This window comes from Ruegeria sp. AL12, from assembly GCF_056540885.1.
In genome coordinates this window covers 1-225,874 of record NZ_JBQFXN010000004.1, presented here as the reverse complement: position 1 = coordinate 225,874, position 225,874 = coordinate 1, and the positions used below count along the sequence as shown (strand labels likewise).

Below are 225,874 nucleotides of genomic sequence, written 5' to 3'. Positions count from 1 at the left end.
TGATGGCGGGGTTGGAACAGGCGACGCACGGTCAAATCATGGCGCTGGGTCAAGACCTTACCGACATGGATGAGGACGCTCTGGCCCGGTTTCGGCGCGACAGTATGGGGGTGGTGTTTCAGAACTTCCATCTGATCCCGACGATGACCGCGCTTGAAAACGTGGCAATCCCATTGGAACTGGCAGGGCACAAGGATGCGTTCGACCGGGCCGAGCAAGAGCTGGACGCCGTTGGCCTGTCGCACCGTCGCGATCATTACCCGGCGCAACTGTCGGGCGGAGAACAACAGCGTGTTGCCTTGGCACGAGCATCTGCGCCGCGCCCCAAAATCCTGTTGGCTGATGAACCGACCGGGAACCTGGACGAAACCAACGGGGCCGCAATTGTTGATTTGCTGTTTGGTCTGCGCCGGAAATACGATGCAACCCTGGTTCTGGTGACCCACAGCCATTCATTGGCCGAAAGATGTGATCGGGTCGTTCGGTTGCGTGACGGCAGGATCGCCGAAGAGACCCGGCAGGAGGCCGCGGAATGAGCCTGCGGATGGCCGGGCGGCTCGCCCGCCGCGAGCTACGCGGAGGCCTGAGCGGTTTTCGGATCTTTCTGGCCTGTTTGGCGTTGGGGGTCGCCGCCATCGCGGCCGTCGGGTCGGTGCGGCAGGCCATACAGGCTGGGCTTGCGCAAGAAGGGGCCTCGCTGCTGGGGGGCGATGCCGAACTTGAATTCACCTATCGTTTTGCCGATGAGGCAGAGCGCGCCTGGATGCAACAGACATCCGTCCAGATGTCCGAGGTTGTCGATTTCCGCTCGATGGCCGTTGTGCCCGGCGCGACAGGTCCGGAACGAGCGCTGACTCAGGTTAAGTCGGTCGACAACGCGTACCCACTTGTCGGCTCGGTACGGCTGGAACCCGAGATCCCGCTGGAAGACGCCCTGAACGGCAGTTTCGGCTTGCCTGGGGCCGTGATGGAACCTGTGCTGATGGACCGGCTTGGGTTGTCCGTCGGTGATCGGTTTTCACTTGGGACGCAAGAGCTCATCCTGACGGCTGCCTTGCTGGACGAGCCCGACAGCGCGGCGGATGGGTTTGGCCTTGGGCCGCGCACTCTGGTGCGAACCGAGGCATTGCAGGCGTCCGGTCTGCTGGAACCCGGAACACTGTTTTCAACAAAGTACAGGATGATCCTGCCCCGGAACGCAGATCTTTCGGATGTATCCGCAAGGGCTGACGCGGCATTCGAAGGCACTGGAATGCGCTGGACGGATGCACGCAACGGTGCCCCCGGGATATCCGAGTTCGTCAATCGCCTGAGTGCATTTCTTGTCCTTGTCGGGCTGTCCGGGCTTGCCGTCGGAGGCATCGGCGTTTCTGCCGCCGTGCGTGCTTATCTGGGGCAGAAGACGGAAACGGTTGCGACTCTGCGCACCTTGGGGGCCGATCGCGCCACCATTTTTCAAACCTACATGATTCAAATTGGCGTTCTGTCCGTCTTCGGGATCGCGATCGGCCTGACGCTGGGTGGATTGGCGCCGCTTGTTCTGGCCCCGCTGCTGGAAAGCCAATTGCCGGTTCCCGCAGTGTTTTCCCTTTATCCACAGCCGCTGATCGAGGCAGCAATATACGGTCTGCTCACAGCGTTCCTGTTCACCCTTTGGCCACTGGCCCGCACCGAAGATGTGCGCGCCGCGACGTTGTTTCGCGACGCGCTGAGCTCGGCCCGCCCCTTTCCACGTCTGATTTACGTCGTGGCAACGGGTGCCGGGCTGTTGTTGCTGATCGCCCTGGCATCATGGTTCAGCGGCTCGACGCGGCTTACTGTCTGGACCGGCGGCGGGCTTGTCGGTGCACTGGCGCTGTTGGCCCTCGCCGCTTATGCCATTCGCAAACTGGCCCGGGCTGGGACTTCGTTGGCCCGCGGGCGGCCCACAGTCAGATGGGCGTTGTCGGCCATCTCGGACCCACGCGAAGGTGCAGGATCTGTAGTTCTGTCACTGGGGCTGGGCCTGTCGGTGCTGGCTGCGGTCGGGCAGATCGACGGGACCCTGCGCAACGCCATTTCGGGCAACCTGCCGGATGTTGCGCCGTCGTACTTCTTTGTGGACATCCAGAAAGATCAAATGCCCGGCTTCACCGAACGCCTGCAAAGCGACCCCGCGGTCAGCCGCATTGAAAGCGCGCCAATGTTGCGCGGGATCATCACGCAGATCAACGGCCGGCCCGCTCGGGACGTGGCCGGAGATCACTGGGTGCTGGAAGGGGATCGCGGCGTGACCTATTCGGTTCAACCGCCGCCGAACACACGCTTGACCGCAGGGGAATGGTGGGACGAAAATTACGCAGGCGCGCCGCAGGTCAGCTTTGCCGCCGAAGAAGCCGAAGAGATGGGCCTGAACTTGGGCGACCAACTGACCGTCAATATCCTGGGGCGAGACATCACGGCAGAACTGACGTCCCTGCGCGAGGTGGATTTCTCTACCGCGGGAATGGGCTTTGTCATGTCGATGAACCCCTCTGCGCTGGCCGGTGCGCCGCACAGCTTTATCGCGACGGTCTATGCCGAAGAACAGGCCGAGGCGGCCATCCTGCGGGATCTTGCGGGCCAGTTCCCCAATATCACGGCCATCCGGGTGCGCGACGCCATTGATCGTGTCTCGGGCCTGCTGGCAGGCATCGCCGCAGCGACCTCGTACGGTGCAGGAGTATCGCTGCTGACCGGATTTCTGGTTCTGATCGGCGCAGCGGCGGCGGGCGAACCTGCCCGCAGATACGAAGCAGCGATCCTCAGGACATTGGGTGCAGATCGTGGCAGTATCCTGCGCAGCTTTGGCCTGCGATCTGTTCTGCTTGGGGCCGCTGCGGGATGCGTCGCGCTGTTCGTTGGCATTCTGGGCGGCTGGGCCGTTGCCACCTACATCTTCGACACAGAGTTCACGGTCATCTGGTCATCGGCCTTCGGCATCGTTCTGGCCGGGATAGGCGTCACGTTATGTGCTGGGCTGGCATTTGCCCTGCGTCCACTTTCGGTGCGTCCGGCGCGCATATTGCGCGCGAGCGATTGAAATCAGCGCACGCAGGCCACGGGCTGCAAGAGCCTCAGCAGCGGATCATTGTCACATACCAAAGCATCCAGGGTAACATCGTCCAGGGACGCATAGAACACCTCTGCCGCGTCCTGAAGCGCAAGCCTCAGCCGACAGGCATCCGTAAGAGGGCACGTGTTGTCAGCGTCGGCGAAACACTCGGCAATGGGCAAAGCCCCTTCAACATGCCGGAACACCGCACCGATGCGTATCTGATCCGCCGGGCGCGCCAGCGACATGCCACCGTTACGACCGCGCTGCGTGCTCAGATAGTTCAGCTGGCTCAGCTGATTGATCACCTGCGCCAGATGGTTTTCCGAAATGTTGCACACTTCGGCAATTTCGGATTTCGTGACCAGCCTGTCCGGGTGAGCTGCGCAATACATCAACAGGCGCACAGCGATATTCGTCCTTTTGGTAATCCGCATGAGGGCCTCCCTAAATTCAAGATGCAACCTTATTGCATGTCCGGGAAAAAAGCGGTTTGACATACATCAATCGACCCAAAGGACACTTCTCGGATGGCCGACCCCTATTTCTTTGGCTATGGCAGCCTTGTGAACCTTGCGACGCATGATTTCCCCGATCCACGCCCCGCGCGACTGAAAGGTTGGCGGCGGGCCTGGCGGCATACCGATCTGCGACCCGTGGCGTTTCTGACTGCCGTGCCCGACCCGGAGTCAGAGATCGAAGGCATGATTGCGCATGTTCCAAAAAATGACTGGGCCGCGCTGGATGAACGGGAATGGGCGTATGACCGAATTCCTGCAACACAGTCGGTTTCGCATCCCCTGACGCACGATGTCGAAATAGCTGTCTACGCCGTCCCTCAGGATCGGCACAGCGAGCCCAGCAATCACCACCCGTTGCTGCTCAGCTATATCGACGTTGTCGTGCAGGGTTACTTGCGGGCATTCGGCGAGGACGGCGCGGATCGATTCTTTGAGACGACAACCGGATGGGATGCCCCGATCCTGAATGATCGCGCCGAACCGCGTTATCCACGCCACCAGCAACTCAAACCTGTCGAACGTGATTTTGTCGATGACCGCCTGACCAGTTTGTCGGTTCGAATTGTGCAACCAGCGTAAAAAAAAGGGCCACGCCGATGACGTGGCCCAGAATTCTGGTGTGCCACCACGTTAGCCGCGCGCGCGGATCACCTGTAGCAACGGCATCAGCGCTGCCATTTCCGGGCCGCGCTCCTTGCCGGTCAGCGCTTTGCGCAGCGGCATGAACAGACCTTTGCCCTTGCGACCGGTTGCCTCTTTCACGGCTTTGGTCCAGGTGCTCCAGGTCTCGCCGTCGAACGGACCTTCGGGCAGCAAAGCCATTGCCTGGGCAATAAATTCCTGATCTTCATCGGCGATCAGGGGATCGGCCCCGTCACGGCACAGCTCCCACCAGCCCTTGAGATCGGCCAGGGTGGTGATGTTTTCACGGGCCATGGCCCAGAAAGGTTCTGCCAATTCATCTGGAACACCGGCATCCGCAACGGCACTGGCCACATCTGACAGCGGCAGCGATTGCAAATGCCTCGCGGTCAGCGGGAACAGGTCCTGCACATCGAACTTGGTCGGCGCGGCGCCAAACCGGTTTACATCGAACCCTTCGATCAGCTCGGCCATTTCCGAGCGCAGCTCAACCGGATCAGACGAGCCCAGACGCGCCATAAGGCTCAGCAACGCCATCGGTTGCACACCCTGTTCGCGAAGATCGCGCAAGGCCAGCGTGCCCAGCCGTTTCGACAATGCCTCGCCCTGCGGACCAGTCAGCAGAGAATGGTGGGCAAAACGCGGACAACGCCCGCCCAGCGCCTCGATGATCTGGATCTGCGTCGCCGTGTTGGTCACATGGTCCGAACCCCGTACGACATCCGTCACGCCCATTTCAGTATCATCCACAACCGACGCAATCGTATAGAGAACCTGACCATCGCCACGGATCAAAACCGGATCGGAAACCGAAGCCGCATCAATCGAGATGTCGCCAAGAATGCCGTCATTCCATTCGATACGTTCATGATCCAGCTTGAAGCGCCAGACGCCGTTGCCACGTTCGGCGCGCAGCTTCTCTTTCTCGGCCTCCGACAGGTTCAGCGCAGCGCGGTCATAGACCGGCGGCTTGCCCATGTTCAGTTGCTTCTTGCGTTTCAGATCCAGCTCGGTCGGCGTTTCGAACGCTTCGTACAAACGACCCATCGCGCGCAGCTTGTCGGCCGCTTCGGCATAGCAGTCCAGACGGTCCGACTGACGCTCGACCCGGTCCCAATGCAAGCCCAGCCATTCCAGGTCCTGCTTGATGGCATCGACATATTCTTCTTTCGACCGCTCAGGGTCGGTATCATCGATGCGCAGGATGAACGTACCGCCTGCCTTGCGGGCAATCAGATAGTTCATCAGGGCGGTGCGCAGGTTGCCCACATGGATGTAACCGGTGGGCGACGGGGCGAAACGGGTGGTTGTCATGGGTGTCTCCTGTTGGCGCGGCTCTTGTCACATGGGGGCGTTTTTGTCCAGCCGCCGCTTGATCCATCAGGTGATTCAGAAAGGTTTCACCGGCCACACCCTGTCGAGGTCGTCCAGTCCAGCGCGAATGAGTTCGCGCAAAACACCCGTGTCGATATCCGCCAGTTTGTTGACGTAAAGACAGGACTTGCCCAGCTTGTGCTTTCCCAATCTGGCCATGAGATCCGCAAAATCTGCGTAACCCGGCATGATGTAAATCACCAAAGCTGATTTGCGCGGCGAAAAACCGGTTGCCAGAAAGTCGCCTTCACGACCCGATTTGTAGCGATAATGGTAGCGGCCATACCCGACGATCGACGGGCCCCACATGACAGGGCTAAACCCGGTGGTGGCGCGAAACAATTTGTCAAGCTGGTGCGCGTCTTCAGCACGGCGCGCCGGTTGAACCGTTCTCAGGAAATTCTCGACGCTTTGATCTGTCGGAACTGTCTTGTTGTCTGATCGCGCCATGAACAAAAATTAACACGTATTATTCACCCATGCACCCCATCTGAATGGCGTATAAACTGGCAAGAGACTCTCGACGCCCTAACTGAACCAATGATGTCCTGACAGGGAGAACGAAGATGACAATAAAACTTACACGCCGCGCAGCCTTGGGAAGTGCCGCCGCCTTGCCGTTTGCAGCTGCCGCCGCACCGGTTCTGGCCGCCAGCCCGGAAACCAAAGCAAACTCGACCATCGCAAGGTCATTTCATATTGGCGATTTCACGGTCACGACCCTGCTGGATGGCAGCTTTCCACGCGACGGAGCCAAAGAGATTTTTGGGGGCGGAGCGACGGACGAAGAATTTGCCAAGGTTTCGGCTGAAAACTTCATTCCGGCAGACGTCGCACAGTTTTTCTTTACCCCCTCACTGGTCAACACGGGATCAGAGCTGGTTCTGTTTGATACCGGTCTGGGGCAAGGTGGCATACAGGCCGCGCTGGCAGATGCGGGCGTGACCCCGGATCAGATCGATGTGGTCGTGATAACGCATATGCACCCTGACCATATCGGTGGCATGACCACCGAAGGCGCGCCGACCTTTGCGAATGCGCGCTACGTGACGGCTTCTCCGGAATATGATTTCTGGGCTGCGCAGGACGCAGGCAATCGCGTGGGCGATCTGGTCGCTGAAAAAGTCACACCGCTGGCCGAGAAAATGACCTTTGTCGAAGACGGGGGCGAGGTTGCCTCGGGCATTACCGCAGTGGCCGCTTATGGCCACACACCGGGCCACACGGTCTACCATCTGGAAAGCAACGGGCAACGTCTGGTGCTGACGGCGGATCTGGCCAACCACTATGTCTGGTCTTTCGCCCATCCCGAATGGGAAGTCCGGTTTGACATGGACAAGGCCGCAGCCACTGCCGCACGCCGCGATGTTCTTGGCATGCTGGCTGCCGACAAAGTGCCGATGGTCGGCTATCACATGCCCTTCCCCGGCGCCGGGTATGTTGAGACCCGTGGAGAAGGCTTTCGCTTTGTCCCGGTCAGCTACCAGATGATGGGCTAAGCGTTCAGTACCCCGGATCCGGCCGCACTTTTGAACCGTCACTGAACCGCGACAAGCGAAAGGCGGCCGGGTCCACGCAAGGCGTTGTTTCGGCAACCAGATCAGCCATCAGCCGCCCCGCCCCGGGGCCGATTCCAAAGCCATGGCCTGAAAACCCCGTGGCAATGTACATTCCCGGCAGATCATCCACGCCCGAGATGACGGGAATGGCATCCGGCGTCACATCGATCATACCTGCCCAGCTTTGTACGATCTCGCCCGTTTGCACAGCGGGGTATCCCTTGCATGCACTGTCCCTGGCGCGTCGCAGTGCTTTTTGAGACGGCTCGGGGTCCAGGATCCGGCACTTTTCGAACGGCGTCACATCGGTTGGCAACCATCTCCGGTTTTGTTGTGCTTCGATCGTCCAGCGTTTGGATAGGCGAAAGCGCAGAGATTTCCACTCCTGCACAAAAGCCGGCAGGAACTGCATCGCCAATCGAAAACTGTCCGGCACGATGTCCACGGTATTCTCATGACCGGACGCAATTGTGTAACCGCCATCAGCCCGTTTTCGGATTGCGAAATCATCCGACCACAACGACACCTCGGGCCCCTCTGCGATGGGGGATGTGCGCAGAACCGTATTCAGAACCTTCAGCTGCGGCAGTTCGATCCCCGCATTGCCTGCAAACAGGCGCGACCACGCGCCCCCGGCCAGAACGACGCGGCCGCTGGCAACTTTGCCGCGCTCGGTGAAGACACCGGCGATACGTCCAGCCTGAACGTCCACACTGCGCACGGCGCAATTCGTCATGATCACTGCGCCCCGAGCCCGCGCAGCTTCGGCAATGGCGGGGGCTGTCCATTGCGGTTCGGCACGACCGTCCTGCGGCATGTACAAAGCGGATTCAAAGCCCGATTGGTTGCCGTGCAGAAGATCTGCCAACTCACCGCCCGAAACCATCCGCGCGCCGGTCTGCAATCCTTCGACATGGTGCAACCAACGTTCCATGTTGCCGGCATCCCGCCTGCCGGATGCGCCAAAAAGGATACCGGATCGGGTGTAACCTGTCTTGCGGTCCAGCCGGTCATCGAGCGTCTGCCAGATGCGCAACGATTCCTGCATCAGGGGTATCTCTCTTGGGTCCCGCATCCCAAGACGGACCCACCCCCAATTGCGTGAACTTTGTTCGGCTGCAATCTGCCCTTTTTCGCACACAAGAACCGAAGCGCCCCGCTCTGCCAGTTCCAATGCGGTTGAAACGCCGATGATTCCGCCGCCGATGACCACGACATCAACGGTTTTGGGCAGGGCAAGATCAGGTTCTACAGGAGTCGGTTTGGGCGCGGTCATCAATAGGCCTTACTCTGTCGCTTGGACCGCCATGGAGACCAAAAGACAAAGCATGGGCAATACAAACTGCCACCGCAACATACGATTTTCGGCATCTGTGACCCAGACGCCTGAGGTTATAAGCGCGGGGCCGAAGGTTACGCTGCGCCGGACAGTTCCGCCCATTTCTGGCGCAAGATCGCCGACAACCGCTTTTCCTTCAGCGCCGCTTGCGCGGATACGTCTTCCTGAGGAAGCAATTGCGGAAACTCTGGCCGCAGCATGGCCGCTTTCTGATCTTCCGACTGCCGCTGCTCATTCAACAGATCGGCAATTGCCGCATCCAGCTTTTCTTCATCCAATTCTTGCGGCGGAGATTCCATTGTGCGCCATTTCAAAGGCGCATGAAGCGATCTTTCATAATCCTCGTACATTTTAACACCAAACCATTCACTCAGACATCCAACCCCGGATACGCTGCGTTCGCCACATTCGGCTTTCGCCATCAACGACAATGCGTCGCATCCGCCCCACATTGGGCAACTTCCAAGCAAAAATGTGTCAGAAAAATGTCACCCAAGCAAGCCAGGGACGGCCTTTTTCGCCCGGCTGCACGGGCTTTGCCCTTCGATCAGGGAACAATACACAGATCGGAAACTTCACTGTTTCCGATCTGACGAGCTTGGCTTCGATTTCAGTGACGATCACGCCAGCGATTTACGATCGGGTACCGCCGGTCCAGCCAGAATGCCCGCTTGCTCAAGCGCGTGCCCGGAGCGGACTGGAACCGTTTGTACTCGCTGATATAGATCAGGTGCTCGACCTTTCGCGCGTCCGCCTCGTCATATCCGGCGGCGACGCAATCCGCGATGGAGCCATCCTGATCGACCAGAATGTCAAGTATCGCGTCCAGCACGGGATAGTCCGGCAGGCTGTCACTGTCCTTCTGATCTTCGCGCAGTTCGGCGCTGGGGGGTTTGTCGATGACGGAGGGGCGAATGACCTCTCCGTCAGGCCCCATCATCCAGTCTCGATGGTTGGCGTTGCGCCAGCGGCAGGTTTCGAACACGCGGGTCTTGTACAGATCCTTGATCGGGTTGTAGCCGCCATTCATGTCGCCATAGATCGTGGCATAGCCCACCGCGACCTCGGACTTGTTGCCGGTGGTCAACAGCATTTCACCAAACTTGTTCGAAATCGCCATCAGCAAAAGCCCGCGCAGGCGCGACTGAATGTTCTCCTCGGTCAAGCCTTCGTCCAACCCCGCAAATAGCGGAGCAAGCGTGTTGGTGACGGCAGCCCGGCTTTCCGAAATCGGCACATGGTCATAGTGCACACCCAGCGCCTTGGCGACGGCCTCGGCATCGTCCAATGACGCTTGGCTGGTATATTCCGACGGCAACATCACGCAGCGAACATTGTCGGCCCCGATGGCATCCACCGCGATGGTCGCCACCAAGGCGGAATCGATCCCTCCGGACAGTCCCAGAACTGCCTTTTTGAAACCGGTCTTGCCCATATAGTCCCGCAGGGACTGCACCATCGCGCGATAATCCTGCTCCCACACATCTGGCTGGGGCACGATTTCTGCCGGCACAATGCGCCAGCCATCATCGCCACGCTCAAGATCCACCTGCGCAACCACTTCGTCGAATACCGGCATCCGGAAGGCCAGCTCTCCGCCCGGGTTGAGACCGAAGCTGGCGCCGTCAAAGACCTGATCGTCCTGCCCGCCGACCATGTTCAGGTAGATCAGCGGCAGGCCCGTTTCGACCACGCGCGCGACCATATGGTTCAGACGTACATCGTATTTGTTCCGGAAATAGGGCGACCCATTGGGGATCAGCAGAAACTCGGCCCCGGTTTCCTCAAGGGTTTCCGCCACATCCGGGTGCCAGCCATCCTCGCAGATGGGGCTGCCGATCCGGAAGTTGCCAACCGAATACGGCCCGCCCAGAGGACCCGCATCATACAGGCGCACTTCGTCGAAAACAGTCTCATTCGGCAGGTGGTGCTTCAGAACCTTGCTGGTGATCCGCCCCCCCTTCAGGATCAGATAGGCATTGTACAACTTTCCATCATCGACCCACGGACCACCCAGGGCAATCGCGGGCCCATCGGCGCATGTCGCGGCCAGAGACTCGACCGCATCCATGGCCGCGCGATGAAACACAGGCTTCAGCACCAGATCCTGCGTGTTGTATCCGGTGATGAACATCTCGGGGAACGCCACCAGATCGGCCCCCGCCGCCTTGCCCTGTTCCCACGCAGCAACGACCTTGGCCGCGTTGCCGTCGATATCCCCTACGGTCGGGTTCAGTTGCGCCAGAATGATGCGGAAACGGTCGGCCATGCTGCCCTCTTGCCTCGTCAGTCCTATTGCCATTTAGCAGATCATCGCGCGAGTAAAAGGCCAATGCGGCAAAACCCGTTGCCCTGCCCTCGACGGTACCCTAGTTTTGCGCCCAGGGATGCAACCAACGATGATCCGGCAGGCAGGACCAAAATGAACGTGATCCGAAACTCAATTGGGGCTGTGGCCATGAGCCTGGCAACTGCGACCGCTTTTGCGCAGGACGGCACGATTATCGTCAAGGATGACGAAGTGGGCGGCGTCTACGAGGGCACTTATGAGAATGGCCTGCGCCACGGGACGGGTACGTATCGGCTGCCCAACGGGTTCGAATACACCGGCCAGTGGGTGGAAGGTGAAATTCAAGGCCAGGGCGTCACCAAGTACCCGGATGGATCGGTTTATGAAGGGGCGTTCGTCAAAGGTCAGCCTGACGGGCGCGGCAAGATCGTTTACGCCAATGGCAGCAGCTATGATGGAGAATGGTCCAACGGATCCATCAACGGCACGGGCGTCGCTGAATTTGCCAATGGCTCGCGCTATGAGGGTGAGTTCAGGAACGCACAACGGCACGGCAAGGGCAAACTGACCTTTCCCGATGGGTATGTCTACGATGGCGATTGGGTGGAGGGTCAGCGGCAAGGCAAGGCCACGATTACCTATGCCGATGGCAGCGTTTACGAAGGCGATGTCAACGCCGGCTTGCGCGATGGCACGGGCACCCAGACAATGCCTGACGGAATGGTATACGAAGGCGAATGGACGCAGGACCAGATCACCGGGACAGGTCGCCTGACCTATGCCAATGGTGATGTGTATGAAGGCGAGCTTGTGCAGGGGCGCCGTCAGGGCAAAGGCAAAGTAACTCACGCGTCAGGGGACGTCTACGAGGGCGATTTTGTCGATGATCGCCGCCATGGCAAAGGCACGTTCACCGGAACCGATGGATTTGTGTACACCGGCGACTGGAACCAGGGTCAGATAGAAGGCCTGGGTGAGCTGACCTATCCCGACGGTTCGGTTTACGTGGGCGATTTCGTGGCCGATCTGGCGGAAGGAAACGGCCGCATCACCTATCCCGACGGCTCCACTTACGAGGGTGAGTGGATCGCCGGCGTCATCGAAGGCCAGGGTACGGCGACCTATGCCACCGGCATGATCTATGAGGGTCAGTTCAAAAACGCACAAAGCCACGGCAAGGGTGTGATGACCCGCGCGGACGGTTCGATATATGACGGAGACTGGGTCAACGGGGTTCGTCAGGGAAAAGGCAAGGCGACCTACTCTGACGGCACGGTATACACCGGGGATTTCGTGAACGGTAAGCGCCACGGCAAAGGAGAAATCGTGACCCCTGCCGGGTTCAAATATGTCGGCGACTGGTCCGAAGGCAAAATCAACGGCGAAGGCATAGCGACCTATTCGAACGGTGACGTCTATGAGGGCAACTTTGTCGACAACAAAAGGCAGGGCAGCGGAACCATGCGCTATGCCAACGGGCAAGAAGAAACCGGTATCTGGGAAAACGGGGTTTTGCCAAATCAAACCCAGGACCAGCAGGGCGACGCAGACGCTCCGGCACAGCAGATAGACCCGGGTTCAGAGGCGGCACAGCCAGATCCGTCTGGCGAATGATCGTTCACCAGGGAACAGGTTTTCCGGCCCAGTCAAAGAACCCACCGGTATCCGCCGGGCGCAACCCGCCGATCACGGACATCAGGTTGCGCGCGGCTTCACCGGGTTCAACGGCGGGATGCCGGCCCAGATATTTCCGAGTAAACTCTGTTTTGACCGTGCCGGGATGCAGCGCAACACATATCGCCTGTTTATGGGTCCGGGCCAATTCAATTGCCGACGTATGGACGATTTGATTGACCGCGGCCTTGGCCGCGCGGTAGCTGATCCAGCCGCCCATCCGATTGTCGCCAATGGACCCGACCCGCGCGGACAATACAGCAAATACCGAACGCCGCTGTCGCGGCAACAACTGATGGGCCCGGCTTAGCACCAACGCCGGACCAACGGCATTCAGAGCAAACTGGTCCATCATTGCCCTTGCCGAAACAGATCGAATGGTCTTTTCGGGCGCATTGCCTGAAATCTCCAGCGCCCCGGAAGCGACAAGAACAAGATCGAACGGGCCCGATAGGCGTTCAAGCATCCGGCTTGCTCGATCTGGTTCCATCAGATCGAACCCCTCGACAGAGCGCGAGAGGCACGTCACCGCAACGCCCCGCGCCTCCAATTGCTCGCGTACGGCCGCACCGATCCCGCCGGACGCACCAATGATCAAAGCAGTATCCATCTGCGACCAGCTAGCGGCATGGACGGATCAATCAAGGGACAGGGAATTTCCAACCCCCTACGCCGCAACTTGTCGAAAATTGGTTCTTTTCATTCCCGGCGGCGTCTGTATAACCTCAAACCCATGATCAACTGCGCAGATATCCCTTTTGCCAAAGCCGCCCCTCGCGGCGCGGTTCTGCGTGGCCTACTGATCCTAATCCGCCTCTGAGCGTGCCATCCGGCGCGCCCGCTCAGAGGAGGACGCCAGCGCGCCAACAGGCTTTAGGACAGACAAGAAAGAGATTCCCATGACCAACGTGACCGACCAAGACCGTGTCTTGATCTTCGATACCACTTTGCGCGACGGCGAGCAGAGCCCAGGCGCGACCATGACCCATGACGAAAAGCTCGAGATTGCCGAGCTGCTGGATGACATGGGCGTCGACATCATCGAAGCCGGTTTTCCGATCGCATCCGAAGGTGACTTCAAAGCGGTATCCGAGATCGCCAAGAACGCCAAGAACGCCCGTATCTGCGGTCTGGCACGCGCCAATTTCGCCGATATCGACCGCTGCTGGGAGGCGGTCAAACACGCGGAACAGAACCGCATTCACACCTTCATCGGCACCTCTCCGCTGCACCGCGCCATTCCGAACCTGACACAGGACGAGATGGCTGACAAAATCCACGAAACGGTCAGCCACGCGCGCAACCTGTGCGAAAACGTGCAGTGGTCGCCGATGGACGCGACCCGGACCGAATGGGATTACCTGTGCCGCGTCATCGAAATCGCGATCAAGGCCGGGGCGACCACCATCAACATCCCCGACACCGTGGGATATACTGCGCCGCTGGAATCAGCGGACCTGATCAAACGCCTGATCGAAACGGTTCCGGGCGCAGATGAGGTGATCTTTGCCACCCATTGTCACAACGACCTCGGCATGGCGACAGCGAACTCACTGGCGGCCGTCATCGGTGGCGCGCGCCAGATCGAATGCACCATCAACGGCCTGGGCGAACGCGCCGGCAACACCGCCCTGGAAGAGGTCGTGATGGCAATACGCACGCGCAATGACATCATGCCCTTCCACACCGGGATCGACACGACCAAGATCATGCATATCTCGCGCCGGGTCGCGACCGTGTCGGGCTTCAACGTGCAGTTCAACAAGGCCATCGTCGGCAAGAACGCGTTTGCCCACGAAAGCGGCATCCATCAGGACGGCATGCTCAAGAACCGCGACAATTTCGAGATCATGCGCCCCGAGGATATCGGCCTGTCGGGCACATCCCTGCCTCTGGGCAAGCACTCGGGCCGCGCGGCTCTGCGCGACAAACTGGAAACGCTGGGCTTTGAAGTTGGCGACAATCAACTCAAAGACATCTTCGTGCGGTTCAAGGATCTGGCGGATCGCAAGAAAGAAGTGTTCGACGACGATCTCATTGCGCTGATGACGTTGGACGAGGCGGACGACTATCTGCAATTGGTGTCGATGAAAGTCACCTGCGGCACCGGCGGGCAAGCGGAAGCGACTGTCGAGCTGGAAGTCGACGGCAAGGACGTCATCGCAACTGAACACGGTGACGGACCGGTAGACGCGACCTTCAAGGCGATCCGCGCGATTCACCCCAACACGGCCCGTTTGCAGCTGTATCAGGTTCATGCGGTGACCGAAGGCACAGATGCGCAGGCCACGGTTTCGGTCAGGCTGGAAGAAGATGGCATGATCGCCACGGGTCAGTCGGCGAACACGGATACCGTCGTGGCTTCGGCCAAAGCCTATATCCACGCGCTGAACCGCCTGATCGTGCGCCGAGAAAAGACCGGCCCGGGCGCGGATGCCCGCGAAATCAGCTACAAAGACCTGACCTGATCCAAATTGGCACGGTGAGGGGTTCCCGCACCTGCGGTTGCCCGGCTGCGCCGAGCACCCTTGCAGCTTTGGGCCCGGCAGCGCGCCTGCGGCGCGCTGCCGGGCCCAACATGTTTGACGGCATCTCTGATGCGGGCAAACAGGGCGGGAGTATCGGTTGCATTTCTTGGCCTGCCTCAGAGACCTGCAAATAGCTGCGACAGGCGTGTCGTCTCTTCCTCGATGCCGAATGGTGCGTTCAGAATGAACATCCCTGATCCCACCATCCGATGCCCCTCGCGCACCGGTGGAAATGTCACCTCATGACAAATGGCTTTGGGGAAGTTTTGCGCCTCAAGCGTCGCGATCATCCGGGCGTGGCGTTTGTCCGTCAGAACCGGGTACCAAAGTGCGATCACCCCGACATTCCATTTCCGGTGCAGTTTGGCAATCACTCCGGGCAGTCGATCGTAATCGGTCTTCACCTCATAGCTTGGGTCAATCAGCAAAAGCCCCCGTCGCGGCGTCGGAGGCAGCAGGGATTGCACCAGTTCAAACCCGTCCTGCCGATACACCTTCGCCCCGAACGGTGACATTGCCAAAGACAGCGCGGCATGTTCCTGGGGGTGCAGCTCGGCAAAATGCAAACTGTCCTGATCCCGCAACAGATGTGCTGCAATCATCGGCGACCCCGGATAGGCCGCGTCGCCGTGCCGGGCCTGTATGTTTTTCAGAACCCGCGCCATCGGATGTCCGGGGCCGAACCACCCTTCTCGTTGCGCGCGCGCGATTCCTGCCGCCGCCTCGCCCGTCCGCATGGATTCGTCCGCGTCCAACTGGTACAGCCCCCGCCCGGAGTGCGTTTCGACATAGCTGAGCGGCTTGTCCTTCTGCGTCAGATAATTCAGCACCCAGGCCAGCAATGCGTGCTTTTGGACATCAGCCAGATTCCCGGCGTGGTAAATGTGTTGATAAGAGAGCATTTTGCCTTCTAAAGTCCCATTCAATAAGGCGGAAAGGTGCTGATTGTCGCGGAATCAGCCCTTTTACCGGGCGTGATGGCACCCTATAAGTCATCCGTCCCGGAACCGTCGAGTCGCGGGCAGTAGAAAAACCGACATACAGGATCAGGGGAAACATGGGGATCTTTGGCAATCTGGGCGGCCTGTTCACAGCGGACATGGCCATCGACCTTGGAACGGCAAACACGCTGGTTTACGTCAAGGGGCGCGGTGTCATCCTGTCTGAGCCTTCCGTGGTTGCCTATCACGTCAAGGACGGCGTGAAGAAAGTTCTGGCTGTCGGCGAAGATGCCAAGCTGATGCTGGGCCGGACGCCCGGTTCGATCGAAGCCATCCGCCCCATGCGCGAAGGTGTGATTGCCGACTTCGATACAGCCGAAGAAATGATCAAGCACTTCATCCGCAAGGTTCACAAGCGTTCGACTTTCTCGAAGCCCAAGATCATCGTCTGCGTCCCCCATGGCGCGACACCCGTTGAAAAGCGGGCGATCCGTCAGTCGGTTCTGTCCGCTGGTGCCCGCCGCGCCGGCCTGATCGCCGAACCGATCGCCGCCGCCATCGGCGCGGGCATGCCGATCACCGACCCGACCGGCAACATGGTCGTCGACATCGGTGGTGGTACAACCGAAGTGGCGGTTCTGTCGCTGGGCGACATCGTCTATGCCCGCTCGGTCCGCGTGGGTGGCGACCGCATGGATGAAGCCATCATCTCGTACCTGCGTCGCCAGCAGAACCTGCTGGTCGGTGAATCTACCGCCGAGCGGATCAAGACCACCATCGGCACGGCGCGGATGCCTGATGATGGCCGCGGCCAGTCAATGCATATCCGGGGTCGTGACCTGTTGAACGGCGTACCCAAGGAAATCGAGATCAGCCAGGCCCAGGTCGCCGAGGCACTGTCGGAACCCGTCCAGCAGATCTGCGAAGCGGTGATGACTGCGCTGGAAACCACTCCACCCGATCTGGCCGCCGATATCGTGGATCGCGGGGTTATGTTGACCGGCGGTGGCGCGCTTCTGGGTGATCTGGATCTGGCCCTGCGCGAACAGACTGGCCTGGCCGTGTCCATCGCGGACGAAAGCCTGAATTGTGTGGCTTTGGGCACCGGCAAGGCGCTAGAATACGAAAAACAGCTGCGCCACGCGATTGACTACGAAAGCTGAGGCGCGCACCTTTCGGGGGCAGTCTGAATTCGGCACGAGCAGCACGGGAAGGTAACCTGTGGCAAAAGACCGATCACAGCGCGATGACTACACGACCCCTCTGCGCCGCTTGTTGCTGGGGATCGTCATTCTGTGCTTGCTGGGCATCTTTCTAGTCTGGCGGATCGACAGCCCGCGCGTCGAGCGGTTCCGCGCGCAGGTGGTGGACGCAGTCGTACCGTCGATGGATTGGGCCATGGTGCCGGTGACTGCCGCTGTGAACCTTGTGCGTGATTTCCAAAGCTACCAGCGTCTGAGCGAGCAGAACCGCGAGCTGCGCAGCGAACTGCGCCTGATGCGTGCTTGGAAAGAGGCCGCACTGCAATTGGAGCAGGAAAATGCGCGGCTGTTGGATCTGAACAATGTCCGCCTCGACCCGCGCCTGACATACATCACGGGTGTTGTGATGGCCGACAGCGGGTCACCCTTCCGGCAGTCCGTCCTGTTGAATGTGGGGGAACGCGACGGGATCGTTGATGGCTGGGCCACGATGGATGGCATCGGGCTGGTTGGCCGAATTTCCGGCGTCGGGCCAGATACGGCTCGGGTGATCCTGGTGACGGATGCCACCAGTGCCATTCCGGCAACGATTCAGCCTTCTGGCCAGACCGCGTTGATCAAAGGAGACAATACTCCGGCCCCAGTGGTCGAATTCCTGGAAAACCGAGAGCTGGTCCGCCCCGGTGATCGGGTGATCACATCCGGCGACGGAGGCGTTTTTCCGGCAGGCCTTTTGATCGGCCAGATCGCCGCGGATCCGGGCGGCCGTCTGCGCGTTCGCCTTTCAGCGGATTTTGAACGGCTCGAGTTTCTTCGCGTTCTGCGCTTCAATTCGCCCCCGCCAATTCAGGATCCGGGTGGGATCGTCGGGCCAACTCGGCCCGAAACTGCGCTTGTACCGGATGAGGTAAGCGATGGATAGGCCCGCCTCATACAACTGGGCCATGCGCGGCCTTTACGTTGCGCTGGCCTTTGTCGTGCTGTTCATGCACCTGCTGCCGCTTGATGCACAACCGGATCGCTGGCCTTTTCCTGATGTATTGGTTGCGCTGACCTTTGCCTGGGTATTGCGGCGCCCCGATTATGTGCCCACCCTGTTGGTCGCGTTTGTCATGCTGATGGCGGATCTTTTGCTGCAACGCCCGCCCGGCCTTCTGGCTGCGCTGGTGGTGTTTGGCACAGCCTATCTGCGCTCTGCCGCTCCGGGTATGAAGGACACTGGATTTGTCGGAGAATGGATGTCCGTCGGTGTGGTGATTGCCATGGTGTTTTTGACGAACAGAGTCGTTTTGTCGATCTTGTCGGTGCAGCAGGCCGCTTTGTGGCCAGTCGTGATGCAACTTGTGCTGACAATCGCCTTCTACCCGTTCATCGTGCTGTTGAGCCAAAGCGTATTTGGCGTCCACCGCCTGTCTGCTGCGGATGCCGGAGCCGTAGGGGGCGGAACATGAAACAACGCAAACCCAAGTCGCAGGGCCTTGCCTATAAACGCCTGCCACGCCGGGCGCTGCTGCTGGGCGGTTTGCAGGCGGCTTTTATCGGCGGGCTGGCCGCACGGATGCGTTTCATGCAGGTGGATCAGGCCGACGAATACCGCCTGCTGGCCGAAGAAAACCGCATCAACATTCGACTGATCCCGCCAACCCGTGGACGTATCTATGATCGCAACGGGCAGATCATCGGTCAGAACTCACCATCCTATCGCATCGTCATCGTGCGTGAAGACGCAGGCGACGTCGACAAGGTGATTGCCAAATTGTCGGAACTCATCCCGCTGAACGACGATGAGATCGAACGCGCCCGGACCGAAATGCGCCGATCAGCGCCGTTCCTGCCGGTCACTCTGGCGGATCAGGTCACGTGGGAAGACATCTCGAAAGTCGCAGTCAATGCCCCGGCCCTTCCGGGTGTGACGCCCGAGGTCGGCCTGACACGGCAATACCCACGCTATGAGGATTTCGCCCATATCGTCGGCTATGTCGGCCCGGTCAGCGACTACGATCTCAGCAAACTCGAAGACCCCGAGCCGGTTTTGCGAATTCCCAGGTTTCAGATTGGCAAGGTCGGGTTGGAAGCCAAGCAGGAAATTGCCTTGCGTGGCAAAGCCGGCGCAAAGCGTGTCGAAGTCAACGCCACAGGGCGCGTCATGCGCGAGCTGGACCGGCAGGAAGGTCAGCCGGGTGCGGACTTGCAATTGGCGATCGATGCCGACCTGCAACAATATGCGCAAGCGCGGCTGGCAGGTGAAAGCGCGGCTGCAATTGTTCTGGATTGCGAAACCGGGGACCTGCGGGCTGTCAGCTCTACGCCCAGTTTCGATCCAAATCTGTTTGTGCGCGGTATCTCGGTCGCGGATTATCGGGCATTGACGGGGGACAAGTATCGCCCTCTGGCCAACAAGTCCGTACAAGGCACTTATCCTCCGGGGTCGACGTTCAAGATGGTCACTGCCTTGGCCGCGCTGGAGGCCGGCGTAATAGGCCCTGGAAACACAGTGTACTGCCCCGGGCATCTGAAGGTCGGCAGCCGCAGGTTCCACTGCTGGAAGCGCGGCGGGCATGGTACGGTCGATCTGAACCTGTCGCTTAAACGCAGCTGCGACGTCTATTACTACGACGTGGCTTTGCGGGTCGGGATCGACAAAATATCCGAAATGGCCCGTACATTGGGGCTGGGCGTCAAGCACGATATTCCGATGTCGGCGGTTGCCGCTGGACTTGCCCCCAACCAGGAATGGAAGCAGCGGACACACGGTCAGGATTGGCTGGTGGGCGACACGGCCAACGCGTCCATCGGGCAAGGGTTCATGCTGGCATCACCGCTTCAACTGGCCGTCATGACGGCTCGTATCGCCACCGGCCGATCTGTGACACCGCGCCTTGTACGATCGATCGACGGTGTCGAGCAGCCTTCGGGCGCAGGGGAACCGCTGGACATCAACGCCTACAATCTGGAACAGGTGCGCAAGGCCATGTACTCGGTCTCGAATGATCGGCGGGGGACGGCCTATCGCAGTCGCATCATCGCAGACGAGTTCCGCATGGCCGGCAAAACCGGCACCAGCCAGGTCCGCAACATCACCAAGGCCGAGCGTGCCGCCGGCGTTATACGCAACGAAGACCTGCCATGGGAACGTCGCGACCACGCCTTGTTCGTCTGCTTCGCGCCCTATGACAATCCGAAATACGCGGTTGCCGTGGTCGTTGAACATGGCGGCGGCGGGTCCAAGGCGGCGGCACCGGTGGCCCGCGACATCATGCTTCAGGCGCTCTACAACGGTACTCCGCCGCTTGAGGCATATCCGGTGGCCGACCGCGAGCGCATCAAGGAACAGCAAAAACGGCTCGAGGGCGACCGTCGCCCCAAAGCGCGTCCCGATGGAAAGGACCGCGCATGAGCTATCTAGAATATGCCGTGAAATCCACACCGTCGGGGTTTCGGAAATTCCTGTACATGAACTGGCCGCTGACCCTGTTGCTGATCAGCACGGCCAGCGCAGGGTTCCTGATGCTGTATTCGGTTGCCGGCGGGTCGTGGACACCCTGGGCAGAACCGCAGATGGAGCGGTTCGGGCTTGGCCTGATCGCGATGTTCATCATTGCTTTGGTTCCGATCTGGTTCTGGCGCAACATGTCCGTGCTGGCCTATCTCGGGTCGGTTGCGTTGCTGGTATTCGTGGAATTGTTCGGCACCATCGGCATGGGCGCGCAGCGTTGGATCGACCTTGGATTCATGCGCCTGCAACCCTCAGAAGTCATGAAGGTGGCCCTGGTCATGGTTCTGGCGGCGTACTACGACTGGCTGCCATCGCACAAGACGTCTCGCCCTCTTTGGGTCTTTATTCCCGTGGCTCTGATTGTCCTGCCCACGCTGCTGGTTCTGAAGCAGCCGGATCTCGGCACGTCGATCCTGCTGTTGGCTGCCGGTGGCGGGCTGATGTTTCTTGCGGGTGTCCACTGGGCTTACTTTGCGGCCGTCATTGCCGCCGTCGTGGGCCTGATCGCCGCCGTGTTCAACAGTCGCGGGACCGAATGGCAGTTGCTCAAGGATTATCAGTTCCGCCGGATCGACACGTTTCTTGACCCTTCTACCGATCCTTTGGGTGCCGGGTATCACATCACGCAATCCAAGATCGCCCTTGGTTCCGGGGGCTGGAACGGGCGGGGTTTCATGCAGGGTACGCAATCCCGGCTGAACTTCCTGCCCGAGAAACACACCGATTTCATCTTCACCACCCTCGCAGAGGAATTCGGGTTCGTCGGTGGCATCACGCTCTTGACTCTCTACGCCCTGATCCTTGTGTTCTGCATGGCGACCGCACTGGCCACCAAGGATCGGTTCTCGTCACTGGTTACTCTGGGCATCGCGCTGAACTTCTTCTTGTTCTTTGCCGTCAACATGTCGATGGTGATGGGCATGGCTCCGGTTGTGGGCGTCCCTCTTCCAATGGTCAGCTATGGCGGATCGGCCATGCTGGTGCTGATGGCCGCGTTCGGCATCGTCCAAAGCGCTCATATCCATCGTCCCCGCTGATCTGAAAGGCCCCCGATGCCCGTAAACGTTCTGTTTTCCGCGCGCCCTGCCCTGTGGCCCGTGTATGAACCGCTGCTCACTCGATACCTTGCGGAAGCCGGCGTTGAGGCGCGGCTCGGTACGGAATTTGACCCGGATCAGGTCGATTACGTTGTCTACGCTCCGAATGGCGGGTTACTGGATTTTTCGCCCTTTACGCGCCTGAAGGCGGTTCTGAGTCTCTGGGCCGGGGTTGAAAAGATCGCGGACAATGACACGCTGACCGTCCCCTTGGCGCGAATGGTGGATCACGGGCTGACGCAGGGTATGACCGAATGGGTGGTGGGCCATGTGCTGCGCTATCATCTGGGAATGGATCGCCACATCACCATCCAAGATGGCGTCTGGGCCCCGGATGCCCCGCCTTTGGCGCAAGAGCGCAAAGTGTGCATTCTGGGCCTCGGCGCATTGGGCGAGGCCGCGGCCCGCGCCCTGGCCTCGCTGAATTTCACGGTCACAGGCTGGAGCCGCACCGCCAAGGACATCCCCGGCGTAAATTGCCTGCATGGTCCTGACGGTCTACGTGACGCGCTTTCCCAGGCCGAGATACTGGCTCTGCTGCTGCCTGACACCGCTGCCACCGAAAACGCGTTGAATGCAGAAACGCTGGCCCTGCTGCCCAAGGGCGCGCGGATCATCAACCCGGGTCGCGGACCTCTGATCGATGACGATGCGCTGCTGGATGCCTTGAACGCGGGTCAGGTCGGTCACGCGACGCTGGATGTGTTCCGGGTCGAGCCCCTGCCCCCCGATCATCCGTATTGGGCACATCCGAACGTGACGGTGACCCCTCATATCGCGTCCGAGACCCGCCCGGCCACAGCCGCGCAGGTCATTTGCGAAAACATCCGGCGCGGCGAAGCCGGAGAGCCCTTCGTGCACCTGGTGGATCGCGCTTTGGGCTACTGATTTCAGGCCGCGATCAGACCGCGGCCTTTCAACAGGGCGTCAACCCCCGGCAATCTTCCCCGGAACGCCAGATACAGGTCTTCTGCCTCGCGCGAACCGCCAGTGGACAGGATGTTGTCCTCCAACGCTTTGGCGCGTTCGGGGTCAAAGGCACCTCCCGCCTCTTCAAAGGCGGCAAAGGCGTCGGCATCCATCACTTCGGACCACATATAGCTGTAGTACCCCGAGCTGTAGCCATCGCCTGCAAAGACATGCGCGAAATGCGGAGTAGCGTGGCGCATTCCAATGGCCTTCGGCATCCCCAACCCGGCCAAAACTTCTGACTGTTTCGCCATCGGATCTGACGGCGCCTCGCCATCGTGGAAGGCCAGATCAACAAGGGCCGAGGCGACATATTCCACCGTCTGGAATCCCTGATCGAAATTGGCCGCCTTCAGCACCTTTTGCAGCATGTCCTGCGGCATCGGCTCACCCGTTTCCGCATGGGTCGCAAACTCGGCAAGAACCTCGGGCACTTCCAGCCAGTGTTCGTAAAGCTGGCTGGGCAATTCCACGAAATCGCGCGCCACGGACGTGCCCGAGATGCTTTCATATGTCACGTTGGACAGCATCTGGTGCAGGGCATGGCCGAATTCATGAAACAGGGTCCGCGCGTCATCATAGGACAGCAGGGCGGGATCCCCCTTGGCAAAGTTGCAGACGTTGATGACCACCGGTGTCTGCTTCTTTGGGAATTTGGCCTGCGCCCTCATCGCGCTGCACCAGGCGCCTGACCGCTTGGACCCTCGTGCAAAGTAGTCTCCGATAAATACGGCAATATGCTGCCCGTCGCGGGTAACGCCCCAAGCCCGGCAATCCGGGTGATAGAGGGGTACGTCCAACGGTTTGAATTCCAGCCCGAAAAGCCGGTTGGCGCAGGCAAACGAAGCCTCGATCATGCGATCCAGTTGCAGATAGGGTTTCAACGCGGCCTCATCCAGATCGTGTTCCGCCTTGCGCCGCTTTTCAGCATAGTACCGCCAATCCCAAGCTTCCAGCGGGCCGTTGATGCCGTCTTCCTGCATCATCTGCGTCAGAACATCCGCGTCGGCGTCGGCGCGGGACTTGGCCGGTTCCCAGACCTGCATCAACAGTTCGCGCACCCGATCCGGCGTGCGCGCCATCTCGGTTTCCAGCTTGTAGTCGGCGAATGTGTCATAGCCCAGAAGCTTGGCACGCTCTTCGCGCAAGGCCAGGATTTCGGCCGCGATGTCTCGGTTGTCGGTCTCGCCCCCATTGGCACCGCGCGCGGCCCAGGCGCGATAGGCTTTTTCACGCAGGTCCCGGCGGGGCGAGAATTGCAGAAACGGCACGATCAGCGACCGTGACAAGGTGACCACCGGCCCCTTGGCTTTCTTCTCCTGCCCCGCGGCACGCGCCGCATCCACGACGAAATCCGGCAGGCCGTTCAGATCCTCTTCGGTCAGATCCATGTACCAGTCCCGCTCATCCGCCAGCAGGTTCTGGGTAAACGACGTGCCCAGCGACGCGAGGCGCGACTTGATCTCTTGCATACGGGCGTCTTCGTCCCCTTCCAATGCCGCGCCGGCACGCACAAAGCCCCGGTGGGTCAGCATCAGCACACGCGCCTGTTCTTCGGTCAGGTCAAGATCATCGCGCCGTGCCCATAGGTCGGCCACACGCTTGAACAGCAACTTGTTGGAAGAAATGCCCGAAAAATGCGCCGAAAGCTTGGGGGAAAACGCGCGTTGCAGTTCTTCCCGCTTGGGGTTGCTGTCCGCGCCCGCAATCGTGAAGAAGACCGACAGAACCTTGTCAAGTTGCCCGCCCGCAGCCTCGAGCGCCTCGATCGTGTTGGCGAATGTGGGGGTATCCGGATTTGCCGCTATCGTGTCAATCTCGGCGTTATGCTCTTTCATCGCCTGCTCCAGTGCCGGCGAGAAATCATCATCCGAGATATCGGAAAAAGGGGCGATTTCAAACGGTGTGGTCCAGTTGGACAGGATCGGGTTGGTCATGCGGATCTCCTTTGATCCCATAGCTATGTCGCCATGGCCGGGTGTTCCAGAACACCCATCCCATGTGATGAAAGGTTAATCGTTTCTCATGCCACAAACGGGGCAATCGTCCCGGCGGGTCAGAACAATCTTTCGGCTTTCGCCGTACAGCGCGTCATAGATCAGCATCTCGCCGCGCAGCGCCATGCCGGCGCCCGTTATCACCTTGATCGCCTCGACCGCCATCATTGATCCGACAACGCCCGGCAGCGGGCCGATCACGCCGGCCTCGGAACAGGACGGGGCCAAACCGGGGGCCGGGGCCTCTGGGAAGATGCACTGATAGCAGGGGCTGCCATTGGCCGGGTCAAACACACTCAGTTGACCTTCCCACTGCGACAAAGCCCCCGAGATCAGCGGTTTGCCCAGCGCGACGGCGGTTCGGTTTGCCAGATACCGGGTCTCAAAATTGTCGGTTCCGTCAAGAATCAGATCGAAGTCTGCAAACAGGTCGGTGGCGATTTCCTCGCTCAAGCGGCGGTGATAGGGCAGAACAACGACGTTCGGGTTTTGCGCCTCCATCGCCTGCTGCGCCGAAAAGACCTTGGGCATTCCAATATCCGCGTCCCGGTGAATGACCTGTCGTTGCAGGTTGGCATTCTCGACAACGTCATCGTCGATGATCCCGATCGTGCCGACACCCGCAGCCGCCAGATATTGCAGCGCAGGTGCACCCAGACCACCTGCGCCGATCACCAGTACGCGGGCTTTTTTAAGTTTTTTCTGACCGGGCCCACCCAGTTCGCGCAAAACGATATGGCGGGCATAGCGGTCCAGCTCGGCCTCGGTAAATCGGTCCGAGGGCATGTCGGGCTCCGGTTCCGAAGTTGAAACTGCGCGGTTACGCAAGGCTTTGAGTATTCTGCCATACAGCAAAGCCAGCGCCGCGAAACCCACGAGGATCAGCCAAAGCGCCGCAGACCCACCCGTTGCTTCGCGAAGAGGGTGCCCATCCGGCAAGATCAGATGGGACAGTATGACGCCGGCCAGCAACACACTCACGGAAACCACCCGCGCTTTTTTCGACGTGCCGGCGATATAACCGACACCCCAAAGCCCAGCAGCCAGGATGAAAACCAACAGCATCAGCCGCGCCCGGTCGAGCCGAAACCGCCAGCCCCGCGATCGGTTTCGCCCAGAGCCTGAGCCAGTTCAAACGTTGCCTGCACTACCGGCGCGACCACAAGCTGCGCGATACGATCTCCGTGGGCGATCTCGAACCGTTCCTGTCCCGCATTCATCACGATCACGCCCAAAGGCCCACGATAGTCGCTGTCGATAGTGCCCGGCGTGTTGGGCAGTGTAATCCCATGCTTCAACGCAAGGCCCGAGCGGGGCCGAACCTGCACCTCATACCCTTGTGGGATTTCAATGCGCAGGCCGGTCGGCACCAGCGCCCGCTGACCGGGGTCCAGCGTAATCGGCGCGCCGCCGGGCAGATTGGCACGCACGTCCGCGCCGGCCGCCCCCGAGGTTTCGTAAGAGGGAAGCGCCACGGCGGGGTCTGCCCCGTCTTCGCGGATCACCCGGATTGCAACCATGCCCTTGCCTTTCCTTCAGCCCGCCAACGCGTCCGCGATTTTCGCCGCCAGACGCCGGGCAACTTCGCCTTTGCCCATACGGGGCCATTCCTCGGCCCCGTTGTCCGAAATCAGGATGACCGCATTCTCTGACCCGCCCATAATGCCTGTTGCAGGGCTGACATCGTTTGCGACGATCCAGTCGCAGCCTTTGCGCAGACGCTTGGCCGTGGCGTGTTCGATCACATTGTCGGTCTCGGCCGCAAAGCCTACAACCAACGGCGGGCGGTTCACGCCCATCCCGGAAACACGTTTCAGAATGTCCGGGTTTTCGGCGAATTCCAGTACCGGCAGGCCATCGCGGCTTTTCTTCAGCTTCTTGTCCGATGCGCTGGCGACCCGCCAGTCCGCGACCGCAGCCGCGAATATTCCGGCATCGACGGGCAGAGCTGCATCAACTGCATCAGACATCTGTTGCGCGGTTTCGACAGGTACGACCCGCACACCCACCGGGGGCGGCACGTCTGCCGGGCCGGTCACAAAGGTCACCTCGGCCCCCAATTCCGCCAGCGCCCGGGCCACGGCGGCACCTTGGGCCCCGGACGAACGGTTGGCTATATACCGGACCGGATCTATCGGCTCATGCGTCGGGCCGGACGTCACCAGCACCCGCCTGCCCGCCAAGGGCCCCGCAGACAACCGAGCCTCAACCGCCGTGACAATTTCCAGCGGCTCTGACATGCGCCCCGGACCGTATTCGCCACAGGCCATGTCGCCTTCGTTCGGGCCCACAAAGCGCACGCCATCCGCTTGCAGCTGCTTCAGGTTTCGCTGTGTTGCCGGGTGGGTCCACATGCGCACATTCATCGCGGGCGCACACAGAATGGGTGTGTCCGTGGCCATCAGAAGCGTCGAGGCCAGATCGTTGGCCAGCCCTGCGGCCATCTTGCCCATCAGATCCGCCGTTGCGGGTGCCACGACGATCAGATCCGCAGAGCGGGACAGTTGAATATGCCCCATCTCGGCCTCATCAGTGAGGTCAAACAGATCGCGATAGCCTTTTTCACCTGCCAGAGCCGATACCGACAGCGGCGTCACAAACTCTTCCGCAGCGCGCGTCAATACAGGGGTTACGTCCGCGCCACGCTCGCGCAACCTGCGGATCAGGTCCAGCGATTTGTAGGCCGCGATTCCGCCACCGATAATCAGCAGAATGCGTTTGGATGACAGCATGTTCAGCCCTTCCCGTCCCGGTCGGCCCCGACATTAGGCAAGGCCCGCAGGTAGTTCCAGCGATTAATTCTGAACCTGAAATGCCGCACAGGGGTCTTCGCGCTCGGCCGTGGGGCTATCAATCACGATATCGAATTCTCCGTCGATTGCTCCATCCTCCGATTGTCCGACGGCCACGACTTTCCAACCAGGTCTGAGGCGCGCAAGATAGGTCGGTATGCCCCGATCCTTTCGCGCATGACCGTTTCCGGTGATCACGGCAACCGGACCCCCGGTTTCGTCCATCGCACGGACCACGGCCCGGGCCAGCACAGCATCGCGCAATCGTTGGATCGCAACCATCTGGGGCAACATTTCAGCCGGAAGCGCATCGCAATGCGCCGCCAACTGGTCGGCTTCGCGCGCGACCTGTTCTTCAGACGATAGAGGCACCGTCAGACCATAACGCGCCGCGTCTGCACCCAACGCCGTGGCGGCACCGCGTTCCATCGCGGCACGCGCAGCAGCACGCGGAACCATGGCCCCGTACACCGGCGCGCCTGACGCCTCGAACACCGGATAATACATGCTAAGCGGCGGCCAGCCACTTTCAGCCCATTCCAGAATACGGCTCAGTTCTTCCGGGTTGGACACAGCTTTCTGCGCAAGCCTCTGCGCGCCTTCTTCCGTGACCATTTCCCAGACGACGGCCGAGGGTGAAACAGCTTCAAGCGCTTCGGCCTGCACCAGATGATGCGTCGGGTTGTCGTGAACTTCCCCCAATATCACGACATCGGCGTCCCGCATCGCGGACATGGCATCAGCGGGAACAAGTCGATCTGCCAGCCCCGGTCGCGCTGCCGCAACCGTAAGACCCAGAACGCACACAAGAATCGCAAACTGTTTCATGCGATGAAGTGTTGCACCTCGCGCGACTGGGCTTCAAGGTTCTTGCGCATTTTCGCGAAGGCTGCGGCTTCAAGCTGACGTACACGTTCCTTGGACAGACCCAGCTCGGTTCCAAGGCTTTCCAGGGTTCGTGCGGGGTCTCGCAGCTTGCGCTCGCGCACAATGAAACGCTCGCGATCATTCAAGGCATTCATCGCCGTCAACAGCCACTTGCGCAGTTGTTCGGTGTCATGGCTGTGTTCAACTGCTTCGGCTGCCTGCTCGCGGTCATCTTCCAGGGCATCAATCCACTCGCGCCCATCCTCATCAGCGGATTGCACCGCATTCAGCGAAAAATCAGAGCCGGACAGACGACCTTCCATCATCTCGACGTCGCGCAGCGGCACACCGATTTCCGTGGCGATCATCTGATGCAATTGATGACGGTCCAGTTCCTGACCTTCGGTGGCGGCTTCCCGTTCCAGCCGGGCCTGAACTCGGCGCATGTTGAAAAACAGCGACTTCTGAGATGAAGTTGACCCGGTCCGAACCATGGACCAGTTCCGCATGACATAGTCCTGAATGCTTGCCTTGATCCACCATACGGCATAGGTCGAAAACCGCACGCCGCGATCCGGATCGAACTTGTCTGCGGCCTTCATCAGGCCAAGGCCTGCCTCCTGAATGAGATCATTCATCGGCGCGCCATAGCGCTTGAACTTGGCCGCCATCGAAATCGCCAGACGCATATAGGCGGTGATCAGACGGTGCAACGCCTGTTCATCACGCTCATCACGCCAGGCATAAGCCAGTTTCAGTTCGGTTTCCGCATCCAGCAGCTCGGCCTTCATTGCTTGCCGGGACATCGAAAAGTCCGTCGCATTATCTAGTGCCATAAACCTCTCCCCTGTTTGCAGGTACTGGTCAGACTTGCCTTGCCGACCTATGACCTTTACGCAAAACAGCACCAAACGGATCAACTATAGGTAAGTACTGTGTCGCCGGATTTAACCTTGGTTCTGGGTGGGGCCGCGTCGGGCAAGTCGGTTTTCGCCGAAGAACTGGTTGTTTCTCGGGGGAAAAGCCGAGTTTACCTTGCGACATCACAAGTGTTTGATGACGAGATGCGCCAGAAGATTGAGCGCCATCTTGAACAACGCGGCGACGGTTGGACCACGGTTGAAGAACCTTTTGATCCGGGGCCGGTTCTGGCCACGTTGTCGCCCGATCAGATTTGCCTGATTGACTGCGCCACCATGTGGCTGAGCAACCACATGTTGGCCGAATCCGATCTGGAAGCGGCACAAACCGCCCTGCTTGACGCCCTTCGTGCATGCCCGGCGCAAATCGTGATTGTCTCGAACGAAGTTGGCCACGGTATTGTCCCTGACAACGCCCTGGCCCGCCGGTTTCGCGAAGCCCAGGGGCGGTTGAACATCGCGCTTGCAGCGCAGGCCGATCTGGTGGTGCAGATCACCGCCGGGTTGCCCTTGGTTCTGAAAGGGCAATTGCCGTGACGCGCCTTCACCTTGTTCGACACGGGCCGACGCACGCGAAAACCATGGTCGGCTGGTCCGACCTGCCCGCCGACCTGAGTGATACAGCCGCACTGAAACGTCTGAACGACCATTTGCCGCCCGAGGCGCTTGTGATCTCGTCCGATCTGTCACGGGCAGTTGACACCGCCACGGCCATACAAGGTCAACGTCAACGCCTTCCTCATGATCCGGGCTTGCGGGAAATTCATTTTGGTCACTGGGAGTTGCGCGGATTTGCCGAAATCGAAGCCGAAGACCCGGAACTGGCCTTTGCATATTGGGACAACCCCGGCGATGTCCGCCCGCCGCAAGGTGAAAGCTGGAACGACGTCCGCAATCGGGTCGACGCGGCGATCGACACGCTTGTTTCAGCACATTCCGGCCGCGATCTGGTCATCGTTGCGCATTTCGGCGTTATCCTCACGCAAGTGCAGCGCGCCCTTGATCTGGACGGACAACAGACTTTTTCACACCGAATCGACAACCTGTCGGTGACGGATATCCTGATCGACGCAGACAGGTCGTCTGTCGGTACAATCAATCACCTTCCGTGAACAGACCCCGCACAAATCACTGTTTTACCGAACTGCGAACCTGCGGCATCGTCTGCGTATGACATATGATTTGTATATCGGCGACCGCCTCTTCTCCAGCTGGTCAATGCGTGGCTGGTTGATGCTTGAGAAATTCAACCTGCCCTACAGAAGCCACATGATTGGCCTGTATTCGGGCACCATGGCACAGGATATGGAGCCCTTGGCCCCAGCGCGACTTGTTCCTACCCTGCGCCTGCCGGAAGGAACTGTGGTGGGCGAAAGCCTGGCCATGGCTGAAACCCTGGCCGAGCGCCACCCTGATGCCGGGTTGTGGCCATCAGATCCCGCCGCCCGGGCAACCGCCCGCTGGCTGTGCGCCGAGATGGTGGCAGGGTTTGGAGCCTTGCGGGGTGAATGCCCGATGCAATTGCTGCACGTCTGGCAGGATTTCGACCCATCAGATGAAACACTGGCAGATCTGGCACGCATCGAAACACTCTGGGATCATGCGCGCATAATGTCAGGTGTGGAACAAGGCCCGTTGTTCGGCTCGTATTCGCTGGCGGACGTGTTTTACACACCTGTCGCAGCGCGGATCATCGGATATGGGCTGCCAGTTTCCAAGGCGAACCGGACCTACTGCCTGGACCTTTTGTCAGACCCCGCCGTCAGACAATGGCGCGCAATGGGCCTGACTGTCAGATACGACCCTTTTCCCTATCGTCTGGATTTGCCGTCCAAGCCCTGGCCGATCGGAGGGATTTCAACCGCCAAGCCGGTCTCCGGCCCGTCAATCAACCAAGTTTGCCCGTATTCCGGCAAACCCGTTGCGGAATTTCTGGAGTTGGATGGAAAATGCTGGGGCTTCTGCAATCCATTCTGCCGCGACAAAACAATTGCCGATCCCGACGCGTGGCCAAAATTTACAGCATTGCGCGCAACCGTTAACGACTCTTAAACCACAACCATGGCAGCAACACCCTGTTAACCAAGAATAGGACTGCCATGGTCGCCCGCGCCCACACTGTTGCCTTTCACGGCGTCGAAGCCCGCCCGGTCGAGGTGCAATGTGCCGTATCGCCCGGCTTGCCGGCCTTTTCCATCGTTGGCCTTCCCGACAAAGCCGTGTCCGAAGCCCGCGACCGTGTCCGCAGCGCGCTGAGTGCGATGGCCATCGCTCTGCCGTCGAAACGCATTACGATCAACCTGTCTCCTGCGGATCTGCCCAAGGAAGGCAGCCATTTCGACCTGCCCATCGCAGTCGCGCTGTTATCGGCACTCGAGGTCATCCCAGCCGATGCCGCCGAAGGAACGGTTGCACTGGGAGAGTTGTCGCTTGATGGATCTCTGGTGCCTGTCGTCGGCGCCCTGCCCGCCGCCATGACGGCCGCATCCGAGGAACGCATTTTGCTGTGTCCCAAAGCTTCCAGCGCCGAGGCTGCATGGGTCGACGCCACTCAGGTTATCGGCGCGGGTTCCCTGGGCGATGTCGTCCGCCATTTCTCGGGACAGTGCCCTTTGCCGGCGGCACAACCCGGCGAGGTGAATCTGACGCCCAGCGTGCGGGATCTGCGCGATGTAAAGGGGCAGGAACGCGCCAAACGCGCTTTGGAAATCGCGGCAGCCGGGCGTCACCATCTGATCATGATCGGCACGCCGGGGTCGGGCAAATCCATGTTGGCTGCACGGCTTCCGGGCATCTTGCCACCGCTGACCGCAGTCGAAGCGTTGGAAACTTCGATGATCCAATCCCTGTGCGGGTTGCTGGATGAAGGCGGCATCAACCGCACGCGTCCTTTTCGGGAACCGCATCATACGGCCTCAATGGCAGCCATTGTCGGCGGGGGCAAAGGTGCCAAGCCCGGTGAGATCTCTTTGGCGCATAACGGCGTGCTGTTCATGGATGAGTTCCCCGAATTTCCGCGTACGGTTCTGGAGACCCTGCGCCAGCCAATAGAGTCCGGAGAAGTCATGGTGGCGCGTGCCAATGCCCATGTGAAATACCCCTGCCGCTTCATGCTGGTGGCCGCCGCGAACCCGTGCAAATGCGGCTACCTGACGGATCCATCGCGCGCCTGCTCTCGCGCACCCGGCTGCGGCGAGGACTATCTGAACCGTATCTCGGGGCCCTTGATGGACAGGTTCGACCTGCGGATCGAAGTTCCGCCTGTGGGCTTCACCGATATTGATCTGCCCCCTTCCGGCGACAGCTCGGCGACAGTTGCCACGCGGGTTGAAAACGCCCGCGCCATACAGGCAGACCGGTTTCGGGGAATGCCAGAGATGCGTCAGAATTCCGACGCCGAAGGCAAAGTTCTGGAACAGATCGCAACACCCGATGCAGAAGGAAAAGCAGTTTTGCTGAAGGCGGCTGATCGGTTCGGCCTATCGGCCCGTGCCTTTCATCGCATTCTGAGGGTGGCGCGGACGATCGCCGACCTGGACGGCTCAGCCGACATCCGCAGGCCACATGTCGCAGAGGCGCTGAGCTTTCGCATCAGCGCCCGCGTGATGGCTTAGATCTTGGCTTCAATCGCCTGCCAGATCTTTTCGGCAATGTTCACGCCGTCGAACCGTTCCAGCTCTTGAATACCGGTCGGCGAGGTCACGTTGATCTCGGTGAGATAGTCGCCAATGATGTCGATCCCGACAAAAATCTGACCTTTTTCCTTCAGCAGCGGCCCGATGGCGGCGCAGATCTCCAGATCACGCTCTGACAACCCGATCTTTTCCGGGCGTCCGCCCACATGCATGTTTGACCGCGTTTCGCCCGCGGCCGGCACCCGGTTGATTGCGCCGACAGGTTCACCGTCCACCAGGATCACCCGCTTGTCGCCATTGCTGACATCCGGCAGGAATTTTTGCACGATCAGAGGCTCGCGCGAGAACCCCGTAAACAGCTCGTGCAGAGAGGTCAGGTTGCGGTCATTGGCATCCAGTCGGAACACGCCCGCACCGCCATTACCATAAAGCGGCTTTAGGATGATATCGCCGTGCTTTTCCTTGAACGCCTTGATCGTTTTTATGTCACGGGCAATCGTTGTCGGCGGCGTCAGGTCAGGGAAATCCAAAACCAGCAGTTTTTCAGGATAGTTCCGAACCCAGAACGGGTCGTTGACCACCAGCGTTTGCCCTTTCAGGCGGTCCAGCAGATGGGTGGACGTGATGTAATGCATGTCAAAGGGTGGATCCTGACGCAGCCAGACCACGTCGAAATCGGCCAGGTCAACTTCACGTTCGGGGCTCAGAACCGCTGGATCGCCAGCGACCCGCTGCACAGTCATGTCATGGCCGCGCGCCGTGATACGACCTTCCTGATAGGCCAGCTGATCCGGCCCATAGAAAAACAACGAATGACCGCGCGCCTGCGCCTCTTCCGCCAGACGGAATGAGCTGTCGGCGTTGATGTCCACGGCCCCGATCGGGTCCATTTGAAAGGCGATTTTCATGGCGTGTCCCTCAGTTTCACGCAAGATACATGGCCCAGCAGGCCTGAGGGTTCAATGGGCTTAGGCGTGACCGAAGGCGTTTTCGATGATTTGAACCGCGCCAGTGCCATCTACCAGTGCCGCGTCAAAGCGGACATTGGTCAATTGCCCACCCGGTTCGTTTTCCAGGTATTGCGCGGCTGAAGCACAGATTCGGTCAATTTGTCTTTGGCTGATCCGGGCTGCAGCATTTTCGAAACTGGAGCTTTTCTTGACCTCGATGAACACTAGCCCATCGCCGTCCCGCGCAATCAGATCGATTTCACCACCGGCACCCCGCCACCGATGATGCGCAATTGCAAACCCCCGGCGCTCGTAGTCCGAGGCGACCCGAAGCTCGGCTGACTGTCCCGCCTGATAGGAAACCGAGCCCTGAATTGCACGCCGCCCCATGTCATCCCTTTCCCAGTTTCAGAGCTTTCTGGTAAATAGGTCGGCGCGGCAGATCATACATTTCTGACACAAGATCCGCTGCGTCCCGAACCGAGTGGGTTTCCAAAGCTCGTTTCAAAGCCTCTTCTACGTCGGATTCGTTAACGCTTTGCAAATAGCCGCGATCCACCAGCAAAACGATCTCACCCTTGACCGGTTTTTCCTGAATTTCCGCCGCCAGATCGGCCAGTCTTCCACGGCGGATTTCTTCGAACTTTTTCGTCAGTTCACGGCACAAGGCCGCCTGGCGGTCTGCCCCCAGGCATTCCGCAAGATCTGCAAGGCTGGCCGAGACGCGTTTTGGGGATTCATAGAACACCAAGGTGCCTGGTATGTTTTTCAAAGCCTCAATCCGGGTCCGGCGTGCGCCCGATGCATTGGGCAAGAAACCTGCGAAAAAGAATGAATCCGTTGGCAGACCCGCCAGGGTCAGCGCTGTTATGGCAGCGGATGCCCCGGGCGCACAGGTCACCATATGCCCGGCTTCGGCCGCCTGCTTGCCCAGATCATATCCCGGATCAGCGATCAGCGGCATACCCGCCTCGGATGCATAGGCGACCGATTGTCCCTGTGCCAGGGCATCCATAAGTCTGCCACGCGCCCCGGCGCCGCTGTGATCATGGTAGGCTTGGATATGCCGACCCTCCAGGGGGATGCCATGGATTTCCATCAACCGCCGCAGGCTCCGGGTGTCCTCCGCCGCTATCACATCGGCCGAGGCCAGAACATCCAGCGCCCTGAGCGTAATATCGCGCGCGGTTCCGATCGGAGTGGCAACAAAATACAGGCCCGCAGCCAATCTGATCTTTTGGAAATTCAAAGCTGGACCCTCACAGCGTGACGTTTATTATCGCGGCTCAACAGAACAGAAGCATTCACAGCCGCCGGATCAGGGAGTTTTCATTTAGATGTTTACCGTTTGCAAGCCCGTAAGCAAGCTGGCGAAAGCCGCCATTGCCCTGACGACCGCAGCGTTTCTGGCCGCTTGTGAGCCGGGCGGCGTTGGGGGTGGCCCTTCGATTGACACGTCGAATCCTGTTCCGGTTGCTTTGCTGGTTCCCCGCTCGGGCGACGCCGCGCTGGCGCAGAGCCTTGAGAATGCGGCCCGTATGGCAATGTCCGATCTGCCTAACGTCAAAATCGACCTGCGTGTTTACGATACGGCAGGAAACCCGACCACGGCGACAGCGGTGGCCCAGCAGGCCGTTGCCGAAGGCGCCAAGATCATTGTCGGCCCTGTTTACGCCCAGGCGGCAAACGCTGCCGGACTGGCCGTACTGAACAATAACGTGAATGTTCTTTCGTTCTCGAACAACACCAGCATTGCGGGTGGCAATGTATTTGTACTTGGACCGACCTTTGAAAACACCGCCAACCGGCTGGTGAATTATGCGGGCAGGCAAGGCAAAACGAACACGGTTATCGTGCACAGCAATGATGCCGCGGGGCAAGTGGGGCAAGCTGCCATCGCCAATGCTCTGGCAAACAGCCGGGTCAACAATGCGGGAACGGTCGGATACGACCGGTCGCAGCAGGGTGTCATCAACTCGGTTCCCACCATCAAGGCCACCGTCGATTCGACAGGGGCGGACTCGATTTTCATGACGGCAACGACAGCGGGTGCCTTGCCACTTTTCTCGCAATTGCTGCCTGAGGCCGGCGTTTCTCCGGCGACGACACAATTCATCGGTCTGACCCGTTGGGATATCCCCCCGCAAACGCTGGAGCTGCCGGGCGTGCAAGGGGGATGGTTCGCCCTGCCCGACCCGTCAAAGGCCCAAGCCTATCGTCAACGGTACAACGCGACATATGGAGAAGCGCCACATCCGATCAGCGGTCTGGCCTATGACGGAATAGCGGCGATTGGTGCTTTGGTCAGCCAGGGCAAATCCAATGCTCTGACCGGTGCTGCCCTGACGCAAAATGCCGGTTTCCAGGGTGTTGGCGGCATCTTCCGCCTGCGCCCGAACGGCACCAATGAACGCGGCCTTGCCGTAGCGACGATTCAGAATAAACAGGTGGTTGTGATTGACCCTGCCCCGCAAAGCTTCTCTGGTGCCGGTTTCTGAGCGATCGGGCGAGACCATGGCGCCGGATGGCGCGCTAATTTGCCCTGCCGAAAACATCTTTGACAGCGTCAGCGTCAATGATGCGCTGGCCGAGGTGTTCGAGACCAGCTCTGACAACAGCAAAATGCGTTCTGAAACAGTGCGCATTCTGCGCGACGCTCAGAAAGCGGGTCGCAAAGCCATTGCCGATGCCTTCAGCGAGCGTCCGTTCGACGCGCGTGCGCTGACCCGGTCCTATACCTACCTGACGGACCAGCTGGTCGGAACCGCGATGCTGGTCTCCAGCACGCGCCTGCACCCGCTTGCGACGCCAACACAAGGTGAAAAGATCGCCGTACTGGCCGTTGGCGGATATGGGCGCGGTGAAATGGCACCGTCTTCTGATGTCGATCTGCTGTTTCTGACCCCGTACAAAATCACCGCCTGGGCCGAGAGCGTCATTGAATCGATGCTTTATATCCTTTGGGATCTCAGGCTTAAGGTCGGGCATTCCTCGCGCACGATCAAAGACTGCCTTCGGCTGGGCACCGAGGATTTCACGATCCGCACGGCAATGCTTGAACAACGCTATTTGGCGGGCGACAAGGCGTTGGCCGACGAGCTTGAGCGACGCCTGAAAACCGAGCTGTTCAAAGGAACCGAGCGGGAATTCATCGAAGCCAAACTGAACGAACGAGATGAGCGGCACCTGAAACAGGGAGAGCGCTACAAGGTCGAACCCAATGTGAAAGAGGGCAAAGGGGGGTTGCGCGACCTCCAATCCCTCTACTGGATCGCAAAGTACATCTATGGCGTTCAGGACGTGGCCGAACTTGTGCCTTTGGGTCTGTTCACTCCGGAAGAGTTCAAGACCTTCGTTCAGGCCGAAGAATTTCTTTGGGCTGTTCGTTCGCATTTGCATCTGGTGACGGGTCGCGCCACCGAGCAACTGACCTTTGACATGCAGGTCGAGGTTGCCGCGCGCATGGGCTATGAGGATCACGCCGGTCGCCGGGCGGTCGAGGTGTTCATGCAACGCTATTTCCGCGAAGCCACGCGTGTGGGCGAGTTGACGCGGATTTTTCTGACGAAGCTTGAGGCGCTGCACGTGAAAGGCGCACCTTTGCTGGAGCGTATTTTCCGCAGACGCCGGCGGGTCAAAGCGGGATACCGGGTTGTTCACGGTCGTCTGGACATAGCGGACCCTGACAAATTTCTGTCCGACAAGGTAAACCTTCTGCGCCTGTTCGAAGAAGGCTTGCGAACGGGAATGCTGATCCATCCGGATGCCATGCGTCTGGTGGCGGCAAATCTGCATCTGATCGACGACGAAATGCGAAATGACAAAGAAGCGCGGCGCATCTTTCTGGACCTGATGCTGAAACACGGCAACCCAGAGCGAGCCTTGCGGCGGATGAACGAACTGGGTGTACTGTCCGCCTTCCTGCCCGAGTTCGAGCCCATCGTGGCAATGATGCAGTTTAACATGTACCACAGCTATACGGTGGACGAGCATACCATCCAGTGCATCGTGAACCTGGCCCAGATCGAACGCGGAGAGCTGATCGAATCGCTGCCTCTTGCCTCTTCGATTCTGAAAGGTGGGGTCAATCGCAAGGTGCTGTATGTCGCCCTGTTGCTGCATGATATCGCAAAGGGACAACCCGAAGATCACTCGATTCTTGGAGCACAGATCGCGCGCAAGGTGGCACCACGACTGGGCCTGAACAAAGCAGATTCGGAAACGGTCGAATGGCTGGTGCGTTATCACCTGCTCATGTCCGATATGGCACAGAAACGTGACATTTCAGACCCCCGCACAGTGCGTGATTTCGCCAAGGCAGTTCAAACCGTCAAACGGCTGGACCTGTTGACCGTTCTGACCGTCTGCGACATTCGCGGCGTGGGGCCGAACACATGGAACAACTGGAAAGCCACGCTTTTGCGTGCCCTTCACGCCGAAACCAAGCGCGCGCTGGAAACCGGGATGGAGGACCTCAACCGCGCCAATCGCGGCGCCGAGGCAAAGAAAGCCCTGCGCACCGAACTGGCAGCCTGGTCCAAGGCCGACCTCAAATCCGAGACGGGGCGCCACTATGACCCATATTGGCAGGGTCTCAATCTGGCCACACATGTCGAGTTTGCGAACATGCTGCGTGCGCTGGAACAAAGCGGCGACCCCGGCGCGATGGAGATCCGCCTGCAACCGGACGAGGATCGCGACGCAACCCGAGCCTGTTTTGCGATGGGCGACCACCCCGGTATCTTTGCCCGCATTGCCGGCGCGCTGGCCCTGGTCGGCGCCAATGTCGTTGATGCGCGCAGCTATACGACCAAAGACGGCTACGTCACCGATGCATTCTGGATTCAGGACGCCGAAGGGCACCCGTTTGAAGCCTCGCGCCTGCCACGTCTTACGCAGATGATCCACAAGACATTGCGCGGCGAAGTGGTTGCGAAGGAGGCGTTGAAATCACGCGACAAGATCAAGAAACGCGAGCGTGCCTTCAACGTTCCAACGCATATCACCTTCGACAATGACGGTTCTGAAATATACACGATCATCGAAGTGGACACCCGCGACCGTCCGGGGCTGTTGTTTGACCTGACCCGGACCCTCGCCGCAGCGAATGTCTACATCGCCAATGCCGTGATCGCGACCTATGGCGAACAGGTGGTCGATACGTTTTACGTCAAAGATATGTTCGGCTTGAAATACCATTCGGAAAGCAAGCAACGTGGGCTTGAGGCCAAGCTGCGCAAGGCGATCACCGAAGGTGCTGAGCGTGCGGCCTCATGAAGCAGATCCGTTTGTTTTCAGGCCTGTTCACGGTCGGCTTCTGGACGCTGGCCAGTCGAATACTGGGGTTTCTGCGGGAAATTCTGCTGACCGCCTTCATCGGCCCCGGGCCGGTGATGGATGCTTTCGTCGCGGCCTTTCGCCTGCCGAACATGTTCCGCCGCTTTTTCGCCGAAGGTGCGTTTAACGCTGCTTTTGTGCCCATGTTCTCGAAACGGCTGGAGGCGGACGAGAACCCCCAGGGGTTCGCGCAGGATGCGTTCAACCTGTTGGCCGTGGCCGTTCTGGCGCTGGTCGGGCTGGCCATGGTTTTCATGCCGGGTCTGGTGTGGCTGACGGCCGAAGGGTTCTATGGGGATGAACGTTTCGATCTGGCCGTGGACTATGGCTATGTCGTGTTCCCGTATATCCTTTTCATGTCCTTGGCGGCGTTGTTTTCGGGGGTATTGAACGCCACCGGCAGGTTCGCAGCGGCCGCAGCGGCACCTGTTTTGCTGAACATCTTTGCCTGCACCGCGCTGATCGCCGGGGCCATCTCTGGCGGCGAGGTGATACGATGGCTGATCTCGGTCATTCCGGTCGCCGGCGTCGCACAACTGGTGCTGGTCTGGGTGGCGACCGAACGTGCAGGTATCCGTATCCGCCCCGGCCTGCCCCACCTGACGCCCGAGATGCGCCGGATGGTCCGCATCGCTGTTCCCGCCGCCTTGGCCATGGGGGTTACGCAGGTCAATCTGGTGGTCGGACAACTGGTGGCGTCAAAGACCGAAAAGGCCGTGAGTTGGCTGTTTGCCGCGGATCGCCTGTACCAACTGCCTTTGGGCGTCGTCGGAATCGCCATTGGCATTGTCCTGCTGCCTGACCTGTCCCGCCGCCTGCGCGCCGACGACAAAGAAGGGGCCCGCAACGCGTTTTGCCGCGCCGGGGAATTCATGCTGCTGTTGACGTTGCCCTCGACCGTGGCGTTCCTGATCATCCCGAACCCGCTGGTTTCGGTGCTGTTCGAACGGGGACAGTTCAGTCCCGAGGATACCGCTGCGACAGCGCTGGCGGTCGCGATTTATGGCATCGGTCTACCTGCATTCATGCTGCAAAAACTGCTGCAACCCCTTTTCTTTGCGCGCGAAGATACGCGTTCCCCGTTCCGCTATGCGGTGGTCGCAATGGTCGTGAACGCGGCCTTGGCGTTTGGCCTATTTCCGCTGGTGGGTTGGATCGCCCCTGCGATTGCCGCGTCAACTGCCGGCTGGGCCATGGTTGTTCTTCTGGCGATCGGCGCACGTCGTATGGGCGAAGAAGCGCGTTTCGATGACCGTTTCAGGGCACGTGCGGGCCGGATCGTTCTGGCCTCGGTCGGTATGGGCGCGGTCTTGTTTGCGTTGATCCACTTCTTGGGTTGGACGCTGGACATTCCCGGCTGGCGCTATCTTGCGCTTTTGGTCCTGATCGTGGTCGCCGCCGTCTCGTATTTCTGTCTTGGTCATGTCCTGGGAGCGTTCAAATTGTCAGAGTTCAAACGCGCCTTGCGCCGGGCCTGATCAATCGCGGCGGATGCGCCCGACGATCCGGGCCCAGGCCCCCGGCGCCACCAGAAATGACATGCCAAAGCCGGTGGCAAACCCGCCCAGATCGGCGACCCATTCCGCGTTTCCGCCGAAGATCAGACCAAACAGGAACTGAATGCCCATCAGAACGGCGATCAGTTGGAACGCCCTTGCCTGATTTGCCCCCACAAGCGACAGTTTGCGCCACAACAACCACGTGAATGCTCCGATCAGGCCATAAACAGGTGGAAACCCTCCGATCAGGGGATAGCGCGGGTCCAGCAAAACGGCGTAGGTCAACGCGCCGCCAATCCCCGAGACGACGAAGATCAGCAGCATGGGGACACCACCAAAAACCTCACCAACCATTTTTCCCATCGCCAGAACGAAGACACAGACAAAAATCGCCTGCGTAAAGTTGGCGGAAACAAAGGGATAGGTCACGAACCGGACCAGATGTTCGAACGGCCAACGCCCGTTCAGCACCATCCAATCGAAAATATCCGCCGAGAAGGCATAGTGCTGTATCGCGTCCAGACGCCAGCCCACGGCCGCCGGCCCTCCGATCAAACCGCGCGATCCCAGCGTGAAGGCCAGTTCGACGCCGATGATGAACAGAACCAGCGCCACCACAACGGGCGGCAACGGGTTTACGGCGGGTGTGTAATGCTCACTGCTCATTGGGATGGCCTTTCGCGGCTGTTGACGTCCCTTTGCCTCATGGGTAAGCGACGGGGGCTGATTTTTCCAGACAGGAGTTCCCTTTGATGACCGAGACCCAGTTCACGCCCCGCGTGTTTTCCGGCGCACAGCCTTCGGGTAACCTGCACCTCGGCAATTATCTCGGTGCGCTTCGGAACTGGGTGAGAATGCAAAGCGAGGAATTTGAAACCATCTATTGCATGGTCGATCTTCATGCAATCACGGTCTGGCAAGATCCAATCGAGTTGCAGCATGCAACGCGGGAGCTTTGTGCCGGTTACATCGCTTCTGGACTAAACCCCGAAAAATCGATTTTGTTCAATCAAAGCCAAGTGCCGGAACACGCGCAACTGGCTTGGATATTTAACTGTGTTGCTCGTATGGGTTGGATGCAGCGCATGACCCAGTGGAAGGACAAGGCCGGCAAAAACCAGCAGAACGCTTCGCTTGGCTTGTTTGCCTATCCTGCTCTGATGGCTGCGGACATCCTCATCTACCACGCGACCCACGTACCGGTCGGGGAAGACCAGAAACAGCATCTTGAGCTGACTCGCGACATCGCCATCAAGTTCAACAACGATTTCGGCGTCGATTTCTTTCCCGTCACCGAGCCGGTGATCGAAGGTGCGGCCACACGGGTCATGAGCCTGAGGGACGGATCAAAGAAGATGTCGAAATCCGATCCTTCTGACATGAGCCGGATCAACCTGACGGATGACGCCGAAGCGATTGCCAAGAAAATCCGCAAAGCCAAGACCGACCCTGATGCTCTCCCGTCAGAGGCCGAAGGGCTCGAGGACCGCCCCGAGGCGCGTAACCTGGTCAATATCTACGCGGCCCTGAACGATCAAACCATCGAACAGGTTCTGTCCGAAGTAGGCGGCAAGCAGTTCGGTGAGTTCAAACCGATGCTGGCCGATCTGGCAGTGGCGAAACTGGCTCCGATCTCGACCGAAATGTCACGCCTGATGGGGGATCAGGCCGAGATTGACCGGATTCTCGCCCGCGGCGCCGAGCGCGCACGTGAAATCGCTGCTCCGATCCTGCAAAAGACTTACGAGATCGTTGGCATGGTCGGCGCCGCATCACGCTGATTGCACTGGACCTTCGCCTGACGCCCTCCTAGGGTTTGCCTGAATCAAAGGAGGGCGTCATGGCAACCGGCACGAACATCCGGACCTATTTTCAAGGCCAATGGCATGAGGGGGACGCACCCATCATGCGCGCGGCGGATCATGGCGCCTGGCTGGGATCTTCGGTCTTTGACGGCGCGCGATATTTTGACGGCGTGGCCCCGGATTTGGAGGCCCATTGCGCACGGGTGAACCGGTCAGCCGAAGCCTTGATGCTGACGCCGACCATGACGACCGAACAGATGGTCGAGTTGGTACGCGAAGGGTTGCAGGCCTACAGCCCGGACACAGCCGTTTACATTCGCCCGATGTACTGGGGGATCGACGGTGACAGCACGGCAATAGTCCCGCAGGAAAACAGCACCGGTTTTGCCATCTGCCTGGAAGAAATCCCGATGGCCCCGGAAACCGCGTCGGCCACTCTGTCGACCACGCGCTTCCGCCGCCCGGTTCTGGAAAGCGCGGTCGTAAACGCCAAGGCGGGGTGCCTTTACCCCAACAACGCCCGCATGCTGCAAGAGGCGCGCTCGAAAGGCTTTTCCAACGCTTTGGTGGCCGATGCGATGGGGCATGTGGCGGAAACGGCGACGGCCAACATCTTCATGGTGAAGGATGGCGAAGTCTTTACACCGATCCCGAACGGAACCTTCCTGGCTGGAATTACCCGAGCACGGCATATCAAAAACCTGCGCGCAGATGGTGTAAAGGTCCACGAAACGGTTCTGAGCTTCGAGGATTTCCACGAGGCCGACGAGGTCTTTATGTCCGGCAACATGAGCAAGGTCACACCGGTAACTGCGCTGGAGGATACGCAATTTCAGGTGGGTCCTGTTGCTCGCCGTGCCCGCGCGCTCTATTGGGATTGGGCTGCAAGCGAACGCTAGCGCAAAGCCTCAGGCTTGCCCGAGTTGCCAGCGTGCGATCGGTCGGGCATGATCCCGGAAACCTAAAGAGGATACCCATGCGTAAGTTCCTAGTCGTTCTGGATGACAGCCGCGAATGCCTCAACGCGATGCGGTTCGCCGCGATGCGGGCTGCCCATACCGGAGGTGGTGTGACGGTCCTGTCTGTCATCCCGCCCGACGAATTCAATCACTGGATCGGTGTGGCCGAAACCATGCGTGAAGAAGCCCGCGAACGTATCCACGCGCATTTCGAAGTGTTTGCCAAATGGATGCGGGACAAGCAGAACGTGGAACCGGAACTGGCCATTCGCGAAGGCGATCCCGTGGCACAGATCATCGAACATGTTCAGTCCGATCCCGAGATTGGTGTTCTTGTACTTGGGGCGGGGACCGACAAGAAAGGTCCTGGTCCGTTGGTGACTCAACTGACGAAGAATTCGGGTAGCCTGCCGATTCCGATCACGATCGTTCCGGGCAATCTGAGCAAAGAGAAACTGGAAGAAATAACCTGAGGCGCGGCGATGGCGAAGACGATACAGTTCTGGTTCGAATTCGCCTCGACCTATTCCTACCTCAGCGCGATGCGGATCGAAGCGGCCGCGCAAGACAAAGGCGTTGCCATTGAATGGCACCCGTTCCTGTTGGGTCCGATTTTCGCGGAACAAGGATGGCGCACCTCACCTTTCAACCTGTATCCGGCCAAAGGGCGGTACATGTGGCGCGATATGGAACGTCTGTGCAAGGCTCGCGGGCTTCCTTTCGCAAAGCCTGATCCGTTTCCGCAGAATTCGCTCAGGGCAGCACGTCTGGTTCTGGGCATCGAGGATCATCGGGAACGGGCGGCGTTTGTTCGGGCCGTCTTGAGCGCCGAATTCGGCGCCGGGCAGAATATCTCAGAGGACAGCGTATTGGCCTCCTGTCTCGACGAAGCAGGGGTGCACAGCGGCGTGATGAACCGCGCAGGGGACCCGGACATAAAACAGGCCCTGTTCGAACAATCTGCCCGCGCCAAGGCGCTTGGTCTGTTTGGTGCACCAAGTTTTCTGGCCGGGGAAGAGTTGTTCTGGGGCGATGATCGTCTGGATGATGCACTAGAATACGCCTCCACAATTTAGAATCGTTCCAAATCTTGACTTCCCGTGCGCCTGCGCGCATATCAGAAGCACATCAGACGGAGCGCCCTCATGTTCATCCAGACCGAATCCACCCCCAATCCGGCCACGTTGAAATTCCTGCCCGGCCAAACGGTGCTGGAAGCTGGAACAGCGGATTTCCCAACTGCGGAAGCGGGCGAAAAATCCCCTCTGGCCAAACGCATATTTGCGGTCAATGGTGTGACTGGCGTGTTTTTTGGCAACGATTTTGTCACCGTCACCAAATCGGACGACGTTCAGTGGGACCACATCAAACCGGCCATTCTTGGCGCAGTGATGGAGCATTATCAATCCGGCCAGCCTGTTATGGGCGCAGATTCCGCCGGGGCCTCGGGCCATGCCGAGCACTCTGGTGAGGACGCTGATATCGTCAATCAGATCAAGGATTTGCTGGACAGCCGTGTGCGTCCTGCCGTGGCTCAGGATGGGGGTGATATCACGTTCCACGGGTTTGATCGCGGCGTGGTCTATCTGCACATGCAGGGGGCCTGCGCGGGTTGCCCGTCTTCGACATTGACCCTGAAGATGGGCATCGAAAACCTTCTGCGCCATTACATTCCAGAAGTGACCGAGGTTCGCCCTGTTGCCGTCTAACCCGACGATTCTGGCATTTGACACATCGGCCGCGCATTGCGCGGCCGCTTTGTTGCGCGATGGCGAAATCGTGACGTCTCGTGCCGAAGCAATGTCACGCGGACAAGCCGAACGATTGATTCCGCTGTTGGAAGACGTTCTGGCGGAAACCGGATGTGATTGGGCCGGTTTGGACGCGATCGGCGTTGGGATAGGGCCCGGGAACTTCACCGGCATCCGTATTTCGGTTTCGGCCGCGCGGGGTCTTGCACTTGGGCTGGAAATCCCTGCGGTCGGAGTTTCCGGCTTCGATGCCTTGCGTGAGCTGGCGGAAGGCGGGCAGACACCGGCGATCCCTGCCCCGCGCGACCAGGTTTATGTGAAAATGCCCGGTGCCGATCCGTGTCTCTTGCCTCGGGCCGAAGCGGAACTTGGCGGGCCGTTGTATTCCTGCTCTGACCCTGCCTTGCTGGCACAAGCCATCGCCCGGCTGGCCGCGCGGCGCTGGGATCGTACCAGCTTGCCGCCTGCACCTTTGTACGTAAGGCCCGCCGACGCGGCTCCGTCCCGCGATACCCCCCCTGTTCTGCTGAACGAATGACACCGCACGAGATGGCATCGACCCATGCCGCAGCGTTTTCGCACTCGCGCGGCTGGACAGAAGATGAATTCGCCGCCCTTCTTGAAAACCGCTTTACTCATGCCGTCGGAGATTCCCGGTGCTTTGCACTGTTTCAGGTGATTGCGCGCGAAGCCGAGTTGCTGACAATTGCGACCCACCCTTCGTTTCAAAGGCAAGGCCTGGCACTTCGACTCATGCAGGAATGGCATGATCAAGCGATCGATTTGCAGGCAACGCGTGCCTTTCTGGATGTCGCGGCCGACAACATTGCGGCCATTTCCCTGTACAATCGATGCGGATATCGGCAGTGCGGGCTGCGCAAGGCGTACTATGCACGCGAAACGGGCCAGAAAACTAATGCACTCGTAATGGAATGCCGCCTGCCCCTACGGCAATCGCCCGCTTTTTAGACCATTTGGTCAGAATTCAGTTGACCATGGTGGTTGCAAACCCCCTTAATACCCGCCATCACAACAGTTATGCTCGCTAAAAGTGGGTGAACGGGGCTAATCTGACCCTGTGCCAACAAAATAAAATTGGGAGACTGAAATGACCCTGATGAAATCCTTGATGGGTGCTGCTGCTGCCGTCGCAATGTCAGCCGGAGCGGTTCTGGCCGAACCGGCGGTGATCTTTGACCTGGGCGGCAAGTTCGACAAGTCCTTCAACGAGGCCGCCTATAACGGCGCGCAGCGCTGGGCGAATGAAACCGGCGGCAAGTATCTGGAAATCGAAATTCAGGCAGAACCGCAGCGCGAACAGGCCCTGCGCAGGTTTGCGGAATCCGGTGCAAATCCGATCATCACCATGGGGTTCGGAATCGCTGACGCCCTGGCGGCTGTTGCAAGTGATTACCCCGACACCAAATTCGTCGCTGTTGACGTGACTTGGCTGGACGCTCCAAACATCCGCCAGATTGGCTTTGCCGAGCACGAGGGATCCTACCTGGTCGGCATGATGGCCGCCATGGCGTCGAAATCCGGCACCGTTGGTTTCATCGGCGGTATGGACATCCCGTTGATTCGCCATTTCGGATGCGGCTATGCCCAGGGCGCGAAGGCCGTGAACCCAGACATCAATGTTGTTGCCAACATGACAGGAACAACGCCTGCTGCCTGGAACGATCCGGTAAAAGGTTCGGAGCTTACAAAAGCGCAGATCAGCCAGGGCGCTGATGTGATTTACGCTGCGGCCGGCGGAACCGGCGTTGGCGTTCTGCAAACTGCGGCTGACGAGGGCATCCTGTCGATTGGTGTGGACAGCAACCAGAATCACCTGCACCCAGGCAAAGTTCTGACTTCGATGCTGAAGCGTGTGGACGTCGCTGTTTATGAAGCGATGATAGCAGGCGAAAACGTTGAAACCGGCGTTTTCATCATGGGTCTGGCCGAAGATGGGGTCGGCGTTGCCATGGATGAAAACAACAAAGAGCTTGTTTCGGTTCGCATGAGCGACGCCGTAGACGAAGCCCGCAAGGCGATCATCAACGGCGACATCAATGTTGTAAGCTATTACGAGAACGACAGCTGCCCGGCGCTGCAGTTCTGATACCGTGCGGGGCGGGAGAGTGCCTTCCGCCTCGCCACCCACTTCGCCATCCTGGCGGACAGCCGGATGGGTTTCTCGGCAGTTGAGGGCAAGACATGACCGTCCCAGCCATTGAGCTCAAAGGGATATCCAAAGCCTTTGGGCCAGTTCAGGCCAACAAAGACATCTCGATCAGCGTTGCACCCGGTACGATCCATGGGATCATCGGTGAAAACGGCGCAGGCAAATCCACGTTGATGAGCATTCTCTTCGGCTTTTACAAAGCCGACAAAGGTGAGATCTGGATCAATGGGACCAAGACCGACATCCCGGACAGCCAGGCGGCCATCGCCTCGGGCATCGGGATGGTGTTCCAGCATTTCAAGCTGGTGGAAAATTTCACCGTACTGGAAAACATCGTACTGGGCGCCGAGGATGGCGGGTTGCTGGCGCCATCACTGGCAAAAGCCCGCAAAGAGCTAAAAGAGCTCGAGGAAGAATACGAACTGTTCGTCGATCCCGACAAGCGCATCGACGAGATCGGCGTGGGGATGCAGCAGCGGGTCGAGATCCTGAAGGCGCTTTACCGCAAGGCCGAAATTCTGATTCTGGACGAACCGACCGGCGTGTTGACCCCAGCCGAAGCCGATCAGCTGTTCCGCATTCTCGACCGACTGCGGTCCGAGGGCAAAACAGTCATCGTGATCACGCACAAACTGCGCGAGATCATGGAAAACACCGACACGGTATCGGTTATGCGGCGCGGGCAAATGACGGCCACGGTCAAAACATCCGAGACCAGCCCCGAGGAGCTGGCCGAACTGATGGTCGGCCGCAAGGTTCTGCTGCAAGTCGACAAAGTGCCCGCGACGCCCGGCAAACCCATTCTCGAGATCGAAAATCTCAGCGTTTTTGATTCGGCGGGCGTTGAACGGGTCAAAAACATCGATCTGACCGTGCGCGCAGGTGAGATCGTCGGCATCGCCGGCGTGGCCGGCAATGGTCAATCCGAACTGCTGGAAGTTCTTGGTGGAATGCGCCCCGGACAGGGCACGATCAAGCTGAACGGCGAACCGCTGGCACTGAGTGGGGCCGGATCAGATGGTCAGGCCCGCCGCGCGCATCACATCGCCCACGTGCCCGAAGACCGGCAGCGCGAAGGCCTGATCATGGACTTCCACGCCTGGGAAAACGTGGCCTTCGGATATCACCGCGACCCGGCCTATAAACGCGGTATCTTCATGGACAACGCGGCGTTGCGCGCCGATACCGAAGCCAAGATCGAAAAATTCGACGTCCGCCCGCCCAATCCCTGGCTGGCAGCCAAAAGTTTCTCGGGCGGCAATCAGCAGAAAATCGTTGTCGCCCGCGAGATTGAACGCAACCCTGACCTGCTGCTGGTCGGGCAACCCACTCGGGGCGTGGACATCGGCGCCATCGAGTTCATTCACAAACAGATTGTTGCGCTGCGTGATCAGGGCAAGGCAATCCTGCTGGTGTCGGTCGAACTGGAAGAAATCTTCTCGCTCTCGGACCGGATCGCGGTGATGTTTGACGGACATATCATGGGAGAACGCCTGCCCCATGAGACAGATGAAAAAGAACTGGGCCTTCTGATGGCCGGTGTTGCGGGAGAGGCCGCGTAACATGGAAAAAATGCCTAAATGGGCCGATGTCATTCTGATCCCCCTGATCAGTCTGATACTGGCCGCAATCCTTTCGGCGCTGGTCATCCTTGCCATCGGCGAAAACCCTGTCGAGGCCGTCAAATTGATGGTCACTGGTGCGCTGGGATCGACTTATGGCTGGGGCTATACGCTCTATTACGCGACCAACTTCATGTTTACCGGTCTTGCGGTGGCCGTCGCCTTCCATGCCCGTATGTTCAACATCGGGGGCGAAGGTCAGGCGATGCTGGGCGGGCTGGGCGTGGCCATGGTCTGTCTTTATGTCGACTGGCCGCATTGGAGCATTGCCTTGCTTGCCGCCTGCGCGGCATCGATGCTGTTCGGCGCGCTCTGGGCGGCCATTCCGGCCTATCTTCAGGCAAAGCGTGGCAGCCATATCGTGATCACCACGATCATGTTCAACTTCATCGCCGCTGCTTTCCTGAATTACATGCTGGTCAATGTCATGCGGCCCCAAGGGTCGCAGGATCCGGCCACCGCGCGGTTCTCTGAAAGCGTGCATCTGCCCTCTTTCCAGGAGATGTTCTCGACCGCAGAGAATGTTGTTTTCCGCGGCGCCCCGGCGAACATCACCTTTTTCATCGCATTGCTTGCCTGCGTCGTAGTCTGGGCACTGATCTGGCGCACGCGTCTGGGTTATGAAATCCGGGCTTACGGCCATTCCGAGACCGGCGCTGTCTATGCCGGTATTTCACCTGTGCGCATCACGATTGTCGCGATGCTGATTTCCGGCGGGCTGGCAGGGTTGATGGCCATCAACAATGTCATGGGCGAAGCCGAGCGACTTGTTATGAACTCGACCGAGGGCGCGGGTTTCATTGGCATCGCCGTGGCTCTGATGGGGCGTTCACATCCGTTCGGTGTGTTTCTGGCTGCGCTCTTGTTCGGATTTCTGTATCAGGGCGGCGCCGAGCTGGCGCTGTGGGCTTCGATTCCGCGGGAACTGATCGTGGTCATTCAAGCCCTGGTCATCCTGTTCACCGGCGCATTGGACAACATGGTGCGAATGCCGCTTGAAAAACTTTTCCTGGGTATGCGGAAGAGGGCTGAGTGATGGAATTTTTTGTAACCCTCGTTCAGGTTCTGGATTCGACCATTCGCCTGTCCACGCCACTGCTGCTTGCCTGTCTGGCCGGTCTGTTTTCGGAACGGGCCGGGATCTTCGACATCGGCCTCGAAGGCAAAATGTTGATGTCAGCGTTCTTTTCGGCTGCAATCGCAGCTGTCACAGGGTCGGTTTGGCTGGGCCTGCTGGCTGGTATCGCATCCTCTTTGTTGCTGTCGGGCCTGCACGGGCTGGCGTCGATCACCTTCCGGGGCAACCAATTGATATCGGGCGTGGCCATCAACTTTCTGGCCTCGGGCCTGACCGTCCTGGTCGCGCAAAGCTGGTTTCAGCAAGGTGGTCGTACACCGTCCCTGTTTGGCGGGGGCCGGTTCGAACCGATCAACTTCCCATTCGCCGAGTCCCTCGGCGGTGTGCCAATTGTTGGTCCCATCTATTCCGAATTGCTCTCGGGCCACTCGATCCTGGTTTATGTCGCGTTCCTGATGGTTCCGGCCACCTGGTGGATTCTGTATCGCACCCGGTTCGGTCTGCGCCTGCGGGCGGTGGGTGAGAACCCGGCCGCAGTGGACACCGCCGGTGTCTCGGTGGTTGGCCTGCGGTTCGCCGCCGTCGCCATCTGTGGTGTGCTGTGCGGCATCGCAGGCGCCTATCTGGCTACGGCCTTGCAGGCAGGGTTTGTCAAGGAAATGACCGCCGGTCGTGGATTTATCGCCTTGGCCGCCCTGATCTTTGCCAAGTGGCGCCCGTGGCATGCCATGTGGGCCTGCTTGCTGTTTGGTCTGCTGCAAGCGATCGCGCTGCGGTTCCAAAATATCGACCTGGGTGGCGTCGTGATTCCCGTGCAGGTGATGGACGCCCTGCCCTATATTCTGACGGTGGTGATCCTTGCCGGCTTCGTCGGCAAAGCCATCCCACCTCGGGCAGGCGGAGAACCCTACGTCAAAGAGCGCTGATAAGGCCAGTTCCGAACTGAGTTTCAGTCCTGTTCGCTGCGGAGCGGCATGCAGAGTTGATTTTGCATGCCGCAACCGTTCTAAGAGGGTATGAGTGTGTACCTTCCTGCAAACTGGCAGTTGCCCGCAGACCCGATCAGCGCAAACAGGCAGGTCTGGTCGTATGTGCCGATTAGTCACATTCAATTTTTTAAATATTTAGGCGAATGCGACGCTATGGCGTTGCGCCTCTCAACTCAGTGCGACTAGAAGAGCCCATGCAGATATACCTTCCCATCGCCGAAGTCTCAGTAAACGCCTTTCTCTTGTTGGGGTTGGGCGGCATGGTTGGCATCCTGTCCGGAATGTTCGGTGTCGGTGGCGGCTTTTTGATGACCCCGCTGCTGTTCTTCATCGGTATTCCGCCGGCGGTGGCTGTTGCTACCGAAGCCAATCAGATTGTCGCATCATCCTTTTCCGGAGTTCTGGCACATTTCCGACGAAAGACCGTGGACCTAAAAATGGGAACGGTATTGCTGGTTGGCGGGCTTGTTGGGGCCGCTTTGGGCGTGGTTGTCTTCAACTATCTCAAAAGCCTGGGTCAGGTCGATCTGCTGGTGACACTCTGTTACGTTGTTTTTCTTGGCGTCATTGGCAGCCTGATGTTTGTCGAAAGCCTGAGGGCACTGCGTAAAGCCAAGAAAGGCGGCGCGGCCCCTGCCAAGCGCCGGCAGCGGGGCTGGGTCCATGCCATGCCCTTCAAAATGCGTTTTCGCACCTCGGGCCTGTATATCTCGGTCATCCCGCCGGCCTTGGTCGGTCTGTGCGTTGGGGTTTTGTCGGCGATCATGGGCGTTGGCGGCGGCTTCATCATGGTCCCTGCCATGATCTACTTGCTGGGTATGCCGACCAAGGTCGTTGTCGGCACGTCGCTGTTTCAGATCATCTTTGTGACAGCCTTCACCACGATGCTGCACGCCACCACCAACTATACGGTTGATGTTGTTCTGGCAGTCTTGTTGCTGGTGGGCGGCGTCATTGGCGCCCAGATCGGAACCGTGATCGGAGCCCGGATGCCGGCGGAACAATTGCGCGTGCTGCTTGCCGCTCTGGTGCTGGCCGTATGTGGCAAGCTTGCACTTGATCTGCTTATCGAACCCGCCGAGCTCTACTCGCTTGGCAGCGGCGGAGGGCACTGAGGATGCTGCGTTCGCTTATTGCCGCCCTGTGCTTGTTCTGCACGCCCGCTTTGGCAGCGGAAGAACAGGTTGTCCTTGGTCTCAGCCAGGACCGGGTTGCCATCACCGCGACATTCGACGGATCTGAACTTCTGATTTTTGGGGCCATCAAGCGGGAAACCCCAATCCCTTCCGGCCCTCCGGTCGAAGTCATCGTCGCGGTTGCGGGTCCGTCCGAGCCTGTCACCGTGCGACGCAAGGAACGCAAGCTTGGGATCTGGGTGAACACCGACAGTGTTCTTGTCGACCTTGCACCCAGCTTTTACGCCGTTGCAACCAGCGGGCCCTTTGACGACATCCTGTCCGACACCGAAGACCTGCGTTACCGGATTTCGATCGAACGCGCGATCCGCTCGGTCGGTGCCGCGATGCATATCCGGGGCGCACAGGATTTTGCAGACGCCGTAATAAGAATTCGAGAACACGAACAACTATATTCGATCCGCGAAAACACCGTAGCAGTGGATGAACAAACCCTGTTCCGTACCTCAATCGATATGCCCGCCGACCTGACCGAAGGCGATTATTCCGCCCGGATTTTCCTCACCCGAGGCGGAGAGGTCGTCTCGCAATATGAAGCGATCATTGATGTCCGGAAAGTCGGTCTGGAGCGTTTTTTGTACAATATGTCCCGCCAGCAGCCCGTCTGGTACGGCCTGATGTCGCTGGTCATAGCGATTGCGGCAGGCTGGGGCGCCTCGACAGCCTTCCGGCTGTTGCGAGAAAAGTAACCGTCACCCCCGGCCGATATAGGGCATGGTCGTGGCCATGACGGTCATGAACTGCACGTTGGCCTCGGGCGGCAGGCTTGCCATATGCAGGACCGAGCGCGCGGCGTCTTCCACGGCCATCGTCGGATCTGGTGTTTCGCCCGCGGCTTGCGCCGCGTCCACAAGGCCCTGAACCATCTGCGTGCGCGCATTTCCGATATCGATCTGCCCGCAGGCAATTCCAAAGCGACGCCCATCCAGCGAAAGGCTGCGCGTCAGCCCTGTAATGGCGTGCTTTGTGGCCGAATAGTGTACCGAATTCGGGCGCGGAACATGTGCCGCTATCGAGCCGTTGTTTATGATCCGGCCGCCCTGCGGGTTTTGGTGACGCATGATTTTGAAAGCTTCACGCGCGCATAGGAACATGCCGTTCAGGTTCACGTTGACGCTTTGATACCAATCGCCCAGAGCGATCTCGTCGATCGTGCCGCCCGGCGCAAAGATCCCGGCGTTGTTGAACAGAACATCCAGCCGCCCGGTGCGGTCTGTAAAAGACCGAAAAGCCCGTTCAACCGCATTCGGGTCGGTCACATCCGCAGGCAGGACGATGGCTGCCTGATGCTCTTTTGCCAGAGCTTCCAGCTTGCCCTTGCTGCGCGCCAACAGCCCGACCGTCCACCCTTGGGATAAGAACAGCAGGGCCGTTGCCCGGCCGATACCTGAACTGGCACCCGTTACGATGATGGATTTCATGTCTCTTCCGCCTCCAATGTCAGCGAAGCCGCCGGAATCGCCCTCAAGTCATCCACACGCAGGGGGTGCGTGGGTTTCGACAGGCGATTGCGCACCACCCAGATCAGCCGCTCTTGCGCGCGCGTGATCGCGACATATGCCAAACGCTTCCACAATGGCTGTCCGGCCTCGGTCCGGCCCATGCGAGCGGCGGCATAGAGGTCCGGAGCGAACACCTGAACCGTATCCCATTGTGACCCCTGCGCCTTGTGGATCGTCACGGCCGCTCCGTGCAAAAAGGTCGCCCCCATGCGGGCGGCATAGGGAATAAACGGCTCTTCCTCGTCCGGTTTTTCGATCTGAACAATGGACGCGGCGCTGACCTGCGGGTCTTCGGCCCCCATCACGTGAAGACGCGAGAACCCCGGCTTTCGTCCCGGCCCCAGATATACTACCTGAGCTCCTTTGATCAGCCCGCGCGCCTCAAGGTCCAGCCGTTTCTTGCGATGTTTCAAGGGCAATTCGATCCCATCACAAATAAGCGGTTCACCTTCCAGCAATTCCGTATCCGGTGCGCCGTGAACTTGCCTGAAGGCCTGTATCAAACGAATGCGCGTGGCGTTGCGCCAGACGAGAACCGGGCTTCGGGCCATCAGATCGACCTCAACCCGCTGGCCCCAGACAACCCGATCATCCCGACGGGCTGTTTCTTCGATCAGTCGCTCGAAATCCTCGAAGCCCATTGCCGGGTCAGCCAGCGCATGCGCAAGATCCAGAATTGGGTTGTCTGCATCCTGGCGGTGCACGCGCTGAAGTGTCAGCTTCCGGGGCTCGGGCAATCCCTCAAACACCATGCTGCCGGACTGATTTACTGGTGCCAGCTGAGCCGGATCGCCGAACAACAGAAGGGTCGGGAAAATCTCCTTGAGATCATCGAACTGGCGGTCATCCAGCATCGACGCCTCATCGACGAACCCGATATCCAGCGGTTCGTCACGGCGCTTCCACCCGGTGATGAAATCCGACCCTCGCAAACCGGCGGCGGCCAGCGCCCCTGGGATAGATTTGTTGTTTTGGTAAAAAGCAGCCGCACGATCCAAGGCTTCATCCGTCAAACCTTCGATATCGGGGCGTTCGTCATTGCCGGCCAGCCATTCCGCAATACGCTCGTATTCCGGATCATAGACCGGCGTGTACAATATGCGGTGAATCGTGGTCGCAGGCACGCCGCGCAATCGCAGAACGCTTGCAGCCTTGTTCGTCGGGGCCAGGATGGCAAGGCTGCGCTTGTCTTTCGATTTGCGGCTTTCATAATCGCCGGACACGATCTGAACACCCGTCTCTGCCAGTGCCTTGTACAGTTCGGCCAACAGCAGCGTTTTGCCCGATCCGGCCTTTCCGATCACGGCCATCACACCGGATTTTCCTGCGCCTGGCAGTTTCAGAAGGGCATCATCTTCGAGATCAACACCTGCTGCCCGCAGCATCTCGGCGATGCTGTCATATGCGGCGGCCTGATCATCTGAGAACGTTACATTCGGCAAGGACATGGCGCGACCCTACAGGGCCGCGCCGACCACCACCAGATGTGGATTGGCGTTTTCCAACACTTAAGCGGACAGGGCGAACCGGTGCTGTTTCTTTGGCCCGAATGCGGCTTTGAACCACATCCGAGACAGGTCGCGCGGGATGCCCGCACGCTCGGCCACTCGGTTGCAGTCGTCCGCTGAATAGGGCCACAATCCGACTGAAATCTGATCGCGCCCGCTGCCCTGGGTTCCCAGAACCTCGGGCGAGGACCCGATCAGGCGATAGATTCTGATCATCCTTGCATCAAATACGCCGGCGATATGCGTCAGGCCGAAACCTTCCATCATTTCACCGCCGCTCAACATGATGGCGCCGGCAGTATGCGGGCTGGCTGTTCGGGACAGGCAGAACCGGGTGACCTCCCAGATCAGGGGGCTACAAATCGGCTTGCCGCCATTCAGATGACCAAAAACCTCATTGATCATCACCCGACCGGTCGTAGGCAATACACGCATCGACCCTCCGTGGCTGCCATCCGGCTCTTCCCAGATGACATAAAGCGGATTGAGATCATCGTATTCGTCCCGTTCTTCGCCCTTCTCGTTGACGTGGACATCCCACCCCAACCGGGTCTTGAACTGATCCGCACGATCTTTGAACATCCCCTCTGCCAGAGTCGGAAATCTGTGTAACTCATCGGCATATAGATAACGCAACATGACTTGTTCCCCTTGTCGTCCTGTGCAGGAACGAAGGGAGTACAGAGTCGTGGTTAATTTTGCGTGTGGAGGCCGTTCGCCTCTTAAACCACTATTAATCCCCGGCTGAGTGCCGTGGCGATTGCGTGGGTTGTGTTATGTGCGCCCAGCTTTGAGCGCGCGCTTTCGATGTAAACGCGCAACGTATGCTCGGAAATCGTCAGGGAATGGGCCACTTGGGCGCGGCTGTATCCCAACGCCAAAAGTGTGATCGCGTCGATTTCCCTTGGCGACAAGCTGCGCGGGCAGTCCGGCTGCCTGTCTTTTTCAAACTCCAGTGCCTTGCGATTTATGTAATGCGCAACAAGAATCAAATCACGCCCGTAAGTCGAGATAAAGTTCTTCCAGGTTTGATCATCACAACTGTGGTTGACCGTGAACAGGGCAAACTGACCATTTGGGCCCCGAATTGGGATGGAATACCCCTGATTGCCAACGCCATGGTTTTGCGCATCCAGAAGGAAGGCCTTTGCCACCTTGCCGGACCAATCCAACGACTTCCAGTCAACCGGATGAAACCGCTGGAAACACCCCAAGATCACAGGGTCGATACGGTGATAGTTTTTTTCCCTGTAGCGCTCATCCCAGGCGTCTGAATAGGTGGTGTAGCCGTATTGATCTCCGGCACCGTCAACCCAGTGATACGTCAGGTGCTCGACGTTCAACGCGTCCCGCAAACGCTCAGCTACGGCGCTGAGTTCTTCAAGCGTGTTGGTGTTTTCCAAATCCTGAAGGATTTGACCCAAATCGACCTTCGTTGCCATCCGCGGGCGCCCGTGCCTCGTTCTTCATGGACGCAATCTCGGCAGCCGCGATCAGTCTTGTGTCATCAAGCTGCTCTGCAAGCGCGCTCAAACCATTCGCAACGGCGAAAGCATTGAGGTCCGACAATACGTCCAATATCCACTCATTTTGCGCCATCAGGGTCTCTCTGAAACAGTTAACGAAGGGTTAACACAACCATAACATGTATGATCTTTTTCAGCCTATTCGCCGGTTTCTACTCCCCAAAAATAGCGATGGGCAAAAATGCAAGCATTTGAAAGATCGTCAGAGGCCCGAAAAACGCAAAACACCCGCGAACCAGCAAGGTGATTCGCGGGCGTTTTTTGTCTACAACCCTGGCGGGTTGTTAGCCTGCGTCCAGGACTTCCTCGAGGGTACGCAGACCCGTACGCGGCGCCTGAACAAGAACGGACATATTGCCCGGCTTGTGCTCGTTCCGCAGCATTTTCATATGGGCCTCGGGCAGGTCATTCCACGTGAACACTTCGGACATGCAGGGGTCGAGGCGGCGCTCGACCATCAGCTTGTTCGCGGCTGCCGCCTGCTTCAGATGAGCAAAGTGCGAGCCCTGCAAACGCTTCTGGTGCATCCACATGTAGCGCACATCGAATGTACAGTTGAAACCCGATGTTCCGGCGCAAATCACGACCATACCGCCTTTTTTCACAACGAAGGTCGACACTGGGAAAGTGCTTTCACCCGGGTGTTCGAACACCATGTCAACATTGTTGCCTTTGCCGGTTATGTCCCAGATCGCCTTGCCGAATTTGCGGGCCTCTTTGAACCATTCGGCATATTCCGGTGTGTTGACCGTGGGCAATTGACCCCAGCAGTTGAAGTCACGACGGTTCAGAACGCCTTTGGCGCCCAGACCCATAACGAAATCACGCTTGCTTTCGTCTGAAATCACACCGATCGCATTTGCGCCTGCGGTGTTGATCAATTGGATCGCGTAGGACCCCAGACCCCCGGATGCACCCCAGACCAGGACGTTCTGACCCGGTTTCAGATCGTGCGGTTCGTGGCCAAACAGCATCCGGTACGCGGTTGCCAGCGTCAGGGTGTAGCACGCCGCTTCTTCCCATGTCAGATGCTTGGGGCGCGGCATAAGCTGCTGTGCCTGCACGCGGGTGAACTGGCTGAACGAGCCATCCGGTGTTTCATAGCCCCAGATCCGCTGGCTGGGCGAATACATCGGATCTCCGCCGTTGCATTCCTCGTCATCGCCGTCGTCCTGGTTGCAGTGGATCACAACCTCATCGCCAACTTTCCAGCGCTTCACCTTGTCGCCAACGGCCCAAACGATGCCCGACGCATCCGAACCCGCGATGTGGTAGGGTGCTTTGTGGCCGTCAAACGGGCTGATCGGCTGCCCCAGAGCGGCCCAGACGCCGTTGTAGTTGACCCCTGCGGCCATAACCAGAACCAGCACTTCGTTGCTGTCCAGGGTCGGAACATCCACAACTTCCTGCTGCATGGCGGTGTTCGGTTCACCATGACGTTCTTTGCGGATGGCCCAAGCGTACATTTGCTTTGGGACATATCCCATGGGCGGGATTTCACCCATTTCATACAGATCTTTTTCAGGTGCCTCGTACGACGCGATACCACTTTCGGTGTCCAAAGCCATGCCGGCCTCCTCTGTTCAGTGCCTTTGCCGCGACGCAGAATCGCGCGCTTCACAGACTGGAATATTGGGCGCTGAGTAATATTGCAACCGTTTTTGGCGCCATATTGTAATTTTATGACCCAGCGGTTGCAGAAAGTTATTTTGCGGATGCAGAAACCTGGTTACATGAATCCGCCGGGACGGATGCGGCGTAATAGTCCAGAAGATCGCTGCGCTGACCTGATACGGACAGCATATTCCCCTGTCGGTTCAGAATCCGGCGTTCAACCAGTTGATCCAAAGCATTTGTTATGGCCTGCGAATTTTCCTTGGTCTGCGGATCATCGCGCTCCATCATCTGTCGGATTTGTGACAGCACATCTTCTTCGGACATCGGGCCGTTGTCGCGCACCAGCAAACAGGCCGCTGGTGCCGGCACAAGCGGAATAGCATGCTGGATACGTTGCATCAGCGCCCGGGCCAAATCCGTCATCATGTCGTCGCTGCCCTTGGCCCGGAATTCTCTCAGAGAGATCGGCCTGCCGTACCGGACGGACGCCAGACCGAACCTCTTGTATCGGCCGATCAAACGACGCCAGATCTGTTTCACTATCCAGCGCGTGATGACGCCGATCCGCGCGCGAAACCGCCGCTCTGTTCCAAGTGCCGCGCGGGTCAGGATGGTGTCTTCCAACGCACGGTCGTAATTCAGGGCAACCGGGACAAACACCACATCGCGCCCCTGTGGCGACGTTCCATCCATAATGTATTTGAGCAGTCCAAGCTTGGGGCGCGCAATGGCCCCGGTCAGGCTCAGCCCGCCTTCTGGAAACATGGCTTGAGTTACGCCGGCTTCGGTTGCGTGGCGCACATAGGTGGACAGAACCTGACGATAGAGTTCGCTACCGGACTTGCGCCGGATAAAATACGCCCCCATCGCCCGGATCAATCGGCTGAGCGGCCAGACCCGGGCCCACTCTCCTACAGCATAAGACAGCGCAGAATGTCGGGCCGCAAGATACGTGACCAAAACGTAATCCATGTTGCTCCGGTGGTTCATGACAAAGACAACCGTAGCTTCGGGGTCAATGTTCCTGACGGATTCTTCGTCCTGGTAGCTAAGCCGTACCTCGTAGAATGTGTTGCTCAGCAAGCGGGCCAACCGGATCGCAAAGCTGAAATAGGCGAAGGCCGAAAATGACGGAACGATCTCTCGGGCATAACGACGTGCCTGCTCCGAGGCGACGGCCTCGGGCATGCCGGTTTCACGCGCATGTTGCTGAACCGCCTGACCGACCTGCGGATCATAGATCAAGCGCTGGATCATGTCATGTCGACGCGCCAGCTTGAAGGGCTGGATCGGGCGTTGAAGGCGCTGGTTCAGGCGCGCCACCGCGCGTTCCAACCTGCGACGGAAAAACCAGCGGACGGACGGAAACAGGAAATGCGATGCGAAAGTGACCATGGCAAAGACCACGATCAGCACGAAAAGCCAAAGCGGAAGTTCCACGGTTTGCGTCATGGCGGCAGATTGCCACCAATCACAGCTGCCCACAATCTGAACAATTGCGGCATGCCGCAACGCAGCGAATTGACATGTCCCGAAAATTGCGCTTTAGAACCTCAAGACGAAATTTTATTGCCTACTGAAACGCGAGGCCCCGCTATGACGCAGACGCAGAAAGATCGCCCCTGGCTCATCCGAACCTATGCCGGTCATTCCACGGCCAAAGCCTCGAACGCGCTTTATCGGGGGAATCTTGCGAAAGGCCAAACCGGCCTGTCCGTGGCCTTCGATCTGCCCACGCAAACAGGCTATGACAGCGACCACACTTTGGCCCGCGGTGAAGTCGGCAAGGTCGGTGTGCCGGTCTGTCATCTGGGCGACATGCGGGTTCTGTTCGACCAAATCCCGCTTGAGCAGATGAACACCTCGATGACGATCAACGCCACTGCGCCATGGCTTTTGGCGCTTTATATCGCCGTCGCGGAAGAGCAAGGCGCGGATGTATCCAAACTACAGGGCACGGTTCAAAACGACCTGATCAAGGAATACCTGAGCCGCGGCACTTATGTTTGCCCGCCCAAACCGTCGCTCAAGATGATCGCGGACGTAGCCGAGTATTGCTATACCAATGTTCCGAAATGGAACCCGATGAACGTGTGCTCGTATCACCTGCAAGAGGCGGGTGCGACGCCAGAGCAGGAACTGGCCTATGCCCTAGCCACTGCCATCGCCGTGCTGGACGAATTGCGCCCACGTGTACCTGCCGAGGATTTCCCGGCGCTCTGCGGTCGGATTTCCTTCTTTGTGAATGCTGGCATCCGCTTTGTCACCGAAATGTGCAAAATGCGTGCCTTCGTGGATCTTTGGGATGAGATCCTGCAACAACGCTATGGCGTTGAAAATCCGAAATTCCGTCGATTCCGCTATGGCGTGCAGGTGAACTCTCTGGGTCTGACCGAGCAGCAGCCCGAAAACAACGTCTATCGCATCCTGATCGAGATGCTGGCCGTAACCCTGTCGAAGAATGCCCGCGCCCGAGCGGTGCAGTTGCCCGCCTGGAACGAGGCGCTGGGTCTGCCGCGCCCGTGGGACCAGCAGTGGTCGATGCGGATGCAGCAGATCCTGGCCTATGAGACCGATCTGCTGGAATACGACGACCTGTTCGACGGAAACCCCGCTGTCGATGCCAAAGTGAAAGAACTGAAAGAAGGCGCACGGGCCGAACTGGCCAACCTGGATTCGATGGGCGGCGCGGTCGCTTCGATCGAATACATGAAGTCCCGACTGGTAGATTCCAACGCTGAACGCCTGAACCGGATCGAGCGCAACGAAACCGTTGTTGTCGGTGTGAACAAATGGATCGAAGGCGAGGCATCACCGCTTCAAACCGACGACGGTGGCATCATGGTTGTTGATCCTGCCGTGGAACAAGAACAGATCGACCGCCTAAATACGTGGCGCGCAGAACGGGACGAAGCGGCCGTAGCAGCGGCCCTGGCCGCGCTGCGCGAAGCGGCACAGACCGGGGCAAACATCATGGAACCGTCCATTGCCGCCGCAAAGGCCGGCGCGACGACGGGCGAATGGGCCGAAGAGATGCGCAAAGTCTATGGAACCTATCGCGGCCCAACCGGTGTTTCCGGGTCTGTTTCGAACAAGACCGAAGGGCTGGACGACCTGCGTGCCGCTGTTGATGCCGTCAGCGACAAGCTGGGCCGGCGTCTGAAGTTCCTTGTAGGCAAACCCGGACTGGACGGCCATTCCAACGGTGCCGAACAGATCGCCTTCCGTGCCCGCGATTGCGGTATGGACATCAGCTATGAGGGCATTCGCCTGACACCCGAAGAAATCGTTGCGGCCGCCCGCGAAGATGATGCGCATGTCATTGGATTGTCGATCCTGTCTGGCAGCCACCTGCCACTGGTCAAAGACGTCATGGAACGTCTGCGGCAGGCGGGGTTGTCTCATATCCCAGTCGTGGTGGGTGGCATTATTCCGGACGAAGATGCCGAAAAACTGAAATCCATGGGTGTAGCCAAGGTCTACACCCCGAAAAACTTCGAACTCAATTCGATAATGGGCGATATTGTTACTCTGGCGGATCCTCGGAACCTCGCCGCAGAGTAAGTTATCTGTAAGGCATTTTTTCTCCTGTTTCCGTCTCTGAAAAATTCGGGATGGAATAAGCTGATATTTGGAATTACGGTGCGCGCTCATGTGCACCGTAATTATTATCTGATGGAGAAGAATGATGGGGATCAATCTTGAGAATATGTCACGCAAAGACCTTTTGGCTTTGCGCAATGACATTGAGAAAGCTTTGATCAGGGCAGAAAAACGCGAACGTCAGGAAGCTTTGAAAGCCGCAGAAAAGGCTGCGGCAGAATTCGGCTTCTCTTTGTCTGAACTGTCCGGAGAAACGTCGCGCAGCGTTAAGCCAACAAAAACAAAGGCTAAATACCGCAACCCGGAAAATCCCGATCAAACCTGGACCGGTCGCGGCCGCAAACCTCAATGGGTGCATGACGCGCTGACCGCAGGCGTGGATATTTCTGATCTGGAAATCTAATCTGAGCGATTTGGAAAATGACAATTCATATTGGCGCCGAAAAAGGCGAAATAGCTGAAACCGTTCTTTTGCCCGGTGATCCATACCGGGCGAAATGGGCGGCCGAGACGTTTTTGGACGATGTCAAACAGGTCAATAACGTTCGGGGAATGCTCGGCTTTACCGGAAACTGGAAGGGAAATCCCGTAACAATTCAGGGAAGCGGCATGGGAATGCCGTCTCTTTCCATTTATGTAAACGAGTTGATCCGCGATTACGATGCGAAAACCCTGATCCGCATCGGATCCTGCGGGGGGATGCAGGACAGCGTCAAAATTCGTGACGTCATTCTGGCCATGACATCAACCACGCTGAGCACGCCGTCGCGCGGCATCATGAAAGAGCTCAACTTTGCGCCCTGCGCCGATTGGGGGCTGCTGCAAGCTGCCGCCACAGCGGCTGCCGCCAAGGGAACGCCGACCCATGTTGGTGGAATTTACTCGTCAGATGTCTTTTATGACGAGCGTCCAGATCTCAACGAACAGATGGTGCGTCACGGCATTCTGGGGGTCGAGATGGAAGCGGCCGAGCTCTATATCCTGGCGGCGCGCCACAAGTGCCGTGCTCTGGCCGTTCTGACTGTTTCCGACCACCTGTTGACCGGAGAGGCTCTGCCATCATCAGAACGTGAAAGCAGCTTTGGTGAAATGGTGGAAATCGCGCTTCAGGCTGCGTTCCCCAACAGCTGATGGTGGGCAGGCACGAGGAAACGGGTGCCTGCCGTCGCTAACGCCCGTGCGAGCGATCATAACCATTGCTCGCAGGGCTGTCCCACCCCTTCAAATCACCACTGGCAGGCGCGAACACCTCGACCAGCAAGGGGTGGCAGGCAGCCGTGTCCGAGGAATGTTCCGAGGAACAATCTCCGCCCGGGCAGGCGCTGAGGTTGCCCAGCAAATCAATCTCGGCAAAAAATTCCAGAAAATCTCCGGGACGTACGGGTGAGGCTTTCATGAAGTATTGACCCGTGTCGCGGGTGAAACCGGTACACATGAAAACGTTCAATACGTCGTGCACCGCTGGTTCGGCTTCGGCCAGCGGAATATTGAGGTGATCCGCAAGCGCGCGGGTCAGGTTGGAATGGCAACAATGGTGGTATTGCGTACCGGACAAAAGGTTGCACGTATACGGATCGCATCGCGTACCGATGACGTCATGAACCGACCCCCCATAGGAATCGATCCCGTACCACTCCAGCGTATCCGCAATAATCGTGGCCATCGGGCGCAGATGAGGAAAACTGGACCACATCCGCTCTCCGGTGGTCAGATGCGTGCCATGCAGCGCCCGGGTTTTTCCGGAATAGAAGCGTTCCGACAGGTCGTTTCGGTTCCAGAGGTTCAGATCGCCAACCTGCGGCCCCTCGACGGAAGTGATGCGAAAGAAATGGCCGGCAGGCACTTCAAAACAACGCGCATCGCGTGGCGGCACCAGCACTTCGCCCGTTTTGCTTGCGCGTGCGCGAAGGGACTTCATCCAAGGTACATCCGGTCGCGGCAATGCCTCGTTCGGGTAACAGATGACAGGGGCGACCGCGCGACGGGCTTCGGCATCTTCGGGCGGTTGTAGAGTGTTTTCTGAAACGGTCATGCCGGGCAGAGTGGCGTATTATTCAGCCCTCGGAAAGCCCTATCTTTCAGGGGTCACGCGCCTTCAAGCACCGCAATGGTTGGTCCAGTGCAGTTATTTCGGCACCGCAGAAGCTGCACCGCCAGATGCCGTGGCTCTTGTCCTGCCGCCACCTGCAATCACGTGTCAGCCCGGAATGGCGCGAGCGCCAGAGGAAATAGGCAAACACGCCGGCCGCCAGAAGAAGCAGAAGAACAGGCATCCCTCTGCTTTGCCGATAAACCGTCAGTTTGCAAGCCTTGCCGCCTGTATCAGGCTGCGTTTGCGTATTCGAAAAGCTCTGGTTCCTTGTCAGCCTTCGCAGGTTCGGGCGTGTAATAGGCCCATGCCTGTTCAAGCAGTTCCAGCGCGTTTTGGGCGTCGGTTTTCCGTTCGGATGTGTCTTTGCTCATTGGAGTGATCCTGACTAAAGCTCATCACTCCTCCCTGCCCAAAAAATAAGGCAATGCAGCCGGGGCTGCATCGCCCAATTTTGCAAGATGGACATGCGAAAATCGCAAGTCGGGCCTGTGTTTAGACCGCGCGCTCGACCATCATCTTCTTGATCTCGGCAATCGCCTTGGCCGGGTTCAGACCTTTCGGGCAGGTCTTGGCACAGTTCATGATGGTGTGACAGCGGTAGAGCTTGAACGGATCTTCCAGCTCATCCAGACGTTCACCGGTGGCTTCATCCCGGCTGTCGATGATCCAGCGATAGGCATGCAGCAAGGCCGCGGGGCCAAGATAACGGTCGCCATTCCACCAGTAGCTGGGGCATGAGGTCGAGCAGCTGGCGCACATCACGCATTCATAAAGACCGTCCAGCTTCTTGCGGTCTTCGATGGACTGTTTCCATTCTTTCGCAGGGCGATTGGTTTTGGTTTCCAGCCACGGCATGATGGACGCATGCTGGGCATAGAAATGAGTCAGATCAGGGATCAGGTCCTTGACCACCGGCATATGCGGCAGCGGATAGATTTTCACATCGCCCTTGATCTCATCCATGCCATAGATACAGGCCAGCGTGTTGATCCCGTCGATGTTCATCGCGCAAGACCCACAGATGCCTTCGCGGCAAGACCGGCGGAACGTCAGGGTCGGATCGATCTCGTTTTTGATCTTGATCAGCGCGTCCAGCACCATCGGACCGCACGTATCCATATCAACGAAATAGGTGTCGACACGCGGGTTCTGCCCGTCATCGGGGTTCCAACGATAGATCTGGAACTTGCGCACGTTCGTGGCGCCGTCCGGCTTTGGCCAGGTCTTGCCGGTGGTAATCCGGGAATTCTTGGGCAGGGTCAGTTGAACCATGTCAATTCTCCATTCAGCACAAGGCCGCCTTTCAGCCTGTCCGGGCGCATTCAGACGCCCCTCGGTTGTAATGCCCCCAATGGGCGATGTTCACGTCGAAATCCGGCGAAAGCCAATCCGCAAGGTTTTGCGGATCGTCCCGGTCGATATCAAAGCGCAGAAAGCGCGGGTTGTCGTCAAAGAAAGCTTCGACCTCGGAATGGTGCACGTCATACATATGCGCCCAGCCCCGTTTTACCTCGTCGGCCGTCTGTCCATTGGCCTTGCAGCATCGCTCTAGGTACCTACCGCCGGAATGATTTGCTCGTGATGCGATCCAGTCATCGCGATTGCGCGTGTTCAGCAAGAAATAGGCGTCGGGGTAAGCCGCGTGCAGCTCTCGAAAGAACCGCGCGCCGTCCAGCATGAAGCGCGAATTGACAAAGGCGATATCAGTGAAGGCCCGGACGGCACCGAACCCATCCAGCGGTCTGCGCCCCATGGCAATATTGGTGACCATGCGATGTGCAAGGTTTAGACCCTGTTCATCTTCCCAATGCACCGAAGGAATCCCGCTGTTCTGAAACAGCTTGTGAACCGAGGTCGTCGCACAGCGGTTCAGGCCGATCAGGATGATCTTGGGATCGCTTTGCCCGGATTGGAGTTTCTCGACCGTCATTGCAAGCACCAGCAAAGCATATGCCGCGATGCGCCTGGGATTTCACCATGACTTGCGCGTTTTTGAACGCCCTTCCGGCATGTGACAGGATCAAAAGCGGCTTGTTTGGCTTCCCGGGTCGATATGGTGATTGCGCCAGTCACACGTTCAACTCCGCTCGAACACTTTGAACGCGGCAAAGCTGTTCTTTGAGGCATGCGCATGCCCTTTGACGGCAAACGGGTTCTCTTCTTCACAATAGAGCTGCCAGCCGGGCATGAATTCTTCAACCCACAGGGAATACGGGCGATGGCGCACATGCTGGTTGGAAGGGTTCTGGTCAAAATCAGACGAATAGATAACGACAAAACGCTTTGCCAGCCCGAACAACCGCCGCATGTAGTTCTCGAATACGCTGTCTTCGGTCAGATGATAAATGACATCCAGCGAAAGAGAAACGTCATGCGGCTCAACCTCGGAATCGGCGTTTTTGAACACCCAATTGGGGCGGGATCGAAAAACTTCGTTGCAGCGACGAACGCAGAGGTCCGAGACATCAAGACCGGTATATTTCGGGATATCAAACAATTGCGCCTGATTTCCGTCGCCCGATCCCAATTCTACAACCGAGTCCACGCCTTCCATCTCGACCATCGTGTTGATGAAATTCGCTTTGTAGACGGCAAGACGCCCGTAAGACCCCGCTCCCGAGGTCTTGCCGCGCTCATATCGGCGTTGCCAATAATCGGTCGAAGAAAACTCTGCCATCTCGCCCCTGTTCCTGACCAGCCCTTAGAACGTCCGCGCTTTGGGCGCGATTTTCTGCAAGCTGATACCGCCTTGGTCCTCGGTCGTCAGCGGATCAACGATGACCGGACGATAGCTGAGCTCAACCTTGTTGCCCTCGACCCGGCTGACCGTGTGAACACGCCAGTTTTCGTCATCTCGCTCGCTGAAGTCCTCATGCGCGTGGGCCCCTCGGGATTCCTTGCGGGCCTCGGCGCCGACGATGGTGGCAAGCGCGTTTGGCATCAGGTTGGTCAGTTCGAGGGTTTCCATCAGATCGCTGTTCCAGACCAACGAACGGTCCGTGACCTTCAGGTCGTCCATCTTTGCGGCAATCGCCGTCATCTTCTCGACGCCTTCGGCCATGGTCTTGGCGGTCCGGAACACGGCCGCATCCGCCTGCATGGTCTTTTGCATCTCAAGCCGAAGATCGGCGGTTGGGATTGAACCGCTGGCGTTGCGCACCGCATCAAAACGGTCAAACGCCTTGTCGACCGACGCCTGGTTCAGAACCGGGTTGGGGGATTCGGCGTCGACAACCTTGCCAGCCCGGATCGCTGCCGCCCGGCCAAAGACCACAAGGTCAATCAGCGAGTTCGACCCCAGTCGGTTCGCACCGTGGACCGAGGCACAACCGGCTTCGCCAACGGCCATCAAACCGGGAACGACAGCCGTCGGATCCTCGGCAGTCGGGTTCAGAACCTCACCCCAATAGTTCGTGGGGATACCGCCCATGTTGTAATGCACGGTGGGCAGAACCGGGATCGGTTCCTTGGTGACATCCACACCCGCAAAAATCTTGGCGCTTTCCGAGATACCGGGCAGGCGCTCCGCCAGAGCCTCGGCAGGCAAGTGGCTGAGGTTCAGGTGAATGTGATCCCCTTCGGCCCCAACGCCACGTCCCTCGCGGATTTCCATGGTCATCGAGCGCGAAACGTAATCGCGTGGTGCGAGGTCCTTGTACTGGGGCGCATAGCGCTCCATGAACCGTTCACCTTCCGAGTTTGTCAGGTACCCGCCCTCGCCACGCGCGCCTTCGGTGATCAGGCAGCCCGAACCGTAGATGCCCGTGGGGTGGAACTGAACGAATTCCATATCCTGCAAAGCCAGCCCAGCACGGGCCACCATGCCGCCGCCATCACCGGTGCAGGTATGGGCCGAGGTGGCGCTGAAATAGGCACGGCCGTAGCCACCCGTAGCCAGCACCACCATCTTGGCGTTGAAGACATGCATGGTGCCATCGTCCAGCTTCCAGCAGACGACACCCTGACACTGGCCGTCTTCGGACATGATCAAGTCGATGGCGAAATACTCGATATAGAACTCGGCGTTGTTCTTGAGCGACTGTCCGTACAGAGTATGTAGGATCGCGTGGCCGGTCCGGTCGGCGGCTGCACAGGTGCGCTGTACCGCAGGACCTTCTCCGAATTCAGTAGTGTGTCCACCGAAGGGGCGCTGATAAATCTTGCCCTCTTCCGTCCGGCTGAACGGAACGCCATAGTGCTCCAGCTCGTAGACCGCCTTTGGCGCCTCGCGGGCGAGGTACTCCATCGCGTCGGTATCGCCCAACCAGTCCGAGCCCTTGACGGTATCGTACATGTGCCATTGCCAATGATCGGGGCCCATATTCGACAGCGACGCGGCAATGCCACCCTGTGCAGCGACGGTATGAGAACGGGTTGGGAAAACCTTGGTCACGCAGGCCGTACGCAGGCCTTGTTCCGCCATACCCAATGTCGCCCGCAGACCGGCCCCACCGGCGCCAACAACGACCACGTCATATTCATGCGTTTCGTATTCGTATGCAGCCATTTCTTTCAGCTCCGGGAATTAAAGGGCAATGCGCGCGATGGCGAAGATGCCGGCCGCGGCCGCACCGTAGGACAGGCAGGTCACCAGAATGATCAGGACCTTTTCAAGCGTGCCGTGAACATAGTCTTCAAGCATCACCTGCGCACCGTCCGCGAAGTGTTTGAAGCCAACCGCCAGCGTCAGTGCTGCCACGATGGCCGGGAAGGGCCGCGAGTAGTATTCAAGTACCACGTCAAACGGCTGACCCAGAACCGGGCCGAAGGTGAAAACAAACAAAGGCACAAGGATCAGCAGAGCCACCGAGCTGACTTTCATCGCCCAGAAATGAGCGGTGCCGGATTTCGCCGAGCCGAGGCCAGCGGCGCGTTTGCGGTCGGTCAGATAACGCATGTCAAGCCTCCAATCACGCGACGATGACAAGGGTCAGAAGGGTCAGCACGACCGATCCGATGACAACGGCCCAGCCCAGCTTTGTCGCTGTGGGAAGGTCCAGCCCAATCGCATTGTCCCAGATCAGGTGCCGTACACCGGCCAGCGTGTGATACCAAAGACCCCATACGGACAGAGCCATCACCAGATCGCCAAGCACCGAAGTAATCACTCCGTTCGCAACGGCGAAGGCCTCGGGCGACGTTGCTGCGGCCAGAAACCACCAGACGATCAGCAGCGCCGCCAGCAGAAGCGCGTTTCCAGTGATGCGTGTCAGGATGGATGTGACCGACGTCAGCTGTGGACGATAGATCGACAGGTGCGGCGAAAGTGGGCGGTTGCCCCGATTTACATCGGCCATGGCGGCTCCTTTTCGGTTGGCTACCGAACGTTTTACTGTTTTTTGCGACACTGTCACGTGCTGCGGGTGCAAAAACCACTAAATTCAGCGCAATTTGACGGATTATTCCGGTATGTGATCACACAAAATATTGTCGTGATCACATTTAACATTCCCCTTCATCAATGTTAGCGATTTCAAGACCAAAGGCATGTGATCACGAATCTCCTGACTGTCATTTCAGGCCCGCCGTTTGCTGCGTCACTTCGCGCAGCAGTTTCTTGCGAATTCGCTCTGGGTAGTCCGCGAAGCCCGAGGCCGAAACGACAAAAGCGCCTTCACCCACGATGACATTCTCAAAGAAATAGGCCGTCAGGTCCGGTTCACTTTCTTCGATGGCCAACGCATTGACGACAATGCCGCGGTTGCGCAAAGCCGCGTGAACTTGCGTCGGTTCGACGCCTTCATTGGATACGCCGTCCCCGGACAGATCGATCAGTCGCCGTTTGCAATCGGAAACGGACTCAAATGCGTCCAGCGTCGTGTGCAGCGCCTCGCCAATCGCTGTCGAGAAGTTCCGCCAGATGCGTGGATCTTCGGCAACCTGATCGGCAAAACGATCCAGCGCCGCGAAACTGTCAACTCGGGTCCAGGGGATCGTGACCTGCTGGCGCGACGACCCGGTCCATTGCACCAGCATCAACTGCGCCTGACCACGAACCAATGCCTCGGACACGATCGGGTCACGCAGACCAGCGGCCAGCCCGTCCATCTGGATACGAAACTCGCTGGCGTCGACAGAGCCGGAAACGTCAACCGCCAGGGCCAGCGCCAGATCGCAGGCCTGAGCCGCCGGCGCCAGACAAACGCTGGTCAATATCGCGCGCAGAATATGCATGTTGCAAGCCTAGCACGGCTTGCACGCGAATGGCTCACATTACCGTCAGCACGCCTATTGCGGCATGAGCGCCCAATAGTCGAGGTCCAGAAGCACATCCGGCAAATACCGGCCCTCGTCATTCTTCAAAACGAACGGATCGCCACCCTTTGTCGCCACCAGACGCAGGCGGATCGCACCCACGCCGGGAACACCGGTTTCTGCCTTATCCAGAACTTCGGACCAGGCCTTGATCGTGTCGCCCGCGAAACACGGGTTGGCATGCGCGCCGCCATTCAGGCCGACAATCATCTGCGCGTTCGCAAGCCCATTGAACGACAATGTCCGCGCCATCGAGATCACGTGCCCGCCATAGATCAACCTGCCTTCCGGGCGGAACGTCAGGTCGAAATGCACCTTGGCGGTGTTCTGCCACAATCGCGTGGCCAGCATGTGTTCGGCCTCTTCCACGGTGACGCCGTCCACGTGGTCGATTTTCTCTCCGATTTCATAATCGCCCCAACGATGCGCTTCACCGGCCAAAGCGAAATCGTAATTCGAGAAATCCAGACCTTCGGGCACGATCAGATCCTGGGGCGTCAAGGCCTTCTTCAATTCTGGAACAACCGTTTCGGGCGCTGGCGCATTCACGTCTGCCTTGCGCACCATCACCCAACGGACATATTCGATGACGACTTCGTCCAATTGGTTCAATCCACGGGTGCGGACCCAGACGACACCTGTTTTCCCGTTGGAATTCTGTTTGACGCCAATAACCTCGGATACAGATCGCAGGGTATCACCGGCGTAGACGGGTTTCAGCCAACGGCCTTCGCCATAGCCAAGATTGGCAACCGCGTTCAACGAGACATCCGGAACCGTTTTGCCGAACACCAGATGAAACGCCGCCAGATCATCAAGCGGACTTTCCGGCAAACCGCAATCCCGGGCAAATTCGTCCGAGGAATACAGCGCGTGACGCGCGGGATAAAGCGCGTGATACAAACCGCGTTCGCCCTCGGTCACTGTGCGCGGCACGGCGTGTTGCAACACCTGCCCTACGGAATAATCCTCGAAAAATCGGCCCGGATTTGTTTTTACCATTACTGCTGTCCCAGTTTCATGTCGGGGGAATAGTCGGCTTCGACCTCTTTGGTCACAGCCTGCGCACACCGCATTACATTGTTAGCTGAGTCAAAGGCATAGGACGGGTCGCCGTGCAGCTCCCATCCCTTCGCCAGCGCATCTGACACCTTGTGGCAGAAGGCTGACGTGTCTTCTTCGGTCAACAAACGATAGAGTTTCGCCATGGGGTCAGGTCCTCATGAGCCAAACGGAGACGGACCGACCAGGCCGTGGATATATCCGATAATCCCCAGCAGCACGATCGACGCCACAAAGAACATCGCATCCTTGCCATAGGTTCCCGGTTCACCGGGCGTCCAGTCGGGTTCGGCCTTGTTGATCACAACAACTTCGACCACGGCCCATGCCAGAAGACCGCCGAACAGGATGATCGAGGCCAGATCTCCGTTCACCAGCAAATGCGCAAAGGCCCACAGCTTGAAACCACCCAGCATCGGATGGCGAAACTTGTTCAGCACCCGGCCTTTGGTGCCCGCGGGGCTCATCATGAAGATCGCGATCAGAACCAACAGATTATTGACGTGAATCAGAAAGGTCGGCGGTGCCCAGACATAAATGAAGTCGGTCATGCGATAGCCGAACACCATCAACAGGATCGACGCGACCAGCGCCAGGGCAACTGCCCCCTTGCCCCCGTCGCCCAACGCGGCGCGGCGTTCAGGCGCCACACGTTTGAACAGATGCGCGGCCCACCACAGCGCCACGCCCAAGATCAGAAGAACAAAGCCCATGCTGGCTTACCCCGCTTGCAAAGCTGAAATCGCCTCTGCTTTTGCCAGAATTTCACGGGCCGTTGCAACGTGCAGGTTTTCAACGATCTTGCCATCCACGACGGCAACGCCCTGCCCTTGCGCTTCGGTCTCTTCGAATGCTGAAATTTGGCGGCGGGCCAGATCGATCTCGTCATCTGATGGTGCGAAGGCCGTGTTGGCCACATCGACCTGGGCCGGATGGATCAGAGTTTTGCCATCAAAGCCCATGTCGCGGCCCTGCGCACACTCGGCGGCCAGACCCTCGACATCCTTGAATGCGTTGTACACACCATCGATGATGATCAGCCCTTCGGCCTTGGCGGCCAACAGGCACAGACCCAGCGAAGTCATCATCGGCAGGCGATCGGGACGAAAGCGGGTTTGCAGCTCTTTGGCCAGATCGTTTGTGCCCATCACGAACCCGGCCATCAGCGGATGCGCGGCGATCTCGGCAGCGTTCAGCATTCCGCGCGGCGTTTCCATCATGGCCCAGATCGGCAATTCTCCGGTGATCGCCGCCAGAGCATCCACGTCAGCCGCCGAATTCACCTTGGGCAACAGGACAACATCGGCATCCATGTCGCGCACCGCCTCGGCATCGGCACGCCCCCATTCGGTGTCCAGCCCATTGATCCGGACGATCTTGACCCGCGCACCATAACCCCCAGCGGCCAAGGCCCCTTTCAGCGTTTCGCGAGCGTTTTCTTTTTCGTCCGCTGCAACTGCATCTTCCAGGTCGAAGATGATCGCATCCACAGGCAAAGATCGGGCCTTGTCCAGGGCCCGGTCCTTCGAGCCAGGAATGTAGAGAACCGAACGATAGGGGCGCAGACGAGGATCCATGGACCACTCCCATTGAAATAAAGTTGCGCGGAATGGGACATTTTTTGCAGGAAAGTTCAAGCACAAAATCGCCGCACCGCAGCAAACCCGACGCAACGTGCGTTCCCTTAACCGGATTTCGTCCCTTGCCACCCACCCTGATCGGCAGTTGGAATCAAAAAGGGTACGGGATGCGAAAGATGGTGTTCAAGATGACGATGGGGCTTGGGATCATGGTCCTGGCCGCGCAACATGTGCATGCTCAGGGTCAAAACTGTGCGCCCAGAGAAGCTGTGCTGGAACGGTTGCACGAGGCCTATGGTGAAACGCGCAGGGGTTTGGGACTGGCCCGGAAAGGCGCCGTCATGGAGCTTTTTGCCTCGGACGAAACCGGCAGCTGGACGATCACGGTGACGTTGCCCAACGGGATCACCTGCCTTGTGGCTTCGGGTCAGGCCTTTGAAGAGGTGGCCGAGGCGCTGCCACCCAATGCCTGATCAGGTAAGCGCGTCCCAGATCAGCTTGCTGCCGGTGAGCGTCAGCAGCACATAGGCAAGCCCGAAGAACAGGCGTTCGGACAACATGAAATGCGCCCGGACGCCCAGCCATGCCCCCAGGATCGCAAAGGGTGTCAGCAGCAAATCCGCCCATAACGTCTGCCATGTGAACATACCCAGATACGCATAAGGTATGAATTTCGCGATATTGATCACCCAGAAAACCAGTACCGTACTGGCTTGAAATTCCGTTTTCGTCAGGCGTTGCGACAATAGATAGACCGCTGCCGGGGGGCCACCGGCATGGCTGACGAAACTTGTGAAACCCGCGACCAGCCCGGCAAACAAACCGGAAGACGGCGGCAGTCGCCTGGCAAACCCGCGCACCCACCCTTTCGACTGCGCGATGTGCCAGATTACGAACCCGACCGAGATGCCACCAATCAGCAGACGCAACAGATCATCATCTGTTGCACGATAAAGCCACGCACCCATCGCCACACCGGGCACGGCGCCAAGGATCAGCAGACGGGAATCCGGCCAGCTCCACCGCCTCCAATAGGGACCCAAAGTGGCCACGTCGATCACCATCAAGATCGGCAGCATCAGGGCCAAAGCCTGCCCGGGCGTCAGGATCAAGGCCAGAATCGACGACGAGGCAAAGGCCACGCCGGAACCGAAACCGCCCTTTGAAATACCGGCAAAGATCACGGCAGGGATCGCCACGGCAAAAAACATCAAGTTCAATTCGAACATGTGACAGTCCCGGTTTTGGCTTGTCTCAAAGGCCGTTTAGCGCAATCAAAGCGGGGCCTGCAAACAGTATGCGGTTGTATGCCACGTCGCAGAACTCTTGCCTATTGACGTTTTAACGACTAGCACAACCGCGATTTCAATACCGACCGGATATGGAGAAATTCCAAATGGCCAGACCCAAGATTGCGCTGATCGGCGCGGGGAATATCGGCGGCACGCTCGCACATCTCGCAGCTGTCAAAGAACTGGGTGACGTTGTCCTGTTTGACATCGCAGACGGGCTGCCTCAGGGCAAGGCGCTCGACATCGCTGAATCCGGCCCTTCGGAAGGGTTCGACGCCTCGATGAAAGGCACCAGCGACTATGCCGATATCGCTGGCGCGGATGTTTGCATCGTGACCGCAGGCGTGGCCCGCAAACCGGGCATGAGCCGCGATGATCTGCTGGGCATCAACCTGAAAGTCATGAAGTCGGTTGGTGAAGGCATCGCAGCCCACGCACCCGAAGCGTTCGTTATCTGCATCACCAACCCGCTGGACGCGATGGTCTGGGCCTTGCGCGAATTCTCGGGCCTGCCGCACAACAAGGTCTGCGGCATGGCAGGGGTGCTTGACTCGGCGCGCTTTGCACACTTCCTGTCGGAAGAGTTCAACGTCTCGATGCGCGACGTCACCGCCTTCGTTCTGGGCGGCCACGGCGACACCATGGTGCCGTCGGTCCGTTACTCGACCGTTGCCGGCATTCCGCTGCCTGATCTGGTCGAGATGGGCTGGACCACGCAAGAGAAACTGGACGCCATCGTGCAGCGCACCCGTGACGGCGGCGCCGAAATCGTTGGCCTGCTGAAAACCGGTTCGGCCTATTACGCGCCTGCAACGTCGGCGATCGAAATGGCCGAAGCCTATCTGAAAGACCAGAAGCGCGTTCTGCCCTGCGCGGCCTACTGCAACGGCGAACTGGGCGTAGACGGGCTCTATGTCGGCGTTCCGACCGTGATCGGCGCTGGCGGCGTCGAGCGTATCGTTGACATCAAGCTGAACGAAGACGAGCAGGCAGGGTTCGACAACTCGGTGAACGCCGTGAAGGGTTTGATCGACGCGTGCAAGGGCATCGACAGCTCGCTGGCATAAAACAACCCTGAACTTCGAATAACAGACCGGCCCGTTTCAGGGCCGGTTTTCTTTTGGTCCGCGCATGTCCCGGTCGCAAATGTTGGCGCAAACGCCGCAAATCCCTTTTTTCGAATGTGATTTTCTGACGCTGCGCAGTTTTTTCGAATCGTTTTGCCACATCAGAAATTTTGTGATCACACCCTAAAATCCCGTGATCACAAATGTTGAAAATCTTCGCTAAAAACCCATCGAGCATCAAAAAACCCTTTAAACTTGCCCGCTAGACACCCCTATAACGATTAAACGCAGTCAGACGGGACAGTTTCGATGAACATTCACGAATATCAGGCCAAAGCCCTCCTTCGCAGCTATGGCGCACCGGTGTCCGATGGTCGCGCCGTGTTGCGCGCAGAAGAAGCCAAAACCGCAGCAGGTGAGCTGGACGGCCCGCTTTGGGTTGTCAAAGCACAGATCCACGCAGGTGGTCGCGGCAAGGGTTCGTTCAAAGAGGCCGACGCCGGTGAAAAAGGCGGTGTTCGTCTGACCAAATCGGTTGAAGAAGCCGCCGAAGAAGCCAAAAAGATGCTGGGCCGTACTCTGGTCACGCATCAGACCGGTCCGGCAGGCAAGCAGGTCAACCGCATCTATATCGAAGCAGGCTCGGGCATCGAGCGTGAACTGTACCTGGCCCTGCTGGTGGATCGTCAGACCAGCCGCATTTCCTTCGTCTGTTCGACCGAGGGCGGCATGGACATCGAAGAGGTGGCCGCCGCAACGCCCGAGAAAATCCTGTCCTTCTCGGTCGATCCGGCCACCGGTTACATGCCGTATCACGGTCGCCGCATCGCCTTCTCGCTGGGTCTGGAAGGCCCGCAAGTCAAGCAATGCGTCAAACTGATGGGTCAGCTCTATCAAGCCTTCGTCGAGAAGGACATGGAGATGCTGGAGATCAACCCGCTGATCGTTTCCGACAGCGGCGATCTCAAGGTGCTGGACGCCAAGGTCGGCTTTGACGGCAACGCGGTCTACCGCCACCCGGATATTGCCGAGCTGCGCGACACGACCGAGGAAGACCCCAAGGAACTGGAAGCGTCGAAATACGACCTGAACTACATCGCGCTGGATGGTGAGATCGGCTGTATGGTCAACGGTGCCGGTCTGGCCATGGCGACGATGGACATCATCAAGCTTTATGGTGCCGAGCCTGCCAACTTCCTCGACGTGGGTGGCGGCGCCACCAAAGAGAAAGTGACCGAAGCGTTTAAGATCATCACCTCGGACCCGCAGGTCAAAGGCATTCTGGTCAACATCTTCGGCGGCATCATGCGCTGTGACGTGATCGCCGAGGGTGTCGTGGCCGCGGTGAAAGAAGTTGGTCTGAAAGTACCGCTGGTCGTGCGTCTGGAAGGCACGAATGTCGAGAAAGGCAAAGAGATCATCAACACCTCTGGCCTGGACGTGATCGCGGCGGACAACCTGAAAGACGGTGCCGAAAAGATCGTGAAGGCGGTAAGGGGGTAAGCTTGTTCAAGTGGGGCTGGCCTCAGGCCCGCCCCATCGCGGCTAAAACCAAGCTGAAAAACACTGCCGCGCAAGGCCGAAAGAAGCAATCGATCTGATGACCATCCCAATCTTCCTCATAGGTCTTGAACGCGCCACAGGGCGGGCGCGTTTGATGGAGCAGGAGCTGCAAAAGGCAGGCCTGTCGGCGACGCGCGTTAATGCCGTTGATTGCGACGCCGCCACCCGTGAGGATTTCCTGCGCGACTGTCGGGCCGAGGGGCCGTGGGGCTATTTCCACACCAAGGACATGGCCTGCACCCTCAGCCATGCCAAAGCATGGGAGGTGCTGATCGCCTCGGGCGCGGAACAGGCGTTGATCCTTGAGGATGATGTGTTTCTGACACCGGAACTGGCAGACTGGCTGAATGATGCCTCATGGTGGCCCGCAGATGCCGATATCGTCCGGTTCGAACGCTGGCGCAGCACGAAGCTTTACGTGGCACTTGGACGCAAGCGGTTGTCCCATTTGGGGCGGGAACTGCGCCTGATGCGCTCGCGCCATCCCGGTGGTGCAGCTTATGCGCTGACACGCGAAGCGGCCCGGCACTTCCTGGCCCAGAAACCCTTTGACATTACGCTGGATGGTTTGTTGTTCAACCCTTCCGCCTCGCCGGCGGCGCGCCAGATCAACATCTATCAGGTGATCCCGGCCATGGTCGAACAGGGCAACGAAGCGCCCGGCGAATACAATATGGGTGCGCCGCGCGCGCGGCCAACAGGCTGGCCCCTGATCCGGCAAAAAGTAAGGCGTGGCATCGCTGAAATCAGCAGCGGCCTGCGCACGACGGCCAACCTGGCCCTGGGACGTGCCACGCTCGAGAAAATTACCTATGCGCCGCAGGTTCTGCCGGCGACTGAACCCAATCAATCCAACACCGCCTAGAGAAAGGGACAAAATGGCAGTCCTCATCGACGAAAACACCAAAGTGATCTGTCAGGGCTTTACCGGCTCGCAGGGTACATTCCACAGCGAACAGGCCATTGCCTATGGCACCAAGATGGTCGGCGGCGTCACCCCCGGCAAAGGCGGGATGGAGCATCTGGGCCTGCCCGTGTTCAACTCGGTCCACGAGGCCAAGCACGTGACCGAAGCCAATGCCAGCGTGATCTATGTGCCGCCGCCGTTTGCTGCGGATTCGATCCTCGAAGCGATTGATGCCGAGATGGAAGTGATCGTCTGCATCACCGAAGGCATCCCGGTGCTGGACATGATGAAGGTGAAGCGCGCGCTGGAAGGCAGCAAATCCCGCCTGATCGGCCCGAACTGCCCCGGTGTGATTACACCCGACGCCTGCAAGATCGGCATCATGCCCGGCCATATCCACAAGCGCGGCTCGGTCGGCGTTGTGTCCCGCTCGGGCACCCTGACCTATGAGGCCGTCAAGCAGACCACCGATGTGGGTCTGGGCCAGTCCACCTGCGTGGGTATCGGCGGCGACCCGATCAAAGGCACCGAGCATATCGATGTGCTGGAATGGTTCCTGGCCGATGACGAGACCGAGTCGATCATCATGATCGGTGAGATCGGTGGCTCGGCCGAGGAAGAAGCTGCGCAGTTCCTGGCGGATGAGGCCAAGAAGGGCCGCAAGAAGCCGACCGCCGGTTTCATCGCAGGCCGCACAGCCCCTCCAGGCCGCCGTATGGGCCACGCAGGCGCGATTGTCGCCGGTGGCAAAGGCGGCGCCGAAGACAAGATCGAAGCCATGCGCTCGGCCGGTATCGTCGTGGCCGAAAGCCCGGCGCAGCTGGGCGAAGCCGTGCTGGAAGCGATTGGGTAAGTGACCAAGAACCGGGCATATGCTTTTGGGGCAACGCCCGGCTCGGGGGTGGGCGAGACGCGCCCGCCCATCAATCCTGAAGTTTGCCTTTGGCAATTCCGGGCGGAACAGTAACGATGGGACCAAAGCAAGCCATATCGACCGGCATCCGAAAGACATTTGTCTTTTCGGGCAGAGCGTCGCGTTCTGAGTTTTGGTGGTTTGCCCCTATTGCAATTGTTTTGCCGATCTCCGCCGCATTACTGTTTGACTGGAGCGTTCTCGTAAACTGGGGCACCTCGAGGCTTTTGGTGATCACCGCCGCGTCTTTGCCCCTGCTTTCGGCAATGTGCAGACGGCTGCAGGATACTGGCGAAGATGGGCATCAAGCGCTCTATCCGTTCGCAACAGTATTTATCGTTTGGCTGGGGTATCATGTCTTTCTTGGCTTCGGGTTGCTGATCGGCGGACCGATTCTCCTGTTTCTTCTGGTCATCTTTCTTTTTGTTCCAGTGTTCCTAAACGCGATAGTGACAAGCGCGCTGGTTGCGTCCAATGTTATCGGGTTGATGCTGGTTGCTTCCGACCCAGACAAAAATCGATTTGGGGTGCCGCGTGAAGAGGGCTTCGCATGACCTTCTCCGACGCCATACGCACCTGTTTCTCCAAGTTTTTCACCTTGTCAGGTCGTGCCTCGCGGCCCGAATACTGGTTCTTTTTCCTGTTCATCGTGATTTGGAACATCATCGCCGGCATCATCGACTGGCAGTTCTTCACTCAGGTCGCGATCACCGAAAGCGATGAGGTGAAATCTGTCACCGCAACGTCCTCGGCTCCGGTGCAGAGCATCGTCGGCCTGATCGTCTTCTTCCCGCATCTGGCCGTTGCGTGGCGGCGGATGCACGATACCGGGCGCAGTGGGCTGTACGCTCTGCTGCCGATCCTGCTGGTCCTTGGGGCCTTTGCCGTCCTGATCTTTGGTATCGGGATCGCCTCGAGTTTCCAGCATGGCGGAACGCTCGACATTTTGTTTACCCGCGCAACATTGCTGATCGTCATCCCGACACTTATCGTTCTGGTGGTGTCGCCCCTCCTGGTGCTGTGGTGGCTGACCCGCCCCAGTCAACCAGGCACCAATCAATACGGTCCCAACCCACATGAGGTAGCCCAATGACCGAACACTCGCCCAATACTGCCTTTCATGCCTCGAGCTTCATGCAGGGGCATAACGCCGAATACCTGGAACAGCTTTATGCGCAGTACACCAAGAACCCCGGTGCGGTAGACGCTGCCTGGGTCGAGTTCTTCAAGGCCATGGGTGACGCCGCGCCTGATGTGCAGCGCGAGGCCGAAGGGCCTTCGTGGGCGCGCACGGACTGGCCGCCCATGCCAGCGGATGATCTGACCGGTGCGTTGACCGGCGAGTGGGCCGAGATTGACGCCAAGGCCGCAGGCAAGAAGATCAAGGAAAAGGCCGCCGACAAAGGTGTCGAAGTCAGCGATGACCAGATCAAACGCGCGGTGCTGGACAGTCTGCGGGCGCTTATGCTGATCCGGGCCTATCGGATCCGGGGCCATCTGGCCGCCAACCTTGACCCCCTTGGCATGCGCGCGGCCAGCAATCATCCGGAACTGGACCCCAAAACCTACGGCTTCACCGATGCCGATATGGATAGACCGATCTTTATCGACAACGTTCTGGGACTTCAGGTCGCCTCGATGCGGCAGATCGTCGAGATCGTGAAGCGAACCTATTGCGGTACTTTTGCGCTGCAATACATGCATATCTCGAACCCGGAAGAGGCTGCATGGTTGAAAGAGCGGATTGAGGGCTATGGCAAGGAAATCCAGTTCACCAAGGAAGGCCGCAAAGCCATCCTGAACAAGATGGTCGAGGCCGAAGGTTTTGAGAAATTCCTGCACGTCAAGTACATGGGCACCAAGCGCTTTGGTCTCGATGGCGGTGAGGCGCTCATTCCGGCGATGGAGCAGATCATCAAACGTGGTGGCGCGCTCGGGCTCAGCGATATCGTGATCGGGATGCCGCACCGGGGCCGTTTGAACATTCTGGCCAATGTGATGGGCAAACCGTACCGCGCCATTTTCAACGAATTTCAGGGCGGCAGTTTCAAACCCGAAGACGTGGATGGCTCGGGCGACGTGAAATACCATCTGGGTGCTTCCAGCGACCGCGAGTTTGATGGCAACAGCGTGCACCTGTCGCTGACTGCGAACCCGTCGCATCTTGAGGCGGTGAACCCTGTGGTTCTGGGCAAGGTCCGCGCCAAGCAGGATCAGTTGGGCGACACGGACCGCACCAAGGTCATGGCCATTCTGCTGCACGGCGATGCAGCCTTTGCCGGTCAGGGCGTCGTGGCCGAAGGCTTTGGCCTGAGCGGTTTGCGCGGGCATCGCACCGGCGGGACAATGCATATCGTGGTGAACAACCAGATTGGCTTTACCACCGCGCCGCATTTTTCACGCTCCAGCCCATATCCGACGGATATCGCGCTGATGGTCGAGGCACCGATCTTCCACGTGAACGGGGATGACCCCGAGGCCGTTGTTCATGCAGCCAAGGTAGCGACCGAGTTCCGCCAGAAGTTCCACAAGGACGTTGTTCTGGATATCTTCTGCTACCGCCGGTTTGGTCACAACGAGGGCGACGAGCCCATGTTCACCAACCCGATCATGTACAAGAAGATCAAGACGCATAAGACTACGCTGTCTTTGTACACTGAGCGCCTGGTCAAGGATGGCCTGATCCCCGAGGGTGAGATCGAGGATATGAAAGCGGCCTTCCAGGCTCATCTGAACGACGAATTCGAGGCCGGTAAGGACTATAAACCCAACAAGGCCGATTGGCTGGATGGGCGCTGGTCGCATCTTGACAAGAACAAAGACGAATACATGCGCGGCGAGACGGCGATTACGCCGGAAACCATGGCTGAAATCGGCGATGCCCTTACCCGCGCACCAAGCGGATTTGCCATGCACAAGACGGTTGGTCGTCTGCTTGAGCACAAGAAACAGATGTTTGAAACCGGTAAAGGCTTTGACTGGGCCACTGGTGAGGCGCTGGCCTTCGGATCCCTGCTGACCGAGGGCTACCCGGTACGCCTTGCAGGTCAGGACGCCACGCGCGGCACCTTCAGCCAACGCCATTCCGGATTCGTTCATCAGGAAACCGAAGAAAGGTATTACCCGCTGAACAACATTCGCGCCGGTCAGTCGCATTACGAAGTGATCGACTCGATGCTGTCCGAATATGCAGTGCTCGGGTTCGAATACGGATACTCGCTGGCCGAACCAAATGCGCTGGTCCTGTGGGAAGCCCAGTTCGGGGACTTCGCCAACGGCGCGCAGATCATGTTCGACCAATTCATCAGTTCGGGTGAATCGAAATGGCTGCGGATGTCCGGCCTGGTCTGTCTGCTGCCGCACGGGTTCGAGGGGCAAGGCCCCGAGCATTCGTCGGCAAGGCTGGAGCGGTTCCTGCAAATGTGCGGTCAGGACAACTGGATCGTGGCGAACTGCACGACGCCTGCGAACTATTTCCACATCCTGCGCCGCCAACTGCACCGGACATTCCGCAAGCCGCTGATCCTGGTGACACCGAAATCACTGCTGCGCCACAAGCTGGCAGTCAGCACCGCCGAGGATTTCACCACCGGATCCAGCTTCCACAGGGTACTGTGGGATGATGCCCAGAAGGGCAATTCCGACACCAAGCTGGTCGCGGATGACAAGATCAAACGCGTGGTGATGTGTTCCGGTAAAGTCTATTTCGACCTGCTGGAGGAACGCGATGCTCGCGGCATCGACGACATTTATCTGATGCGGATCGAACAGTTCTATCCCTTCCCGGCGCATTCTCTGATCAACGAGCTTGAACGGTTCAAGAATGCCGAAATGGTCTGGTGTCAGGAAGAGCCGAAGAACCAAGGTGCGTGGACCTTTATCGAACCTAATATCGAATGGGTTCTTTCCCGGATCGGCGCGAAACATACCCGTCCGGCTTATGTCGGTCGCGCAACCTCGGCCTCGCCCGCGACGGGCCTGGCCAGCCAACACAAAGCCCAACAAGAAGCGCTGGTTAACGAAGCGCTGAGCCTCGAAGGAAAATAAGCGATGACGATTGAAGTTCGTGTTCCCACGCTTGGCGAGTCGGTCACCGAAGCCACTGTTGCAACATGGTTCAAAAAGCCCGGTGATGCGGTCGCCGTGGATGAGATGCTGTGTGAGCTGGAGACTGACAAGGTGACGGTCGAAGTGCCCTCTCCCTCAGCTGGCGTGATGGGTGAGATTGTGGCCGCCGAAGGCGACACGGTTGGTGTCGATGCTCTGCTGGCGACGATTGCTGCCGGTGAAGGTGCGGCCGCGCCTGCCCCGGCGACAGCCGCAGCAACCCCCGAGGCCGCACCCTCTGCATCGGGCGGGTCGGTTGACGTGATGGTGCCCACGCTTGGCGAATCCGTGACAGAGGCGACTGTTTCAACCTGGTTCAAGCAAGTTGGCGACAGCGTCGCGCAGGACGAGATGCTGTGTGAGTTGGAAACCGACAAAGTCTCGGTCGAGGTACCCGCGCCGGCTGCGGGTGTTCTGGCGGAAATCGTCGCGCCGGAAGGTGCAACCGTTGATGCAACCGCAAAGCTGGCCGTCATCTCGGGCGCGGCCGCAGGCGCAGCCCCTGCACCGGCTGCTGCTGCGGCGGCTCCTGCTGCGGCAAGCACCGGCAAGGATGTTGCAAATGCGCCGTCTGCCGAAAAGGCGATGGCCGAAGCCGGGTTGTCAGCCGATCAGGTTACCGGCACCGGTCGCGATGGTCGCATCATGAAGGAAGATGTAGCCAAGGCGGTTGCGGCTGCTTCGGCCCCCGCACCTGCGGCGGCTGCGCCGGCGCCCGTTGCTCAGGTTCCGCGCGCACCGGTTGCTGCCGAAGATGAAGCCCGCGAAGAGCGTGTACGGATGACCCGTCTGCGTCAGACCATCGCCAAGCGCCTGAAGGATGCGCAGAACACCGCCGCGATCCTGACCACCTATAACGAGGTGGACATGACCGAGGTCATGGCCCTGCGCAATCAGTACAAGGACCAGTTCGAAAAGAAGCACGGTGTGCGCCTGGGCTTCATGTCCTTCTTCACCAAGGCCTGCTGCCATGCCCTGAAAGAAGTGCCCGAGGTCAATGCCGAAATCGATGGCACCGACATCGTCTACAAGAACTTCGTTCACATGGGCGTTGCGGCCGGCACGCCGCAGGGTCTGGTGGTTCCGGTCATTCGCGACGCGGACAGCATGTCCTTTGCAGCCATCGAAAAAGCCATCGCCGAAAAGGGCAAGCGCGCCCGCGATGGCAAGCTTTCGATGGCCGAGATGCAGGGCGGCACCTTCACAATCTCGAACGGTGGCGTCTACGGCTCGCTGATGTCCTCGCCGATCCTGAACCCCCCGCAGTCGGGCATTCTGGGCATGCACAAGATCCAGGAACGGCCGATGGTCATCAATGGCGAGATCAAGATCCGCCCGATGATGTATCTGGCCCTGTCCTATGACCACCGCATTGTTGACGGCAAGGGCGCGGTAACCTTCCTGGTTCGCGTGAAAGAGGCGCTTGAAGATCCGCGCCGCCTGCTGATGGATCTGTAACCATGGCGACACATGTACTCTGGCAGGCTGATGTGGCCGATTTCGACGCCTGGCTGAAAGTGTTCCGCGAGGACAAGCCGATGCGCAAGGCCGCGGGTATCCGCGACCTGCATGTCTGGCGCGATCCCGATCAGAAGGACCATGCAATCGCGATGTTCGAGGTGATCAACCTGGACAAGGCCAAGGCGTTTTTCGGATCCGAGGAATTGGCAATGCACCATGAACGAGGCGGCATTGCGCATATCTCGATCAAGCTGCTGGAACCCGTTTGACAATAGATATTCCCGACCCGCCAGATCGGGTCGGGAAAGCGCCGGATCGTCCGGTCGGTTTAGGAGAATGTAATGGCAAACTATGACGTCATCGTAATCGGCGCCGGACCCGGCGGCTATGTCTGCGCGATCCGCTGCGCTCAACTGGGCTTGAAAACCGCTGTGGTTGAGGGGCGCGAAACGCTGGGTGGCACTTGCCTGAACGTGGGCTGCATCCCGTCAAAAGCTTTGCTTCATGCCTCACACCAGCTTCATGAAGCCGAACACAACTTTGCCAAGATGGGCCTGAAGGGTAAATCGCCTTCGGTCGATTGGAAACAGATGCAGGCCTATAAAGATGAGGTGATCGAGGGCAACACCAAGGGCATCGAGTTTCTGTTCAAGAAGAACAAGATCGACTGGCTGAAAGGTTGGGGCTCGATCCCTGCGGCCGGCAAGGTTCAGGTTGGCGATGAAATCCATGAAACCAAGAACATCATCATTGCGTCAGGCTCCGAACCGTCCTCGCTGCCCGGTGTCGAAGTGGATGAGAAAGTCGTTGTGACCTCAACCGGTGCGCTGTCACTGGGCAAGATCCCGAAGAAAATGGTGGTGATCGGCGCGGGTGTGATCGGGCTGGAACTGGGTTCGGTGTACAGCCGCCTGGGCGCCGAGGTGACGGTGATCGAATTCCTCAAGGAAATCACGCCGGGCATGGATCCCGAAGTACAGAAGACATTCCAGCGTATCCTCAAGAAACAAGGGCTGAATTTCATCATGGGTGCAGCGGTGCAGAAAACCGAAGCAACCAAGACCAAGGCCAAGGTGACCTACAAGCTGCTCAAGGACGACAGCGAGCATGTGATCGACGCCGATACCGTGCTGGTGGCAACTGGGCGCAAACCATATTCCGATGGTCTGGGGCTGGACGCTCTGGGCGTCGAGATAACCCCGCGCGGCCAGATCAAGGTGGGCAAGGACTGGCAAACCAACGTACCGGGCATCTACGCCATCGGCGACGTGATCGAAGGCCCGATGCTGGCGCACAAGGCCGAAGATGAAGGCATGGCCGCCGCGGAACAGGTTGCGGGCAAGCATGGCCATGTGAACTATGGTGTCATTCCGGGTGTGATCTATACGTGGCCCGAGGTCGCCAATGTCGGTGAAACCGAGGCGACGCTCAAAGAACAAGGCCGTGCCTACAAGGTCGGCAAGTTCATGTTCATGGGCAACGGCCGCGCCAAAGCCAACTTTGCCTCTGACGGGTTCGTCAAGATCCTGGCCGACAAGGAAACCGACCGTATCCTGGGCTGCCACATCATCGGCCCCGCAGCAGGCGATCTGATCCATGAGGTCTGCGTGGCGATGGAATTCGGCGCATCCGCCGAAGATCTGGCGCTGACCTGCCACGCGCACCCGACCTATTCCGAGGCCGTGCGTGAGGCCGCACTGGCTTGCGGCGACGGCCCGATCCACAGCTAGGCAGGTCGGGCTCCGCCCGTTTGACGCGTGAAAGGTCCACCGGACCTTTCATCGGCTGCGCCGAACCACGTCAAACCCTGCCACGCGCACCCGACCTTCCGCGAGGCCGCACTGGCCTGCGGCGACGGCCCAATCCACAGCTGACAACCTTGACCCCGGCAGCGATCAGCCTGTCGGGGTCACCCAGGCATCCAGATAGGTCTCCAACCTGTCGGTGAAAGTCGTCGCGGAATGCAACGCGCAGAATCTTAGTGACATGGCCTGAATGGCAAAGGCCTGCACACCTTCGGCCAATAACTCGGGTGGCACGTCCTTGCGCACCTCTGCATGTTCGAGCCACAGCATCACGACGCGGAAATATCGCTCAAAACAATAGGCCACCGGTCCTATTTCGGCGACAGCCGTCGCACCGGAATACCTGATCAACAGATCGAATACATATCGCTCGGACGTCATGAAACTGTGAACCGGTTCCAGCGCAGTGATGATTTCTGCGACAGTTTTGGGTGGCGTTCTGGCCTCGGCCAGATCCAGACAGGCGTTCAGCTTGTCTGCGATCAAAATTTCCATCAGCGCATCCTTGTCGTGAAAATGCGCGAAAAAAGTGCCCTTCGCGACCCCTGCGGCCTTTACGACTTCTTCCACCCGTAACGCTTCATATCCGCCATTGCGGATGACCTCTTCAGCGGCCGCAAGAAGCTTGGCGCGGGTCTTGATCGTACGTTTCTGAATTGTCTTTTGCATATGGCTCAATCGCATAATTTCTGACCGTGGTCAAATTTTTATTGACCGTGGTCACTTTTTGATTCTATAAATTGACCACGGTCACTTTTTCAGGAGATACCCGATGCAAACGAAAAAGATTCTCATCCTTGACGGACACCCCGCAGAAAGCAGCCTGTCACGCACATTTGCCGAAACATACAAGGACGCGGCCCGCAAAAACGGGCACGATGTACGATTGGTTCATCTGAGCGATCTGCAATTCGATTTTGATTTCGGTCAGGGCAATTATCACGACTTCAAACCACTTGAGCCGGTTCTGGAACAAGTGCTGCAAGACTTTGAGTGGAGCGACCATCTGGTCCTGACCACCCCCATGTGGTGGGGCGGCCTTCCAGCCAAACTCAAAGGACTGATCGACCGAATGTTCATTCCGGGGCGAACCTTTGACACACGGAACACTACCAAGATCGGGTTTCCGGCCCCGATGCTGACAGGGCGCACCGCACGTGTCATCCTGACGTCAGACACGCCGGGATGGTTCTTGCGCCTGATATACCGGCAGGCGCTTATCCGTCAGGTACGGGACCAGATTCTTGGGTTCGTCGGCTTCAAACCAACGCGTTTCACCTATTTTTCCGGTGCAAGCTATCCCAAGCCCGGCAGCGTAGATCGCTGGGTGGAAAAAGTATCAAGGATCGGGGCCGCTGCGGTTTGAACCACAGCCGACACCCACATCTACCACATCGTTTTTGCGGCGCGTGCAAGCCATTCCTCGTCATATTGCGCGCCGCCTTCCACGCCGTCTGATGCCTCGGACAGAAGCTGGCCTATCGTGGGAAGATTGCCGCTTTCGTCACCACTTGACCAGATACGCGCCCGGATCAGAGCACGGGCACATTGGCTGTATATCTCGGCGATTTCAACGACGATAACGGTCGCTGGGCGTTTGCCGGCCTTCTCGAATTGATGCCGCAGGGTCTCATCCGCCGTTACCCGCGCCAACCCGTTCACCCGAACGACGTTGTTGGACCCCGGAACAAGGAACATCAGCGAAACACGTGGATCGCGCACGATATTGCGCAAACTGTCCAGACGGTTGTTGCCGCGCCAGTCCGGCAGAGCCAGCGTATTCGCATCCAGGTCTTTAACCACCGGGCCATCATCGCCCCGAGGGCTGCCATCCACACCTTCAGGACCAACCGTGCTGAGCACACACAGGCGCGATGCAAGGATCCACTTTCGATAGAGAGGCGTCAGTTGATGAACGACCTTTCGCAAGGACGGAGCACCGGGCCGACCATACAAAGCTTCAAGCGTTTCAATGTCACGAATGTGCTCCATCCGGATCAAACCCCACTTCCCGCATCAACTCGTTGGAACGTGTTTCTATCACATCTTCCAGCCGGGCAAGGAATTCGTCCCGGCCAACACCCGGCTCGATTGGGTCGAGGAAATCGACGATCGCAAGGCCCGGTTTGCGCATGACACCCGTTCGGGGCCAGAAAACGCCAGCATTCGTCGCGACCGGAACGCAGGGAAAGCCGAGCCCTTCGTAAAGAACGGCTGTTCCAACCTTGTAAGGTTTCTTCGCACCGGGCGCCACACGTGTCCCTTGCGGGTAAATCACAAGCTGCCCGGGTTCCGAAAACTCTTTCGACACATCTTTGACCATCTTGGTCACGGCAGCACCGCGCTTGCCGCGATTGACCGGAATACAGCCAAGTCGCCGCGCATACATTCCAATGACTGGCGTAAACAAAAGCTCGCGCTTCATGATGAACTTGCCGTGCGGAATGGCATCAAAAATGATGATGATATCAAGAAACGACTGGTGTTTTGCGGCTATGACCACCTCATTCGTTGGGACCCTACCCCGCACTTCACACCGAATGCCAACCATCCAACGAGCCAGCCACATGGTGCTGCGCGCGTAGGTCTTGCACGCCCTCAGGGCGCCAGCCTTGGAAAACAGTGCATAGGGCAGAAAGACAATGCCAAGGATCAGCATCCAGGCGTAGATCACGATCATGAAGATCAATGACCGAACCCATTGAACAGCCATCAACATCAGGAAAGCTCCTTCAATTTGCGTCGGGCCGCAGCCCAGGTGGCAAAAAACGCGACCATGGCACCAAGGATCGGAATAAGAACCGGCAACGCCCAGTCTTTGCCCTGAAAGCCGACGCCAGCCAGAAAACCACCCGATTCCGAGGCTTCGGGCAGCATCAGAACACCGGTCATGCCCAGCAATGTACCGACCGATGCCCCAAAGAATGCGCGATATGTAAACCGCCTTACGAATGCGCCCGCTATGAACCCATCGCGTGCACCGACCAGGCGCAGCACTTCGATGATCTGGGCATTTGCGGCAAGCGACGCGTTGGCGGCAAGGGTAATCATGGCAGCGGTCGCACCGCCGATCAGTAGGATCGAAATCCACCCCAGACGACGCAGGGACATCGCCGCATCAACCAAAGGCTCCCGCCACCGCGTGTGATCATCCAGTACGGCGCCCGGCACCTCGGCCCCCAGTCGCAAACGCAACCCAGCCACGTCGATGCCGGGTTCGGTTTCAATGATCTCGATAAGCTGCGGCACGGGCAGCGTATCCAGCGGCAGATCCGGCCCGAACCACGGGGCAAGCAACGCCGCCTGCTCTTCCTGCGTCAAGGCACGGGCCGAGGCCACGCCAGGCGTCTGGCCCAGAACGGTCAGCGCCGCCTCGGTCTGGGCTGCACGCTGTTCCGCTGGCGCGTTGATGCGCAGGGTTGCAGCTCCGGCCAGTTCCGAGGCCCAGCGATCCGCAATGCGCCCCGACGCCAGAGACAGGGCCAGGGCGAATACTGCAAGAAACGCCATCGCACCCGCGACGAACAGAGTCAGGTGTGCCGTGTATCCCGTTGGGGGAACAACCCGGTCTGCCCGTTTGTCACCGCGCAACAGATTTCTGAGGTCAGGACTGATCACAGATCCGCCCCCGCCAGTTGCAGCTTGCGCTGCGAAATACGCAAGACACGGGCCTGTACCTGGCTTTTGGCCGCGCGGATAAGGCTCAGATCATGGGTGGCGATCAGGACGGTTTTGCCCATCCGGTTCAGTTCGATCAGAAGACGCAGCAGCCGTTGCGACATTTCCCAGTCAACATTGCCTGTCGGCTCATCCGCCAAAACCACGTCAGGCGACAATATGACGGCACGCGCCAGAGCGGCCCTTTGCCGCTCGCCGCCGGACAGTTCAGGCGGGAGCGCTTCGAGCCTGGCGCCAAGACCCACCCAGCTGAGCAGCTCGGTCAGGTTTTCCTGCTCGGATGTTTCCGAACGCCCGGACACCATCAGCGGCAACGCGACGTTTTCGGCAAGCGTCATGTGGTCAAGGAACTGACAATCCTGATGCACGACACCAACGCGGCGACGCAATACGGCCAGCTGGTCGCGATCAAGCGTTGAAATATCCTGGTCAAACACGCTCAACCGCCCCGAGCTCGGCAGCAGGGCACCATAGCACAGCTTGAGCAACGTGGTCTTGCCCGCCCCGGAAGGCCCGGTCAGAAAGTGAAACGAACCCGGCTGCAATTGTACCGAGACATCACTCAGCAATTCACCGCCACCATAGGTGTAGCTGACATTTTCCAGCTCGATCACACGTGCCCCCGTTATTTTGCCGCTCTTCTTGCCCGAGCATGGTGATGGTTTCAATGGCTCTACCGAGTCCAATTGGTGACACTTGACCCGCGAAACCGAAAACGCTCTTTGCTGTTGGGTCTTAACCGAATATCATTCCTGAAAAAACTATTATCGGCCCTTCGCCCGGCCGAGGAGGCAGCATGCGTCTTACATGTCCGAATTGCAGCGCGCAGTACGAGGTTCCTGACGAGGTCATCCCCGAGGAAGGCCGCGACGTACAGTGTTCCAACTGCGATCAGACCTGGTTCCAAGCGAAGCACCCTGCCGAAGCCGCAGAGGCACCGGACGAAAAAGCGAAAACCCCTGAACAGGATGACGCATCGCCCGACGTGGTCGACGCTCCGCAGGACGTTGAACCGGAACCTGTTGAAGAAGCGGCATCCGAAGACAAGCCAGAAATTGATGAACCCGCCGCGCCCACCGGGAATGTCGATCCGTCCGTCGCCAGCATTCTGAGAGAGGAAGCTGCCCGCGAAGCGGAATTGCGGGCGCAGGAAGGCAGCAGCCTCGAAAGCCAGCCCGATCTGGGGCTGGATACGCCGCCAGAACCCAAGGTGCGCCCCAAGCGGCCTTCGGCTTCGGAAACCGCTGTCGATGCCGGGCAGAAAGACGCACTGCCGGATGTCGAAGCCATCAATTCGACCCTGCGATCAGATGAGCCGGAAGAGGTCCCGCAGCCACCCCGCAAATCGGGCGGATTCCTGCGCGGCTTTGCGTTGATGCTGATCATCGGCGTGGTTTTGTATCTGATATATGGAAATGCCCAACAGATCAGCGAAGCAGTCCCTCAGGCCGACCCGTTGCTCAGCTCATACGTGTCGCTTGTGGATCAGGCGCGCATCTGGCTTGAGGCGCAGGCTGCATCCGGTGCCCAGAACTGAGGTCTAGAACCTCTCCAACAAACGTTTCAGGTATTCCAACTCGATCTGAGGACGGTCCGATTCCCCGGTTCTGCGCCGGATTTCATCCAGCAGTTCCCGCGCCCGGCGATACACGTCTTCGCCTTGCAGCAGATTCTCATCTGTTGAAATCGAACCGGCGGCACCCGGGTTTCGGCCCAGCGGATCGCGGTTGTTGGCTTGCATGTCGCCATCCTGCGTTCCCTGACCCGGCTGATTCTGCTGGTTCTGCGCCATCGCCTCACCCAGCGAACGCATCCCTTCGCGCAGGGCTTCCATCGCCTCAGATTGCCGGTCGATGGCTTCGGCCAGATCATCCCCACGCAGGGCCTGTTCCGCCTCGTCCATGGCGCGCCCGGCCCGATCCAGCGCCTCGCGCGCGGCGTCACCTTCGGGCGTACCGGCACCTGGCAAACCCTGTTGCTGGCGGCTCAACTCATTTCTTAGCGCTTGCTGCCGATCCGCAAGTGAGCCTTGACCCTGCTGGCCTTCGCCAGCTTGATCCGAGCCTTCCCCCTGACCGCCCTGACCTTCGTGGCTTTGCCCCCGGCCTTGCCCGCCATTGCGTCCCTCATTGCCCTGGCTTTCACCGGATTGAGCGCCCGGGTTGAACTGTTCCTGCAAATCACGGAAGGCCTGATCGCTCAGACCTTGTTGCTCGCGCAGAGTTTCCGCAAGACCTTCCATGGCCTGCTGACCTTCGGACTGCTGCCCACCGCCCTGGCCCTGAGTCACACGCATGTTTTCCATCATCTGCTGGAACTCTTCCAGCGCCTGCTGGGCTTCAGCCATTCGGCCCTGTTCCATGAGCTCCTGAATGCGGTCCATCATGCGTTGCAGATCATCCTGCGTCATTTGCAGGGACTCGCCGTTCTGGCCCTGCTGACGCTCGCCATCTTCGCCGTTTGGCTGGGCCAACCGTTGCAGTTGTTGGAGGTAATCCTGCGTCGCTTCGCGCAATTCCTGCATCAGTTCCGCGATTTCCTCGTCGCTGGCGCCGTTCTTCATTGCTTCGGTCAGACGTTCCTGCGCGCGCCGCATCCGTTCCAGCGCATCCGCAAGCGTGCCGTCCTCGATCAACACGGCAAGATCCCAGAGGGCCTGGGCGATCTCTGCCTGCTGTTCGGGTTTCAGCCCGTATTGATCAAAGGTCTCTAGCCGCCGCAGCACGACCCTCAGACGCAAATAGGCAGTTTCCGAACGAAACAGATCCTCTGGCAGATGAGATACAGCCCGCAGCAGTTGCGCGATCCGAGGCGCATTGGACCGCGACCACAGCAGATCGCGCCGTTGTTCAATCACCGCTGCGGCCAGCGGATCAAAAAACCGACGGGCCGGAAGGTCGGTCACATAAGGTTCGGAAGACGATTGCTGATCCGCCGCGTCCGTGGCCATCAAAGTAATCCGGACCGGCAAATGCGCCCACGGGTGTTGCGAGAAGTCCTCGATCAGATCTTCTGCAAAATCCGCGCGATCGCCGGTGATCGGCATAGGCAGTTCAACTGCGATCGCTTCGCGTGGCTCGGGCTCTGCTGCCAGACCATAGCGGCGGTCAACGGCAGCCAGATCCAGTTCGATCAAGGCAGAGCCTGCAACCACACCATAGTCATCTCCTGCGACGAATGGCAGCTTCATCTGCCCGCCCGCTTCGGCCTCGGCCGATCCGGCCACGGCTATCTGTGGTGCCGTGTCGTCGATGATCTCAACGGCCCATTCCCGCCCCGCTGGCCCGTCGATGCGCAACTGGCCAGAGCGTTCTGCCACGAACTCCTGCTCGGGGTCGGTCGCCGCCTCGGCCCCCAGGGCCGAGCTGTTTTCCGTCAGGCTATGTGCCCCGACCTCACCATACAGCCGCAAGGTAACGCGGCTGCCTTTGGGAACGGCAAGCTCTGCATCCGTTTGGTCCGCAAGATACAGCGTTGGAAGGCCCGTATAGCGCGGGGGTTCGACCCATCCTTCCCAAGTCGGCCCTTGCCCGGCGGCGGCAGTGCCCGGGGCCATGTCCGCCACAGACCCCACGCGCCACAAAGAGCCGAAAACCAGCGCCACGACAAAAGCCAGCAACGCCGCGTAGCGCAGTGCATAAGGATCTCGCGATGCCAGCCGAAGATCTGGTTTCACGGCCTCGGCCGTTGCGACCCGTTGCGCCATCCGGGCTTTGTGGGCTTGCCACAGCGCCACGGAATCCCGATCGGCCGCACCGATGGCCTGATCATCCATCAAGGCCTGAATTGGGCGTCCCGGCAAGGTCTCATCCAGCCGCACCAAAACGTCGGCGCGCGAGGGCAACTTGAGACCCCTCAGGCCAAGCACCGCGGCCGTCAACAACAACCCCAGGGACAGCGCGCCAACTGCCCAGACGATTTCCACGGAAACAACATCTTGAAGCCCCAGCATCAATGCCGCAAGCAGAACAAGTGCAATCGAGAATGCCGGCCAGAACGCGCGCAACACCTGTTCAGCCACCATGCCGACATGGGTCAGCCACACGGACAGGCGCGGAATGGGCAGGTTTGAACGGTCGGACAAGACGGGCCTCCGGGGTTAGGCCCGCGCGGTCATCGCGTCAAAGCCATGAAGGTATGGTATCGCGGTTTATGATTTCGTCAAAGCTTGGTCGTTCACGAATGACTGCAAATTGATCACCATTGACCAGAACCTCGGGGATCAGCGGGCGGGTATTGTACTCGCTGGCCATCACCGCGCCGTAGGCACCCGCGCTGCGGAAGGCGATCAGGTCACCCGATTTCAGCGGCGGCATGTTGCGTTGTTTGGCAAAAGTGTCACCGGATTCGCAAACCGGGCCCACGATGTCATAGGCTTGCTGTTCCACGCCTGCCGCCGGTTCCTGCACCGCGACGATATCATGATGCGCTTCATACATCGCCGGGCGGATCAGATCATTCATGGCGCCGTCGACAATCAGGAAATCACGGCCTTCGCCCGACTTCACATAGATCACTTTACTGACCATCAGCCCCGCATTGCCTGCGATCAGGCGGCCCGGCTCGATCTCGATCTCACAGCCCAGATGGCCCAGTGTTTTCTTGATCAACGCGCCATATTCCACCGGCAGCGGCGGCGCGTCATTCGAGCGGGTATAGGGGATGCCCAATCCACCGCCCAGATCAAGACGGCGGATGTTGTGGCCTTCAGCCCGCAACTGCTCGGTCAGTTCGGCCACTTTCGTATAGGCCAGCTCGAATGGCTCGAGTTCCGTCAGCTGCGAGCCGATATGGACGTCGATGCCGATCACCTCCAGTCCCGGTAGGCTGGCCGCATGCGCATAGACGTCCGAGGCGCGGGATATCGGAATTCCAAATTTGTTCTCGGACTTGCCGGTCGCGATCTTGGCGTGGGTCTTGGCATCAACATCCGGATTCACCCGGACCGTGATCGGAGCAACCACACCCAATTCCAGTGCAACGGCGTTGATCACTTCCATCTCGGGCTCGGATTCGACGTTGAACTGACGGATGCCACCGGTCAGCGCGGTACGAATCTCATCCGCCGTTTTGCCCACGCCAGAGAACACGATCTTGTCGCCGGGAACGCCCGCTGCCTTGGCGCGCAGGTATTCCCCGCCCGAGACCACGTCCATCCCCGCGCCCGCCTGTGCCAGAGTTTTCAGGATCGCCTGATTGCTGGCCGCTTTCATCGCATAGCAGACAAGGTGGTCCGTGCCGTCAAGCGCATCGTCGAACAGTTGAAAATGCCGCAGCAAGGTTGCGGTGGAATAGACATAGAACGGCGTTCCGACCGCAGCAGCGATTTCGGAGACAGGGACATCCTCGGCGAAAAGCGCGCCGTCGCGGTAGAGAAAATGATCCATGTCTGCGCGCTTAGACCAGAAGATGGCTTCGAATCAATGGATTCCGAACCCATCGACCAAGTTTAATTTCGGGTCGAAACTCCAACCCGGCCATAGCCCGAGATCGAAACTCCGGTGCCCGATTGCTTGGGCTCTGCCGCAGGTTCCGGGCGTCTTGCCGATGTAGGTTCGCAAGCCGTCAAAGCCGCAAATACCAGAATCAGTCCGAGAGTTCTCATTTCAGTATCTTTTCTTTGGATGGCATGCGCACCGACATGCCACCTCACGTTGGTGGATACAAAACCGATGCGCAATATGAAAGTGGCTTAGAATCCCAGGTAAATCCCCAGCGGGCCACGGCTTAGACCTACGCCACCGCCCACATACGCTCCGCCAGAGCCAACGCCGACGGTTGCACTGACAGTTGGCTGAGCGGGCGCAGGCTGAACGGGCTCGCCGTCGGCTCCGCATCCGGCCAGCATTAGGCCGGACCCTGCAATAAGAATCGCGCGCAGCACGGTCATCACACCATTGCCTTCCATCGTTCAACCTGAGCACGCACCTGATCCGGGGCCGTGCCACCATAGGACTGGCGTGAGTTTACAGAGTTTTCGACACCAAGGACAGAGTAGACGTCATTTGTGATCTCGGCATGGACCGATTGCATGTCGTCCAGCGTCAGATCGGGCAGGTCGCAGCCCTTCTTCTCGGCCATGGCCACCAGCGATCCGGTAACATGATGCGCGTCGCGGAAGGGCAGGCCCAGCACCCGCACCAGCCAGTCGGCCAGATCAGTTGCAGTCGAGAAACCCGAACCCGCCGCAGCGGCCAAGCTGTCGCGATTGGCGGTCATGTCCTTGACCATGCCTTCCATCGCCGCCAGCGCCAGCATCCAGTTGTCGGCGGCGTCAAAGACCTGTTCCTTGTCTTCCTGCATGTCCTTTGAATAGGCCAGCGGCAGGCCCTTCATCACCATCATCAGCGCCGTGTTGGCGCCAAATATCCGACCCACCTTGGCACGGATCAGCTCTGCCGCATCAGGGTTTTTCTTCTGCGGCATGATCGACGAGCCGGTCGAGAACCGATCCGACAGGGTAACGAAACGGAACTGCGCCGAGGACCAGATCACCAGTTCCTCGGCAAAGCGCGACAGATGCACGGCGCAGATCGAGGCCACCGACAGGAACTCCAGCGCGAAGTCACGATCGCTGACGGCGTCCAGCGAGTTGGCTGCAGGCCGGTCAAAGCCCAGCGCCTGTGCCGTCATGTGGCGGTCGATGGGAAAGGACGTTCCGGCCAGCGCCGCAGCACCCAGTGGCGATTCGTTCATCCGGGCGCGGGCGTCACGAACGCGGGACAGATCACGGCCAAACATCTCGACATAGGCCATCATGTGATGGCCCCATGTCACCGGCTGCGCCGTTTGCAGGTGGGTAAAGCCGGGCATGACCCAATCGGCCCCGGCCTCGGCCTGCGCCAAAAGCGCGCGGATCAGGGCCAGCAAGCCGCTCTCAGCGGCGTCCAGCTGATCACGAACCCAGAGTTTGAAATCGGTTGCGACCTGGTCATTGCGTGACCGGCCTGTGTGCAAACGGCCTGCGGGCTCTCCGATGATCTCTTTCAGACGGGCCTCGACATTCATGTGGATGTCTTCCAGCGCGGTCGAGAACTGGAATTCTCCGTTCTGGATTTCTGACAAAACGGTGAGCAGCCCTTCCCGAATGGCTTCGGCATCACTATCACTTATGACGCCTGTGGCTGCCAGCATGGCCGCATGGGCGCGCGAGCCTGCGATGTCCTGGGCTGCCATCCGCTGATCGAACCCGATCGAGGCGTTGATTGCCTCCATGATCGCGTCTGGACCGGCGGCAAAGCGGCCGCCCCACATCTGGTTCGAGGATTGATCGGTCATGTAAGAAAACCCGGAGTTGATATGCGCCTATTTCGTCTGATCCCCCTTTATATGGCCCTTGCGCTGGGTGCAAATGCCGCCTTGGCGACCGATGCCGAGACGCTGGCCCCTCTGCGGGAAGACAGCCTGAAACGTCTGATCCTGCACAAGGAACCGAAACCCGCCAAATCAATCGAATTCCAGCTGGAAGATGACGGCGGCGTCGGCACGCTTGCCGATTATGAGGGCAAATATGTGCTGCTGAATTTCTGGGCCACCTGGTGTGCGCCTTGTCGCAAAGAGATGCCTCAGATCGCTGAGCTTCAGGAAGAGTTCGGCGGCGACAAGTTTCAGGTTCTGACACTGGCCACGGGCCGCAACTCGCCTGCCGGCATCAAAAAGTTCTTTGAAGAGAACGGCATCGCCAACCTGCCCCGTCACCAGGACCCCAGCTCGGCCGCTGCCCGTGAGTTCGGCGTCATCGCCTTGCCGATCACGGTCATCCTGAACCCCGAAGGGCAGGAAATCGCCCGGCTGATCGGCGACGCCGAATGGAACTCGGACAGTGCGAAGGCGATCATTTCGACGCTTGTTGGCGCTGAAAGTTAACGCATTTAGAAAAATTTGCGGAAACATGGTACCCTCCCACGCATTAAGAGTGGGAGGTTTTATATGAAACATACGATTTTATTCCTTGCTGTTGCAGGCACATTGGCAATCGCTGGCGCCGCACATGCGGACTACAAACGGATCAAGACCGCAAAGCAGTTCAATTCCGATATTGTTGGTAAAAAGCTGACCGACGAACAAGGCAATGTTTTTGTCGCGAATGCTGATGGCACGATTTCAGCCAAACTCAAAAGTGGGAAAAAGTTCAGCGGAACCTGGGTCTGGAACAAAAAATTCTGGTGCCGAAACGGAGTATTGGACGGCAAGGCGCTGGGCACGGATTGTCAGCTTTGGGAAATTGACGGGGCCACTGCCCGAATGACCCGCGAAAAAGGCAAGGGCAAAACAACCGTTTATTCGGTCAGCAACTAAAGGCGTCAGCCCCTTTCAATCTCGTGATATACTGTTCCTGCCCTGCCGGACAGGGCAGGCATATTGTTTGAAATGGAGGCAATGATGAAACCCGTCGTACTGCTGATCGGACGGTTGCCAAATGTAATCGGTGACGTGGCGCGGCAACTGGATCATCTGCCGATTCAGTGGCTGGGCGCACATGACACGGACGAGGTTCGGAAACAGCTGGATGCCGAGCCCCGGATTGCCTGCGCCATCCTGGGCGCGGGGCTTGACGACAAGATCCGTGGTGAAATGGTGGGTATTATTGCCGCCCGCCGCCCAGATATCTGCATCCATCTGAAGGATCGTACATCCGGCCCCGAGGGGCTGGTGCCCTTCGTCGAACGTGTGGTGCAACACGAGATACTGGAACGGCTGGAAAACAGCTGACGCAACGCCACCTTTGACAGAGTTTCAACTCCTTTGCACTCTGCGCTCAGGAGGATGGAATGCCACTTGAAATTCTACTGGCGCTGGTCGTCGGCGGCATAGCTGGTGTCACCCTGTTATTACATCTCACCGGCAGGTCGCAGCAGGTGATGCTGACGCCCGACATTGCACGATCACAATGGGCACGTCACTTTCCGGACGATGATGTGGTCGACGTCACGGTTTCCCATGATGGCCACGCCGCGGTGGTGCGCACCAGTTCAGGCAATGGGTTGCTTTGGTCCTTCGGGGCCGACACCGTGGCCCGGCATTTGCTGGACTATGATCTTCTGGATCATCCGGAAGGTTTTGAGATTCTGTTTCACGAATTCTCGGTGCCCAAAACACTCATCCGACTGGACGATTTCGAACGCCGTCACTGGCGTGACCTGATGGAGCCCGCATGACAGACCAAATTAGTTTTCCCGATGCGGTACAATGGGCCGTTCCCTTTTTCATCGCAGCAATTCTGGCCGAGTTTCTGTGGATCGCAGTCAAAGGCAAAGGCGGGCGTTATGAAACACGCGATGCGGTGACTTCTTTGATCATGGGGGCCGGAAACATCGCATCGGGCTTTTTGCTGGGCTTTATCGCCTATGCGTTTTTCATGTGGCTTTGGCAGATCACACCGATGAACCTGGGTACGTCAATTCCGGTTATCATCCTGTGCTTTGTCCTGGACGATCTGCGTTACTACTGGGTCCACCGCTTTGGCCATCGCATCCGCTGGGTCTGGGCCAGTCACGTAAACCATCACAGCTCGCAACACTACAACTTGACGACCGCGCTGCGGCAGACCTGGACCTATACGTTCACTTTCATGATGGTCGTACGCGCCCCGCTGATCCTGCTTGGGTTCCATCCTGCAATGGTTTTGTTCGTCGGTGGCCTCAATCTTATCTATCAGTTCTGGATTCACACCGAGGCCATCGGCAAGATGCCCCGCTGGTTCGAAGCGGTAATGAACACCCCCAGTCACCACCGCGCCCATCACGGCCGCAACGCGCGCTATCTCGATTGCAACTATGCCGGGGTGTTCATCATCTGGGACAAGCTGTTCGGCACCTTCGTCCCCGAGCAGGAGGATGACCAGGTGGACTATGGCCTGGTGCACAATATCGGCACTTTCAATCCCCTGCGGGTGGCCTTTCACGAATGGGTGGCCATCTGGCGCGACGCAACCCAGCCGGGGCTGACCCTGAAACAGCGACTGGCCTACTGCTTTGCCCCACCTGGGTACAGCCATGACGGCAGCCGGGACAGTTCGGAACAGATCAAGGCCAAGCATCTGGCACGCCACCCGGAAGACCGCGGAACGCCAGGTTTTGAGCATCTGGACAAAAAACTGCCTAGCGGACAAGCAGAACAGGCCTGAAACAGCCGGCTGAAACCTGCTTGTGCCTTGAATCTCGGTCATTCAGCGCCATATCAGTCGACAGGCGCCGTGTGTGAGTGAGCGAGGGTCGGTATGAATCGTTTGGCAACCATTTCAACCTTTTTCGGCCTGTTCGGCCTTTTGATGGCCATGCTTGCAGCCCTTGGGGGCGCCGTTGCAGCCCTGATCGCGTTGGGTTTTGCAATGATGGCCCTAGGTGCGATGGGCGCGATACTTGGCGCGGCAGCTTCTTTAGCGCGCGCGTGGCAATCCACCCGCTAAGCCCGCGAGACAGAAATTTTTCCGAACCCTTAACCGCAGATTCATCTCTTTGCCCCGAGACTGTGACCGGACACCTGTCCTGGACACATGGGAATCCGCGCTTATGGGAAACAGAAAACTGGCAAATCTGCCTGAGGGGTCGGACAGCCCGTTGAATGCGGCCGTTTCGACGCGGGATCGTTCGGTTTTGCAGATGGCAACCGATGCCGTGAAGCATAAGCAATGCAAACTGGCTTTTCAGCCGGTGATTCAGGCGCACGCCCCGTACCGAGTCGCGTTTTACGAAGGGTTCATTCGGGTTCTGGACGAGACCGGCCGCGTCATCCCGGCGCGCGAATTCATGCCTCAGGTCGAAAATACTCCTATCGGCCGCGATCTGGACTGCGTCGCGTTGGAGCTTGGGTTGCGCACATTGGCGAGGAACCCGGAAATACGCCTGTCGATCAACATGTCTGCGCGCTCGATCGGTTATTCCAACTGGTCCAGAATACTGGACAGATTCCTGAATCGAGATGCCGGATTGGGCGAACGCTTGATCCTCGAAATCTCCGAAAGCTCGGCCATGCAGGTGCCCGAGCTGGTTGTCGACTTCATGGACCGCTTGCAGGATCGCGGCATCGCTTTTGCGCTGGATGACTTTGGCGCCAGCAATTTCAGCTTTCGGCATTTTCGCGAGTTTCTGTTCGACGCAGCCAAAATCGATGGACAGTTCGTTCGGGGCATCAGCAACGATCCCGACAACCAGACTTTGGTGCGGGCCCTGATTGCAGTGGCCCGTGAATTTGAAATTCTGGTTACGGCCGAATCGGTTGAAACGCAGGAGGATGCCGCTTTCTTGGTGGCAAGTGGCGTGGATTGCCTGCAAGGATTCTTGTATGGCGCACCCAGTGTCGTGGAACCCTGGAAGCAGGAAAACAGATCAAAAACAGGAAGTTGATTGCCCGTCCATCGACATTTTCCTACCATTTCCGACACTGAGACAAGCTGCCCGTTGCTGCATGTGCAGCGTTACGCTATTGCAAGAGTACTTGAGCGGGGGATCACGGGGCGCTCTTGTTTCGAAAGGACACCTTTCGACCTGCGCCGTCAGAAATTCCGCTGGCCCATGACGGTAAAGGACTGATCATATGACCAACGTAGTAATCGCATCCGCCGCACGCACAGGTGTTGGCAGCTTCAGTGGTTCGTTTGCGAACACACCTGCCCATGATCTGGGCGCTGCCGTTCTGGAAGCAGTTGTCGAGCGCGCCGGAGTGGAAAAAGGCGAAGTCAGCGAAACCATTATGGGTCAGGTTCTGACTGCCGCCCAAGGCCAGAATCCCGCGCGACAGGCGCATATCAATGCCGGCCTGCCACAGGAAAGCGCCGCATGGGGCATCAATCAGGTTTGTGGCTCGGGCCTGCGCGCCGTTGCTTTGGGCGCCCAGCATATTCAGCTGGGAGACGCGGAAATCGTCGCTGCTGGTGGTCAGGAAAACATGACGCTGTCACCCCACGCCGCCGCGCTGCGCGCCGGTCACAAGATGGGCGACATGAAGTATATCGACACGATGATCCGCGATGGCTTGTGGGATGCTTTCAACGGCTATCACATGGGTCAGACTGCCGAGAATGTTGCAGAGAAATGGCAGATTAGCCGCGAGATGCAGGATGAATTCGCCGTTGCTTCGCAGAACAAGGCCGAAGCAGCCCAAAAGGCCGGCAAGTTCGCAGACGAAATCGTGCCCTTCACCATCAAGACCCGCAAGGGCGACATCGTGATGGACAAGGACGAATACATTCGTCATGGCGCAACCATGGAGGCCATGGCCAAACTGCGTCCGGCCTTCACCAAGGACGGTTCGGTCACAGCTGCCAACGCCTCGGGATTGAACGACGGCGCGGCCGCGACGCTGCTGATGTCAGCCGAAAACGCTGAAAAGCGGGGAATCGAACCTCTGGCGCGCATCGCGTCCTATGCGACCGCCGGTCTGGACCCTTCGATCATGGGCGTCGGCCCGATCTATGCATCGCGCAAGGCACTGGAAAAAGCAGGCTGGTCGGTAGACGATCTGGACCTGGTCGAAGCCAACGAAGCCTTTGCCGCGCAGGCTTGCGCGGTTAACAAGGATATGGGCTGGGATCCGTCGATCGTGAACGTAAACGGCGGCGCCATTGCCATCGGCCATCCGATCGGTGCTTCGGGGTGCCGTGTTTTGAACACCCTGTTGTTCGAAATGAAGCGACGCGATGCAAAAAAGGGTCTGGCGACCTTGTGCATCGGCGGTGGCATGGGCGTTGCCCTTTGTGTGGAGCGCGACTAAGCGCTTTGACAATCAAATAGAATTAGGCGCCCAATGGGCGCCTTTTTTGTTACATTGAGGTTCTAACCCTTGGATGCGACGATATTGCCGCCCGGAAACCGAGATTCAAGACGAAACAATATTGCGCACAACTATCTCTCAGAGTAACAGCATTACTAAGACGACTAAAATTGAAGGAGTCATAAATGGCACGAACAGCACTCGTAACTGGCGGTTCCCGCGGCATTGGCGCAGCAATTTCCACGGCGCTAAAAGCCGAAGGATATAACGTTGCGGCCACCTATGCAGGGAACGACGAAGCAGCCGCAAAATTCACCGAAGAAACCGGGATCAAGACCTACAAGTGGAACGTCGCGGATTATGACGAATCCAAAGCGGGCATCGAAAAGGTCGAAGCTGAGGTTGGCCCCATCGATGTGGTCGTCGCCAATGCTGGCATCACCCGCGATGCACCGTTCCACAAAATGACGCCGGATCAGTGGAAAGACGTGATCGACACCAACCTGACTGGCGTGTTCAACACCGTACATCCCATCTGGCCCGGCATGCGCGAGCGCAAGTTCGGCCGTGTCATCGTCATCAGCTCGATCAACGGTCAGAAAGGCCAGTTCGCTCAAGTGAACTATGCTGCGACCAAGGCGGGTGACCTGGGCATCGTGAAATCCCTGGCGCAGGAAGGCGCGCGGGCGGGGATCACTGCCAACGCGATCTGCCCCGGCTATATCGCAACCGAAATGGTCATGGCTGTGCCCGAGAAGGTGCGCGAGTCCATCATTGGCCAGATCCCGGCCGGCCGTTTGGGTGAGCCGGAGGAAATCGCCCGCTGCGTGGTCTTCCTGGCATCGGACGATTCGCAGTTCATCAACGGTTCGACGATCTCGGCCAACGGTGCGCAATTCTTCGTCTGATCCAGACTTGTGAACAAAAAACGGGCCGGTCCTTTTGGGCCGGCCCTTTCTGATCCCGTAAGAACGCGCGCGCTGCGATCAGCGGGAACCGAATATCCATCCCCAAAACTGCCAGACCACCCTGCTGCGCTCTTGGTGGGCACGCAGGATCGCCATCTGGGCGGCGGGATTCGTCGTCATCTCGATCATGGCAGTCTCCTTTTCAAATCAGTTTTATTTGACCTGATGTGAATATGGCTGCTAAAAACAAACACGACAAACGAGCTTTCTTGAGACTTCATTTAAGTTTTTCTTCACTATGAGTGACTATCTGCCTCCGCTGACCGCGTTGCGTGCTTTTGACGCCGCAGCCCGGCACATGTCTTTTTCGAAGGCGGCGGAAGAGCTGCATGTGACGCCAGCTGCCCTGTCGTTTCAGATCAAGTCGCTTGAAGAACACCTTGGCCGGCCGCTGTTTCGTCGTCTGAACCGCGCCGTAGAACTGACCGAGGCGGGCCGTGCCCTGGCGCCCGGTGCGGCAGAAGGGTTTGCCACCTTGCAAGCCGCATGGCGCGCGGTGCGCAGACAGGAAGATGACACAAGCCTGACCGTCACCGCGGGCCCAGCTTTGACCGCCAAGTGGCTGGCGCCGCGGCTTTACGAATTTGCTCGGGCGCATCCCGAGATCGATCTGAAATTCTCGGCCACGCTGCGCAACATGGATCTGGAGCGGGACGACGTAGACGTCGCCATCCGCTTCGGGAATTCGGCCGATGACGGGCTGTATTCCGTTCCCGTCAGAAAGGAATGGCTGACCCCTGTCATGACCCCCGAACTTGCGGAACAATTCACCACGCCGGAAAGCCTTGAAGAGGCCCCGCTGATCCATGACGATTCGATCAGCTTTCTGACCCCGCCTTGCGATTGGCCCGCTTGGTTCCGTGCTGTCGGAATGGATTTCATTCCGACCCACGGTGCGCATTTTTCCAATGCTGATCACGCGATTGATGCCGCTGTTGCCGGCGTCGGCGTGGCACTGGGGCGACGCGCCATGATTCTCAAGGACCTGACCGAAGGCCGCCTGGTTGCACCGTTCAAGGTGGCCCTGGAAACACAAGGCCGGTTCCGGTTTCTGTGCCTGCCGGGGGCTGAAAAGAAACCTCAGATTGCGGCGTTTCGCGATTGGTTCCTGACCGAGATTGAAAAAACCGCGCATATATCGGATGAGTTCAAAATCATACCGATTGAAGAGGTTTCCCGCCCATGACCAAAATGCGCGCAACGGCCATCGGCTTCGTGGCTGTCTTGCTATGGGCCTTGCTGGCATTGTTCACTGTGGGGTCGGCACCCACGCCGCCCCTGCTGCTGAACACGATCTGCTTTTCGATTGGTGGTACGCTTGGGCTTGTCTGGGCGACGGCGACAGGTGGTCTGAGCGATCTAAAGCAAGTTCCCTGGACGACCTACCTGTTTGGCGCATTGGGCCTGTTTGGCTATCACGCGCTGTATTTTTCGGCCCTGCGCATGGCGCCGGCTGCCGAGGCCGGGCTGATCGCATATCTCTGGCCTCTGCTCATTGTGCTTCTGTCGGGCCTGCTTCCGGGTGAACATCTGCGTATCGGCCACCTGATCGGGGCCTGCCTTGGATTCGCAGGGGCCGCTGTCATCATTGCCGGGGGTGGCGGCGCGGGCTTTCAGGCCCAATACTTGCCCGGATACGCATTGGCCTTGCTGTGCGCACTGACATGGTCGGGCTATTCCGTTCTATCACGCAGACTGGAGGGCACGCCGACCAGTTCCGTCGCAATTTTCTGCCTTGCGGCTGCACTGGCTTCGGGTCTGCTGCATCTGGCGGTGGAAGACACTGTACTGCCCGATACGGCACTGGGCTGGGCGTCGGTGCTGGCGCTCGGCCTTGGGCCCGTCGGGCTGGCGTTCTACGTCTGGGACATTGGCGTCAAGCAAGGCGACATTCAAATCCTCGGAACCTCATCCTATGCGGCCCCGTTACTGTCGACCCTTGCTTTGGTGGTGGCCGGGACCGCGACCCCGTCCTGGGGGCTTGCGATCGCGGCCTTTCTGATCACCGGCGGGGCCTTGATAGCGGCCCGCGCCAGCCTGAAAACTTAAGCGGACAGGCGTTCGATCTCTTCTTTCAGCTTGAGCTTCTGTTTTTTCAACTGAGCAATATGGAGATCATCGATACCTGGCGAGCGTTGGGCTTCTTCCACTTCCAGACCGAGAGATTCGTGCTTTTTCTTCAGTTCCGTCAGATGTGCGCTCACGCTCATTGCGATCCTCCTTGTTCATGTGTCTGCATGTCACGTAAGAATTTGACCACATCGTTTCCACCCTGTCACGCCGCAGACGCACAGAATCTGTAACAAATCCGACAAATTCGGCTGGTCATTGCCGATGGCACAAGTTCCGAGGCAACGGAGCGGCGTGTCGAAGCACGGCTGAGACCGCCTCGGTATAGCTTTCACCGTCTTTTTCGTGGCGCTCACCAGCGTGCAGAATCAAAGGCGCATGGAGGCGAAATGCCGCGCGTCCCCCTTTGCGGGCGCTCAGGATGACCAGTTCGGCCTCGCGGCCCACCCGCGCGCTGAGCGGCAGCACCTCGATTGAACCCAGTTTCCCTTCACAAGCCGTCAGCATATCGGGAAGACGGTCGGCTTTCTGGATCATGTGCAGAAACCCCCGAGGGGCAAGGCGTTTGGCCGCCACGGTGATCCAGTCAATTAGAGGCGTATTTTCACCCAAGGCAATGCTCCGCCCTGTGTCGCTGGCGGGGCTATGCGCCCCAGAACGGTAATAGGGCGGGTTCGCGATTACGTGATCAAAGTGCCGCTGTCGGAGGTCATCAGGCAAAACGTTCAGGTCAGCCTCGATCACGTCCAGATCACAGCCGTTGATTTCAGAATTGCGGCGGGCCAGCTCCGCGTAGGCCGGTTGCAATTCGATCCCAACCATTTGCAGCCCCGGTACCCGCGCGGACAGGCACAGAATGGCAGCCCCCGCGCCACATCCCAGTTCCAGCACGGATTGCCCGGCCTTTGCAGGGACGGATGCGGCAAGCAGAACAGGGTCTACTCCGGCGCGGTAACCTGACGCAGGTTGCAGCAATCGCACCCGGCCACCAAGGAAATCGTTGCACGTCAATTCATTGTCGTCAAAGCGCATCATCGGCCCAGCGGGATTTCGTTGTCGCGCATCACACGCTCGGCACGGGTCAGGTCTTCGGACCGAACCATCAGTCGACGGGGAAAGATCCCGATACCACCTTCGAGGATGCTCATATTTACGTCCATCTGAAAGCAGTCTATATCCTCGCCCTCAAGGAGAGCGGATGCAAAGGCCAGGATTGTCGGATCGGTACTGCGCAACAGTTCTTTCATGGGGATGGATGTAAGGGCAAGGCGAGGCGAAAGTCGAGCCTTGTATCAGGAGTGTGATGACCGTCGACATGATCTCAAAACCGCATGAGCGTCTGGCTGAAATTCTGGCGGGCGAGATGGAAGCCGTGAACGGGCTGATCCGCACGCGGATGGCATCGGACCATGCGCCACGCATCCCGGAAGTGACGCGGCATCTGGTCGAAGCAGGTGGAAAACGCCTGCGCCCGATGCTGACACTGGCCGCAGCACGCCTGTTTGGCTATTCCGGCGACCACCATGTGCGCCTTGCTGCGACGGTCGAGTTCATTCACACCGCCACCCTGCTGCATGACGACGTCGTGGATGAAAGCGCACAGCGACGGGGCCGCCCGACCGCCAATCTGCTTTGGGACAACAAATCCAGCGTTCTGGTTGGCGATTACCTGTTTTCACGCAGTTTCCAGCTGATGGTGGAAACGGGCTCGCTGCGCGTTCTGGATATCCTGGCCAATGCCTCTGCAACCATTGCCGAAGGCGAAGTGCTGCAAATGACGGCCGCAACCGATCTGCGCACGGATGAAAGCGTTTACCTTCAGGTCGTGCGCGGCAAGACGGCGGCATTGTTTTCAGCCGCGACCGAAGTGGGCGGCGTGATCGCAGGTGCCTCGGAAGAGCAGGTCAAAGCGCTTTTCGACTATGGCGATTCACTGGGCATCGCGTTCCAGATTGCCGATGACCTGCTGGATTATCAGGGCGACAGCAAAGCGACCGGAAAAAATGTTGGCGATGACTTCCGTGAACGGAAACTGACCCTGCCCGTCATCAAAGCCGTGGCGCAATCCACGCCGGAAGAACGCGCCTTCTGGGAGCGCACGATCGAAAAGGGCCGCCAACAGGACGGGGATCTGGATCAGGCGCTGGGGCTGATGAACAAATACGCCACGCTGGAAGAAACCCGGCAAGACGCTTTGGGCTGGGCCAACAAAGCCAAGGCGTCGCTGGAGGTACTGCCGGATCATGAGATTCGCAGCCTGTTGCGCGAATTGGCCGATTACGTGGTTTCACGTCTCAATTGAGCTGTGTGGCGCGGCACCACCAATCAGGATGGGCTGCGCCGATCTCATAGGCCGCGAAATGCGCGTCTTTCATCGTCGGATAGAGCGCAAAACAGGTTGATCCTGACCCTGACATTCGCACCACGAGCGCGCGATTGGTCATCGTCAACTCGTCCAAAACCTGTTCGATCTCAGGTGCGACGTTCATGGCGGGCACTTGCAGATCGTTGCGTTGATTGCGCAGCCACTGGGCGCACTCATCGGCACTTTCAAACTCAGGTGTGCTTTCAGGCATTGGCGGGTTTTCTCTGGACGCCAGCGCGTTGAAAACGGCACCGGTGGGCACCTGTACATCCGGGTTGACCAAAAGGGCGGGCAGGTGCGGAAGGTTCACCGCCGTCAAACAATCGCCAATGCCCTGCATTCTGATCGCCCGACCTTCCAGGCAGACGGGAACATCCGCCCCCAATGACAACGGCAGGCCCTGCGGGAGGTCGTGGCCCTGATCTGCCAGGGCCCCAAGCGTGGCCGCGGCATCAGACGACCCTCCGCCAATGCCCGCCCCATGGGGCAGGGACTTGGTCAGTTGAATATGACCGGTCCAACCGACAGCTTCTGCCGCCCTCCAGACCAGGTTTCGGCTGTCCGTGGGGACTCCGTCGGCAAACTCGCCGCGCACGTCCATGGACAATTCGGGGCCGGGGGTGAATGTCAACCGATCACCCAGATCGGCGAATACAACCAACGAATCCAAAAGGTGATAGCCGTCGTCTCGACGGCCAGTCACATGAAGGGTCAGGTTGATCTTGGCGGGCGCAAACGCCTTAATTTCCATTGGCGACTTTCAATGGCTCCGAACCTTCTTCGGCCAGGACAGCATCCAGCCCGACTTCGATCTTGCGCCGGATTCGATCCGGATCGGCTTCGCCGTCCGTGTCTTCCGGGTCGATGAAGGACAAGGCGCGGCTCCACTGAAACTCGGCCTCGCGCGCGCGGCCGACAGCCCAGTAGACGTCACCCAGATGATCGTTGACCACCGGATCCACCGGCATCAGCTCAACCGCACGTTCCATGTGTTCGACGGCCTCGTCGTAACGCCCTAGACGGAACAGAACCCAACCCAGACTGTCCACGATATAGCCACTGTCCGGACGCGCAGATACTGCGCGCTCGATCATATCCAATGCTTCATCCAGCTTTTCTTTGCGCTCAACCAGCGAATACCCCAGGTAATTCAGAACCTGAGGCTGATCCGGGTTCAGTTCCAGCGCCCGACGGAAATCAGCTTCGGCCTGGTCCCATTGCTTCAGCCTTTCATGACTGATTCCGCGAGCATAATGCAGGAACCAATTCCCACCCGCCGCGCTGTCCGTCAGCGCGATCGCAGTGTCATAAGAGGCCACGGCAGCTGCATAGTTTTCCTGTCGGCGCTGCAAGTCTGCCAAAGCGACATGTACACCCGGAAAATCAGGGTCTTGCGCAGCCAGGTTCTGCAACACCTCGACGGCCGCATCGGTTTTTCCCGAACGGTCCAGAACTTCGGCGCGGCCCAATTCGGCCGCATGGTGATCGTTGCTGTCCGCCGGGACCAGGCGGTATGCCTCAACCGCCAGATCATATTGCTGCAAGTTGTCCAGCAGATCCGCGCTCAGCAAAATGGCATCCGTATGATCGGGGCGCAGGAAACTGGCCAAGCGTGCGTACAGTAGAACGTAATCGGCCGAAGCTTCGCTGTTCAATGCGGCACCGACGGTGAAAAAAATCTCGGCCATGCCGTCCTGAGCGGATCGGACATGGGTGAACGGCAGTGTTTCACCCGCCGCCAACTGGCTCAAATACGCCTCGATGGTCGGGTCACTGCCCGCTACAAACACATCGTCCAGAAACTGAATGGCGTCTTCGTTGCGATCCAGCTGCGACAGAATCTCGGTGCGGGCCAAAGCAGCACGACGAGAGAACCGGGCAACCGTTCCATCATTGTCGGCAAGTATCGCCTCGGCGCCTTCGAAATCACCGATAGACGCCAATGCCATCGCCTTGTGGTAAAGCGCAAATTCCCTGAGGCCATCCTGTGTGGCGACAGAATCGAACTGTTCCATCGCCTTGGTCATCTCGCCCTGCCCCAGATGGGCCCAGGCGATCATCAGGCCGTCAACAAGGGGGCCAACTCCCTGTGTTTCAGGGTCCCGGGCCAGCAGGTCGTCAAATCTCCCATCGGCGATCAGATTGGCCGAAATCACCATACGCGCTGCCTGGCTGGGAAGGTTGGCTTCCTCGATCTGCTGGGCGATCGGCAGCGCGCGCGCCACTTCCCCCAAAGCGATGCGTGCAACGACAACGCTTTCCTGCAACAGCGCATTTTGGGGATCAAACCTGAGGGCCTGAGCGTAATATCTTTCAGCGGCAGAATAGTCGTTTTCGTAAATCGCCTGCCGCCCGGCCAGATAAGACCCGGCGCCCGTTTCCGAAAAGGCCGGAACCGCGACCGACGACATGAACAGCACGGACAAAGCCGCGCGACGAACCAGGGAAAACACCGAAATCCTGCCTTGCTATCGTTGACTGAGGGGTAAGCTAGGGCTTCGGCAGGCAAGAGGCAATGGCAGAGCCTTCACAGCGCCGCCATTGCCCGTTTTTTGCTTACATGTTCGGATAGTTTGGACCGTCGCCGCCCTGCGGTGTGGTCCAGGTGATGTTCTGGCTGGGATCCTTGATGTCGCAGGTTTTGCAGTGAACGCAGTTCTGAAAGTTGATGACGAATCGTGGGCCGCCCTCATCCTCGACCACCTCATACACACCCGCAGGGCAATACCGCTGCGCCGGCTCATCGTATTTGGGCAGGTTGACCTTCACGGGGATCTCGGGATCGGCGAGACGCAGGTGGCAGGGCTGGCTTTCCTCGTGGTTTGTCGCTGCGAACGAGACATTCGTCAGACGATCGAAGGACAGCGTTCCATCCGGCTTTGGGTAATCGATTGGCTGGTGCTTGCTGGCATCCTCGGTCGATTCCGCGTCGTTCTTGCCATGGCCCAACGTGCCGAAAAGTGAAAAGCCAAACGTGTTGGTCCACATGTCCAGACCACCCAACATCAGGCTGGCGGTCAGACCCCATTTCGACCACATCGGTTTGACATTGCGAACCTTCTTCAGGTCGGAGCCAATCGCGCCATTGCGAACTTCGGTCTCGTAAGCCGTCAGCTCATCGCCCGAACGCTCGGCCTTGATCGCTTCGAAAGCAGCCTCGGCCGCAGCTTTGCCCGACAGCATCGCGTTGTGGTTGCCTTTGATGCGCGGCACGTTGACCATGCCCGCCGAACAGCCCAACAGCGCCACGCCCGGCGCGACCAGTTTCGGCATCGACTGATAGCCGCCTTCCGTAATCGCACGAGCGCCGTAAGCGACGCGCTTGCCGCCTTTCAGCAGATCAGCCACCATCGGATGGTGCTTGAAACGCTGGAACTCCATGTAGGGGTACAGATGCGGGTTCTTGTAATTCAGGTGCACCACGAAACCGACGTAAACCTGATTGTTCTCAAGGTGATAGATGAAGGATCCACCGCCCGCGTTGCTGCCCAAAGGCCAGCCCATCGTGTGCGTCACGCTGCCTTCCTTGTGCTTGGCAGGGTCGATCTCCCAGATCTCTTTCATGCCGACACCGTATTTCTGCGGCTCTTTGCCGGCAGACAGGTCGTATTTGGCGATCACTTCCTTGGACAGCGACCCGCGCACACCTTCTGACAGGAAGACATATTTGCCGTGCAGCTCCATCCCCGGTTCGGTGTTGGGGCCATAGGAACCGTCTGCCTCAAGGCCAAAAACGCCTGCTACCACGCCTTTGACTTCGCCATTGTCGCCATAGACCATTTCCGAGCACGCCATGCCCGGAAAGATCTCGACACCCAGTTCTTCGGCCTGTTCCGCCATCCAGCGGCACACATTGCCCATCGAGACGATGTAGTTGCCGTGGTTGTGCATCAGCGGCGGCATCGGGAAGTTCGGGATGCGGACCTGGCCTGCTTCACCCAGCATGTAGAACTTGTCGTCCTTCACGGGCACATTCAGCGGCGCGCCTTTTTCTTTCCAATCCGGGATCAGCGCATCCAGACCACAGGGATCAAGAACCGCGCCCGACAGGATATGCGCGCCAACCTCGGACCCTTTTTCCAGAACGACAACGTTCAGGTCGGCATCCAGCTGTTTCAGACGGATGGCCGCCGACAGGCCTGCAGGACCTGCACCCACGATCACCACATCGTATTCCATCGCTTCGCGTTCAATCTCGGCCATCGCGGGCTCCCTAGCTAACTTTCCGAATTGGCGCTGTCACCGCATGATCTGCGCAATTTTGTTTCACGGCTGATTACATGGTCGGAAAGACATTGGTCAATCGAAACACGGCGTAACAAGGGCGCTATTCGACACATCACCCCTCTGGTGCATCCCCCATCAGGTACCTGGGACCGCTACCATGCGATTTTGCCCTGTCATCGGGGTTGTAGAGCGCGCATTTCGGCAGGCTCAGACACCCGCATCCGATGCAGCCATCCAGATTGTCGCGCAACCGCTTTAGGGTGTCGATTCGCTGATCCAGATGGGCCCTCAGCTGTACGCTGATCGCCTTCCAGTCCTGAGGCGTCGGCGTGCGGTTTCCGGGCAGGCCCGACAGCACCCGCCGGATTTCCGGCAGGGTCAGGCCGAACTGCTGCGCAATCATGACAAAGCTCAGCCGCCGAATATCGGCCCGCTGATAGCGCCGCTGTCCGCCCGCGTTGCGCCAGGGCGAAATCAGACCCTGCGCTTCGTAATACCGGATGGCCGACACGGCCAGACCTGTGCGCCGGGCCAATGCGCCAATCGCCAGCCCCTCTGATGCCGCCATCAAACCCTCATGAAAAATTCCTTGACCTAAAGTTAGGTTTAGAAATTACGCTGAGTCGGGACAAGCCAAAAAACACAGGAGATCCCATGATGGCGACGCTTGAACACACCAACTTCACTGTCCGCGACCCGAAGGCCTCGGCCAATTGGATGCAAAAGGTCTTTGGCTGGAAAACCCGTTGGGAAGGCCCCGCAATTGCCGGCGGATACACGGTGCATGTCGGTTCGGCCCATACGTATCTGGCACTGTACAAACCTGACGACCCGAAGCAGTCGGATGAAAGCAGCTATGATGTGATCGGCGGGCTGAACCACGTGGGTGTTCTGGTCGAAGACATCGATGCCACCGAAGACAAGGTTCGCAAGGCAGGATTCGAGCCCCACAACCATGCCGATTACGAACCAGGGCGCCGGTTCTATTTCCGTGATAACAACGGGATCGAGTTCGAAGTGGTGCAATATGATTGAGATGATTTGGCTTTGCACCCCATCACAGCGTTGGCGCAGGTCGCGGCATCCCGATCATCGGCACAGGCCCCACCCCAAATCAAAACGGCGCGAAGTCGCGAATTGATCGCTGCTGACGCTGTCACCTCTTGCAATTCACGTGGCATTTGGGTCAGGTAACTGCCAATCTAACATTCGCCCCGACGCTCCTGTGCGGCGGGGCGACTCAATTTATGCGTGGACGTAGAGAGTATGGAAAAGATCCCGATGACGCCTGCGGGCAATGCCGCGCTCGAGGCTGAGCTGAAGAACCTCAAATCCGTTGAACGCCCGGCGATCATCGAAGCCATCGCCTCGGCGCGCGAGCTGGGCGACCTGAAGGAAAACGCCGAATATCATTCTGCCCGTGAAAAACAGGGCTTCATCGAAGGTCGCATCAAAGAACTGGAAGGTATTCTGTCGTTGGCCGATGTCATCGATCCGGCAAAATTGTCGGGTGCGGTCAAGTTTGGCGCAAAAGTCACATTGGTCGACGAAGATACCGAGGAAGAAAAGACCTGGCAGATCGTTGGTGAATACGAGGCCAATATCGAAAACGGCCTGCTGAACATAAAATCCCCCATCGCCCGCGCCCTGATCGGCAAAGATGAAGGGGACAGTGTCGAAGTGCGCACACCCGGCGGCGTGCGCTCTTACGAAATCCTGAGTATCGAGTACGCCTGACCGGAGCGCATGTAATGTCGGGGCCAAAACCTGACCCGGAAACCGAAAAGCCGACGTCGCTGGGCATCTATGATCGCCCGAAGACTCCGGCTGTCACCGAAATCGAGATTGCCGCACTGGTGCTCAGCCTGATCTGGCTGGTGGTGTCGGTCGTCTTTCTCGTGCTGCCCGGTCAGGGGCAGAACGGTGGCTTTGTCGTCGCCTTTCTGGCCGTGTTCATGCCCGTGGCGATGATCTGGGTTGCGGCCACCGCGATGCGCGCCAGCCGGGTGATGCGAGAGGAAAGTGCGCGGTTGCAAACGGCAATCGACGCGATCCGGCAGGCCTATGTGGCGCAGCAGCAGCGCGCCTCCAGCACCTATGAACCTGCGGTGACCAAAAAGCTGGATGAAATCGCTGCGGCCACAAGGAAAACCGAAGACGCCCTGGCGACGTTCTCGACCAAACGCACGGCGCGTTCTGCCACGGCCGCGCAGTCTTCCGCTCAGGGCGACCAGACCTCGTTGGAACTGGGCACACCTGCGGAAGAGATCACACCGCCGCTGAGTACCGAGGTTTTCATCCGCGCCCTGAACTTCCCCGAAACGCAGGATGACACCGAGGGGTTCAATGCGCTGCGTGTTGCATTGAAGGACCGCAAGACGGCACAGCTTGTGCAAGCTTCGCAGGATGTTCTGACGCTGCTCAGCCAAGAAGGCATCTACATGGATGACCTGCGGCCCGACAAGGCCCGGCCAGAAATCTGGCGCCAGTTCGCCCAGGGCACACGCGGGCGCGCCGTGGCGGCGCTGGGGGGCGTACGCGACAGATCCTCACTTGCGCTGACGGCAGCCCGGATGAAACAGGATCCGATTTTCCGCGACGCCGCGCACCATTTCCTGCGTCGGTTTGACAAGATGATGGCCGAGTTCGAACCCACGGCAAGCGATGCGGAACTGAGTGAACTGGGTGAAACCCGAACGGCCCGCGCATTCATGTTGCTGGGTCGCGTGGCGGGCACGTTTGATTAATCCGACCCGACAATCCACGACATTTTGTTCGCGCTGCTGAAATTGAACAGATACTTCAGCGGTCCGGTTTTTTCTTGACCCACAGGCTGGAACCCCTCGCGCTCGTAAAGGCTGCGGGCGCGGGGGTTCGTGTCGATGACATCAAGCTGAACCTCTGACATGTCGCGGTTGCGGGCCTCGGACTTGATGGCATTCAGCAATGCCGTGCCCACTCCTTTGCCGCGCGCTTCGGCAGCGACAAAAATGCCATCCATCTGGAACACGCCCGGTTTCAGTTCGCGCTCCAGCACGCTCAGAACCAAGGCGCGCCACGTCGCCCCGAACCAGCCATAGACCTGCGCCAGATCAGACATATTGCCCCCCGCAAAAGAGCCGTCACGTGTCTTGAAACCTGCCAGACCCAGCATCCGGCCCGTTTCATCCCGTGCAACCAGCGCGAAATCCGGGTTCAATGCGATTTCAAAGAAAGCCAATCCTTTTTCGTCCGGTCCCATGACTTTGCCCAGCTTGGTCGCAAATGCCTGCCAGAACAGTGCTGCCGCTTCCGCGCGTTCCTGATCGGCGAACCCTCTGGAAATCGTGACCGTCACAACCCGAAACTTCCATACGGAAGGAACCGGACCATATCGCCCGGTTTGACATGGCGCGCACCGTCCTCGATTTCGACCAACCCTTCAGCCCAGCTGAGGCCACTGATCCGGCCTGATCCTTCCGAGTGGAAAACCTCGGCCCGCCCATCCCGCATTCTTGCTCGCAGATATTCCCGGCGACCGGGCTTCTTGCGCTTTTCAAAGGCGGCAGGCACTTCGAAACCTTGCGGTTCAGCCCAGCCTTCGCCGGACATCAGCCCCAAAGCCGGACGCGCGAAAATCAATGTACAGACCATGGCGGCAACCGGATTTCCGGGCAGGCCAAACACCGGCACGCCAGACCACAATCCCAAAGCCAGCGGCCGCCCGGGTTTCAACGCAATGCGCCAGTGCTGCATCGCTCCGGCCTGACGCAACAGGGCCGAAACATGGTCTTCGTCACCCGCTGACGCGCCACCACTGGTCAAAATCACATCCGCCTGTTCCGCAGCCTGATCCAATCGATCCCGCAAGGCGTCCCGATCATCCGAAACACGCCCCATATCCACGGGCACGAACCCCATACGTTCGATCAAGGACAGCAGCATTGGGCGATTGGCGTCGAAAATCTGACCCGGACCAGCGCTCTCTCCGGCTTCGACCAATTCATCACCCGTAGAGACCACGGCCACGCGAAGCGGTTTGCGCACGTTGACTTCGGCAATCCCCACGGCAGACAGCAGCGCAAGATCGGCAGGGGTCAGTCTGCGCCCGGCAGGAAGGGCGATTTCGCCTGCGGCCACATCTTCTCCCGCGCGCCGTGTGTTGGCGCCTTTTTTCAGCGGGCCGTGGAAGGCTATGTGGCCGTCCTTGACCGTGACATCCTCTTCCAGAATGACCGTGTCGACACCGGCGGGCAGCGCCGCCCCCGTCAGCACGCGCAAGGCCCAACCTTCACGCACGTCACCGTCGAACGGGATCCCTGCCGCCGCGCGCCCGTCAATCAATGGCATGATCTGTGGGCCATCAGGGGCGGGGCCAGCAAACCCGTACCCATCCACGGCCGTATTCGGTTGCGGCGGGTTCGAACGTCGGGCGACCACATCCCCGGCCAGAACGCGCCCGCATGCCTGGGTCAGCGCCATCGTCTCAGATGCGGTAATCGGGTGCAGCCTGTCACGCAAACAGGCCAGCGCCTCATCCACCGGTGTCCAGTTGACCCCGGCGGGCAAGGCAAAACAATCGTTCCGCAACGGGGGCGGGGCTATGTTCGGCTTGTCCTGAGGCACACCCAATATCCAACCTTCCTCTGCCGCTGAGACGTTCAATTGCGCATCCAACTCCTGCTCTGTCAAACCCGACAGAGTCAAGGCGGCCTGTTCAACCTGCCAGGCATCTTTGATCCGCCCTTCCGGAGGCGCGCCCAAGGTCAGAGACGGCCAGATTTCCACGAAGGCGACTGGTTTATCCAGCGGTTCGAACGGCCAGACCGAGATTTGCCCGGCAAACCGATGGCGAAGCCGGTTTAGAATCGGCAGCCCCATCATGACTTGGCCACCAACCGCGCCTGCCCCTGCCATCTGCCAGCAGGTGAAGCTTCCTTTTGCCAGAGTCTCAACGACACGACGGTTCGGGAACGGGTTGGAATAGTCCGATTTGGTACGCGGCAGGCCGTCAATATCTCGGCGCAATCCATTCATCCAGAACGGACCACGGCCGTCAAACTGAAGGTTGATCCGACCCGCCAGATCAAAGCGGTTGTTGGCCTTCGGAGAATCCTCGATTTGTTGGTCGAACCAATCCCACAACGCCAGCGGATCGTCCGTTCCGGTCATCGCCCGTGCGAAGCCGCAAGGATATCCAAAAGGAAAATCGAACCCAAGAAGCAGGCGGCGACCGGCCTTCAGTTCGGCGCGGATCAGAGCATCCAACCTCTGCTCGGCTATCCGCCTGTTGCGCAGGTATTCGGGGTCATGCGCTTTTCCGTTTCGTGCAATGCAGGCCCAGATCGCATCCTTGCGCGGGGTCGGCCCGGTGTCGTTTCCGCCAGACCAATCCACCATTGCAAAGGTCTGGAACAGGCTCACAAACCGGCCTCTTTCAGGATGAAGTCAGCAATCCCGGCAATATCGTCCAGATCATAGACCGGGCGGTCCAGATCCAGCGGAGTGTCGCTGGCCACCGCGCGGATGGTGCCATTTTCAGGTGCCATCAGCGCATGGCCCGCCTCAACGCGATACGCTTCGATCTTGGGGTGGTCCTCGCGCTTGAACCCTTCGACCAACACCAGATCGACCGGCGAGAGCCTCGCCAGCAGCTCGGCCAGCGGCGGTTCAGGCGCGCCCCGCAATTCCTGCATCAAAGCAATACGTTGCCCCGAGGCAAGCAGCACCTCGCTGGCGCCCGCAACGCGGTGCCGGTAACTGTCGGTGCCCGGCTGATCCACATCCACGCTGTGATGCGCGTGCTTGACCGTAGAGATCGTAAAGCCCCGGCCTGTGATCTCGGCCACCAGCCGTTCCATCAGCCCGGTTTTGCCGGCATTCTTCCAGCCTGTGACGCCGAAGACCCTCATGCCTGCTCCAGCAAAGTTCGGGCACGGTCCAGATCTTCGGGCGTGTTGACGTTGAAAAACGGATCAAACGGGTCGGCGCTGAACAATGCCTCGCGCCCGTCATGTTTGTCGGTCCACAGCACCACCTTGCGCAACCCGTCCATCAGCGCCGCCCGCAGATCATCGCGCAGCGCCACGGGCCAAAGCCCGAATGTCGGGTGTCGGTTGACTCGCTTGCCGCCACCGGATTTCAGCGCCTCGTCGCCCGAACGCGGCGTGGTGGCCAAAACCAACGGGTGTACCTGCCCTTCCGCAGCCTGCGTCAGTCGCGCCACCAGATCGCGCGGGAAAAATGGCGTATCCGCAGCAGCTGTCACGATGCAGTCCGCCCCCTGCTCTGCCGCCCAGTCGAGCCCGGCCAGCACACCGGCCAGAGGCCCGGCAAACCCTTCGATCGTGTCAGGCAGGACGGGCAGGCCCAGATCAGCGAAGCGCTCAGGGTCGCCATTCGCGTTCAACGCCAACCCACTTACCTGTGGGGACAGACGGTCAATCACATGGGACAGCAGGCTCTGCCCCCCGATCTGCAGCAAACCTTTGTCGCCACCACCCATACGTGTGGCCTGCCCGCCTGCAAGAATGACGCCAAGCGGTTTCGTCATGATGGGTCCTCGATCTCCGGCCATTTTTGGAATTTCTCCAGCGGTGAAAAAATCCAAACCCCACTACCCGCACCAAGCAAAATGAAACACAGGCTCACAGGAAGTCCGGAAAAGTCGGCCAAGACATGGCTCAAGCGAATGAAAGCGAAAAAGAGCACCAAAACCGCCACAGGCGCGAAAAACAACCAGAAAAAGCACCGATACCTGCGAAGTGATCGTCTGATTTCGTTTGGCAAAACGACTGAGGCTGGCAAACCTTGAAGAAGGGTACGTTGCAACACGGCGCTTTGTTTTTGCACCGCCAATCCCCAAGCTGCCCATCCCATCCGGAATGGGGCAAACAGGTCGAATGTGCCGATGTATTCTCTTGCCTCCCACCCCAATCGATCCAAAATTTCTTCGTCCAACCGTGCCATGCCCTCTACGATTGCTCGTTTGCTGCGCGCGTTGTTACGCGCAGCAAGAATGCTCAGCGGCAAGATACTGACTGCAACAACAAACAGGAAAAAAAGTCTAAGGGTTTCCAAAATCATCCTGCACTTTTCCGGCGGTGTTTCCTGTCTTCGATCGCTACGGTTGACGGGTCCACGTCGCGCAGCAGGCGATCCTCACCCGACAGGCAGACAAAGCGCTGGCCGCGCATCCGCCCGATCAGCGTCAGCCCGACCTCGCGCGCGATCTCGACGCCCCAGGCGGTGAAGCCCGAGCGGGAAGCCAGTACCGGAATCCCCATCATCGCCGTTTTGATCACCATTTCGGATGTCAGACGACCAGTAGTATAGAGGATCTTGTCCGCCGCACTCTCTCCTTCTGACAGCATCCAGCCTGCGATCTTGTCGACGGCGTTGTGGCGGCCCACGTCCTCCATATAGACCAGCGGGCAGTTTTCACGGCACAGGACCGTGCCGTGAATCGCTCCGGCCTCGAGGTACAGCGACGGAGTGCGGTTGATCTTCGAGGCCAGATCATACAGCCAGGAGGTGCGCACCTGAACCTGCGGCAGTTGTACGTCTTCCAAGCCCTCCATCATGTCGCCAAACACAGTACCCACGGCACACCCGCTGGTGCGGGTCTTCTTCTTCAGCTTGTCCTCATACGATGTTTCGCGCGCGGTTCGGACGATCACGGTTTCAAGATCGTCGTCATATTCCACGCGCGTGATTTCGTCATCCGACAGCAGCATCCCCTGATTGCGCAGAAAGCCCAGCGCAAGATATTCGGGATAGTCGCCAATCGTCATCGCCGTCACGATTTCCTGCGAATTGAGGAAGATCGTAAGCGGGCGTTCCTCGACCACAGATATCTGGCTGATTTCACCGTTCTGGTCCACGCCCTCGACCGCTCGGGTCAGGCGCATCGCACCCGGATCAGGGGCGATAAGATAGTCCGACAGATCGAATTCCGTGGCCAATTGCAACCCCTTCCCAAGACAGTTACTGCTGCATGAATCACCATAGGATTTAGCCATGGCCTCTGCCACATCCAAGTCATACTTCTGGAAAGGTTTTCGGGACGGGACGCCGTTTATCTTCGTCGCCGTGCCCTTTGGCCTTCTGTTTGGTGTTTTTGCGACCGAAGCCGGGCTGACCCTTGTTCAGACGATGGCCTTTACATCGACCGTTTTTGCAGGTGCCGCGCAATTCGCGGCGTTGCAATTGTTGCAGGACAACACCCCGACCGTGATCATCATAATCTCGGCGCTGGCCGTGAATCTGCGCATGGCGATGTATTCCGCATCACTGACACCTTACCTGGGCTCCGCGCCCATGTGGCAGCGTGCCTTTGCGGCATATCTGACCGTGGATCAATCTTATGCCTGCTCGATCGTGCGGTTCGAGAAAGAGCCCGACCTGTCAGTGCCGCAACGCATGGCCTATTTCGTGGGCTCTGTCACGCCGATCACACCGCTTTGGATTCTGGGCACTTATCTGGGCGCAGTGCTGGGTGCGCAAATACCGGAAAGCTGGGCGCTGGATTTTGCCCTGCCGATCACCTTTCTGGCCATGATAGGGCCGATGATGCGGACCTTTGCACATGTGGTCGCGGCCCTTGTGGCCATCGCGGTATCGTTGTTGACCGTCGTAATCCCGTTCAATCTGGGTCTGCTGATCGCCGGATGCGCTGGAATGATTGCCGGGGCACAGGCGGAACTGATCCTCGAACGTAGAAAGACGCGACCATGACTCAGCCCGATTCCGTCACCATCTGGGCCATTATCATCGGGCTTGCCATCGGCAGCTATGCGCTGCGCTTTGTCTTTATCGGTCTTGTAGGTGATCGCCCGATGCCGCCTTGGCTGCTGCGTCACTTGCGATATACAGCGGTGGCCATCCTTCCCGCATTGATCGCACCGCTGGTCGTTTGGCCCTCTGCCACCGAAGGGCAGCCTGATCTGCCACGTATGTCGGCGGCAGCCGTTGCCCTGGCGGTCGGAGTGATCAGCAAAAACGTGATAGCGGCCATCTTTTCCGGGGCCGCCACGCTCTATGGTCTGCTTTATCTACTGAGTTGAGACAGCGTCGAGCTGGTTGAGACGCGCATTGTTCGCCGCCAGCCCCTTTTGCAGATCCGCATCGTCATTTTCCCGATATTCTTCGGTGACGACGCCCGGAATCTGCGCGAACTGTTCCGACAGGTTCACCGGATAGAACGTCACATCAATCTGCTCGAACCCCGGCACCTGCTTCAACAGTTGAGAAGTCGAGTTGGTACAGAATGCGCCAGCGACCGGACCGGATTGCTTTGCCAGTTGCAAGGCGATTTCAGCCTGTTGCGGGCTCACCTGAATGGTCTGTATGCGGGCATAATGCGTCTCGCGCGCGTGCGAGCTGCGATAAGCTCGTTCGACCGCCGGGGTAATGCCGTAAAGCACATCATCCTTCACCGGAACCACATCCGCCCGGAACGAACCGGCAGGGTCAAAGATCACCCGCTCGCTGCCCGAGATCATCAACGACGTATGCGCGCCCGATCCGGTGCGTGTGTTGATCATTGTGTACAGCGTCAGGGTCGCTGGCCCCGGATCACGGTAGGACCGGGACACGATTTCGTTCCGATCCGCCTGCGGACGGTTCGAATTGGCGCAGCCCGCCACTGTCGCTGCCAGCAAGCAGGCAATCAATATCCTGAGCAAGTCAGCCCCCGAAACGGTTAGGAGGCGAAGACCGCCAGGAACAGGCACAGGAAGGCAATGGCGACCACACACCACGTGGTGGCCTTGATGAAACCGTTGAATGTCTTGGTTTGGACCGTGATGTCCATTTCGCCGTGCTTGTGTTCAGCCATGAGTCTCAGATTCCCAATTCGCGTGTTTGATCTGTTGGATAATGGAAAACAGAACGCCTGTCACCACGTCATTCGCGCGCAGGACGCTGTTACTTGAGGACCGAACAACCGGGATACCCGAAGCCCCACCGCCAGGGCAGGCCGCTGCACGGCCCGCCGCCGAATCGCACCGCCCCGTACATTGCATCCGCAGTAATCGCGTGCACGCTGCGAATCTGTTCAGGCGACATGTCGTACTGGTCGGCATATTCCTCGGCATGGCCGTCTCCGTGCTGCACCACACAGGCGTGCAAGGCGTCATCCGCTGCCAGACGTGCCTCATAGCTTTCGTTGGCTGTCTCTGCACCGCCCGCATTGTGATATGCCCGGTCGTGGATGACGCAGCAGTACTCCCACGGCGGGTGCTCTTGATATAGCGCGCCAACCTGTGGGAACTGCTTTGCCACCCAACGCCAACTGGCTGACAACCCGCCTGAACAGCCATCGGTTTCAAACGACGTCAGTTCGGCGTCCTTGCTTTGCTCGATCAGGGCACGGTGGCCCGGCATCTCAAATCCGCGCATCAGATCCTGTGCCCATGCCGACAGTGGCAGCAGAGACAGAAACAGTGCCATATTAAGGACTTTCATCGCGCATCGCCTCTGTATCGACCTGCAATCCAAAGGTGGTTGCCAGCCACAGCAACAGCCGCTCGCCCGGCCCCATTTCAGCGCGTATGCGCAAAACCTCATTGGCCATGGCCGGGCGGTCGGTAATCAAACCATCCACACCCATCGAGGCCATCCTGGACATCTGCAACGGATCATTCACCGTCCAGACATAGATATCCTTACCAGCGTCCTGCACTTTGCGGATCAGCCCAGGTGTAACCATGCCTGCATTGACGGCGACAAATTCACCTTCCAACCCCGACAGATCCCCAATGGCCGTGGCCGCCAGCACACCAGAGCGCCAGTCGGGCCGCAACTTTTCCATCTTTTGCACGGCCGGGTATTTCAGCGACATGGTGGCAACGTCGTTCTGCATCCCAAGCTCTTCGACAAGGCCGATCACCCGATTTTCCAGATCGACGTCGTGACCATAATATTTCAGCTCGATAAGAACCTTCGACTTGCCCTTGGCCGCTTCCAGTACCTCTCGCAGGGTCGGGGTCCGCTCTGCGGCGTATTCCGGTCCGAACCAGCTTCCGATGTCGATATCAGCCACATCCTGCATCGTCGCATCCCAGACCTTCAAGTTGACGCCGGCCAACTTCATGAAATCGCTGTCATGGGCCACGACAACCACATCATCCGCCGTTTCCTGGACGTCTATCTCAACCCAGTCCGCACCATCCTCGATCGCTTTCAGGACCGAGGCCATTGTGTTTTCAGGTCGCAAAGCCGCAGCGCCCCTATGGCCGATGACCTCGGCTTGATCCGGCGCCTGCACGCGTTCCAGCAAGCTTTGCCCAAGCCAGAAGCCAACGCCCAACGCGGCCAAGGCCGCCACGACAGTGACAAGAACCGGCACGCGGATCCTTCGGGGTTCGGGATGGGGAACGTCCTTGGTCTCAGCTTCAAAGAAACCGTCCAGCAAGACCGCCAATGCGCCTAGCGCCGTGGCCGCCAGAACCAACCCTGCCAGGGACCAAAGCCCCGCAATGACCAGGCTGAATATCAATGCCAGTCTGAGGTTGCCGCCTTCCTGCAAGGGCACAACCGCAAACAACAGACCGGCCACCGCCGCAATCAAAGCCGCAATCACAAGCCGCAGTCCCAGCCAAAGGGCAAGCTCGATCTTCAAACGCCCGCGCTTGCCTTCCATCTTTTGTTCGCTTTTCGCGAATGCTCCGCGTGGTGAGGCCCCCTCGAACAGAACCAGATGCAACGCCAGCGCCCATCCCGACAGACGGCGGATCAACACCCATGCCAACGCAAGAACGACAAGCCCGATCAGAACCACGGCCACCTGAAAGGCCGGAGGGTGGAATGTCAGGTAATAATTGATGTCATATTCCGTCAGCGTCCACCATGCGATCACCCCCGCGACGGCCACAAACGGCAAGGCAAGCAGCAGAACGCGCAGGATGAACCGAACGGCAAATCCGAACAGCGCCGGAAAGCGGGACAGGTTCAGTGCCAGTGCCGCACTGCCTGCGCGCCAAGGGTCGTTTTCTCCCATACGCAAGGACCCGGCCATGACCGCGAACACAAGAACCTCGGCCAGCAAGAACAGACTGAGCACAGCAACACCCGCGATGAACCCTGCCGGAGACAGCAGGAACATCGCAATGTCCTGATCGGTCAGAGCGGTCTGATTTGACAGAGAGACCGCCAGATTGACAGCCACAGCCACACCCGGCGCGATCAGCGCCACCAGCAGCAAGCGCACTGCGACATAGATTGGCACAAAGACCCGGCGCCGTTCCCAGGCACCTGCATAGGCATGTGTTACTGCTTGAAAAAATCTTGTCACGTGGGCGCCTCCGGACTGATGCAGTCATTCAAAGGCGCGCAAGCGTGAATTGCAAGTCAGCTGTCTTCCAGATCCGCCGCCAGACGGAAACCGATTCGGTTGGCGGGTTTGTCCTCGACCGATTTGGGCAGGGCGCGCAGCATCACGTTCAACTGGCTGACATGCTGCACCAATTGCGTGCGGGCCCCGGTTCCGTCGGATCCGTAAAAGGTGATCATGTCGGGGTCGAAATACCCCATCCCTTCGATCCGCATGACGCCGGCATCGCCACCGGTAAAGCCCATGGCGACTTCGTGATTGCCGTCCAGCGTCTTTTCAAAGTTCTGGATATACATGATCAGACGCTCGTAAGCCCATTGCGCCGGGCTTTTGTTGGCAACAGGCTTCCTCAACCCCTCGGGCAGGTCCTTGGCTCCGGATTCGGCATTGGGATCCGCGTGCACCTCGTGACAACGCGGCAAAGCGGCGGCTTCGGCGGCCTCGGCCGAGGTTTCGATCTGGTCCTGCATTCTTCTACCCTTTGCGCTGATACAGCCATGCCCCGTCAGCGCGTTGCGTCCGGGTTACTGCACCAATGTGGTAGAGATGATTCACATGCGCAACCGCCTCAACCAGCGCAAGCCCATATTCGCCTTCGCGGATCGTGCGTTTGAACAGGGGCAGAAAACAATCTGCGGCCGCTCTGGGTTGATCCAGATGCTTCAACAGGCGGCCCAACGCGCCGTGGTGGTTGTCAATCAGTTGTTTCATCCTCAGCGGCAGGCCCGAAAACGGCAGCTTGTGCCCGCCCAGAACCAGATGATCGGACCGGGCAAGCGTCTGCAACCGCTCGCAGGCTTCCAGCCACGCTGAAACCGGATCGGCCATCGGTTCCGTGGCATAGACGCCCAGATTGGGGCTGATCGAACTGAGGATCTGATCGCCGCTCAACACCAGATTGTCGTCACGGCTCCAGAAGGTGGCGTGTTCCGGCGCGTGGCCATTGCCCATATGCACGTCCCAGTCGCGCCCTCCCATTCGGATCACGTCGCCCTGCTTGATCCGGGTAAAGCCCAGCGGCATGGGATAAACCGTGTCGGCAAAGTTGAACGGGCGATCCTTCATCCGCGCATTCAGAACCTCGGGTGCCATGCCGGCGCTGCGATAGAAATCAAGCGTTTCCTGCGGCCATGCCTCCTGCACATCCAGCGTCAGCATCCGCGCAAACAGCCAAGAGGTGCGGCTTGTGACCAGCTCGGCCTCGTGTTCCGACTGAAACCACCCGGCATTGCCGACATGGTCAGGATGATGATGCGTCACCACCACACGGGTGATCGGTTTACCTTTCAAAGGCCCGCCCATCAGGGTTTCCCAGATACGCCGCGTCTTGTTCGACGACAGCCCGGTGTCGATCACCGTCCAACCTTCGCCATCGTCCAGCGCGTAGATATTGACGTGATCCAGCGCCATCGGAAGAGGCAGGCGCATCCACAGTACACCCTCGGCAACCTCGATGGCTTCGCCCGGCGCGGGCGGTTCAGCCCACGGATATCTGATCCCCGATACGCGATCCCCGTCCATCACGCCGCCAACTCATCCGGGCTGAGCGAAAAGAGATCATCCGCGCCGCTTTGCACCCGCGCCAGAAGCCCGGAATGCTCGGGCAACAAGGCGTTGATGTAGTAGCGCGCCAGTTTGGCCCGTGGTCCTTCCGGATCGGCCAGTGCCGCGGACAGGTGATAATGCCCGCCAAGAACCCGGGCAAATGCCTGAAGATATGCCGTTGCGCCTGCAAACCGATCGTTCATGTCGTCTTGCGCCACCAACCATTCGGTTGCCTCGCGCAGGGTTTCTGTTGCCTCCCACACTGGACCGGCCAGATCGGGCATCGTCGTACGCGCGTGCTCGGCCTGTTCTTCGATCTCGTCCAGAAGGTTCGATGCCGCCTCGCCCCCGTCCATCATTTTGCGCGCAACAAGGTCCATGGCCTGAATGCCGTCGGTTCCCTCGTAAATCGCGGTCACGCGAACATCGCGGGAATATTGCGCCGCGCCTGTTTCTTCGACAAAGCCCATGCCGCCATGCACCTGTACGCCGGTTTCTGCCACGCGTATCCCGGTCCGGGCCCCAAAGTTCTTGCCGATTGGCGTCAACAACGCGGCCCGCGCGGCCCAATCGGCGTCGCCGGTGGCTTTCGCCATGTCAATCGCGGTCGCGTTGGCCAGAAGAATAGCCCGAGCTGCAAAGATATCGGCGCGCATATCCATGATCATGCGACGCACATCCGCATGTTCGATGATCGTACCAGAAGGCGTCCTGCCCTGCTTGCGTTCCAGCGCATAGGCCAAAGCGTGCTGATAGGCGCCTTCCGCAACGCCCACACCCTGGCCACCCACGCCCAGGCGGGCGTTGTTCATCATGGTAAACATGGCCGCCATACCACCATGTTCCTTACCCACAAGCCATCCTTTGGCGCCGTCATATTGCATCACGCAGGTGGGAGAGCCATGCAGGCCCATCTTGTGTTCGACGGAAACAACCTTCAGGTCGTTGGCCACGCCGGGATTGCCATCCGCATCGGGGATGTATTTCGGCACCAGAAACAAGGAAATGCCCTTGGTGCCGGGCACACCGTCCGGCAGACGGGCCAGAACCAGATGGCAGACATTTTCAGCAAAGTCGTTGTCGCCCCAGGAAATGAAGATCTTCTGCCCGGTCACCGAGTATGTGCCATCACCGTTTGGTTCGGCCTTCGAGGTCAGCGCGCCCACATCCGATCCGGCCTGAGCTTCGGTCAGGTTCATGGTCGCAGACCATTCACCCGAAATCATTTTGGGCAGATACAGTGACTTCAATTCGTCGCTGGCGTGGTGTTCCAACGCCTCGATCTGGCCCTGCGCCATCAGCGGAGCAAGTTGCAGCGACAGGCAAGCGGCGCTCATCATCTCGTTCACGGCAGTGGTGACAGCCATCGGCAGGCCCATTCCGCCATATTGGGGATCAGCGCTGATCCCGATCCACCCGCCTTCGGCAATCGCCTTCCAGCCATCGGCATAACCCGGAGAGCTGCGCAGCACGCCATTCTCAAGCCGCGCTGGTTCCAGATCACCGGCACGCTGCAACGGGGCCAGAACCTCTTCGCTCATCTTGGCCGCTTCGGTCAGGATGGCCGTGACGACATCGGCGCTGGCATCTGCAAAAGTCTCGGTGGCGGCGACCTTGTCGAACCCGACGACATGGTCCAGCAGAAATTGATAATCTGAGATTGGGGCGCGATAGGGCATGATTTCTCTCGGGGTTTAACGGATCGGAATACATCGGCGGGCTTGGAATCAAGTGCAAGCGCCGGTAAGCGTGTGGGCCTGAACCGATTACGTACCTTACCTCAAGTTCCAGGCAACCAAAACGCGGCGTCATCAGATATGATCTCATCCGGCACACAGGAATTGACGGCAGATCCCGGCGGCATCGCGCAGGCTGCCGATTTTTTGCGCCAGGGTCTTCTGGTCGCTTTTCCGACCGAAACGGTCTATGGCCTTGGCGGCGACGCCCGCAACGGACAAGCCGTCGCATCGATTTACGAGGCCAAGGGACGGCCCAGCTTCAACCCGCTGATCGCTCATGTCGCCTCGGTCGAAGCGGCCCAGCGCTTTGTGCAATGGTCGGATCTGGCCGAGCAGCTGGCACAGGCCTTCTGGCCCGGTCCTCTGACCCTGGTTTTGCCGTTGCGCGAAGGGCACGGGGTTTCCTCGCTGGTGACCGCCGGGCTGGACACTCTGGCCGTGCGGGCACCTGCGCATCCGACGGCGCGTGCGCTGCTGGCCGACTTTGACGGACCGGTCGCGGCCCCTTCGGCTAATCCCTCGGGTCAGATCAGCCCCACGACGGCGGCTCATGTGTGGTCCGGTCTTGGCGGAAAGATCGCGGCTGTTCTGGACGACGGCCCCTGTGCGGTGGGTCTGGAATCCACCATTGTCGGTCTGGCCGGAGAGCCCACATTGCTGCGTCCGGGCGGCGTTGCGTTGGACCGAATCGAAAGCGTGCTGAACATGCACCTGCACCTACACCAATCCGGCGATCTGCTGACCGCTCCGGGACAGTTGCAGTCGCATTATGCGCCCGACGCCCCGGTCCGCCTGAACGCTACTGCGCGTCACGGGGATGAGGTTCTGCTGGGCTTTGGGCCAGTGGATTGCGACCTGAACCTGTCTGTCGAAGGACGTCTGACCGAGGCGGCCGCAAACCTCTTTGCAGCCCTTCACAGGCTGAACGAGACCGGCCGACCCATTGCCGTATCTCCGATCCCGAACACCGGATTGGGGGCCGCAATCAACGACAGGCTGCGCCGCGCCGCTGCACCACGCGACAGCTGATCAGGCCCGGCCTGCGCTGGCGGACAACGTCAGAGGATCCACCCCGAGCGTCGCCAAGGCAGCTTCCCATTTTTCGTCATCAGGCACGTCGAAGACAAGTTTCGTCGTCGCTTCGGTGGTCAGCCAGCCGTTCATCGCTATTTCGTCCTCAAGCTGACCCGGGCCCCAGCCGGAATAGCCCAGCGTCAGCATCGAATTCAGTGGTCCGCTGCCAGAGGCCAGATCTTCAAGCACATCCAGCGTCGCCGTCATGCTGAAATCCGCGGAAATATGCATCGAATGCAGATTGGCCTCATAATCGGCGCTGTGCAGGACAAATCCGCGCGACATCTCGACCGGGCCACCGAAATGCACCAGGCGCTCTCCGATCACCGGGATACTGCAGGCGATGTTCAGTTGCCCCAGCAACGTCTTGATTCGCAGATCCGAAGGCTTGTTCACGATCAATCCCATGGCGCCATCGTCGCCATGGCTGCACATATACACCACCGAATGGTCGAATCGCGGATCGCCCATTCCGGGCATCGCAATCAACAGTTTTCCGGTCAGGTCCATGGGCCGTCATCTCTTTGTCAGTTCACGTCAACAATGGCCCTGCCGCACCCCAGTTTGCAAGAGACCAACCCGTATTTCGACAGATTTCAGCGCGGTGACCGGATCGTGACTTGGAATCCGCGCCATCGACGCGCATTTATGGGGTATGAAGATGCCGATCAAACCCACCGCCGTCGCCGCGCTCGCGTGTCTGAGCCTGTCCGTTCCAGTTGCCGCGCAAGACTTGGACAACGTGGTTCGGCTGGATGTTCTGGATGGTGGACGGACGACCAACGGCACCTATATGTCCGCGTTGAAACTTACGCTCAAGGATGGCTGGAAGACCTACTGGCGCGCGCCAGGAGATTCCGGCATCCCGCCAGAGTTCGACTGGAAGCGATCCAGAAATGTCGGCCAGGTGGAAATCATCTGGCCCTCGCCCGAAGTCTTTGACCAGAATGGCCTGCAATCGATTGGCTATGAAAATCAGCTGGTCCTGCCCATCAAGGTCACTCCGCGCAACCCGGCAAAACCGGTCCGTCTGAAAGGCAGGATGGATCTTGGGGTCTGCAAAGACGTTTGCATCCCGGAACGCCTGGATTTCGACCACACGCTGGACGCCGAAGCTGATCGCAACCCGGCGATTGCCGCAGCGATGGCGCAAAGACCCTATTCCGCGCGCGAAGCCCGTGTCACCAAGACCACCTGCAACCTGACGCCCACGAAAGATGGGATGCGGATCGAGGCGCGGATGACGATGCCGTCGGCAGGTGGTCGAGAAGTCGCCGTGATCGAACCCGGCAATCCTTCGCTATGGGCCTCGCAACCCGTATCTCAGAGGCAGGGGGATACATTGGTGGCCGAAGCGGAAATCATACACGCATCAGGTGCACCTTTTGCGCTGGACCGGTCCGAGATCCGGATCACCGTTCTTGGGTCCGATCACGCGGTGGATATTCTGGGCTGTAGCGCGGGCTGAATGCATGAGCCAATCCCCCAAGATCGGTGCATTGGCGGTTGTTCTGCATCAGGACAAGGTTCTTCTGGTTCAGCGCAGCAAACAGCCCGACAAAGGGCTGTGGGGGTTCCCCGGCGGCCACGTAGAGTGGGGTGAAACCGTTCTGCAGGCGGCGCAGCGCGAGTTGCGGGAAGAAACCTCGGTGATTGCGGAACCGTCTCATTACTTGAGAAATCTGGATCTGCTGCGTCACGACAAGGCGGGGCAGGTTTTGTCCCATTACCTGTTGGTCGGCGTTGCCTGCCGCTATCGCTCCGGCACACCACAGGCTGGTGACGACGCGCTGGATGCCCGCTGGTTTACCATCGAGCAGATACGCCGGGGCGACCTGCCGATGAGCGCGCGGGTCATCGACCTTTTGGAACACGCGATCCGCGCGGATCAGGCATCGGCCGATCTTGTCAGCCGCCCATAAAGCAAACCTGACAGGACCACGCTCAGGACCACGATCAGAATTGCCCCGGCCAGGAATGCACCCAACCCCATTCGCAGCACCGCAATGCCATCTCCACCCGCATAGAGGCCTTGCAGCACGCCAAGCGGCGCGCCTGTAACCGCGGGCCAAATCATCGTCAGGCCGAACCAAACAGCCAAAGCGGCCCCGGTTGCCGCCAGCGCCCCGCGAACCACCCGGTCGGGTGCCCGCGCGGCACGGCGCATGGCTGTCATAGGGCGCGCCACGTCATTGAGGATCGCCAACAGGGCAGGCACCAGGATCAGAACCAGCAACATCCCGAACCCAAGCCCGTAAACCAGCGTGATCACGGTCGGCTTGAGGAATTGCGCCTGTTGCGAACCTTCGTAAAGCAACGGTGCCAGTCCAAGAACCGTGGTCAAAGTGGTTAGCATCACGGGACGCAACCTGTCTGCGGTCCCTTCGACAATGGACGGAACCAGACCACGGTCTTTTTGATACGCATCTATCGTCGTCACCAGAACGATCGAGTCGTTGATGATGATCCCCGTCATGCCCAGCAACCCGACCACCGTGAACATGCTGAGCGGCACATCCCAGATGTAGTGGCCCCAGATCGCACCAACGAGGCCAAAGGGTATGATTGCCATGACCACCACAGGCCGTGTCCAGCTGGCGAACACCCAGGCCAGAACAAGGTAGATACCTGTCAGGCACAGGATCAAACCGGTGCGGGCTTCGGCAAGGAATTCATTTTCCTGTTCGCTCAGGCCCGACATGCGCCACTCGACTTGCCGTTCGGCAGCGATATTCGGCAGGATTTCTTCCTGCATCGCCCGTTCGATTTCAGCCGCGCGTGCCGGATCATCCTCGGAGATGTCGCCATAGACCGAAACAACCCTCAGGCCGTTTTCGCGCCGAACCGTCGAGAAACCGGATTCACGCTCGACCGAAACGATGTCGGCCAGCGGTACGTAAACCCCATCAGGAGACCGCATGAGCGTACGCTCGAGGAAATCAGCCGTCAGTTCGCCTTCAGGCAGTTCCACACGGATCTCGGCACTGCGTGGCCCGTCCGGGAAAGTTGCCGCTTCGATACCGTTCAGGCGATTGCGCAGGGCGCGACCAAGCGTTTCTATCCTGAAACCCAGCGCCTCTCCCTGTGCAGTCAGGTCCAGGATGAACTCTTCCTTGTCATAAGCCAGGTTGTCTTCCAGCGCCGAGACTTCGGGAAATTTCGACAGCTCGGCCTGCAAGTCTTCGGACGCGGCCTTGAGAACGCTCACGTCAGAGCCGAAAAACTGCACGTCGATGGCGTCGCCACCCGGTCCAGAGCGCCACCCCCGGAAGCTGATCACTTCGAGCTTGGGATGGCGCGGCGCGAATTCCTGCAACTCTCCGACGAATTCGAAACTCGAATAAGGGCGCAGATCGGCATCGATGAGTTCGATCGAGATTCCCCCCAGCAAACTGCCATCCTTGCCATCCGCAGCAGCCAGCTGTCGGCCTGCATTGCCGCCAACCTCGGCCAGGACATAGTCGATCGGATTGCGCCCATGACGCTCTTCATAGATCTGGCCCAGGTCATTGACCGCCTGTTGCAGAAGGCGCATCATTTCCAGCGTATCTGATCGCGTTGAGCCTTCGCGCATGATAAAGCCGCCGGTCACGGAACTTCGCTCTGGTGCATTGAAAAAGCGCCAGTTGACGTCACCACGGATGAACAGGGCGATCTGGCTGGCCAATATGGCGATCATCAGCGCCACAACAACGTAGCGCGCCCAGATCACCCAGGCGATCAGCGGGCGGAACAGGTGGTCCCGAACCCAGCGGAAACCGCGGTTGACGACGCGATTTGGCAGATCATACCAGTGTTCCTTGGCTGAATGCGCAATCGCGTGCGCCATGTGATTGGGCAGAATCAGAAAACACTCGATCAGTGACGCGATCAGAACCGCGATCACGGTGAAGGGGATATCGCGGATCAGCTCTCCGAAACGTCCGCCGACCAGGGTCAAACCAAAAAACGCAATCACCGTCGTTACGGTTGCAGCCAGCACCGGCATCGCCATACGTCGGGCTGCGCGTTCAGCGGCTACCACAGGCGGTTCGCCCAGTCGGCGGGCGCGGAAATCGGCATGTTCGCCCACCACGATGGCGTCATCGACCACGATCCCCAAAGTGATGATCAGGCCGAACAGAGAGACCATGTTCAGCGACAGCCCCCCCAGATACATCAGCGCAATGGCCGCCGACATGGCCACCGGAATCCCTGCGGCAACCCAGAAGGCGATGCGCGCATTCAGGAACAGAAACAACAGGCAGACGACAAGGCCAAGGCCCATCAGCCCATTGTCGACAAGGATGTTCAGCCGGTCGGTGATTGCCTGAGCCCGGGTGCGGATCAGCTCGATCTTCACGCCTTCAGGAACGCTGGCCTGCATGGCGCGGGCCACGTCCTCGACAGTGTGCTGGATGGCTATCGCATCGCCCTGATTTGACCGGTCCACTCTTATGGACATGGCCGGGTGGTCACCGACAAAGTAACTGCGGTGCCGCGTCACCCCTTCGACCCGGATAACTGCTATGTCGCCGACCCTGAGTTTCGACCCATCGGCATTTGTCCGGAGCGCAATTCCTTCGATTTGTTCCGGACTGCGTTTTTCAATCCCAGCCCGAATGCGTGCGCCAACGCCTTCCACTTCGCCCGCAGGATCGGTGTTTACCTCGGCTCCAATCGCTGCAGCGATATCCGCCATGGAAATATCGTTGGCGATCAGCTGCGCCGTAGGAACTTCGACAACGATCCGTGGCGCCGCAATTCCCCGAATGGTCGTGCGGGTGACACCGGCAGTGAACAAACGGTTGATAAGCTCATCCGTCAGTTTAGCCAATTGGTTGGTATCGGTCGGGCCGCTGATGACAAGATCCGTCACCCGATCCCGCCACGCGCCCCGTTTGATCTCGGGTTCTTCGGATCCTTCGGGCAGATCCGTTACACCGTCTATCGCAGTCCGAACCTCTTCGACCGCGCGGGACATATCCCAGTTCGCCTCGAACTCCAGCCTGACGCGGGTCCACCCCGGGTGCGAGCTGGCCTCGGTGCTGGTCACGCCTTCAACAGCCAGCAGCGCGGGTTCCAGCACCTGCACAATACCGGCATCCATATCCTCGGGGCCTGCACCTTCCCACGAGACGGTGACATCAACCCGTTCCAGAATGACATCCGGAAAGAACTGTGCCCGCATGTTCGGGATAGCCGCTGCACCCAGAACCAGCATCACCAGCAGCAGCAAATTGGCGACCGTCCGGTGCCGTGTGAAATAGCTGAGAAGGCCACCCGCTGCGCCAGGTATCTCGCGCATCATGACGCTCAGCCCCCGGCCTTGGTTTCAATGCGCCGCACCAGAGATGAAGGGACGCGCGCTTCGCGCAACTGACCCAGAACCTGGGTTTTTTCATCCTGAGGCATGGATTCGTTGGCCTCGACCCGGGCCACGAGTTCAGCGCGTTTCGCATCTGAAAGTTCGACCATGCCCGGGTCTGCCCCGGCCTCAAGCCGCAAGGGCCGCACCCGCACGCCAGATCCAAGCAACGGCGTGCGTCCGATCACAACCTCGCGCCCTTCCAACCCGTCGCCCCGCAGCAAAACCTCGTCACCCTGTCTGCGGACAAGCTGCACCGGCAAACTTTCCAGACGGTCATCCGCACCCAGCACCAGAACCGTTCCCGATGCGTCCAATGCCGAAGACGGCAAGCGGAACACATTGGCAAGCGGTTGTTCCTGAACCGAGACGGTGACGAAGTCTTCGGGCTTGAAACCGGATGCCTCTTGCAGACGCGCATAGATCAAGCGTCCGGTCTGACCCTCACCGGCAGAACCGCTGTCGCGGCTGATATGACCAGTCGCGGTCAGATCGGTGCCCGTCACTTCAAGCGAAACCGTGACCGGTGCGTTGATCAGCCTGTCATTCTCGTCCAACAGACGTACATATTGTGCCGTCGACACCCGGAACGCCACTTCAAGCGCGTTTGGATCAACCAGTTCAGCCAGTTTTTCATTCGCCGACACCAACCGCCCTTCCACAAGCGTCACATCGGTCAGGGTACCGCTGAATCCGGCTCGAATGGTCATATCGTCAAGATCGCGTTCCGCCGCCTCCAAGGCAATCACCGCGCGCGCCAACAACGTCGTTGCCTGATCGACGCGGGATTCAGCCTGTGCAAGCGCGATACGGCGCGCCAGAACGGCCTGTTGTGCCGAAGCAGCCGCCAGTTCAGCCTCTTCCACGCTGGCGGCGGCGCCTACCCCTCGGGACTCCAGATCGCGTTGCCGTTGCAGCGCCCGTTCCCGCAGTTCGGCTTGCGCCTCGGCCGATTTCAATTCGTCCTGCGCCAGCAGCAAAGACCGTTCGGCATCACGTTCTTCGAATTGTGCGTCCAAAAGATCTGACTTAGCCCGATCCAGCGCGGATTGGGCATCCGCCGGATCCAGTTCAACCAGAACTTCCCCGGCAATCACCGTTCCGCCATCCACGAAATCCTCTGCCAGGGCGACAACGCGGCCACCCAGTGCCGCGCGCAATTCCAGCCTACGCCGGCTCTGGACCTCTCCGAATGCTTCGAGATATGGGATTACGGTTTCCGCTTCGGCCTGACGTACGGCAACCGCAAAGACCCGTTCGCGGGCGGCGGGCGCCTGGTTCTCACGTGTCAGGACGTCCTGAACGGCACCCATGATGATCTGCGCGGCAACAAACAGCAGAGCAAGCGTCAGGAACGCCAGAAAGATACCGACAAGACTCTGCCGTAGAAATCGCATCAAACAGTTACCCCGGTTGCACCAAGCTGCCGTCCACAACATGTAGCCGGATCACGAATTATGCCAAGCCACAAAGCGGTTATACGGAATTGAACGTACGACCAGTCTACTTCCGTCGCAGATGTTCGTCCAATCTGGGCATTATTTCCACAAAATTGCAGGGGCGATGCCGGTAATCGAACTGTTTTTCCAAAATCCCATCCCACGCATCCTTGCAGGCCCCCGGGCTGCCGGGCAATGCAAAAAGGTATGTTCCCCCCGCAACCCCCCCGGTTGCACGGGACTGCACCGCCGAAGTGCCTATTTTTTCCATCGAAATGATGGTGAAGACAGTGCCGAATGCGTCGATCTCTTTTTCGTACACGTCCCGATGCGCCTCGACCGTCACGTCCCGCCCGGTCAGACCCGTTCCACCGGTCGAGATCACGACATCGATCCGCTCATCCGCCACCCATGCCCGCAACTGGTCGGCGATCTGGTCGCGCTCATCCCGGATGATCTGGCGATCCGCAACCACATGGCCCGCTTTTTCGATCCGGTCCACCAATGTCTGCCCCGAGCGATCTTCGTCCATCGATCGGGTGTCCGAAACGGTCAGAACGGCAATTCTGACGGGGATGAACTCCTTGGTTTCGTCAATGCGCGACATCTTGCGTCAGGCCCTTTCCATCATGACAAGCCGGATCGCGAGGGCGGAACATATACGCCCCGTGATCCAACCAATAATACGCGAGGCGCGCTGGTTGCCGACATGCAGCCCGTTCACGACAAACACTCCGACGGCAATGATCCCGCCCCGGGGTTCACAAACTGCCGAATGGGCGCCAACAAGGGGAAGGTTTCGGTCATGGGCCTACTTCAAACCAATTCGGTTTCGGTCCCAGATTGGCCAGTTGTGTTCGACCCAAGGACCCTCGATAGCCCCAGCTTTCATGCACATGGCCAAAGAACGCAAACCCCGGCTGAAGGCGTTCCACCGCATCTCGTATGGCAGTTGATCCGACCGAAAGGCCTTGCGATGTCTGATCCCCATACCCTTTGGGCGGAGAATGAACGATCAGGACATCAGCCGTCTCACACCGGTCGAGCATCTCGGACGCCTCACCTTCTGTCATGTCACAGGACCAGGCTCCGAACGGAGTCGGTGGTACGCCGTAGCCAAGGCCAAACAAGCGCAAGCCGTCTATGGTCATGCCAGACCCATGCAGGACATGAACACCGTCCGGGGCCGCATTGCCCAGTTCTTCTGCGCTTTCCGCGTTTCCCGGGATCAGGACCAGCGGGGCCGAAATGCCGGACAGCATCTGCATCGCCTCGTCCAGCCCCTGACGCGAATTGCAATAATCACCGGCACCGATGACAAGATCAGCCTCGGTGCTGGCGGCAACAAGATCGGCTGCCCGGTTGCGCTCCATGTGCAGATCAGAGAATGCCAGAACTTTCATGTTGCACCTCGCAGCCGCGCTTTCAGTTCCAGCAAATCCACCCAAGCCTGCCGTTTCATCTGCGGTTGTCGCAGCAGGTAAGCCGGGTGGAACATCGGAATCACTGGCAGATCCATTGCCTGATCCCATTTGCCGCGCAGGCGGGTGATGCCGCGTTTGCCCAGCACCGCCTGACAACTGATATTCCCCATCACAACCAAAACCTCGGGTCTGGCCAGGGCCACGTGGCGTTCCAGAAACGGCTTCATCATCCCGATCTCTTCGGGTTTGGGATCGCGGTTCTGCGGGGGCCGCCATGGCAGCACATTGGTGATATAGACGTTCTCGCGACGATCCAGATCAATTGCCGCCAGCATCCGGTCCAGCAACTGACCCGCACGGCCGACAAAGGGTTTGCCCTCGCGATCCTCATCGCGACCCGGCGCCTCGCCGATTATCATCACGCGCGCGCCGGGGGTCCCGTCGGCAAAGACCAACTGCCGCGCACCGCGCTTGAGCTCGCAATGCTCGAACGCGTCCATCGCTGCGCGCAGCTGATCCAGCGATCCCGCGCCCCGTGCTGCGGATCCTGCGATTGCTACCGGATCCAAATCGCTGGGCTTTGCCGGGGCGGCAGCGGGCGTTTCCGGTTTCCTGGGTTTGGCCGAGGTGTCGGGCAACGCGTACCGGTCAACCGGCGCATCACCGATTGCCTCGGTCACGCCCAGTTCGACCTGCCATTCCAGCAGCGCCCGCGCAGAGTAATAGTCCAAGCCCGATTCCATAGGGATAACTTACCCGCCTGAGGGCTGAGGGAAAGCGAATAGGGCTTGATCGGTCGCTCTGTCGCGCCGACCATCGGCATGCGATGCTCAGATTTCTGCGATTCCTCATCATTGGATTAGTGCTGGTTGTCACCGATGATCCGGCATGGGCCACATTTCATGACAAACACGGGCAATGCCGTGCGGGTCAGTTCAAATGCGGCAGCACATGTTGTTCAGGCGGGCAAAGATGCAGTTTCGATGGCCATTGCATTCCACTGGGCGGCACCTATTGCGGCGGCGGGCGCAGTTGCGGTCCGTTCGAACGCTGCGTCGCTGGTGGACTCAGATGTGCGCCCGCAGGCCTGAACAAATGCGCATCGCGGCTGGATTGTCCGGGCGACAGTTTTTGCAATGGCCGTGGCGAGTGTGAACGAAGCGCACCCGAACTGGATACGACGCCACCGACCACATGCGCTGATGGCAGAGCCTGCGCGCGTGGCTCGTCCTGCCTGCCCGGCGGGGGCTGCTCGCGTCCGGGGTGGTTCCTGTGCGAGGAAACCGGATCACAATGCCGCCCCGGTTTCAAATGCTCGGCGCATCAAGGCTGCGTACCGATCAAGGCGATCGACTGCGGCTATGGCAAATGGTGCAAGCCGGGCGAGCAATGCCTGCCCGAGGGCGGCTGCGAAAAACTGCCTGAGGGTACGGAACCTTAGGTTGCCTTGCGCCGCCCGGCTTCCTATAAGCGGCGCGATTGTCAGACAGGAGCCCGCCCATGCGTTTCGCCCATCGTCACCTTCTTGGCATCGAGCATCTGTCGCAATCCGATATCACCGAAATTCTGGATCTGGCCGAGACCTATGTCGCCATGAACCGCCAGTCGACCAAGCATTCGGACGTTCTGTCGGGGCTGACCCAGATCAACATGTTCTTTGAAAACTCGACCCGCACGCAGGCCAGTTTCGAACTGGCGGGCAAGCGTCTGGGTGCGGATGTGATGAACATGGCGATGCAGGCCAGCTCGATCAAAAAAGGCGAGACCCTGATCGACACCGCGATGACGCTGAACGCGATGCACCCGGATCTTCTGGTGGTGCGGCACCCGCATTCCGGCGCGGTCGATCTGCTGGCGCAGAAGGTCAATTGTGCCGTTCTGAACGCCGGTGACGGCAAACATGAACACCCCACGCAAGCCCTGCTGGACGCCCTGACCATCCGTCGCGCCAAAGGTCGCCTGCACCGGCTGAGCATTGCCATTTGCGGCGATGTCGCCCATTCCCGCGTCGCCCGATCGAACCTGATCCTGCTGGGCAAGATGGAAAACCGCATCCGCCTGATTGGCCCGCCGACGCTGGTGCCCAGCCAGTTCGCCGAGTTCGGGGCCGAAATCTATGACGACATGAACGAGGGCCTCAAGGACGTTGACGTCGTCATGATGCTGCGCCTTCAGAAAGAGCGGATGGATGGCGGGTTCATCCCCTCGGAACGCGAATATTACCACCGCTACGGTCTGGACGCCGCAAAGCTGGCGCAGGCCAAGCCGGACGCGATCGTGATGCATCCCGGCCCGATGAACCGCGGGGTCGAGATCGACGGCACCTTGGCGGACGACATCAACCGATCCGTCATTCAGGAACAGGTGGAAATGGGCGTCGCCGTCCGCATGGCCGCGATGGATTTGCTGGCGCGCAACCTGCGCGAGGCCGCATGAGCGATCTGACCGTTGCCCCCCACGAACGCGGCGTTTTGCGCCTGTTCACGCTGGACATGCGCCCGGAAGAGGCAAAGTTCCTGCGCGAACCGGGTGCCGCCGATCAGGCGCTTGGGGTCGACGGGCTGGACCCCAGCCACATCGATGTATTCCCGGTCTCCGACCTCGAGGACCTCGGCCTTTACGGCTATCTGACCGAGGGCTGCGGCGTGCCCGCTGACCAGTTGGACCGGGATGCTCTGGCCACTATCGACGGTTGGGTCATGGTCCTTCGCAGCGCGGCTTTCAACGGACACCCGGCGACGCTGAACCCCGATCCGCGCCTGCGCCTGATCGGCCTGTTCACGGAAGAGGCCACGAACTGGACCGGGGGGATCATCGAAACCGAAAGCGCCAAACCCTTTTCCGCCCCGCAAACCGCCACAGCAAGTGACACCCCCCGCCGCGTCGGATCTGCCATTCTCGCACTGGTCGCGCTTGTGGTCATCGGAGGCATCTTATGGCTGATCCTGTGATCTTCGCCCCGGACAAAGGGGCCTATATCCGCACAAATGCATGGCTGGCTGCTGTGGCCATGGCCGGTGCAATGGCCGTGCTGTGGCTGATCGGCAATCCTTACGTCTGGACCGGAGCCCCAGCTGGCCTGGCCGCCATCGGCTTTCGCGCGTGGTATCTGGCCTCGGAAGAACTGGTCTCGAATTGGCAATTGTCAGACACCGCACTGACCGGTCCCGGCGGACGCAGCGTGCCGCTGAACCAGATCACCGCCGTGAATATCATGGGCAGCTTCGTCCAGGTTGTCACCAAAACCGGCGACAAGCATCTGATCAAGTACCAGTCAGACCCGGCCGCCACCAAAGCCGCGATTGAAAGGGCGATGGGATGAGCGACGAATGGTGGCGCGAGAAGATACCAGAGGGCGAACAGGTTCTATGGTTCGGGCGGCCGCATAACGGTTTCTTCCCACCTCATCTGGGTTGGTCCTACAGGATTTTGATCGGCTCTGTCGGTCTGGCGTGGTTCGCCAGCCCGTGGATTGTCGACTCGGTGCGGGATTTCTGGAAGCTGATCAGTTGCACGGGCGTGCTGGCATTCGTGATGTGGGCGGACCGCTTTGTTCGCTTGCAACGCGTTTATGTTGTGACGCCGCAGAACGCGTGGCAAGTCAACAAAGAACTAAAAACCAAGAAACTTGAAATCAACCGGTTCCTGAATTTCCGCACTGTGCCCTCAGCGGTGGTTTTTAACCGCCACCCCTTTTTCAGATTCGACCATCTGCCCGACCCGGATGCCGCGTTGGCCGCGCTGACCCAAGCCCGAGAGACCCATACATGACCGCCTTGATCTTCACCAACGCCCGCCTGATCGACCCTGAAACCGGCACGGACAGTCCTGGCTGGCTGCACATTGCCGACGGCCTCATTCACGGCAAGGGCAACGGCGACGCGCCCGTTGCTGACACCCAGGTCATCGACTGCGGGGGCAAGTGCCTCGCCCCCGGCATCGTCGATATCGGCGTCAAGGTGTGTGAGCCGGGCGAACGGCACAAGGAAAGCTACAAATCCGCAGGCCTCGCTGCCGCAGCCGGTGGTGTCACCACCATTGTCACCCGCCCGGATACACTGCCCGCGGTCGATACGCCAGAAACGCTGGAATTCGCGACCCGGCGCGCGCAGGCGGATGCGCCGGTCAACGTGCTGCCGATGGCCGCGCTGACCAAGGGGCGCGAAGGGCGTGAGATGACGGAAATCGGGTTCTTGCAGGACGCAGGCGCCGTGGCCTTTACCGATTGCGATCACGTCATCACCAATACCAAGGTGTTTTCCCGCGCACTGACCTATGCGAAATCCTGCGGCGCGCTGGTGATTGCCCACCCGCAAGATCCGGGCCTGAGCCATGGCGCCGCGGCCACCAGCGGCAAATTCGCCGTCCTGCGCGGATTGCCTGCGGTCTCGCCCATGGCCGAGCGCATGGGGCTGGACCGTGACATCGCGCTGTTGGAAATGACGGGCGCGGCCTATCACGCCGACCAGATCACCACCGCCCGCGCCCTGCCCGCGCTGGAACGGGCCAAGCGCAACGGGCTGGACATCACTGCCGGCACCTCGATCCATCACCTGACGCTGAACGAACTGGACGTGGCCGACTATCGTACCTTCTTCAAGGTCAAGCCTCCGCTGCGGTCCGAGGATGACCGGCAGGCGGTGATCGAGGCGGTGCGCACCGGCCTGATCGACACGATCAGTTCGATGCACACGCCGCAGGACGAAGAAAGCAAACGCCTGCCGTTTGAAGAGGCCGCCTCGGGCGCGGTGGCGCTGGAAACGCTCTTGCCGGCGGCATTGCGCCTGTATCATGCCGACCAGTTGGACCTGCCGACCCTGTTCCGGGCGATGGCATTGAACCCGGCCAAACGGCTTGGTTTGGAAAGCGGCCGATTGTCGGAAGGCGCACCGGCGGATCTGGTTCTGTTCGACCCGGATGTGCCTTTTGTGCTTGATCGCTTTGCCTTAAAATCCAAATCTCAGAACACGCCATTTGACGGCCAGCGGATGCAAGGTAAGGTCATTTCGACCTATGTTGCAGGTAAAGAAGTGTTCCGGAGTTCCTGATGCCCCCGATCGACAACTCGACCAGCGAACTGCTCCAATGGGCGGTGGTTGGATATCTCTTGGGCTCCATTCCCTTCGGCCTGCTGCTTGCAAAGGTCATGGGGCTGGGAAATCTGCGCGAAATCGGATCCGGAAATATCGGCGCAACCAATGTCCTGCGCACCGGCAACAAAGCCGCCGCGGCGCTGACCTTGCTGTTCGACGCGGCCAAGGGCGCGGCGGCGGTTCTGATTGCCCGTGCTTATGCCGGAGAAGACGCCGCGCAGATCGCAGCCCTTTTTGCCTTTCTGGGTCATTGCTTTCCCATCTGGCTGGGTTTCAAGGGCGGAAAAGGCGTGGCGACCTTTCTGGGCCTCTGGCTGGCGCTGGACTGGCGCGTCGGTGTTGCGTGCTGTCTCAGCTGGCTGGTGGCGGCGGCGATCTGGCGGATATCCTCGGTCGGCGCACTGGCCGCGGCCGCGCTTTCAACGACCTGGGTACTGGTTCTGACAAACGGACAATCCTTTATCCTTGGGATTATCCTGACCCTTCTGATCTATTGGCGTCACAGCACCAACGTCGCACGGATCAAGGCCGGGACTGAACCGAAAATCGGAAAATCGTGACACCGCCGGACGCTTTCGTTTCCGCGTTTTTCGCACTGCCCGAGGGCAGGTTTGCCGGTACATCGGGGAACCGGCGCTATGTCGTCGTGCGCCAACAGATGGCAAAGGGGAAATCCCACAAGCTGGTTGCACGCGAACTGGGCGGCACCGACTATATCAGCATGAATCTGTATCAGACACGCATCAGCGGCGCGCTGCTGAGGCCTTGTGAAATGGCGGCCAGCAAAGTCATCGCGTTTGTTCTGGATTTTGAACCGGACGCGTAATGTCAGGCCTGCATTTTTGAACAGACGTTCCTCTCTGACGCACAATCACGATTCATTGTTTTGAACGTGATCCGCCTGCTTCCCAGATCGCTGTCGTGACGGTCAATTACGGGCCACACAGGACAACAATCCGGGGCCTTCGATCCGCACACAGAGGAGGCTCCTTTCACGAAAGGTGGAACAATGAACAAGTTTAAATCTCTGATCGGTGGCGTCGCTCTGTCCGTTGCGCTGGCAACATCCGCACTGGCCGCTGGAGTGGACATCAACGCAAGCTCGACCGGTCTGGCCATGCAGGGTTATGACCCGGTTGCCTATTTCACCGTCGGTGAAGCGACCAAGGGCGACTATCGCATCACCGCGCTACACGACGATGCGCTGTACCGTTTCTCGTCCGAGGAAAACAAAGCCGCCTTTGAAGCCAACCCGGAAGCTTACCTGCCTGCCTATGGCGGCTATTGCGCCTTCGGTACAGCCATGGGCTTCAAGTTCGACGGTGACCCGAACCACTGGAAAATCGTCGACAACAAACTGTACCTGAACTTGTCGAAAGACATCCAGGAACGCTGGGAAGGCGACATCCCGGGCTTTATCGAAAGCGCAAGTGCAAACTGGGAAAACATCGCGGACAAGACCCCTGCTGAATTGCAAAAGCAATAATCCGCCTAAATCTTCAGATGTGTCGGCGGCGGAGTGTTCCGCCGCCGCATATCGTTTGAAGACCTCTCGTTTCTTCCTATCTCATCAGTATCAGAAGTGCCCGATTTCAAAGGCCCCCCGGCGTGTCTTTTCACGTTTCAGAGCCAGAATTCGGGCAGGGGTTCGTAGGTATCACTGATCCGATGACGTTCGCGGATCGTAACTGTCTGCATAAGTGAACCGAATTTCACTGGAGCAGAGTGACAATCGAAAGGAAATGAGATGACTTTGAAATTGGCTCTCATCACTACTGTCGCAACCGTGGTCGCGGGATCGGCAATGGCACAATCCTCGGGCAACTGGACCGGGTTTTATGGCGGTCTGCAACTGGGTTATGCCGATGTAGACACCAGCCTGTCCGGTGTCGATGGCGATGGCGCGATCGGTGGTATCATCCTGGGCTACGACTATGATCTGGGCGACTGGGTCGTTGGCGGCGGATTTGACTATGACTGGACTGACGTGGGCCTGTCCGGCGCGGCAACTGTCGAAGATGTCTGGCGGTTGAAAGCGCGCGCCGGCTACAAGGTAAACCCGCAAGGTCTGCTGTACGGCACGGCAGGCTACGCCGAAGCGGGCACCGACACCCTGGGCAGTGATGACGGGTGGTTCATCGGCGCAGGCTATGAACAGATCGTGGCCCCAAATGTCAGCATTGGCGGAGAGCTGCTGTACCACGAATTCGATAACTTCAACGGAAACAATGTGGATGTCGACGCAACCACATTGCAGGTTCGTGTCTCTTACCGGTTCTGAACGGCACTCCGGATAAAGTTGAACCCGGCCTGACAGGCCGGGTTTCGCATCAAAGTTCCAGAATCGTACTGCCGGTCGTCTGCCGCGCTTCCAACGCGCGATGTGCATCGGCCACCTGATCCAGCGCAAAGCGCTGATCAATGTGGATCTTGACCTCTCTGCCCTCGACCTTGCCGAACAAGCGGCGTGCCATTGCCTGACAGACGGAGTGGTCCGCAATATGGGTGAACAAAGTGGGGCGGGTAATCTTGAGCGATCCTTTCTGGCCCAGAACACCGATATCGAATGGCGGCACCGGCCCTGAGGCGTTGCCGAAGGAAATCATCATTCCCAAGGGTTTCAGGCAGTTCAACGATCTGTCGAACGTGTCCGCCCCCACGGAATCCATGACCACATCCACACCCTTGCCTTTGGTGATCTCGGCCACCCGTTCGGCGAAATTCTCAGATCGGTAGTTGATGCAATGCGCGGCCCCGTTGAACCGGGCGAGGCTGCACTTCTCGTCGGTTCCCGCCGTGCCAATCAGAGTGATCCCTTCGGACTTCGCCCATTGGCAGGCGATCAGTCCGACCCCACCCGCCGCTGCGTGGAACAGCACCGTATCCCCGCGTTTCAGCGGAGTGGTTCGGTGAAACAGGTATTCAACCGTCAAACCCTTCAACATCATTGCCGCAGCAGCGTCGAAAGCGATGCCATCCGGCAAAGGGCACACCTGTGCCGCAGGCATTACGCGGGCCTCGCAATACGCGCCGGGTGGGGCTGCGGCATACGCGGCCCGTTGACCGGGTTGCAGGTGCGTTACCCCTTCCCCGACGGCCTCGACAACACCCGCCGCCTCCATCCCCAAAGCATGGGGGAGCTCCAGGGGGTACAATCCAGTGCGTTGATAAACATCGATGAAATTAAGACCGCAGGCATGATGACGGATACGTATTTCACCCGGTCCGGGGTCGCCCAATGGCCTGTCTTCGATCCGCAGAACCTCGGGCCCGCCGAATTCGTGCAATACCACCGTTTTCGCTGTTGTCTGCATCCTGACCTCCTCTTGCCTGACATCAAGCTAACATGACTGCGATGCGGAGCAATCGTCAGATATCAGAGTGTTGATCAGGATTCCGCCAAACTGTGCTATACTGCGATCAGGCGTTGTCGGCTGGTCCGGCCACGGACAACTTAATGCCGGATCCATTCCGCGGCGCAAATCTCGCCAGGAAAGGGGATGAAAATGGCTAAAACAATCGGAAATCCGATCAGTTGGGCGGCCCAGAATCTGGGGGCGGCCAGTGATCATGTCTCGGACAGCGTTTCAAAACTCGGAAGCGCAGATACCAAGCATTTGCCGATGGTGCAGACATTGACAATACAAGATCTGCGCGCCTGTCTGAAGGCGGGGTATCACGACTTTGTCGAAACACGGGCGGATGCCATATTCATTGTGCTGATATACCCGATTGCGGGGCTTTTGATGTTCGGCTTTGCCCTGAACGTCAACATGGTGCCACTTCTGGCGCCTCTGGTCGCCGGTTTTGCCTTGATCGGTCCAGTCGCAGCTGTGGGGCTGTATGAGATCAGCCGCAAGCGAGAACAAGGCAGCACGGTGCATTGGTTGGATGCGTTCGGTGTATTCCGCTCTCCGGCTTTCGGCGCAATTCTGGTTTTGGGCTTCTATCTGGTGATGCTTCTGCTGATCTGGCTAATGGTGGCGCAGAGCATCTACACGCATACAATGGGGCCAGAAGTCCCCGCGTCACTTGGCACTTTTGCCAAGCAGGCCGTCACTACGGTTGCCGGCTGGACCATGATGGTTGTCGGACTCGCCGTTGGGTTCGTGTTTGCTCTTTGCGCTCTGGCGATCAGCGTCGTCAGCTTTCCGTTGCTTCTGGACCGGCAAGTCGGATTGCCGGTGGCGGTCGTGACGTCGTTTCGCGTGTTGCGTCACAACCCCGGCGTCATCTTGACCTGGGGTTTCATCGTGGCGGCCCTTCTGTTTCTGGGTGCCGTGCCGATGCTGTTGGGCCTGATCATAGTGATGCCGGTTCTGGGCCATGCCACATGGCACCTGTATCGCCGCGCGGTTGCGTGAACGCGCGGGTCTGCCCCGCGCGCGCAGAGTTCAGCCCGCCACGTTCAGGACGATCTTGCCAATATGGCCCGAGCTTTCCATGCGTGCATGGGCAGCCGCAGCCTCGGCCAGATCAAATTCGCTGTCCATGACAGGCGCAACCTTGCCTGCCTCAAGCAGAGGCCAGACAGCTTCGCGCAGGTCCTGTGCAATCCGGGCCTTGGCCAGATCGCTTTGCGGGCGCAGGGTGCTGCCGGTCAGGGTCAGGCGCTTGACCATCATCAGGGCAAAGTTCAGCTCGACCACCGGGCCTTGCAGAAACGCGATCTGGACCAGCCGCCCATCCTCGGCCAGAGCTTTGACGTTGCGCGGGATATAGTCGCCACCGACCATGTCGAGGATCAGGTTTGCCCCGCCTTCGGCCCGCATGACGGCCACAAAATCCTCATCGCGGTAGTTGATCGCCCTTTCCGCACCCAGCTTGACGCAAGCCTGACATTTTTCATCTGACCCTGCGGTGGCAAAAACGCGGGCGCCAAAGGCATTGGCCAACTGGATGGCCGTCGTGCCAATCCCGCTCGAGCCGCCATGGACCAGAAATCGTTCACCGGCCTTCAGCCCGCCCCGCGTAAACACGTTGGACCAGACGGTGAAAAAGGTCTCGGGCAGGCAGGCCGCCTCTTTCATTCCCATGCCGGCAGGAACCGGCAGGCAATGGGCCGCAGGGGTGGCGACATATTCGGCATAGCCGCCGCCCGGCAGCAACGCGCAGACCTGATCCCCGACGGACAGTCCTTCGACCCCGGCCCCGACCGAGACCACTTCGCCCGAAGCCTCAAGCCCCGGCAGGTCGCTGGCACCGGGCGGCGGATCGTAAGCGCCCGCGCGCTGCAACGCATCCGGGCGGTTCACCCCGGCATAGGCCACTTTCAGAACGACCTGCCCCGTACCCGGTTCGGGAATCGGACGCTCGGTCAGTTGCAAAACATCGGGACCACCCGGTTCGGTGATCTCAACAGCGCGCATCATCTGGGTCATAGGCACCTCCTTTGCCCAATGCCTAGCAGGCATCAGGGCCAAGGCCCAGCACCAAGACGCGCTACTTTCGGGGGTTCAGCATTCCCGGAAGATCGGCCCGCATTTTGACCGGAGCCTTCACCTGACCCGCCAGCCAGTTCGGAACCGCCAGAAATGGTTTCAACACAGGGTTGTCGCGCAACTGCGCCTTGAGCTTTTCAAACTCCATGACATCAGCGATCCGGCGATCCAGAAACTCCCACGTGTTCTGATGATCCGGGCTGTCATCACCCAGCCAGAACAGCAGGGTCGAGGAATAGACACCCGACAAAGTGGCCCGCTTCGTGTACCAGTTCACATCATCCGAGCTGTCGCCCAGCGCATCCCAGATCAGATCGCAGGTCTGCCAGACCGCCTTGGCACCGTCGGCCGCATGTGTCGGCAGGGAAAACAGCGTCATGCCCCGGCGCACCAGTTCTTTGTCCTCGACGGCCTGCAAGCGGAACCGAACCGCAGCGGCAATCCTGTCGCGGAATTTCAGTTCGCTCAGGTCCTCGGACTTGATGCGGTCCAGCATCGCCTGATCCCCGCGCGCGTGGTAGGCCAACGCCAGATCCACCGCGCCGCGCGGACAAATCGCGCGTGCCAGACCGTCATCCAGACCACAGTCGGAAATGGAGGCGCGAAAACTGGATTCCGACCACCCGTCGAAGGGAACATGGATCAGCATCGCATCCAAAAGCTGCTGTTTTGCATCTTCATATGTGGTCGTCATGGCGGTTCTCCGGTTGTCGGGCCCAGTACTAGACAAGTTAGAGCGGCTTTGCTATACGGCCAACTCCTGCAATTTCCTTGCAACTCTATCTAGAAAGGTGGTGACAACCACATGCAGGTTAGTGTTCGCGACAACAACGTCGATCAGGCGCTTCGTGCCCTGAAGAAAAAGCTGCAGCGCGAAGGCGTGTTCCGTGAAATGAAGCTTAAGCAACATTTCGAGAAACCGTCCGAGAAAAAAGCGCGCGAGAAGGCTGAAGCGATCCGTCGTGCCCGTAAACTGGCACGTAAGAAAGCACAGCGCGAAGGTTTGCTCTAAGACCTTTGGTCTCGTCCAGCTTTGGATGACACTATTTGACGACCCCCGAGGCATCGCCCGGGGGTTTGTCGTTTCGGCGATCGGTTTCAATCCGCCGACTCGTGGTACCGGCTGTGCGACAAGCCGCCATTTCCTCGCCAGCAACATTTTGCCCGGCATTTTGCAGCGCAGCGAATCCAGCATCGGTAGCATCGCGTTGCCAAAACTCGCCTGAAGTGAACCACCCCCTACCACCGTCGATATCCCGACCTCTAAGTGAGCCCGTCCGGAAGGACACAAACACAAACGGAGGCAAAAATGTCGACTGCAAGTACATTCGAACGCGAGATGCTGGAGCTGATCAACCAGGAACGCACATCCCGCGGGCTCAACCCGCTTCAGCTTGAGACGCAGCTGAACGATTCATCCGAAGATCACAGCACCTGGATGCTGGATACAGACACGTTCAGCCACACCGGCTCGGGCGATTCCAGTGCGACTCAGCGGATGCAAAACGCCGGGTTCGATCTTGTGGGCAACTGGCGGACCGGCGAAAACATCGCATGGCAGTCCGAACGCGGGCAGCCCGGCATCAGCGATGACGTGGCGCAGTTGCACCAGAACCTGATGAACAGCCCGGGCCACCGCGCCAATATTCTGAACCCGGATTTCAAATATATCGGGATCGGGATCGAAACCGGCGATATGCAGGGTTTTGATGCGGTGATGGTCACCCAGAACTTTGCCGCAACCGACGCGGCAGTCATGCTGGACAACGGCAATACGAACACACCGCCCGTTCCGCCAACCACGCCGGACGAAGTTGCCGCTCCGGAAGAGCCGGAGCCCGAAACACCCGATACTGACGTCACCGAGACCGAGGAACCGGAGCCCGAAACACCCAACACCGACGTCACCGAAACCGAAGAGCCGGAGCCCGAAACGCCCGACACCGACGTCACCGAAACCGAGGAACCAGAACCCGAAGCACCCGATACCGACGTCACCGAAACCGAAGAGCCGGAGCCCGAAACGCCCGACACCGACGTCACCGAGACCGAGGAACCAGAACCCGAAGCACCCGATACCGACGTCACCGAAACCGAAGAACCAGAACCCGAAACACCTGACACCGACGTCACCGAAACCGAAGAGCCGGAACCCGAAACACCCGACACCGACGTCACCGAAACCGAAGAGCCGGAACCCGAAACGCCCGATACCGACGTCACCGAGACCGAGGAACCGGAGCCCGAAACACCCGACACCGACGTCACCGAGACCGAAGAGCCGGAACTCGAAACGCCGGACGTGGACGTGGTTGACGGGGGTGAGGCCGAGACGTTCTGCTTTGACGTTCAGGCCTTCCTGGATGAAATCGCCAGTTTCCTCGAAAACCTGCAAGCGCAGTTTGACGAGTTCAACTGGGGTGACGATATGAACGGCGACACGGACGTGGCAGACACCGATGATATCGACATGATGCCGACCGCCGACGTCACGCCGGAAACGGAATCCGAGCCTGCGGGCACCGAAACAGCCAACGTCGATGACTGTGACATCACAATGGTCAACTTCTTCCACTTTGACTGCATGATGGATGCAGCCTGATCATTTGACCCTGTGCGAGGCCGGCCGTGTCGGCCTCGCACAATCCGGCTCAGAGCCTGGTTTTGCTTCAATAGATCTTTGGTACGTAAAGCTCATCCGGCAAAACGCGGCGTTCATATTCCGGGTTGTACTTGCGGTCGGGCAGATTGACCTTTTCCTGAGGCACGTCCTCGTATGGGATTTTTGTCAAAAGATGCTCGATACAGTTTAGCCTTTCGCGTTTTTTGTCATTGCCTTCGACGATGTACCACGGGGCCTCGGGGATATTCGTTCGGAAAAGCATGTCCTCTTTGGCCTTTGTGTAGGATTCCCAGCGGATGCGGGATTCAAGATCCATCGGTGACAGCTTCCATTGCTTCATCGGATCGTGAATACGCATCAGGAATCGCAACTGCTGTTCCTCATCCGTGATCGAGAACCAGTATTTCAGCAGAATGATCCCTGACCGCACCAGCATCCGTTCGAATTCCGGAACGTCCTGAAAGAATTGTTCAACCTGGTCCTCGGACGCAAAACCCATCACCCGCTCGACTCCGGCCCGGTTGTACCAGGAGCGGTCGAACAGAACGATTTCACCCGCCGCCGGCAGATGCGGTACGTAGCGCTGGAAATACCACTGGCTTTGCTCTCGGCGGCTGGGTGCCGGCAATGCCACTACGCGCGCGACGCGCGGGTTCAGACGCTGGGTGATCCGCTTGATCACGCCCCCTTTACCGGCACTGTCACGGCCTTCAAACAGGATACAGACCTTGGCCCCGGTGTGCTGTACCCAGTCCTGAACCTTGATCAGTTCGGCTTGCAGGCGCAGCAGGTTGCGGAAGTAAACCTTGCGATCCAACATGTCCGGATGCTGTTCCCGATAGATTTTCCGGACTTCCATCGACAGCATCGGCTCACTGAATTCTATCTCGAAATCTTCGTCCAGCGTGTCCTCCAGCTCGGCTTCCAGCCAGTCTTTGGGGGCGCCAGTGTTTTCGTTGTCCAAGGTCAGCTCCTTCTCGGTCTTCGGGTTCGGACCATATCGGGCCCGTATAACCACCTGATGTCACCAGATAAATTGATGCGAGGGTCACGAGGCCTGCCGCTGTTGTCGTACCTGCAAATCAGGTCCAGCGCGGGAATATGATCTTTCCCCTGAATTTGTACATCTGGCCCGGGGGATACAAGCGTCTGAATTGACGCAATGCATTGCGCTTGGCCACGGATGCTTGCATTGCCTCGTTTTGGTGCGGCATCACGGTGCGCATGACAAAGACGAGGCGATTGTGACATTCCTTCTTTCCGTGATGCCCGCGATCTGGCCCTGGCTTGTTCTTATATCAGCGCAATTGATGGTGCTGACCCGGCGGACAGGCATCGGCTTGTCGTTACTGGCGTTGTTCATCAGCATTGCCTCGGCGACAGGATTGATGTCACCCATGGCGATCGCTGCGGCGGCCTTTGGTCTGGTCGGAGCTTCATTGCTGCCCCATCTGAAAGGATGGCCTGCTGTCGCCGGGCACCTGTTGTTGATCCTGTGGTGTCTGGTGATGGGTGCACATCTGCTGCCGGGGTTCGAAAATTTGAAAATTCTGGATCAGGTACAGGCAGGCGCGGGAAGCGCCAGTTTCACCCTGCATCTGAACCTGGACAAACCGATGGTCTTCTTTGCCGTACTTCTGGCCTGGCCCGGGATGCTGCGCGGCAAAACGCAGATCAATCGCACGGCCTTGCTGGCAGGGTTGCTGCTCCTGCCGGGGCTGTTTCTGTTGGGGCTTTCCTTCGGCGCGGTGCGCCCGGAATTTGCGATCCCGCCCTGGTGGCTGGTATTTGCCCTGTCCAACCTGTTTCTGACCTGCCTGACGGAAGAAGCCTTCTTTCGTGGCTATCTGCAATCGGCCATCGCCCCGCGCCTGGGGGACGTTGGCAGTGTAATAGCAGCCAGTCTGCTGTTCGGGCTGGCCCATGTCGCCGGGGGTCCGGCGCTGGTGGTTTTTGCTTCCATTCTCGGGCTGGCCTGCGGATTGGGATACTATGCAACCAGACGCCTGTGGGTGCCTGTGATGATGCATTTCGGGTTCAACCTGACCCACCTTTTTCTGTTCACCTATCCCGGGCCTTTATGACAATTAGACGGGCAAGGCTGTGGTCTTGAACACGGTACGCAAGGCAAACGAGCTTTGCATTTGCGCCACCCCGGGCAGGCGCGACAGGTATTGCCGATGGATGCGGGCGAAATCTTCGGTGTTTTCCGCCACAACTTTCAGAATGTAATCCGCCGTACCGGCCATCAGATGGCATTCCAGCACATCCGGTATCCGGGCCACCGCCTTTTCAAACGCATCCAGAACCTCTTCGGCCTGACCCTGTAGCGTGATTTCGACAAAGACCGTTGTCGGCACGTTCATCTTCCGCGCATCCAGCAGCGCCACGTAGTTGCGAATGTAGCCTTCAACCTCCAGCCGCTGAACACGCCGGTGGCAAGCCGACGGAGACAAGTTGACCTGTTCAGACAATTCCGAATTCGACATCCTACCGTTTTTTTGCAATGCCGCCAGAATCTTGCGATCGGTCGTATCCAAGCTCATTCATGCAATTCCTTTGCAAGGTTTTTGTATATTACGCGATATTCTTCCAAAGAAAAATGTACTGACACGTTTTCTTTCACAGAAATTGCACTGCAAACTGCACATAATTTAAGCAGCTTATGTACGGAGAACCCCATGAAAATCGGTTGCCCCAAGGAAATCAAACCCCAGGAATTCCGCGTCGGGATGACGCCCAATGCTGCTCAGGAAGCAGTTGCACGTGGTCACGAAGTTCTGATCGAATCCGGCGCAGGCATCGGCGCGGGATTTGACAACGACGCATATGTCGCGGCTGGCGCACGTATCATCGACACTGCGGAAGAGGTGTTTGCCACCGCCGACATGATCGTCAAGGTCAAGGAACCCCAGGCCGTGGAACGCAAGATGCTGCGTGAAGGGCAGTTGCTGTTCACCTATCTGCACCTGGCTCCGGACCCGGACCAGACGCATGACCTGCTGGAATCGGGTTGTACTGCCATCGCCTATGAGACTGTGACCGATGCAAACGGCGGCCTGCCTCTGCTGGCACCGATGTCCGAAGTCGCCGGTCGTCTGGCCCCTCAGGTCGGGTCGTGGACACTGCAAAAGGCCAATGGCGGGCGCGGCGTTCTGATGGGTGGCGTACCCGGTGTCGGCCCTGCCAAAGTGGTCGTAATCGGCGGCGGCGTCGTCGGGACCCATGCGGCGAAGATCGCTGCTGGAATGGGCGCGGATGTCATCGTTCTGGATCGCTCCTTGCCGCGGCTGCGCTATCTGGACGACGTCTTTGGCGGAACCTTCAAGAACCAGTATTCGACCGCTGGTGCCACGGCCGAGCTTATCCAGGATGCCGATATGGTCATCGGTGCCGTTCTGATCCCCGGCGCTGCGGCCCCAAAACTTGTCTCGCGCGCCCAGTTGTCGACGATGAAACCCGGTGCCGTACTTGTCGATGTTGCCATCGATCAGGGCGGGTGCTTCGAGACGTCGAAAGCCACCACCCATGCTGACCCGATCTACGATGTCGACGGCATCATGCATTACTGCGTTGCCAACATGCCGGGCGCGGTGGCGCGCACCTCGACCATCGCCCTGGGCAACGCCACGATGCCGTTCATGCTGTCTCTGGCGGACAAAGGCTGGAAACAGGCGTGTCAGGAAGATCCGCATCTGCTGGAAGGTCTGAACGTCCACGCTGGCAAGCTGACCTACTATGCGGTCGGCAAGGCCCTTGGTATCGACGTCGTCTCGCCCAACGTGATCGTCAAGTCGTAAACACTCCCGCCCCTGAAATCGCTTTTGAAAAGCGATTTCCAGCGTTGGGCATAGCGCCACGCCACAGGCGTGGCGCGGTCGGACTCAAAGCGATGGTTTGAACAAAGAAAAGGGCACCGCGCCCTTGCGCGGTGCCCGGCCCAACGGGAGGAGGGCATTTTCGAATGCCCGATCGACGGGCGGGAGCCGTCACCCCTGTTTCTGGATTTCCACCGAATGAGGGTAAGGGATCGAAATACCTTTGTCGTCAAAGGCTTCCTTGATCGTTTTCGTCAGCTCGAATTTGACATCCCAATAGTCTGGCGCCGAGCACCACAGCCGTGCCGTCAGATCCACCGAACTGTCACCCAGGTTCGTAACCCGAACCCAGGGTTCCGGGTCGCTGTGAATGCGACTGTCCGCTTTGGCCACATCCAGAATGATCTGCATGGCTTTGTCCGCGCTGTCACCATAATCGATTCCGAATACCAGATCGACACGACGCGTGTCATGGGCAGAGTAGTTCGTGATGATCGAGCCCCATGCCTGACCGTTCGGAACAATGATCTGCACGTTGTCCGGCGTCACCAGCTCAGTGGTGAACAGGTTCAGGTCCTTTACGGTGCCTGACGTGCCGCCGATATCAACGAATTGACCCAGCTTGTAGGGCCGGAAGACAACCAGCATCACACCGGCCGCCAGATCGCTGAGCGTGCCTTGAAGCGCCAGGCCGATAGCCAACGACGCGGCACCCAGAATGGCGACGATGCTGGTGGCTTCAATTCCGAAGATGCCCAGAACGGCAACCAGAACCATGGCGAGAATGGCCCATTTGACCAGGCTTGCCATAAAGTTCCCAAGCGTCGGATCAATATGCGGCGTCGAATTGATCCGGCGGCGAACCATGCCCCCGATTGCACCAGCCACGATCCAGCCCAGGATCAGAACAACAAGCGCCTTGACGGCACTCATGATCAGCGGGGCAAATGCGCCCACCTGTGTTACGACCTCATCCACGCCCATCTCCTTTCAACAGCAAGAAACCCGCGAGGTTTTCGCGGGGGTCACCAGATTGTGAGCCAAGTTTGGCTTCCGGTCTAGGTGCGAGTTTCGTTTGATTTCCCCTTTGTTCGCCAGAAAACACGGCCTGACCGGAAATGCACATCGCCAAGGGCTTATATAAATCAGGCGTGGCCCCTAGCTTTTACAGGGACAGCCAAACAGGAGCCCCCAATGCTGGACAACAAACCTCATCCGATCATGGCGCGCTGGCCCGCGCAATCCCCGGACAAGATTCAACTGTATTCCTATCCGACTCCAAACGGCGTAAAGGCATCGATTATGCTGGAGGAAACCAGCCTGCCCTATGAGCCCCATCTGGTGACGCTATCGGATGCGGATGTCAAAAGCCCCGAGTTTCTGTCGCTGAACCCAAACAACAAAATCCCAGCCATCATCGATCCCAACGGGCCGGACGGTGAGCCGCTGGCCCTGTTCGAAAGCGGGGCAATCCTGCTGTATCTGGCCGAGAAATCGGGCAAGTTGCTGGGACAAAGCGCAGCAGACAAGCATCGCATTACACAATGGCTGATGTTCCAAATGGGGGGCGTAGGGCCGATGTTTGGCCAGCTTGGCTTCTTCTACAAATTCGCGGGCAGCGAAATCGAAGACCCCCGACCGCGCGAACGCTATATCAACGAGGCCAAACGACTTTTGAACGTGGTCAACACGCAACTGGAAGGGAAAGACTGGATCGCCGGCGATTACTCCATCGCCGATATCGCTCTTGCCCCCTGGTTGAATGCTCTGGACTTCTACGGCGCGAAAGAGGTTGTTGGCTGGGACGATTATGCCAATGTCGTCGCCTATGTCGACCGGTTCATGCAACGCCCGGCGGTGCAGCGCGGCAAAACCATACCCGCACGCGCTTGATCTGTTTCGCGATCGACAGGGTGCCGAAACCGGCACCCGCATTGCAAAACTCAGCCCGGCAGTGCACCCGTCAGCACATACCGCAGGATTTCAACAACCTGCGCAGGCTTTTCCGCCACGGCCAGCGCGGCAGCATCCACTTCTTTCAACGCGTGCTGATGCTCGGGGCCGTGCAGCACGATGATGGATTTTCCCAGCGCTGCGGCATAGCCCGCATCAAAAGCCGCGTTCCATTGTTTGTACTTGTCGCCAAACCGGACAACCACAACGTCAGCATCCGAAATGCCCTTGCGGGTCCGGATCGCGTTGACCATCGCACCCTTGTGGTCATGCCAGTATTTGTTCGGCTCTTCCCCCAGAATGGCAACGCCGCAATCGTCGCTGGCCGCGTGGTCCGTCACCGGGCTGTTGAATGTGATGTCCAACCCCTGCGCGCCGTCGATGATCTGTTCGCGCCAATCGGTGTGGATTTCGCCAGATAGGTACACGTTCAGCATCTTTCGTCCTCCGTAAACACGGAAAGGGCGCCACCGCCCCTTCATCTTTTCTGAAATACTCCCGCCGGAGGCGGCCCTGCATCAGCCCCGCAGAACACCGCCGGTCGCCTTGGAGACTTTGGCGATGATCTTTTCGGCCACCGCTTCGATGTCCTTTTCCTTCAGCGTCTGCTCTGTCGGCTGCAAACGTACCGTTATGGCCAGCGATTTTTTACCTTCACCCAGGCTGCCACCGATGAATTCGTCAAAGACACGCACATCTTCGATCAGCGCTTTGTCGGCACCTGCCGCCGCGTTCACCAATGTCAGCGCCTCGACGTTTTCATCAACGACAAAGGCAAAGTCACGTTCAACCGCTTGCAAGTCACGCAATTCCAATGCGGCACGTGTGGCACCGGACTTGCGGGGCAAGGGAACCTCGTCGGGCCAGATCGTAAAGGCCATTGCCGGACCCTTGATATCCATCGCCTGCAACACGCGCGGGTGCAGCTCACCAAAAACACCCAGCACCTTTTTGGGACCCAGACAGATCTTTCCGTGACGACCCGGATGCCACCAGGCATCGCCGTCGCGCAGAATCTGTACCTTGGCCGGTGCTCCGATCGCCGCAAGAACGGCCTCGGCATCCGCCTTGGCATCAAAGACACCCACCGGGCGCGAGGCCCCGTGCACATCCTTGGGGCCGTTGCGGCCAACCAGCAGGCCGGCGATCTGGGTTTTCTGGTCGCCGGGTTCGCCATCGTGGAAAACAGGGCCAACTTCGAACAGGGCGACGTCGGCATATCCGCGTGCCTGATTGCGCGCCGCGGCCTGCAACAATCCGGGCAGCAGATCCGGGCGCATGTGGCTCATCTCGGACGAGATCGGATTTTCAAGCATGGTCGCGTCATCCCCGCCACCGAACAAAGCAGCCGAAGCCTGATCGATGAACGTATAGGTGACGCATTCGTTGTAACCCAGCGCGGCGCAGGTGCGGCGCGCCATGGACTGGCGGCGCTGAGTCGGTGTCATCACCGGCTTGGGAATACCATCGGTGACACGCGGCAAGGGCTTGCCCTGCAACTTGGTCAACGAGGCGATCCGTGCGACCTCTTCCACCAGATCGGCCTCACCCATGATATCGGGGCGCCAGCTTGGCACGTGGGCCATTTCGCCCTCGAGACGGAAACCCAGACGGGTCAGCGTCTGACGCTGCTCGCTTTCGGGAATGTCCATCCCGACCAGAGACTGCACCCGTTCGGCATCCAGCTTGTACGCACGCGCGTGGTTCGGCGCTTTGCCCGCCTCGACCACTTTGGACGCTTCGCCACCGCAGATGTCCAGAATCAACTGGGTTGCGTGCTCGAGCCCTTCCAGCGTGTATTCAGGATCCACGCCGCGTTCGAACCGGTACCGCGCGTCTGAATTGATTTTCAGCGCCCGACCCGTCAGCGCGATCTGCACATGATCCCAGAACGCGCTTTCCAGGAACACATTCACAGTATCCTCGGTGCAGCCGGTTTCCTGACCGCCCATGATGCCTGCGATGGATTCCGGGCCTTTGTCATCTGAAATGACCATCATGCCGGGCTGAAGAGTGTATTCCTTCTCGTCCAGCGCCACCAGGGTTTCACCGCCTTTGGCGCGATGAACGCGAAGATTGCCCTGCACCTTGTCCGCGTCAAACACATGCAGCGGGCGGTTATGGTCAAAGGTCATATAGTTGGTGATATCCACCAGCGCCGAAATCGGACGCAGCCCGATCGCCTTCAACTGATCCTGCAACCACTGCGGGCTGGGGCCGTTCTTGACGCCCTTGATAAGGCGGCCCGTGAAATGCGGGCAGCCATCCAGCGTATCCTCGTCAATCGATACTTTGATCGGGCTTTCGAAATCGCCGGGCACAGGCACGTAGTCGCGCTGTTTCAAAGTGCCGATCCCACGCGCCGCCAGATCACGCGCGATGCCTTCCACGCCCAGAGCATCCGGCCGGTTCGGAGTGATCGCGATCTCGATCACGGGATCGACTTTCGACGGGTCATTCTCGGCAAGCCAATCAACGAATCTGTCACCGACCTCGCCCGAGGGCAATTCGATGATGCCATCATGTTCGTCCGACAGCTCCAGCTCGCGCTCGGACGCCATCATGCCAAAGCTTTCGACGCCGCGGATCTTGCCGACACTGATCGTCAGGTCCAGACCGGGGATATACATGCCCGGTTTGCAGACGACGACAGTGATCCCTTCGCGGGCATTGGGCGCGCCGCAGATGATCTGCAACTCGCCTTCATCCGTGTCCACCTTGCAGACACGCAGCTTGTCGGCGTCAGGGTGTTTTTCCGCGTGTTTCACATAGCCCAGCGTAAAGTCCTTGAGCTTGTCAGCCGGGTTGATGACCTCTTCGACCTCAAGGCCAAGATCGGTCAGCGCCTCAGTGATCTCATCAACCGACGCATCGGTATCGAGGTGGTCTTTCAGCCAAGACAGAGTGAATTTCATTGCTCGGGGCCTTTTTTGGCAAACATCCAGTCGGCACAGGCAATGACAAAGAATGCGCCAAGGTGCAAGCGCTGCGGGTCACGGATAGGTGGGGGTGCGGCCCAAAAGCTCGTCCAATTGCCACCCGATCCAGCCATGCGGGATGAAATGCCCGCCCGGATGGGTGTCCAGCACCACCTGCCCCTGCGCACAATCGGTCCATTCCACCCGACTGAGTGTCAGGAACGGTTTCACGCTCCAATCCCCGCGCGGGGTGGCACCGTTGCAGTTGTACTTTTCCCGCCACAGCGCCACCGGATAGGTGGTATCGCCGCCCGGTCCAAAGGGAAAATCCATCACCGTGTCGTCCAGCCCATGCACATGGCGCACCTCGCGCGGGGCTTCGGGGCAGGCTTCGGTCTGGCGGATGCTGCCCGCAACGGCCAGCAAGGCGGCGATGTCATTGCCTGACTGACAGACATAGCGCCACGCCATCGCGCCGCCAAAGGAATAGCCCGAGACGTAGATACGCCTCGGATCAACCGGGTACCGCTTGGCCACGTCCTGCAACACTGCATCGGCAAAGGGCACATCGCCGGTATCCGCTGACCAGAAATCCCAGCTTTTGCCCAGCCCGTTCGGGGCCACCAGCAACACACCCCGCAGCTTGGTCGCACCTGCAATGCGTTCGTGGTTCACCACAACGGTCCCCTGCCGCGCCCAGCCGTGGAAATGCAGCAACACCGGCAGAGGCGTTTCGCCATTCCATCCATCGGGTTCCAGCACATGGTACGAGCGGTCGCCGAGGTCGCAGGCGGTATCGCCGTGACATGTTTCATTCGCAAATGCCGGAGACGCGGTCAGCAGCAGGAGAAGCAGTCGATAGATCATAGGCCGGAGCCTAGCGACATGCGCTGCCCTGTCACGTAACTTATTGGTGTAGGGTGGGCTTCAGCCCGGCACCCGGCAGTTGGTGGGCTAAACCCCACCCTACATCAGATCAAATCCCCAAGCCGCGCCATCGCCAGACCGTGGGGTGGCTTAATCCGACGGTGTCCGATGAAATGTGATTATGGAGCTTTGTACATCTATTGCATGCTCGCCAAAAAGCTCTTTGCGCGCGCCATTCAAACATTCCTCGAATAACCGTTGCACTCTTTGGTTGCACTCAGCTTCTGCCTCTTCGGAGTGCATTTCAGATTGATTATTCCTCTGTGATACGAAGCTTGATAGCTCTGCCGCCGCACTCATGAGGCTGTTTAGCTTTCTGGAGTCTAAGCTGCGGCTAAGCAGTAACACCTTGTTCAGAGCAGCTTTACTTTCAAGCGTGGCGGAAAACGACGAGTTGTAATCCCTTAGGTTGGAGACGTTAATCAATTTCTCAATGCTAGAAAAAAAGTCGCAATAAGCTTGGCGCAAGTCATCGTCTAGAGCTCTTTCACGATCGAGACCTTTTTGGTGAGCGTAACCTTTTACTGCAATTTGATACGCCGTGTAGGCAGCAACAACTGCCCCGAGCAAAGGAGCAAATGGCCCAATAGAATCTGCTAGCAAATTCAGCCACGAAAAATCACGGCACACATTTTCGCATGCCGTGATTATCTCCACTTCGCTCAACGCGACAAACCGCCATGCAGCGTCGGCATATCCAGCGCCGCGAACCCGTAGTGCCGCAGCCAGCGCAGGTCGCTGTCAAAAAACGCGCGCAGATCAGGAATGCCGTATTTCAGCATCGCCAGACGGTCGATGCCAATCCCAAAGGCAAAGCCCTGATAGACCTCGGGGTCGATCCCACCGGCGGCGATCACCTTGGGGTGGACCATGCCCGAGCCCAGAATCTCCATCCAGTCGTCGCCCTCACCGATCTTCAGTTGACCGTTATCCCAGGAACAGCGGATATCGACCTCGGCCGACGGCTCGGTGAAGGGGAAATGCGAGGCGCGGAAGCGCAGTTCGACGTCGTCGACCTCAAAGAACGCCTTCACGAATTCTTCCAGAACCCATTTCAGGTTCGCCATCGAGATGTCCTTGTCGATGGCCAGCCCCTCGACCTGATGGAACATCGGCGTGTGGGTCTGGTCATAGTCGGCGCGATAGACGCCGCCCGGACAGATGACGCGGATCGGCGCGCCCTGTTTCTCCATCGACCGGATCTGCACCGGCGACGTATGGGTGCGCAGCACATGCGGCGGGCGGTTGTCGCCCTCGGCGCGGTGCATGTAGAACGTGTCCATCTCGGCCCGCGCGGGGTGGTGGCCGGGGATGTTCAGCGCGTCGAAATTGTGCCAGTCGGTCTCGATCCGCGGCCCTTCGGCCACCGAAAAGCCCAGTTCGGCAAAGATCGCGGTCAGTTCCTCGGTCGCCTGGCTGACCGGGTGGATCGAGCCCTGACGGCGCGGGCGGGGTGGCAGGGTGACGTCCAGCCATTCGGTGCGCAGACGCTCATCCAGCGCAGCATCGGCCAAAGCGGCCTTTTTGGCGGACAGGGCCGAGTTGATCTCATCCTTCAGGGCATTCAGCGCTGGGCCTGCCACCTGGCGTTCCTCGGGCGTCATTTTACCCAACTCGCGCATCTTCAGCGCGACCTCGCCTTTTTTGCCCACGGCGGCGACACGGATCGCCTCAAGCGCGTTCTCGTCGCCTGCCTCGGCGATTTGGCCCAGATATTTTGCCTTAAGATCGTCCATGACGCCCTCTGAATTTGGTCGCCAACCTGCTATCGGGCCAGCCCCGCGAATGCAAGCGGGACCGGGCGGATCAATAGCTGTATTCGGGGAAAATCCGGGTCAGATCACCGTTCCAGTCGCCGTTGTAGTGTTCCAGCAACTCATCCGCAGGCACTTTCCCGCTTTGGATGCTGTCCTTGAGCGCGTTGAGGAAATGGGTCTCGTCCGGCACCAGGCCACCGGCACCGGGATAGGCGCGGGCTTTCAGGCCGGCCTCGGAGATCGCCACAACCTCACGCGCCAGATCGTGCATGTTGATGGTGCCGACCTTCGCTTGCAGACCGTCTTTGGCAGCCGCGACACGCAGCGCCTCGCGGGTTTCGGTGTCCCAGCCTTTGACCAGATCCCAGGCCGCATCCAGGGCCGTTTGATCGTAAGTCAGGCCAACCCAGAAGGCGGGCAAGGCACACAGGCGCCGCCATGGTCCACCATCGGCCCCGCGCATTTCCATGAATTTCTTGATCCGCGCCTCGGGGAAGGCGGTGGTCAGGTGGTCGGCCCAATCGCTGAGCGTGGGCGTTTCCCCCGGCAGCGCGGGCAGTTCGCCTTTCAGGAAGTCGCGGAAAGACATGCCCAGCGCATTGATGTACTGGCCGTCGCGATAAACGAAATACATCGGAACATCGAGCGCGTATTGCACGTAACGCTCGAACCCAAAGCCGTCTTCGAACACGAAAGGCAGCATGCCCGTACGCGCATCGTCCAGATGCCGCCATATATAGCTGCGCCAGCTTTTCTGGCCATTTACCTTGCCTTCGAAAAAGGGCGAATTCGCAAACAACGCCGTTGCCACCGGCTGCAAGGCCAGCGCCACGCGCAGTTTCTGCACCATGTCGGCCTCGGACCCGAAATCGATATTGACCTGAACGGTGCAGGTCCGTCGCATCATGGCGCGGCCCATGGTACCGACCTTTTCCATATAGTCGTTCATCAGCCGATACCGCCCCTTGGGCATCAACGGCATTTCCTCATGTGTCCAGGTCGGTGCCGCGCCCAGACCGATGAAGCCCACGCCGATCTCATCCGCGATGTCCTTTACCTCGCGCAGGTGGGTGTTCACCTCATCACAGGTTTCGTGGATGGTCTCGAGCGGAGCTCCCGACAGCTCCAGCGCGCCGCCCGGCTCCAGGCTGACATTGGCGCCATCCTTTTCCAGACCGATCAGATGACCCGCTTCACGGACTTCGGCCCAACCGTGCCGGTCACGCAGGCCCTCCAACACCGCCACGATGGATCGCGCACCTTCGAACGGCAATGGTTTCAGCGTGTCCTTGCAGTAGCCGAATTTCTCATGCTCGGTGCCGATGCGCCAGTCTGCCTTGGGCTTGCAGCCCGACTCCAGATATTCGGCCAATTGCTCGTGGCGTTCGATTGGTCCGCCGCCGGACTGGGGGATGGACATGAGACCCGTGCTCCGATCCTGATGTGTCTGTCTTTTGGCCAGTCGTGGGGGCAAACCGCGTCGGTGTCAATGCAGCCGAAGGTGTGGAGGGCGCGAGGGCGTACGCTCCCAAATCACGACCGGGTGGGCCGATCCACCGTTCAGTTCGGCCAGCATATGCTCGGTTTTCAGGCCCGGAAGCGCCGAGAAGACATCGAACAGCGCCTCGGCCCCTTCCGCATTCACAGGAATGTGAAGCACCGCCTGACCCGGTTGTTCCAACACCCAATGCGCCGGCGTCGAGGTCGGATCGAGCGCCAGCCGCTCAATCTCGCGAGTGGCGATGATGCCGCCATCCAGTGGGCCGAAATAGGTGATCTGACCTTCATCGACGGTCACGACACCCTGTCCGCCAGTGCCGGTTCTGAACCGCGCGCGCTGCACCCCGATCACCGCCAGGGCTATTGCGACAGCGACAAGCAGCCAGCCGATCCACCCCAGCAGACCGCCGGGCCCGTTGATCCAGCTGAGACCGAGGATCAGGACAAACCCGGCAACCAGCACTTCGCGCCAGCGCCACAGGGCCAGTTTTGCCTCGGGTCGGATGAAACTCATGACAGCACCTTTTGTGGTGTTTGCAACAGGGCGATCCGATACCAGCCGACCTGCTGAAACCCCATAGCTTCATAGGCTCGCGCGGCAGGTGGATTGTTGGCGAACAGGATGGCCGCGTTCGCGCCGTCGGTCCTCGCCTTTTGCAACACAGCTGTTGTGACCTTGCGCCCGAGTCCACAATTTCTGTTCTCGCGCGGCACAAATACACCGCCGACCTGAACCTGATCCCGGACTGATGCATTGATGGCGGCCATGGCTACGGGGGCGTCGTCTTCCAGCATGACAATCGCCCTGCCTGATTGAATATCGGTGGTGATCCGATCGGAGGCCATTTCACGCGCCTCTTGCCCTTTGGCCTGGTCGGTATCCTCGAAGTAATCCGCAAACCAACGCGTCAGTAACGGCCGGTCTGCCTCGGACAGGGCACGAAATGGAATCGGTGCCTCTGGGATTTCGCCCAGATCCAGGCGGTACAGGGGTTCATCATGATGCAGGCGATAACAGGCCTGTCCAAGCCCTAGCGCATCCAATATCATCTCAACCTGTTGTGCAGCCCCTGTCATGCCCAGAACGATCTGACCTGCGATCCGGCCCGCAAATGCCTGAGCGGCCTCTGGCGAACAATCGGGCAGTTGCGCCATCAGGTAGCCCTTTTTGGTCAGGCCAAATACGCCTTGGATGCGATCCTGCCCCCAAATGAAGAACCGGGTGGAGTGGTCATCGTCTCCAAATCCAATCCCGTGCGCCAACAGGTTGCTGCGCAGAAACATGGAAGTATCGGGATGTTTGGCCAAAAACGCCTCAATGGCCGGGGCATCAGACGGCGAGGCTTCTTGGATCACGCCCAATCCCCCAGCGCCTGCTGCCACATGGTCAATGCAGCCACCGCTGCCGTGTCGGCCCGCAGGATACGAGGGCCAAGGCTGACCACATGCGCGAATGGCAACCCTGTCAAACGCGCGCGTTCCTGGTCCGAAAACCCGCCTTCCGGGCCGATGAGAATTGCCCAGGGCCGTCCTTTTTCATTGGCGGCCAGTCGCAGGGCCGATCCAACCTCGGCTTCGTTGCAGAACATCAGTTGACGATCTTCGGGCCATGCATCCAGCAGCCGATCCAACCGCTGCAAATCGGCAACCTCGGGCACGAAGGTTCCGCCGCACTGCTCGGCCGCCTCGACCGCATGGGCCTGCAGTCGGTCCTGACGAATGCGTTCGGAATTGGTGAACTCGGTCTGCACCGGCAGGATACGCGCCGCACCCATTTCGGCGGCTTTTTCCACGATGAAATCGGTGCGGGCCTTTTTTATGGGCGCGAACAGAAACCACAGATCGGGCGGCAGCTGCAACGGTTTCGTCTGTTCAAGGCAAGTCAGCGTCCCGCCGCGTTTTCCCGCCTCGGAGACTTCGGCCAACCACTCTCCGTCCCGCCCGTTGAACAGGGCGACCTGCCCTTTGACCGCAAGGCGCATGACACCAAAGAGGTAGTGCGCCTGGTCGCGCGTCAAAGGAACCGATTGCCCCTGACCCAAGGGCTGCTCTACATACAGTCTGATCTTCGCACTCATGAGACCCTACATATGCAAGGCAATGCCCCAACACCAGATGGTCAAGTCGCCGATGCCGTCAGCGGCAACTGGGTCGACGCCCGTGCCCCGGCCTTTGCCCGCCCCTATCTGCGCCTCAGCCGCGCGGACCGACCCATCGGGACATGGCTGCTGCTGATTCCCTGTTGGTGGGGGCTGGCTCTGGCGATCCTGCATGATGGGCAGCCGCGTTGGGAAGATCTGTGGATCGCCATGGGATGCGCATTTGGGGCCTTCCTGATGCGGGGCGCCGGTTGCACGTGGAATGACATTACGGATCGGGAATTCGACGGGCAGGTCGAACGCACACGCTCGCGCCCGATTCCTTCGGGTCAGGTCAGTGTCCGGCAGGCCGCGGTCTGGATGGTCCTGCAATGCATTCTGGCGCTTGGCATCCTTCTCAGCTTCAATCAGGCGGCGATCGCAATGGGTGTTCTGTCCCTGCTGCCCGTGACGATCTATCCGTTTGCCAAACGGTTTACCTGGTGGCCTCAGGTGTTTCTGGGGCTGGCCTTCAACTGGGGCGCCCTACTGGCCTGGGCGGCGCATAGCGGTTCCGTGGGATGGCCAGCGGTGACGCTTTACCTGTCTGGAATCGCGTGGACCCTGTTCTACGATACCATCTATGCGCATCAGGATGCCGAGGATGACGAACTGATCGGCATCAAGTCAACCGCCCGTCTGTTCGGAGCTGATACAGCGCGGTGGCTGAAGTACTTTTTGGTGGCGACCGTGTCGCTGATGGGGCTGGCCATCGTCGATGCAGGGGTGCCGGATGCCTCGATGCTGGCATTGGGTGTTGCGCTCTGTGGGCCTTGGGCAATGGGCTGGCACATGATGTGGCAACTCCGCGCGCTGGACATCGAAGACAATGCCAGACTGTTGCAATTGTTCAGGGTCAACCGCGACACTGGCTTGATTCCGCTGATCTTCCTCTGCGTCGCCCTGTTGCTCTGATTGCACCTGCTGAACGCGGCCTGTAAAGATCGGCCCAACCGCCTGAGGAGTGTCAAACCCAAATATGCGTCTGCCGTATTTTATCGTTGTTTCCCTGATCTTTCTTGTATCAGCCGGGCTGTCGCTTTTGGCAGCCAGCTATGCCGTCACAAAGATCGAAGAGACATCGGAGTTCGCCGTGCGCCGGGCGCTTGACCTCAAAGGGCACGACTGGGCCGAGGTCGAGTCAGACGGCTTGCGCGTGGTTCTGACCGGGATTGCACCGGACGAGGCGACACGTTTCAACGCACTGACCGCAGCCGGAACCGAGGTCGATGCGTCCCGCGTAATCGATGAAATGGAGGTCGAAGCAACCTCTGCCCTGGCGCCGCCGCGCTTTTCAGCGGAAATTCTGCGCAATGATCACGGCATCTCGATCATCGGCTTGATCCCCGCCAGCGAAGACAGAGATGACCTGATCAGAAGGCTGAGCAACCTCGACCCCAACATCGCAGTTTCGGACCTGATGGAAACGGCGAATTACCCCAAGCCCGACGGTTGGGATGCCGCGATATCATATGCCATCGAGGCGTTGGCCAGCCTGCCGCGTGCCAAAATTTCCGCGAATGCCGATTTGGTCAAAATCACCGCCATTGCGGACAGCCAACAGGAAAAACAACGTCTCGAACGCGATCTGACCCGCGCCGCGCCGCCCAGCCTGCGGATCGGGCTGGCGATCTCGGCGCCTCGTCCCGTCATAACGCCCTTTACGCTGCGTTTTCTGATCAACGAAGACGGTGGGCAATTTGACGCCTGTTCGGCACAGGATGCAAAGGCACGCGACCGGATCGTGACCGCTGCGCGCGATGCCGGGTTGTCCGGGCCATACTCCTGCACCATCGGCCTGGGCGAGCCCTCACCACGCTGGCCCGAAGCCGCCGAGAAGAGCATTCAGGCACTGGCCAGAATCGGCAAAGGCTCGGTCACGATGTCGGATGCGGACATCACCCTGGTTGCGGCGCAAGGCACGGATCCAGCCTTGTTCGACCGGGTTGTAGGTGAACTTGAAACAGCGTTGCCTCAGGTCTTTGCCCTGCATGCCGTGCTGCCGGAACCTGAAACCAGCGAACAGACCGGACCCGTCGAGTTCTCGGCGACCCGCAGCCCCGAAGGGCTTGTGCAACTGCGAGGGCGTCTGGGGGATGAAACGTTGCGGGACATGGTCGACAGCTATGCCCGCGCGGCCTTCGGCTCGGATCAGGTCTATACCGCGACCCGCATCGCGCCGGGGCTTCCGGCAGATTGGCCGGTGCGTGTTCTGGCCGGCCTCGAGGCGTTGGCCCAGCTTCACAACGGGGCCTTGACCGTAACACCAGGCTCGGTCGAACTGACCGGCCTCAGCCATGAAGAGGACGCCAAGGCCCGTATCGCAGGTCAGTTGTCGGACAAGCTGGGCGAAGGGCAGGAATTCACCCTGACGATCACCTATCAGCCTCCGCCAGAGCCCGAAGACGCGCTGCCCGATCCTGAAGTCTGCGAAGCGCAGATCGCCGAAATCCAGACCGTCAGCAAAATTGCGTTCGAACCCGGATCAGCGACGGTCGCATCCGACTCGCGCGATACGGTGAACCAGATCGCCGACATCCTGCGTGACTGCGGGCCGATCCGGCTGGAGATCCAGGGCCATACCGACAGCCAGGGCCGCGAAGAGATGAACCAGCAGCTCAGCCAGGCACGGGCGCAATCGATTCTGAACGAGCTGCGCGGGCGGCGCATTCCCACCAGCAGCTACACTGCCGTTGGATACGGTGAAACACAGCCCATCGCGGACAACGACACCGAGGAAGGCCGCGAAGCCAACCGGCGGATCGAATTCCGGCTGATTCGTCCCGAGCCTGTCGAAACCTCCGAAACAGGCCTCGAAGCGCTCGAGGTTGGGGCCGAGGTTGGGGCTGAGGCTGACGCGCCTGAAACGGATCAGACCGAATCGACCGCACCAGACACGGACGCAGAGGACCAGTAAGTTGAACAGAACCGAATTCATCATCGCCACAGCCGTCATTCTGTTTGCGGCCTTCTGCATGGGCTGGTTTGCCAACTGGCTGGCACACCGCCTGTCCCGCGTCCGCCAAAGCGACGTTGCCGATCTGGATCGCATGAGCCAGGAACTGCACGAAGCGGAAGAAACCCGCGATCAGGCCATAACCTATCTTCAGCAACGTGAAGCCGAGTTGACCAATCAGCTGACCCAGACAGAGGCAGAGCTGGCCGCAGCCATGGACGGTCTGCGCGCCGCGCGGCAAGAGGCCGAGGAAATGCGCGGTCGGATCAACAACGCCGACTGAGAAACCGCCTTCCCGGACGGCTCACAGGACCTGCGCCAAATCTGCGATCAGGTCTTCGGGGTCTTCCAGACCAACCGACAGCCTGAACACGCCGTCGCCTGCGTAATCCCGGTAACTTGCCAATTGCGCCCGTTCCAATCGGAAGGACGATTGCATCAAAGCCTCGGTTCCCATCCAGAATATCAGACTGCGATGGTGGCCAAGCGACACGGCATAGTGAACGATCCGGAGTTTATCGATCATCTGCTGGGCCAGTGCCTCGCCTGTTGCGTGATCACCCACCTGAAAAGCGATCATTCCGGATGTGTTGCGCATCTGTTGTTGGGCCAGCTCGTATTGGGGATGCGACTTCAGCCCCGGATAGATCACTCTGGTCACGCGCGCGCGCGTCTCAAGCCAATCGGCAACGACGGTGGCACCCGCCTGATGCGCTGTCATCCGCAGTGGTAGAGTGGCCATGCCCCGCGCGATCATCCACGCGTTGAAGGGGGACATGATGCTGCCGTGGTGGATCGCGGATTCGGTGCGGATTTTCGCGATCAGGTCCTTTCGCCCGGCCACCGCACCACCGATGGCATCACCGTGCCCGCCGATATACTTGGTCACCGAATGCATAATCAGATCAACGCCCAGGTCTTTGCTTGGCTGACCAAGCGGAGACGCAAAAGTCGCATCGCAGGACAGCAACGCCCCCGCGCTTTTGGCAATTGCTGAAACCGATGCCAGATCGGTCAGACGACCGATCGGGTTCACGGGTGTTTCCGTGTGGATGAGACGCGTGTTCGACCTGATGGCTGCTGATACCGCCGAAAGATCGGACATGTTGACCGTGCTGACATGGATCCCCAAACGCGGCAACGTGTCCCGCGCCAGCTCTGCCACGCCCGCGTAAGAGACGTCGGAAACGATCAAATGATCCCCGGCAGACAGGAACGTCAGGAAGATGGCGGTGGCCGCCGCCATACCGGACGCCAGACACAGGCAATCTTCGGTGCCTTCCAACATGCTGATCTTGGCTTCCAGCGTCCTGACGTTGGGATTGGCCCAGCGCCCGTAAAGATAAGGGGCTTCTTCCTCCAGATCGTGGGCCGAAAACCCCGCCACCTGATCCGTGACGAATGTCGAAGACATATGCAGGGCCGGCGCAGACGCACCGCTGGTCGGGTCCGGGGCTTCGCCCGCATGGATTGCCCGTGTCGCTAGGCCCTTGTTTCTCAGCCCGTCTTGCATGCCGCCATCCTCCTGATCCACTTGCGCAGATTTAGCGCAGGCTCGTGATCCGGCGTCCAGAGAAGAATTGAAACCGCTCGGTTTCCAGAACCACCGCTGTGGGCGCGCGACGCTACCAGCGGCTCAGAGCGTCTTCGTCCTGATCTTTGGCCGCAACCCATTCGGCGCCGGAACGGGTAATTTCCTTTTTCCAGAACGGTGCGCGGGATTTCAGGTAATCCATCAGATATTCGGCCGCCTCGAACGCGTCCTTGCGATGCGGGGCCGCCGTGGCCACCATCATGATGCGATCCCCCGGAACCAAGCGTCCAAAACGGTGTATGACCAGCACGTCACCCAATGCCCAACGCGCCTGCGCCTCTTTGGCGATCTTGGTCAGGGCGCGTTCGGTCATACCGGGATAGTGCTCGATCTCCATCACATCCAGATCACCGCTCGCCAGGTCACGCACAACGCCGGTGAAGGTGACAATGGCGCCGTTGGAATCATCCCCGGCGGCAAAGGCATTGGCCTCGGCCCCCAGATCAAATGCCTCTTCCTGAACCGCGATCCGCATCGGTCAACCGCCCGTCATCGGTGGGAAAAACGCAACTTCCCGAACACCTGCCAGCGACGCATCGAAATCCGACAGCTCCTGATCCAACGCAACGCGCAGCGCGGACAGATCGGAAAATGCCGCGGCATAGCGCTCTTCCCGAGCGCTCAGTTCAGTCACCAATTCGCTGACCGTGGCCGCTTGCGTTTCGACCTTTTCCTTTGGCAAGCCGATGCGTTCGCGCACCCAGGCGAAATACAGAACATCCATCGGTTAGCTCTCCTTCAGATGAGGCATGGCTTTACGTAGGTAGTCATAGCCGGTGATCAATGTAAGCGTTGCCGCAATCCACAACAGCCACAGCCCGACCTGACCCGCCCAATACATGCCATCGACATTCAGGCGCAGGTGGTTCACGTCGTCGACCTGACCCGCAATGATCTGCTCGACCAGCTCGGCATCCATGCCAAAACTCGCCATCACGGCATAGTGCTCGAAGATACCCTGCGAAAACAGAACCGCGATGGCGACCATCTGGGCCGTGGTCTTCCATTTGGCCAGTTTGGTGACTTTGAGCGTTCCGGCCACATCGCCCAGATATTCCCGCAGGCCCGAGACAAAAACTTCGCGAAACAGGATCACGGTTGCGGGAAGGACTAGCCACGGCGTCCAGTGCTCGGTCGAATAGCCCACAAGGATCATAAGCGCGATCACCACCATGGCCTTGTCGGCGATCGGATCCAGCATCGCTCCGATCTTGGTCTCCTGCTTCCACGCGCGGGCCAGATACCCATCGAACCAATCGGTAATCGCCGCCGACAGGAACAGGATCAGTGCAAACCAGTCCGCATAGGGACGGGTGAAATACAGAAACATGACTGCCAGCCCGGGCGCGGCCAGCAGGCGCAGGACGGTCAGGAGATTAGGCAAATTCCACTTCATGGCTTGGACCCTATATCGCCGGTCCGGGACAGAAAAGCCAATCAGACAAAAAACTGCATCACTCACAAACGCTTGGTCAATGCGCCGCAGGCCCGACGTCTCAGAACAGTACCTCTTGGCCTTTCCCGGCTTTGCGGTCAGATTGCCGCGCAAGCCCAGCCGGAAAGAACCAGATGACAGCGCATATTCAAACCGACACACGGTCAAACATGATCGGCAGCCTCTGGATGGTCGCCGCGATGGCCGGTTTTGCGCTGGAGGATGCGATGCTGAAGGCAGCTTCAGCCGCGCTGCCGATCTGGCAGGTCCTGGTCCTTTTCGGCGCGGGCGGGTCGGTGATTTTCGCTGCGGTGGCCCGGGCCCGTGGGCAGCGGCTGTTGCAACCTGACGTTCTGTCCCGCCCGATGAAAATTCGGGTGCTGTTCGAGGTCTTTGGTCGGTTGTTCTATGTTCTGGCCATCGCACTGACGCCGTTGTCCTCGGCCACGGTGATCCTGCAAGCCACGCCTCTGGTCGTTGTTGCAGGCGCCGCGTTGTTCTTTGGCGAGACAGTCGGTTGGCGGCGTTGGAGCGCTATCTTTGTCGGCATGATCGGCGTTGTCGTCATCCTGCAACCAACCGGAGACAGCTTTTCGTTGCTGTCGATACTGGCGGTGCTGGGAATGCTGGGATTTGCCGGACGTGATCTGGCCAGCCGCGCAGCACCTGCCACGCTTGGAACCGAAGTCCTGGGGTTCTACGGCTTCCTCAGCATCATCGTGGCCGGCGTGGCCTATCGGTTTTGGGAGGGCGCGCCGATTGCACCGGTTGGCCTTCACACCAGCCTGCATCTGATCGGAGCGGTGCTGATGGGCGTAATGGCCTATGCGTCGCTGATGAAGGCGATGCGCACCGGCGAAGTGTCCGCCGTGACCCCGTTCAGATACACCCGGCTGTTGTTCGGCATCGGGCTTGGCGTAGCCATGTTTGGCGAGAGGCTGGATCCCAACATGTGGATCGGCAGCGCGCTGATCGTCGCGTCGGGCCTATATATCCTGTGGCGGGGCCGGCAAGCCTAGCCCTTGTCGTGGAAGAAATCGTAAACCTTCTGCGCCAACCCGGCCGAAATCCCTTCGACCGCTTTCAGATCGGCCAGATTGGCCCGGCTGACGGCTTTGGCGCTGCCGAAATGGGTCAACAGAGCACGTTTGCGCGCAGCCCCTACCCCTGGGATTTCATCCAACGGCGTTGCACCCACGGCCTTGGCGCGTTTCGCACGATGGGTGCCGATGGCGAACCGGTGCGCTTCGTCTCTGAGGCGTTGAATGAAATACAACACAGGGTCGTTGCGTTTCAGCGCAAAGGGGCGCTGGCCGATCCGGTGAAACTCTTCCTTGCCGTGGTCGCGGTCGACCCCCTTGGCGACGCCGACCATGGGAATGTCTTCGACCCCATGTTCGACCATGATCTGATGCACCGCGCTTACCTGCCCTGCGCCGCCATCAATCAGCAACAGATCGGGCCACAGCCCTTTGTCACGGTCCGGGTCTTCCTTTTGCAGTCTGGTGAAGCGGCGGTTCAGTACCTCTTTCATCATGCCGAAGTCGTCACCCGGTGTCAGGTCATCACCGCGAATGTTGAACTTGCGGTAAGCGTTCTTCATGAACCCCTCGGGGCCGGCCACGATCATGCCGCCGACAGCATTGGTGCCTTGAATATGAGAGTTGTCATAGACTTCGATCCGTCCCGGCGGACCATCCAGATCGAACGCCTCGGCCAGCCCGCGCAGCAACTTGGCCTGCGTGGCACTTTCCGACATGCGGCGGGCCAAAGCCTCGCGCGCGTTGCGCAAGGCACCGGCAACAAGTTCCTGTTTTTCGCCACGCTGCGGCACAAGGATTTCGACCTTGCGCCCGGCTTTCTCAGACAGCGCGTCCTGCATCAGATCCACGTTTTCGATTCCGTCCGACAGGATCAGCTGACGCGGCGGCTCCTTGTTGTCATAGAACTGGCCCAGAAAGGCCTCCATCACCTCGGCTGGTGAAACATCCGGGCCGACGCGGGGATAGAAATCCTTGTTGCCCCAGTTCTGGTTCGCACGGATGAAAAACACCTGCACGCAGGCCTGACCGCTGTCCATATACAGGCCGATCACGTCCGCCTCGGCCACACCGCGCGGATTGATGCCCTGAGAGGTCTGCACCTGCGTCAGAGCCCGGATGCGGTCACGCAGACCGGCGGCGCGTTCGAACTCCATCGCCTCGGATGCGGCCATCATCTGCTCGGCCAGTTCCTCCTGCACCTTGGTCGAGCGGCCCGACAGAAAGCGTTCAGCGTCCTTCACGCTTTCACGGTAATCCTGCTCCGAGATCAGGCCGACACACGGCCCGGAACACCGTTTGATCTGATACAGAAGGCAAGGCCGCGTTCGGCTGTCGAACATCGAATCCGAGCAGTTGCGCAGCAGGAACGCTTTTTGCAACTGGTTCAGCGTCCGGTTTACCGCACCGGCACTGGCGAAGGGGCCGAAATAGGCGCCTTTTTCCTTCTTCGCCCCGCGGTGTTTCTTGATCTGCGGAAAGTCATGATCCTTGGCGACCAGGATGTTCGGAAAGCTTTTGTCATCCCGCAACAATACATTGTACTTGGGTTTCAGCTGCTTGATCAGGTTCTGCTCCAGCAGCAGGGCCTCGGTCTCGGTTCGCGTCGTCAGGAACATCATCGAGGCCGTCGCGGCGATCATCTTTTCGATCCGCCCCGAATGACCCGGCCGTGTGTAATTCGACACCCGTGCCCTGAGATTTCGGGCTTTGCCGACATACAGAACCCGGCTGTCTGCATCGAGCATGCGGTAAACGCCCGGAGAACTGTCCAGCGTTTTTACATAGCGCTGAATGCAGGCATAGCCGGTAGGGGATGATTCGCCGTCGGTGGTCATGACCCTGAGATATGATTCTCTGGCAATGGCTGCAATCTCACGCCTTTCAGATCAAGAGAAAACAAATCCACGGTTTCTGTGGATAAGTGTGAAGATAAAATTCCGGAAGATCGGAAATCCCCTTGTTTCCTTGCCTTTTCCTTTACTTGCACAAAAAATAGGCAACTTATCAAGTTGTTGTTTTTAAACATTATTTTTTTGCATACTTAGCAAGTGTATGAAAAAAAAGACATTTTTGTAACGCGCGTGTAACACAATTGAGAGCGGTGCAAAACTTGCAGCAGAATTACCTATTCTACACCCAGAACATCCGGAGTTTTCCAACCCAGATGCTGACCACCGTCCACGCATAAAAGCTGTCCGGTGACCGCGTGTGCGTCCAGAAAATACCCAAGTGCTGCGGTTATGTCAGACGGGTTGGATCCCCGCTCCAGAACGGTATTTGAACGCTGTGCCTGGAAATGCTCTTGGCTTTGGCGGTGGCCTTGCATCGTCGGGCCCGGCCCGATCGCGTTGACACGGATCGTCGGAGACAATGCCTGCGCCGCCGTTCGGGTCAGTGCCCACAAGCCCATTTTTGCAATGGTGTATGACATGAACTCGGGCGTCAGTTTACGCACGCGCATGTCCACCATGTTGACGATAAGGCCGGTTGCAAGCGGTTCGCCATTTTCATCTGTTCCGGCGCTCAGCCCCTGACCTGCCATGGCCTGCGTCAGCACAAAGGGCGCGCGCAGGTTGCTGTCGAGATGTCGATCCCAGCTTTGCCGGGTTGCCGTGCGGATGTTGTCGTATTCAAAGATCGATGCGTTGTTCACCAGACACGTGATCGGCCCGCCCAGCGCCTCGGCCGCTTTGGGCAGCAGCGCCTGAACCTGAGCTTCGTCCAGCAGATCGGCCTTCAGGGTCACGGATTTTCGGCCCAGGGCCTGTACCTCTGCCGCCGTCTCCTGCGCCGGACCTTCGGATGAGGCGTAATGCACGGCCACATCGAAACCTCGATCTGCCAGATACAGTGCCATGGCCCGGCCCAGACGAATACCGGCGCCGGTGACTAGGGCTCGGGTCATGCTTCACCTCGTTTGGTCAGATCACACCAGCAGTACGATGACATAAAGCACATAAAGGAAAGTCAACACCAACCCCCAGACGCGCGAGATGTCGCGTTTGAGGAATACAAACGGTATCAGCAGCAGCGATGCGCCCAGCATGACCCAAAGATCGAATTGCAGGAACTCGGGATCAACCGGGATACGACCAAACCAGGTTGCGATCCCGATGATGGCCAAAAGGTTGAACATGTTCGAACCGATCACGTTACCCAGCGCAACGTCGGCCTGTCTGCGCAAAGCGGCCATAACTGTTGTCGCCAATTCGGGCAAAGACGTTCCAACTGCGATCAACGTCAAACCAATGACCGTCTCACTGACCCCGTAGGTCCGCGCGATGATCGTTGCGTTATCTACCAAAAGATGCGCACCCATTGGCAGACCAATCAGCCCGAGGATCAGATACACCGACACCTTCCAATAAGGCATGTCAGGATCAGCTTCTTCCAGCCCCTCAAGCTCTTCGTCCACACAGGCTTCACCGCAGGCTTTGCGATGGGCCTTTGCCTCGCGGAAGGCGTTCAGAAGAACAAGACCCAACGCCGCCAGCAAGATCAGGCCGCTGAAGAACGTGAACGTTCCCAAGAATGCCAAACCAATGAACAGAACCGTCGCCATCAGCATGAAGACATAGTTCCGGCGGCTGTCACATTCACTTGTGTGAAGCGTTGCCAGCAATGCGGGCAGTCCAAGAACCAACAGGATGTTGGCCGTGTTTGATCCGACCACATTGCCCAGTGCGATACCGGGGGCGTTCTCTTTCAAAGCGCTGATGGCAATCAAAAGCTCAGGCGCGGACGTTCCGAATGCCACAATCGTCAGGCTGACGATCAACGCAGGAACGCCCAGGCGCAGGCTCAGGTTCACGGCACCACGCACAAGGGCGTCGCCTGCAAGCAGCAGAATCAACAGACCCAGACCGGACAACAGCCATGTGGTAATCAAGTCCGGCCTCCTTTTTCGCAGGCGCAGGGGCCTTTGCCTATGCGAAACCGTCCGCAGCGCGGACACTTGGCGGAACTCAGTTTCTTCTGCCCCGGAAAGCGCAGTTTGCCGAACATCGCCAGGACACCCATGCCGATCAGAAAAAGTGTGACAGCCTTGATGATCACGTCACAAACCAAAACGCGCGTAGGCCGCACGCTCCTCTAACCCGGCAATGGCATCCTGTGCCAGGTTGGCCCCGAACCGCGACCAGATCGGTTTGCGAACGCCATAACGGCGGAACTTGACCTTGTCGCCAAAGCGTTCCTGCATTTTGGGTTTCAGATGGGCGATACCATCGATCAAACCCAGTTCATGCGCACGACGCGCCAGCCAGACTTCACCCGTGAACAGATCGGCACTGTGATCCAGCTTGTCACCCCGGCGGGCTTTGACATGCGCGATGAAGTTTTCGTGGATGTCGCCCAGCAGCTTTTGCAAGCGCGCCACATCCTCTTTCTTTTCCGGCGAAAAGGGATCCAGCATCGATTTCGATTTGCCCGCCGTATGGACGCGCCGCTCGAACCCCTGCCGCGCCAGAAAGACATGTGCGCCAAAACCTGCCGAAATGACTCCGATCGAGCCAAGAACCGAACTGTCGTCGGCCCAGATCTCATCCGCGGCAGCCGCCAGCCAATATCCTCCGGATGCCGCAACATCTTCGACAAACCCGATCACGGGCACGTCCAGCTCTTCCGACAAGCGCCGAATTCGGGCGCCAATCAAAGAGCTTTGTACAGGCGACCCGCCCGGAGAGTTGATCTCGAGCGCGACAGCCGCAGGTTTCCCCTTTCGAAACGCCTTGTCGAGAACCGGGGCCAGGGTTGTGTCGTTCAACGCCCCACGCCCCGCCATTCCAATGGAACCGGACAAACGGACAACGGCCACGCAAGGGTGCTTTTTTACGAACGGCAGGCTGAGCTTCATGGGTGCCGATGTAGAGTGCCCCCAACCCGTAAACAAGGGACTCTGCCGGCGTTAAACGCGACGTGAACCAAATTCACACACCCGATGGGCAAAAATGCAACGCCTTGGCGAGGGTCAGCTGCGAATGCGCCAGCCGGTTTTGAATATCCAGCCGATAACCGCCAAGCACAGAGCTGTAAACGCGACAATGGCAAGAAGGCTGAAAACGATCGGCACATCTGCCAGCCCGTAAAAGGACCAGCGGAAACCCGAAATCAGATAGACCACGGGATTGAACAGCGTGATGGTCTGCCACAATGGCGGCAGCATCGAGATCGAATAAAACGTGCCCCCCAGAAAGATCAGTGGCGTCACCACCAACTGCGGCACCAGCGACATCTGCTCGAAGTTGCTGGCCCAGATGCCGATGATGAATCCCAGCAACGAAAAGCTGAGACAGGACAGGATCAGAAACGCTGCCATGGCCAACGGATGCTCGATCCGAATATCGACGAAAAACGTCGCAGTGACCAATATCACCAACCCCACGAACAACGCCTTGGTTGCGGCGGCTCCGACATATCCGATCACGATCTCGATGAAATTGACCGGAGCGGACAACAGCTCGTAGATGGTGCCCAGAAACTTGGGGAAGTAAATTCCGAACGACGCGTTCGAAATCGACAGCATCACCACCGACAACATGATCAGCCCCGGCACGATGAACGCACCGTATGAAACGCCTTCGACCTCTTGGATACGGCTGCCGATGGCGGTGCCAAAAACCACAAAATAAAGCGACGTCGACAGAACCGGCGACAGAAAGCTCTGTGCCAGAGTGCGAAAGAAACGGGCCATTTCGAACCGGTAGATGGCAGCGATCGCGGTCCAGTTCATGCGGCCTCTCCAGATACCAGATTGACAAAGATCTCTTCCAGGCTTGATTGCCTGGTCTGCACGTCGCGCAACACCAACCCGGCCTCGGACACGTCATTCAGCAAGGTCGTTATGCCGGTACGATCCGCATGGGTATCGTAGGTATAGATCAGACAATCACCCGCGCCGTTGAGAGCCAGATTGTGGCTGACCAGACTATCGGGAATTCGGTCGATGGGTTCGGTCAGCATGACTTCGATCTGCTTTTTTCCCATCTGCGACATGAGTGTGTCTTTGTCCTGCACCAGCAAAAGCTCACCCTTGTCGATGACGCCGACACGATCCGCAATCGCTTCTGCTTCTTCAATATAATGTGTGGTCAGAATGATGGTGACACCGTCCCGTTTCAGTTCCGCCACAAGCTCCCACATGTCCTTGCGCAACTCGACATCCACTCCGGCAGTCGGCTCGTCCAGAAAAAGCACCCGGGGTTCATGGGCCAGGGCCTTGGCGATCAGCACCCTCCGCTTCATGCCGCCGGACAATTCCTTGATCGCGTTGTTGCGCTTGCCCCACAGGGACAGCTTGCGCAGAATCTCTTCGATCCGCGCGTTGTCCTTGCCAAGCCCGAACAGCCCACGCGACAACCGGACCGTGTTCCAGACCTTTTCAAACGGTTCCAACGCGATCTCTTGCGGCACAAGCCCTATCATCCTGCGCGCTGCGCGATAATCGGACTGTGTGTCATGCCCGCCAACCGTGACCACCCCCGAGGTCGGAGTCGTAATTCCACAAATCGTCGAAATCAGGGTTGTCTTTCCGGCGCCATTTGGTCCCAGAAGCGCAAGTATCTCACCCTCTTCAATATCCAGAGACACACCTTTCAGCGCCTCGAACCCATCCGCGTAAGACTTGCGAAGGTTTTTGATGGACAAAATGGTCGTCATATCCGTTCCCCGTTCCGACCGAGACCCTATCGCGCGGAACCAGCCTGTAACAGGTCAATTTCGCACAACGTGCTGCGCATTCTGTAATGGTTGTCAGAACCATGCTCAATTCCAACTTGCAATCCGTCAACCCACCCGCAAACTCTGCCAAAACGGAGGGCGCCGATGCTGCATGGAATACGCATAGTCGAAATCGAAGGGCTGGGCCCCGGCCCGTTTGCCGCCATGCAGCTAGCCGATCTGGGCGCCGACGTCATCACGATCCACCGCAAAGGCCAGGCAGTAACACCGGGCATGCCGGACAGCTCGCTTCTGGACCGCGGCAAACGATCGATCGCGCTTGATCTGAAGGATCCCGAAGATCTGGCGACCGCCCGCCGCCTGATTGACACGGCGGACGCACTGATCGAAGGCTTTCGCCCCGGCGTGATGGAGAAGCTGGGACTTGGCCCGGATCTTTGCCTGACCCGCAACCCAAAGCTGATATATGGCCGCATGACAGGCTGGGGGCAGGATGGCCCGCTGGCCGAAACGGCTGGGCATGACCTGAACTACATCGCCTTGTCCGGTGCGCTCTGGTACGCCTCTCTCCCGGATCAGCCGCCTCAAACCCCTGCAACCCTGGTCGGCGATATCGGCGGAGGCGCCATGTACCTTGTCACGGGCATCCTGGCAGGTTTGATCAACGCACAAAGAACCGGGAAAGGCACCGTGGTCGACGCCGCTATCTACGACGGCTCGGCCCATATGATGAACCTTCTGATGACCATGCGCCAAACCGGAAACCTGTCTGAAACCCGCGGCCAAAGCCTGTTGGACGGTCCGCATTGGAGCCGAACCTACACCTGCGCGGACGGCGGATTTGTTTCGGTCCAATGCCTTGAACCAAAATTCTACGCCCGATTTCTTGAAATCCTGGGCCTGTCCCGGGACCCGGCGTTCCAACAACAATACACCCGCAAGCTCTGGCCCGACCTGACCCGGCGCCTGGCCAAAATCTTCTCGTCCAGGCCGCGCGACCATTGGGCCAAACTGTTCGACGGTTCAGACGCCTGCGTCGCACCGGTACTCAGCCCCGACGAGGCCGCAGCCCACCCGATGAATGCAGCCCGTCAATCCTGGCGCCAGACTGACGGCACCCTACAGGCCACCGCCGCCCCACGCTTTTCCACACACCAGTGGCAACCAAAGCCCAGCCCGGCGCGCGGACAACACACCGCCGAGATCCTGAACGAACTCCAAGCCCCGGAAAGCGCCTGACACACTCTTCATCTGGCCAGAAATATCCCGGGGGTGAATTGGCCAGCGGCCAAGAGGGGGCTGGCCCCCTCCCACGCGTTCTACCCGCCGCGCACCGTGTCGATCATCAGCTGAACGTTGTCCGGGTCGGCATCCGGAGTGATCCCATGGCCGAGGTTGAAAATATGCGGCCCCGTGGAAAACGCCTCAACGATGCGCCGGGTCTCATCCACCAGCGCCTGCCCGCCGGTAACCATGTGCGACGACGCCAGATTGCCTTGTACACAGCCATCAATCTGCACGTTCTCAGCCGCCCATTCGGGCGACACGGAATTGTCCAGCGCCACGCAATCCACGCCGGTCGACCTTGCAAACCCGATATACCCGTCGCCTGCTTCCCGCGGAAATCCAATCACGGGGATACCGGGGTGACGTTCCTTGATGACCTGCGTGATCACCCGGCACGGCTCGACCGCGTATTTGCGGAAAGCTTCGCCCTTCAAAGACCCCGCCCAACTGTCAAATATCTTGACCACCTCGGCACCGGCGTCGATCTGAGCGGACAGATATTCAATCGTTGCCGCGGTGATGCGGTCCAACAGCGCCTCGAACAAAGCGTTATCACCTTCGCGCAACGCATGCGCGGGACCCTGATCCGGCGTGCCGCGCCCTGCAATCATGTAAGTGGCCACAGTCCACGGCGCACCTGCGAATCCGATCAAGGTGGTTTCCGACGGCAATTCCCGCGAAAGAATGCGCACCGTCTCGTAAACCGGGGACAATGTCTCGTGAATTGCGTCAACAGGTTTCAACGCATCAAACTCGGCCTGCTGCGTGATTGTGGACAAACGCGGGCCTTCACCGGTCACGAACCAAAGGTTAGCCCCCAGCGCCTGTGGCACCAGAAGGATGTCGGCAAACAGGATCGCCGCATCGAACCCATATCGCCGAATTGGCTGCAAGGTAACTTCTGCTGCCAGTTCAGGATTGTAGCACAGTGACAGGAAATCCCCGGCCTGAGCACGTGTGGCCCGGTATTCCGGCAAATACCGACCCGCCTGACGCATCATCCAGATCGGCGGCACATCCTGTACTTCGCCCGCCAGCGCCCTCAGCAGCTTTTTTGTCTCGGCCATGTTTGTCCCCAGCATTCAGGTTTTGGCAACGGGTCGTCCTTCGGCGGCAATTTGTCAAGCTCAGCCCCCATTGTCAGGGCAATGTGACGCGACTAAAGCTGTGCACATGACTTTGACCCTGCCCACCCCCGCATCGCCCCTCAGAATCGGCACTCGTGGCTCGCCGCTGGCTCTGGCTCAGGCCTATGAAACGCGCGAACGCCTGAGCGATGCCTTTGATCTGCCACAGGATGCGTTCGAAATCGTGGTGATCAAGACGACCGGTGACAATCGCGCCATGATCGACGCGGATCGACCGCTGAAGGAAATCGGCAACAAGGGCCTGTTCACCAAGGAAATCGAAGAGGCGATGCTACGCGCCGAAATCGACATCGCCGTGCATTCAACAAAGGACATGCCCGTTGAACAACCCGAAGGGCTGATCCTTGATACGTTCCTGCCGCGCGAGGATGTGCGCGACGCCTTCATATCTCCGCGATTGGGCTCGATTCACGATCTGCCCGAAGGCGCCGTTGTGGGCACCTCGTCCTTGCGGCGGCGGGCGCAGCTGCTGAACCGGAGGCCGGATCTGAAAGTGGTCGAGTTTCGCGGAAACGTGCAGACACGGCTGAAAAAGCTTGAAGACGGGGTTGCCGATTGCACGTTTCTCGCAATGGCAGGCATTCGCCGTTTGGGAATGGATGAGGTTCCGGCCAGCGCCATTTCCCCTGACGACATGCTGCCGGCGATCGCGCAGGGCACCATCGGCATCGAACGGCGCAGCGACGACATGCGCGCGGCCGAAATGCTGGACGCGATTCATCACACGGAAACGGGATGGCGTCTGGCGGCTGAACGCACATTGCTGGACGCGCTGGACGGGTCCTGCGAAACCCCGATCGCCGGCCTTGCCGAACTTGACGGCGACACCCTAAGGTTGCGGGGCGAAGTGCTGCGCCCGGACGGAACGGAAACCGCCAGCAGGGATATGACCGGCCCCGTCGAGGATGGGCCTGAGATGGCCCGCGCGATGGCGGCTGAACTGCTTGAACAGGCGGGACCTGATCTATTCGATTGGAAAAATTCAAAATAAATTTGTTTAGTGTGAACTTGATCACTGTAGCAGGCGGCGCGATCAGGCATTACTGTGACATACCGAAGAGGAAGTCGGGTCAGTCTCGAAAGTATCGAAAAGTTTTCAGATTGCCGGTGTTTTAATCAGTATTCGAGGGGGCGAGGCTGACCCCCGGCTTCCAAAGGTAGCGGGTCGCTGTTGAGTTCAACAGCGACCCGTTTACGTTGTGCCAGATTGCGTTGTGCCAGACCCGCGTTCAGGAAATCGCGTCAACGGCGTGACGAACGGCCTCTCTGGTCTGTTCCAGATCCGCTTCGGTAACCGCCAGCGACGGGTACAGTTTGCCCGGAGCCTTGAAGACCCCATGCGCCCGCAACGTTGCATTGTAAGTGGCATTGCGCTGCGGATCATCATGGTTTGCGCTGCGATAATCCCGACATTCGGCCTTGGTGAAATAAATGTCGAACAAGGTCTCGTCACCGCAGATGCGATGGGCGATGCCCGCCTCATTCAAAGCGTCCGATTGCATCTGCTGCAACTGCTTCCCAATCGAGCGCAGGTGTTCATAGGTGCCGTCGCGCCGCAAAACCTCCATCGTCTTCAGCCCCGCCGCTGAGGCTATGGGGTTGCCGGACAAAGTGCCCAACTGCATCAGCCAGCCCTGTTCTCCGACTTTCGATTTGTCGAAATGCTTCATGATCTCGGTGCTGGCACCCAATGCCGCCAGAGGGAAACCACCACCGGTGATCTTGCCAAGCGTACAGATATCCGGGGTCACGCCATATCGCTCTTGTGCGCCGCCGTAAGCCAGACGGAACCCGGTGACGATCTCATCAAAAATAAGCAGAACACCAAATTTGTCGCACAAGGTCCGCAAGCCCTGCAAAAACCCCGGCTCGGGCGGGATGATCCGCTGCAAGGGTTCGACCATGATCGCAGCGACATCATCATGTTCGTCCAGCAGCGCCGCCACCGCGTCAAGATCATTGAAAGGCGCGATCAGCATCTGCTCGGCCACGCTTTGGGGGATACCGGCGCTGTCGGGAACGGCCTGCGGGAAATTGACCCGGCGGCTGGGGGCCAGGCTCATCTGCGCCTCGGCGCTCATTCCGTGATACCCCCCTTCGAACTTGAGGATCTTGTCGCGTCCGGTATAGGCACGCGCCAGCCGCATGGCGTACATGTCTGCTTCGCCCCCAGAGGCAACGAAACGCACCTGCTCGCAACAGGGGACGGCTTCGATGATGGCCTCGGCCAGTTCGATGCCCTTGCTGTTGTTGGCGAAGAAGGTCATTCCTTTGGGCAGTTGCTCCAGCACCGCTTCCATCACCTCGGGGTGGCCATGGCCCAGCAGCATCGGGCCGGACCCGATCAGATAGTCGATATATTCCTTCCCGTCCTCGTCCCAGACATGGCAGCCCTCGCCACGGGCGATGATGATGCCCGGATCGAAGTTGCCGAAACCGCCAGCTGGCAGAACCTCTTTTGCGCGTGCTATCCACTCGGACTGTGTCTGGATCTTCAGCATCTCAATCAATCTCCAAAATCGGGGCGCCAAGAATTTCGAGGTCAGGTGTCACACCTAAACCCGGGCCTTCGGGCGGTGCAATCCGGCCGTTTTCACGGTTTGGTGCGTCAGGACACAGGCGCGGGGCAACGTAAGAGGACAAGTCGCAAGTGTTCATCAGCGATCCATGCGGGGTCGAAGCCGCAAAATGCAGCGAAGCCGCCGTTACGATATCCGATCCCCAGGTGCATTCTGCACAAATCTCGGCACCCAGCTGCACGGTCAGATCGCGTGCGCGGCGCATTGCCGAAAGACCGCCGAACTTCGACAATTTCAGCGCCACCGCGTCCATGCATCCCAACTCATGCGCCCGCATCAGCGATGCAAGATCAAAGGCGTTTTCGTCGATCTTCATAGGCAAACCCGTCGACTGACGAACAGCGGCGCAGTCTTCCAGTGTTTTACAGGGCTGTTCCAGCATCACATCCAGATGCGCCACCGCGCGCCCGGTTCGCGTTGCCTGAAGGCGCGATGCGCCGCAGTTCCAGTCGCCATACACGAGCGGTCCGGTTCCGACGGCTTCGCGCACTTTGATCAGCCGCTCGGCATCGGCTTGCCAATCACCCTCGACACCCAGCTTGACCTGGAATTGCCGAATGCCCGTCTGGAAGGCTGCCTTGGCGATGCGCGCCATTTCGTCCGGCGCGATACATGTGATCGAATGATAAAGCGGCATATCCGCCCGTGTCCGCCCGCCCAGCAACGCGTAAACCGGCACCCCCGCCGCGCGACCGAACAGATCCCACAGCGCAATGTCGACGATCGATTTCGCGTAGCTGTGGCCTTGCAGAAACCCGTCCAGCTTTCGCATCGGTGCGTCGACCCCAATTGGTGAAGTCCCGAGAATCTCGGGACCCATTTCAGCGATGGCCCCCGGTACTCCACTTGCATAGGCGGGCAGATAATGCGGGATCGGGCAGACCTCGCCCCAACCTGTCAGACCTGTATCCGTCTCAAGGCGCAGGATATGAGACGTCACGGTCGCGCAGGTCTTGCCGCCAGCCATGTGATAGGTTTCATGGCTGGTCAGATCGACGGACCAGAGTGTTATCTTGTCAATTCTCAAGCATATTCTCCTACTGGATCACCCAATGCGGCTTCGTCCGGATGCACGCCCAGCCCCGGCGCTTCGGGCAGATGCAGATGGCCATCGACGTTGCGGGGCCCTCGACCACCTGCAACATCAACCGTGATCATGTCCTGACAGGCCCAAACCGCGTGGCAATGGTCATCCGGGATCGTGGCGGCCAGATGCAGCGCTTCGGTATCGGCCAGAACCGTTCCACCGGTGGCCATCACGAACATGTCTATTCCATGGGCCAGCGCGATATCGCGCATCCGCGCGGCCTTGGTCAAACCGCCCACGCGATTCAGCTTGATCCCGAATATCTGGGCCAGACCATCGTGGGCAATCCGGACGGCATCCTGCAAGGTCACAAGGGACTCGTCCACAGACACAGGGGACGCATGAAGCCCCGAGATCGCCGCGATATCATCCAGTGTTTCGCAGGGTTGCTCGAACATCACGTTCAGGTCTTCGCAGGTGCTCATCACCCGCAAGGCCTGCTGCCGCGTCCAGCCACGGTTGACATCATACAGAACAATCTCTCCGGGCTGCCGGATGCTTTCCACATCCCGCACACGGGCAATGTCCCGCTCGACATCACCGCCGATCTTCACCGAATGCGCGACATAGCCGCGCTTGCGATACCGCTCCATGACCTCGCGTGTTTCCTCGACGGTTTTTGCCCCGACCGAGGACGCAATCGGGCGCGGTGTCCGCGATCCGCCGCCCATCAGATCGGCAATCGGCAAGCCCGCCGCCTGACCGGCAATATCCCAGCAGGCCATGTCTATGGGGCTTTTAGCATAGAGATGTCCGGGCAAGGCTAGATCCATGGCCCGTTCCACGTCCAGCACGCGACGCGGATCAAGGCCCAGGATGAAGGGGGCCATCGTTTCGATCCCGGCCCGGATGCCCGGCCCGTGCGCGGGTACATAGGTGTGCCCCCAGGGCGTGCCCTCGCCCCAGCCGACCAGACCGGTATCGGTTTCGAGCTTGACCAGCGTCGCATCAAGCGTTTCGAACTTCAGGCGTCCCCCGGAAAGCCAATAGGGATGCTCGAGCGGCAAATCGACCTGAAAAACGGTAATGGTTTCAATCTTCATAGACCATACTCCGCCACGGGTGCGCCGAGGCTTTCAAAATCGGGGGTTACACCCAATCCCGGCGTATTGTTTGCATAAAGCTTTCCGTCTTTAACGACAGGACCGCCGACGCCCGTAGATCGCGTGTTGTAGTTCATCAGATCCGTGGTGTTCTGCAGGTATTCAGGCGGGGTCGACGCCGCAAAATGGGCGACAACCGAAGACGTGATCTCTCCTCCCCAGGTGTCTTCGCTGACCACAGGGATGCGGTTGTCGATCAGGTAATCCCGTACCCGCCGGGCTTTGCTGATTCCGCCAAGGTTCGAGATCTTGAGACAACAAATCTCTGCCCCCCGGTCTGCGACGATACGCTGCGCCATATGGATCCCGGTCACGCATTCATCCAGCTTCAGTGGCTGCTCGGCAATCCGGCGCACTTGCTGGCATTCCTCATACGTGCGGCAAGGTTGTTCGAGAATGAAATCCAGATCCCGGGTCTCGCGTGCAACGCGGATCGCATCGTCCACGCGCCAGCCCTGATTGGCATCGGCCATGGCTTTCTCGCCGGGTTTCAGCAACGGTACAGTGGTGCGTATCCGGTCAATGTCATTGGCCCAGTCGCTGCCCACTTTGATCTGAAACTGCCGATAACCCTGTTCCCGGTACCGGTCCATCTCGGCCACGGTTTCCTCGACCGCTTTCTGCGGAGCGACCCGGTACATTGGCGCGCCATCCGTCAACTTGCCGCCCAACAGCATCCAGACCGGCTGATCACACGCCTGACCCAGGATATCCCAGCATGCCGCATCGAACGGAGCCTTGGCATAGCCATGCCCCTGTACCAGATGGTCCATCAGGTGCTCGATCCGCCCCACCTGACGCGGATCCTCGCCCAGCAGTTTGCCGGCGACAAGACGCGCCAGCGCAGTCACACCTTCGGAATGGGCCACCATGTAGTTTTCGCCACAGGGCGTGAACTCACCGCAGCCCTGCAAACCCGCGTCAGTGTCGATTACCACCACCGATGCGATGGCCGTTTCAATTGCGTTTCCCGCACCCCAGGCATAGGTACCGCCGACATAGGGAAGCCCGGTCTGGTAAATTCGGATGCGGGTGATTTTCATGCTGCGTCCATTCTGGGCAGGTCGCCCATCCCTTCGCCTCGCCACAGGACAAAGGTCAGGATCGGTTGGTCCGTCGTTATCATGGCGTGGCTTTGCCAGCTTTTGTGCTGTCGTGTCTGGTTCGGGCCGACGAAGGTTTCATCCTCGTTGCTGCGAAAAACCGCTCCGCCCGCAAGGGTCAGATACAGCTCTTCCGCCTGATGGCTGTGCCAGTCATAGTCCAGACCCGCGCCCCAATATCCCACGTAGCCGCGCAATTGGGTCGAGTGGAAATGCCCGGTCGGTCCGAACAGTTCGTAATACCCGTACCGATTCAGGAAATCCGCACCGACTTCCTCTTCGGTATATGTGTGTTTCCATTGCGCCAGATGCGCGCTGGCCTTGATCGCCGCGACCAGATCACGGGTTGGCGCCACGCCATCAAGGCCAAAATCGCCCACCAGATTGGTCGCCGGAATGTGAGCAGGCTGCAAACCCGTCGGTGTCAGATCGTCCGGCCATGATGCAAACGCGGCAAGGTCAGGATGCGCCTGATGCAATTGGCGGGCCGCCTCGAGAACATCATCCAGCGTCATGGCACCACCACGATATTGCCGGTATGCTGTTTGGCGATGAACGCCGCTTGCGCTTCCCGCAACTCCTCCAAAGGATAGGTCGCGGCCAGAGCCGGCTTGATTTCACCGGCTTCAATATATGCCACGAGGTTCTTCATGACCTCGGGTCCGATCACGGTCGAACCGGTGAAGGTCAGATCGCGCAGATAGAACGTCCGCAGGTCAAGTTCGACCATCGGACCTGCAATGGCCCCCGAACAGGTGTAGCGCCCGCCGCGCTCCAGTACGTCGATCAGGTTCGGCCAGTAGGGGCCACCTACCACATCGGCGACCACGGTGATCTTCTCGTCGCCCAGCGCCGACCGCAGATCTTCAGGTGTGCGGGGCAATATCACATCAGGGCCAAGACCGGCGACGTCAGCGTGTTTGGATTCGGATGCCATCGCAATCACACGCGCGCCACGGCGTTTGGCCAATTGAACCAAAGCACCACCCACCCCGCCAGAGGCACCGGGTACAAGAACGGTGTCTTTTTCCGTAACGTTGGCACGGGACAGCATCCCTTCGGCGGTGGAGTAAGAACAGGAGAACGTGGCCAGTTCGGCATCCGACAGTTCCGAAGTGATCGGCACCGCATTGACCGCCAGAGTCGTGGTGTATTCAGCGAACCCGCCATCGCGTTCCGAACCAAAATACCCTGTCTTGTTCATGTTGCCGGGATCAGCCGGATCTCGCAACCAGCCATCCGTGATGACACGCTCGCCGATACGGGCGCTGTCCACGCCCTCGCCAACGGCAACGATACGGCCGCAGACATCTGCGCCCTGAATGCGCGGGAAGGTGATCGGGTTGCCGCCCCATGTCGGGTCTTCTTCACCGACTTCCTCGAATGCGCCGCCGGTGGTCGCATCCGTGACGGTCTTGGAATACCAGCCGGACCGCGTATTGACGTCGGTATTGTTCAGGCCGCAGGCTGCGACCCTGATCAGAACTTCACCGGCCGCGGGTTCGGGGCGCGGCCAGTCTTCCTGCATCACCATCTGTTCCAGACCACCATGGCCCATTGTGACGATGGCTCTCATCGTATCGGGCAGGCTCATCAAGCGGTCTCCAGTATGGCGTCACTGCGGGGCAGCAAACTGTCGGGATCGTAAGCAGGTTTGTCCAGGACACGGGCGGCACGGGGTTGGCCATGGATCACGACCTCCAGCTGTGTCCCGGCCTTGGCCGCTTCGGGCTTGAGGTATGCAAAGGCCAGAATCTTGCCGACGGTGTGGCCATAAGCGACCGACGCCGTGGACCCGACGACGCGCCCGTCCAGCAGCACCGCCTCTCCGCCATGCCCATCAATCTCTCCATCCGGTTCAATTGAAAGATAGGCACAGATCCAGGGCAGGTCGGTGTTGAGCGTCTTGTCCTTGCCCAGATAATCCTTGTCGGTGCGCGCAAAACGCAGCACGTCGGCCTCGGCCAGAGTAACCTCGTTGGTCAACTCGCCCGCGCCTTTGAAACCCTTCTCCATTCGCATCACGTTCATGGCGAAGCTGCCGTAGTCGGTGATGCCATACGCCTCTCCTGCCGCCCAAAGCGCGTTGTAGACGTCGAGGCAGGCGGCGTTGGGCATATGCAGTTCCCAGCCCAGTTCCCCGGCATAGGACATGCGGAAGGCCCAGACCTTGTGACCGGCGATGGTGACTTCCTGCGCGGAAAGCCAGCGGAACCCGGCATTGGTCAGATCGGCATCGGTACAGCGCGCCAGCACATCCCGCGATCGGGGACCGTTCAGCGACAGGGCCGACCAGTCGGCGGACAGGGCAGTTACCTGCACATCCTCATCCGTGCGTTGCTGCGCCAGATGATCCAGCAGGCGCTGTTCGAAGAAGGCCGCACAAACCAGATAAAAGCGGTCGCGCGCCATGCGGACAATCGTGGTCTCCAATTCGATACGGCCACGACGGTTCAGCATATGGGTCAGCGTGATCGAGCCGACCTTCTGCGGCATCCGGTTTGCAGTCAGCCGGTCAAGCAGGGCATAAGCCCCCCGCCCCGAAACCTCGACCTTGGTGAAGGCGGTGACGTCCATGATGCCGACGCTTTCGCGCACCGCTTTGACCTCGACCGCGACCATGTCGTCGGCAGGTGTGTGGCGGAAGGAATAATGGTCGCGCTGTTCCACCCCATCGCGCGCAAACCAGCGGGGGCGTTCGAAACCATACACTTCTTCATGCACCGCGCCCTTGGATTTCAACAACTCATGCAGCGGCGACGGCTTGATCGGTCGCCCGGCCAGACGGTTGAAATGTGGAAAGGGGATTTCATGGCGCAGGCAGTAATCTTCCTCGGCCTTGATCACCTGCCAATCCTTGGTCGCATAGCTGCCGAACCGGCGCGGGTCGAATTCGCGCATCGAGATATCAGCCGCGCCATGCACCATCCACCGCGCCAGTTCGCGGGTCAGACCCGGCCCCCAGCCGATGCCGATCTGGGTCCCGCAGCAGCACCAATAGTTCCTCACCCCCGGCGCTGGTCCGATCAGAGGGTTGCCATCCGGCGGGTGCGAAATCGCCCCGTGCACGTCGCGCTGAATGCCCAACTCGGCAAAGATCGGCATCCGGTTCAGGCTTTCCTCAAGCCACGGCATCACCCGGTCGTAATCCGCGTCGAACAGCCAGTTTTCGTATTCCCACGGGCAGTGATCATGCCAGACCGAGTTCGGGTTCTCTTTTTCGTAGATCCCGATCAGACCGCGCTGCTGCTCCATCCGGATATAGCCCGAGACTTTGTGGTCATCACGGATCACCGGCAGTTCGGTGTCCAGGTTCTGGAATTCTGGAACCGGTTCGGTCACGAAATAATGGTGCGTCATCGAGGTCATCGGCAGTTGCAGCCCCGACCACTCACCCATTTGCCTTGCATAGGTGCCGCCTGCATTCACCACATGCTCGCAGATGATGGTGCCTTGCTCGGTCTCAACCACCCATTCGCCATTCTCAGCCTGCGTGATGTTGGTGGCGCGGCAGCTGCGAAAGATGCGAACGCCTTTTTGCCGTGCTCCAGCGGCCATGGCCATGGTCACATTGGTCGGGTCCACATGCCCGTCATCCGGCGTATGCAGCGCGCCCAGAACGCCTTCGAGATTGTAGAACGGATGCAGTTCAGCCACCTTTTCGGGACCGACAAGCTCGATATTGAAACCCAGCGACCGACCAACCGACAAGGTGTGGCGCAGCCAGTCCATCTCATCCTCGGTATAGGCCAGACGGAACGAACCGCAGCCATGCCATGTCACCGGCTGGCCGGTTTCAGCCTCCAACTGACCGGAATACAATCCGATATTGTAATCCACACATTTGCCCAGCCCAAAGCTTGAGGTCGAGTGCGTGATCTGCCCTGCTGCATGCCAGGTGCTGCCGCTGGTCAGCTCGGCCTTTTCCAGCAGGACGGTGTCAGCGCCCCACCCTTCATGCGCCAGATGATAGGCCAGACCGACCCCCATCACGCCGCCTCCGACGATGACCACGCGGGCATGTGACGGCAGATTCTTCTCGGACATGATTTTTCCTCTTCCCGAGTCGCGTTTCTGCTCGACAGGCTAATTCCACAAATGTACCATCGTCAATCATGAATGACACAAATGTATCATCAATCGTTCTGGACCGCCTGAGCCAGGAGTGGGACGCCCTTACCCCCGAGGCGCAGAAAGCCGCTCGGTACGTGCTGGAAAACCCAACGGATGTTGGGGTTTCAACCGTGCGCGAGATTGCCGAGGCGGCCAAGGTCAAACCCAATACTTTCGTGCGTATGGCCCGGCAGGTGGGCTTCGAAGGGTATGAAGATTTCCGGGCCCCCTTCCGCGAAGCGATTCGACGAGGCAACGTGTCGTTTCCAGACCGCGCGCGCTGGTTGCAGGACATTGGCAAGTCAGGGGAACTGGGGGGGCTTTATGCCGATATGGTGGGTGCGGCGATCCGCAATATCGAAGAAACCTTTGCCGGGATCGATGCCGCAACTCTGAAGGCCGCTGCCGAGGATATCTGGAACTGCCGCCAGATCTTCACGCTGGGCGTCGGCGTCAACAACTCGAACGCGCGCAATTTCACTTATCTTGCGTCAACCGGGATGAAGCAGTTCCACGCGATTCCACGCCCCGGCTCGACCCCGGTGGATGATCTGGCCTGGGCCGATGAACAGGACGTGCTGATCGCGATCACCTGCCACCCCTATCGCACCGAAGTCATCGAGGCGATCAAGCTGGCTCGTCAACAGGGCCTGACCGTCATCGGTGTTTCCGACAGCCCGGCCAGCCCGGTGATCCTGAACGCCCATCACGGTTTTGTGGTCGCCGCCGACACGCCGCAATTCTTTCCGTCATCCGTTTCGACGATTGCCTTGCTGGAAACTCTGCTATCCTTCGTGATCGCCGTGTCCAGCGATGAGATCGTCGAGCGGGTGGAACGGTTTCACCAACGCAGACACCAACTTGGCCTCTACGCGGAGGAGCCCGAATGAACGCACCGCTGACCCACTCACTGGACGCGCGATACTATATCGATCCTGCTATTTTCGAGCAGGAAATGCAGGGGCTTCTGGCCCGAACGTGGCAGTTTGCGGGCCATGTCGCGCAGGTCCGGGAAACGGGGGATTACTTTGCGTTTGAGATCGCCGGCCAGAACCTGTTCTGCATTCGCGGCCGCGACGGCGAAATCCGCACCTTCTATAACGTCTGCCAGCACCGCGCGCATGAAATGGTCACCGGCGCGGGCAACACGCGTGTCGTCGTCTGCCCCTACCACGCCTGGACTTATGAGCTGTCCGGTCAATTGCGCGCCGGACCCAACATCAAATCCGTCCCCGGGTTCGACCGCAGCGCCATTTGCCTGACCTCGGTCCGAACCGAAGTGTTCAACGGTTTCATTTTCGTCAACCTCGATGACGACGCCGCGCCAATGGATGAATGGTACCCCGGCGTGCGCGAGGAAATCCGCGCATTCGTTCCCCATATCGACGATCTGGAGCCGCTGGAATGGGTCGAGATCCCCGAAAACTGCAACTGGAAGGTCAGCATCGAGAACTACTCGGAGTGCTACCATTGCCCGACCAACCACCCGACCTTTGCCGAAGGTGTGGTCAAACCCGAGACCTATGACATCCAGCCGGACGCGGGCGGCGGCTATGTCCTGCGTCACACGACGGAATGCCAGAGCCTCGACAAGATGACCTACCCCATCGACCTGTCGGTACCGCACGCGGGCGATTACCAATCGTGGTTCCTGTGGCCGATGTTCTCGTTCCAGTGTTATCCCGGCAACGTGCTGAACACCTATCACTGGCGCGCGGTTGATGCCGATCACTGCACCGTCTGGCGCGGCTGGTACACCGAGAGCGGCTCGGACAGTGCGGTTATCCGGCAACTGGCGGTCCAGGACCGCGAAACGACGGTCGAGGAAGACATCCGCCTCGTGGAATCCGTTCATCGCGGGCTCAAGTCGCGGGGCTATCGCCCCGGACCGCTTGTTCTGGATCCGGGCTGCGGGGTGATGTCGGAACATTCCATCGCGCGGCTTCAGCAATGGATGCGCGAGGCTGTGGATTAGTGGCCGAGGTTGCACGCTGATGCTGATGCCTGAAGTCTGGCGCCCGGAACACAAACTGTTCCGCCATCAGGTCGGGTTCACCTGCCCGCCGTTCGACTTTGACGCCGCGCCCTCGGATTTCCTGCGCATGTGCCCCGAAACGGTGGGCGTTCACGGGTGGATGCTGCATGTGCCAGATTATGTGCACGGGTTGGATCAGCGGAAACAGAACTTTGGCATGCTCGAAGACTTCGTGCACTGCATGTCCCGCAACGGTGTGGATGTCTGCGGTCAGGTCGGTTCGAACTGGGTCCATGCCTGCGGGCTGGGCGTGGAAGGCGTTCGGCAACACTGCGAAACCCTGTCAGACAAATATGGCACCCGCTTTCACATGGCGGGATATGCCATGGTCGAGGCATTGCGTGACCTGAATGTCGAAAAGGTTGCCCTGAACGCCGCCTATCATTGGCCGGAATGGTGGCAGGGCACGGTCGGTTTCTTGAAAGAAGCCGGGTTTGATGTGGTCTGGGCCGGGAATTTCCACGATCAGGGCTGGTTCGACAGTCAGGAAGAAGTCAATTCCTGTCGCTGGGTCTTTGACGGCGATCTGGCGCTGAAAAGCTTTGAATATGTGGCCGACAAGGCACCTCGGGCCGAAGCGATCCTGATCAATGGCATGTGCAATTTCCGCACCGGACCCGGAGGCTTGCCCCAGCGCCCGCTGCATCTGGCCGATACGCTAGAAGACGCGCTGGGCAAACCGGTGATCGGCCACGACATCGCGCTTTACTGGCGCATCTTCAAATCCCTCGGTATCGCACCCGACAAACCGCACGGGCAATTGCTGAAACGTCTTGAGTTATTCGAGAGGCCATGACCATGCACAAAATCCTCGCGCTCTGGGCCGTGCCCAGATCCACGTCAACCGCATTCGAGTGGATGATGCGGCAACGCGGTGATCTCGACTGCCTGCACGAGCCCTTTGGCGAGGCGTGGTATCAGGGTGAAGACCCGCTTTGGCATCGGTTCCAACCGGGTGATGTGACAACACCGGGCCTGACACTGGACAGCGTGTGGCTGGACATTCAGCAGCGGGCGAAACGGGGGCCGGTCTTTCTCAAGGATTTTCCGCATTACATCAACCACATGTGGGATGCCGAGTTTCTGTCGCATTTCACCCACGCCTTCCTGATCCGGGACCCGGCCAAGACCATCACTTCGATGTACAAGCAATGGCCGGACTTTGCCGAAGGCGAGGTTGGCTTTCCCGAACAGCGCGCGCTGTTCGATCTGTTGACGGCGTTGAACGGAACTCCGCCGCCGGTCATTGACAGCGATGACCTGCTGGAAGACCCACACGGCATGACCCGGGCGTTTTGTGACGCGGTGGGAATCCCATTCATCCAAGAGGCGCTGACATGGGAACCGGGCGGTGATCCGTCCGCCCTCAGTTGGTGGGACGGCGGGTCGTTCCATGGCAACCTGGCGAAATCGACCGGGCTTGCCCCGCAGCCCCGCACGCATATCGACATCGCGGACGCGCCAGACCGTGTGAAACTGGTGCACCGCAGGATGAAACCGCATTACGATCACCTTTACAGACACCGCCTGACACACTGACACACCGGAGACCCGCAATGGCCGACATTTTCGACGAAGACCTGTTTCTGAAAGGGCTCGAGCAAAGGAAGAACACGCTGGGCGCAGAGTATGTGGAAAAAAACCTTGCTGCCGCCGACGACTTCACCCGCCCGTTTCAAGAAGCCATGACGGCCTGGTGCTGGGGGTTTGGGTGGGGCGACGACGTGATCGACGCCAAGACCCGGTCGATGATGAACCTGTCGATGATCGGTGCGCTGGGCAAGATGCATGAATGGGAAATCCACTGCCGGGGCGCGATCAACAACGGGGTTTCAAAGGATGAAATCCGCGCCATCATCCACGTGGTCGGGATTTATTGCGGTGTTCCTCAGGCGTTGGAGTGTTTTCGCGTGGCCCGCAAGGTGCTGGAAGAAACCTGACGACCCGTCACAAACCGGCCGCCGACAACAGCCGCACGCCTTTTTCGTAGTGTTGCCTGTTCTTGAAACAGCCGGGCCAGGCCCAGCGTTCGGCCGTAAAGCCCGGCTGCAATTCCAGAATCTGCCGGGCATGTCGACGCGCCAGGGAATGGTTCCCGGCAGCGGCGGACAGCATGCACAGCACGACCCTGGGACGAACGCGTCCGGGGTCAACCCGCAACACGTTATGGGCATGCTGCCACGCGGCCTTGTCCCCGGTCATCATCATTGCGATTGCCAGATTTGCTTCTATCCAAATGGGCGGATGCGGCGTCAACGCCAACGCTTTCTTGCAGACCGAAACGCCTTCTTCGGCCCGGTCATCATACACCAACAGGATGCCGTAATAACCCAACAATTCCGGGCTTCCGCTGAAACGTTCCACGACGGCAAGCATCAAGCTGCAAGCCTCTGACGTGTTGCCTGCAACACTATGGGTAAAGGCATGGAGGGCCGAGCAATACGGGTCAGTCGGGTTCAGATTGCGCAACTGTTTGCATTCGGCCTCTACCATTGCCAGCGTCTCGGCCGGGTTTGCATCCATGCCCAGGCGGATCATGTCCAAATGACAGAAACCGATCGCCACACGTGCCGGCAGGTATCCGGGGTCAAACTCGAGACAGGCGCGGTATTGACGGATGGCATCCTGCAACCCGTCTTCCGTTGCCTGGCTTTCCAATATGCGCGCTTTCTGGAATGCAGACCAGGCCTCGGTCGAAGTGGCACGACCGGACCAGATTTCTGACCAATACCCGTCACGCAATCGCAGTTGGAGCGCCTCGACGACCTTCATGGCGATTTCTTCGACCGCGTCGAATGTTTCCTTCGCACGAAAGCGGAACCGCTGTGTCCAAAGGCACACCTGATCCGCGGTTGACGTCAATTGAGCGGCCACCCGCAGGCCTTCCGCGCCAACCACGCTGCCGCTGAGAACATAACCTTCAACCGGGCCTTCCTGCCTGCGCGCGTCACGCAGTTCGATCACGTCGGACATTGTGCCCAGAAGAAACATGAGTTCGTCTCGTATGGAGGAGGCAGCAATGCTGATATCCGGCGTTTCCCCGACAACTTCAAAAGGCTCAACCACTACCGCTGGACGCAAACGCCCCCAATGCACCGGCAAACCGCGGCCCGACAGAACCGGTCCGTCTGAGTCTGTATCGATGTCCCAATAGGCCTGCCGTTCAACCGTCAGCCATGCCTCGAACTCGGGGTCGGCAACGTCCAACCCTTCCAGCAATTCAGCCCGATCGGGACTGAGCTGCTCGTCAAACAGATCAACCTCGACTGCTGCCAGATTGATCGACACCGTTTCACGGGTGATTTCAAGAATATCAAGTTTGTGCTTGGAAAAGTGCTTGCTGAGAACACTCAGCTCTTTGCGCAGCGACGCCGCGCCTTGTGCGGGCGAACTCTCGCTCCAGAGCTTGTCCTGCAACCAAGCCCTGCTGCGTATCGCGTTTTTCGACAGAAGCACCAAAGCAAGAAGAGCTTTCGCTTTGGTGCCCCGAGGCGTCAAATCCTGACCGTCGTCACGGATAATCTGAAACGGTCCGGTCAAGAAAACCTTGGTTTTTGCCTCAGTCACTAACGGCCCTCAAAAACGTTCGGGGGTTGTCGTTAACCGCTGCATCCAAATATGACGATACCGCCCATCGCTTCATAGGCCAGTTTGCAGCACCATGACTCGTGATCGGGGTTCGGATCCGGCTTTTTGTCACTCAGGTCCGGAACAACGATATGAACCAGATCCTTGGTGTCATAGACAAACCTGACCTCTGGATTACCACTGTCCGCAAGGATTTCTTGAATTTTGCGTTCCGCCGCGTCCTGATCATCTTGCGACCCCAGCGCACGGCCGCGCGCGGCATTCAGAACTTCGCACCCCAAGTCTTTCAACGAATAATTCGGGTTGATTGCCAAACGAGCCATGTAAAATCTCCTTCTCAAACAACAATGCCCACTTGTATACCCCGTTATATGCTTATCCGGAAATGAAAATGACCGACACGTTGATAGAACGCGCTGAAACTGCTCGGCTAATTTCCAAACCCTCGTTTGCCGAATTCCCCAAAGATGCGCCGATCCACGCGGCTTTTCGTTTGATCGAGCTGCGCGACGGAGCTCTGCCCCCCAAGGGCGGGATGGGCCATCGCGTGTCTTTCGGCACCGGCCGCACACCGGAAGAGGCGGCGCGGCTGGCCGGGTTCGAGGCGATTGAGCGCTATGCCTTGCAATACAGTGCCGAAGCACCACAAACCCGCGAAAGCCTGATTGCGTCGGATGGCGCATCCCATGTGATGCCAAACGACGCGCTTGCACTGGGTGTTCCGGGCAGTGACGGAAAGGTCACTTCGAAAGGTGCCGCGGCTGGCCCGACACATGAAGCCGCCGCGCTGTGGGCGGCGCTGGAGTGTTTGGAACACGCTCTTGGATCGCAGGGGTTTGACCACCTGGCGCCGGACACGGTCCTGCCCCATGATTTGACGCAGTGGCTGCACGTCCAACTGCGGCAGCTGAGCCTTCACATCCTCGAAGTTCCGGGCACCGGCCTTCTGCTGCGCGCGGTCTGCGCAGATGCGGATGGCGGCAGGCCGACCTATGGATCGGCGCTTTCCGCAAATCTGGCGCAGGGCGTCTGGCACGCAGCATCCGAGGCGGTGGTGTCCTGGCGCAACATGGTGATGCTTGAACACAACGGTGTAACGGATCACGGCATGGATGCCGAACAGGCCCGTCTGTTCCGGCTTTATCGCGGCGCGCAGAATGACCGGCCTGTTGCTCCGACGCGGTTGTTCGACGTGCAGGCGTGGGACAGCCCGAACCCATCGCTGACGACGGTATTGACAGCGGCAAGTCGCGCCCTCGGTCGTCCGGTTGCGGTTTTTGACATGACCGCACCTGAAATTCCCCTGCCGGTGGTCAAAGCCGTAGCAGTTTGAGCACCGGTCAGGATCCGTGTCTGCGAAAGCCTGTCGTGTCGCCGTTGGTCTCTGCCTTGCAACGGTCCGCGAATTCCAAAAGCTGCCTGCAACGTTCGGTCTCGGGCAGGCTGCGGACAACCCGCCCCGGATCAGCATGCGGAATTTCAACAAATTCGACACGGGTGATCACGCGCGGCCTGGCGGCAACTGTGATCATCGGTCCGACCTCGATCAAGCTGGCCAGAGCATAGCCCGAGACAGGGAGCGCCGAAGGGCCTGTTCCCAGCGTGATATCATCCAGAAACCGGGGATCGTCGTCGGCAGGCCCGAATTCAAGGCGCATGTGCATTCCCGGCGCACCGCGCCTGAACCGGACCCAGCCCCGAGGCACCCTGCCCGCACCCACAATCAGTTGGGATGCATGGAATGCCTGAATATACAGCCCAAGCGGATCAGAGAATGCCATCGCCCGACCCGAAGGTGACTTGCCACAGTTCCCCGCGGCCAGTTCAAGCGTATCGCTCACCAGGCGCATCCCTGCATGCCCGCAGTACAGATCCCGCCGGTTCGCGAAATCAAGAACTTCTTCAAGCCGGGCGCGCCGGTTGCTCTCGCCGTCCTTCACGAGATACGGGAAGGAAGAAAAATGTATGGTCTGGATCAGACCGGTCAATCGGTTCGTGCCCTTGGCCAGAAACAGGGCATGCTGGATATTCAACGGATGTTCCGGCGGATGCGCGTGATCCCTACCCACCAGCCTTTTGTGAAAGCGGGCCGCGCGCTCGGACACATCCATCGACATCCATACCGACCGTGAGACTTCAAACAGATCCTTGCAGGAGTAGAAGCGCCCGGTCACCGATGCGACCACCGACAGGAAGTGATCGAGATCGAACACCGCCATGAACTGCCACCACTCCACAAACTCGGTAGTGGCCACAAATCGCTTCGGGCGCAGCCTGCCACCGGCATCGGGTCGCATTACCAACGTGTATTCAAGATATTCATTGTGCAGCTCAACCCTGCCGGACCAGCCTTGGTCACACACGCGCGCCGCCAGCTCATCGCCCAGACAGTCCCGCGGTTCCCGGGGATCGGCGCGCCATCTGAACCCATTCGAAGGTTGGCCCGCCTCGATGTCACGCGGATCCATAACCAGAAACGGGCTGACGCCCTGCACGTCGAATATGTTCTGAATGCTTGAATTCCACGCTGACCGGGTGGCTTCGTTCACGCCTTGATCAGCAAGTCCCGGCGATCGGAATACAGACATCAAAGAACACCGTTGGGCTTCAGAGACACTAGAATGGAAAGTCAGAGGTCGATGCCCGTAGGTTTTCAATTCCGACGGGGCGATCGCCACCGGTGACGCACAAGGAAGCATCATGTAGACCGACCTGTCATGGGGTCTGATACATTCATCCTGCCCACCCCGCCTGTTCAGGCAAATGACGGGTCCACCACAATTCGGGCGTACTGTTCACAATGTGGATTTCGCTACCGCAAGAACGACCGCCAACGATGTTGAGGCGATCTCCATCAAATGTTTCAAGCGACATTTTCGCGGCCCCCCGGAAATTCGCCATCTGTTCGGCCAGAATGCCCACTGCAACGCGTTCACCCATTCGGATACTGTCGAAATAGTCGCTGTAGAAATGTACCCCTGCAAAATTGCGCCCGATCGCGATATTCGCAGCCAACTTGTTCAGCTCGCCATTCAGCGTAAGCTTCGCTGCGCTGTCCTCTGGCCGCACGGACTCAACCAGTGTCCTGCCACCCGGAGCCGGAACAAAGACGCGCTCCATACCCGCCTCTGCCAAAGTTACCCGGGACCCGTCCAGCGCATGTGTTCTGAAGAACGCCTTGAGCAGCGTCGCGCACGCCCCGGCAACTGCGCCATGCGCCGCCCCGTAGGACGGCTGCATTGGCGAGCCCTCGGGATAAGCAACAGGCAACAGCAGGTTGCGATCGATTTGTGGCAGCCCCTTATGAGAAACCGCGTTGTGGGCGAACCGCTTAGTGGCCGGCGCGGCGGATATGGCTTCCACAAGACTGAAATCTTCGCAGGCGGCGCTTTCCAATTTCTCAAGATGGGCTGTGGCAAACGGTTCCGCTGCCCCAAGCACCGCGCCATGACCATTCGCCACCAAGGTTGCAACGCTGCCCAGCTTTTCAGGGCGGGCGCGGTTGTGCACCTGAAAGGTCTGGCGTCGCACGGCCCGCATTGCCCTGGTCGCGGTTTCTGCCAGCATCGACAGCGCGTGAGATCCGCCCCAATCGACCCCGCCATCCTCCGCACGGGAATTCCAGACTTCGGGCAGACCGTCATCTGCTTGAATACCTCGGCCCAACATCAACAGGCAGGCATTGGAAAAAGCCTGATAGATCGAGTCGAAATGCACGTAGGTAGCAAGGTCGCGAGGTGTTTCAATAAACTTCGGGCCACAGGCCTCAAAGGCTTGTTCGCCGGTCGCGTCCGCCCCGTTCTGAACGTCCAGCCACTCGGCCCAGTCCCGCAAATAGTCCACGCCAACGGCCTGTGGTGCAACTCTTTGGTCAACCCGAAACGAACCAAACGGCATTGCCCTAGGCGCAGTTGTATTTGCCAACCACCGCCCTTGCACATGCGCCGCGTCTGAGGTCAGGGAGTCGTACCCCTGCAAAAGGAACTGCGACACGTAAGGCCCGTCCGAACAGCCTTGGCTCGAGCCGCGGAACAAAGTTCGCGAAGACAGACCTTCGCCATCTCGGACCCGGCGCGCCGCCGGTACTTTCCCGATCTCGGCGCCGCTGGCATCCTTTGGGAAACCGTCTTTGCGGAACCACTCCAACCGGCCAAGGGCGCCAAGCACCTTGTCGGTTCCCTCGGCACCATCCCGAATGGTTTCGAAGGACACATCTCGCAGACAGGCCATCGCATAGAGTTCGGCCATTTCTGCCGCCAATTCATCTGACCCAAGCCTGGGCGCCGGCGCGATACCCAAACCGCCGGCGTCCAATCCATTGAACCCCAACCGGTGACCCAGGATTGGCCCTTCCCACGCACGCCATCTAAATTCACCACCCTCTGATGGCGCGGTGCGGAAGGGCCCGGAATAGGCTGGCGTGTCAAACAGCGTCAGCCTGTTTCCTTGATTGTCGGTGCAGGTAGGGTCAGCCACTTCTTCCAGAAATTCGGTATAAACCTGCGCGTCGACAATGCCATTTTCGTCATGCCGCAAGCCCTTGGAAAAGCTCGTGGGCCAAGTCCCGGCAAACAGGTCTGCTTCGCCGTTATGTTCATCGGCCGCCCTGTCTCGGGCACCAATCGGCGTGTTCGAATGACACTGATCCCGGTTCAATCCACGATTGGGCTTTTCCAGGTCCTGCCAAGGTTCAGACGGAATGATATGTTGCGGCATGTTGCTCTCCCGATCGACGAAGACAACGATTCGCACGACGCCGTTACTGGATCGTGACCGGTCATTCCGACAGGCTTTTTGCCCTGTTCTGAAGAGTCCGACAGGCTTTTTGCCCTGTTCTGAAGAGATTGGGAATACTCGGGATAGAAACGGCTTCGATCGCGCTGGACACCAAGTCCCGCCGCCGCTTTCCGATCTTTCGAGAAATCGCAGAATCCAATGCAAAACAGGATATCTGGGTCCAGCCATCTTCGGGCTGAGTCTCCCCGGACAGAAAGATAAAGAAAGTTGGATGGCGGAGACGAAGTCAGCATAATTAAACCTACAAGCTCATGTTAAGTATATAATTTATTCAGTTCTTGATAAAAGATACCACAATACATACCACACAAAGCCGGATACCAAGCGCGGATAGCGCAACGTGTCATGCGACAGAACGTTGGTTAAATACTTGTAACTGACACTCACGCCGGTTTTAGCAAACGACTGCTTTGAGCCCAAAGTTGCCAGTGGAGCTCAGGGCGCGAGATCTGTGATGCGCAGAAAGCAGACTTTTCAAAGTGCAGCAGACTGCTCAAAGCGGGCATTCCTTCCAATAGCAGCATATGCGGCTATGAGAAGGAAACAGACTTCACGATTGCGCTCCGGCAACTTGGGTCCTGATGAAGCTCTTTCTGTATCGTTTGATTGATCTTCCTTGATCGATAGGATGGGCTAAACTTCAAAACAGTTCTGAGGTCCCAAATGTACAGGTATGTTCTGACAACAATGGCTTTGTGTTTTGCAAGCGTTCTTCATGCCGCTGGTATGGAACGGTGGGGTGAATCCGGGGACTGGACAATCCTGATTGATCCCGAAAAGGGCAATGGCTGTCTTGCTTGGAAACCCTTTGAAAATGAAATGACCGTTGAAATCGGCGCGGCACCCAATCAGGCTGGTGGCTTTTTTGCAGCCTTTAATCCGGCCTGGGTTCAAATCGAGGACGGGGCGACCGGGGTCGTACAGTTCGACTTCGGTGATGCGAAGTTTGAAGGCGAAGCAGTTGGAGTCTTCAAGAATGGCGTTCCAGGTGGCTACGCCTTTTTCGACAACCCGGCATTTGTAACCGAGTTTGGAAAACGCCAAAGCGTCACGATTATTGGCGAAAGCGGGGCTGAGGTTGAACTCGATCTCAGCGGATCTGCAAAAGCCATTGAGGCGGTTCTGGCGTGTCAGGCCGAACAGCCAGAACCACTGAACAACTAGGTAGTGTCCAATTATTGTAATTGATTGATGTCTGGCACACAGGGTTGCCTGTCGGCAGGCATAGCATCAGCGCCTTCCGGGGCCTTGTTTCTCGACCCACCCACATCCAGCTTGAACTTTGGCGACGAAAGCTGGCCCGTCACATCAAAGGGCCAAGCGCTTCGGGATAGGGGTTTGCCAACGCGACGGGGCTCTGCTCTGATCGCCATGTTATCGTTCAGCCAGTCCACATGTCCCTTGGCCACTAATTGAACCGATCCCGTTTCAATGACGATTGAGTTTGAGCTGACTTGCCCGGCTTGGATATCGACCGGGGCAACCACACAAGTGATGTCGGTGTAGCCTTGTCTGAACTCCTCTGAAAACAGCCACGGGAATATGCCCAACCCTGCCAGCTCCAATAGGCTGGTGCTGATATAGCCCTGCGACATCGACAAAGAAGCGTTGCCGCGCATGGAGTTGATGAAGGCCTTGCCAGAGGCAGTATTGCCAGAGACGTTGAACTCACCGCTCAAACGCCCATAGGCTTCAATACCAATGCCCAACTCATCCAAGATTTCGCCGAATTCCCATCCCGAGGTCGATCCTGACAAGGAAAGCCAATCAGGAGAGTCAATCAGATCCATGACCGCCCGAAGGCTGAAGTTTCCGCCACCATAAGCCATCTGAAGGGGCCCGAAATCCACGGTCCCTTCTTTTGCAGACAATTGGCTGGAAACTGATGTTACGCCTTGCTGGCCTACAATCTCTTTGAATTCGATCTGTACCTCGACGTCAGCTTCTCGCAGCACGCGCTGCACATCCAGAAGATCGGCAGGTTTCCCTTTTTCCTTTGGCAATACCAAGGGCTGGACGTCTGTCTCCTTCGGTAAAACCAAAGGCTGAACTTCGGTTTCAGGTTCCTTTGTAGTCTCGCCTACCAGGCTTTTCAGTTGGTCCAGCACGGCAGTCAGGTTCTTCAGGTCGTTGAGATCAAGCTTTTCGCTCGTGATGTTGCCCCGAACAACACTAGCGTCCTCGGGGAAATTTGCGTCCAAAGCCGCAAGAAGGTGCGAGGAACCTGCTTCGAACTGGATTGCGGCATCAAAGTTCTCGCCCTGTTTGGAGGTTTCAGCATCGATACCAAGTGCCCCGATCTCGACAGGCTGCAGATTCACTGCGGTCAGAAACTTGGCGCTGTCGTCGACATCCAATTCTACGTCGAAATCGAGACCGGCAAGCCCTTTTAGCTCGTTGACAGATAGTGCGAGATCGAGCGCCCAGAGATCGGTGCCGTAGGTAGTCGCGTTAAACCTGTTGAGTGAAACCGGCCCACCCGCGTTGGATATGTTGAAATCGGCTTTGATGCCGCCGAACTGGTCAACGTAGTCTTCATCGAGGTTGGGCAAAATCAACTTGGCGGGCCCGTTTAGCTCCCCATCGAATGTCACGTTCTGAAGCTGAAGCAGATCGAGGATTTCACCTTCGGCTTTCAGGACAGGCTCGTCAATTGGACCGGCTTGTAGCGCAATGCCCAGCATGGCGAGCCGTCCGTCTGGCATGCGGCGAATGCTTTCGATAGATGCTGGACCGATTACGTCTAACCCTTGGTCGAACGCATTGGTTTGAAACAGCAACTTCTCGAATTCGAAGGAAGACAGAGATCCGACCATATGCATTTCAAAGCCGGTAAACTTCAGTTCTTGGATACTCTTTGCTGCTGGCGGCGGCTGTCCTTTGGGATGAAGTCGCGCGTTGAATAGCAGATCGACGCCCTGAGCGGTGTAGAGGTCATCTATTGAACCTTCAGCTTCGAGTTTCTGTCCATCCTCCAGGCTTACCGTGGTTGTAAACGCCTCGATCTTCAGGGCGTCCTGAGACACGAGTTCAGCCTGCAACTGGCCATTGCCTTCCAAAACGCGTTCCAATCCAATGACATCTAGAAAATCACCGAATTCACCGGTGTCCATTTCCAAGACTGCGCGATAACCGCCCCCTTCGTCTGCCGAGAAGGGCTCGCCATCGTAGCTTACGGTCATTTCGCCAAAACTGGCGCGTGTCGTAAATGGCGCGTCATGGGGGTAATCGCCTTCGATTTGGAAACCCTGACCGTTGACGGAGCCGGAACCAGAGACCTTCGTTCTTTGTCCAATGTCTACTTGTTCGAGTGCGAGAGACTGAAGGTCAAACACAAATGAGAAGCCCGAGACCTTGTCGTCAATGTTTAACCCGATTGATGTGAAACTGACGTTTTTGTCGCTCAGAAAGTTCAGTATCCCACCGCCTTCCGTACCACTCTCATTGGTACTATCAGCGCTCGCGATGTCTTCTTGATCTTCCGTTGATACTGTTTCCTCATACTCAGGCCTGCGTGTTGGCCTGTCTTTTCGCCAGCTTGTTGTGCCGTCTGCGGCCGTAAGAATATTCGCCTGTAGGCCTTCCACTACCAGATTGTCAAAATGCAGACGCCCATTGGTCAAAGCGGCAATGTCCAGCTCCAGTTCCAGTAGGTTCAGTTCTACAAGTGGTGACTCCGGCATTGTCTGGCTCGGAATGATCACCCCGCCGACATAAATGTGACTAATGCGTCCAAGCGCGACGCTTACATCATCTTTGACTAGAAGTGGCCGAGCAATCTGTTCCGAAAGAACTCTTTCCACAAGGTTGCGGCGCATGTCCGAGAACATCGGAGACGCAAGCAACAACCAAACAAAAGCGACTGCTGCGAATGCAAGTAATGCGACAAGCCCAATTATTCTAATTAGCCAAACCCTCATGCGCTCCCCTATCGCCGCTTTCGCCGTTCAATCTTTCACGAGCAGGTATTCAGCCCACCAAACTGAATGCCCTTTCTGAACCTTATTCAGGTCAGTTGGGTCGTGTCACTATTCGTCTTTGATAGCCCCGCCAGTCGCTTTTATTCTTCCCATCAGTATACTTGCACTATTGGGAGTAGCCTCTTTGGAAGTTTGGGTTGGTTCAAAAGTCTGAACGTTATCGACCTCTAAAGTAAACGCAGCCTTCATGAGGACTGGACCATCAACAACCAGCATTTCCTTCTGCGTCGGCTCGATCCTGATTTGACCAGTGACAACGATGGGCTCGTAAACTGTCGATGGTGACCATGAATCACTCAGGCGCAAACGCACCATCTGGTTCGGAGGCGGAGGCGGCACGTGGCTACACATTCCACGTTCCGGCACGATATACGCCATTTGGGAGCCATCTTTGTCGCGGGGTGCCGGGATCACAAATCCGCCCAATGAAACGGTCACGCCATCATAGTCAAGGTTAGCGGCCGTGCCCGCCTTCTCACGTCTTTCCATCACAACCCAGCGTTGGGAAATCAGCCAGTTCGCATCAACGCCTTCCTCAGCAAGGGTTGCTTCGGTCGCCTCGATATCCACTTGAAGCTGGTCCAACAGCTCTGGCGTCGACCTGCCTTTTTCTTGCTGCGCGCGCAACCTGACCAATTTGCGAAGCGCGCTAAGCTGTTTGCCCGTCAATTCGACGAAAGGATCTTCGTAATCCTGAGCAGTTTCATCGACCAAGTCTGCCCATTCGATACGCGCGACTTCCGAATGAACCGGCAAAGCCAAGAAAACTGCGAGAACTGTTGGAACAAGTGTCAGTCTGGCTCGAATTCTCATTTTGAGAAATTCCCATTTGTAAAGACAGGGATGCGCGGGATGCCGAGGTAAAATCACCCCGCGCGACACTCAATCGAGTGTATTCTTGTAGAAGACCCCGTCTTTCATGATGACACGAATAGTCTCGAACCCTCGATCACGCTCAGGTGCATCAAACCACTTCGGATTTGCTCCAAGAACCGACAGGTCTTCCAGCGGGTTTCCATCGACGATCAGGATGTCTGCGTAGGCCCCTTCTTCGATCACACCCAGTTTGTTGGGATAAGGGTTCCGCCGTCCTGTAAGCTGTGCCAGTTCGCCACCAGTCGAGGTTGCTGCAACCAGGAAAGCATGGTTACCTAGCAATTCAGCGAAGTAGTATTTTTCAAAATCGCGGTGTGCGCGTCCAAATCCGATGGTGGACAACACGGTGTCGACGTTATGCACGATCTTGGGTTTGTATTTCTTGATGTAATCAATGACGTTTTCTGACCCGACCAGATATTCTTCCAGTTTCGGTTTCACCGTCGGCATCGAGAAATTGGGATGGTCGAGCAGCGCCGGATCCATTCCAGCCACATTCAGGGCCCAGAAGATACCTTCATCCGCAATGCGTTTGACGGTATCCTCGCTCACCATCTGAGCATGCTCCAGCGACTTGACGCCTGCGTCCAGAGCCATTGTGACCGTTTCATCCGTATAGGCGTGGACTGTCACATAGGTATTAAAGAACGACGCAGCCTCGACAGCTGTCGCAATCTCATCAACGTTGTAAGCAACGGACCAGAGCGGGTCGAGCTCGGATGAAACTCCGCCGCCAGCCATCAGTTTCAGGAAACTCGCCCCGTGCGCGAAGTTTAGCCGCGATGCCTTCCGGATTTCCTCGGCACCATCAGCAATGTATGACAGGTTGAACGTATTGGCGACGTCGTCCGACCCCATGTTGAAGGTTCGCTGCTCGGGGTTTCGCCAGTCACCATGCCCGGATGTCGGGCCGATGGCCGCACCTGACGCATAGATACGTGGCCCGTCTACAATCCCCTTGTCGATCAGTTCGCGCAGACCTGATCCCATTCCGCCGGTATCCCGCACCGTGGTGTAACCATCGTAGAGATAGTCGCGGGCATTTTCGACTGCTGTGGCCCCAATCTGATCCCATTTGGCGGCCTGAAGACCTGAGAAGGATTGCACGAGCCCTGTAGCGTAGAGATGCACGTGACTGTCAATCAATCCCGGCATTAGCGTGCGCCCACCTCCGTCGATAACCGTCGCTTCAGGCGCATCAATACCGTCGGTCGAGACTGTCTTTATGAGATTGCCTTCAACCAGAACATTCGCGTTTTCGATCCGCTCTTCACTAATTCCGTCAAAGATATGCACATTGGTGAACAAGGTTTGCGGGAGCGCGTCCTGCGCCAATGCGCCGCTTGCTGCCAAGGAGACAAATCCGGCGATTGCTGTCAGTGATGCCAGTGTTTTCACGTGTCAGTACTCCCATTTGTCAAGCTAAGGGTGCGCGGGATGTCGAGGTAAATTCACCCCGCGCGACACTCAATCGAGTGTATTCTTGTAGATCACGCCATCTTTCATGATCAGGTCGATGTTATTGGTGTAGTCGACCAGGATCTCGGCATCCTCGACCGGGTTTCCTTCAACAAGCAGCAGGTCGGCATAAGCTCCCTGTTCGATCACGCCCAGCGGGCCTGCTTGGTAGGGGTTGAGTTTTCCTGACAATGCCAGAAGTGCGGCCGATTTTGACGTGGCCTGTTGCAGGATTTCGTGTGAAGTCCACGCCTCCAGCCGGTATTTGAACTCATCGTTCTGTTTGGTCAGAGCAACCGGGTCGCCGATGATATCGGTTGAGAACGCAACGTTCTCGATCTCATACTCTTTCAACAGTTTCATCTGGTTGCGCGCACCTGCCTGAACATCAAGGAATTTGGGAGCTGCCGCAGGGCCAAGCGCCTTCTTGATAACTTCCTCATCAAGCCCAAGCAGAGAATAAAACGGGACAATCCAGGCGCCAGAATCCTTGATGGCCTGCGCTGATACTTCAGTCATCAGTTGTCCATGTTCTATACTGATGACGCCCGCTTCCAGCGACCGCAGGATCGAGTCGTCGTTATAGGCGTGGACCATCACATAGGTCCCCCAATCGGCTGCTGCGCGAACCGACGCCTCCAACTCCTCCGGTAATCCTTGAACGGTGTGCAACGGATCAACCGAAGATGACACGCCACCTCCAGCCATCACCTTGATCTGCACCGCGCCCATGCGCAGCGCTTCGCGCGTTGCACGTAAGACTTCGGGCACGCCATCGGCCAGGAACTCGACATGCTGGTTGAAGAAAGACGGCTGCGCCCCCATGAAGTTCGGATGGGGTTCGGTATAAACCCGATGCTCGCCATGTCCGGAAGTCTGCGAAATGACCGGCCCTGATGCGTAAATCCTCGGCCCCACGGCCTTGCCGCGATCTATAGCTTTTTGCAGACCAATTGCTGGGCCACCCGCATCCCGAACGGTTGTGAAACCACGCAGCAGCATTTTCTCAGCTTCAATTGTGGAAACCGCGCCCCAGTACATCCAGTCAAAATTGTCCCTCAGGTCCGCGACGGGCTCGGTGATTGCCATATGAACGTGCGCATCGATCAAGCCCGGCATAAGAGTGCGACCACCACCGTCAATGATCTGAGCATTCGCGACGGCCAGCGGTTCCGCCGATACTTCTGCGATCAGGTTGTCCACGACCAGAACGTTTGCATTCTCAATTCGCTGTTCATCGACACCGTTAAACACGTGTACGTTGGTAAATAGGATCGGAAAGCTATCCTCCTGCGCGAATGCCAAAGTAGACAAAAGTCCAGCAAAGAGAAGTGATGTGGCACTCTTTGTCAGTTCCCGCTTAAGACGTCGCTCTGAAGAAACGTTCATTTTTCAACCCCCCACTGAAAGATATCCAAGGTGGCGATCATGCTAACAGAGTTTTTTGGAGTTACTTCTTGTCAATTTTGGACAAAACGACTTTTGTCAGTCCAGTAAAGATAAATGGGATGACTTATGCGCGCGCAGGCCTCTAGAGCAATGATCCCGGTAATGCAGTCAAAATTTTTGTCGGCGGTGGTAGATCGATCCTGTGAAATGGGCGCAGAAAGAGAAAAGATTCTAGAAGGCTGCTTGCTCAGGCCAGAAGTATTATCTGGCCCAACGCAACCGATCCCAAGCGCATGTGTATATCTCGCGTCCACCCGTGCTGCCAGACTTTCAAATAATCCGTATCTTTGCGCGGAGATTGCTAGTCAATATGATTGGAGCGACGGTTTCGTCCCGCCTAAAACCATGAGTCACAAGCCTAGCTTGGGCGACCTACTTGTTGCTTGGCTCCACTTTGCGGAAACCGTTCAGATTTCAATGAACTATACGATGACGATTGAGGGAAGATGGGCTATTTTGAAGGGGCGCCGGATACTTCAAGCTTCTCAACCTCCCGGCCAAGCGGACGCATGGGACATTGTTGCCTGGTCTGAAATGCTTAAGGCACGATTGGGGCAAGTGTGGAACAACGCGCAGGTCGAAGTGCTTGTCTTCGACCCCAAAGCGATCCCGCCCACACTAATACCTCACACTCAGATTCAAAAATGCGACGCATGGGGCCTCAGCATGTCGTTTCCCGCGTCTTGGTTGATGCAGCAATCAAAGTTTGAACGAACCGAGCCAACGAAAGCGGCGGTTCCCATTCATCAGTTACTCGACTTGGCCAATTTGTTCTCAGTGATTGACTACTCGAAATGGCCGGGTTTAGACGGATTTGCACAATTCATCGGTTTGCATCCCAAAACACTGCAAAGAGAACTTGCAAGGCAAGGCACCACAGGGGCGGATCTCATAGATGGCGCAAAAATGCGTCAAGCGGAGCGATGGCTGACCGAGGGGCACCTTTCCATTACGGATATTGGAAAGGCCTTGGGTTACAAAAACCCGAGTGCGTTTACACGAACGTGTCGCCGTTGGTTCGGGTTAACGCCTGACCGGTTAAGGCGCGACTTTGATGCTCGTTAGTCTATCCATGAACTTTGTCCTGATTGAGATGACTCCGGTCCTTTGGAGCAATCCTGTGAATGTTTACAAAGTCCGCAGACCAGACATTTAAATGGTCTCTTTGCATCGCAGTGCAGCTAGCGGCGGCTTCCTGCGCATCTGGTGAATTCGCTGAAGCCTAGAACCTAGATCTGCGGCACATGATCGGAAAGCGGGCTGCGACGACAGACTTGTGAGGGAACATTCAAAGTCGGCTCTGGACCTTCCCTAGTGACGTTACAGGGTAAGATTAACGGCGATGCTGCTTCGCCTATGACGGCCTCGAAAAGCCCAAACTCCCGTGCTTTATCTACAACCCAAAGGCGTCAATCCGAGCAGTGATTGATCGTAAAGTATGGAATCAATTAAGAACATCGACCACTGCCCCTATTAGGTTCAGCACCTCGTGTGTCTCCCGGTCCACTTGGTAAACATAGTCTCCGGCACGCACATAGTAGCCGTTTCGCCGCAGGCCATATCGGCTAGGATTGTCGATGCGAACATACCCATTGTAGATGAAATCCCCGACTCGGTATCGTTTAGCTTGGCCGGGCGGAACGCACGGCACTGCTTTCTTGGCCAAACCCGGAGGACAGTTACCTGCTTTTGATTTCACGAAAACAGGCTGCAGTGCATTGTGCGACCCGATACTCTGTCCAAGATCAAGAGACTGGATGTCAAAACTCGCACCCGCAAAGGGCCCGGCCTGCATAGTGAACACCGTCGCCGTGATTGCCAAAGCCGTTTTCATCTTTTCCGCCTCCTTTAACTGATCTTTCCAATTATGATCATCTTCGGGATTTGACCAATGCATCGGCGGAGACTGGCTTACTGCCGAAGTCTTCTGCTGTGAAGCTATGGTTCGCTTGGCACAACATTCTCATCTAACGACCTTAGAAACCCTCAAGTTGGAATGGGGCAATTGAAGTGGCGCCCGGCCAGACCAATCCTTTGTTCTTATTTCGTAAACAACATTAACCGAACATGAACAGTGTATTCTCATTAGGTTCAAACAACTTTGCGCATACTGACCAAGTTGGATCGAACGAGACGTATATCGTTTGACGGAAACAAGGGGAACAAAATGGTCAAACCTGCCTTTGTGACTGAAGATCGCAGCACTGAAATTGCGATGCGGACCTCTAGCAAATCCGCTGAAGAGCGCCTGCAAACCGCGATGAATTCGAGCAATAGCCGCTTCCCTCCTATCGAAAATGCACTGACAGAGATCACAAAAAACAAGCGGCTATCCGAGGCTCACCAAAACGTCTGAAGGCAATTCGGCTGCCCCCCCGACAATTCTCGATTTTCGCCCTAAACATCTGAATTGTAACAGGAACCCGTCCCAGCTTGGGGCGGGATTTTCTTGTTGCGCATCGCAATCATCAAGAGCTTGCGCCTATCAGGCCGACTGAATCTACCTTCCAACTTAGTATCCGAAAGGCTTATCGACGCTCCAGCTTTCAGTTCGTCCTGAAGTGGAGACTGGCGATTGCCGAGAAGCCTCAGGTCAAAGCCCCAGCAGCGCTTTAACCTGTTCCTCAACTGCATCCGTAACAGGCTTGTTGGCAGCGGCTTCCAGTGCCTCACGTTCGGCCAGATCTTGCTCTTCGACAAGTTCAGTCAGCTCTTCCACCTCTTCAACGGCTTCATTGTATTCAATGGCTGCCTGTCTTTCGTCATTCAGAGTCTGGGCTTCATCAATCGAAGCGTCTAATTCGGCTTGGGCCTCTTCTAGCTGCGCTTCGATATCCGGATCACTACCGCCCGCATCCTCCAAAGCTTGTTCAAGTTCTGCGACCGTATCCTGGTTGGTTTGTACCTCACCTACTGCGACTTCCAAGTCATCCTCGATTTCTTGAACTGTCCGCTCTGGTTCTTCCAGCCCTTCAAGAAACTCCAACTGTTCTTCCAGTTCCTCCCGCAAAGGCTCTCCGGCCAGCACTGTGTCTCGGTACGTGGCAATTCTGCCAACCCGCGAATTGGGTGCTGCATTGGCCAGGGCCGTTGGGCTTGCATTGGCGGCGTTCAGTGCGCCCAACTCAGAGGGATGTGCATCAAGCAGCGCAGCCATACGATTGCCTTTTGCCCGGGCAACTGGGCGCTTGGACTCTTCTAAAATCACATTCTGGCGAACCGTTCTTTGCGCCTTGGTCTTTTGCGTTTGAAGGGTTGTCGTAGAAACCCTTGAGGTGGTTGCTGTATTGCGAGCTTTGCCTTTCCCGTTGAACAGATTTTTCAGAGAAAACCCTCCGCCTTTTTTCGTACCAGACCGAGCAGACTGCGATTTTGTTTTCCCCTGTCCGAATATCCCGGCCTTGGCCCCGCTACGGCTTTTGTCGGCCCCTTTCCCACGGCCACCATTCCCAGCCGAGCTGTTGTCTCCGCGATCTCCCTGGGCGCCGTTGCCATTCCCACCGCCGTTTCCATTGCCACCGCCATTCCCATTGCCGCCGCCGTTGCCATTCCCACCGCCATTACCGTTACCACCGCCGTTGCCGCCGCCATTACCGTTACCACCGCCATTGCCGCCACCATTACCGTTACCCGGCTTGGCATAAGCAAAATCAGGAGCTGCGACGGTGGCTACAATGGCCGTGGACCCCAACAAGGCAATCGCGATCGTCGAAGCTTTAAGCAGTCCGCACTTGGTGGTTTTCATTTTCAATCTCCTCAAAACCTCCAGCAACGGAAATCAGCGCGCTGAGGTTGACCACGGTGTTTCGGCAGTCTGACTCGCAGTCGAATCAAAACCGTTGCCACTGATTTAACTTTAGGTCGCTTGAACGCAGGGCTAACTGCTTGTTCATCATCGGTTCATGTCTGGCCTAGTAGTCTTCGATGAAGGTGTTTGAGGGTGTTATGCAGGCCAAAGCGTTTTTTCTGGTTGCAGCTTTGCTGACTGTCTTGTCTGGTGGGCAAGCGGCGGCAGATGCACGCGAACTCAAACAGTCTGAACTGCGCATGGCGACGTTGTCAGGCAGTGCGATACGGCTGAACCGTGTGATCAAAGGCGTGAAAAAAGCATACGGCGGAACCCCTGTTGATGCGCGCGCATTCAAAACAGACAAGATTTACTATCGTATTCTGGTCAAAAAGCCGGGCGGGAAAATCGTCAGCGTGATCGTGAACGCCGAAACCGGCACAGTCGTCTCGAACCGTTCAAGTACGGGGCGCGAGATTTCTGAAGCCGCACGCAATTCAACCAAATCCAAAAGCAACAACGCTCAGAGTGCCTCTACCACTCGTGGAAACAGTGCAGGCCGAAGCAATGCCGGCGGCAATGGTAACGGCAACGGTGGCGGCAACGGCGGTGGCAACGGTGGCGGCAACGGCGGTGGCAACGGTGGCGGCAACGGCGGTGGCAACGGTGGCGGCAACGGCGGTAGCAAAAAATAATGTGAAGATCACGCTGGTTTAGCTGTAGTCTCTGGATATGCGAATACTCCTTGCCGAAGACGAACCCCAGCTTTGTGAGCAAGTCAAAAAGCTATTGGGTGCGGAAGGTCGCGTGGTCGACGTGGCCAACAATGGTTCAGATGCCCTGCATCTGGGGTCGACTGAACCGTACGACATGATCATCCTCGACATCGGCTTGCCTGAGCGTGACGGCATTTCGGTCCTGCGCGAATGGCGCAGCGCGGGCGTCAAGACACCGGTCTTGATCCTGACGGCCAGAGATGGCTGGAGCGAACGCGTCGACGGCTTGGATGCCGGCGCGGATGACTATATGACCAAGCCGTTCCATATGCCCGAATTGGCGGCACGTGTACGGGCCATCTTGCGACGTCAGAGCGGTCAATTGAACCCCGTGATAGAAATGGGAGATGTCTCTCTGGATACGCGGAACGGGCGGGTTGCCGTTGGGGGCATTCCTGTCGATTTGACCGCGCAGGAGATCGCCGTTCTGACCTATCTGGCGCACAACATCGGTCGCATGGTGTCGCGTACTGAGCTGTCGGAACACATCTACGAATATGACGGCGACAGAGATTCCAACACGATTGCAGTATTTGTGACCCGCCTGCGCAAAAAGCTGGGCTCCGATTTGATTACAACCGTCCGGGGTCGCGGCTATATGATTGATTCCGCCTAATGCTCTCGTTGCGCCAACGGGCCTTACTCGGAGGTATCGCCTCGGGAGCGTTGTCCGTAAGCGTCGGTACGCTGATGGTGTTTTCCTACATCAATACGCGCGTTCTGGAGCAGTTCGACGCAACGCTACAAGACCGGCACACGCAGGTTGTTGTTGGCCTCAGCGCCACCACGGATGACCCTGAAACCCTGCGACAGGTGGTATTCGATCCTGCGTATAGCACGCCATACTCGGGGCGGTATTGGCAAGTAACGGACAGTACCGGCGCCATCTATACGTCTGCTTCACTCTTCGATGAAACGATCGCCGAGCCCCCGCGCGGAAATGACGAAACAATCATTTGGAACACTTCCGGTCCAGATAGCGAAGCCATTCGTAGCGTTTATCAAAAGATCACGTTCGAGGACGGAACGGAGTGGGGCGTAACTGTCGCCGAAAGCAGGAGCGAACTGATCAACGAACGCAGCGCTGCACAAAGATACCTGCTCCCGGTTTTCGGATTGGTTGGTTTGATCGGAGTGGCAAGTTCTCTTTTGCTGATGTCCGCCATTGTTGGCCCGCTCCGGAAGTTGCGCGCCGATGTCGCCCATCGCTGGGATCGAGGCGATGAGCTGACTCCCGAAGACTACCCGGAAGAGGTTTCGCCCTTGGTGGAAGATCTCAACAAACTGCTGCATCGAAACCGCGAGATTGTCTCAGGTTCGCGAAGACAAGCGGCGGATCTGGCGCATGCCCTCAAGACACCGACGGCTATCTTACGAAACGAATTGGCGGAACTGGCAGACGCAGGAGCACATACGGAGCCTGCGGAAGAAGCGCTAACTCGAATTGACGCCCAGCTTAGCCGTTCACTCGCGCGCATGCGTGCATCAAACACCGGAGAGTTAACACATTCCAGGACAGACCTGACGAATTCGGTCGAACGACTGTCCCGGCTGTTCTCGGTCATGGCCGAACGCGAGGGGAAGACGCTCGTTTCGAATTGCGAGGCTGGTCTTCAAGTTCGAATGGACCCCCAGGACATCGAGGAAGTGATTGGAAACCTCCTCGACAACGCCCTCAAGTGGAGCCGGACAACACTCCAAATCACCGCGAGGCGCACTGTTGATGGAATCGAAATTTTTGTTGAAGACAACGGACCCGGAGTACCAGAAGACCAAAGGCTTGAGGTCCTTCGTTCCGGCAATCGGCTGGATACTTCTGTAAGAGGAACTGGTTTGGGCCTGTCTATTTCCGTTGATTTATTGGCCGCCTACGGTGGGAAGCTAGAACTCGGAACGTCCGAAAACCTGGGTGGCTTGGCTTGCGGTGTGAAGATCAGCCCGTGAGAAAAACAAGCTGTTCTATGCCGCTGGTCGCCGCTGCGCGGTTCTTTCCCAATTTGCAAACCGCCGACTGAATGAGCAACAATCACCAATGCGTTAGTTGATGCATGCCCGTTGATGGCTGCTTTGCTCTCAAAGCCTTAGTTTGCTTGAAAGCCCAGTTTGCGATGAAATACTGCAATTCTGTGTCGAGAGGCACTGCGACCCTAGAACTTTAGTAAATTGAGCAATTTCTGCAGGTTTCTCTCCCTTCGTATCAAGTCATTGACTGCTTTGCGTGCCTGCACAGCGCTCCGCGATCTTTCTCCGTGCTTCCAGGACGGATGGCTTGGCCCAGCAGCATGCCCACCTCCGGCACCATGCATTCGGCACACGCTCCAACCTTGAACAGCGGGTGCGCGGCAGCGCATGCCAGTAGACTTTGCCGTTGCTGTGCATCTGGGCGCGTCTCGCAGCCTTTTGGCGGGGTCCATGAGGTTGTCGTCACTTTTTGTCATCCCACCGCCCCTCGTTGTGGACGTTACCAACGATTGCCTGCCCACCTTCTTTAACCTCAACGCGTTCGACGCGCACAGTTTGATCTGCTTTGGATCGATAGCGTTTGAGGGTCTCAACCTGGCTGGTGAAGGTCCGCGCAAGTTTATTGAGTGCCCGTTCCGCTGAATCTTGCTGCGGGAGAGTTTCGACGTGATTGAGCCTGCGCGCCATCATCATCGTGGCCTGATGAATTGCACCCATTTGGATCGCAAGCATGGCTTCAACCTCGTCCTGCGGGTGCACACCTCCGACTACAGAAAGGACAAAGTTCGAAGCTGTTTCTGAAACGGGGCTGCCATGTTTACCCAGAGCGGCCACTTGTTCCAGAACTCCCTCGTAAAACCGATTATCCACTGTCCCCAGTTCATGCATGGCCAGCGCCGTCGCTGCAACAGGCTGCTTGTCCTTGTGCCCTACGTTGAGGGTTTGGCTTTCTTCATTGAAATCTAGTGTCATATCGGGTGGCCTAACATGCGACTGCCTCTTTTCACGAAGGGTTGTTACTGCGGCTGTTTCCGCTTCAGTCAGTTCTTTTTTCTTACGCAGCAATTGGTTTTTGGTGTTTTTGCGTGTCTTGCTCATGTCCGCCTCGCGTAACAGGGAGTGGTTAGTATTAGTGTTCCGTTTCAGAACCGATGGACCGTCGAGAAATCGGCCTGACCGGTTTTGGTTTGGAACCGTGGGAGGTCTTTGGGTTCTCAAACGGAACCACTGAGGATGCTGACGGGTCCGTCTCAGAACCGCGTTTTGTTTTTTCGGGCTGCCAGAATCGCCAATCATTGGTGGCAGCTTTCTTGCCGGAACGGGTTTGTGTAGTCTTGGTCGTTAACCGCCATTCATGCGCTCGCCGGTGATACCAGTTGCCTTCTTGCTCGAGCACAAGAAAGCCTTTGTCCTGCAGATCTTCAAAGGCACGCTGAACCGTGGCCTTGCCCATACCAAGAATCTCCGCCGCCTCGTTCATCGACAGAAACAGCTTGCCATTGTTGCCACCGTTGAAGCGGGTGTGAAGCTCCAGCCAGAGCTTCACTGCAGGTCCGGACAATGCCCGCCACGCCGGAGATTTGATCATGGCGTAGGGCAAATATACGAACTGACCCTCATCCGACCGTTTGCCCTTCGGAAACCGTCGCTTACTCATTGCTACACCTCCGCAGGAAATGCTCGGGCAAAGCATCCAGTTCGGGTATGTCACAACCTATATGCGCCCGGACGAGCCGGGTTACGCCGGATTTGGACACACAATACCCGAGCGTGTCCCAGGCCGCTCCCCCGGCTGGAAATTGGGGTCTCTGGCGCTGAAACAGCCATTGGATACTGTCCCGGCATACGGCGACGCGGTAGATACCATGGCGAAAGATTTCGCCGCTGTAGGTCTCAGCGGTTTCCCGATGATCAGTTCGGGAAAGAGGGCCAGTGTCTGGCCCGCTTGCATAGCTCTGGTTGCGCGGTTTGGAAACGGACACATCAGCCATGATCGATCCGTCCTTTCCGAATATTCACTCGTTCTACAGAGTGGCTCAAAGGCGACCAGTAGTACCGGCGCTCGTTTTGTCTTGTCGGCGCGGGGCATCCTGTGGCATCAACTGAACTTGCTAGGGTGGCAGTTGATGTCACTGGAAAAGCCCCATCTCCGCGCTTGGAGTTGGGGTTTTTCATTATGCAGCCTCGTTGTTGGGATCGGTGCGCCGCGTCGCCAGCCAGGCGTTCAGATCAGCGCCATGATAGGCGATCCGCCGACCGATGCGGATAAAGGCCGGACCACACATGCGGTGGCGCCATTGAGCCAGCTTTTCGCGGTTTCCCAGCAATTGCATTTCAGGGTCTTCTGGGAAGTAGACCCGGTCGTCATTGAAGACGTTTGCCATCGTTGAAATCCTCTTGGATCAGTTGCGATGGTCTTTCGATATCACTAGATGTTTAGTAAATTAAAACGATCTAAATTCCCAAAAATGCTCAACAATTTTGATCACCATTTTGGTAGTAATAGCCTCAGTTTTGACGTGAATTTTGACGCATGGCGCGACGAAGGGTCGATTCCGAATATCGGTTTCCGGTTTTTCCTTCTAGCCCTCGAACGATCTGCTTTATCGTTAAACCTTCAATGCTGTCTCCAAAAACTATCCGCAAGTCACGCAGAGCTTTTTCTATTAAACGTGGACGGCCAGGCCCAACAGGTTTTGACGGGGCGTTACCCTTTAATAAATCTTGGCGCCAATATTCATCCCACGATGACTCTATAAAGCTATCTGGCACGCATAACGCCCAACCTGAAAAGGGTCTAAGAATCTGAGCAACAGTCTTAAAGTCAATAACTTCCATGTAGTTGAGCTCGTCTAAGAGATCGAAAACATGCAAGGATATCGTGTAGGTATTCCGTGTATGAAAAAGCGGCACCGAGATAAACTCGTGCTGTAGACCAAGGTCAAGAGCCGCACTCCAATAGGACTTGGAGCATCGCAAAGCGTCGTCAATGAAATCCTCTTCAGGCAACGAAAATAGTCGTAAAGCTCTACCCAATCCGCCGATGTCCGGGCCTAATAGCTTCGCTCCCTCTTCATGTAGCGCTAAGTCGTGTATTGTTAGATCATCATGACGCAAACATCTAAAATCTATCTTTAGGCACGTTCCGTCCGGTCCACAGATGTGCATATTGTCAGAAATACAGCTAAAGAACTTCACCTCAAGCCAGTCACTGGCCGTAACACTGAGCGCGTAGCCTGGGTCACTGGCAGGGAATTGAAGACCGGTTTCGTAGCATTTGTTGAAACTCGCAGCCGGGATTTCGTCCCACAACCTGCATATTGGCGTAAAGCCAAGAATACTAAACATCGCCACCTCCAATATGTAGAGATTTCGTAACGGTTACACGCGACCAAAGCTCCATTAGTTCACGCCTCTTTTCCAACAAATCCGACCGAGCATAGGCCCGTTCTACATCGGACCCAACCTGATGCGCCAATGCTGCTTCTGCGAGTTCACGTGGCGTGTTCGCAGCCTCTGCCGCCCAGTCCCGAAACGAACTTCGGAAGCCATGCACGGTGACGCCATCCTGTCGCATCCGGCGCAGCAGCATCAGCATGGACATGTTCGACAAGGGCTGGTGCCGCTTTTGGGCCTCGAACACATAGTCAGAGGCCAGCGCGCGCAACGGCTCCAGAATGGTCAGCATTTCGTCGGTGAGAGGGACGCGGTGGACCAGCCCGCCCTTCATGCGCTCCGCTGGTATGGTCCAAAGGCGCGCATCGATATCGACTTCGGGCCATTTCATCTCCAGCACCTCTGAAGTCCGGCAGGCGGTCAAAATGGTGAACTGCAGCGCCTTGGCAGCCATGGCCGATCGGGTCTGCAACTCCGCATAGAACGCGGGCACCTCCTGCCACGGCATCGCGTCATGGTGCTGGACCTTGGCCTTGACGGTGGGCAGCACCTTGCCTTCGCGGATCGCGGTCACCGGGTTCTCTCCCGAGCGGAAGCCCTTGGACTTTGCAACGTCGAGCACTGTCTTGATCCGTTGAGACAGTCGTTTTGCGGTTTCGTGTTTCTCGGTCCAGATTGGCGACAGGCACATCAGCACTTCGGGCTGATCGATGCTGTCCACGGGCATACGGCCGATCTTTGGGAACGCGTAGTCGCGCAAGGTGTTGAGCCATTGCTGTCCATGTTTGGCATTCTTCCATGTAGGCAGGCGATCAATGTGAACCTGGCGGCTGAGTTCTTCAAAGGTCGGGATTTCGCGCTGAGCATTGAAACGCGGGTTCAACCCGGCTTTTGCCATCCGACGATATTCGAGCGCTCTTTCTCGAGCCTGATTCAAAGTGACAACATCAGCGCCGCCCAAACCAAAATCCGTTCTCAACGGTGCGCCCTTGCGGTTCTTCTGCCCTTTAACCGTTACGCGCACGATCCAGCGTCGCGCACCAGAGGGGTCAACAACAAGGTACAGGCCAGAACCGTCGCCATGCCGACCCTGGCCAAGATTCTCTACTAGCTTCTTTGTCAGCTTCCCGCTGAGCGCAGCCATGGAAATACCACACAATATACCACTCAATAGAAAATATTAAGGACAACTGGGTAAAACTCAAGATGATACTACTAGATAGTAAGTGCCTGCTATTTATAGGAATACGGCACGTTAAACACGCCACATCAACTCACTGAAATAGGTAAATGGCGGAGACGAAGGGATTCGAACCCTCGAAACCATTCCTGGTTTACTCCCTTAGCAGGGGAGCGCCTTCGACCACTCGGCCACGTCTCCGCCGTCGGGTATATCCTTGCAAGCAACGGGAATACAAGGCGAAATTTCCATTTTGTGGCTCACTCTGACAAAATTGCTGAACCCGTTGAAATCACGGTAAAAGACGCCAACTTAGATGGATCATAGGCCAGATTTGGAGAATTTTTTCTGAAGCCTTTTTCAATGCGGTGCCACCAAACCTTCAGGTTCGAAGCGACATGGCATATCGATTCCCCGTTCTGTATAGTTGCGCCGATTATGAGATCATTTTCTGAAAGCGATGAAGTTCTCTTGTTACAGTTGATCCCATTGCCACGCCCAACCTCGAAAATGCCCACTTGTTCGCTAAGGGACATTACCCCAACACAAAAAGCCCCGCGAGTTGCGAGGTTAAGTATTTGATATCTGACTGGAATTATTGGTTGCGGGAGCAGGATTTGGCCTTTGCCGAACTATCGTTGTTTTGAGAAAGTTCAAATAATGCCAAGTGTGTGTCAAAGCTTGATCTTAGAAAAACTGGAGGAGAACATCCGAAAGCCACCTTTCGACAGAGCGGTTATGAGGTCATTGAGCCAGATGAAGCCAGGGCGGCTGTGTCCCGCATGGCGTATATTCTCCAGCGACTTGGCTTTCTAACTGCGGCGACAAGGGAATGGGGGCAAAGGTAGCTCGCGCCCGAAGCTGCCGTTGTTCCCACTTCTGCCTTTCGCCTATGTAGTAGACCGCAAGCGGCACATTCCAGACGTTCAGAACCAGGCGGCAAATGGTAGGTGAGCGGACAAAGCGGACAGGATAAATTTATGGCGCTTTTCTTACGACACGAAGCTCAAAGGCCGAAACTGATAGAGAATTGCTGAATGCGGTTTATTCAACATGATGAGCAAGCTTTCCGTCCCATTCTTCTGTCGAAACCTTGGGCTCCGGCGGGTCTGCAATGTAAGACGGTGTCATTATCTGTGTTCCGTTTTCATTAAACACATCGACAATGTTTTCGCGCAAATCGGACAAAATCTTAGGTAGGCTCGATCCGCGCGAAGTGTATGCGTTGATCTCATAATTTATTGCATAGTCTGCTAGCTGCGTCCAAAGGACAAAAGGTTCGGGGCTCTTTCTCAGCCCTTGAGTTCGATGGGCTGCCTCTATCAGCATCGCTTTGATTTTCTTTGGCGGCTCCTCGTATCCAATCCCGACTGTTGTGTGGACCAATAGCCCTCGGCCATCCACTTTGCGCGAATAGTTTACGACCTCGGAGTTGAGCAGCTGCGCATTTGGAATGCTAATCATCTCGTTCTTTATAGATTTAATCAGTGTTTCCATTAACTTGATCTCTGTTACGTCTCCGATCTTGTCGCCAACCTGAATGCGATCACCGACGTTGGTACTGCGTCTGTAGATGACAAACAGGCCGGCCATCATATTTGAAACAACAGTGTTTGAGCCAAGCGAAACCATGATACCCGCCAGAATTGTCAAACCCTGAAAGGCTCGGGAGTCGGAGCCGGGAATATAGGGGTAGGCAAATACAAGCGCGACCACGATGACTAACGCTCTGAACAACATATTGGTGGGAGCGATCCAATGCTCTTCAAAGTCTTTGAGTTCGAAAGCTCCATTCTCAAGGTTTTCAAAGAACAGGTCGAGCCCGCGAATTGCCAACCGTGTCACAGCTGCGATGATTGCGAGCATGATCAAGTTGGGAATATATCCAACAATTGCCAAAACGACAGTCACGAGCGGCTCGCTCACGTACTTCAAGAGGATCTGGGCTATGCCTTGCGTTTCAGCAAATGAGAGCAGCACCAATGAAAGGTAGTAGTAAAAAACGAATAGAAAAAAGACCCACATCAAAATGTGGATTGAATAGACGATAATCGACGCGATTGCCCTACTTCTCAAGATCGACTTCGTGGCTTCCTCAACGCCTTCAGCTCTCTTTTCTAAGTTATTTTTGATATAGTCCAATAGCTTTCGCCGCTTCGCAAAAAACGCATACGAAGCGAGTGCAAAGACTGCCGACCAAGCAAATGCAGCCATCGCACTATCTACTCTGCCCTCATTGGACCGGGCATCTCGGTATTGAAGAATTGCTGTCTCAATCGCTTCAGCCTGAAGCCCAGCCAGGACTTCAATGGCCATTTGTTCGTGCTCAGCATCAGCTTGGGTGGTTATCGTAACCATCTGCCCGTCGACGCGTATCATTTTCCCAAATTCAGCGTCCGAAACCTGAACCTGAACCGAAGTCCTCGTCGAAGCATCGGCGACCTGAGCAATCCGTTCTTCGATCTTTCTCGCTCGTTCGGTAGCGGGCAACGCACTTGATCCGCGAACCAAGAACAACTCTTCGCCATCCACAATCACTGGCGCAATAAATTCGGGATCCTCTCTCCCTTCAGCCGGTGCGAGGATTTCTTCAGACTGAGCAAGCGCAACAGTACAGGCAAATAGAAGCGGCAGGAACCATAACGTTAGAGCCCTCATGATTTTGCTCCTTCTACGGGAATTATGTGCACATCGCGTTGCGGGAACGGTATAGATATTCCTTCTTCATCAAACCGTTCTTTGGCTTGGCCAGTAAGGTCCCAAAAGACAGTCCAATAGTCGTCGGATTTGGACCATGGACGGCAGAAGATGTTGACCGAGTTGTCTCCCAGCTCACCCACGAAGATTTCTGGTTCTGGTGTTTTCAGACAAAGTTGGTGACGCGCAACCAAGCCCTTGAGGACTTCAATGGCTTGGGCAGCGTTGTCCGAATAGGCGATACCAAAGACCAGATCGACCCGACGTTCTTCAGATGCGCTCACATTAGTTATTACGTCCCCCCAAATCTTGCTGTTCGGTACTATGATAATCTGATTGTCGAATGTTCTTATCTTGGTTGAAACCACCGACATCTCATCCACAAACCCAGATGAGCCGCCTACTTGGATATAGTCGCCAGTGTCGAATGGCTTGAGGACCATGATCATCAGACCACTTGCGAGGTTGCCTAACGTTTCCTGCAATGCAAAACCTAGGATGAAAGACAAACCGCCGAGCACAGCAAAAAGCGGTGTAACGTTAACTCCGAACAAAGCTAAAACGACGAGTATGCCAAGGACGAAAACGGCCCAGTATACGGCGGTGGCAATGAAGCGTTTCAGCATTCTGGAGATAGTTGGAATTTTATTCAGACCCCGTTCTGTGACCCGGCGCACCATTCGGGCAATGAACATCATTGCCCAAACTGCCAACAAAACACCCAGACCGGCCATCAGCAGACCGACGCCCCCATCCCATGAAAACATCCACGCCCAAGCGTTTTGAAAAAGTGTTTGAAGATCGGTTGTTTTTAGGGCTCCGGTTTTCAACGCGAGAATATAGTCAGAATGCGGTTCTAGATCTTCCGCCTTCGCGCCTTTCAGGGCCCATGCTTCGAGCACCAGACGATAGTTGTTGAGAGTTTCTGATCCAGAGTCGTTCATGGAGGACAACTGAGACCGCAAGTTGTCTTCCCGAGTTCCGCTCGCCGACCGAAGTTGCAAGTTTACTTGCGCGACTTCTTCGAGCCGAGAGCGCACATAACTCTGCCAAGTACCAGCGACTTGGGAAAGCTCTTCCGCAGTTAGGGGAACAAGTAGGATCTCGAGATCGTCAGCCGCAATCATCTCGTCAACGACTGCATTTATTAGATCGTCATTCTCGACTTCTACCGCCTCTTGGTCCGCCTCAGTTTCTTGCGCGCAGGCTGAAAAAGCATTCAATAGTGCCGTGAACCAAAGGAATGACCAAATCGTCAACGTTCTCAGTGCTCGTCTCATCTATCTGTCCCCTACTTCTTTAACGGTCGAAGAGAGCACACACAGACACACTAAATCCAGACTTATGTTTATGCTTGAATGTTTGATTGCGACCAACAGATACTTTGTCTGGGTCTAACTCTAGATCTGATCACTCACCCGGATCAGCCGGAGTTCCGTGCTCTGCAGAAATCGCGCTCGCCAGTTTAAGTAGGTTAGACGAAAGCTTGAAGCCTAAGGCCAATAGGCAAACACAAACAAAAGAAGGACCCCGCAAGCAGCGGGGTCACGTCACGGTTCGAAATCACGATAACTCAACTAACTCGCGTTCGAGTAAGAGGCGATGTCAGCTAGCAAGTGCAAGATTGCACTTTCGGCCTTCTTCCATTGCCTTCTTTGTACCGGTCAGATCCACAACGAAATTTGCGGATTTCTTTGGAAACGCAATCAAGGTCTGTCCTTCAGCTACGGCAGTCGCCATATTTGCGTCCTTTACAACAATATAACCACCTGAGTAGTCGTCTGCTAGCTTCTTGCTTTTAATACCTTTTGCACGACCTTCATAAACGAAGTCGTCAATTGCTATCTCGATTTTCTGGCGATTTTTGATGTCGATGTCAGCTTGCGTGAATACTCCCAAATAACCGTGTTTTTGGTTTTTGGTGAGACCCATTTGCATTACGTTTCCGCTCTCGAAGACCTTTTCAATAAGGCATGTACCAGAGTCGTTGTCAGCATATACAGTCCAGCCTTCAACCTCACCGTAGATCTCGAAGTTATCACTACTTGCCGGTATCGGATCTTTGGCAGCGGCAACAGTTGCATAAGCGGATATTGCCACGGCGGCAAATATGGCAGCGTATTTCATGTATTCCTCCCTAAAAGATTATGCATCGCGACGCTTCTCGCGATGCAACAAATCCAAATATCGCGATGTGAATCCATTTCAACGTTTACAAGTGTTTTCCGTCAAAATTCCTGCAAAACGCGCTATGGATCTTTGTCTGATCCCACCCTCTTTTTGTGGCATAGATGCTGGTTAGTGAATGCCTATCGCCTGAAGACCTCGATAGCTTTTCATCCAAACAGTAAAGCTCTTCTAGTTATTCTGATCCAAACTCGTGATCTTTTCGTAGGCATCATACCCCTAACTGCTACCCACGGTCGTATTCCATCCCTCTACGGCCGTGGGTTATTAATAAGGTCCATGATGCGTTTTAGGGTCAGGACTCATAGCCAGTATATGACGAGCGCTGCGAGTGCGACGGCGGACAAGAAGACCTTGGGGCACCTGTCGTAGCGGGTTGC

At 58.4% G+C, this 225,874-nt stretch carries 229 protein-coding genes and 1 tRNA gene (1 of these 230 cut by a window edge); 103 read left to right on the top strand and 127 right to left on the bottom strand.

The genetic code is table 11. The annotated features are described in order from the left end of the window. Positions 1-536, top strand: the 3' portion of a protein-coding gene (locus ACR0C6_RS13540; protein WP_480446741.1) for an ABC transporter ATP-binding protein. Its footprint begins 160 nt before the window's first position; only the last 536 of its 696 coding nucleotides appear in the window; its start codon lies beyond the left edge, outside the window; the stop codon is at positions 534-536. Continuing rightward, the gene (locus ACR0C6_RS13535; RefSeq protein ID WP_480619738.1) at positions 533-3,061 is read left to right on the top strand and encodes an ABC transporter permease; all 2,529 of its coding nucleotides are present in this window, start codon (positions 533-535) and stop codon (positions 3,059-3,061) included. The genes ACR0C6_RS13540 and ACR0C6_RS13535 overlap by 4 nt, the downstream gene beginning before the upstream one ends. Before the next feature lie 2 nt (positions 3,062-3,063). Here ACR0C6_RS13535 and ACR0C6_RS13530 read toward each other — a convergent pair whose 3' ends face one another. Beyond that, complete coding sequence (locus tag ACR0C6_RS13530) at positions 3,064-3,510, bottom strand: RrF2 family transcriptional regulator (RefSeq protein WP_170346430.1); 447 nt, start codon at positions 3,508-3,510, stop codon at positions 3,064-3,066. A gap of 93 nt (positions 3,511-3,603) precedes the next feature. On the opposite strand from ACR0C6_RS13530, the gene ACR0C6_RS13525 reads away from it, so the two are divergent. After that, positions 3,604-4,173 (top strand): gamma-glutamylcyclotransferase family protein, encoded by a 570-nt coding sequence (locus tag ACR0C6_RS13525; RefSeq protein ID WP_480619736.1) that lies wholly within the window; start codon positions 3,604-3,606, stop codon positions 4,171-4,173. A gap of 51 nt (positions 4,174-4,224) precedes the next feature. Here ACR0C6_RS13525 and gltX read toward each other — a convergent pair whose 3' ends face one another. Both gltX and ACR0C6_RS13515 read right to left on the bottom strand, forming a co-directional pair. Next, the gene (gene gltX / locus ACR0C6_RS13520; RefSeq protein ID WP_480619734.1) at positions 4,225-5,550 is read right to left on the bottom strand and encodes a glutamate--tRNA ligase; all 1,326 of its coding nucleotides are present in this window, start codon (positions 5,548-5,550) and stop codon (positions 4,225-4,227) included. Between the two features lie 75 nt (positions 5,551-5,625). Next, complete coding sequence (locus ACR0C6_RS13515; RefSeq protein ID WP_171119649.1) at positions 5,626-6,060, bottom strand: DUF1801 domain-containing protein; 435 nt, start codon at positions 6,058-6,060, stop codon at positions 5,626-5,628. A 116-nt stretch (positions 6,061-6,176) separates the two neighbouring features. Here ACR0C6_RS13515 and ACR0C6_RS13510 point away from each other — a divergent pair, with 116 nt between their 5' ends. Then, positions 6,177-7,109: an MBL fold metallo-hydrolase gene (locus ACR0C6_RS13510; RefSeq protein ID WP_171171063.1), complete on the top strand. Its 933-nt coding sequence runs from the start codon at positions 6,177-6,179 to the stop codon at positions 7,107-7,109. A 4-nt stretch (positions 7,110-7,113) separates the two neighbouring features. Here ACR0C6_RS13510 and ACR0C6_RS13505 read toward each other — a convergent pair whose 3' ends face one another. The 3 genes from ACR0C6_RS13505 to ACR0C6_RS13495 all read right to left on the bottom strand — a co-directional run bounded on the left by ACR0C6_RS13505 (position 7,114) and on the right by ACR0C6_RS13495 (position 10,777). Continuing rightward, complete coding sequence (locus ACR0C6_RS13505; protein ID WP_480619732.1) at positions 7,114-8,445, bottom strand: NAD(P)/FAD-dependent oxidoreductase; 1,332 nt, start codon at positions 8,443-8,445, stop codon at positions 7,114-7,116. A gap of 137 nt (positions 8,446-8,582) precedes the next feature. Continuing rightward, the gene (locus tag ACR0C6_RS13500) at positions 8,583-8,930 is read right to left on the bottom strand and encodes a hypothetical protein (protein ID WP_480619730.1); all 348 of its coding nucleotides are present in this window, start codon (positions 8,928-8,930) and stop codon (positions 8,583-8,585) included. Between the two features lie 188 nt (positions 8,931-9,118). Next, on the bottom strand, positions 9,119-10,777 hold the full coding sequence (locus ACR0C6_RS13495) for an NAD+ synthase (RefSeq protein ID WP_480619728.1): 1,659 nt from the start codon (positions 10,775-10,777) through the stop codon (positions 9,119-9,121). Between the two features lie 153 nt (positions 10,778-10,930). On the opposite strand from ACR0C6_RS13495, the gene ACR0C6_RS13490 reads away from it, so the two are divergent. Continuing rightward, the gene (locus ACR0C6_RS13490) at positions 10,931-12,412 is read left to right on the top strand and encodes an MORN repeat-containing protein (protein ID WP_480446750.1); all 1,482 of its coding nucleotides are present in this window, start codon (positions 10,931-10,933) and stop codon (positions 12,410-12,412) included. 4 nt (positions 12,413-12,416) lie between these two features. Here the strand turns inward: ACR0C6_RS13490 and ACR0C6_RS13485 are convergent, their stop codons facing one another. Next, positions 12,417-13,082 (bottom strand): SDR family NAD(P)-dependent oxidoreductase, encoded by a 666-nt coding sequence (locus ACR0C6_RS13485; protein ID WP_480446751.1) that lies wholly within the window; start codon positions 13,080-13,082, stop codon positions 12,417-12,419. A gap of 289 nt (positions 13,083-13,371) precedes the next feature. On the opposite strand from ACR0C6_RS13485, the gene ACR0C6_RS13480 reads away from it, so the two are divergent. Next, complete coding sequence (locus ACR0C6_RS13480; RefSeq protein WP_480619726.1) at positions 13,372-14,940, top strand: 2-isopropylmalate synthase; 1,569 nt, start codon at positions 13,372-13,374, stop codon at positions 14,938-14,940. 176 nt (positions 14,941-15,116) lie between these two features. On the opposite strand, the gene ACR0C6_RS13475 is transcribed toward ACR0C6_RS13480, so the two are convergent. Further along, positions 15,117-15,902 (bottom strand): 23S rRNA (adenine(2030)-N(6))-methyltransferase RlmJ, encoded by a 786-nt coding sequence (locus tag ACR0C6_RS13475; protein WP_171641712.1) that lies wholly within the window; start codon positions 15,900-15,902, stop codon positions 15,117-15,119. A 155-nt stretch (positions 15,903-16,057) separates the two neighbouring features. Between ACR0C6_RS13475 and ACR0C6_RS13470 the strand changes: the two genes are divergently transcribed. From ACR0C6_RS13470 to ACR0C6_RS13445, 6 genes are read left to right on the top strand one after another with little or no spacing between them, the layout of a single operon-like run. After that, positions 16,058-17,104, top strand: a complete 1,047-nt coding sequence (locus ACR0C6_RS13470; protein WP_039523195.1) for a rod shape-determining protein — start codon at positions 16,058-16,060, stop codon at positions 17,102-17,104. Positions 17,105-17,162: 58 nt separating this feature from the next. Next, positions 17,163-18,065 (top strand): rod shape-determining protein MreC, encoded by a 903-nt coding sequence (gene mreC, locus ACR0C6_RS13465; RefSeq protein ID WP_480619724.1) that lies wholly within the window; start codon positions 17,163-17,165, stop codon positions 18,063-18,065. Beyond that, on the top strand, positions 18,058-18,594 hold the full coding sequence (locus ACR0C6_RS13460; RefSeq protein WP_171119657.1) for a rod shape-determining protein MreD: 537 nt from the start codon (positions 18,058-18,060) through the stop codon (positions 18,592-18,594). Before mreC ends, ACR0C6_RS13460 begins: the two co-directional genes overlap by 8 nt. Then, on the top strand, positions 18,591-20,540 hold the full coding sequence (mrdA, locus tag ACR0C6_RS13455) for a penicillin-binding protein 2 (protein ID WP_171119658.1): 1,950 nt from the start codon (positions 18,591-18,593) through the stop codon (positions 20,538-20,540). Before ACR0C6_RS13460 ends, mrdA begins: the two co-directional genes overlap by 4 nt. After that, entirely contained in the window at positions 20,537-21,676 is a 1,140-nt protein-coding gene (rodA, locus tag ACR0C6_RS13450) for a rod shape-determining protein RodA (protein WP_480446753.1), read from the top strand. The genes mrdA and rodA overlap by 4 nt, the downstream gene beginning before the upstream one ends. Positions 21,677-21,691: 15 nt before the next feature. After that, positions 21,692-22,624, top strand: a complete 933-nt coding sequence (locus tag ACR0C6_RS13445; protein ID WP_480446754.1) for a 2-hydroxyacid dehydrogenase — start codon at positions 21,692-21,694, stop codon at positions 22,622-22,624. A 2-nt stretch (positions 22,625-22,626) separates the two neighbouring features. On the opposite strand, the gene ACR0C6_RS13440 is transcribed toward ACR0C6_RS13445, so the two are convergent. From ACR0C6_RS13440 to ACR0C6_RS13415, 6 genes are all read right to left on the bottom strand, one after another. Then, positions 22,627-24,642, bottom strand: a complete 2,016-nt coding sequence (locus ACR0C6_RS13440; RefSeq protein ID WP_480619721.1) for a M3 family metallopeptidase — start codon at positions 24,640-24,642, stop codon at positions 22,627-22,629. A 75-nt stretch (positions 24,643-24,717) separates the two neighbouring features. Further along, complete coding sequence (locus ACR0C6_RS13435) at positions 24,718-25,767, bottom strand: HesA/MoeB/ThiF family protein (protein ID WP_480619719.1); 1,050 nt, start codon at positions 25,765-25,767, stop codon at positions 24,718-24,720. Then, positions 25,767-26,222 (bottom strand): dUTP diphosphatase, encoded by a 456-nt coding sequence (gene dut, locus ACR0C6_RS13430; RefSeq protein ID WP_171119662.1) that lies wholly within the window; start codon positions 26,220-26,222, stop codon positions 25,767-25,769. Before dut ends, ACR0C6_RS13435 begins: the two co-directional genes overlap by 1 nt. Before the next feature lie 15 nt (positions 26,223-26,237). After that, positions 26,238-27,434, bottom strand: a complete 1,197-nt coding sequence (gene coaBC, locus ACR0C6_RS13425; RefSeq protein WP_171229749.1) for a bifunctional phosphopantothenoylcysteine decarboxylase/phosphopantothenate--cysteine ligase CoaBC — start codon at positions 27,432-27,434, stop codon at positions 26,238-26,240. A gap of 63 nt (positions 27,435-27,497) precedes the next feature. Further along, the gene (locus tag ACR0C6_RS13420) at positions 27,498-28,322 is read right to left on the bottom strand and encodes a ChaN family lipoprotein (RefSeq protein ID WP_480446757.1); all 825 of its coding nucleotides are present in this window, start codon (positions 28,320-28,322) and stop codon (positions 27,498-27,500) included. Then, positions 28,319-29,197, bottom strand: coding sequence for an RNA polymerase factor sigma-32 (locus ACR0C6_RS13415; protein ID WP_152456879.1), 879 nt, complete (start codon positions 29,195-29,197; stop codon positions 28,319-28,321). Before ACR0C6_RS13415 ends, ACR0C6_RS13420 begins: the two co-directional genes overlap by 4 nt. Positions 29,198-29,296: 99 nt before the next feature. Here ACR0C6_RS13415 and cobU point away from each other — a divergent pair, with 99 nt between their 5' ends. Genes cobU through ACR0C6_RS13395 form a run of 4 tightly spaced genes read left to right on the top strand, consistent with a single transcriptional unit; the run spans position 29,297 to position 32,895 of the window. Further along, complete coding sequence (gene cobU / locus ACR0C6_RS13410) at positions 29,297-29,818, top strand: bifunctional adenosylcobinamide kinase/adenosylcobinamide-phosphate guanylyltransferase (RefSeq protein WP_480446758.1); 522 nt, start codon at positions 29,297-29,299, stop codon at positions 29,816-29,818. Beyond that, positions 29,815-30,393 carry a histidine phosphatase family protein gene (locus ACR0C6_RS13405; RefSeq protein WP_480446759.1) on the top strand — a complete coding sequence of 193 codons (579 nt, stop codon included), beginning with the start codon at positions 29,815-29,817 and terminating at the stop codon, positions 30,391-30,393. The genes cobU and ACR0C6_RS13405 overlap by 4 nt, the downstream gene beginning before the upstream one ends. A 58-nt stretch (positions 30,394-30,451) precedes the next feature. Next, positions 30,452-31,333, top strand: coding sequence for a glutathione S-transferase (locus tag ACR0C6_RS13400; protein WP_480619717.1), 882 nt, complete (start codon positions 30,452-30,454; stop codon positions 31,331-31,333). 47 nt (positions 31,334-31,380) lie between these two features. Next, complete coding sequence (locus ACR0C6_RS13395) at positions 31,381-32,895, top strand: YifB family Mg chelatase-like AAA ATPase (RefSeq protein WP_480619715.1); 1,515 nt, start codon at positions 31,381-31,383, stop codon at positions 32,893-32,895. On the opposite strand, the gene gshB is transcribed toward ACR0C6_RS13395, so the two are convergent. The 3 genes from gshB to rsmI are packed head-to-tail and all read right to left on the bottom strand — an operon-like array spanning position 32,892 to position 35,115. Beyond that, complete coding sequence (gshB, locus tag ACR0C6_RS13390) at positions 32,892-33,824, bottom strand: glutathione synthase (protein ID WP_171206023.1); 933 nt, start codon at positions 33,822-33,824, stop codon at positions 32,892-32,894. The genes ACR0C6_RS13395 and gshB overlap by 4 nt on opposite strands. A 60-nt stretch (positions 33,825-33,884) precedes the next feature. Further along, positions 33,885-34,256: a YraN family protein gene (locus ACR0C6_RS13385; protein WP_171119670.1), complete on the bottom strand. Its 372-nt coding sequence runs from the start codon at positions 34,254-34,256 to the stop codon at positions 33,885-33,887. Position 34,257: 1 nt separating this feature from the next. Further along, positions 34,258-35,115 (bottom strand): 16S rRNA (cytidine(1402)-2'-O)-methyltransferase, encoded by an 858-nt coding sequence (gene rsmI, locus ACR0C6_RS13380; protein WP_480446762.1) that lies wholly within the window; start codon positions 35,113-35,115, stop codon positions 34,258-34,260. Between the two features lie 88 nt (positions 35,116-35,203). Here rsmI and ACR0C6_RS13375 point away from each other — a divergent pair, with 88 nt between their 5' ends. Genes ACR0C6_RS13375 through murJ form a run of 3 tightly spaced genes read left to right on the top strand, consistent with a single transcriptional unit; the run spans position 35,204 to position 40,681 of the window. Next, positions 35,204-36,364, top strand: coding sequence for a penicillin-binding protein activator (locus tag ACR0C6_RS13375; protein WP_152456871.1), 1,161 nt, complete (start codon positions 35,204-35,206; stop codon positions 36,362-36,364). Then, positions 36,324-39,143, top strand: a complete 2,820-nt coding sequence (locus ACR0C6_RS13370; RefSeq protein ID WP_480619713.1) for a [protein-PII] uridylyltransferase — start codon at positions 36,324-36,326, stop codon at positions 39,141-39,143. Before ACR0C6_RS13375 ends, ACR0C6_RS13370 begins: the two co-directional genes overlap by 41 nt. Continuing rightward, entirely contained in the window at positions 39,140-40,681 is a 1,542-nt protein-coding gene (gene murJ / locus ACR0C6_RS13365; protein ID WP_480446763.1) for a murein biosynthesis integral membrane protein MurJ, read from the top strand. The genes ACR0C6_RS13370 and murJ overlap by 4 nt, the downstream gene beginning before the upstream one ends. Here murJ and ACR0C6_RS13360 read toward each other — a convergent pair whose 3' ends face one another. Next, positions 40,682-41,368: a rhomboid family intramembrane serine protease gene (locus ACR0C6_RS13360; protein ID WP_480446764.1), complete on the bottom strand. Its 687-nt coding sequence runs from the start codon at positions 41,366-41,368 to the stop codon at positions 40,682-40,684. It abuts the gene before it with no gap. 86 nt (positions 41,369-41,454) lie between these two features. On the opposite strand from ACR0C6_RS13360, the gene trpS reads away from it, so the two are divergent. The 13 genes from trpS to ACR0C6_RS13295 all read left to right on the top strand — a co-directional run bounded on the left by trpS (position 41,455) and on the right by ACR0C6_RS13295 (position 52,961). Beyond that, complete coding sequence (gene trpS / locus ACR0C6_RS13355) at positions 41,455-42,483, top strand: tryptophan--tRNA ligase (RefSeq protein ID WP_171641678.1); 1,029 nt, start codon at positions 41,455-41,457, stop codon at positions 42,481-42,483. Between the two features lie 59 nt (positions 42,484-42,542). Next, positions 42,543-43,406 (top strand): branched-chain amino acid aminotransferase, encoded by an 864-nt coding sequence (locus ACR0C6_RS13350; RefSeq protein ID WP_170346396.1) that lies wholly within the window; start codon positions 42,543-42,545, stop codon positions 43,404-43,406. A gap of 77 nt (positions 43,407-43,483) precedes the next feature. Further along, on the top strand, positions 43,484-43,939 hold the full coding sequence (locus tag ACR0C6_RS13345; protein ID WP_152456865.1) for a universal stress protein: 456 nt from the start codon (positions 43,484-43,486) through the stop codon (positions 43,937-43,939). Positions 43,940-43,948: 9 nt separating this feature from the next. Next, positions 43,949-44,542: a DsbA family protein gene (locus ACR0C6_RS13340; RefSeq protein WP_480619711.1), complete on the top strand. Its 594-nt coding sequence runs from the start codon at positions 43,949-43,951 to the stop codon at positions 44,540-44,542. 69 nt (positions 44,543-44,611) lie between these two features. After that, positions 44,612-45,175, top strand: coding sequence for a NifU family protein (locus ACR0C6_RS13335; RefSeq protein ID WP_152456863.1), 564 nt, complete (start codon positions 44,612-44,614; stop codon positions 45,173-45,175). After that, positions 45,165-45,755, top strand: a complete 591-nt coding sequence (tsaB, locus tag ACR0C6_RS13330) for a tRNA (adenosine(37)-N6)-threonylcarbamoyltransferase complex dimerization subunit type 1 TsaB (RefSeq protein WP_152456862.1) — start codon at positions 45,165-45,167, stop codon at positions 45,753-45,755. The genes ACR0C6_RS13335 and tsaB overlap by 11 nt, the downstream gene beginning before the upstream one ends. Beyond that, positions 45,752-46,186, top strand: a complete 435-nt coding sequence (locus ACR0C6_RS13325) for a GNAT family N-acetyltransferase (protein ID WP_480619709.1) — start codon at positions 45,752-45,754, stop codon at positions 46,184-46,186. The genes tsaB and ACR0C6_RS13325 overlap by 4 nt, the downstream gene beginning before the upstream one ends. 139 nt (positions 46,187-46,325) lie before the next feature. Beyond that, complete coding sequence (locus ACR0C6_RS13320) at positions 46,326-47,324, top strand: BMP family lipoprotein (RefSeq protein ID WP_480619707.1); 999 nt, start codon at positions 46,326-46,328, stop codon at positions 47,322-47,324. Positions 47,325-47,419: 95 nt separating this feature from the next. Beyond that, positions 47,420-48,949 (top strand): ABC transporter ATP-binding protein, encoded by a 1,530-nt coding sequence (locus ACR0C6_RS13315; RefSeq protein WP_171233094.1) that lies wholly within the window; start codon positions 47,420-47,422, stop codon positions 48,947-48,949. 1 nt (position 48,950) lies between these two features. Continuing rightward, positions 48,951-50,045, top strand: coding sequence for an ABC transporter permease (locus ACR0C6_RS13310; protein ID WP_152456858.1), 1,095 nt, complete (start codon positions 48,951-48,953; stop codon positions 50,043-50,045). Then, entirely contained in the window at positions 50,045-51,013 is a 969-nt protein-coding gene (locus tag ACR0C6_RS13305; protein WP_480619705.1) for an ABC transporter permease, read from the top strand. The genes ACR0C6_RS13310 and ACR0C6_RS13305 overlap by 1 nt, the downstream gene beginning before the upstream one ends. A gap of 257 nt (positions 51,014-51,270) precedes the next feature. Beyond that, positions 51,271-52,191 carry a sulfite exporter TauE/SafE family protein gene (locus tag ACR0C6_RS13300; protein WP_152456856.1) on the top strand — a complete coding sequence of 307 codons (921 nt, stop codon included), beginning with the start codon at positions 51,271-51,273 and terminating at the stop codon, positions 52,189-52,191. A gap of 2 nt (positions 52,192-52,193) precedes the next feature. Then, on the top strand, positions 52,194-52,961 hold the full coding sequence (locus ACR0C6_RS13295) for a TIGR02186 family protein (protein WP_171119683.1): 768 nt from the start codon (positions 52,194-52,196) through the stop codon (positions 52,959-52,961). 3 nt (positions 52,962-52,964) lie between these two features. On the opposite strand, the gene ACR0C6_RS13290 is transcribed toward ACR0C6_RS13295, so the two are convergent. The 6 genes from ACR0C6_RS13290 to ACR0C6_RS13265 all read right to left on the bottom strand — a co-directional run bounded on the left by ACR0C6_RS13290 (position 52,965) and on the right by ACR0C6_RS13265 (position 59,877). Continuing rightward, positions 52,965-53,693, bottom strand: coding sequence for an SDR family oxidoreductase (locus tag ACR0C6_RS13290; RefSeq protein WP_480619703.1), 729 nt, complete (start codon positions 53,691-53,693; stop codon positions 52,965-52,967). Then, entirely contained in the window at positions 53,690-55,222 is a 1,533-nt protein-coding gene (locus ACR0C6_RS13285) for an ATP-dependent DNA helicase (RefSeq protein WP_480619701.1), read from the bottom strand. The genes ACR0C6_RS13290 and ACR0C6_RS13285 overlap by 4 nt, the downstream gene beginning before the upstream one ends. 60 nt (positions 55,223-55,282) lie before the next feature. Beyond that, positions 55,283-55,921 (bottom strand): acyl-homoserine-lactone synthase, encoded by a 639-nt coding sequence (locus ACR0C6_RS13280; RefSeq protein ID WP_152456852.1) that lies wholly within the window; start codon positions 55,919-55,921, stop codon positions 55,283-55,285. Positions 55,922-56,004: 83 nt separating this feature from the next. Then, complete coding sequence (locus ACR0C6_RS13275; protein WP_152456851.1) at positions 56,005-56,724, bottom strand: helix-turn-helix transcriptional regulator; 720 nt, start codon at positions 56,722-56,724, stop codon at positions 56,005-56,007. Between the two features lie 368 nt (positions 56,725-57,092). Beyond that, positions 57,093-58,376 carry a crotonyl-CoA carboxylase/reductase gene (gene ccrA / locus ACR0C6_RS13270; protein ID WP_170346380.1) on the bottom strand — a complete coding sequence of 428 codons (1,284 nt, stop codon included), beginning with the start codon at positions 58,374-58,376 and terminating at the stop codon, positions 57,093-57,095. Between the two features lie 136 nt (positions 58,377-58,512). Next, entirely contained in the window at positions 58,513-59,877 is a 1,365-nt protein-coding gene (locus tag ACR0C6_RS13265) for a 1-acyl-sn-glycerol-3-phosphate acyltransferase (protein ID WP_480619699.1), read from the bottom strand. Between the two features lie 144 nt (positions 59,878-60,021). Here ACR0C6_RS13265 and ACR0C6_RS13260 point away from each other — a divergent pair, with 144 nt between their 5' ends. The 3 genes from ACR0C6_RS13260 (at position 60,022) to deoD (ending at position 63,159) form a co-directional block, all read left to right on the top strand. Next, positions 60,022-61,989, top strand: a complete 1,968-nt coding sequence (locus ACR0C6_RS13260) for a methylmalonyl-CoA mutase family protein (RefSeq protein ID WP_171331357.1) — start codon at positions 60,022-60,024, stop codon at positions 61,987-61,989. Between the two features lie 124 nt (positions 61,990-62,113). Continuing rightward, positions 62,114-62,431: an H-NS histone family protein gene (locus ACR0C6_RS13255; RefSeq protein ID WP_480619697.1), complete on the top strand. Its 318-nt coding sequence runs from the start codon at positions 62,114-62,116 to the stop codon at positions 62,429-62,431. A gap of 17 nt (positions 62,432-62,448) precedes the next feature. Continuing rightward, a complete protein-coding gene (gene deoD, locus ACR0C6_RS13250; RefSeq protein ID WP_171119690.1) occupies positions 62,449-63,159 on the top strand; it encodes a purine-nucleoside phosphorylase in 711 nt (236 codons plus the stop codon). A 37-nt stretch (positions 63,160-63,196) separates the two neighbouring features. Here the strand turns inward: deoD and ACR0C6_RS13245 are convergent, their stop codons facing one another. The 14 genes from ACR0C6_RS13245 to ACR0C6_RS13180 all read right to left on the bottom strand — a co-directional run bounded on the left by ACR0C6_RS13245 (position 63,197) and on the right by ACR0C6_RS13180 (position 73,014). Beyond that, a complete protein-coding gene (locus ACR0C6_RS13245) occupies positions 63,197-64,060 on the bottom strand; it encodes an urea carboxylase-associated family protein (RefSeq protein WP_480619695.1) in 864 nt (287 codons plus the stop codon). 46 nt (positions 64,061-64,106) lie between these two features. Then, complete coding sequence (locus ACR0C6_RS13240) at positions 64,107-64,301, bottom strand: hypothetical protein (protein ID WP_171206040.1); 195 nt, start codon at positions 64,299-64,301, stop codon at positions 64,107-64,109. A 49-nt stretch (positions 64,302-64,350) separates the two neighbouring features. Further along, entirely contained in the window at positions 64,351-64,491 is a 141-nt protein-coding gene (locus ACR0C6_RS13235) for a hypothetical protein (protein ID WP_480446773.1), read from the bottom strand. A 121-nt stretch (positions 64,492-64,612) separates the two neighbouring features. Continuing rightward, entirely contained in the window at positions 64,613-65,392 is a 780-nt protein-coding gene (locus ACR0C6_RS13230) for a succinate dehydrogenase iron-sulfur subunit (RefSeq protein ID WP_152456842.1), read from the bottom strand. Between the two features lie 31 nt (positions 65,393-65,423). After that, on the bottom strand, positions 65,424-66,050 hold the full coding sequence (locus ACR0C6_RS13225) for a sulfotransferase (RefSeq protein WP_480619693.1): 627 nt from the start codon (positions 66,048-66,050) through the stop codon (positions 65,424-65,426). Positions 66,051-66,197: 147 nt separating this feature from the next. Next, positions 66,198-66,797, bottom strand: coding sequence for a class I SAM-dependent methyltransferase (locus tag ACR0C6_RS13220; protein WP_171119694.1), 600 nt, complete (start codon positions 66,795-66,797; stop codon positions 66,198-66,200). Between the two features lie 24 nt (positions 66,798-66,821). Beyond that, positions 66,822-68,627: a succinate dehydrogenase flavoprotein subunit gene (sdhA, locus tag ACR0C6_RS13215; RefSeq protein WP_480446777.1), complete on the bottom strand. Its 1,806-nt coding sequence runs from the start codon at positions 68,625-68,627 to the stop codon at positions 66,822-66,824. Positions 68,628-68,645: 18 nt separating this feature from the next. Beyond that, the gene (gene sdhD / locus ACR0C6_RS13210) at positions 68,646-69,017 is read right to left on the bottom strand and encodes a succinate dehydrogenase, hydrophobic membrane anchor protein (protein ID WP_117870336.1); all 372 of its coding nucleotides are present in this window, start codon (positions 69,015-69,017) and stop codon (positions 68,646-68,648) included. Between the two features lie 13 nt (positions 69,018-69,030). Then, positions 69,031-69,417, bottom strand: coding sequence for a succinate dehydrogenase, cytochrome b556 subunit (gene sdhC / locus ACR0C6_RS13205; RefSeq protein WP_152456838.1), 387 nt, complete (start codon positions 69,415-69,417; stop codon positions 69,031-69,033). A gap of 214 nt (positions 69,418-69,631) precedes the next feature. Beyond that, on the bottom strand, positions 69,632-70,294 hold the full coding sequence (locus ACR0C6_RS13200) for a DUF1194 domain-containing protein (protein WP_152456837.1): 663 nt from the start codon (positions 70,292-70,294) through the stop codon (positions 69,632-69,634). Positions 70,295-70,348: 54 nt separating this feature from the next. Next, on the bottom strand, positions 70,349-71,377 hold the full coding sequence (locus tag ACR0C6_RS13195) for a MaoC family dehydratase (protein ID WP_152456836.1): 1,029 nt from the start codon (positions 71,375-71,377) through the stop codon (positions 70,349-70,351). Next, entirely contained in the window at positions 71,377-71,583 is a 207-nt protein-coding gene (locus ACR0C6_RS13190) for a DUF1737 domain-containing protein (protein ID WP_171171155.1), read from the bottom strand. The genes ACR0C6_RS13195 and ACR0C6_RS13190 overlap by 1 nt, the downstream gene beginning before the upstream one ends. Positions 71,584-71,595: 12 nt before the next feature. Next, a complete protein-coding gene (locus tag ACR0C6_RS13185) occupies positions 71,596-72,150 on the bottom strand; it encodes an NnrU family protein (RefSeq protein WP_480619690.1) in 555 nt (184 codons plus the stop codon). Positions 72,151-72,156: 6 nt separating this feature from the next. Continuing rightward, positions 72,157-73,014 (bottom strand): HpcH/HpaI aldolase/citrate lyase family protein, encoded by an 858-nt coding sequence (locus ACR0C6_RS13180; protein ID WP_480619689.1) that lies wholly within the window; start codon positions 73,012-73,014, stop codon positions 72,157-72,159. A 170-nt stretch (positions 73,015-73,184) separates the two neighbouring features. On the opposite strand from ACR0C6_RS13180, the gene ACR0C6_RS13175 reads away from it, so the two are divergent. Continuing rightward, positions 73,185-73,490 carry a hypothetical protein gene (locus ACR0C6_RS13175; RefSeq protein ID WP_480619779.1) on the top strand — a complete coding sequence of 102 codons (306 nt, stop codon included), beginning with the start codon at positions 73,185-73,187 and terminating at the stop codon, positions 73,488-73,490. Here the strand turns inward: ACR0C6_RS13175 and ACR0C6_RS13170 are convergent, their stop codons facing one another. Continuing rightward, complete coding sequence (locus ACR0C6_RS13170; protein WP_171229784.1) at positions 73,491-74,246, bottom strand: sulfite exporter TauE/SafE family protein; 756 nt, start codon at positions 74,244-74,246, stop codon at positions 73,491-73,493. Positions 74,247-74,413: 167 nt separating this feature from the next. Here ACR0C6_RS13170 and mdh point away from each other — a divergent pair, with 167 nt between their 5' ends. From mdh to lpdA, 10 genes are all read left to right on the top strand, one after another. Continuing rightward, a complete protein-coding gene (gene mdh, locus ACR0C6_RS13165) occupies positions 74,414-75,376 on the top strand; it encodes a malate dehydrogenase (protein ID WP_171233113.1) in 963 nt (320 codons plus the stop codon). A gap of 309 nt (positions 75,377-75,685) precedes the next feature. After that, on the top strand, positions 75,686-76,879 hold the full coding sequence (gene sucC / locus ACR0C6_RS13160; RefSeq protein WP_480446783.1) for an ADP-forming succinate--CoA ligase subunit beta: 1,194 nt from the start codon (positions 75,686-75,688) through the stop codon (positions 76,877-76,879). 97 nt (positions 76,880-76,976) lie between these two features. After that, positions 76,977-77,804: a glycosyltransferase family 25 protein gene (locus ACR0C6_RS13155; protein WP_171229785.1), complete on the top strand. Its 828-nt coding sequence runs from the start codon at positions 76,977-76,979 to the stop codon at positions 77,802-77,804. A gap of 13 nt (positions 77,805-77,817) precedes the next feature. After that, the gene (gene sucD, locus ACR0C6_RS13150; protein WP_152456828.1) at positions 77,818-78,699 is read left to right on the top strand and encodes a succinate--CoA ligase subunit alpha; all 882 of its coding nucleotides are present in this window, start codon (positions 77,818-77,820) and stop codon (positions 78,697-78,699) included. A gap of 116 nt (positions 78,700-78,815) precedes the next feature. Then, complete coding sequence (locus ACR0C6_RS13145; protein ID WP_480619687.1) at positions 78,816-79,313, top strand: DUF805 domain-containing protein; 498 nt, start codon at positions 78,816-78,818, stop codon at positions 79,311-79,313. Further along, on the top strand, positions 79,310-79,852 hold the full coding sequence (locus ACR0C6_RS13140) for a DUF805 domain-containing protein (RefSeq protein ID WP_480446785.1): 543 nt from the start codon (positions 79,310-79,312) through the stop codon (positions 79,850-79,852). Before ACR0C6_RS13145 ends, ACR0C6_RS13140 begins: the two co-directional genes overlap by 4 nt. Continuing rightward, positions 79,849-82,806 (top strand): 2-oxoglutarate dehydrogenase E1 component, encoded by a 2,958-nt coding sequence (locus tag ACR0C6_RS13135; protein WP_152456825.1) that lies wholly within the window; start codon positions 79,849-79,851, stop codon positions 82,804-82,806. The genes ACR0C6_RS13140 and ACR0C6_RS13135 overlap by 4 nt, the downstream gene beginning before the upstream one ends. A gap of 3 nt (positions 82,807-82,809) precedes the next feature. Next, complete coding sequence (odhB, locus tag ACR0C6_RS13130; protein WP_171726809.1) at positions 82,810-84,324, top strand: 2-oxoglutarate dehydrogenase complex dihydrolipoyllysine-residue succinyltransferase; 1,515 nt, start codon at positions 82,810-82,812, stop codon at positions 84,322-84,324. Between the two features lie 2 nt (positions 84,325-84,326). Next, complete coding sequence (locus ACR0C6_RS13125) at positions 84,327-84,596, top strand: hypothetical protein (protein WP_152456823.1); 270 nt, start codon at positions 84,327-84,329, stop codon at positions 84,594-84,596. Positions 84,597-84,668: 72 nt separating this feature from the next. Continuing rightward, positions 84,669-86,057, top strand: coding sequence for a dihydrolipoyl dehydrogenase (gene lpdA / locus ACR0C6_RS13120; protein ID WP_480446786.1), 1,389 nt, complete (start codon positions 84,669-84,671; stop codon positions 86,055-86,057). A gap of 165 nt (positions 86,058-86,222) precedes the next feature. Here the strand turns inward: lpdA and ACR0C6_RS13115 are convergent, their stop codons facing one another. Continuing rightward, the gene (locus ACR0C6_RS13115; RefSeq protein WP_480619684.1) at positions 86,223-86,801 is read right to left on the bottom strand and encodes a TetR/AcrR family transcriptional regulator; all 579 of its coding nucleotides are present in this window, start codon (positions 86,799-86,801) and stop codon (positions 86,223-86,225) included. Positions 86,802-86,904: 103 nt separating this feature from the next. Between ACR0C6_RS13115 and ACR0C6_RS13110 the strand changes: the two genes are divergently transcribed. Then, on the top strand, positions 86,905-87,498 hold the full coding sequence (locus ACR0C6_RS13110) for an NAD(P)H-dependent oxidoreductase (protein ID WP_480619682.1): 594 nt from the start codon (positions 86,905-86,907) through the stop codon (positions 87,496-87,498). A gap of 20 nt (positions 87,499-87,518) precedes the next feature. Here the strand turns inward: ACR0C6_RS13110 and ACR0C6_RS13105 are convergent, their stop codons facing one another. The 4 genes from ACR0C6_RS13105 to ACR0C6_RS13090 are packed head-to-tail and all read right to left on the bottom strand — an operon-like array spanning position 87,519 to position 90,424. Continuing rightward, positions 87,519-88,124, bottom strand: coding sequence for a pyridoxamine 5'-phosphate oxidase family protein (locus tag ACR0C6_RS13105; RefSeq protein ID WP_171233121.1), 606 nt, complete (start codon positions 88,122-88,124; stop codon positions 87,519-87,521). Beyond that, a complete protein-coding gene (locus tag ACR0C6_RS13100; protein WP_171171175.1) occupies positions 88,108-88,851 on the bottom strand; it encodes a lysophospholipid acyltransferase family protein in 744 nt (247 codons plus the stop codon). The genes ACR0C6_RS13105 and ACR0C6_RS13100 overlap by 17 nt, the downstream gene beginning before the upstream one ends. Next, entirely contained in the window at positions 88,851-89,750 is a 900-nt protein-coding gene (locus ACR0C6_RS13095) for a cell division protein FtsX (RefSeq protein ID WP_152456817.1), read from the bottom strand. Before ACR0C6_RS13095 ends, ACR0C6_RS13100 begins: the two co-directional genes overlap by 1 nt. Further along, positions 89,747-90,424 (bottom strand): cell division ATP-binding protein FtsE, encoded by a 678-nt coding sequence (locus ACR0C6_RS13090; RefSeq protein WP_152456816.1) that lies wholly within the window; start codon positions 90,422-90,424, stop codon positions 89,747-89,749. The genes ACR0C6_RS13095 and ACR0C6_RS13090 overlap by 4 nt, the downstream gene beginning before the upstream one ends. 182 nt (positions 90,425-90,606) lie before the next feature. Here ACR0C6_RS13090 and ACR0C6_RS13085 point away from each other — a divergent pair, with 182 nt between their 5' ends. Next, the gene (locus ACR0C6_RS13085; RefSeq protein WP_480619680.1) at positions 90,607-91,347 is read left to right on the top strand and encodes a zinc-ribbon domain-containing protein; all 741 of its coding nucleotides are present in this window, start codon (positions 90,607-90,609) and stop codon (positions 91,345-91,347) included. A gap of 3 nt (positions 91,348-91,350) precedes the next feature. Here the strand turns inward: ACR0C6_RS13085 and ACR0C6_RS13080 are convergent, their stop codons facing one another. The 5 genes from ACR0C6_RS13080 to argH form a co-directional block, all read right to left on the bottom strand. After that, complete coding sequence (locus ACR0C6_RS13080) at positions 91,351-93,894, bottom strand: TIGR02302 family protein (protein ID WP_480619678.1); 2,544 nt, start codon at positions 93,892-93,894, stop codon at positions 91,351-91,353. A 37-nt stretch (positions 93,895-93,931) separates the two neighbouring features. After that, positions 93,932-95,197 carry a diaminopimelate decarboxylase gene (lysA, locus tag ACR0C6_RS13075; protein ID WP_171726811.1) on the bottom strand — a complete coding sequence of 422 codons (1,266 nt, stop codon included), beginning with the start codon at positions 95,195-95,197 and terminating at the stop codon, positions 93,932-93,934. Between the two features lie 62 nt (positions 95,198-95,259). Beyond that, positions 95,260-95,415, bottom strand: a complete 156-nt coding sequence (locus tag ACR0C6_RS13070) for a hypothetical protein (protein WP_171119713.1) — start codon at positions 95,413-95,415, stop codon at positions 95,260-95,262. An 87-nt stretch (positions 95,416-95,502) separates the two neighbouring features. After that, a complete protein-coding gene (locus ACR0C6_RS13065; RefSeq protein ID WP_224854660.1) occupies positions 95,503-95,718 on the bottom strand; it encodes a hypothetical protein in 216 nt (71 codons plus the stop codon). After that, entirely contained in the window at positions 95,700-97,088 is a 1,389-nt protein-coding gene (argH, locus tag ACR0C6_RS13060; RefSeq protein ID WP_171119715.1) for an argininosuccinate lyase, read from the bottom strand. Before argH ends, ACR0C6_RS13065 begins: the two co-directional genes overlap by 19 nt. Before the next feature lie 21 nt (positions 97,089-97,109). Here argH and ACR0C6_RS13055 point away from each other — a divergent pair, with 21 nt between their 5' ends. From ACR0C6_RS13055 to yddG, 11 genes are all read left to right on the top strand, one after another. Further along, positions 97,110-97,676 (top strand): TlpA disulfide reductase family protein, encoded by a 567-nt coding sequence (locus tag ACR0C6_RS13055; protein ID WP_050604043.1) that lies wholly within the window; start codon positions 97,110-97,112, stop codon positions 97,674-97,676. Between the two features lie 63 nt (positions 97,677-97,739). Then, positions 97,740-98,108: a hypothetical protein gene (locus tag ACR0C6_RS13050; protein ID WP_170346338.1), complete on the top strand. Its 369-nt coding sequence runs from the start codon at positions 97,740-97,742 to the stop codon at positions 98,106-98,108. An 84-nt stretch (positions 98,109-98,192) separates the two neighbouring features. Next, entirely contained in the window at positions 98,193-98,522 is a 330-nt protein-coding gene (locus ACR0C6_RS13045) for a hypothetical protein (RefSeq protein ID WP_170346337.1), read from the top strand. A 59-nt stretch (positions 98,523-98,581) separates the two neighbouring features. After that, on the top strand, positions 98,582-98,968 hold the full coding sequence (locus ACR0C6_RS13040; RefSeq protein WP_480619675.1) for a hypothetical protein: 387 nt from the start codon (positions 98,582-98,584) through the stop codon (positions 98,966-98,968). Then, complete coding sequence (locus tag ACR0C6_RS13035) at positions 98,965-99,936, top strand: sterol desaturase family protein (protein ID WP_480619673.1); 972 nt, start codon at positions 98,965-98,967, stop codon at positions 99,934-99,936. Before ACR0C6_RS13040 ends, ACR0C6_RS13035 begins: the two co-directional genes overlap by 4 nt. A 93-nt stretch (positions 99,937-100,029) precedes the next feature. Next, entirely contained in the window at positions 100,030-100,218 is a 189-nt protein-coding gene (locus ACR0C6_RS13030; RefSeq protein ID WP_171119720.1) for a hypothetical protein, read from the top strand. Positions 100,219-100,321: 103 nt separating this feature from the next. Further along, positions 100,322-101,155, top strand: a complete 834-nt coding sequence (locus tag ACR0C6_RS13025; protein ID WP_480619671.1) for an EAL domain-containing protein — start codon at positions 100,322-100,324, stop codon at positions 101,153-101,155. A gap of 190 nt (positions 101,156-101,345) precedes the next feature. After that, complete coding sequence (locus ACR0C6_RS13020; protein WP_170346332.1) at positions 101,346-102,521, top strand: acetyl-CoA C-acetyltransferase; 1,176 nt, start codon at positions 101,346-101,348, stop codon at positions 102,519-102,521. 185 nt (positions 102,522-102,706) lie between these two features. Continuing rightward, the gene (phbB, locus tag ACR0C6_RS13015; protein WP_480619669.1) at positions 102,707-103,429 is read left to right on the top strand and encodes an acetoacetyl-CoA reductase; all 723 of its coding nucleotides are present in this window, start codon (positions 102,707-102,709) and stop codon (positions 103,427-103,429) included. A gap of 298 nt (positions 103,430-103,727) precedes the next feature. After that, positions 103,728-104,675: a transcriptional regulator GcvA gene (locus ACR0C6_RS13010; protein WP_171229804.1), complete on the top strand. Its 948-nt coding sequence runs from the start codon at positions 103,728-103,730 to the stop codon at positions 104,673-104,675. Continuing rightward, complete coding sequence (yddG, locus tag ACR0C6_RS13005; RefSeq protein ID WP_480619667.1) at positions 104,672-105,538, top strand: aromatic amino acid exporter YddG; 867 nt, start codon at positions 104,672-104,674, stop codon at positions 105,536-105,538. Before ACR0C6_RS13010 ends, yddG begins: the two co-directional genes overlap by 4 nt. Here yddG and ACR0C6_RS13000 read toward each other — a convergent pair. The 3 genes from ACR0C6_RS13000 to ACR0C6_RS12990 all read right to left on the bottom strand — a co-directional run bounded on the left by ACR0C6_RS13000 (position 105,535) and on the right by ACR0C6_RS12990 (position 106,806). Then, positions 105,535-105,699, bottom strand: coding sequence for a YdcH family protein (locus ACR0C6_RS13000; protein ID WP_170346328.1), 165 nt, complete (start codon positions 105,697-105,699; stop codon positions 105,535-105,537). The two genes, yddG and ACR0C6_RS13000, sit on opposite strands and share 4 nt — an antisense overlap. A gap of 115 nt (positions 105,700-105,814) precedes the next feature. Next, positions 105,815-106,594, bottom strand: coding sequence for a tRNA1(Val) (adenine(37)-N6)-methyltransferase (locus tag ACR0C6_RS12995; protein ID WP_171229806.1), 780 nt, complete (start codon positions 106,592-106,594; stop codon positions 105,815-105,817). Further along, positions 106,591-106,806 (bottom strand): putative signal transducing protein, encoded by a 216-nt coding sequence (locus ACR0C6_RS12990; RefSeq protein ID WP_152456800.1) that lies wholly within the window; start codon positions 106,804-106,806, stop codon positions 106,591-106,593. The genes ACR0C6_RS12995 and ACR0C6_RS12990 overlap by 4 nt, the downstream gene beginning before the upstream one ends. Positions 106,807-106,862: 56 nt before the next feature. On the opposite strand from ACR0C6_RS12990, the gene ACR0C6_RS12985 reads away from it, so the two are divergent. Further along, positions 106,863-107,861 (top strand): polyprenyl synthetase family protein, encoded by a 999-nt coding sequence (locus ACR0C6_RS12985; RefSeq protein WP_480619665.1) that lies wholly within the window; start codon positions 106,863-106,865, stop codon positions 107,859-107,861. Here the strand turns inward: ACR0C6_RS12985 and ACR0C6_RS12980 are convergent. The 4 genes from ACR0C6_RS12980 to soxR all read right to left on the bottom strand — a co-directional run bounded on the left by ACR0C6_RS12980 (position 107,854) and on the right by soxR (position 112,719). Next, on the bottom strand, positions 107,854-108,675 hold the full coding sequence (locus tag ACR0C6_RS12980; protein ID WP_480619663.1) for a 4-(cytidine 5'-diphospho)-2-C-methyl-D-erythritol kinase: 822 nt from the start codon (positions 108,673-108,675) through the stop codon (positions 107,854-107,856). The genes ACR0C6_RS12985 and ACR0C6_RS12980 overlap by 8 nt on opposite strands. Continuing rightward, positions 108,665-110,335: a tetratricopeptide repeat protein gene (locus tag ACR0C6_RS12975; RefSeq protein ID WP_480619777.1), complete on the bottom strand. Its 1,671-nt coding sequence runs from the start codon at positions 110,333-110,335 to the stop codon at positions 108,665-108,667. The genes ACR0C6_RS12980 and ACR0C6_RS12975 overlap by 11 nt, the downstream gene beginning before the upstream one ends. Positions 110,336-110,480: 145 nt before the next feature. Further along, the gene (locus tag ACR0C6_RS12970) at positions 110,481-112,127 is read right to left on the bottom strand and encodes an electron transfer flavoprotein-ubiquinone oxidoreductase (RefSeq protein WP_152456797.1); all 1,647 of its coding nucleotides are present in this window, start codon (positions 112,125-112,127) and stop codon (positions 110,481-110,483) included. A gap of 136 nt (positions 112,128-112,263) precedes the next feature. Beyond that, positions 112,264-112,719: a redox-sensitive transcriptional activator SoxR gene (gene soxR / locus ACR0C6_RS12965; RefSeq protein ID WP_171119728.1), complete on the bottom strand. Its 456-nt coding sequence runs from the start codon at positions 112,717-112,719 to the stop codon at positions 112,264-112,266. An 86-nt stretch (positions 112,720-112,805) separates the two neighbouring features. On the opposite strand from soxR, the gene ACR0C6_RS12960 reads away from it, so the two are divergent. From ACR0C6_RS12960 to ACR0C6_RS12950, 3 genes are all read left to right on the top strand, one after another. Then, positions 112,806-113,186, top strand: a complete 381-nt coding sequence (locus ACR0C6_RS12960) for a VOC family protein (protein WP_480619661.1) — start codon at positions 112,806-112,808, stop codon at positions 113,184-113,186. Between the two features lie 231 nt (positions 113,187-113,417). Further along, positions 113,418-113,888, top strand: coding sequence for a transcription elongation factor GreA (gene greA, locus ACR0C6_RS12955; RefSeq protein ID WP_152456794.1), 471 nt, complete (start codon positions 113,418-113,420; stop codon positions 113,886-113,888). A 14-nt stretch (positions 113,889-113,902) separates the two neighbouring features. Then, positions 113,903-114,898: a hypothetical protein gene (locus tag ACR0C6_RS12950; RefSeq protein WP_171634986.1), complete on the top strand. Its 996-nt coding sequence runs from the start codon at positions 113,903-113,905 to the stop codon at positions 114,896-114,898. Here ACR0C6_RS12950 and ACR0C6_RS12945 read toward each other — a convergent pair. Genes ACR0C6_RS12945 through fdhD form a run of 6 tightly spaced genes read right to left on the bottom strand, consistent with a single transcriptional unit; the run spans position 114,895 to position 120,100 of the window. Then, positions 114,895-115,488, bottom strand: coding sequence for a GNAT family N-acetyltransferase (locus tag ACR0C6_RS12945; RefSeq protein WP_480619659.1), 594 nt, complete (start codon positions 115,486-115,488; stop codon positions 114,895-114,897). The two genes, ACR0C6_RS12950 and ACR0C6_RS12945, sit on opposite strands and share 4 nt — an antisense overlap. Then, positions 115,485-117,530, bottom strand: coding sequence for a molybdopterin-binding protein (locus ACR0C6_RS12940; RefSeq protein WP_480619775.1), 2,046 nt, complete (start codon positions 117,528-117,530; stop codon positions 115,485-115,487). The genes ACR0C6_RS12945 and ACR0C6_RS12940 overlap by 4 nt, the downstream gene beginning before the upstream one ends. A 20-nt stretch (positions 117,531-117,550) precedes the next feature. Next, positions 117,551-118,042 carry a molybdopterin-guanine dinucleotide biosynthesis protein B gene (gene mobB, locus ACR0C6_RS12935; RefSeq protein WP_480619657.1) on the bottom strand — a complete coding sequence of 164 codons (492 nt, stop codon included), beginning with the start codon at positions 118,040-118,042 and terminating at the stop codon, positions 117,551-117,553. Then, entirely contained in the window at positions 118,039-118,683 is a 645-nt protein-coding gene (mobA, locus tag ACR0C6_RS12930; RefSeq protein ID WP_480446801.1) for a molybdenum cofactor guanylyltransferase MobA, read from the bottom strand. The genes mobB and mobA overlap by 4 nt, the downstream gene beginning before the upstream one ends. Continuing rightward, a complete protein-coding gene (locus ACR0C6_RS12925) occupies positions 118,680-119,216 on the bottom strand; it encodes a hypothetical protein (protein WP_480619655.1) in 537 nt (178 codons plus the stop codon). The genes mobA and ACR0C6_RS12925 overlap by 4 nt, the downstream gene beginning before the upstream one ends. After that, positions 119,213-120,100, bottom strand: a complete 888-nt coding sequence (fdhD, locus tag ACR0C6_RS12920) for a formate dehydrogenase accessory sulfurtransferase FdhD (RefSeq protein ID WP_171641761.1) — start codon at positions 120,098-120,100, stop codon at positions 119,213-119,215. The genes ACR0C6_RS12925 and fdhD overlap by 4 nt, the downstream gene beginning before the upstream one ends. 49 nt (positions 120,101-120,149) lie before the next feature. On the opposite strand from fdhD, the gene ACR0C6_RS12915 reads away from it, so the two are divergent. Then, complete coding sequence (locus tag ACR0C6_RS12915) at positions 120,150-120,866, top strand: AzlC family ABC transporter permease (RefSeq protein ID WP_480619653.1); 717 nt, start codon at positions 120,150-120,152, stop codon at positions 120,864-120,866. Beyond that, the gene (locus ACR0C6_RS12910) at positions 120,863-121,195 is read left to right on the top strand and encodes an AzlD domain-containing protein (RefSeq protein WP_480619651.1); all 333 of its coding nucleotides are present in this window, start codon (positions 120,863-120,865) and stop codon (positions 121,193-121,195) included. Before ACR0C6_RS12915 ends, ACR0C6_RS12910 begins: the two co-directional genes overlap by 4 nt. Here the strand turns inward: ACR0C6_RS12910 and ACR0C6_RS12905 are convergent. The 7 genes from ACR0C6_RS12905 to ACR0C6_RS12875 all read right to left on the bottom strand — a co-directional run bounded on the left by ACR0C6_RS12905 (position 121,184) and on the right by ACR0C6_RS12875 (position 127,688). Further along, positions 121,184-121,816, bottom strand: coding sequence for a hypothetical protein (locus ACR0C6_RS12905; protein WP_171206074.1), 633 nt, complete (start codon positions 121,814-121,816; stop codon positions 121,184-121,186). The genes ACR0C6_RS12910 and ACR0C6_RS12905 overlap by 12 nt on opposite strands. Before the next feature lie 17 nt (positions 121,817-121,833). Next, positions 121,834-121,968, bottom strand: a complete 135-nt coding sequence (locus ACR0C6_RS12900) for an aa3-type cytochrome c oxidase subunit IV (RefSeq protein ID WP_050604020.1) — start codon at positions 121,966-121,968, stop codon at positions 121,834-121,836. 89 nt (positions 121,969-122,057) lie between these two features. After that, positions 122,058-122,597 carry a hypothetical protein gene (locus tag ACR0C6_RS12895; RefSeq protein WP_480619649.1) on the bottom strand — a complete coding sequence of 180 codons (540 nt, stop codon included), beginning with the start codon at positions 122,595-122,597 and terminating at the stop codon, positions 122,058-122,060. After that, positions 122,584-124,425: a glycerophosphodiester phosphodiesterase gene (locus ACR0C6_RS12890; RefSeq protein WP_480619647.1), complete on the bottom strand. Its 1,842-nt coding sequence runs from the start codon at positions 124,423-124,425 to the stop codon at positions 122,584-122,586. Before ACR0C6_RS12890 ends, ACR0C6_RS12895 begins: the two co-directional genes overlap by 14 nt. 56 nt (positions 124,426-124,481) lie before the next feature. Continuing rightward, positions 124,482-124,934 (bottom strand): DUF6173 family protein, encoded by a 453-nt coding sequence (locus ACR0C6_RS12885; protein WP_480619645.1) that lies wholly within the window; start codon positions 124,932-124,934, stop codon positions 124,482-124,484. A gap of 4 nt (positions 124,935-124,938) precedes the next feature. Further along, positions 124,939-125,985 carry an MBL fold metallo-hydrolase gene (locus ACR0C6_RS12880; protein WP_480619773.1) on the bottom strand — a complete coding sequence of 349 codons (1,047 nt, stop codon included), beginning with the start codon at positions 125,983-125,985 and terminating at the stop codon, positions 124,939-124,941. Further along, a complete protein-coding gene (locus ACR0C6_RS12875; RefSeq protein ID WP_480446808.1) occupies positions 125,985-127,688 on the bottom strand; it encodes an acyl-CoA dehydrogenase in 1,704 nt (567 codons plus the stop codon). The genes ACR0C6_RS12880 and ACR0C6_RS12875 overlap by 1 nt, the downstream gene beginning before the upstream one ends. Positions 127,689-127,826: 138 nt before the next feature. Here ACR0C6_RS12875 and ACR0C6_RS12870 point away from each other — a divergent pair, with 138 nt between their 5' ends. Then, complete coding sequence (locus ACR0C6_RS12870; protein ID WP_480446809.1) at positions 127,827-128,777, top strand: L-threonylcarbamoyladenylate synthase; 951 nt, start codon at positions 127,827-127,829, stop codon at positions 128,775-128,777. On the opposite strand, the gene ACR0C6_RS12865 is transcribed toward ACR0C6_RS12870, so the two are convergent. Further along, positions 128,778-129,332 (bottom strand): YqgE/AlgH family protein, encoded by a 555-nt coding sequence (locus tag ACR0C6_RS12865; RefSeq protein WP_171724292.1) that lies wholly within the window; start codon positions 129,330-129,332, stop codon positions 128,778-128,780. A 145-nt stretch (positions 129,333-129,477) separates the two neighbouring features. Between ACR0C6_RS12865 and ACR0C6_RS12860 the strand changes: the two genes are divergently transcribed. Further along, a complete protein-coding gene (locus ACR0C6_RS12860) occupies positions 129,478-130,290 on the top strand; it encodes a protein-disulfide reductase DsbD domain-containing protein (protein WP_480446810.1) in 813 nt (270 codons plus the stop codon). Between the two features lie 4 nt (positions 130,291-130,294). Then, complete coding sequence (locus tag ACR0C6_RS12855; RefSeq protein WP_480446811.1) at positions 130,295-130,744, top strand: NUDIX hydrolase; 450 nt, start codon at positions 130,295-130,297, stop codon at positions 130,742-130,744. Here ACR0C6_RS12855 and ACR0C6_RS12850 read toward each other — a convergent pair. The 5 genes from ACR0C6_RS12850 to ACR0C6_RS12830 form a co-directional block, all read right to left on the bottom strand. Further along, entirely contained in the window at positions 130,711-134,112 is a 3,402-nt protein-coding gene (locus ACR0C6_RS12850; protein WP_480619642.1) for an efflux RND transporter permease subunit, read from the bottom strand. The genes ACR0C6_RS12855 and ACR0C6_RS12850 overlap by 34 nt on opposite strands. Before the next feature lie 5 nt (positions 134,113-134,117). Then, the gene (locus tag ACR0C6_RS12845; RefSeq protein WP_480619640.1) at positions 134,118-135,566 is read right to left on the bottom strand and encodes an efflux RND transporter periplasmic adaptor subunit; all 1,449 of its coding nucleotides are present in this window, start codon (positions 135,564-135,566) and stop codon (positions 134,118-134,120) included. 106 nt (positions 135,567-135,672) lie between these two features. Next, the gene (gene moaB / locus ACR0C6_RS12840; protein ID WP_224854752.1) at positions 135,673-136,215 is read right to left on the bottom strand and encodes a molybdenum cofactor biosynthesis protein B; all 543 of its coding nucleotides are present in this window, start codon (positions 136,213-136,215) and stop codon (positions 135,673-135,675) included. Between the two features lie 196 nt (positions 136,216-136,411). Beyond that, positions 136,412-137,011: a metallophosphoesterase family protein gene (locus tag ACR0C6_RS12835; RefSeq protein ID WP_480619638.1), complete on the bottom strand. Its 600-nt coding sequence runs from the start codon at positions 137,009-137,011 to the stop codon at positions 136,412-136,414. Continuing rightward, a complete protein-coding gene (locus ACR0C6_RS12830) occupies positions 137,008-137,775 on the bottom strand; it encodes a uracil-DNA glycosylase (protein WP_480619636.1) in 768 nt (255 codons plus the stop codon). The genes ACR0C6_RS12835 and ACR0C6_RS12830 overlap by 4 nt, the downstream gene beginning before the upstream one ends. A gap of 159 nt (positions 137,776-137,934) precedes the next feature. Between ACR0C6_RS12830 and ACR0C6_RS12825 the strand changes: the two genes are divergently transcribed. The 10 genes from ACR0C6_RS12825 (at position 137,935) to ACR0C6_RS12780 (ending at position 144,406) form a co-directional block, all read left to right on the top strand. Continuing rightward, positions 137,935-138,123, top strand: coding sequence for a hypothetical protein (locus tag ACR0C6_RS12825; RefSeq protein ID WP_480619634.1), 189 nt, complete (start codon positions 137,935-137,937; stop codon positions 138,121-138,123). A 409-nt stretch (positions 138,124-138,532) separates the two neighbouring features. Then, a complete protein-coding gene (locus ACR0C6_RS12820) occupies positions 138,533-139,468 on the top strand; it encodes an aspartate carbamoyltransferase catalytic subunit (RefSeq protein WP_480619632.1) in 936 nt (311 codons plus the stop codon). Then, positions 139,465-139,983 carry a hypothetical protein gene (locus tag ACR0C6_RS12815; RefSeq protein ID WP_480619630.1) on the top strand — a complete coding sequence of 173 codons (519 nt, stop codon included), beginning with the start codon at positions 139,465-139,467 and terminating at the stop codon, positions 139,981-139,983. Before ACR0C6_RS12820 ends, ACR0C6_RS12815 begins: the two co-directional genes overlap by 4 nt. Continuing rightward, positions 139,968-140,354, top strand: coding sequence for a hypothetical protein (locus ACR0C6_RS12810; protein WP_152456769.1), 387 nt, complete (start codon positions 139,968-139,970; stop codon positions 140,352-140,354). Before ACR0C6_RS12815 ends, ACR0C6_RS12810 begins: the two co-directional genes overlap by 16 nt. Continuing rightward, positions 140,351-140,803, top strand: coding sequence for a hypothetical protein (locus ACR0C6_RS12805; protein WP_480619628.1), 453 nt, complete (start codon positions 140,351-140,353; stop codon positions 140,801-140,803). Before ACR0C6_RS12810 ends, ACR0C6_RS12805 begins: the two co-directional genes overlap by 4 nt. Then, positions 140,800-142,080, top strand: coding sequence for a dihydroorotase (gene pyrC, locus ACR0C6_RS12800; RefSeq protein ID WP_480619626.1), 1,281 nt, complete (start codon positions 140,800-140,802; stop codon positions 142,078-142,080). The genes ACR0C6_RS12805 and pyrC overlap by 4 nt, the downstream gene beginning before the upstream one ends. Next, positions 142,080-142,685, top strand: coding sequence for a glycerol-3-phosphate 1-O-acyltransferase PlsY (gene plsY, locus ACR0C6_RS12795; RefSeq protein ID WP_171206089.1), 606 nt, complete (start codon positions 142,080-142,082; stop codon positions 142,683-142,685). Before pyrC ends, plsY begins: the two co-directional genes overlap by 1 nt. Further along, positions 142,682-142,951, top strand: coding sequence for a hypothetical protein (locus ACR0C6_RS12790; RefSeq protein WP_171233158.1), 270 nt, complete (start codon positions 142,682-142,684; stop codon positions 142,949-142,951). The genes plsY and ACR0C6_RS12790 overlap by 4 nt, the downstream gene beginning before the upstream one ends. Before the next feature lie 183 nt (positions 142,952-143,134). Further along, entirely contained in the window at positions 143,135-143,611 is a 477-nt protein-coding gene (locus ACR0C6_RS12785; protein WP_480619624.1) for a YHS domain-containing (seleno)protein, read from the top strand. A 261-nt stretch (positions 143,612-143,872) separates the two neighbouring features. Next, a complete protein-coding gene (locus tag ACR0C6_RS12780; protein ID WP_152456763.1) occupies positions 143,873-144,406 on the top strand; it encodes an outer membrane protein in 534 nt (177 codons plus the stop codon). A 49-nt stretch (positions 144,407-144,455) separates the two neighbouring features. Here the strand turns inward: ACR0C6_RS12780 and ACR0C6_RS12775 are convergent, their stop codons facing one another. Then, positions 144,456-145,439 carry a quinone oxidoreductase family protein gene (locus ACR0C6_RS12775; RefSeq protein WP_480619622.1) on the bottom strand — a complete coding sequence of 328 codons (984 nt, stop codon included), beginning with the start codon at positions 145,437-145,439 and terminating at the stop codon, positions 144,456-144,458. A gap of 192 nt (positions 145,440-145,631) precedes the next feature. Here ACR0C6_RS12775 and ACR0C6_RS12770 point away from each other — a divergent pair, with 192 nt between their 5' ends. After that, the gene (locus tag ACR0C6_RS12770; RefSeq protein ID WP_480619620.1) at positions 145,632-146,489 is read left to right on the top strand and encodes a DUF2189 domain-containing protein; all 858 of its coding nucleotides are present in this window, start codon (positions 145,632-145,634) and stop codon (positions 146,487-146,489) included. Positions 146,490-146,519: 30 nt separating this feature from the next. Here ACR0C6_RS12770 and ACR0C6_RS12765 read toward each other — a convergent pair whose 3' ends face one another. Both ACR0C6_RS12765 and ACR0C6_RS12760 read right to left on the bottom strand, forming a co-directional pair. After that, positions 146,520-147,506 (bottom strand): NAD(P)H-quinone oxidoreductase, encoded by a 987-nt coding sequence (locus tag ACR0C6_RS12765; RefSeq protein WP_480619618.1) that lies wholly within the window; start codon positions 147,504-147,506, stop codon positions 146,520-146,522. Between the two features lie 61 nt (positions 147,507-147,567). After that, positions 147,568-148,260: a COQ9 family protein gene (locus ACR0C6_RS12760; RefSeq protein WP_480619616.1), complete on the bottom strand. Its 693-nt coding sequence runs from the start codon at positions 148,258-148,260 to the stop codon at positions 147,568-147,570. A gap of 111 nt (positions 148,261-148,371) precedes the next feature. Here ACR0C6_RS12760 and rpsU point away from each other — a divergent pair, with 111 nt between their 5' ends. The 3 genes from rpsU (at position 148,372) to ACR0C6_RS12745 (ending at position 150,168) form a co-directional block, all read left to right on the top strand. Then, positions 148,372-148,578, top strand: a complete 207-nt coding sequence (gene rpsU, locus ACR0C6_RS12755) for a 30S ribosomal protein S21 (protein ID WP_005614280.1) — start codon at positions 148,372-148,374, stop codon at positions 148,576-148,578. Positions 148,579-148,603: 25 nt separating this feature from the next. Further along, positions 148,604-148,792 (top strand): hypothetical protein, encoded by a 189-nt coding sequence (locus tag ACR0C6_RS12750; protein WP_480619614.1) that lies wholly within the window; start codon positions 148,604-148,606, stop codon positions 148,790-148,792. 83 nt (positions 148,793-148,875) lie between these two features. Beyond that, positions 148,876-150,168, top strand: coding sequence for a CAP domain-containing protein (locus ACR0C6_RS12745; protein ID WP_480619612.1), 1,293 nt, complete (start codon positions 148,876-148,878; stop codon positions 150,166-150,168). A 67-nt stretch (positions 150,169-150,235) separates the two neighbouring features. Here the strand turns inward: ACR0C6_RS12745 and ppk2 are convergent, their stop codons facing one another. Continuing rightward, the gene (ppk2, locus tag ACR0C6_RS12740) at positions 150,236-151,153 is read right to left on the bottom strand and encodes a polyphosphate kinase 2 (RefSeq protein WP_371419726.1); all 918 of its coding nucleotides are present in this window, start codon (positions 151,151-151,153) and stop codon (positions 150,236-150,238) included. A gap of 280 nt (positions 151,154-151,433) precedes the next feature. Here ppk2 and ACR0C6_RS12735 point away from each other — a divergent pair, with 280 nt between their 5' ends. Beyond that, a complete protein-coding gene (locus ACR0C6_RS12735; protein WP_171229839.1) occupies positions 151,434-152,273 on the top strand; it encodes a CPBP family intramembrane glutamic endopeptidase in 840 nt (279 codons plus the stop codon). Positions 152,274-152,276: 3 nt separating this feature from the next. Here ACR0C6_RS12735 and ACR0C6_RS12730 read toward each other — a convergent pair whose 3' ends face one another. Continuing rightward, entirely contained in the window at positions 152,277-152,735 is a 459-nt protein-coding gene (locus ACR0C6_RS12730) for an Lrp/AsnC family transcriptional regulator (protein ID WP_152456756.1), read from the bottom strand. 135 nt (positions 152,736-152,870) lie between these two features. Between ACR0C6_RS12730 and ald the strand changes: the two genes are divergently transcribed. Next, positions 152,871-153,989, top strand: coding sequence for an alanine dehydrogenase (gene ald / locus ACR0C6_RS12725; protein ID WP_480619610.1), 1,119 nt, complete (start codon positions 152,871-152,873; stop codon positions 153,987-153,989). 189 nt (positions 153,990-154,178) lie between these two features. Here ald and ACR0C6_RS12720 read toward each other — a convergent pair whose 3' ends face one another. Continuing rightward, positions 154,179-154,991, bottom strand: coding sequence for a mechanosensitive ion channel domain-containing protein (locus tag ACR0C6_RS12720; protein ID WP_174829446.1), 813 nt, complete (start codon positions 154,989-154,991; stop codon positions 154,179-154,181). Positions 154,992-155,201: 210 nt separating this feature from the next. Between ACR0C6_RS12720 and ACR0C6_RS12715 the strand changes: the two genes are divergently transcribed. Then, positions 155,202-155,900: a glutathione S-transferase family protein gene (locus ACR0C6_RS12715; RefSeq protein WP_480619608.1), complete on the top strand. Its 699-nt coding sequence runs from the start codon at positions 155,202-155,204 to the stop codon at positions 155,898-155,900. A 50-nt stretch (positions 155,901-155,950) separates the two neighbouring features. On the opposite strand, the gene ACR0C6_RS12710 is transcribed toward ACR0C6_RS12715, so the two are convergent. The 9 genes from ACR0C6_RS12710 to ACR0C6_RS12670 all read right to left on the bottom strand — a co-directional run bounded on the left by ACR0C6_RS12710 (position 155,951) and on the right by ACR0C6_RS12670 (position 165,140). Further along, positions 155,951-156,397, bottom strand: coding sequence for a YtoQ family protein (locus tag ACR0C6_RS12710; protein ID WP_171119768.1), 447 nt, complete (start codon positions 156,395-156,397; stop codon positions 155,951-155,953). A gap of 81 nt (positions 156,398-156,478) precedes the next feature. After that, positions 156,479-158,875, bottom strand: coding sequence for a phenylalanine--tRNA ligase subunit beta (gene pheT, locus ACR0C6_RS12705; protein ID WP_480619606.1), 2,397 nt, complete (start codon positions 158,873-158,875; stop codon positions 156,479-156,481). 78 nt (positions 158,876-158,953) lie between these two features. Next, positions 158,954-159,745, bottom strand: a complete 792-nt coding sequence (locus ACR0C6_RS12700) for a CE1 family esterase (protein ID WP_480619604.1) — start codon at positions 159,743-159,745, stop codon at positions 158,954-158,956. A 150-nt stretch (positions 159,746-159,895) separates the two neighbouring features. After that, positions 159,896-160,471, bottom strand: a complete 576-nt coding sequence (locus ACR0C6_RS12695) for a hypothetical protein (RefSeq protein ID WP_480619602.1) — start codon at positions 160,469-160,471, stop codon at positions 159,896-159,898. Then, positions 160,468-161,541, bottom strand: coding sequence for a phenylalanine--tRNA ligase subunit alpha (pheS, locus tag ACR0C6_RS12690; protein WP_480619600.1), 1,074 nt, complete (start codon positions 161,539-161,541; stop codon positions 160,468-160,470). Before pheS ends, ACR0C6_RS12695 begins: the two co-directional genes overlap by 4 nt. Before the next feature lie 70 nt (positions 161,542-161,611). Further along, positions 161,612-162,982, bottom strand: a complete 1,371-nt coding sequence (locus tag ACR0C6_RS12685) for a glutamate--cysteine ligase (RefSeq protein ID WP_152456747.1) — start codon at positions 162,980-162,982, stop codon at positions 161,612-161,614. Positions 162,983-163,048: 66 nt separating this feature from the next. After that, complete coding sequence (locus tag ACR0C6_RS12680) at positions 163,049-163,576, bottom strand: hypothetical protein (protein ID WP_171119774.1); 528 nt, start codon at positions 163,574-163,576, stop codon at positions 163,049-163,051. Then, the gene (locus tag ACR0C6_RS12675; RefSeq protein WP_171641514.1) at positions 163,573-164,346 is read right to left on the bottom strand and encodes a GNAT family N-acetyltransferase; all 774 of its coding nucleotides are present in this window, start codon (positions 164,344-164,346) and stop codon (positions 163,573-163,575) included. The genes ACR0C6_RS12680 and ACR0C6_RS12675 overlap by 4 nt, the downstream gene beginning before the upstream one ends. A gap of 68 nt (positions 164,347-164,414) precedes the next feature. Beyond that, complete coding sequence (locus ACR0C6_RS12670) at positions 164,415-165,140, bottom strand: 16S rRNA (uracil(1498)-N(3))-methyltransferase (protein ID WP_480446836.1); 726 nt, start codon at positions 165,138-165,140, stop codon at positions 164,415-164,417. A 12-nt stretch (positions 165,141-165,152) separates the two neighbouring features. Here ACR0C6_RS12670 and ubiA point away from each other — a divergent pair, with 12 nt between their 5' ends. The 3 genes from ubiA (at position 165,153) to ACR0C6_RS12655 (ending at position 168,439) form a co-directional block, all read left to right on the top strand. Next, entirely contained in the window at positions 165,153-166,115 is a 963-nt protein-coding gene (ubiA, locus tag ACR0C6_RS12665; protein WP_480446837.1) for a 4-hydroxybenzoate octaprenyltransferase, read from the top strand. A 64-nt stretch (positions 166,116-166,179) separates the two neighbouring features. Beyond that, the gene (locus ACR0C6_RS12660) at positions 166,180-168,117 is read left to right on the top strand and encodes an OmpA family protein (RefSeq protein ID WP_480619598.1); all 1,938 of its coding nucleotides are present in this window, start codon (positions 166,180-166,182) and stop codon (positions 168,115-168,117) included. 1 nt (position 168,118) lies between these two features. After that, a complete protein-coding gene (locus ACR0C6_RS12655) occupies positions 168,119-168,439 on the top strand; it encodes a hypothetical protein (protein WP_117870533.1) in 321 nt (106 codons plus the stop codon). Positions 168,440-168,460: 21 nt separating this feature from the next. Here ACR0C6_RS12655 and ACR0C6_RS12650 read toward each other — a convergent pair whose 3' ends face one another. From ACR0C6_RS12650 to pgsA, 4 genes are all read right to left on the bottom strand, one after another. Continuing rightward, entirely contained in the window at positions 168,461-169,669 is a 1,209-nt protein-coding gene (locus tag ACR0C6_RS12650; protein ID WP_480446840.1) for a trans-sulfuration enzyme family protein, read from the bottom strand. Between the two features lie 112 nt (positions 169,670-169,781). Next, complete coding sequence (locus tag ACR0C6_RS12645; RefSeq protein WP_480446841.1) at positions 169,782-170,225, bottom strand: molybdenum cofactor biosynthesis protein MoaE; 444 nt, start codon at positions 170,223-170,225, stop codon at positions 169,782-169,784. A 3-nt stretch (positions 170,226-170,228) separates the two neighbouring features. Further along, entirely contained in the window at positions 170,229-170,474 is a 246-nt protein-coding gene (moaD, locus tag ACR0C6_RS12640) for a molybdopterin converting factor subunit 1 (RefSeq protein ID WP_480446842.1), read from the bottom strand. A gap of 3 nt (positions 170,475-170,477) precedes the next feature. Next, positions 170,478-171,146 (bottom strand): CDP-diacylglycerol--glycerol-3-phosphate 3-phosphatidyltransferase, encoded by a 669-nt coding sequence (pgsA, locus tag ACR0C6_RS12635; protein ID WP_152456738.1) that lies wholly within the window; start codon positions 171,144-171,146, stop codon positions 170,478-170,480. A 173-nt stretch (positions 171,147-171,319) separates the two neighbouring features. On the opposite strand from pgsA, the gene ACR0C6_RS12630 reads away from it, so the two are divergent. After that, the gene (locus ACR0C6_RS12630) at positions 171,320-172,204 is read left to right on the top strand and encodes a DMT family transporter (RefSeq protein WP_171171295.1); all 885 of its coding nucleotides are present in this window, start codon (positions 171,320-171,322) and stop codon (positions 172,202-172,204) included. On the opposite strand, the gene uvrC is transcribed toward ACR0C6_RS12630, so the two are convergent. The 6 genes from uvrC to ACR0C6_RS12600 form a co-directional block, all read right to left on the bottom strand. Next, positions 172,201-174,063, bottom strand: a complete 1,863-nt coding sequence (uvrC, locus tag ACR0C6_RS12625) for an excinuclease ABC subunit UvrC (protein ID WP_171229854.1) — start codon at positions 174,061-174,063, stop codon at positions 172,201-172,203. The genes ACR0C6_RS12630 and uvrC overlap by 4 nt on opposite strands. 290 nt (positions 174,064-174,353) lie before the next feature. After that, the gene (locus ACR0C6_RS12620) at positions 174,354-175,133 is read right to left on the bottom strand and encodes an SDR family oxidoreductase (protein ID WP_480446846.1); all 780 of its coding nucleotides are present in this window, start codon (positions 175,131-175,133) and stop codon (positions 174,354-174,356) included. 21 nt (positions 175,134-175,154) lie between these two features. Continuing rightward, positions 175,155-176,114, bottom strand: coding sequence for a calcium/sodium antiporter (locus ACR0C6_RS12615; RefSeq protein WP_152459801.1), 960 nt, complete (start codon positions 176,112-176,114; stop codon positions 175,155-175,157). A 171-nt stretch (positions 176,115-176,285) separates the two neighbouring features. After that, positions 176,286-177,083 carry a S49 family peptidase gene (locus ACR0C6_RS12610; RefSeq protein ID WP_480619596.1) on the bottom strand — a complete coding sequence of 266 codons (798 nt, stop codon included), beginning with the start codon at positions 177,081-177,083 and terminating at the stop codon, positions 176,286-176,288. A gap of 114 nt (positions 177,084-177,197) precedes the next feature. Continuing rightward, positions 177,198-177,959 (bottom strand): ABC transporter permease, encoded by a 762-nt coding sequence (locus ACR0C6_RS12605; RefSeq protein ID WP_480446848.1) that lies wholly within the window; start codon positions 177,957-177,959, stop codon positions 177,198-177,200. Continuing rightward, positions 177,956-178,885 (bottom strand): ABC transporter ATP-binding protein, encoded by a 930-nt coding sequence (locus ACR0C6_RS12600; protein ID WP_480446849.1) that lies wholly within the window; start codon positions 178,883-178,885, stop codon positions 177,956-177,958. The genes ACR0C6_RS12605 and ACR0C6_RS12600 overlap by 4 nt, the downstream gene beginning before the upstream one ends. Positions 178,886-179,050: 165 nt before the next feature. On the opposite strand from ACR0C6_RS12600, the gene ACR0C6_RS12595 reads away from it, so the two are divergent. Continuing rightward, on the top strand, positions 179,051-180,145 hold the full coding sequence (locus tag ACR0C6_RS12595) for a CaiB/BaiF CoA transferase family protein (RefSeq protein ID WP_480446850.1): 1,095 nt from the start codon (positions 179,051-179,053) through the stop codon (positions 180,143-180,145). Positions 180,146-180,225: 80 nt separating this feature from the next. Here ACR0C6_RS12595 and hemE read toward each other — a convergent pair whose 3' ends face one another. Then, a complete protein-coding gene (gene hemE, locus ACR0C6_RS12590) occupies positions 180,226-181,260 on the bottom strand; it encodes a uroporphyrinogen decarboxylase (protein WP_480619594.1) in 1,035 nt (344 codons plus the stop codon). A 106-nt stretch (positions 181,261-181,366) separates the two neighbouring features. On the opposite strand from hemE, the gene hemC reads away from it, so the two are divergent. After that, positions 181,367-182,332 (top strand): hydroxymethylbilane synthase, encoded by a 966-nt coding sequence (gene hemC / locus ACR0C6_RS12585; RefSeq protein WP_480446852.1) that lies wholly within the window; start codon positions 181,367-181,369, stop codon positions 182,330-182,332. 238 nt (positions 182,333-182,570) lie between these two features. Here hemC and ACR0C6_RS12580 read toward each other — a convergent pair whose 3' ends face one another. Genes ACR0C6_RS12580 through ACR0C6_RS12550 form a run of 7 tightly spaced genes read right to left on the bottom strand, consistent with a single transcriptional unit; the run spans position 182,571 to position 191,260 of the window. Next, positions 182,571-183,842 (bottom strand): aspartate aminotransferase family protein, encoded by a 1,272-nt coding sequence (locus tag ACR0C6_RS12580; protein WP_480619592.1) that lies wholly within the window; start codon positions 183,840-183,842, stop codon positions 182,571-182,573. A gap of 1 nt (position 183,843) precedes the next feature. Continuing rightward, on the bottom strand, positions 183,844-184,947 hold the full coding sequence (locus ACR0C6_RS12575) for a mandelate racemase/muconate lactonizing enzyme family protein (RefSeq protein ID WP_480619590.1): 1,104 nt from the start codon (positions 184,945-184,947) through the stop codon (positions 183,844-183,846). After that, a complete protein-coding gene (locus tag ACR0C6_RS12570) occupies positions 184,944-186,050 on the bottom strand; it encodes a mandelate racemase/muconate lactonizing enzyme family protein (RefSeq protein WP_171206117.1) in 1,107 nt (368 codons plus the stop codon). Before ACR0C6_RS12570 ends, ACR0C6_RS12575 begins: the two co-directional genes overlap by 4 nt. After that, the gene (locus ACR0C6_RS12565) at positions 186,047-187,153 is read right to left on the bottom strand and encodes a mandelate racemase/muconate lactonizing enzyme family protein (protein ID WP_480619588.1); all 1,107 of its coding nucleotides are present in this window, start codon (positions 187,151-187,153) and stop codon (positions 186,047-186,049) included. The genes ACR0C6_RS12570 and ACR0C6_RS12565 overlap by 4 nt, the downstream gene beginning before the upstream one ends. Then, the gene (locus tag ACR0C6_RS12560) at positions 187,150-187,728 is read right to left on the bottom strand and encodes a dimethylsulfonioproprionate lyase family protein (protein ID WP_480619586.1); all 579 of its coding nucleotides are present in this window, start codon (positions 187,726-187,728) and stop codon (positions 187,150-187,152) included. The genes ACR0C6_RS12565 and ACR0C6_RS12560 overlap by 4 nt, the downstream gene beginning before the upstream one ends. Further along, the gene (locus ACR0C6_RS12555; protein ID WP_480619584.1) at positions 187,725-188,807 is read right to left on the bottom strand and encodes an alcohol dehydrogenase family protein; all 1,083 of its coding nucleotides are present in this window, start codon (positions 188,805-188,807) and stop codon (positions 187,725-187,727) included. The genes ACR0C6_RS12560 and ACR0C6_RS12555 overlap by 4 nt, the downstream gene beginning before the upstream one ends. Next, positions 188,807-191,260, bottom strand: a complete 2,454-nt coding sequence (locus ACR0C6_RS12550) for an FAD-dependent oxidoreductase (RefSeq protein WP_480619582.1) — start codon at positions 191,258-191,260, stop codon at positions 188,807-188,809. Before ACR0C6_RS12550 ends, ACR0C6_RS12555 begins: the two co-directional genes overlap by 1 nt. Positions 191,261-191,328: 68 nt before the next feature. Between ACR0C6_RS12550 and ACR0C6_RS12545 the strand changes: the two genes are divergently transcribed. The 5 genes from ACR0C6_RS12545 to ACR0C6_RS12525 are packed head-to-tail and all read left to right on the top strand — an operon-like array spanning position 191,329 to position 195,301. Next, entirely contained in the window at positions 191,329-192,216 is an 888-nt protein-coding gene (locus tag ACR0C6_RS12545; protein WP_480619581.1) for a MurR/RpiR family transcriptional regulator, read from the top strand. Then, entirely contained in the window at positions 192,213-193,301 is a 1,089-nt protein-coding gene (locus ACR0C6_RS12540; protein ID WP_480619579.1) for an aromatic ring-hydroxylating oxygenase subunit alpha, read from the top strand. The genes ACR0C6_RS12545 and ACR0C6_RS12540 overlap by 4 nt, the downstream gene beginning before the upstream one ends. 19 nt (positions 193,302-193,320) lie before the next feature. Next, complete coding sequence (locus ACR0C6_RS12535) at positions 193,321-194,157, top strand: aspartate racemase/maleate isomerase family protein (RefSeq protein WP_480619577.1); 837 nt, start codon at positions 193,321-193,323, stop codon at positions 194,155-194,157. A gap of 2 nt (positions 194,158-194,159) precedes the next feature. Further along, on the top strand, positions 194,160-194,900 hold the full coding sequence (locus ACR0C6_RS12530) for a sulfotransferase-like domain-containing protein (protein ID WP_480619575.1): 741 nt from the start codon (positions 194,160-194,162) through the stop codon (positions 194,898-194,900). A 17-nt stretch (positions 194,901-194,917) separates the two neighbouring features. After that, positions 194,918-195,301 (top strand): carboxymuconolactone decarboxylase family protein, encoded by a 384-nt coding sequence (locus ACR0C6_RS12525; RefSeq protein WP_171119799.1) that lies wholly within the window; start codon positions 194,918-194,920, stop codon positions 195,299-195,301. A 7-nt stretch (positions 195,302-195,308) separates the two neighbouring features. Here the strand turns inward: ACR0C6_RS12525 and ACR0C6_RS12520 are convergent, their stop codons facing one another. Together ACR0C6_RS12520 and ACR0C6_RS12515 are read right to left on the bottom strand one after the other, a co-directional pair. Further along, positions 195,309-196,901: a hypothetical protein gene (locus ACR0C6_RS12520; protein WP_480619573.1), complete on the bottom strand. Its 1,593-nt coding sequence runs from the start codon at positions 196,899-196,901 to the stop codon at positions 195,309-195,311. Between the two features lie 59 nt (positions 196,902-196,960). After that, positions 196,961-197,272 carry a hypothetical protein gene (locus ACR0C6_RS12515; protein WP_152456717.1) on the bottom strand — a complete coding sequence of 104 codons (312 nt, stop codon included), beginning with the start codon at positions 197,270-197,272 and terminating at the stop codon, positions 196,961-196,963. A gap of 68 nt (positions 197,273-197,340) precedes the next feature. Here ACR0C6_RS12515 and ACR0C6_RS12510 point away from each other — a divergent pair, with 68 nt between their 5' ends. Continuing rightward, positions 197,341-198,282, top strand: a complete 942-nt coding sequence (locus ACR0C6_RS12510) for a YcaO-like family protein (protein WP_480619571.1) — start codon at positions 197,341-197,343, stop codon at positions 198,280-198,282. Between the two features lie 7 nt (positions 198,283-198,289). Here the strand turns inward: ACR0C6_RS12510 and ACR0C6_RS12505 are convergent, their stop codons facing one another. After that, the gene (locus tag ACR0C6_RS12505) at positions 198,290-199,537 is read right to left on the bottom strand and encodes a hypothetical protein (protein WP_480446866.1); all 1,248 of its coding nucleotides are present in this window, start codon (positions 199,535-199,537) and stop codon (positions 198,290-198,292) included. A gap of 145 nt (positions 199,538-199,682) precedes the next feature. Beyond that, positions 199,683-201,665 (bottom strand): phosphatase PAP2 family protein, encoded by a 1,983-nt coding sequence (locus ACR0C6_RS12500; protein WP_480446867.1) that lies wholly within the window; start codon positions 201,663-201,665, stop codon positions 199,683-199,685. An 807-nt stretch (positions 201,666-202,472) separates the two neighbouring features. Here ACR0C6_RS12500 and ACR0C6_RS12495 point away from each other — a divergent pair. Beyond that, positions 202,473-202,910 (top strand): hypothetical protein, encoded by a 438-nt coding sequence (locus ACR0C6_RS12495; protein ID WP_480619569.1) that lies wholly within the window; start codon positions 202,473-202,475, stop codon positions 202,908-202,910. Positions 202,911-202,921: 11 nt separating this feature from the next. On the opposite strand, the gene ACR0C6_RS12490 is transcribed toward ACR0C6_RS12495, so the two are convergent. The 4 genes from ACR0C6_RS12490 to ACR0C6_RS12475 form a co-directional block, all read right to left on the bottom strand. Beyond that, the gene (locus ACR0C6_RS12490) at positions 202,922-205,564 is read right to left on the bottom strand and encodes an AsmA family protein (RefSeq protein WP_480619568.1); all 2,643 of its coding nucleotides are present in this window, start codon (positions 205,562-205,564) and stop codon (positions 202,922-202,924) included. 210 nt (positions 205,565-205,774) lie between these two features. After that, positions 205,775-206,488, bottom strand: a complete 714-nt coding sequence (locus ACR0C6_RS12485) for a DUF3299 domain-containing protein (RefSeq protein WP_480619566.1) — start codon at positions 206,486-206,488, stop codon at positions 205,775-205,777. Positions 206,489-206,608: 120 nt separating this feature from the next. Continuing rightward, positions 206,609-208,000, bottom strand: coding sequence for a metal-dependent hydrolase family protein (locus tag ACR0C6_RS12480; protein WP_480619564.1), 1,392 nt, complete (start codon positions 207,998-208,000; stop codon positions 206,609-206,611). A 69-nt stretch (positions 208,001-208,069) separates the two neighbouring features. After that, complete coding sequence (locus ACR0C6_RS12475) at positions 208,070-209,374, bottom strand: metal-dependent hydrolase family protein (protein WP_480619562.1); 1,305 nt, start codon at positions 209,372-209,374, stop codon at positions 208,070-208,072. A 237-nt stretch (positions 209,375-209,611) separates the two neighbouring features. Between ACR0C6_RS12475 and ACR0C6_RS12470 the strand changes: the two genes are divergently transcribed. After that, the gene (locus tag ACR0C6_RS12470; RefSeq protein ID WP_480619560.1) at positions 209,612-210,574 is read left to right on the top strand and encodes a helix-turn-helix transcriptional regulator; all 963 of its coding nucleotides are present in this window, start codon (positions 209,612-209,614) and stop codon (positions 210,572-210,574) included. A 379-nt stretch (positions 210,575-210,953) separates the two neighbouring features. Here ACR0C6_RS12470 and ACR0C6_RS12465 read toward each other — a convergent pair whose 3' ends face one another. Next, entirely contained in the window at positions 210,954-211,406 is a 453-nt protein-coding gene (locus tag ACR0C6_RS12465) for a hypothetical protein (RefSeq protein ID WP_480619558.1), read from the bottom strand. A gap of 270 nt (positions 211,407-211,676) precedes the next feature. On the opposite strand from ACR0C6_RS12465, the gene ACR0C6_RS12460 reads away from it, so the two are divergent. Beyond that, a complete protein-coding gene (locus ACR0C6_RS12460; protein WP_171641446.1) occupies positions 211,677-211,865 on the top strand; it encodes a hypothetical protein in 189 nt (62 codons plus the stop codon). A 237-nt stretch (positions 211,866-212,102) separates the two neighbouring features. Here ACR0C6_RS12460 and ACR0C6_RS12455 read toward each other — a convergent pair whose 3' ends face one another. Then, a complete protein-coding gene (locus ACR0C6_RS12455; protein ID WP_480619556.1) occupies positions 212,103-213,254 on the bottom strand; it encodes a hypothetical protein in 1,152 nt (383 codons plus the stop codon). Between the two features lie 341 nt (positions 213,255-213,595). Between ACR0C6_RS12455 and ACR0C6_RS12450 the strand changes: the two genes are divergently transcribed. The 3 genes from ACR0C6_RS12450 to ACR0C6_RS12440 are packed head-to-tail and all read left to right on the top strand — an operon-like array spanning position 213,596 to position 216,016. Continuing rightward, positions 213,596-213,991 (top strand): PepSY domain-containing protein, encoded by a 396-nt coding sequence (locus ACR0C6_RS12450; RefSeq protein ID WP_480619554.1) that lies wholly within the window; start codon positions 213,596-213,598, stop codon positions 213,989-213,991. 37 nt (positions 213,992-214,028) lie between these two features. After that, the gene (locus ACR0C6_RS12445; protein ID WP_171727303.1) at positions 214,029-214,688 is read left to right on the top strand and encodes a response regulator transcription factor; all 660 of its coding nucleotides are present in this window, start codon (positions 214,029-214,031) and stop codon (positions 214,686-214,688) included. 50 nt (positions 214,689-214,738) lie between these two features. Then, a complete protein-coding gene (locus ACR0C6_RS12440) occupies positions 214,739-216,016 on the top strand; it encodes a sensor histidine kinase (RefSeq protein WP_480619552.1) in 1,278 nt (425 codons plus the stop codon). A gap of 480 nt (positions 216,017-216,496) precedes the next feature. Here the strand turns inward: ACR0C6_RS12440 and ACR0C6_RS12435 are convergent, their stop codons facing one another. From ACR0C6_RS12435 to ACR0C6_RS12395, 9 genes are all read right to left on the bottom strand, one after another. Beyond that, a complete protein-coding gene (locus ACR0C6_RS12435) occupies positions 216,497-217,132 on the bottom strand; it encodes a hypothetical protein (protein ID WP_480619550.1) in 636 nt (211 codons plus the stop codon). Between the two features lie 31 nt (positions 217,133-217,163). Beyond that, complete coding sequence (locus ACR0C6_RS12430) at positions 217,164-217,622, bottom strand: helix-turn-helix domain-containing protein (RefSeq protein WP_480619548.1); 459 nt, start codon at positions 217,620-217,622, stop codon at positions 217,164-217,166. A gap of 586 nt (positions 217,623-218,208) precedes the next feature. Beyond that, positions 218,209-218,418 carry a MerR family transcriptional regulator gene (locus tag ACR0C6_RS12425; RefSeq protein ID WP_170707014.1) on the bottom strand — a complete coding sequence of 70 codons (210 nt, stop codon included), beginning with the start codon at positions 218,416-218,418 and terminating at the stop codon, positions 218,209-218,211. Between the two features lie 124 nt (positions 218,419-218,542). Next, positions 218,543-219,382 carry a hypothetical protein gene (locus tag ACR0C6_RS12420; RefSeq protein WP_480619546.1) on the bottom strand — a complete coding sequence of 280 codons (840 nt, stop codon included), beginning with the start codon at positions 219,380-219,382 and terminating at the stop codon, positions 218,543-218,545. Next, positions 219,375-220,574 (bottom strand): tyrosine-type recombinase/integrase, encoded by a 1,200-nt coding sequence (locus ACR0C6_RS12415; protein ID WP_480619544.1) that lies wholly within the window; start codon positions 220,572-220,574, stop codon positions 219,375-219,377. Before ACR0C6_RS12415 ends, ACR0C6_RS12420 begins: the two co-directional genes overlap by 8 nt. A gap of 147 nt (positions 220,575-220,721) precedes the next feature. Continuing rightward, positions 220,722-220,811 (bottom strand) — tRNA-Ser (locus ACR0C6_RS12410). 843 nt (positions 220,812-221,654) lie between these two features. Further along, positions 221,655-223,268, bottom strand: coding sequence for a mechanosensitive ion channel family protein (locus ACR0C6_RS12405; protein ID WP_480619542.1), 1,614 nt, complete (start codon positions 223,266-223,268; stop codon positions 221,655-221,657). Beyond that, positions 223,265-224,587, bottom strand: a complete 1,323-nt coding sequence (locus tag ACR0C6_RS12400; protein WP_480619540.1) for a mechanosensitive ion channel family protein — start codon at positions 224,585-224,587, stop codon at positions 223,265-223,267. Before ACR0C6_RS12400 ends, ACR0C6_RS12405 begins: the two co-directional genes overlap by 4 nt. Before the next feature lie 325 nt (positions 224,588-224,912). Continuing rightward, positions 224,913-225,434: a hypothetical protein gene (locus ACR0C6_RS12395; RefSeq protein ID WP_174831941.1), complete on the bottom strand. Its 522-nt coding sequence runs from the start codon at positions 225,432-225,434 to the stop codon at positions 224,913-224,915. Positions 225,435-225,874 lie beyond the last annotated feature (440 nt).

Bases quoted from the DNA above. Each gene is read 5' to 3' on its own strand.
- yddG (WP_480619667.1), top strand. From the start codon at position 104,672: ATGACCAAAATGCGCGCAACGGCCATCGGCTTCGTGGCTGTCTTGCTA.
- ACR0C6_RS13245 (WP_480619695.1), bottom strand. From the start codon at position 64,060: ATGACCGTTTCAGAAAACACTCTACAACCGCCCGAAGATGCCGAAGCC.
- trpS (WP_171641678.1), top strand. From the start codon at position 41,455: ATGACCGAGACCCAGTTCACGCCCCGCGTGTTTTCCGGCGCACAGCCT.
- murJ (WP_480446763.1), top strand. From the start codon at position 39,140: ATGAAGCAGATCCGTTTGTTTTCAGGCCTGTTCACGGTCGGCTTCTGG.
- ACR0C6_RS12745 (WP_480619612.1), top strand. From the start codon at position 148,876: ATGTCGACTGCAAGTACATTCGAACGCGAGATGCTGGAGCTGATCAAC.
- ACR0C6_RS12470 (WP_480619560.1), top strand. From the start codon at position 209,612: ATGCAGTCAAAATTTTTGTCGGCGGTGGTAGATCGATCCTGTGAAATG.
- ACR0C6_RS12880 (WP_480619773.1), bottom strand. From the start codon at position 125,985: ATGGACGGGGATCGCGTATCGGGGATCAGATATCCGTGGGCTGAACCG.
- ACR0C6_RS13155 (WP_171229785.1), top strand. From the start codon at position 76,977: ATGACCATCCCAATCTTCCTCATAGGTCTTGAACGCGCCACAGGGCGG.
- ACR0C6_RS12715 (WP_480619608.1), top strand. From the start codon at position 155,202: ATGCTGGACAACAAACCTCATCCGATCATGGCGCGCTGGCCCGCGCAA.
- ACR0C6_RS12580 (WP_480619592.1), bottom strand. From the start codon at position 183,842: ATGCTGAAGATCCAGACACAGTCCGAGTGGATAGCACGCGCAAAAGAG.
- ACR0C6_RS13125 (WP_152456823.1), top strand. From the start codon at position 84,327: ATGGCGACACATGTACTCTGGCAGGCTGATGTGGCCGATTTCGACGCC.
- ACR0C6_RS13320 (WP_480619707.1), top strand. From the start codon at position 46,326: ATGACCCTGATGAAATCCTTGATGGGTGCTGCTGCTGCCGTCGCAATG.
- ACR0C6_RS12515 (WP_152456717.1), bottom strand. From the start codon at position 197,272: ATGGCTCGTTTGGCAATCAACCCGAATTATTCGTTGAAAGACTTGGGG.
- ACR0C6_RS13435 (WP_480619719.1), bottom strand. From the start codon at position 25,767: ATGCTGTTGGTTTTCATCCTGGCTGCTGGGCTTTGGGGTGTCGGTTAT.
- ACR0C6_RS12570 (WP_171206117.1), bottom strand. From the start codon at position 186,050: ATGAAGATTGAAACCATTACCGTTTTTCAGGTCGATTTGCCGCTCGAG.
- ACR0C6_RS12495 (WP_480619569.1), top strand. From the start codon at position 202,473: ATGGAACGGTGGGGTGAATCCGGGGACTGGACAATCCTGATTGATCCC.
- rpsU (WP_005614280.1), top strand. From the start codon at position 148,372: ATGCAGGTTAGTGTTCGCGACAACAACGTCGATCAGGCGCTTCGTGCC.
- ACR0C6_RS12550 (WP_480619582.1), bottom strand. From the start codon at position 191,260: ATGTCCGAGAAGAATCTGCCGTCACATGCCCGCGTGGTCATCGTCGGA.
- ACR0C6_RS13525 (WP_480619736.1), top strand. From the start codon at position 3,604: ATGGCCGACCCCTATTTCTTTGGCTATGGCAGCCTTGTGAACCTTGCG.
- ACR0C6_RS12455 (WP_480619556.1), bottom strand. From the start codon at position 213,254: ATGAAAACCACCAAGTGCGGACTGCTTAAAGCTTCGACGATCGCGATT.
- ACR0C6_RS13505 (WP_480619732.1), bottom strand. From the start codon at position 8,445: ATGACCGCGCCCAAACCGACTCCTGTAGAACCTGATCTTGCCCTGCCC.
- lysA (WP_171726811.1), bottom strand. From the start codon at position 95,197: ATGGATCATTTTCTCTACCGCGACGGCGCGCTTTTCGCCGAGGATGTC.
- ACR0C6_RS13050 (WP_170346338.1), top strand. From the start codon at position 97,740: ATGAAACATACGATTTTATTCCTTGCTGTTGCAGGCACATTGGCAATC.
- ACR0C6_RS13315 (WP_171233094.1), top strand. From the start codon at position 47,420: ATGACCGTCCCAGCCATTGAGCTCAAAGGGATATCCAAAGCCTTTGGG.
- ACR0C6_RS12960 (WP_480619661.1), top strand. From the start codon at position 112,806: ATGATGGCGACGCTTGAACACACCAACTTCACTGTCCGCGACCCGAAG.
- ACR0C6_RS12645 (WP_480446841.1), bottom strand. From the start codon at position 170,225: ATGCGGATCGCGGTTCAGGAAGAGGCATTTGATCTGGGGGCCGAGGCC.
- ACR0C6_RS13200 (WP_152456837.1), bottom strand. From the start codon at position 70,294: ATGCATATTCTGCGCGCGATATTGACCAGCGTTTGTCTGGCGCCGGCG.
- sdhA (WP_480446777.1), bottom strand. From the start codon at position 68,627: ATGGCTGCATACGAATACGAAACGCATGAATATGACGTGGTCGTTGTT.
- ACR0C6_RS12780 (WP_152456763.1), top strand. From the start codon at position 143,873: ATGACTTTGAAATTGGCTCTCATCACTACTGTCGCAACCGTGGTCGCG.
- ACR0C6_RS12810 (WP_152456769.1), top strand. From the start codon at position 139,968: ATGGCTGATCCTGTGATCTTCGCCCCGGACAAAGGGGCCTATATCCGC.
- ACR0C6_RS12500 (WP_480446867.1), bottom strand. From the start codon at position 201,665: ATGCCGCAACATATCATTCCGTCTGAACCTTGGCAGGACCTGGAAAAG.
- ACR0C6_RS13420 (WP_480446757.1), bottom strand. From the start codon at position 28,322: ATGAAACAGTTTGCGATTCTTGTGTGCGTTCTGGGTCTTACGGTTGCG.
- ACR0C6_RS12875 (WP_480446808.1), bottom strand. From the start codon at position 127,688: ATGCCCTATCGCGCCCCAATCTCAGATTATCAATTTCTGCTGGACCAT.
- sdhC (WP_152456838.1), bottom strand. From the start codon at position 69,417: ATGGCCGATGTAAATCGGGGCAACCGCCCACTTTCGCCGCACCTGTCG.
- ACR0C6_RS12765 (WP_480619618.1), bottom strand. From the start codon at position 147,506: ATGACCCAGATGATGCGCGCTGTTGAGATCACCGAACCGGGTGGTCCC.
- ACR0C6_RS12460 (WP_171641446.1), top strand. From the start codon at position 211,677: ATGGTCAAACCTGCCTTTGTGACTGAAGATCGCAGCACTGAAATTGCG.
- ACR0C6_RS13470 (WP_039523195.1), top strand. From the start codon at position 16,058: ATGGGGATCTTTGGCAATCTGGGCGGCCTGTTCACAGCGGACATGGCC.
- ACR0C6_RS12660 (WP_480619598.1), top strand. From the start codon at position 166,180: ATGCGTCTGCCGTATTTTATCGTTGTTTCCCTGATCTTTCTTGTATCA.
- ACR0C6_RS12435 (WP_480619550.1), bottom strand. From the start codon at position 217,132: ATGAGCAAGACACGCAAAAACACCAAAAACCAATTGCTGCGTAAGAAA.
- ACR0C6_RS13195 (WP_152456836.1), bottom strand. From the start codon at position 71,377: ATGGTAAAAACAAATCCGGGCCGATTTTTCGAGGATTATTCCGTAGGG.
- gshB (WP_171206023.1), bottom strand. From the start codon at position 33,824: ATGAAAATCGCCTTTCAAATGGACCCGATCGGGGCCGTGGACATCAAC.
- ubiA (WP_480446837.1), top strand. From the start codon at position 165,153: ATGCAAGGCAATGCCCCAACACCAGATGGTCAAGTCGCCGATGCCGTC.
- ACR0C6_RS12650 (WP_480446840.1), bottom strand. From the start codon at position 169,669: ATGCAAGACGGGCTGAGAAACAAGGGCCTAGCGACACGGGCAATCCAT.
- ACR0C6_RS13305 (WP_480619705.1), top strand. From the start codon at position 50,045: ATGGAATTTTTTGTAACCCTCGTTCAGGTTCTGGATTCGACCATTCGC.
- ACR0C6_RS13375 (WP_152456871.1), top strand. From the start codon at position 35,204: ATGTTTACCGTTTGCAAGCCCGTAAGCAAGCTGGCGAAAGCCGCCATT.
- ACR0C6_RS13000 (WP_170346328.1), bottom strand. From the start codon at position 105,699: ATGAGCGTGAGCGCACATCTGACGGAACTGAAGAAAAAGCACGAATCT.
- ACR0C6_RS12430 (WP_480619548.1), bottom strand. From the start codon at position 217,622: ATGATCAAATCTCCGGCGTGGCGGGCATTGTCCGGACCTGCAGTGAAG.
- ACR0C6_RS13070 (WP_171119713.1), bottom strand. From the start codon at position 95,415: ATGAGAACTCTCGGACTGATTCTGGTATTTGCGGCTTTGACGGCTTGC.
- ACR0C6_RS13025 (WP_480619671.1), top strand. From the start codon at position 100,322: ATGGGAAACAGAAAACTGGCAAATCTGCCTGAGGGGTCGGACAGCCCG.
- ACR0C6_RS13175 (WP_480619779.1), top strand. From the start codon at position 73,185: ATGCGAAAGATGGTGTTCAAGATGACGATGGGGCTTGGGATCATGGTC.
- ACR0C6_RS12865 (WP_171724292.1), bottom strand. From the start codon at position 129,332: ATGGACCTGACCGGAAAACTGTTGATTGCGATGCCCGGAATGGGCGAT.
- mdh (WP_171233113.1), top strand. From the start codon at position 74,414: ATGGCCAGACCCAAGATTGCGCTGATCGGCGCGGGGAATATCGGCGGC.
- ACR0C6_RS13085 (WP_480619680.1), top strand. From the start codon at position 90,607: ATGCGTCTTACATGTCCGAATTGCAGCGCGCAGTACGAGGTTCCTGAC.
- ACR0C6_RS12860 (WP_480446810.1), top strand. From the start codon at position 129,478: ATGAAGATGCCGATCAAACCCACCGCCGTCGCCGCGCTCGCGTGTCTG.
- ACR0C6_RS12530 (WP_480619575.1), top strand. From the start codon at position 194,160: ATGCACAAAATCCTCGCGCTCTGGGCCGTGCCCAGATCCACGTCAACC.
- ACR0C6_RS13485 (WP_480446751.1), bottom strand. From the start codon at position 13,082: ATGGATACTGCTTTGATCATTGGTGCGTCCGGCGGGATCGGTGCGGCC.
- ACR0C6_RS12565 (WP_480619588.1), bottom strand. From the start codon at position 187,153: ATGAAAATCACCCGCATCCGAATTTACCAGACCGGGCTTCCCTATGTC.
- ACR0C6_RS13445 (WP_480446754.1), top strand. From the start codon at position 21,692: ATGCCCGTAAACGTTCTGTTTTCCGCGCGCCCTGCCCTGTGGCCCGTG.
- ACR0C6_RS13065 (WP_224854660.1), bottom strand. From the start codon at position 95,718: ATGGAAGGCAATGGTGTGATGACCGTGCTGCGCGCGATTCTTATTGCA.
- ACR0C6_RS13510 (WP_171171063.1), top strand. From the start codon at position 6,177: ATGACAATAAAACTTACACGCCGCGCAGCCTTGGGAAGTGCCGCCGCC.
- ACR0C6_RS13460 (WP_171119657.1), top strand. From the start codon at position 18,058: ATGGATAGGCCCGCCTCATACAACTGGGCCATGCGCGGCCTTTACGTT.
- ACR0C6_RS13360 (WP_480446764.1), bottom strand. From the start codon at position 41,368: ATGAGCAGTGAGCATTACACACCCGCCGTAAACCCGTTGCCGCCCGTT.
- ACR0C6_RS12770 (WP_480619620.1), top strand. From the start codon at position 145,632: ATGGCTAAAACAATCGGAAATCCGATCAGTTGGGCGGCCCAGAATCTG.
- ACR0C6_RS12850 (WP_480619642.1), bottom strand. From the start codon at position 134,112: ATGATGCGCGAGATACCTGGCGCAGCGGGTGGCCTTCTCAGCTATTTC.
- ACR0C6_RS12505 (WP_480446866.1), bottom strand. From the start codon at position 199,537: ATGTCTGTATTCCGATCGCCGGGACTTGCTGATCAAGGCGTGAACGAA.
- ACR0C6_RS13055 (WP_050604043.1), top strand. From the start codon at position 97,110: ATGCGCCTATTTCGTCTGATCCCCCTTTATATGGCCCTTGCGCTGGGT.
- ACR0C6_RS12805 (WP_480619628.1), top strand. From the start codon at position 140,351: ATGAGCGACGAATGGTGGCGCGAGAAGATACCAGAGGGCGAACAGGTT.
- dut (WP_171119662.1), bottom strand. From the start codon at position 26,222: ATGGTTGCAATCCGGGTGATCCGCGAAGACGGGGCAGACCCCGCCGTG.
- ACR0C6_RS12900 (WP_050604020.1), bottom strand. From the start codon at position 121,968: ATGGCTGAACACAAGCACGGCGAAATGGACATCACGGTCCAAACCAAG.
- ACR0C6_RS13240 (WP_171206040.1), bottom strand. From the start codon at position 64,301: ATGCCTGTTCTTCTGCTTCTTCTGGCGGCCGGCGTGTTTGCCTATTTC.
- ACR0C6_RS13225 (WP_480619693.1), bottom strand. From the start codon at position 66,050: ATGACGGTCGAGAAACTCCAATCCGGGCAAAGCGATCCCAAGATCATC.
- greA (WP_152456794.1), top strand. From the start codon at position 113,418: ATGGAAAAGATCCCGATGACGCCTGCGGGCAATGCCGCGCTCGAGGCT.
- ACR0C6_RS13280 (WP_152456852.1), bottom strand. From the start codon at position 55,921: ATGTTGCGTTATCTATATGCCGATGAGTTACACAGATTTCCGACTCTG.
- sucC (WP_480446783.1), top strand. From the start codon at position 75,686: ATGAACATTCACGAATATCAGGCCAAAGCCCTCCTTCGCAGCTATGGC.
- ACR0C6_RS12510 (WP_480619571.1), top strand. From the start codon at position 197,341: ATGACCGACACGTTGATAGAACGCGCTGAAACTGCTCGGCTAATTTCC.
- ald (WP_480619610.1), top strand. From the start codon at position 152,871: ATGAAAATCGGTTGCCCCAAGGAAATCAAACCCCAGGAATTCCGCGTC.
- ACR0C6_RS12980 (WP_480619663.1), bottom strand. From the start codon at position 108,675: ATGGAAATTAAGGCGTTTGCGCCCGCCAAGATCAACCTGACCCTTCAT.
- ACR0C6_RS12465 (WP_480619558.1), bottom strand. From the start codon at position 211,406: ATGCATTGGTCAAATCCCGAAGATGATCATAATTGGAAAGATCAGTTA.
- sucD (WP_152456828.1), top strand. From the start codon at position 77,818: ATGGCAGTCCTCATCGACGAAAACACCAAAGTGATCTGTCAGGGCTTT.
- ACR0C6_RS12815 (WP_480619630.1), top strand. From the start codon at position 139,465: ATGAGCGATCTGACCGTTGCCCCCCACGAACGCGGCGTTTTGCGCCTG.
- ACR0C6_RS13010 (WP_171229804.1), top strand. From the start codon at position 103,728: ATGAGTGACTATCTGCCTCCGCTGACCGCGTTGCGTGCTTTTGACGCC.
- moaB (WP_224854752.1), bottom strand. From the start codon at position 136,215: ATGTCGCGCATTGACGAAACCAAGGAGTTCATCCCCGTCAGAATTGCC.
- pheS (WP_480619600.1), bottom strand. From the start codon at position 161,541: ATGGACGATCTTAAGGCAAAATATCTGGGCCAAATCGCCGAGGCAGGC.
- argH (WP_171119715.1), bottom strand. From the start codon at position 97,088: ATGACCGATCAATCCTCGAACCAGATGTGGGGCGGCCGCTTTGCCGCC.
- odhB (WP_171726809.1), top strand. From the start codon at position 82,810: ATGACGATTGAAGTTCGTGTTCCCACGCTTGGCGAGTCGGTCACCGAA.
- ACR0C6_RS12975 (WP_480619777.1), bottom strand. From the start codon at position 110,335: ATGTCGTCGGTCGCGGTTCCGGCCTTTTCGGAAACGGGCGCCGGGTCT.
- ACR0C6_RS13490 (WP_480446750.1), top strand. From the start codon at position 10,931: ATGAACGTGATCCGAAACTCAATTGGGGCTGTGGCCATGAGCCTGGCA.
- ACR0C6_RS13140 (WP_480446785.1), top strand. From the start codon at position 79,310: ATGACCTTCTCCGACGCCATACGCACCTGTTTCTCCAAGTTTTTCACC.
- ACR0C6_RS13530 (WP_170346430.1), bottom strand. From the start codon at position 3,510: ATGCGGATTACCAAAAGGACGAATATCGCTGTGCGCCTGTTGATGTAT.
- mobB (WP_480619657.1), bottom strand. From the start codon at position 118,042: ATGAGGGTCTTCGGCGTCACAGGCTGGAAGAATGCCGGCAAAACCGGG.
- ACR0C6_RS13345 (WP_152456865.1), top strand. From the start codon at position 43,484: ATGCGTAAGTTCCTAGTCGTTCTGGATGACAGCCGCGAATGCCTCAAC.
- ACR0C6_RS12630 (WP_171171295.1), top strand. From the start codon at position 171,320: ATGACAGCGCATATTCAAACCGACACACGGTCAAACATGATCGGCAGC.
- lpdA (WP_480446786.1), top strand. From the start codon at position 84,669: ATGGCAAACTATGACGTCATCGTAATCGGCGCCGGACCCGGCGGCTAT.
- ACR0C6_RS13535 (WP_480619738.1), top strand. From the start codon at position 533: ATGAGCCTGCGGATGGCCGGGCGGCTCGCCCGCCGCGAGCTACGCGGA.
- ACR0C6_RS12985 (WP_480619665.1), top strand. From the start codon at position 106,863: ATGACCGTCGACATGATCTCAAAACCGCATGAGCGTCTGGCTGAAATT.
- ACR0C6_RS12885 (WP_480619645.1), bottom strand. From the start codon at position 124,934: ATGCAGGACCAGATCGAAACCTCGGCCGAGGCCGCCGAAGCCGCCGCT.
- ACR0C6_RS13515 (WP_171119649.1), bottom strand. From the start codon at position 6,060: ATGGCGCGATCAGACAACAAGACAGTTCCGACAGATCAAAGCGTCGAG.
- ACR0C6_RS13400 (WP_480619717.1), top strand. From the start codon at position 30,452: ATGACATATGATTTGTATATCGGCGACCGCCTCTTCTCCAGCTGGTCA.
- ACR0C6_RS12415 (WP_480619544.1), bottom strand. From the start codon at position 220,574: ATGGCTGCGCTCAGCGGGAAGCTGACAAAGAAGCTAGTAGAGAATCTT.
- ACR0C6_RS13495 (WP_480619728.1), bottom strand. From the start codon at position 10,777: ATGGCCGACCGTTTCCGCATCATTCTGGCGCAACTGAACCCGACCGTA.
- ACR0C6_RS12870 (WP_480446809.1), top strand. From the start codon at position 127,827: ATGATCTCATCCGGCACACAGGAATTGACGGCAGATCCCGGCGGCATC.
- ACR0C6_RS13265 (WP_480619699.1), bottom strand. From the start codon at position 59,877: ATGACGCAAACCGTGGAACTTCCGCTTTGGCTTTTCGTGCTGATCGTG.
- ACR0C6_RS13480 (WP_480619726.1), top strand. From the start codon at position 13,372: ATGACCAACGTGACCGACCAAGACCGTGTCTTGATCTTCGATACCACT.
- ACR0C6_RS12545 (WP_480619581.1), top strand. From the start codon at position 191,329: ATGAATGACACAAATGTATCATCAATCGTTCTGGACCGCCTGAGCCAG.
- ACR0C6_RS13180 (WP_480619689.1), bottom strand. From the start codon at position 73,014: ATGGATCCTCGTCTGCGCCCCTATCGTTCGGTTCTCTACATTCCTGGC.
- sdhD (WP_117870336.1), bottom strand. From the start codon at position 69,017: ATGCGTTATCTGACCGACCGCAAACGCGCCGCTGGCCTCGGCTCGGCG.
- ACR0C6_RS12720 (WP_174829446.1), bottom strand. From the start codon at position 154,991: ATGGGCGTGGATGAGGTCGTAACACAGGTGGGCGCATTTGCCCCGCTG.
- ACR0C6_RS12445 (WP_171727303.1), top strand. From the start codon at position 214,029: ATGCGAATACTCCTTGCCGAAGACGAACCCCAGCTTTGTGAGCAAGTC.
- ACR0C6_RS12855 (WP_480446811.1), top strand. From the start codon at position 130,295: ATGAGCCAATCCCCCAAGATCGGTGCATTGGCGGTTGTTCTGCATCAG.
- ACR0C6_RS13440 (WP_480619721.1), bottom strand. From the start codon at position 24,642: ATGACCAACCCGATCCTGTCCAACTGGACCACACCGTTTGAAATCGCC.
- ACR0C6_RS12835 (WP_480619638.1), bottom strand. From the start codon at position 137,011: ATGAAAGTTCTGGCATTCTCTGATCTGCACATGGAGCGCAACCGGGCA.
- ACR0C6_RS12785 (WP_480619624.1), top strand. From the start codon at position 143,135: ATGAACAAGTTTAAATCTCTGATCGGTGGCGTCGCTCTGTCCGTTGCG.
- ACR0C6_RS12400 (WP_480619540.1), bottom strand. From the start codon at position 224,587: ATGAGACGAGCACTGAGAACGTTGACGATTTGGTCATTCCTTTGGTTC.
- ACR0C6_RS13350 (WP_170346396.1), top strand. From the start codon at position 42,543: ATGGCAACCGGCACGAACATCCGGACCTATTTTCAAGGCCAATGGCAT.
- mobA (WP_480446801.1), bottom strand. From the start codon at position 118,683: ATGACGAAACCGCTTGGCGTCATTCTTGCAGGCGGGCAGGCCACACGT.
- gltX (WP_480619734.1), bottom strand. From the start codon at position 5,550: ATGACAACCACCCGTTTCGCCCCGTCGCCCACCGGTTACATCCATGTG.
- ACR0C6_RS12405 (WP_480619542.1), bottom strand. From the start codon at position 223,268: ATGAGGGCTCTAACGTTATGGTTCCTGCCGCTTCTATTTGCCTGTACT.
- ACR0C6_RS12600 (WP_480446849.1), bottom strand. From the start codon at position 178,885: ATGACGACCATTTTGTCCATCAAAAACCTTCGCAAGTCTTACGCGGAT.
- ACR0C6_RS13115 (WP_480619684.1), bottom strand. From the start codon at position 86,801: ATGCAAAAGACAATTCAGAAACGTACGATCAAGACCCGCGCCAAGCTT.
- ACR0C6_RS12995 (WP_171229806.1), bottom strand. From the start codon at position 106,594: ATGATGCGCTTTGACGACAATGAATTGACGTGCAACGATTTCCTTGGT.
- ACR0C6_RS12620 (WP_480446846.1), bottom strand. From the start codon at position 175,133: ATGACCCGAGCCCTAGTCACCGGCGCCGGTATTCGTCTGGGCCGGGCC.
- ACR0C6_RS13340 (WP_480619711.1), top strand. From the start codon at position 43,949: ATGGCGAAGACGATACAGTTCTGGTTCGAATTCGCCTCGACCTATTCC.
- ACR0C6_RS13260 (WP_171331357.1), top strand. From the start codon at position 60,022: ATGACGCAGACGCAGAAAGATCGCCCCTGGCTCATCCGAACCTATGCC.
- ACR0C6_RS12525 (WP_171119799.1), top strand. From the start codon at position 194,918: ATGGCCGACATTTTCGACGAAGACCTGTTTCTGAAAGGGCTCGAGCAA.
- ACR0C6_RS12425 (WP_170707014.1), bottom strand. From the start codon at position 218,418: ATGGCAAACGTCTTCAATGACGACCGGGTCTACTTCCCAGAAGACCCT.
- ACR0C6_RS13395 (WP_480619715.1), top strand. From the start codon at position 31,381: ATGGTCGCCCGCGCCCACACTGTTGCCTTTCACGGCGTCGAAGCCCGC.
- ACR0C6_RS12940 (WP_480619775.1), bottom strand. From the start codon at position 117,530: ATGGTGGATTGGTCTGGCGGAAACGACACCGGGCCGACCCCGCGCAAG.
- ACR0C6_RS13275 (WP_152456851.1), bottom strand. From the start codon at position 56,724: ATGGCAACGAAGGTCGATTTGGGTCAAATCCTTCAGGATTTGGAAAAC.
- ACR0C6_RS13230 (WP_152456842.1), bottom strand. From the start codon at position 65,392: ATGGTTCAACTGACCCTGCCCAAGAATTCCCGGATTACCACCGGCAAG.
- ACR0C6_RS13185 (WP_480619690.1), bottom strand. From the start codon at position 72,150: ATGGGCTTTGTTCTTCTGATCTTGGGCGTGGCGCTGTGGTGGGCCGCG.
- ACR0C6_RS13220 (WP_171119694.1), bottom strand. From the start codon at position 66,797: ATGGCAGAGTTTTCTTCGACCGATTATTGGCAACGCCGATATGAGCGC.
- ACR0C6_RS13415 (WP_152456879.1), bottom strand. From the start codon at position 29,197: ATGGCACTAGATAATGCGACGGACTTTTCGATGTCCCGGCAAGCAATG.
- ACR0C6_RS12895 (WP_480619649.1), bottom strand. From the start codon at position 122,597: ATGAAAGTCCTTAATATGGCACTGTTTCTGTCTCTGCTGCCACTGTCG.
- ACR0C6_RS12535 (WP_480619577.1), top strand. From the start codon at position 193,321: ATGCTGATGCCTGAAGTCTGGCGCCCGGAACACAAACTGTTCCGCCAT.
- ACR0C6_RS13500 (WP_480619730.1), bottom strand. From the start codon at position 8,930: ATGGCGAAAGCCGAATGTGGCGAACGCAGCGTATCCGGGGTTGGATGT.
- ACR0C6_RS12540 (WP_480619579.1), top strand. From the start codon at position 192,213: ATGAACGCACCGCTGACCCACTCACTGGACGCGCGATACTATATCGAT.
- ACR0C6_RS12395 (WP_174831941.1), bottom strand. From the start codon at position 225,434: ATGAAATACGCTGCCATATTTGCCGCCGTGGCAATATCCGCTTATGCA.
- pgsA (WP_152456738.1), bottom strand. From the start codon at position 171,146: ATGAAGTGGAATTTGCCTAATCTCCTGACCGTCCTGCGCCTGCTGGCC.
- hemC (WP_480446852.1), top strand. From the start codon at position 181,367: ATGACTTTGACCCTGCCCACCCCCGCATCGCCCCTCAGAATCGGCACT.
- ACR0C6_RS12775 (WP_480619622.1), bottom strand. From the start codon at position 145,439: ATGCAGACAACAGCGAAAACGGTGGTATTGCACGAATTCGGCGGGCCC.
- ACR0C6_RS13385 (WP_171119670.1), bottom strand. From the start codon at position 34,256: ATGGGGCGGCGTGCAATTCAGGGCTCGGTTTCCTATCAGGCGGGACAG.
- ACR0C6_RS12560 (WP_480619586.1), bottom strand. From the start codon at position 187,728: ATGACGCTGGATGATGTTCTCGAGGCGGCCCGCCAATTGCATCAGGCG.
- ACR0C6_RS13100 (WP_171171175.1), bottom strand. From the start codon at position 88,851: ATGTTGATGGCTGTTCAATGGGTTCGGTCATTGATCTTCATGATCGTG.
- mrdA (WP_171119658.1), top strand. From the start codon at position 18,591: ATGAAACAACGCAAACCCAAGTCGCAGGGCCTTGCCTATAAACGCCTG.
- ACR0C6_RS12730 (WP_152456756.1), bottom strand. From the start codon at position 152,735: ATGAGCTTGGATACGACCGATCGCAAGATTCTGGCGGCATTGCAAAAA.
- ACR0C6_RS13310 (WP_152456858.1), top strand. From the start codon at position 48,951: ATGGAAAAAATGCCTAAATGGGCCGATGTCATTCTGATCCCCCTGATC.
- ACR0C6_RS12675 (WP_171641514.1), bottom strand. From the start codon at position 164,346: ATGTTTCTGCGCAGCAACCTGTTGGCGCACGGGATTGGATTTGGAGAC.
- ACR0C6_RS13105 (WP_171233121.1), bottom strand. From the start codon at position 88,124: ATGGAGCACATTCGTGACATTGAAACGCTTGAAGCTTTGTATGGTCGG.
- ACR0C6_RS13040 (WP_480619675.1), top strand. From the start codon at position 98,582: ATGCCACTTGAAATTCTACTGGCGCTGGTCGTCGGCGGCATAGCTGGT.
- ACR0C6_RS12825 (WP_480619634.1), top strand. From the start codon at position 137,935: ATGACAAACACGGGCAATGCCGTGCGGGTCAGTTCAAATGCGGCAGCA.
- pyrC (WP_480619626.1), top strand. From the start codon at position 140,800: ATGACCGCCTTGATCTTCACCAACGCCCGCCTGATCGACCCTGAAACC.
- ACR0C6_RS13285 (WP_480619701.1), bottom strand. From the start codon at position 55,222: ATGTCCTTGCCGAATGTAACGTTCTCAGATGATCAGGCCGCCGCATAT.
- ACR0C6_RS13020 (WP_170346332.1), top strand. From the start codon at position 101,346: ATGACCAACGTAGTAATCGCATCCGCCGCACGCACAGGTGTTGGCAGC.
- phbB (WP_480619669.1), top strand. From the start codon at position 102,707: ATGGCACGAACAGCACTCGTAACTGGCGGTTCCCGCGGCATTGGCGCA.
- ACR0C6_RS12750 (WP_480619614.1), top strand. From the start codon at position 148,604: ATGACACTATTTGACGACCCCCGAGGCATCGCCCGGGGGTTTGTCGTT.
- deoD (WP_171119690.1), top strand. From the start codon at position 62,449: ATGACAATTCATATTGGCGCCGAAAAAGGCGAAATAGCTGAAACCGTT.
- ACR0C6_RS13335 (WP_152456863.1), top strand. From the start codon at position 44,612: ATGTTCATCCAGACCGAATCCACCCCCAATCCGGCCACGTTGAAATTC.
- rodA (WP_480446753.1), top strand. From the start codon at position 20,537: ATGAGCTATCTAGAATATGCCGTGAAATCCACACCGTCGGGGTTTCGG.
- ACR0C6_RS13475 (WP_171641712.1), bottom strand. From the start codon at position 15,902: ATGCTCTCTTATCAACACATTTACCACGCCGGGAATCTGGCTGATGTC.
- ACR0C6_RS12490 (WP_480619568.1), bottom strand. From the start codon at position 205,564: ATGCGCCGCAACCTTGTGGAAAGAGTTCTTTCGGAACAGATTGCTCGG.
- ACR0C6_RS12555 (WP_480619584.1), bottom strand. From the start codon at position 188,807: ATGAGCCTGCCCGATACGATGAGAGCCATCGTCACAATGGGCCATGGT.
- ccrA (WP_170346380.1), bottom strand. From the start codon at position 58,376: ATGGCTTTGGACACCGAAAGTGGTATCGCGTCGTACGAGGCACCTGAA.
- ACR0C6_RS12605 (WP_480446848.1), bottom strand. From the start codon at position 177,959: ATGAACTGGACCGCGATCGCTGCCATCTACCGGTTCGAAATGGCCCGT.
- uvrC (WP_171229854.1), bottom strand. From the start codon at position 174,063: ATGACCACCGACGGCGAATCATCCCCTACCGGCTATGCCTGCATTCAG.
- ACR0C6_RS13235 (WP_480446773.1), bottom strand. From the start codon at position 64,491: ATGAGCAAAGACACATCCGAACGGAAAACCGACGCCCAAAACGCGCTG.
- ACR0C6_RS13290 (WP_480619703.1), bottom strand. From the start codon at position 53,693: ATGAAATCCATCATCGTAACGGGTGCCAGTTCAGGTATCGGCCGGGCA.
- ACR0C6_RS12420 (WP_480619546.1), bottom strand. From the start codon at position 219,382: ATGTTTAGTATTCTTGGCTTTACGCCAATATGCAGGTTGTGGGACGAA.
- ACR0C6_RS12595 (WP_480446850.1), top strand. From the start codon at position 179,051: ATGCTGCATGGAATACGCATAGTCGAAATCGAAGGGCTGGGCCCCGGC.
- ACR0C6_RS12685 (WP_152456747.1), bottom strand. From the start codon at position 162,982: ATGTCCATCCCCCAGTCCGGCGGCGGACCAATCGAACGCCACGAGCAA.
- ACR0C6_RS13045 (WP_170346337.1), top strand. From the start codon at position 98,193: ATGAAACCCGTCGTACTGCTGATCGGACGGTTGCCAAATGTAATCGGT.
- ACR0C6_RS13170 (WP_171229784.1), bottom strand. From the start codon at position 74,246: ATGTTCGAATTGAACTTGATGTTTTTTGCCGTGGCGATCCCTGCCGTG.
- ACR0C6_RS13295 (WP_171119683.1), top strand. From the start codon at position 52,194: ATGCTGCGTTCGCTTATTGCCGCCCTGTGCTTGTTCTGCACGCCCGCT.
- ACR0C6_RS12970 (WP_152456797.1), bottom strand. From the start codon at position 112,127: ATGGCCGAGATTGAACGCGAAGCGATGGAATACGATGTGGTGATCGTG.
- ACR0C6_RS12670 (WP_480446836.1), bottom strand. From the start codon at position 165,140: ATGAGTGCGAAGATCAGACTGTATGTAGAGCAGCCCTTGGGTCAGGGG.
- ACR0C6_RS12700 (WP_480619604.1), bottom strand. From the start codon at position 159,745: ATGATCTATCGACTGCTTCTCCTGCTGCTGACCGCGTCTCCGGCATTT.
- ACR0C6_RS13325 (WP_480619709.1), top strand. From the start codon at position 45,752: ATGACACCGCACGAGATGGCATCGACCCATGCCGCAGCGTTTTCGCAC.
- soxR (WP_171119728.1), bottom strand. From the start codon at position 112,719: ATGGCGGCATCAGAGGGGCTGGCGATTGGCGCATTGGCCCGGCGCACA.
- hemE (WP_480619594.1), bottom strand. From the start codon at position 181,260: ATGGCCGAGACAAAAAAGCTGCTGAGGGCGCTGGCGGGCGAAGTACAG.
- coaBC (WP_171229749.1), bottom strand. From the start codon at position 27,434: ATGCTGTCATCCAAACGCATTCTGCTGATTATCGGTGGCGGAATCGCG.
- ACR0C6_RS12610 (WP_480619596.1), bottom strand. From the start codon at position 177,083: ATGAAGCTCAGCCTGCCGTTCGTAAAAAAGCACCCTTGCGTGGCCGTT.
- ACR0C6_RS12680 (WP_171119774.1), bottom strand. From the start codon at position 163,576: ATGAGTTTCATCCGACCCGAGGCAAAACTGGCCCTGTGGCGCTGGCGC.
- ACR0C6_RS13300 (WP_152456856.1), top strand. From the start codon at position 51,271: ATGCAGATATACCTTCCCATCGCCGAAGTCTCAGTAAACGCCTTTCTC.
- ACR0C6_RS12910 (WP_480619651.1), top strand. From the start codon at position 120,863: ATGACTCAGCCCGATTCCGTCACCATCTGGGCCATTATCATCGGGCTT.
- ACR0C6_RS13145 (WP_480619687.1), top strand. From the start codon at position 78,816: ATGGGACCAAAGCAAGCCATATCGACCGGCATCCGAAAGACATTTGTC.
- ACR0C6_RS13030 (WP_171119720.1), top strand. From the start codon at position 100,030: ATGAATCGTTTGGCAACCATTTCAACCTTTTTCGGCCTGTTCGGCCTT.
- ACR0C6_RS13035 (WP_480619673.1), top strand. From the start codon at position 98,965: ATGACAGACCAAATTAGTTTTCCCGATGCGGTACAATGGGCCGTTCCC.
- ACR0C6_RS12925 (WP_480619655.1), bottom strand. From the start codon at position 119,216: ATGATTTTGGAAACCCTTAGACTTTTTTTCCTGTTTGTTGTTGCAGTC.
- ACR0C6_RS13255 (WP_480619697.1), top strand. From the start codon at position 62,114: ATGGGGATCAATCTTGAGAATATGTCACGCAAAGACCTTTTGGCTTTG.
- ACR0C6_RS12820 (WP_480619632.1), top strand. From the start codon at position 138,533: ATGCGTTTCGCCCATCGTCACCTTCTTGGCATCGAGCATCTGTCGCAA.
- ACR0C6_RS12710 (WP_171119768.1), bottom strand. From the start codon at position 156,397: ATGCTGAACGTGTACCTATCTGGCGAAATCCACACCGATTGGCGCGAA.
- ACR0C6_RS12845 (WP_480619640.1), bottom strand. From the start codon at position 135,566: ATGCGATTTCTACGGCAGAGTCTTGTCGGTATCTTTCTGGCGTTCCTG.
- ACR0C6_RS13110 (WP_480619682.1), top strand. From the start codon at position 86,905: ATGCAAACGAAAAAGATTCTCATCCTTGACGGACACCCCGCAGAAAGC.
- moaD (WP_480446842.1), bottom strand. From the start codon at position 170,474: ATGGATGTTCTGTATTTCGCCTGGGTGCGCGAACGCATCGGCTTGCCA.
- ACR0C6_RS12830 (WP_480619636.1), bottom strand. From the start codon at position 137,775: ATGGAATCGGGCTTGGACTATTACTCTGCGCGGGCGCTGCTGGAATGG.
- plsY (WP_171206089.1), top strand. From the start codon at position 142,080: ATGCCCCCGATCGACAACTCGACCAGCGAACTGCTCCAATGGGCGGTG.
- ACR0C6_RS13190 (WP_171171155.1), bottom strand. From the start codon at position 71,583: ATGGCGAAACTCTATCGTTTGTTGACCGAAGAAGACACGTCAGCCTTC.
- ACR0C6_RS12760 (WP_480619616.1), bottom strand. From the start codon at position 148,260: ATGACGACCACATATGAAGATGCAAAACAGCAGCTTTTGGATGCGATG.
- ACR0C6_RS12950 (WP_171634986.1), top strand. From the start codon at position 113,903: ATGTCGGGGCCAAAACCTGACCCGGAAACCGAAAAGCCGACGTCGCTG.
- ACR0C6_RS12990 (WP_152456800.1), bottom strand. From the start codon at position 106,806: ATGAAAGAACTGTTGCGCAGTACCGATCCGACAATCCTGGCCTTTGCA.
- ACR0C6_RS12915 (WP_480619653.1), top strand. From the start codon at position 120,150: ATGGCCTCTGCCACATCCAAGTCATACTTCTGGAAAGGTTTTCGGGAC.
- ACR0C6_RS13135 (WP_152456825.1), top strand. From the start codon at position 79,849: ATGACCGAACACTCGCCCAATACTGCCTTTCATGCCTCGAGCTTCATG.
- pheT (WP_480619606.1), bottom strand. From the start codon at position 158,875: ATGAAATTCACTCTGTCTTGGCTGAAAGACCACCTCGATACCGATGCG.